Origin of the sequence: Variovorax sp. J31P179, from assembly GCF_030316985.1 — a bacterium.
GTDB lineage: Bacteria > Pseudomonadota > Gammaproteobacteria > Burkholderiales > Burkholderiaceae_C > Variovorax > Variovorax ginsengisoli_B.
This window is the reverse complement of the sequence record NZ_JASZYL010000009.1, coordinates 54063-275186: the sequence shown is the minus strand read 5'-3', so window position 1 is coordinate 275186 and position 221124 is coordinate 54063. Positions and strand designations below refer to the sequence as shown.

Sequence of the window (221124 nt, the reverse complement as noted above, 5' to 3'; positions counted from 1 at the left end):
GCACCGCCAGCAGCCCCGAGCGCCCCGCCACCTCGCCCTGCTGCAGCCGGTGCCGCGGCAGGGTGGAGCGATCGACCGCCGCGGCGAGATCGCCGAGCGTGACCAGCTGGTGCCCTTGGGCCTGCCAGCCCTGCAGCAGGCGCTCGAACACCGGCATGAGCTTCATGCCCTCGAGTTCGGCGTGCAGCGTGTAGACCTGGTCGCGGTCGGAAGCGGCCGTGAGGCCCAGCAGGTGGGCGTGGACGTTCTGCGCATCGAGGCCGTCGATGCCGATCAGCTCGTCGAGGGTGGGCAGCGTGGTCGGAAACTGCGGCGGGCCGATGACGCGCCCGTCGTCGGCCACCGGGATGAACGGCCCCTCGCCGCGCGTGTCCGACGCCAGCGCGATGCCGAGCGCGGTCTCGGCCTGCGCGGCCGCCGCGTTGAACTGCCATCCGGCGGCGCCGTGCAGGCGCGGGGCGCTGCCGAAGATCTGCGTGTGCCGCTCGACCGCGCGCGCCATCTGGCGCAGCGTCCATGCCGCATCGCGCTGCGTCAGGTGGTCCTGCCAGTCGATGTGGTCCCAGCAATGCACGCCGACCTCGAAGCCGGCGTCGCGCACCGCGCGCAGGGTCGAGGCTTCGCGCTTCCCGATATCGGGCCCCGGCAGCAGGCTGCCGTAGAGCAGCGTGCGCACGCCGTAGTGCTCGACCACCGAGGTGCGCGCCACCTTGCTCAGGAAGCCGGGCCGGAACACGCGCAGGATGGCCCGTCCGGTGTGGTCGGGTCCGAGGCTGAACAGGAAGGTGGCGCCGGCGCCGACGCGCTGCAGCAGCGCCTGCAGCCGGGGCACGCCTTCGCGGGTGCCGCGCAGGGTGTCGACGTCGATCTTCAGTGCGATGCGCGCCATCGTCTCAGAGCGCCAGGTCGGCGGCCGCCTCGGCCTCGTCCCGGTAGTACGCGAAGAGGCTGGCGAGCGCCTCCTGCATGCCGACCTGCGGCTTCCAGTCGAGGTCCTTCATGGTCGCGCTGATGTCGGGCACGCGGTGGGCGACGTCCTGGTAGCCGCGGCCGTAGTACTCGGCCGACGACACGTCGGTCAGCCGCACCGCCGCGGCCGCCTCGGCGTATTCGGGCAGCGTGCGTGCCAGGGCCAGCATCATCTCGGCCAGCGCGCGGATCGAGTGGTTGTTGGCCGGGTTGCCGATGTTGTAGATCTTCTGGTCGGCCACGCCGCCTTCGTTGGCGATGATCTTGACCAGTGCCGCGATGCCGTCGTCGACATAGGTGAAGGCGCGCTGCTGGCTGCCGCCGTCCACCAGCCGGATCGGCTCGCCGCGCACGATGTGGCCCAGGAACTGGGTGATCACGCGGCTCGAGCCCTCCTTGGGCGTGTGCAGGCTGTCCAGGCCCGGCCCGATCCAGTTGAACGGGCGGAACAGCGTGTAGCGCAGCCCTTCCTGCATGCCGTAGGCGTGGATGACGCGGTCCATCAGCTGCTTGGCGGCGGCATAGATCCAGCGCGGCTTGTTGATCGGGCCGTAGACCATGTTCGACGATTCGGGGTCGAAGGCTTCGTCTTCGCACATGCCGTAGACCTCGCTGGTCGAGGGGAAAACCACCCGCTTGCCGTACTTGAGGCACTGCCGCACGATCGGCAGGTTGGCCTCGAAGTCGAGCTCGAAGACGCGCAGCGGCTGCTTCACGTAGGTGGCCGGCGTGGCGATCGCCACCAGCGGCAGCACGACGTCGCACTTCTTGACGTGGTATTCGATCCACTCCTTGTTGATCGTGATGTCGCCTTCGAAGAAATGGAAGCGCGGGTCGCCCAGCCACGGCCGGACCCGGTCGGTCTGCATGTCCATGCCGTAGACGTGCCAGTCGGTGGTTTCGAGGATGTGGCGGGTGAGATGGTGGCCAATGAAGCCATTGACGCCGAGGATGAGGACTTTGAGCATGGGGCGATCCGTGGGTTGGGGATGATTCAATGGTCGACCGGCACGCAGGGCGCACCGAAGCGGCGTTCGAAGCCGGCCGCGTCGATCGCGCCGGCAGGGCCTTGCGCGGCCAGCACTTCGAGCGTGCTGCCGTCGGCGGCCAGCAGCCAGAGCACGCCGGCCTCGCTCGCCAGCCGAAGGCCGGCGCCGGGTGCCCGCCGCGGCCGTTCGGCGAAGCGGGTGCTGTCGATGCGGATGCGCTCCCCGCCGATGTGGCAGAAAGCGCCCGGGTAGTGGGGGGGCGCGAGGGCGCGCACCAGGTTGTGGATCTGCAGGGCGTTGGCGCTGCCCGGGATCAGGCCGTCTTCCGGCTTGCGGCCGCCGAAGTAGCGGCCCTGCGAGAGGTCCTGCGGGCGCTCGACGGCGGTCCCGGCGAGCATCAGCGGCAGGCTTCGCGCCAGCACGATCTCGGCCGCGACGACGACTTTGCCGAACACCTCGTGGGCGGTGTCGTCGATCAGGATCGGCACCGCGCACTGGTCGACGATGGCGCCGTTGTCGGGCTTCTCGTTCATGCGGTGCAGGGTGGCGCCGGTCTGCGTCGCGCCCTCGATCACGGCCCAGTTCACCGGCGCCCGGCCGCGGTACTGCGGCAGCAGCGAGCCGTGCATGTTGAAGGCACCGCGGCTCGGCAGCTGCAGCCAGGGCGCCTTGAGCATGTGGCGGTAGTAGAACGAGAACAGGAAGTCGGGCGTCGATGCGGCCGCCTCGGCCAGCAGTTCCGGCAGGTGCGGGTCGGCGGGCGTCACGCAGCGCAGGCCGTGCGCCGCCGCCACGCCAGCCACGCTGGAGAACCAGATGGCCTCGCCGGCGGCGTCGGCATGCGTGACGACCAGCGGCACCTCGACGCCGGCATCGAGCAGCACCCGCAGGCAGCGCACGCCGACGTCGTGGTAGGCGAAGACGATGGCCTTCATGGGCGCTTGCGCTCCAGCACGGCGTTGATGACGTAGCGCGGCCGGGCCCGCACCTCCTGGTAGATGCGCCCGATGTACTCGCCCAGCAGGCCGATGCCGAACAGCGCCAGCCCGACCAGCAGGAACAGCAGGGCGAAGAGCGTGAAGACGCCGCCTTCCTCGGGCCCCAGCACGACCCGGCGCGTCGCCAGGATCAGGAACAGCAGCGCCGACAGCATCGACACCACGATCCCGAGCAGCGAGAACGCCTGCAGCGGCACCAGCGAGAAGCCGGTCACCAGGTCGAAGTTGAGCCGCACCAGGCTGTAGAACGAGTACTTCGATTCACCCGCGTGCCGCTCCTCGTGGCCGACCACCACCTCGGCCGGGTTGCGCGAGAACTGCAGTGCCAGCGCCGGGATGAAGGTGTTCATCTCGTTGCACTGGTTGATCAGCTGCACCACGTTGCGGCTGTAGGCGCGCAGCATCGAGCCGTGGTCGGTCATCACGATGCCGGTGAGCCGATGGCGCATCCGGTTCATGGCCCGGGACGCCCAGCGTCGCCAGGCCTGGTCCTGGCGGTCGCGGCGGATCGAGCCGACGCAGTCGTGGCCGCGGTCCATGGCGTCCAGCAGCAGGCGGATGTCCTCGGGCGGGTTCTGCAGGTCGGCATCGAGGGTGACGATGCGGTCGCCCCGGCAGTGCTCGAAGCCCGCCAGGATCGCCCGGTGCTGGCCGAAGTTGCCGTTGAAGAGAATGACCCGCGTCACGTCGGGCCGACGCTCGAACTGCGCCGCCAGCAGCGCGGCCGAACGGTCGCGGCTGCCGTCGTTGATGAAGATCAGCTCGTAGGAGACCCCGAGCGCATCGAGCGCCGGGTAGAGCCGCTCGAACAGCGCCGCCAGGCCCTGCTCCTCGTTGTAGACCGGAATCACGACGCTGAGCTCGGGCGTGTCGTCGTCGATGTCGTCGTCGTTGTCGTGGTCGGCCTCGTGGCCGGGAACCGACTGCAGCGGCGTCATGGCCGCGCCTCCTGGAGGTCCGCCATCACGGTGGTGACGGCAGCACACACGCGATCGACGTCGGCGTCGGTCATGGCCGGGAACAGCGGCAGCGTGACCGTGCGTTCGCCGATGTCCTCGGCGACCGGGAAATCGCCGCGGGCGTGGCCCATGGCCCTGAACATCGAGAACAGGTGCATCGCGGGGTAGTGCACGCCGACGCCGAAGCCCAGCGCCTTCATGCCGGCGACGAAGTCGGGGCGCGCCGCGGCGAACGCGCGCGGCAGCAGCGGCTGGAACATGTGCCAGTTGCCATGCAGTTCCGTGTCTTCGGGCGGCAGCTCGAAGCCGAGCGAGCGGTCCCAGCGTTCGAAGTAGCGCCGGGCCAGCTGGCGTCGGCGCAGATTGAAGTCGTCGATGCTGCGCAGCTGTCCCAGGCCGATCGCCGCCGCGATGTCGGTCATGTTGGCCTTGGCGCCCCAGGCCTCGACCTCCATGCCGCCGCCGGGCAGCCGCTGGACCCCCTGCAGCCGCAGCAGCTCGAAGCGCCGCGCTTCGGCCTCGTCGTTCATCACCAGGCAGCCGCCTTCGCCGAAGGTCATGTTCTTGTTGGCGTGGAAGCTGAACGACACCAGGTCGCCGAAGCTGCCGATCGGCCGCCCGCCCCATTGGGCACCGAAGGACTGCGCCGCGTCCTCGACCACGCGCAAGCCATGGGCCGCGGCCAGCCGGTTGAGCCGGTCCCGGTCGACCGGCAGGCCGGCCAGGTCGACCGGCAGCAGGGCCCGCGTGCGCGGCGTGATGGCGGCCTCGATGCGGTCGAGGTCGATGTTGCGGGTGGCGGCATCGGCGTCGACGAACACCGGCGTGGCGCCGACCGCCAGCACCACGTTGGCGGTGGCGACCCAGCTCATCGGCGTGGTGATGACCTCGTCGCCCGGGCCGATGTCGCACAGCCGAAGCGCCAGCTCGAGCGAGGCGGTGCCGGAGTTCACCAGCCGCACCGGCCGTCCGTCGAAGCGCTTGGACAAGGCGGCCTCGAGCGCCTGGCACTTCGGGCCGGTGGTGAGCCACCCGGAGCGCAGCACCTCGGACACTTCGGCGATGGTGCGCTCGTCGATCGAAGGGCGCGTGAAAGGCAGGAAGGGGATGTCGTTCAATTCGTGCTCCCGCTGCGCGCCACCAGGATGACGCCGACGACGATGACTGCGATGCCGAGCCAGCGCTGGGCGTTGACCTGTTCGCCGAACAGCCACCAGGCCAGCGCCGCGTTGACGATGTAGCCGATCGAGAGCATCGGGTAGGCGATGCTCACTTCGACCCGCGACAGGGCGACGATCCAGACCACCACGCTGATCGCGTAGCAGGTCAGGCCGCCGAGGATGCCGGGGTGCTGGGCCAGCCCGGTCGCGCTGCGCCAGAGCGCGGCACTGCCGTCGCTCATGGAAATCTCGCCGACGCTGCGCGCCCCGGCCTTGAGCAGCAGCTGGGCTGCGGCGTTGAGCAGGACGCCGGTCAGCACCCACGCAAAATCGATGATCTTCATTGTCTGGCTACCACCACGCGTCGTTGATCCTGAAAGATGACCCGCATCGGAAGGCCGCGCTGGCGCAACGCGCTGAAGCTCGGGAAGTCCATGTAGGCCGCGGCCTGCGGCAGTGCCTCCCAGCGGCTGGCGAAGGCGTCGAGCGAGTCCAGCGAGCGACCGGGCTCCAGCACCTGGCCCATGGCGAATTCGTCCTCGTAGTCGACCAGAACGACGTCCCGCCGCAGGTAGAAGGGCAGCGTCTGGTCGTAGATCCCGACCGCGAACATCGGCGCCCCGGACCGCAGCACCGGCTCCAATGCCGACACGATGGGCGCCGCGCTCTTGAGTTGTCCGTAGGCGTTGTGGGCCGCCATCACCATCGTCATCCCGATCAGATGGCCGAGCGCCAGGCTGACGATGGCCAGCGTGACGCCGCGCCGCCGCAGGGCCCACCAGGCGAACGCCGCGAACGCGAGGAAGACCGCGGCGCCCCAGCGGATGCCAACGCCGAGCTGGGCGAAGATCTCGGCCGGCGTCGAATGGGAGGCCACCCGGGCGCTCTGCGTCGAGGCGACCAGCGCGATCGACCAGACCAGGATCGGGACCAGCAGGTGGGCGCGCAGCGCGCGCGGGCTGGCCTGCTGCAGCCGCAGGCCGATCAGCAGGGCCAGTGCCGGGAACATCGGCAGGATGTAGGAGGGCAGCTTCGAACCGCTGGCACTGAAGAACAGCAGGATGAAGACCGAGTGCACGAACAGGAAGTCGGCCGGCGCGACGCCGCGCGGCGGCGCGTCGCCCGCGCGCCGGGGGCCGAGCCATGGCAGCGCGCTGGTCCAGGGCAGCATCCCGCCGAGCAGCAGCGGCAGGTAGTACCACCAGGCGCCTTCACGCTGGTGGACCTTGGTGAGGTAGCGCGCGAAATGCTCGTGGATGAAGAAGAACTGGGCGAAGGTCGGATTGCGCATCGACACCAGCACGAACCATGGCGCCGCCAGCGCCAGGAAGATCAGCAGTCCGGACCACCAGTGCATCCGGCGCCAGGGACCGAAGTCCCGGCGCCAGAGGCAGGTCAGGACCAGCGTCGCGCCGGGGATCAGGATCCCGACCAGCCCCTTGCTGAGCACCGCGCCGGCCATCGCGGCCCATGCGAGCCAGATCCAGTTGCGGCGCACCGCGGGTGTCGCGGGAACGTTCTCGGCGATCAGGACGGCGCACAGCGCGATCGTGAGGAACAGCGTCAGGCCGGCGTCGAGGGTCAGGAAATGAGCGTTGCCGAAGACCCAGGTCATCGACGCCGCGATCGCCAGGGTGCGGATGCCGGTCTCCCGGCCCCACAGCCGCGAGGCCGTCGCGCCGACAGCGAGCACCGTGAGGAAACCGGCGAGCGCCGGCCACAGGCGGGCGGCGAACTCGTTCAGGCCGAACAGGTGCAGGAACAGCGCGCTGAGCCAGTACTGCATCGGCGGCTTCTCGAAATAGAGCAGCCCGTTCAGGCGCGGCGTGATCCAGTCGCCGCTGCGCATCATCTCCCAGGCGATGCTGGCGTAGCGGCCCTCGTCGGGGCTGATGAGCGAGCGCATGCCGAGCGAGCCGAACCAGATCACCGCCAACGGGGCGAGCAGCAGGGCCAGCATGCCGCGAGAAAGCGGTCGCTGGTCCACGAGGGGCGGTGCGGGGTGGTACGTACCTCGATCGATCGGGTGATTCATGAATACATTGGATGTACATCCGGGCCGGTGCTGCATCGCAACATCGTCGCCTCGGCGGCGCATGTCGATGATATGCGGCGCAGTGGCTCGGCCTCCGCGGCCGACCGCTTGGTCAGAAGGATGACACTGGAAGTGGCGCCTTGGATGCTATGTCCGCCACCTGCACGAAACCTGAACGGCCGGACCCCGTCCGCGGGTCAGGCGGTGTTCAGCCGCCTTTCATCCTCTGGCCCTACATTGCCGCCATGCTCCGCGTCAGGCAACTGGCCAATGACTTCGGCGGCCCGTTCGATCTGGACCTGGCGCGCGGCGAATGCGTGGCCGTGCTGGGCGCGTCCGGCGCCGGCAAGAGCGTGCTGCTGCGGCTGATCGCCGACATGGACGTCGGCACCGGAGCGGTCACGCTCGACGGCCTCGACCGCGACCGCACCAGCGGCCCGCAATGGCGGCGGCGCGTCGTCTACCAGGCGGCCGAACCGGCCTGGTGGGCACCCGATGCCGCCGCGCATTTCCGGCCCGGCGACCTCGCGCAGGTCCATGCCCTGCTGCCGATGCTGGGCCTTTCGCTCGATCTGATGGACGTCGACATCGCTCGCCTGTCGACCGGCGAGCGCCAGCGTCTGGCGCTGGTACGCTCGCTCGCGGTCGGCCCCGACGTGCTGCTGCTGGACGAGCCGACCGCTTCGCTGGATGCGGCGTCGACCGCGGCGGTGGAGGCCCTGCTGCGCCAGCGCATGGACGGCGGCCTGGCGGTGCTGCTGGTCACGCATTCGCGCGAGCAGGCGGCGCGCCTGGGGCAGCGCGCGTTCGACATGATCGACGGCGCGCTGCACCCGGCATGACGATCCACCTCGACACGCTCGACGTCGGCGTGGCCGCCCTGCTGGTGCTGGTCAATGCGGCGGCGTCGCTCGCGCTCGGCCTGCAGGTGCATCGGCAATTGCTGTGGTCGGCGTTCCGGATGGTCGTCCAGCTGCTGCTGGTGGGCCTGGTGCTGCGCGCGGTCTTCGCGGCCTCCTCGGCGCCCGCCACGCTGGGCATCGTCGCGCTGATGATCCTCGCCGCGGCCCGAGAGGTCGCGGTGCGGCCCCGGCAGCGGCTGGCGAACGGCGGCAACTTTCGCATCGGTGCGCTGGTGGTGACCGTGTCGGGCATCGTGACCGTGGCGCTGGCGCTCACGACCGCGATCAGGCCGGTGCCCTGGCACGACCCGCGCTATGCCATTCCGCTGATGGGCATCGTGCTCGGCAGCGTGCTGAATTCGGCCAGCCTCGGGCTCGACAGCTTCTTCGAGGACGTGCGGGCCCGGCGCTCGGCGATCGAGGCCCGGCTGGCGCTCGGCGACAGCGCCCGGCAGGCCCTGGCCGTGACGGTGCAGGCCGCCATACGCCGCGGCATGATCCCCCTCGTCAACCAGATGTCGGCGGCCGGCATCATCACGCTCCCGGGCATCATGACCGGCCAGCTGCTGGCCGGCATGGACCCGCTGGAAGCGGCCAAGTACCAGATCCTGTTGTTGTTCCTGCTGAGCGGTGCCGGCGGGCTGGCCGCCGCCGGGGCGGTGTGGCTGGCCGCGCGCAGCGTCACCGACGAACGGGATCGCCTGCGGGTCGATCGCCTGCAAGCGCCGGCGAAGCGCCGTGTGCGCGCCGAAGGTAGAGGAACACGATCCAGGGCAGGCTGAGTCCGATCGCCGCGTCGCGGTTGGCCGAGTTGACGCTGGTCGCCACCAGCAGCACCAGCATCGCGACGAAGGCCAGCCGCCCGGCGAGGTCGGCGCGCCGCCAGGCCATGCCCAGGCCGGTCGCGAAGACCAGTGCCAGCGCCAGCAGCCCCGGCACGCCGGTCTGCGAGCCCATCCACAGGAAGTCGTTGTGCGGCATGTTGTAGTCGTGCAGCAGGCTCGGCGCGCGGCGGTGCCATTCGCTGGTCCAGCTGCCGACGCCCCAGCCGGCCCAGGGGCGCTCGATCATCATGCGCGAGGTCTCGCGGTACATGTAGAAGCGCACCACCCAGCTGCCCTCCGACACCGCGCCGGCCTGGGCGGCCTCGATTTCCTGTACGCCGAGCTTGAACTTCTCCTGCGCCGATGGCGCCTGCGAGATCAGCCCGCCGGCGGCGATCATGACGACGCAGAGCGACACGGCGAGCGCGCGCAGCCGAAGGCGCCATTGATGCACGCAGGCGCCGAGCACGGCGACGAACAGGGCGATCAGCGAGGTCCGCGATGGCAGCGCCAGCGTCACGATGACCGCGCAGCCCAGGGTCGCGGCGAAAGCGGCCGCCAGCCAGGCGAGCCGTTTCGGCGTGGTGCGCGGCAGCGCCAGCGCCCAGGTCGCCGCCGACGCGCCGAGCAGCGCGAACAGCAGGGCGTCGTTGATCGACTTGTTGCCCTTCATCGTCGTCAGGTTGTGCCACAGCGGCAGGTCGGGCAGGCCGAAGGCGCAGGTCAGCAGCATCACCGTGAGCGCCAGCAGGGCTCCGGCGAAGAAGCCGCGCAGGCCCCAGGCGGCTTCTTCATCGGACAGCAGGATCGGCAGCACCATGGTGGTCGCGATCCGCAAGCCGTGCCCCAGCTCGACCGGCGTCCCGGGATAGCGCGGGCCGAACGCCAGCACGGCCAGGGTCCACAGCAGGAAGGCCGCGATCGGCCAGCGCAGCGGGTGCGTGCGCAGGCGGTCGAGGCGCTCGGGCAGCGGGCCGCCGGCCAGCATCGCGATGATGAGGAAGACAGCGCCGGCGTAGTTGAGCCCGACGGGCATGAAGACGACGGCGCCCCAGAGAAAGGCGCAGGTGCGAACCCAGGTGTGCCTGGACATTGGATGCAGAAAGGGGAAAGCGGCCGCCCGGCGATCGGCGCGGGCGCGGGCGTGGGTGCGGGCAAAAAAAGTTGCGCGATTCTTGGCGATGAGGGTGAACGGATCGTGAATGTGAATGCCCGGGACCCCGCCATGGGCGCCGTGTAGGATGCTGCACCGATTGCGGAGGTTCCGAGCCATGCCCCCTGCGACGCCGAGCATCGACGAGCTGCGCCAGCTCGAATCGGACGACTTTTCCCTGGTCCTGGGGGGGCCCCTGTTCCAACTCTGGCGGCGCGCGCACCTGTCGGACGCGGTCGGCAACATGCCGCACCGCCGCGCGCTGGCCGCGGTGCTCCTCGCCTGGGCCCCGCTGCTGCTGATATCCGTGGTCGAAGGACGGGCCTGGGGCAGCATCGAACTGCCGTTCCTGCGCGATCTCGAACTCCATGCCCGCCTGCTGGTCGCATTGCCCTTGCTGATTCTGGCCGAGCTGGTGGTTCATCGGCGCATGCGCCTGGTCGCGCGGCAGTTCCTGGAAGACGGCCTGGTGCCGGACGATTCGCGCGGGCGCTTCCACCTGGCCGTCGCGTCCGCCCTGCGCCTTCGCAATTCGGTCTGGGCGGAAGCTCTCCTCGTGCTGCTGGTCTACGGCATCGGCGTGTTCGTGGTCTGGCGAACGCGATTGACGCTCGACGTCTCGAGCTGGTATGGCGTCGTCGCCGACGGGCAGCTCAGGCTGACGGCCGCGGGCTGGTGGCTGGCCTGCGTGAGCCTGCCGCTGTTCCAGTTCCTGCTGTTGCGGTGGTACTTCCGCCTGTTCATCTGGGCCCGCTTTCTCTGGCAGGTGTCGCGCATCCGGCTGGACCTGATGCCGACCCATCCCGACCGCTGCGGGGGACTCGGCTTTCTCTCGCTGGTGCGGGTGGCCTTCGCGCCCTTCCTGTTCGCCCAGGGCGTGCTGCTGGCCGGCATGATCGCCGACCGGATCTTCTTCGGTGGCGCCAGCCTGCTCGAGTTCGAGGTCGAGATCGCCGGGGTGGTCGCCCTGATGGTGTGCGTGATCCTCGGGCCGTTGTGCGCCTTCAGTGCCCAGCTCGAGGCGACCGAAAACAGGGGCCGCCGCGAGTACGGCACGCTGGCGCAGCGCTATGCGCGCGAGTTCGACCACAAATGGCTGCGCGGCGGGGCGCGGCCCGACGAGGCGCTGATCGGCAGTCCGGACATCCAGGCGCTGGCCGACATGGGCAACAGCTTCGCGATCGTCGAGGACATGCGCTGGGCGCCGTTCACCCTGAAGACCGTGCTGCACCTGGCAGTCACCACGCTGCTGCCCCTGCTGCCGCTGACGCTCACGATGTTCTCGGCGCAGGAGCTGCTCGCCCGGCTGCTGAAGGTTCTCATGTGACAGGAGGCGATCATGGTCATCACAGGCGGTTGCCACTGCGGCAACACAACTTTCGAACTCGGCTGGGAGCCGCAGCCGACCGAGATCCCGGCGCGGGCGTGCGGCTGCTCGTTCTGCACCAAGCACCGCGGGGTCTGGACCTCCAACCCCGGCGGGGTGCTGCGGGTGACCGTGGACGATCCGTCGCTCGTCTCCAGCTACTTCTTCGGCACGCGCACGGCCCGGTTTCATGTCTGCGCGCGATGCGGCGTCGTTCCCCTGGTGACCAGCCTGCTCGACGAGCACCTCTATGCCGTCGTGAACGTCAACGCGTTCGACAACGTGTCGCCGTCGCTTCTTCGCCCGCAGCCGGTGTCGTTCGAAGGCGAGGACGTCGAGACGCGGCTGGCGCGCAGGCGGCGCAACTGGATCGCCGACGTCCGCTTCGTCGAGGGCTGCGCTGCCGTCTCCGATTGAGCCTGCCGCTGGCCTGCGCCGGTTGCCCCGCGGGCGCCCAGGTGCTCCAATGAGCGTCCTTTCTGCGATGAAGGAGACATCCATGGCCTACGAAGCGCGCTACGTGCTGCGACCCAACCCCGGGGCCGATCTCGCGGCCGTCATCGATGCGATGAAGGTGGGTGCGGCGCTCTGGAAGAAGCACGGTGCACCCCAGCCCCGGCTGTGGACGGTGGCGGCGGGCGAACTGGGCAACTATGTGCTGACCGTGGAGTTCGACAACGCAGCGGCCTACGCCAAGGTCACGGACCCGCTGTCGGCCGATCCCGAGTTCCGCCAGTGGCAGGCGGGCAATCTCCGCGCCGGGGCCTTCACCTGGGTCCGCAGCAACCTCTTGCGAGAACTCCCCCTGGCATGAAGAAACCGGAATCGACCGCGGGCCTGTCGCCCTCCGAGCTGATCGACCAGCGGATCGCCGAGCTCGGCGACTGGCGCGGCCAGACCTTGGGCAGGATGCGCCAGCTGATCAAGGAGGCCGACCCGGAGGTCGTCGAGGAATGGAAGTGGATGGGCACGCCGACCTGGTCGCACGAAGGCATCCTCTGCACCGGCGAGTCCTACCAGGCGAAAGTGAAGTTGACCTTCGCCAAGGGGGCTTCGCTGGAAGACCCCGCCAAGCTCTTCAACGCCAGCCTGGACGGCAACGTGCGGCGCGCGATCGACATCGGCGAGGGCGAGCAGGTCGACGCAGGGGCGTTCAAGACGCTGGTGCGGGCCGCGGTCGCCCTCAATGCGGCGGGCGTCAAGGCAAAGCCGAAGCCGCGGCGGGCGGCTTCCTGATCACACAGCGAAACCCGCTGCCTGAACCCCCGCGATGCAGATCGCCTCGTCTTCGTCGCCGGTGCCTCCGCTCGCACCCACCGCGCCCAGCACCCGGCCCTGGGCGTCCTTGATCAGCACCGCGCCCGTCTGCGGCAGGAACCGGCCGGCCGACGTCGCGGCCAGCGAGACGAAGAAGTTCGGGTTGCCCTTGGCCCGCTCGCCGAGCTGGCGGCTCGATACGCCCATGCCGACGGCGCCCCAGGCCTTCGCCTGGGCGACGTCGAAGCGGAACATGCTGGCGCCGTCCTCGCGCGCGAAGGCCTTGAGGTGGCCGGCGTCGTCGAGGACCGCGATGCCCATCGGCTGGTAGCCGGCCTGCTTCGAATGCGCGAGCGCGGCGGCGATGATCTGGTTGGCTTGGGCGAGGGTCAGTGAGGCCATGGTGAGAAGGTGCAAGGTGGAAGAAGTCAGCCCGGGGCGGGCACCGGCATGAACGCCTCGAAGCCGAAGCGGTTCATGCTGCCGAAGGCCGGCGCGGCGGGATGCGACACGAAACGCGTGCGGCAGTCCAGCACCGACGGCAGGCCCGAGGCCAGCGCCCGGCCCAGGGCCGGCGCGAACTGCTCCGCACGGGTCACGGTTTCGCCGAAGCAGCCGAAGCCGCGCGCGATCGCCGCATGGTCGGTGCCTTCGAGGCTGGTCGCGAATTCGAAATCGAGCTGTGCCCGCTGGCCCGAACGGATGATGCCCCAGGCGGCGTTGTTGTGGATGATGCAGACCACCGGCAGCCCGGCGCGGCGCGCGGTGTCGAGTTCGTTCAGCGTGAAGCCGAAGGAGCCGTCGCCCGTGATGTTGAACACCGGCCGGTCCGGATGCTGCAGCTGCAGCGACAGCGCGTACGGCAGCCCGAAGCCGAGGTGGCTCATGCCGGGCTCGTGGAAGCGCGTGCGCACCGCATCGACCGGCGTGAAATCGTTGCTCCAGAAGGTGGTGTGGCCGCCGTCGAACACCGCCAGCGCATCGCCCGGAAGCGCATCGGCAATGGCCTTGGCGAGGGCCGCGGGATGCATCGTCGGGTCCGGGTCGCGCGCCATCGCGGCCAGGCCTTCGACGTAGCGGGCGCGGACCTCGCGCAGTCCGGCGAGCCAGCCGACGTCCGGCGTTCGCTCCGGGCCCTCGGCCGCGAGGGCGGCCAGCAGGTCTTGCAGCGCCAGCCGCGCATCGGCCTGCATCGCCACTTCGTGGAGCACCGGATGGCCCAGCGCGGACGGGTCGGTGTTGATGCTGATGGTGCGGTGGTGGCGGCGCGCCAGGGGCCCGCGGGCATCCCACATCCAGGACGAGAAGCGGCAGCCGACGGCGAGCACCACGTCGGCCTGCTCGAAGGCCGCGCGCAGCGCGTCGCCCGAGATCAGGCCGCCATGGCCGATGAAGTGCGGGCTGTCGCTGGCGACCACGCCGAGGGCCATCTGGGTCGGCACCACGGGCGCGCCGAGCAGGCCGGCGAGGGTGCGCACGGCGTCGACGGCGCCGCTGGTCACCACGCCGCCGCCGGCGACCACCAGCGGACGCCGCGCAGCGCGCAGCAGGGCCGCCGCGCGGGCGACCGACTCGGCCGCCGGGCGGGGGCCGAGGGTGGCGCGGTAGCGCTCCGGCGGCAGTGCGAACTCGTCGTCGGGGTAGTCGGTCGTGGCCGCCAGCACGTCTTGCGGAATGTCCAGGTGGACCGGGCCGGGCCGGCCCGACAGGGCTTCGCGGAAGGCGCGGCGCACCAGTTCGGGCAGGCGGCGCGGGTCATGAACGACCGCATTCCACTTGGTCAGCGGGGCGAACACCGCCTTCGTGTCCAGGTCCATGAACATGCCGCTGTGCGGATAGGCGGCCGCCCGGTGCTGGTTGGTGGTGACGGCCAGCAGCGGCAGGTTGTTGTTGAGCGCCACGCCCATGCCGGATGCGAGGTTGAGGCCGCCGGGCCCCATCTCGCCGACCGCCACGGCCATGCGGCCCGAGCCCGCGTGGACGGCGGCGGCCATCATCGGCGCGCTCGCCTCGTGGCGCACGCCGACGAAGCGCACCGCCTGTTGTTGCGACAGGGCGTGCATCAGCGGCGCCAGCTTGCCGCCGACGATGCCGAAGGCGAAAGGGACTTGCTCGATCGCCAGCAGGCGCACCAGCGCCTGGGCTGCAGTGAGGCGAGGCACGGTGCTCAGTCCTCCGCGGTGAAGCCGGTGGAGCGCACGATCGGGCCCCATTTCTCGTAGTCGGCCTTGACCATCTGCGCGAACTCCTGGGGCGACTGGTGGATCGGCTGCAGGCCGTAGGTGGCGAGTGCGGCCACGAAATCGGGCACCTGCAGCGCCTCGCCGACCAGGGTGTTCAGGCGCAGCACCACGTCGGCCGGCGTCCTGGCCGGCAGGAACCAGCCGAGCCACTCCTGCACCGCGATGTTCTTGTAGCCCTGCTCGATCAAGGTCGGCACCTCCGGCAGGAAGGGCGAACGCTGTGCGCTGGTGATGGCCAGCGAGCGCAGCTTGCCCGAGCGCACGTGCGGCATCACCTCGCCGACCACGTTGAAGCTCACCGGCACCTGGCCGCCGAGCAGGTCGTTCAGCAGCGGCGCGCCGCCGCGATAAGCGACGCTGGTCATCTCGATGCCGGCCGCCTTCTGCAGCAGCATGCCGGCGAAGTGCAGGGCCGAGCCCGCGGCCGGGATGCCGTAGGTCGCCAGCTTGGGATTGGCGCGGGCCCAGGCGACGTAGTCGGCCACCGTCTTGATCTCGGCCGGCAGGCCCGGCCCGGCGGTGAACGAAAAGGCGTAGGTCACGGTCGAGCAGACCGGCGCGAAGTCGGTCAGGGGGTCGTAGTTGAGCTTCTTGTAGGTGTGCGGATAGAGCGTCATGGGCGAGCTCGGGATCTGCAGGATGGTCAGGCCGTCGGGCGCGGCCCGTTTCACGTATTCGACCGCGATGCGGCCGCCGGCGCCGGTGCGGGCCTCGACCATCAGGCTGGTCGCGTAGCGCCCGCGCAGCCGCTCGGCCACCGGCCGCGCCACGTTGTCGCCCATGCCGCCGGCCGGAAAGCCCGAGACGATGACGGCGTTGCCGTTGAGTTGGGCCCATGCCGGGCGCCCGAGGCCCAGGCTGGCCAGGCCGGACAGGGCCGCGCTGCGTTGCAGCAGCTCACGTCGATTCCACATGCTTGTCTCCGGTGTTTCTTGATGAACGGGGTCCAGCTTAGGGAGACGGCGGACTTTCCACCATGGACGAACAGGAGGGGTTCTTGTAGATTTCCGGCCTCCAAGGGGACACAACCATGCGGCCCAGCAACCTCCTCGTCGTCCCGTTCCGCGAAGTGCGCCACTTCATGCCGGAGGACAGCCTGCACGTCGAGGCGATCGGTGTCCGCGCCCAGCAGCACCATTGGAGAATTCCGGCCCACCGGCACGAGGAACTGCACCAGTTCCAGCTCCTGACCGCCGGGGCGCTGGTCGGCACCTTCGACGGCGAGCGTCATGCGCTGCGGGCGCCCGTGGCGCTGATGGTGGCGCCCGGGGTGGTGCACGGTTTCGACTACGAGCCCGACAGCGTCGGCACGCAGGTGACGGTGCCGAGCAGCGCACTGGCGTCCCTGTGCGCGCACTCGCCGGTGGTGGCGCAGCGGCTGGCGCAGACGCTGGTGCTCGATGCCACGCACCTGGGTGACAACGCGGCGGCCTGCGCCCGGCATTTCTCCGCGCTGGCCGAGGAGTTCCAGTCCCAGCGCATCGGCCGCGCCGAGGCGCTGCAGTCCCAGGTCGTGCTGCTGGCCCTGTGGTTCCTGCGCCAGGAGATCGCGGCCACCGGCATCGGCCGGCGCCAGGCCCTGCGCGACACTCTGGTGCAGCGCTACCGGGCCCTGCTGGAGCGGCACTTCCACGAGCACCGGCCGCTGGCCTTCTATGCGCAGGCCCTGGATGTCACGGCCGACCACCTGAGCCGCGTCTGCAGGGCGGTGGCCAGCACCAGCGCGCTGGCGCTGCTGCACGAGCGCGTGGTGCTGGAAGCCAAGCGCATCCTGGCCCATACGCCCATGACGGTCTCGGAGGCCGCCTTGCAGCTCGGCTTCGAGGATGCCGCCTATTTCAGCCGCTTCTTCAAGGCCGAGGTCGGCTGTGCGCCGTCGGAGTTCCGCCTGCGCATCGCTTCGGGTGCGCAGGCGGTGCCTGCGCCCGGGCGGACGCTCTCTCAGAGCCGCTGAATCATTTCATGCCAGGACACGCCGCCGTGGTTCGAGGCGGATGGCTTGACGTAGTCGTAGCCCATGCGTCTGTAGAGTTCGATGTGGCGTTGCTTGCACATCAGGTGGACCTCGCGCTTGCCTGCAGCCCGCATCCTCCGCAGGAACTCGGCCATCAGAAGCTTCGAGAAGCCCCGTCCCTGCCGGGTCGGCGCCACGGCCACCGACATGATGACGACCTTGGGTGCAGCAGGATCGTGCCCCACGAGTTCCTTGAACGCCGAGTCGGACATCGCGACCTCGTCGGCGCATCCGCTGTTGATGAAGCCGACGATCTCGTCGTCGACCTCCAACACCAGGAACCCCTGCGGATACACGTCGATGCGCTTGGCGATCTTTGCCAGCGTGGCGGCTTCGTCGCCTTCGTAGGCGGTGCTTTCGATCTCGAAGCAGCGCGCGGCGTCGCCGGGGACTGCAGCGCGAAGGGTGGTCTGGGTCATTGCGAAGAGATGCGGGTGCGGGTGATGGGCGAGGGCGACAGTATCGGTTCGCCTGCGGCCCCGGTCCACCGAAGGCCTCGACGCATCCCCCGAATGGCGGATGTTCAAGCGCCGCACCTGCATGCAGACTCCGGCACGTCGCAATGTCAGAGGAGACGAGATGGGAAGCAACAGCCGCGAAACGCGCGCCATGCGAATCGTGCGGATCCCGTCGAACAAGGTCGAAGGCCCGATTTCCGACTACCACGTGCTCACCTACGCCGACTCCGGCTTCGGCCCCTTGCCGCACTACACCCGGCGTCGCGTTCCGCGCGATCAGGTGGAAGCCATCGTCAGCCGCATCAACCAGCGCGACGAGGCCGCGACCTTCTTCCCGCTGCCGCTGAGCGCGGTGCCCCGTAAGGTGATCTGGGACAAGCGCCACTGGGCGGAGCTGCGCGCCCATCTTGCGGATTTCTTCCACGTCAATGCGCGCACCTTCGGCGCGCGCCGCATCCTCGTCGACCTGCAGTCCCCGCATGGCACCGCGCACCTGATGGAGCCGCTGCGCGGCGCGGTGGAGGATGTCCCGCCGGTCTGCGTGGACGAGATCGTCGTCGTCACGGCCGCTGAAGGCGACGACGATCAGCCGGCCCTTTCACGGCGCCAGCGCGACGCCAGCGTCATCGCAGCCATCGTCAAGGACCACGAGGCGGCCGAGGCCGAGCGTCGCAATCGGCGGTCACGGCCGTAGGCAGGGCGCAGGCCGGCCGCCTGTCGACCTGACATCAGCCGGCGACTCTTGCTCTTCCGTGCGAGGCATCTAAAATACAGAAATCTGTATCGGCGGTCAGAGAAAGCCATGAAGACCACGCTCAACCTCAACGACAACCTGCTTGCTGAAGCCAAGGCCTTGGCGGCGCAACAGCGCACCACTCTGACGCGCCTTATCGAAGAAGGTCTGCAACTGCGATTGCGCGGGCGGCCGCCGCAGCTGAAGTCCGCGCGCCTGCCGGTCTATCGGGGCAAGGGTGGACTGGCACCGGGACTCGACGGGCTCAGCAACAAGGCGATGCTGGACGCCGCCGACAGTGACGCCTGACGTCAACGTCCTCGTTGCTGCGTCGCGCAGCGACCATCCGCACCATGCGGTCGCCCGCAACTGGCTGGAACAAGCCCTCGCGGACGCGACCCACGCAAGGCCACTTCAGCTGCAGCCCATGGTGGTGGCGAGCTTCCTGCGGCTGGTGACGAATCCGAAGATATTCCTGAACCCCACGCCAACGCCGGAAGCCCTGCGCTTCGTCGATGCGTTGCTGGCGGCGCCGGGCGTGGAGCGACCGGCGCTAGGGGCCGAGTGGCCGGCGTTCCGCCAGTTGTGTGCCGACAATGCGCTCGCCGCGAACGATGTACCCGATGCGTGGCTGGCTGCCGCAGTCATCCATCAAGGCGAGCATCTGGTCAGTTTCGACAGCGACTTCAGGCGGCTTCTGTCCAGGGCGCAGTTCACCCGCCTGCAAGCCTGACATCACCCGGCGACGCCAGCCTGCGCTTCCCGCGCCTGGTTCAGGTCCGGCGAGTCCAGCAGCAGCTGCGCCGTGTGGTCCAGGTGGCGCGCGATCAGAGCCTGGGCGGTCGGGATGTCGCGGCCGAGCACCGCGTCGACGATCGCCTGGTGCTCGGCCTTGACGTCGCGCTCGGTGGCGGCCAGCGGGGCCGTCAGGAAGCGGTAGCGCTCGCTCTGCTGATAGAGCATCTGGTGCATCTTCAGCAGCCATTCGTTGGGGCAGCCGGACACCAGCGCGTGATGGAACTCGCCGTGGTTCGCAGCCCATTCGCGATTGAGATGGCGCGGCTGCCCGGCTTCGCGCTCGGCGATGCGCGTCAGCCGGTGCAGGGCCGAGACGATGCGCCCCTCCCAGGCCAGGTCGCCGTGCCGGATGGCTTCGGCGAGGCAGAGTTGCTCGACCTGGATGCGGGCCTCGACCAGGTTGCGCAGGTCGAGCGCCGAGACCGGACTGACGCGGTATCCGCGGGCCGGCTCCGACACCACCAGCGCCTCGGCCTCGAGCATCGCCAGGCCTTCGCGCACCGCGCCGGCACTGACCGAGAGCTCTTCCGCCAAGGCAGCGATGTTGAGCTTCGAGCTCGGCAGCAGCCGCCCCTCGACGATCGCCGTGCGCAGCCGCTCGAACACCAGCCGTGTCTGGCTCATTCCCCGGGGGCGCTCGCTCGTCGCTGTCATGTGTGGTCCGAAAGGAATGAACTTCCTTGTTAACCCTAGGTATAGATAAAGCGTCTGTCGATATAGTTTGTCTTGAAGAATATATTATTTCGAGCTTCGCGAGAAGTACCGGAGACAGACCATGGCCATCGAGCTTCGTACCCGGAAGGACCCGTATCGGGCCGCCGTTCATGGCGTGCATTCGCTGGACGGCATCGTCTTCACGGTCCCCGACCTCGACGATGCAGTGCGCTTCTACGAGGCCTTCGGGCTGGAGACGAAGCGCGTCGGCGATCGGCTCGACCTGCACACGCTCGGCCATCCGCATGCCTGGGCGTCCGTCCATGCGGCGCCGGGGCCGAAGAAGCTCCAGTACCTGCGCTTCGGCTGCTTCGCCGAAGACTTCGATGCGATTGCCGCGCGCATCGAGACGCTGGGCGTCGAGCGCTGCGCACCGCATCCCCTGGGCAGCGGCGAAGGCCTGTGGGTCAAGCATCCGGACGGCTTCCCGGTGCAGGTCGTGGTGGCCGCCAAGAGCACGCCGGACCTGCGCAGCGAGAAGCAGCCGGAGCCGCCCGTGCCGCTGGGCACCGGCGCTTCGCTGGCGCGCTCGCGCATTCCGAAGGTCCGGCCGCGCCGCCTGTCGCACGTGCTGCTGCACTGTCCCGACGTCTCGCGCGCCATCCATTTCTACGAGGATGCGCTCGGCCTGCGCCTGACCGACCGCTCGGCCGACCTGGTGGTGTTCATGCACGGCGTGCACGGCAGCGACCACCACCTGATCGCCATGGCGAAGTCCGATGGGCCCGGCCTGCATCACCTGAGCTGGGACGTGGCCAGCATCGACGAGGTCGGGCGCGGCATGGAGCAGATGTACGCGGCCGGCTTCACGCGCGGCTGGGGCGTCGGGCGCCATGTGCTGGGCTCGAACTACTTCTACTACGCGCGGGACCCGTGGGGCAGCTACAGCGAGTTTTCGTTCGACATCGACTACGTGCCGGGCGATTTCGAGTGGCGCTCCGGCGACCACCCGCCCGAGGATTCCTTCTACGCCTGGGGCCCCGCGGTGCCCGAGGACTTCATCACCAACTTTGAAATCCGGAACGGTTGACCGCACCATGCGTCTCATCGCTTTTCAGAACAAGGGCCAGTCCGCCATCGGCCTGCGCCTGGGCCAGGAGGTCGTCGACCTCACGGCCGAAGGCCTGCCCGCCACCCTCGACGCGCTGCTGCGCGCCGGGCCCGAAGGCCTGGCCGCGGCGCAGCGCGCCGGCGCCTCGGCGCGGACGCGGCTTCCGCTGGCGGACATCGCCTGGCTGCCGCCGCTGCAGTCCCCCGCCAAGGCGATCGCGGTCGGCCTCAACTATGTCGACCATGCGGCCGAGGGCAACTTCGAGCCGCCCAAGTACCCGGTGCTGTTCCATCGCTTCCCCTCGTCGTGGGTCGGCCACGGCCAGCCGCTGGTGCGCCCGCACGTGTCGACCCAGTTCGACTACGAAGGCGAGCTGGTGGTCGTGATCGGCAAGGGCGGCCGCTACATCGACAAGGCGAAGGCGCTCGAGCACGTGGCCGGCTATTCGCTCTTCAACGACGGCTCGATCCGCGACTACCAGTTCAAGTCGGCCCAGTGGATGATGGGCAAGAACTTCGACCGCTCCGGCGCCTTCGGCCCGGAACTGGTCACGGCCGACGAACTGCCCCCGGGCGCCACCGGCCTGAGGCTCCAGACCCGCCTCAACGGCCAGGTGCTCCAGGAGGCCGATACGCGCGACATGATCTTCGACGTCGCCACGCTGGTGTCGGTGTGCTCGGAGCCCTTCGCGCTGCAGCCGGGCGACATCATCATCGCCGGCACGCCCGCGGGTGTCGGCTTCGCGCGCAAGCCGCCCATCTTCATGAAGGCCGGCGATGTCTGCGAGGTCGAGATCGAAGGGGTCGGCCTGCTGTCGAACCCGGTCGTCGACGGCGACTGACAAGCACCCGCCGACCGCTTCCCCGAACAACTACAGGAGACAGAGCATGAACATGGACCGTCGTTCCTTCGTGGCAGCGGCCGGCGCCCTCGGCGCCAGCGCACTGTGGAGTTCGCAGGCCGGCGCCCAGCCCAGCGGGGCGCCGATCAAGGTCGGCGGCACGCTGGCGCTGACCGGCCCGCTGTCGTCCACCGGGCTGGTGCACAAGCTCACCGGCGAGATCTATGTCGACTCGCTCAACAAGCGCGGCGGCCTGCTCGGCCGGCCGGTGGAGTGGGTGCTGAAGGACGACCAGTCCAAGCCCGACCTGGCCCGCACGCTGTACGAGCAGCTCGTGACGGCCGACAAGGTCGACCTGCTGATCGGGCCCTACGCCACCGGCAACATCCTGTCGGCGATGGGCGTGGCGCAGCGCTACAACAAGACCCTGGTGCACCACACCTTCGGCATCCCGAACCTGGCCAAGTACGACCAGCAGTTCCCGGCCTGGTCGATCGGCCCCGAACCCGAGAAGACCCTGCCGGCGCTGGTGCTGACCGCGCTGGCCTCGTCGTCGGCGCCGCCCAAGACCATCGCGGTCGTGACCAGCAAGTTCCCGTCGGTGCACTTCGTGGCGCTCGGCGCGCGCGAAGTGGCCAAGCAGCGCGGCATCAAGGAGGTGCTGTTCCTCGAGTGGGACTTCGGCAATCGCGACTTCGGCCCGATCGCCGGCCGCGTGAAGGAAGCCAACCCGGACTTCATCTGGACTGGCGCCATCGGCCTCGAGGGCAACCAGCTGCTCGACGCGATGAAGAAGATCGACTATGCGCCGCTGCACCACTTCTATCACGTGCCCGCGCCGGCGCCGATGCTGAAGGCGCCCGAGGCCAACGGGGCGTTGTCGATGACCATCTTCGAGGACCATCCGCCCTTCACCAACAACCCGGTGGCGGCCGAGTTCGTGAAGGTCTACCGCGAGCGCGCAGCCGGCGCCGGAATGCCCGACACCGCGGTCGAGACCCAGGCCGCGGCCTCGTTCACGGCCTGGCAGATCATCGAGGCCGCGGTGATCGCCACCAAGGGCCTGGACGACAAGGCCATGGCCGCCTGGCTGCGCGCCAACCAGGTCGACACCATCCAGGGCAAGCTGCGCTTCAACGAGCGCGGCAACTTCGGCGCCGACCTGAGCCGGGTCAAGCAGGTGCAGAACGGCAAGTGGGTCACGGTCTGGCCGGCCGAATGGGCGGCCCCCGGCGCCAAGCTTCAGACCCGCGGCGCCTGAGCCGATGGCATTGCCGAGCGCCACCCTTCTCGCCCAGGCCATCCTCGCGGGCCTCTTCACCGGAGCGCTCTACGGCCTGCTGGGCCTGGGCCTGAGCCTCTCGTGGGGCATGCTGCGGCAGATCAACCTGGCGCATTTCGCGCTCGCCTTCCTCGGCGCCTATCTGACCTACGAGCTGTCGAGCCGGCGCGGTGTCGACCCGCTGCTCTCGCTGGTCTTCATCGTGCCGCTGTTCTTCGCGCTCGGCACGGCCTTGCACTGGGTGCTGACGCGCTTTCGCGTCAGCCCGTTCAACTCGCTGCTGGTGACCTTCGGCGTCACCGTGATCATCGAGGCGCTGCTGCAATGGATCTGGACCGCAGACTACCGCAAGCTGGAGTCGAGCTATGCGGAGCACAAGCTGCGGCTCGGGCCGCTGTTCCTGCCGCTGCCGGAGCTGATCACGCTGGGGCTGGGCGTCGGCATCTCGATCGCCGTGTGGGTGGCGCTGCGCCGCACCGACCTCGGCAAGGCGATGCGCGCCGCCGCCGAGGACGCCCCGATCGCCGCCGCCTTCGGCGTCAACCAGAACGCACTGGCGCTGATGCTGTCCGGCCTGAACGCCGCGCTGGCCGGCGTGGCGGGCGTATGCATCGCGCTGGCCTACACGCTGTCGCCGTCGCAGATCTACGCCTGGATCGGCGTGGTCTTCGCCGCCGTGATGCTCGGCGGGCTGGGCCGGCCGCTCGGGCCGCTGATCGCCGGCTGCGTCATCGGCGTCACCGAAGCCGTGACGATGGCGGTCACCGCGCCCTCGTGGGCGCCGCTGGTGTCTTTCTCGCTGCTGATGCTGGTGCTGCTGGCGCGGCCGGGGAGGGTGGCCTGATGAAGCGCTCGCTGCTCGTGATCCTGGCGGCCGGCGCGGGCCTGGCCACGGTGCCGTGGCTCGGGCTGCCGGCCTTCTACGAGTCGATCCTCTACCTGGTGCTGCACTGGATCGCGCTCGCCACCTCGTGGAACCTGTTGTCGGGCTACTCTGGCTATTTCTCGTTCGGCCACGGCGCCTTCTTCGGCATCGGCATGTACACCACGGCGACCTTGGCGACCCGCTTCGACATCCCGTTCCTGTGGACCTTGCCGGCCGCCGGCCTGGTGGCCGCGCTGTTCGGCACCCTGCTGGGCGCGGTGGCCTTCCGGGTCCAGGCGGTGCGGGCCGAGCTGTTCTCGCTGCTGACCCTGGCCGCCACCTTCGTGGTCGCGACGCTCATCCTCAACACGCCGATCGACGGCGGCCCGGGCGTCTACATGAGCGCGGTGCCGGTGCCCGCGATCGGTCCCACCGCCTCGGGCACCTTCTATCTGCTGGCGCTGGCCGTCGCGCTGGCGACGGTGGTGGCCGCGCTGGTGGTCTACCACTCGCGCTTCGGCACCGGCCTGTTCGCGATCCACGACGACGAGGACGTCGCCGAGGTGATGGGCGTGCCGACCTTCCGCTACAAGCTCGGCGCCTTCGCGCTGTCCTGCGGCCTGGCGGGCGTGGTCGGCGGCGTGCAGGCGCTTTTCATATCCTATGTGACCACCGGCGACACCTTCACGATCGCGCTGCCGCTCACGGTGGTGCTGATGGCGGTGCTCGGCGGCACGCGGCACTGGGCCGGCCCGATCGTCGGCGCCACCGCGATCACGCTGCTTCTCTATGCCTTCACGGGCGGCGACACCGCGATCATCGGCAAGGGCCTGACCGGGCTGGTGCTGATCGTGGTGATCCTCTTCATGCCCGAAGGGCTGCTCGGCCAGGCCCTGAAGTGGTGGCACGCGCGGCGCGGCGCCGGGGCGATCGCAGCGCCCGCGCCTGCACGTGCGCCGGCCCTGGCGACGGGCGGGCCGGCCGTGTCGCCACGGCCGGAGGCCGGCGCCGGCGAGGTGCTGCTGCGCGCCCGGGGCGTGCGCAAGTCCTTCAAGGGCGTGCAGGCGCTGCGCGGCGTCGATCTCGAACTGCGGCGCGGCGAGATCCTCGGGCTGCTCGGCCCCAACGGCTCGGGCAAGTCGACCTTCATCAATGTCGCGAGCGGCCACTATGCGGTGACGGCGGGGGTGATCGAGTTCGACGGCCGGCGCATCTCGGGCATTCCGGCCCACCGCATCGCGCACGGCGGCATGGCGCGCACCTACCAGATCCCGAGGCCTTTCGCCCATCTCACGGTGCTCGAGAACGTCGCGCTGCCGGCGATGTTCGGTGCCGCCTCGCTCGACCGCCGCAGTGCCGAGGCCGAGGCCTGGCAGTGGCTGGCCTTTACCGGCCTCACCGAGCGCGCCGGGGCACTGCCCGGAGAGCTCAACCTGCACCAGCGCAAGTTCCTCGAGTTCGCGCGCGCGCTGGCCTCGCGGCCCCAGGTGCTGATGCTCGACGAGGTGCTGTCGGGCCTGACGCCGTCGGAGATCGACGAGGCCGTGGCGCTGATCCGGCGCATCCGCGACCAGGGCGCGACCATCGTCTTCGTCGAACACGTGATGCGGGCCGTGATGGCTCTGTGCGACCGGGTCGTGATCTTCCATCGCGGCGAGGTGCTGGCCGAGGGCGAGCCGCGCGAGGTCATGCAGCGGCCGGCGGTGGTCTCGGCCTACCTGGGGCAGGCCATGGCGCCGGCGTGCGCCGAGGCCGCCTTCGAAGCGCCGATGCCCGTCGGCGTCGCGGAGCTGAGCCATGCTTGAGGTGCAGGAGATCCGCGTCGCCTACGGCCAGGCGACCGCGCTGTGGGACGTGTCGCTCTCGATCGGCAAGGGCGAGCTGCTCTGCGTCGTCGGGCCCAACAGCGCCGGCAAGAGCACGTTGATCAATGCGATCGCCGGGCTCCATCGCGTGAGCGCCGGGCGCCTCGTGTTCGACGGCCAGGACATCTCGCGTCTGGCACCGCATCGCTTCTGCGGCCAGGGCATCGCGCTGGTGCCCGAGGGCCGGCGCCTCTTCACCGAGATGACGGTGCGCGAGAACCTCGAGATCGGCAGCTACCTGGGCGCTGCGCGCCGCGAGCGGGCACTCTCGCTGGAACGCGTGTGCGCGCTGTTCCCGGCGCTGGTCGAGAAGCTGGCGCAACCGGCCGGCTCGCTGTCGGGCGGGCAGCAGCAGATGGTGGCGATCGGCCGCGCGATGATGGCGAAGCCGCGCCTGCTGCTGCTCGACGAACCCTCGCTGGGCCTTGCGCCGAGCATCGTGCTCGACATGTTCGAGGCCATCCGGCGCATCCATGCCGACGGCATCGCGGTGCTGCTGGTGGAGCAGAACGTCAGCATGGCACTGGAGGTCGCGCAGCGCGCCGCGGTGCTGGAGGAGGGCCGCATCGTCGCGATCGGGCGGCCCGATCAACTGATGGCGAGGCCCGAGCTGCGCCGGGCCTACCTGGGGCTCGAGCCTGATACTGCGCCGGCGGCCGCCTCATTTCAGCCGGTAGCTCAGCCTGCGGCCCCCTGAGACGGTCGAGTCGAGACCGATCCACTCGCCGTCCGCCGCATACCAGAGGTCGATCGGCTGCGCGGTCCCGGTGATGCGCCATCGCGAAGCCGCGACAGGCACGCCGCGCACCTCGACGGTGTCGCTGCCTTGCGGCTTGACCTGCACGGTCTCGGCGCGGCCGGTCTGGGCGTTGAACAGGCGGGTCTGCGTGAGGATCGCCGGATTCCAGTAGGCGAAGCTCATCACGCAGCCGACCAGCGACTGTGCGGTGTCGCCCGGCACCGGGGCCGGGCCTTCGGCCTCGGCGCGCACGCGGGTGGTCTTGCCGTTTTCTTCGGTGGTGGAGGCAAGGCCGGTCAGGCAGTTGCCGCGCCACTGCTCGATCGCCTGGTGACGGTAGCGGTAGACCGCGAGCCCGAGCATCTTGACGACGAAGCTGGCGTCGCTGCTGATCTGCCTGTCGTCCCCCGATGCCGTGCTCATGAAGCGGTGCTCGCCGATCGGCTGGCCGTCGAGCGTGACCTGGAAGTCCCATTGGCGACGGGTGTCCGACCACGCTGGCGGCGCGTTCGTGGCCAGCAGGCCGAACAGCAGCGCCGAGGCGAAGGAGATGGAGCGCTCAGCCATGCGCCGGCTCCGGAACCGTGACGCCGTCGAACCGGATCGACAGCCAGACCAGGGTCGGCAAGGCGACGGCCCAGCCGAGGGCCAGCGCGAACAGGGCCGGCGGGGCATCGACGAACTGCGCTGCGCCAAGCCGCACGCCGGAGGCAAAGGCCAGGGGGCCGGCGAACGCGCCCAGCAGTGCGGCCAGCCAGAGCCGATGCCGGAGCCAGCGCAGCGTGACGTTCAAGGCGATCGCGAGCAGGCCCCAGAGGGCGACGATCCAGTAAGGCGCCAGGCGCGGATCGAACTGTCCCGACGGATAGGTCACCTGGCCTGCGGCGGTGTGCAGCGACTCGGTGGCGAAGCCGATCAGCATCGCGAGCCCCACCAGGCAGGCTTCGCGTTTCGGCCGGGCCGACACCGCCAGGTGCCAGCCGATGCCGGCGAGAACGCAGACCGTGCCCCAAAGCGGCGTGTGGCGCGCGGCGCCCAGCACCGCGGCAAACCAGGCCAGCTGGGACACGGCGATGTTCGCGAATCGGATGGCGGGTGTTGGACGCGGCTTCATGGGGCTTTCCTTGGCGGCCGCAGACAAGGGTGCTGGGGAGCATTGCCGCCTCGTCTTTACGCATGGGACCCGCGATTGGATCTCCTTCGCAGGCCGGCGTAGGCGAAGAGTGCGCTGGATCGGCCCAATGTCCTACCCCGCGAGCGGGCGGGCGGGCGTCTATTGGGCGATGACTTCGAAGTTGTCCCCCGTGTTGCGTGTCCTTCAGGAGATCTCGCATCTCCACGTGTTGCGCGACGTCGAGCTCGTCTTTGCGCCGGCGGGCCAGGTGATGGAAACCGGCGGCCCGTTCGAATCGCGCATCGAGGCCTGCAAGCGAGAACTCCGCCGCCTGACCGTCGGGGCCACCGCCGAAGACCTGGCCTGCCTCCGCCGGGAGCGGGCGCTGTTCCTGCGCCTGCTCCTTGCCAGCGCTGGCGTGCGGCTGGCCGCTTGGAAATGTGCGTCCGAATGGCAGCCGCTGCGGCGCTCGCAGCTGCAGGAATCACTCTCGCATGACGCCGAGCAGCGTGAACTGGGCGTGCTCGTGAAGGCGATGGACGGGCCGGAGTTCGCGGACTATGTGTGCCAGGCCGCAAGGCGGGCCTGCGTCGGCTGAAGTCGATCAGGCGGCGAGCGCGCCCAGCCCGCTGGCCGGCCAGGGCCGAACGCCCTCCCAGTGTCCGCTGTCCGCCTGCTGGACCAGCGTGGCCAGCAGCAGGTTCTTGGTCGCCAGCAACTGCGGAGATTGAGGCGCGTCGACGGCGGTGGCCACCGTGATCGGACGGGTCAGCGTCGGGTTGACCAGCCGCCCCACCGGCAGTTCCTGAGGTCGCGAGCCCCCCAGCATGGACAGCGGCAGGATCGTGGCGCCCAGCCCGGCGCGCATCAGATGCACCATGGTGTAGGGCGAGGACACCTCCGTGACCACCTGCGGTACCACGCCGCGGTTGGCACAGGCGCGGTCGAACAAGGTGCGCAGGCTGTTGGGCCGGGCCGGCATGATCAGCCGCGCACCGTCCATCCGTTCGAGGTCGACGTCGCCGGAAGCGCCCGGCAGGCCCACCACGAACAGGTCTTCCTGCAGCACCTGCACCAGCTGCATGCCGGCCGCCGAGTAGTCGCCGAGCAGCACCGCGACGTCGATGCGCCCGCGCAGGAGCATGGCGCCGATGTCGGCCCCCGGCGGCTCCAGCAGTTCGAGGGTGATGGCCGGGTAGCGCTCACGGATCTGGTTCAGGAGCGGCACGGCGATCATGGTCGCGGCACTGGCGGCAGTGCCGATCACTACGCGGCCGGACGGCATCGCGGCCTGCTCCTGGCCGATGCCGCGCAGGCCCTCGAGCATCTTGAGCGTTTCGCGGGCGCGGCGGCCGAACTCCAGGCCGATCGCGGTCGGCACCACGCCGCGCGAACTGCGGGCCAGCAACTGGCAGCCCGCCAGGTCTTCCAGCTGCCGCATCTGCACGCTGAGCGCAGGCTGCGCGACGTGCAGGATCTCGGCTGCACGCGCGATGCTGCCGACCTCGATGACAGAGAGGAAATTCTTCAGGCGGCGCGCATCCATGGGAGCGCTATCGTAATTCGCGATAGCCCTAGCTTGAACCCGTATTTCCCCCTGGCCGGCTCGCTCACTAGCATGCAGTGCGATGAAAGACACGGATGCGGAGACGAGCCCGGGCTGGCAGCCCCTGAAAGGCATGCGGGTACTCGAACTCGCGCAGATCATGGCGGGTCCGGTGGCGGGCCTGATGCTTGCGGACCTGGGCGCCGACGTGATCAAGGTGGAGAAGTTCCCTGGCGGCGACGACGCGCGCAGCTTCAACAGCAAGGGCGCGGCCGACATGCCGGCCTCGTTCGAGGTCCTGAACCGCGGCAAGCGCTCGATCGCGATCAACCTGAAGACGCCCCAGGGGCGCGAATCGCTGCGACGCATGGTCGCGCAGGCCGACGTGCTCACGGAGAACTTCCGCCCCGGCACCATGGAATCGCTGGGGCTGGGCGTCGCCGAACTGCACGCCATCAATCCCCGGCTGATCTACTGCAGCATCACCGGCTACGGCAGCCGGGGACCGCTGGCCGAGCGAGGCGGCTTCGACCTGATCCTGCAGGCCTTCTGCGGCCTCATCAGCGTGACCGGCGAGCCCGGGCGCCCCGGCGTGAAGCCCGGTGTGTCCATCGCCGACGTCAATGCCGGCATCCTGGGCGCGATGGGCGTGCTGGGCGCCTACGTGCACGTGCTGCGCACCGGGATCGGCCAGCACGTGGAAACCTCGCTGCTGCAAGCCTCCATGCAGCAGCTGTACTGGTATGCCGCCCTGTTCTTCTCGGGCGAGCCGCTGCCGCAGCGACTGGGCACGGCCCATCCGGTGGCGGCGCCCTACCAGACCTTCGGCTGCGCCGACGGCGAGATCGCGATCGGCGGCGCCAACGACACCAACTGGGCTCGCATCACCGACGTGGTGGGCCACCCGGAGTGGTGCGACGACCCGCGCTTCAGCACCGCGCGCGCCCGCCTCCAGAACCGCGAGGCGCTTACCGAGTGCCTGAACGCGGCGCTGGCCGGCCACAGCCGGGCGCACTGGGAAGCGCTGCTCAGCGCCGCCGGGGTGCCCGTCGGCCCGGTCCAGACGGTCGGCGAAGCGCTGTCCCACCCGCAGGCGCGCGCCATGGACATGGTGGTGGACGCGCAGACAGCCGACGGCGGACAACGACCGATGATCGGCCTTCCGCTTCACTTCAGCGGCCGCAACGCGCCGGCCACGACTGCCGCGCCGCGGCTCGGTGAGCACTCCGGTCGCGTGCTGGAGGAGTTCGGCTTCTCTGCCGCGGAGATCCGGGCACTGTTGGAACAACGATGCATATTGCAATCCGGCGCGGCCGGCCCATGACACCAGGCAAGACGATGACCCAGCCCGAAGAAAAAACCCTTCCCTTGCTGCACGATGCGGTTGTCCCCATCGAGATGATGCTGGCGACGGTCGCCAAGACCCTCTGTTCGGCGGTGTTCGTGTCCGGGCGCACGCCGGAGGAGGCCATCGGCCACAGCTGCCTGTGGTCGCTGAAGGCGCAGCTGCTGCCCGAAGTGCTGCAGAAGCACGCCCGCTGGCAGGTCGATCGCGAGCGCACCCGGGTCGATGTGTCCATCGAACTCGACCCCGCCACGGTGGACGACCTGATCGCGGGGCACCGCGCGGCGCATCCGGGCTTCGAGGCCGACTGGGCGGCCGAAGGCAGGCGCCTCGCCGCCCTGCGCAGCGTCACGCGCTCGGCCGTCTTCACGGGCGGACAGGGCAGCATCATCCTGCCGCGCGACGGCGAACTGCGGCTTCACTTCGAGCCGCGCGAGGTCCGGCGCGGGCCGGCCTCGAGTGCCGGCTGGCCGGGCGGCGAGGCCGCTGCCACCGACCCGGCCGTGCAAGCCACCCGCAGCGCGATCGCGAAGACGCTCGACGCTGCCTTCGCCGACCCCGATGCGTACCATGCCGCGGTGCTCGTCGTGCATCGCGGCCAGATCGTCGGTGAGCGCTACCGCGCCGGCGTCGGCCCGGACAGTCCGCTTGAAAGCTGGTCGATGGGCAAGAGCACCATGGGCACCCTGATCGGCATGCTGATCGGACAGGGCCACCTGCAGCTCGACGCGCGGGCGCCGATCGCCGCCTGGGACACAGCGGGCGACCCCCGCCGGGAGATCACGCTGCGCCACCTGCTGAACATGGCCAGCGGCCTGCGCTGCACGGGGCAGGACGACACGCGCGACACCTGGCGCTACGGCTTGCCGGAACATTTCCTGCCCTACGCCGAGTCGCTCGATGTCGCCGAATGGGCCACCGAGCGGCCACCGGAGTTCGCGCCCGCCACCGTCGGCCGCTACCGCAACTGCGATCCGCTCAGCCTGGCGAAGATCTTCCGCGACACGGTGCTGCGGCTCGGGGCCGATCCGCTCAGCTGGCCGCAGACCGAACTGTTCGACCGCATCGGCATGCAGGGCTTCGTGCTGGAGACCGACCGCTGGGGCCACTTCATCATCAGCGGCTTCGACTACGGCACGGCCCGCGACTGGGCGCGGCTGGGGCTGCTGTACCTGCGCGATGGCGTGTGGGACGGCCAGCGCGTGCTGCCCGAAGGCTGGGTCGGGTTCGCGACCGCGCCGGCCCCCGGCTGGCAGAACCGCGAGTACGGCGCGCAGATCTGGCTGAACAGCATGAAGGAGATCGCGCTGCCCGCCGACACCTACTATTTCGCCGGCGGCGGCGGCCAGTACGTGTTCGTCGTGCCGTCGCTGGACCTCGTGATCGTCCGCATGGGCCACACGCGCGGCTGGGAGCAGGCCAAAGACAAGGTCAACGAGATGCTGCAGGGGGTGACCGCGGCACTCGCGCACGATGACCGGAGCGCGTCTTGACGAACGCGTATTTCCCGCCGAGCGGCGACTGGGATGCCGTACAGCCCGGGGCGGCCGGCATGTCGGCCGCGGCGCTCGACGCGGCGGTCGACTTCGCGCAGGCGCACGACTCCACCTGGCCCTACAGCCTGTTCCTGGAGGACGGCCGCTACATCGGCACCGCCTACGTCGGCGACAAGCCGCCGCACGACCAGCCGATCGGTATCGTGCGCCCACGTGGAGGCCCGGCCGGGGTGGTGGTCCGCGGCGGCCGCATCGTGGCCAGATGGGGCGATATCGCGCGCGCCGATACCACGTACTCGGCGGCCAAGAGCTACATCGGCCTGATGGCGGGCATCGCCTGCGACGACGGGCTGATCCGCTCGCTCGACGATCGCGTGGCCGACTACGCGCTGGACGACGGCTTCGCGAGCGCGCACAACCGGGCGGTCAGCTGGCGCCACCTGCTGCAGCAGACCAGCGAATGGCAGGGCAGCGTCTGGGGCAAGCCCGACAGCGTGGACCACAACCGCCAGGCGGGCTCGCACGCCGCCGACAACAGCGACAAGGGCACGCTGCGCGAACTGGAGCCGCCCGGCACGCGCTGGGAATACAACGACGTGCGTGTGAACCGGCTTGCACTGTGCCTGACGCAGCTGTTTCGCCGCTCGCTGCACGACGTGCTGCGCGAACGGGTGATGGACCCGATCGGCGCCTCGTCCGGCTGGGAATGGCGAGGCTACGACAATGCGCGGCTGTGCCTCGACGGCCGCTCGGTGGAAACGGTCTCCGGCGGCGGCCACTGGGGCGGCGGCCTGTTCATCTCGGCCCTGGACCATGCGCGCGTCGGCCTGCTGCTGCAGCGCGGCGGCCAATGGGAAGGGCGCCAGCTGATCTCGCGCCGCTATCTGGACGAACTCGCGCGGCCTTCGGCGGCCAACCCGCAGTACGGCTTCATGTGGTGGCTCAACACCGGCGGCCAGCTCTTTCCGTCGGCGCCCGCCGACGGCGTCTTCGCCCTGGGCGGCGGCCAGCACATCGTATGGAGCGCCCCCTCGCTCGACCTCGTCGTCGTGATGCGCTGGGTCGACAAACCCCATTGCGACGCGCTGCTGGGGCGCATCGCCGCGGCCTGCGGCTGAGCGCGCCGGACCCCGCAACACGCAAAACGAACGGAGACCCACGATGACCCGCAGAAGAGACTTCCATCGAATGGCGCTGGCAGGCGCGGCCGCGGCGCTGGGCGGCCCGGTGCTCGCCCAGCCCAAGCCGCGCAGCGGCGGCACGCTCACCTACGCGGCGGGGTCCGCCACCCAGACGCTCGACCCGCAGTTCATCACCGACGTGACCACCTTCCGTGCCGTCGGCACGATGTACGAGGCGCTGTTGAGACAGGACGAGAACGGCAAGGTCGGCCCCGGCCTGGCGCTGTCATGGACGGTGTCGCCGGACAAGCGCAGCTGGACCTTCAAACTCCGGCCCGGCGTGAGCTTCCACGACGGCTCGCCCTGCAATGCCCAGGCCGTGAAGTTCACCTACGACCGCATCCTGAATCCCGCCACCGGCTCGCCGCGCCGCAGCACGCTGGCCATGGTCGAGTCCACCGAAGTGGTCGACGACCTCACATTCCGGCTCACCACCAAGGAGCCGTTCGCGCCGCTGCTGGCGCAGCTGAGCGCCTACAACGTCTACATCCTGAGCCCCACCCACGTGCAGAAGGAGGGCGCGAACTTCAGCAAGACCGCCTCCGGCACCGGCCCCTTCAAGCTGCGGAGCTGGCAGCCCGGCGAGAAGCTGGTGGTGGTGCGCAACGACAAGTACTGGGGCGAGAAGCCCTTGCTCGATTCGGTGGTGTTCACCGTGGTGCCCGAAGACTCGGCGCGCACGCTGATGCTGCTGAGCGGCCAGGCCGACGCCATCTCCGAGCTGCCCTATGTGATGGTCAAGAAGCTGTCCTCGCTGGAAGCGGTGCGCGTGATCCGCAAGCCCGGCTACCGGACGATCTATCTCGGCATGAACCTGGCGGTCGCGCCGTTCAACGACCTGCGCGTGCGGCAGGCGGTTGGCCATGCCATCAACAAGCAGGCGCTGGTGCAGGGCGTGCTGAGCGGCATCGGCACGCTGGGCGGGTCGCTGGAGTCGTCGGTGATCGACGGCACCGCCAAGGAGCTGCAGCCGTATCCGTACGACCCTGCCAAGGCGAAGAAGCTGCTGGCCGACGCCGGCTTCGCGAATGGCTTCAGCACCGACTTCATGGTCACCACGGGCCGCTACAACATGGACCGGCAGGTGGGCGAGGCGATCCAGGGCCAGTTGGCCGCGGTCGGCATCAAGGCCAACATCCAGTCGCCTGAGTTCGGTGCCTACCTGGCGGCGCTGAACAAGGGCAAGGTGCCGATGTTCATGAGCGGCAAGGGCAGCCCGACGGGCGACATGGACTTCACCCAGGAGCTGCTGATGCACAGCACGGGAAAGATGAACTACTTCGGCTTCAAGAATCCGGAAGTGGACAAGCTGATCCAGCAGCAGCGCGTCGCGATCGAGCCGAAGGAGCGCCAGCGCGTGCTCGCCGAGCTGCAGAAGAAGGTGTATGACGAGGAGCCGATCATCGCCCTCTACTACGAGGACCAGGTGTGGGCGACGCGCTCCAACGTCCAGGACGTCAAGGTGTACGTCAACGAGTTCGTCGACTTCAGCAAGGCCTGGAAGGCGTGAGGGCGGGCTGAGGTGCTGCGGTTCCTGTTCCACCGCCTGCTGCAGGCCGTGCCGGTGCTGGTCGGCGTGTCGGTCGCCGTCTTCCTGATGGTCCACCTCATCCCGGGCGACCCGGCCGAACTGGTGGCCGGCCAGATGGCCACCCGCGAGGACGTGGAGAACGTGCGCCACGCGCTCGGCCTCGATCGGCCCCTGCTGGAGCAGTACCTGCACTTCGCGGGCCGGGCGCTCACCGGCGACTTCGGCAACTCCTTCCGGACCGGCCGCCCGGTGAGCGAGGAGATCCTGGCGCGCTACGGCAACACGCTGCTGCTGGGGACGGTGGCGCTGCTCATCGCCGCCGTCGTCGGCGGCCTGGCGGGCATCCTGGCGGCGGTGAAGCGCTTCTCGTGGATCGACAACCTGGCGCTGGTGTTCTCCATCCTGGCGATCTCCACACCGGCCTTCTCGCTCGGCCTGCTGCTGATCCTGGTCTTCGCCGTCTGGAATGGGATGCTGCCGATGAGCGGCTTCGACTCCTGGCAGGCCATCATCCTGCCGGCGATCACGCTGTCGGCCGCCAGCGTCGCCGTCATCTGCCGCATCATGCGCAGCAGCCTGGTCGAAGTGCTGGACAAGCAGTACGTGCGCACCGCGCGGGCCAAGGGCCTGCGCGAGCACCTGGTGATCTGGCGCCACGGCGTGCGCAACGCCCTGATCCCGGTGGTCACCATCGCCGGCCTGCAACTGGGCTACCTGCTCGGCTCGGCGGTGGTCACCGAGACGGTGTTCGCCTGGCCGGGCCTGGGCCGGCTGCTGGTGCAGTCGATCCTGGCGCGCGACTTTCCGGTGGTGCAGGCATCGGTGCTGGTGGTGGCGGTCACCTTCATCGCGGTGAACATCGCCACCGACCTGCTGTACGCCGTGCTCGACCCGAGGATCTCGGCGCAATGAGCAGCCTGCCCGCACCTTCTGCCTCCGTGGCTGCCGAAAGCCCGTCGTCCCGCCGTGACGGCTGGCGCGCGCATTGGCGGCTGTTCCGGCGCTCCCGCATGGCGCTGCCCGGACTGCTGCTGTTCTCGGTGTTCGTGCTGGCCGGGTTGCTGGCGCCGGTGCTCGCGCCCTGGAGCCCGTACGACAACGACCTCGCCAACGTCATGGCGACCCCCTCGGCCGCGCATTGGTTCGGCACCGACGAACTGGGCCGCGACATCTTCACGCGCATCCTCTACGGCGCCCGCATTTCGTTGGTGGAAGGCGTGGTGTCGGTGGTGATCGCCGCGGCCATCGGTGTTCCGGTCGGCCTGCTGTCCGGGTATGCGGGCAAGCGGGTGGACGCCACGATCATGCGGCTGGTCGACGTCTTGATGGCGTTTCCGGGCGTGCTGCTGGCTATCGTGATCATCAGCATCCTCGGCCCCAGCCTGACCAACGCGATCCTGGCGGTTGCGATCTACACGGTGCCGATCTTCGCCCGCTTCGCCCGCGGCCAGACGCTGGCCGTGAAGGAAGAACCCTACATCGAGGCCTGCCGGGCCATGGGCATGAGCAACCTCCGTCTGCTGGCGCGCCATGTGTTCCCCAACATCGCCGCCACCGTGATGGCGCTGGCGACGCTGCGGGTGGGCATCAACATCCTCACCTGCGCGAGCCTCAGCTTCCTCGGCCTCGGCGCCCAGGCGCCGCTGCCCGAATGGGGGGCGATGCTGGCCAGCAGCCGGACCACGCTGCTGATCGCGCCGCACCTGGCGCTGTTCCCGGGGGTGGCGATCCTGTTGCTGGTGTTCGGCCTCAACCTGTTCCAGGATGGCCTGCAGGTCGTGCTGGACCCGAAATCGCGAGGGCGCTCATGAATTCACCACTTGCCGCGCCGCTGCTGGCCATCGAAGGCCTGCGCACGGTGTTTGCGACCGACGACGGCGAAGTGGCCGCGGTCGACGGCGTCGACATCACGGTGCAGCGGGGCCGGACCCTGGGCATCGTGGGCGAGAGCGGCTGCGGCAAGTCGATGCTGTCGCTGTCGGTCATGGGCCTCGTGCCGGCGCCGGGCCGCATCGCCTCGGGCCGCATCGTGTTCGACGGCGAAGACCTGGCGGGGCTTCCGGCCGAGCGCCTGCGGACACTGCGCGGCAAGCGCATCGCCATGGTGTTCCAGGAGCCGATGACCAGCCTGAACCCGGTCTACACGGTCGGCTTCCAGATCGTCGAGGCGATGCGGGTGCACGATCCCCGCACGCCCTACGGGGAACTGCGATCGCGCGCGATCGCCGCGCTCGAGCGCGTACGCATCGCGGCGCCGGCGCAGCGCTTCGATGCCTATCCGCACCAGCTCTCGGGCGGCATGCGCCAGCGCGTGATGATCGCGATGGCGCTCGCCTGCTCGCCCGACCTCCTGATCGCCGACGAGCCGACCACGGCGCTGGACGTGACCGTGCAGGCGCAGGTGCTGGATTTGCTGCGGGATATCCAGCGCGACACCGGCATGGCGATCGTCCTGATCACGCACGACCTCGGGGTCGTGGCGGGGATGGCCGACGAGGTGGCGGTGATGTACGCCGGCCGGGTCGTGGAGCGCGCGCCGGTTGCCGATATCTTCAACGACCCGCAGCATCCCTACACGCTGGGACTGCTGGGCAGCATGCCCCGCATCGAAGATGAGCGCGAGCGGCTGCTGGTCATCGAAGGCAGCCTGCCGCCGCCGGGACGGGTGCCGGCCGGCTGCCGCTTCCACCCGCGCTGCGTTTTCGGTACGCACGCCTGCACCCTTCAGGACCCGCCGCTGTTCTCCCTGGGGCCGCGGCATGGCGCAGCCTGCATCCATGCGCCGGTGGAGCGATTCAGCATGCAGCGCACGACAGAGGAGGCTGCATGAGCGCCGGGTCGGTGCAGGCGCCGGGCGAGAGCGGCACGCCGCTGCTCGCCGTCGAGGGCCTGAGCAAGCAGTTTGCGGCCCGTGGCTCCTTCGGCGCGGCGCGCGCGCCGGTGCGGGCGGTGGACGGCGTCAGCTTCACGGTGATGGCTGGCGAGACGCTGGCGCTGGTGGGCGAGAGCGGATCGGGCAAATCCACGACCGCGCGCCTGGTGCTGCGCCTGATCGAGCCGTCCGCGGGGAGGGTGCTGTTCGAAGGCAAGGACATCACCGCCGCGTCGCAGCGATCGCTGCGGCCCCTGCGCCAGCGCATGCAGATGGTGTTCCAGGATCCGTTCGCGTCGCTCGACCCGCGACTGACCGTGCGGCAGACGCTGGAAGAGCCATTGATCGTGCATGGCATGGGCAACGCCGCCGAACGCCGGGTTCGGGTCGACGAGATGCTGGCGCTGGTGGGCCTGGGCGCCCACTACGCCGAACGCCACACCCACGCATTCTCGGGCGGCCAGCGGCAGCGCATCGGCATCGCCCGCGCGCTGATGGTGCACCCGGACCTGGTGGTCTGCGACGAGCCGGTGTCGGCGCTGGACGTGTCGATCCAGGCGCAGGTCATCAACCTGCTCAAGGACCTGCAGGCGCGGCTGCGCCTGACCTATCTCTTCATTGCGCACGACCTGGCCGTGGTGAAGCACATGGCGGATCGCGTGGCCGTCATGTACCTGGGCCAACTGGTCGAGCTCGCGCCCAAGAACGCGTTGTTCGCCAATCCGCGGCATCCCTACACGCGCATGCTGCTGGACGCCATCCCGCGCCCACAGCCCGGCCAGCCCGTGCGCCACCAGCGCCTGCCGGAGGGCGAGTCGGCCGGCGCTGCCGGCGTGCAGGCGGGATGCCGTTTCCATCCGCGCTGCCCGTTCGCCCTCGAACGCTGTCGCGTGGAGGAGCCCGCCCTGGAGGCGGCCGGGCCCGGACGGGTAGCGGCCTGCCATCGCAAGGACGAGTTGCCCGACTGGGAGCCGCTGGCTGGCGAGGCGCAGGGCAGCCTCGCCGCGATGCGGCTGGCGCTGTATGCGGCGCGCAAGGCGGAGTCGATGGCATGAGCCTCCCTATCCTCGTCGAGCGCGACGGCTACATCGCCACCGTCGTCCTGAACCAGCCCGACAAGCTGAACGCGATGAGCAAGGCCATGTGGGCCGGCCTGGCGGAGGCGATGACTTTGCTGTCGGGCGACGCTGCCGTGCGTTGCATCGTCGTTCGCGGCGCCGGCGGGAAGGCCTTCTGTCCCGGCGCCGACATCGGCGAATTCGAGCATGAGCGCAGCAATGCCGTGCAGGCCGCCGACTACGGCCGCGTGATCCGCTCGGCGATCGATGCGATGTCGAACTGCCCGCAGCCGCTGGTGGCGCAGATCGACGGCGTGTGCGTCGGCGGCGGCTTGCTGATCGCGAGCCTGTGCGACATCCGCATCTGCGGCGAGGCCAGCCGCTTCGGCGTGCCGGTGCGCAATCTCGGGCTGGTGGAGGCCTACGCCGAGATGGCGCCGCTGGTGCGCCTGGCCGGCGCCGACGTCGCGCTCGAGATCCTGCTGGAAGGCCGCATTTTCGGCGCGGCCGAGGCGCGCGAGAAGCGGCTGGTGACCCGGGTGGTACCGGACTCGGACGTGGCCATGGCAGCGCGCGCCTCGGCCAGCCGCATCGCAGAGGGCGCGCCGCTGGTGGCGCGCTGGCACAAGAAGTTCGCGCGCCGCCTGCAGGACCCGCGGCCGATCGACGAAGCCGAGGAAGCCGAGTGCTACGCATGCTTCGACACCGAGGACTTCCGCATCGGCTGGGCCGCGTTCCAAGCCAAACGAAAGCCGCGGTTCATGGGGCGCTAGAGAAGACCCGCCGCAACCGGGCGAAAATCGGCGCCTTTTCCGATTCTCCAAGCTCTCGTGGCATCCAACGAACTCAAGGGCTTCATCCTCACTCGCCGCTGGCGAGACGCCCCGGCCGGCACCGAAATCGAGTATTGGCTGGCGACCGACGCCGGGCCGATGAAAGTGGTCCTGACCGCCCGCACCTCGGTCGCATTCGTCGAAAGCCGGCACCGGCCCGCGCTGGACGCGCAGCTCGCAGCCATGCCGGGCCTGCAGGTGCGCGAACTCGGGTTGAAGACCTTCGGGCAGGGACCCGTCGTCGGTGTCTATGCCAAGCACTTCCGCCAGCTCGGCCAGCTGGCACGGGCGCTCCAGGCGCAGAACATTCCACTGCTCGAAGCCGATGTGCGTCCGCACGACCGCTACCTGATGGAGCGATTCATCACCGCGGGCGTGCGGGTGGAAGGAGGGCGCAGGGACGGAGCCACCATCGTCGACTGCAGACTCGGGCCGGCGCCCGACTTCCGGCCGGTGCTGAAGGTGGTGTCGCTGGACATCGAGACCAGCCGGCACGAGGCGCTCTACTCCATCGCGCTGGACGCAACCGCAGACCGGGTCGTCTTCATGCTGGGCGAGCCGCCGCCCGAGCCGGCGCAGCCCGATGGCTTCTCGCTCGTCTATTGCCCGACCCGCAAGGACATGATCGAGCGCTTGAACGACTGGTTCGAGAGGAACGACCCCGACGTCATCATCGGCTGGAACGTCATCCAGTTCGATCTCCGCGTGCTTCAGAAGACAGCCGACGACTGCGGGGCGCAGCTGCTCCTGGGGCGCGAGCGCCGGCCCTTCGAGTGGCGCACCCATCCGGGCCGACAGGGCTATCTGTTCGCGCCGACACCCGGTCGCATCGTCATCGACGGCATCGACGCGCTCAAGGCCGCGGTGTGGAGCTTTCCGTCCTTCAGCCTCGAGACCGTCTCGCAAGCGATGCTGGGCGAGGGCAAGGCCATCGGGGACGCGTACGACAAGATGGCCGAGATCGAGCGCCGCTACCAGGAGGACAAGCCCGCGCTGGCCACCTACAACATCCGCGACTGCGAACTGGTGCTGCGCATCTTCGAGAAGGCGAAGCTGCTGCAGTTTGTGCTGGAACGGGCCCACACGACCGGCCTGCAGGCCGACAAGTTCGGGGGCTCCATCGCCGCGTTCAGCCATCACTATCTGCCGCGCATGCATCGCCTGGGCTACGTGGCGCCGGGCGTGGGCGAGATTCCGAGCAAGGCCTTCCCCGGCGGCTACGTGATGGACTCGAAGCCGGGGTTCTACGACTCCGTCGTGGTGCTGGACTACAAGAGCCTCTACCCCTCGATCATCCGGACCTTTCTCGTCGACCCGGTGGGCTTCATCGAGGGGTCGAACACCTCGGACCCGACGCGGGTCGTCCAGGGACCGGGAGGGACCGTCTTCTCGCGCGAGAAGCATTGCCTGCCGGAGATCGTGACCACGCTGTGGCGCGCCAGGGACGAGGCCAAGCGGGCCAGGAACGAGCCCTTGTCGCAGGCCCTGAAGCTGCTCATGAATTCCTTCGCCGGGGTGCTGGGTGCGGCCGAGTGCCGCTTCTTCAATCCCAAGCTCGTATCCGCCGTGACCTTGCGCGGGCACGAGATGATGAAGCTCACGCGCCAATTCGTGGAAGGCCGGGGCTACGAGGCCATCTACGGCGACACCGACTCCATCTTCATCTGGCTGCGGCGCACCCGCACCAACGAAGAGGCGCACGCCATCGCGGCCGACCTGGCGAGAGACATCAACGCCTGGTGGACGCGCACCCTCCGCGAGGAGCAGGGTCTGGAGAACTTCCTCGAGATCGAGTTCGACACGCACTACAAGAAGTTCTTCATGCCCACCATTCGCGGCTCGGACGTGGGCAGCAAGAAGCGCTATGCCGGCCTCAGCGCGGACGCCGGGGGCAAGGAGGAGATGGTCTACCGCGGCCTCGAGATGGCCCGCAGCGACTGGACCCCGCTGGCGCGCCAGTTCCAGGAGGGCCTGCTCTCGCGCATCTTCCACGGCGAGCCCCATCAGGCGTTCGTGGCCGGCTATGCACAGTCGATGCTGGCGGGCAGGATGGACGACCTGCTCGTCTACCGCAAGCGCCTGCGGCATCGCCTCGATGCCTACCAGGTCAACGTGCCGCCGCAGGTCCGCGCTGCCCGGATGGCCGACGAGCACAACGATCGGGTCGACCGCCCCAGGCAATACCAGGACGGCGGCTGGATCGAATACGTCATGACCCTGAACGGGCCGGAGCCCATGGAAGCGCGCCGCTCGCGCATCGACTACGAGCACTACCTGAGCAAGCAGCTGCAGCCGATCGGCGATGCCATCCTGCAGCCTATGGGGGAGAGCTTCGTGGGGTTGACGACATTGCAGCGAGGTCTGTTCTAGGCCTCCTCCGGCTCGACGCCGCCCTGCAGGTCATCCACCCGCTGCATGTTCTCGAGGATCCGCAGCAGGTAGTGCAGCGTGTGCGTGATGTCGTTGACCGAGAAATCGCCGATCACCTGCTCGTAGTAGTCGTGGATCTTCGGCAGCGCCTCCTGCTGCCACACCTGCAGGCCTGAAGGCGTCATGGAGACCAGCCGCGACCGGCGGTCTCGGCCGTCGGGCGCCATCCGCAGGCGGCCATCGCGCTCCATGCGGCTGAGCAGTCCCGACAGCGCCTGCCGGCTCACCTTGAGGTAGCGGGCCAGGTCGCCCACGCTCATCCCGTCGCCGGCCTCGGGCCGCGACAGCGCACCCAGTACCGCCCATTGCTGCGTCGTGAGGCCTTCGGCCTCGACGGCCTTGGTGCCTGTTTTATGCAACATGTTTGCACATTGGTACAGCCGGAAGAATACCCGGTTGGCCAGCGCCATGCGCGCCGGGTCCGCTGATTGATTAGGGATAACCATGATTCATCTCTGAAAGTTCGATTTGACAGGCGAGTCGATCTGCCCATAATACGTAAACATGTTGTCGTAATGGCGCGAAACCCCTCGAGACTGGCGCCCACGATAGCAAGCTTCGCAACCCATGGAGACCCAGATGCAGACATTCAATGAAAAGACCGTCGTGATCACCGGCGGCGGCGGCGGCATCGGCGGCGCGACCAGCCGCCGCTTTGGCCGCCAGGGCGCACGCGTCGCGGTGTTCGACCTGAACCCGGAGGCCGCCGAAAAGGTGGCTGCGCAGATCCGCGCCGAGGGCGGCCAGGCCGAGGCCTTTCGCTGCGACATCACCGACCGCGCGAGCGTCGACGCCGCGGTCGCCGCCACGCTCGAGCGCTTCGGCCCGATCGACGTGCTGGTCAACAACGCCGGCTGGGACGTGTTCAAGCCCTTCACCAAGACCGAGCCGGCGCAGTGGGACAAGCTGATCGCCATCAACCTGACCGGTGCCCTGCACATGCACCACGCGGTGCTGCCCGGCATGGCGGCGCGCAAGGCGGGACGGATCGTCAACATCGCCTCCGACGCGGCGCGGGTCGGCTCCTCCGGCGAAGCGGTGTACGCGGCCTGCAAAGGCGGCCTGGTGGCGTTCTCGAAGACCATCGCGCGCGAGCACGCCCGCCACGGCATCACGGTCAACGTGGTGTGCCCGGGCCCGACCGACACCGCGCTGTTCGCCGACTACAAGGAAGGCGCCGGCAATCCCGAGAAGCTGATGGAAGCCTTCACGCGCTCGATCCCGCTCGGCCGCATCGGCCAGCCGGACGACCTGCCGGGCGCCATCCTGTTCTTCGCCAGCGACGACGCGGCCTACGTCACGGGCCAGGTCCTGAGCGTCTCCGGCGGACTGACCATGAACGGCTGAGGCCGCTCCCCGACCCCCTCACTGAAAGAACACCATGGAATTCGAAGACATCCTCTACGAAGTGCGCAACGGCGTCGCCTGGATCACGATCAACCGGCCCGAGAAGATGAACGCCTTTCGCGGCCAGACCTGCGACGAGATCATCCGGGCGCTGAACCGCGCCGGCTACGACCGCGAGGTCGGTGCCATCGTGCTGGCCGGCGCCGGCGAAAAGGCCTTCTGCACCGGCGGCGACCAGTCGGCCCACAACGGCAACTACGACGGCCGCGGCACCATCGGCCTGCCGATGGAAGAGCTGCACACCGCCATCCGCGACGTGCCCAAGCCGGTGATCGCGCGGGTGCAGGGCTTCGCCATCGGCGGCGGCAACGTGCTGTGCACCATCTGCGACCTGACCATCTGCTCCGAGAAGGCGATCTTCGGCCAGGTCGGCCCGAAGATGGGTTCGGTCGATCCGGGCTATGGCACCGCCTTCCTCGCACGCGTGGTCGGCGAGAAGAAGGCGCGCGAGATCTGGTACCTCAACAAGCGCTACTCGGGCCAGGAGGCCGTGACCATGGGCCTGGCCAACATCTGCGTGCCGCCCGAGAAGCTCGACGAGACGGTGCAGGAGTGGGCCGAGACCATCTGCGAGCGCAGTCCGACGGCCATCGCCATCGCCAAGCGCAGCTTCAACGCCGACACCGCGCACCAGAGCGGCATCGCCGGCCTGGGCATGTACGCGCTCAAGCTGTACTACGACACCGAAGAGTCGCGCGAAGGCGTCAAGGCGCTCGGCGAGCGGCGCAAGCCCGAGTTCCGCAAGTACGCCAAGTAGGCCCCGCGCCACCCAAGGAGACACCATGAATCCCTACATCGACGAGGATCTGGCGGCGCTGGGCGAGCATGCGCGCCGCTTCGCCAGCGGACGGGTCGCGCCGGGCTTTCTGGAGCGCGACAAGACACGCGTGCTCGACCGCGCGCTGATGCGGGAGATGGGCGAGATGGGATTCATCGCGCCCGAGCTGCCCGAGGCCCACGGCGGCCAGGGCCTGGGCGCGCTGGCCGCCGGCGTGATCCACGAGGAGATCGCGCGGGCCGACCTGAGCCTGAGCTACGTCAACCTGCTGGCCTCGCTCAACGGGCAGATCCTGGCCCATCACGGCCGGCCGGAAGTCGTCGCGCCCTGGCTGGCGAAGCTGACGCGGGGCGAGGCGCTGTTCGCGATCGCTCTCACCGAGCCGCGCGGTGGTTCCGATGCCGCCAACCTGCGCCTGCGCATCGAACGGGTCGGCGACGACTACGTCGTCAATGGCGAGAAGACTTCGATCTCCGCCGCCGACCAGGCCGATGCGGCGGTGGTGTTCGGCCGCACCGGATCGATCGAATCGGCGGCCCATGGGGTCACGGCGCTGTTGGTGCCGATGGACCTGCCGGGCATCACCCGCAACCGCTTCGACTGCCACGGCCAGCGCGCGATCGGGCGCGGATCGCTCTTCTTCGAGAACGTCCGGGTGCCGGCCAGCCACCGCCTGGGCGACGAGAACAAGGGCTTCGTGCAGGTCATGCAGGGCTTCGACTTCTCGCGTGCGCTGATCGGCCTGCAGGTGCTGGCCGTCGCCCGCGTGGCGCTGGAAGAGACCTGGGAGTACGTCGCGCAGCGCGAAGCCTTCGGCAAGCCGTTGTCGGCCTTCCAGGGCGTATCGCATCCGCTGGCGGATTTCGACACCCAGGTCGAGGCGGCTCGCCTGCTGTGCCTGCAGACGCTGTGGCTGAAAGACAGGGGCGCACCGCACACCGCCGAAGCCGCGATGTGCAAGTGGTGGGCGCCCAAGCTCGCCTACGACGCGATCCACCAATGCCTGCTGATGTTCGGCCATGGCGGCTACGACCGCGGCGCGATGGAACAGCGCCTGCGCGACGTGCTGGGCTTCCAGATCGGCGACGGCACGGCCCAGATCATGAAAACCATCATCGCCCGCACGCGCGCCGGACGGGAAGCGGTGCCTTCCTGAGACCTTGCGGGACAGATCAAGAAACTGCGCAGCAGTTTTTGCTCTGTCCTCAACCGATCAGAAGCCTTGCGGGACAGATCAAGAAACTGCGCAGCAGTTTTTGCTCTGTCCTCAACTGACTAGGCCGAGACACTACAACAAGGAGACACAACATGGAATTCGACGCCGTACTCATCGCGCCGCGCCGCGCCCGGATGGTGGCCCAAGGCCTCTGGCACGACCGCACCATCAACGACGACCTCGACGCCTGCGTCGCGGCCTGCCCGGACAAGACCGCGCTCACCGCCTTGCGGGTGGAAGAGGGCGGCACCACCCGCTTCACCTACCGCGAGATGGCCCGGATGGCCGACCGCATCGCGGTGGGTCTGGCCCGGCTTGGCGTGGGCCGCAACGACGTGGTGGCCTGCCAGCTGCCCAACTGGTGGCAGTTCACGCTGACCTACCTGGCGTGCTCGCGCATCGGCGCCGTGATGAATCCGCTGATGCACATCTTCCGCGAGCGCGAGCTCTCGTTCATGCTCAAGCACGGCGAAGCCAAGGTCCTGATCGTGCCGCAGGTCTTCCGCGGCTTCGATTTCGAAAAGATGGTGGAGGGCTTGCGGGGCGACCTGCCCGACCTCGCGCAGGTCGTGGTGGTCGGCGGCAACGGCGGCAACAGCTTCGATGCCCTGCTCAGCGGCCCGGCCTGGGAGGACAGCGCCGACGCGCAGGCGATCCTCGCGCGCAGCCGCCCCGGCCCCGACGACGTGACCCAGCTGATCTACACCTCGGGCACCACCGGCGAGCCCAAGGGCGTGATGCACACGGCGAACACCACGATGGCCAACATCATTCCGTACGCGCAGCGCCTGCGCCTGGGGGCCGACGACGTGGTGCTGATGGCCTCGCCGATGGCGCACCAGACGGGCTTCATGTATGGGCTGATGATGCCGATCATGCTCAAGGCGAGCGTGGTTCTGCAGGACATCTGGGAGCCGGGCCAGGCGCTCGAGCTGATCCGCAGCGAGCGGGTCAGCTTCACCATGGCCTCGACGCCGTTCCTGACGGACGTGACCCGCGCCGTCGCGGAGCGCCGGCTGGCGGTGCCGACCTTGCGCACCTTCCTGTGCGCGGGCGCGCCGATTCCCGGCCCGCTGGTCGAGCAGGCCCGGGGCGTGCTGGGCACCAAGATCGTGTCGGCCTGGGGCATGAGCGAGAACGGCGCCGTCACCCTGATCGAACTCGACGACGAGGACGAGCGCGCCTTCAACACCGACGGCCACCCGCTGCCGGGCGTGGAGATCAAGGTAGCCGACGACGCCGGCCAGGCGCTGCCCGCGGGCGAGTCCGGCCGGTTGCTGGTGCGCGCATGTTCCAACTTCGGCGGCTACCTCCGGCGGCCGCACCTCAACGGCACCGACGCCGACGACTGGTTCGATACCGGCGACCTCGCCCGCGTCGATGCGCAGGGCTACATCCGCATCACCGGCCGCAGCAAGGACGTGATCATCCGCGGCGGAGTGAACATCCCGGTGGTCGAGATCGAGTCGCTGCTCTACCGGCACCCCGCCATCGCCATGGCCGCGATCGTGGCCTACCCGGACGAACGCCTGGGCGAGCGGGCCTGTGCGGTGGTGGTGGCGCGGCCGGGCCACAGCGTGGACCTGCCTTCGATCGTCGACTTCCTGAAGCGCGAGAAGGTGGCGGTCCAGTACATCCCCGAGCGCCTCATCGTGCGCGACGCCATGCCGTCCACGCCATCCGGAAAGATCCAGAAGTTCAAGCTGCGCGAACTGCTGCTCCGCACCACCACCGCCTAGGAAACAACATGCTCACCTCATCGTCCATTCGCCGCCGCCTGCTGCAGGCCCTGACGGTCGCCGCCCTCACGAGCATCGGCTGCGCCGCGATCGCGCAGACGGCTTCGGCCTGGCCCGCGAAGCCGGTTCGCGTCGTCGTCGGGTTCGCGCCCGGCGGCAGCACCGACGTCATGGCCCGGATCCTCTCGCAGTCGCTGTCCGAATCGCTGGGGCAGCCGGTCATCATCGACAACAAGCCGGGCGCGAGCGGCAACATCTCGGCGGCCGAAGTGATCCGCGCCGCGCCGGACGGCCACACCTTCCTGATCGCGCCGACGTCGGTTGAAACCGCCAATCCCTCGCTGTTCAAGTCGGCCATCGTGCCATCGCGCGACCTGGCGCCGGTGGCCAGCGTCGGACGCACCCAGATGTACCTGGTCGCCAAGCCGCAGATGGCCGCGAAGGACGCGCGCGACCTGGTCGCTCTGGCCAAGGCCAGGCCGGGCACGCTGTCCTACGCCTCGGCGGGTGCGGGCACGCCGCCGCACCTGGCCTGCGAACTGTTCAAGCAGGCCACCGGCACCGACGTCGCCCACGTGCCCTACCGCGGTGCGGCCCCGGCGTTGCAGGACGTGCTGTCGGGCCAGGCCGACTTCGTCTGCGACCCGGGGATCGCGTTCCCGCACATCCGCACCGGCAAGGTCAAGCTGCTGGGCATCGTCAGCGCCAAGCGCTCGCCCTTCTTTCCTGATGTGCCCACGGTGGGCGAGCAGGGATTCAAGGGCGCCGACCTCGACATCTGGTTCGGCATGTGGGCACCGGCCGGCACACCGCTCGAGATCGTGGCCCGCATGAATCGCGAAGTCGCCAAGGCGCTGGCGCAGCCGGCCGTCAAGTCGCGCTATGCCGACCTGGGCGCCGAACCGGTCGCGATGGAGACCGCCGATTTCCGCACCCTGCTGGCCGACGAGGGCGCCTTGTTGTCGGCGCTGATCAAACAGCAGAAGATCGTGGTGGATTGACACGGGACCGGCATGCACGAACAACCCATCCTCACGCAGGCCCACGGACGGGTCGGCCTCATCACGCTGGCCCGGCCGCGGCAGATGAATGCGCTCGACGACGCACTGATGGACGCGCTCGGCGCGGCGCTGCTCGGATTCGACGCCGACGCCGACATCGGCGCCATCGTGATCACCGGCAGCGCGAAGGCTTTCGCGGCCGGCGCGGACATCGCGGCGATGGCGGACTGGGGCTACATGGACGTCCACCAGGGCGAGTTCATCACGCGCAACTGGGAAACCATCCGCCGGGTGCGCAAGCCGGTGATCGCCGCGGTGGCGGGTGTCGCGATGGGCGGCGGTTGCGAGCTCGCACTGGCCTGCGACATCGTCATCGCCGCCGAGTCGGCGCGCTTCGCGCTGCCCGAGATCAAGCTGGCCATGATGCCCGGCGCGGGTGGCACCCAGCGGCTGCCGCGCGCCATCGGCAAGGCCAAGGCCATGGACATGTGCTTGTCGGCCCGCACGCTGGATGCCGCCGAGGCCGACCGCTGCGGGCTGGTTTCGCGGGTCGTGAGCGATGAGCGCCTGCTGCCCGAGGCGATGGAACTCGCGGCGCGCATCGCCGGCTTTTCGCTGCCGGCGCTGATGGCGATCAAGGAGTCGGTGAACCGGGCCTGGGAGGCTTCGTTGACCGAAGGCATCCTGTTCGAGCGCCGGCAGCTCCATGCGCGCTTTGCCAGCGAGGATGCGCACGAAGGCATGAACGCCTTTCTCGAGAAGCGCCAGCCGGTGTTCCGGCACGGCTGATCTATTTCCCACGAGGAGCACCGCATGCAGGCAGTCTTCATCACGGGCCACGGCGGCAACGAGGTCGTCGCCGTCGGCGAGCGGCCGAGGCCGGTGCGCGGCCCGGGCGAGGTGCTGGTGCGCCTCCAGGCGGCCACGCTCAACCAGGTCGATCTCTACATGCGCGACAGCGGCGCGGGCATCACGCATCGGCTGCCCCAGATCATGGGACTCGACGGCGCCGGGACCGTCGAGGAGGTGGACGCCGACGAGCCTCTTCTGGCGCCCGGCCAGCAGGTCGTGCTGCACCCGGGCATCGCCTGTGGCCGTTGCGAGTTCTGCCAGCGCGGCCAAGGTGTGCTTTGCACCGCGATCCAGTACCTGGGAGAGCATCGCGACGGCACCTTGGCCGAATACGTCAGCGTGCCGGCCCGCAACGTGTTCCCGATGCCTGCGCACCTGAGCCATGCCGAGGCCGCGGCGCTGGGGGTCAACCACCTCACGGCCTGGCGGATGCTCTTCACCAAGGCGCAGATCAAGCCCTGGGAGACGGTGCTGATCTTCGGCGTCGGCGGCGGCGTCTCGCTGGCGGCCCTGCAGCTGGCCCGGCTGGCCGGCGCCAGGGTCATCGTCACGTCGCGCACCGACGCCAAGCTGCAGCGCGCCCTGCAGCTGGGCGCCGACCATGCGATCGACAGCTCGACCCGCGAGGTGGCGAAGGAGGTGATGGCGCTCACCGACGGCCGCGGCGTCGATGTCGTGATCGAGAACGTGGGCGCCGCGGTCTGGTCGAGCGCCATGAAGTCGCTGGTGCGCGGTGGCCGGCTCGTGACCTGCGGCGCCACCAGCGGCGACCAGCCGCCGGCGGACCTGCGCCGCATCTTCATCCGCCAACTCCAGATCCTGGGCTCGACGCTGGGCGACCTGGACGAGTTCGCGGCCTTGCTGTCGCTGGTCCGGCGCACCGGCCTGCGTCCCGTGATCGATGCGGCGTTCCCGATGGCCGAGGCCCACGCGGCACTCGACCGCCTCGGCGCCGCCGACCGTTTCGGCAAGGTGGCCATCACGATCGCCGACGGCGCGCGCTGATCGCTCCGCGAAGGGGCCCATCGCCAGATGGCATGCGCGCCATAGGGCATGCGGCGGGACAATGAATGCGACTCCCGCCGCCATCCATGTCCGATATTTCCGCCGCCAGCTCCCCTCGCACCCTTGCCGACCCGGCCGCCCAACACTGGCGGCGCAACCTCGTCGTCTGCATGTTCGGCTCGTTCACCACCATCGTGGCGATGACGCTGCTGCTGCCCTTCCTGCCGCTCTACGTCGAACAGCTCGGCGTGCGCGATTCCGCGGCCATCGTCCGCTGGTCGGGCGTGGCCTACGGCGCGACCTTCTTCAGCGCCGCGCTGGTGGCGCCGTTGTGGGGCCGGCTGGCCGACCGCTACGGCCGCAAGCTGATGCTGATCCGCGCCAGCCTGGGCATGGCCGTCGCGATGGCGCTGATCGGCCTGGCGCAGGACGTCTGGCAGCTGGTCGGCCTCCGCCTCCTCGCCGGCCTGCTGGGCGGCTATGCCTCGGGCTCGACCGTGCTGATCGCGACCCAGACCCCGAAGGAGCGCTCGGGCTGGGCTCTCGGCACCCTGTCGTCCGCGGTCATGGCCGGCAGCCTGGTCGGCCCGCTGATCGGTGGCGTCCTGCCACCGCTGATCGGCATCCGCTGGACCTTTTTCGGCGCTGGCGCAGTGATCTTCGTCGCCTTCCTGGCCACGCTGTTCCTGATTCGGGAGGAGCGCCGTCCGGCGCGCGCCAAGGCCGACGCGAAGCCGGCCGGCGGCTGGTCCGCGGTGCCCGACAAGCGGCCGGTCACGGCGATGCTCTTGACCGGGATGCTGCTGATGCTGGCCAACATGTCGATCGAGCCGATCATCACGGTCTACGTCGCGCAGCTGGTGGCCGAGCCCGCGCGCGTCACGGTGATGGCCGGCTTCGTGATGTCGGCGGCCGCGCTGGGCAGCATCCTGTCGGCCTCCCGGCTCGGCAAGCTGGCCGATCGGGTCGGCCACTGGAACGTGATCATCGGCTGCCTCGCGATCTCGGCCGTGCTGCTGGTGCCGCAGGCCTTCGTCACCTCGGGCTGGCAATTGGTCGGGCTGCGCTTCCTGATGGGGCTGTCGCTCGGCGGGCTGCTGCCGTGCATCGCCAGCGTGATCCGGCACAGCGTGCCCGAAGGCACCGCAGGCAGCATGCTGGGCTATTCGATTTCCGCGCAGTACACCGGTCAGGTCGCGGGGCCGCTGCTGGGCGGCTTCGTCGGCGGCCATTTCGGGATGCCGACCGTGTTCCTCGCCACCTGCGTGCTGATGGCCTTCGGCGCGCTGTGGAATTGGCGCGCAAAGCGGGCCTGCGACTGATGCCGACTGTTCGTTTGTATTTCTGGCCGCCCGCGGCTCAAAATGGGCGTTCTTCCGCAGTCCGAGGATCAGTCCCATGTCCACTCCCAAAGTCCCTTCCGAGGACGACCCCGGGCAGCTGCCCGTTGAGCCTGAATTCCCCACCGACGCCGACCCGACGAACCCCCATTCGGACGAGGGCCAGCCCGGCGCCGACGAGAACGCCGCCGGTTTCGTGAAGGAGAAGCTCTAGGGAGGCCGCCTGATGCCGCCGCCGGTCGACCCCTGGTTGTCGGGCTCGATCGCGCTGGACGTGGCGCTGGCCGCGCGTGCGCCGGCCGCGTCGATCGCCGACCGGCAGGCGGCGCGCCTGGGCCGACTGCTCGCTTCGGCCCGCCTGCACTCGCCGACCTACCGGCGCCTGCTCGACGGCCGCGCACAGGACCCGCTGCAGCTGGAGGACCTGCCGGTCGCGCAAAAGGCCGCGCTCATGGGCGACTTCGACGGCTGGGTCGCCGATCCCTGCCTGCGGCTGGACGCCCTGCGCCGCTTCGTGGCCGACCGCCGGCGCATCGCCGAGCCCTTCCTTGGCCGCTATGCGGTGTGGGAGAGTTCGGGCAGCAGCGGGGAGCCCGCCATCTTCGTGCAGGACGCGGCCGCGATGGCGGTCTACGACGCACTGGAGGCGCTGCGGCGGCCCGTGCTGCGGCCGTTGCAGCGGTGGCTGGACCCGTGGGGGCTCGCCGAGCGCATCGCCTTCGTCGGTGCGACCAGCGGCCACTTCGCCAGCACCGTGTCGATCGAGCGGCTGCGGCGCCTCAATCCGGCACTGGCGCAGCGCCTGCACGGGATCTCGTTCCTGCAGCCGGTCGCGCGCCTGGTCGACGAACTGAACGCGCTGGCGCCGACCGTGATCGCCACCTATCCCAGCGCGGCGGTGCTGCTGGCCGAAGAGCGCATCGCCGGGCGGCTGCGGGCGTCGCCGGCCGAGATCTGGACCGGCGGCGAAGACCTGTCGCCTGCCGAGCGCGACTTCGTGCAGCAGGCCTTCGGCTGCCCGGTGACCAACAGTTACGGCGCGTCGGAATTCCTCTCGCTGGCCTTCGAATGCAGCCAGGGCCGGATGCACCTCAACAGCGACTGGGCGATCCTGGAGCCCGTGGACACGCAGGGCCGCGCCGTGGCGCCCGGCGAACTGCCCGCGACCACGCTGCTCACCAATCTGGCGAACCACGTGCAGCCGCTGATCCGCTACGACCTGGGCGACCGCGTGACCGTGTGCCCGGGCGGGTGTCCTTGCGGCTCCTGCCTGCCCGTGATCCAGGTCCAGGGCCGCTGCGAAGACACGTTGCACCTGGGCGCCGCCCGCTCGGGCCCGGTCAGCGTGCTGCCGCTGGCGCTCAGCACCATGCTGGAGGAGGGCGCCGGCCTGTTCGATTTCCAGCTGGTGCAGTTGGGCCCCTGCGAATTGCTGTTGCGCACCGGGCTGTGCGGCACGGCGGCCGGCCCGGCGCTGCGGCGGGCGCGGCAAGTGCTGGGCGAGTTTCTTGAATCCCAGGGTGCCCCGGGGGTGCGGATCCATTGCCGCAGCGGCGAACCCGGCCGCGCCGGCCGCAGCGGCAAGGTGGCGCGCGTGGTGGCACCGGCGCCCTGATTCCGGACCGCAGGCCGGGGGTTTCCCGGTCCGGAGACAATCGCAACCTGAAGATGCCGCCGCGCGGGTGGCGTCACTTCGGGGGTGATGGTGACCTGGTCGAACTGGCTCGTCTTCTGCGGTGTTTCGTTGTTCATGGCCTTCACGCCGGGTCCGGCCGTGCTGCTGGCCGTCTCCAACTCGGTGTCCGTCGGGCCTCGCCGCGCCATGTGGGGTTCGCTCGGCAATGCGGTCGGCGTGTTCCTGGTGTCCGCCGTCGCGATGGCCGGCCTGGGCGTGCTGCTGAGCAGTTCCGCCACGGCCTTCATGGTGCTCAAGCTGGCCGGTGCGGCCTACCTCGTCTACCTCGGCATCCGGCAGTGGCGCAGCGGCGCCAACGCTTTCGCCGATACCCGCCGGCCGGACGAAGCCGCCTTGCCGCCCGCCACCCTTCGGCTGTTCGGGCATGGCCTCACGGTGGCCGTGACCAATCCCAAGAGCATCCTGTTCTTCTCGGCCCTGTTCCCCCAGTTCCTGACCCCGGGCGCGCCGGTGGCGGAGCAGTTCTTCGTGCTGACTGCGACCTTCGCCGTCTTCACCGTGCTGTCGCATGCCTTCTACGTGCTGCTGGCGCGCGGCATGAAGCACAGCTTCTCCGACCTGCGCCGGGTGCGGCTGTTCAACCGCATCGCGGGGGCGGCCTTCGTGCTGCTCGGGCTCGGGCTGCTGCGGCTGCGCAGCAGGGTTTACTGAGACCTTGCGGGACAGACCAAGAACTGCGCAGCAGTTTTGCTCTGTCCTCAACTGATCAGGTCTTGCGGGACAGACCAAGAACTGCGCAGCAGGTTTTGCTCTGTCCTCAACTGCCTAGAACACTCCGCCGTCACCGCGCCTGCACCCCGTCCGGCTCAGTCCGAGCATCCACCTTCAGCTGCAGGAACACCAGGTCCAGCCAGACGCCGAACTTGGTGCCGACCTCGCTCATCAGTCCGACCTGCTCGAAGCCGAGCTTCTTGTGCAGTTCGATCGAGCCCGTGTTGCCGGCCTCGATGGCGGCCACCAGCACATGCTTGCCGATGCCGCGCGCGCGCTCGATCAGGGCCACCATGAGCGCCTTGCCGATGCCCGCGCCGCGGCAGTCCTGGCGCACGTAGACCGAATGCTCCACCGTGTGGCGGTAGCCGTCGAAGGCGCGCCAGTCGCCGAACGAGGCGTAGCCGGCAACGGCGCCTTCGGCATCGATCGCCACCAGCACCGGGTAGCCGACGCGCTGCCGGTCGGCCAGCCAGGCCGCGCGATTGGCGGCGTCGACGGTCTTCTCGTTCCAGATGGCGGTGGTGTTGCGCACCGCGTCGTTGTAGATGGCGACGATGCCGTCGATATGGGTGGTGTCTGCGTCAAGGACCTGCATGGGGCCTCCGGGGGGAAGATCCGGCGATTTTCAGCCCGAGTCGGGCTTGCTCTGGTCTATTCTTGGTTCTTGGCGTGAAGCAAGCGACATGCCCACCGAAGGAGTCCTCGATGCCCGATGAAGATCCGACCGCCGCGAGCCCCGGGTCCGCCGACACGGCCCCGGCGGCGATCCTGCGCCAGGCCCTCGCATGGAAGGACGCCGCGGCCGATGTGGCCCTGGCGACGATCGTGCGCGCCTGGCCCACTGCGCCGATGCGCGCCGGCAGCCAGATGGCGGTGCGCGGCGACGGTGTCCGCTGCGGGTCGCTGTTCGGACCGCCGGTTGATGCGCGCGTCGCGCAGGCCGCGCTTGATGTCCTGGACCGGGGTGCGGACCCTAAGCTGGGCGTCGCCGTCGACGACGCGACCGCCTCGACCGCGGGGCTTGCCTGCGGCGGTGCCCTGGAGATCCGGCTCGAAGCGATCACGGAAGGCGACGCGGGCCACGCGGGCCCGTTGCGCGCGGCCCTGCGCGCCATCGAAGACCGGCAGGGCGTCGTGCTGTGCACGCGGCTCTCGGACGGCCTGCGCGCCTGCCTCCCCGCCAACGGCGCCGCCGCGCATGCGTGGGCGGCCGAGGCCCGCGACCGGGCCCGCGCCGACGACACCGGTATCGCGAGCGTGGACGGCGACGAGGTGCTGTTCCAGGTCTTCAATGCCCCGCTGCGGCTCTTCGTGGTCGGGGCCGTGCGCGCGGCCCGGGCGCTGCTCGATGCGGCGAAGCTGGTCGGATTCGGCGTGACCCTCATCGACCCGCGGCCCGGCCACATGCAGGCGATGCCGTTTCCCGGCGCGCGGCAGGTCGTCGACGATGCCGCCCGCGCGTTGCGCGACGCGCACCTGGACGAGCGCTGCGCCGTGGTGTTTCTTTCGCACGCGCCCGAGATCGACGACCCCGGGCTGGCCGAGGCGATCGGCAGCCGGGCCTTCTATGTCGGTGCGCTCGGCAGCCGAAGGACACATGCGGCGCGCCTCGCCCGGCTCGCCGAGCGCGGCCACCCGCCCGAACTCACCGCCAGGATCCATGGGCCCGCCGGCCTGCGCATCGGTGCCGTCGGGCCGGCGGAGATCGCTGCCTCGATCGTGGCGGAAATCGTCGCCGTGCTGCGGCGGGGCGATGCCGGGCTGGCATGATCCGACCCGACACCATGAGCAACCCGCGCTTCGCCTCGACTCTCATTCGCCTGCTTTCGACAGCCGCCTGCCTGCTGGCGCTGGGCTGCGCGAGCCCGCCGCCTCCGGTGTCCGGGGTCGGTCCCGCGGCGCTCTCGGCCGAACAGTCGAACGATGTCGCGATCCATGCGCTGGGGCTGGTCGGCACGCCCTACCGCTACGGCGGCAACACGCCGGACGGTGGCTTCGATTGCAGCGGTCTGATCGGCTATGTGTACCGAAAAAGCGTGGGCCAGGCGACGCCGCGCACCGTGGCCCGGATGGCCGCCTTCGGCCGCCCGGTGCCGGTGTCCGAGATCCGCTCGGGCGACCTCGTGCTGTTCGGCGCCGCCACGCCGTCGCACGCGGGCATCTATGTCGGGGAAGGGCGCTTCGTGCATGCGCCGTCGACCGGCGGCGAGGTGCGCCTGGACCGCCTCGACGGCATCTACTGGTCGCGCCAGCCGACGCAGGTGCGGCGGCTTTAGGGAGCCGAGGTCTGTGCAGGCGCCGCCGGCTTGAGCCCGTAGCGCGACATCACTTCCATCAGCTTCGCCCGGTCGGGCGGACCGCCGGCATTGACCACGACGGCCACGTCGCGGAAGTACTGTGCGCCGATGTCCGGTGTCAGGACCACCAGCGCGCGCGCCGTCTGCGTCCCTTCGTTCTTGAAGCCGTGCACCGAGCCTCGCGGGGTCGACATCCATTCGCCCGGCTGGAGCTGGCGCGTGTCGGCGTCGACCGAGTAAGTGATCGAGCCTTCGACCACATAGAAGAACTCTTCGTTGTCACGGTGGCTGTGAGCCGGCGGGACGTTGGAGCCCGGCGGCACGGTGAGTTCGAACACGCCCAGCCCGCCGCTGGCCGAGCCGTCGACCAGGTAGCGGATCTCGAGTTGGCCTGCGCGGATCGGGTCGCTGGTCATGGAAGGTCTCCTGTGGTTTGGCGGAATCCTACCGGGAGGCGCCATCGCGTCAAGGCCGATCGCCACCGATCATCCGACTCGCGTGACCGCATCCCTTTCAGGCAGCAATGCGTCCAGCACGAACCGCGTCGGTCCGCTGGCGCCCCGGTCACTGACCGCGAGACCCAGCTGCCGCCACAGCGCCGGGCTGAGCGGGCGGACGGCGATGCGAGGGTCCCGCGCGGGCTCGTGCGATTCCGCCGGCAGCAGCGCGGCGCCGTAGCCCGCGGCGACCAATGTCCTGATCGCATCGTTGTAGTTGAGCTCGATGCGCGGCCGGCAATGGACGCCGGCCGCAGAAAACCATTCCGCGGTCAACCGGTAGAGGCGCGTGGAGGCGTCGTTCATGATCAATGGCCTCTGGCCCAGCCACTGCGGGGTCAGCCGCCTGGGTGCTTTCCAGGCTGCCGGCAGGCAGGCGACCACGGCCTCGCGCCGAAGGGGCGTGACATGGACACCCCGCACCGGCGCCTGCGGCAGCGCCACGACCGCCAGGTCCAGGCTGCCTGCGGCGAGCCGGGCCATGCTTTCGTTGGACGTCAGCACCTGCACGTTGACGTCGATGCCGGGATGGTGCCGGGCCAGGCGTTCGAGCGCAGGCGGCAGCAGGTGCGCAATGGCGCCCGTCGAGGCGCCCACGCGCACGCGCCCCGTCTGGCCGGCGAGCTGGCGCCGCACGTCCTCCACGGCGTCGTCGGCGTCCGCCAGCAGCCTGCGGGCACGCGCGATGAAGCGCTCTCCCAGGGCGGTCGCTTGCGCGGGCCCGCGCCCGCGAACGAGCAACTGGCCGCCCAGGCGCGACTCCAGTTCCGCGATCTGGACGGTGACGGTCGGTGCCGCCAGATGAAGGGCGCGCGCGGCATTGGCCAGCGACCCGAGGTCGGCAATGGCAACCAGGGTGCGCAGATGGTCGAGGCTCAGTTCCCGCATGCCGCTAATTTAACTTTTCTTAATCCGGGGTTGCATAAATTTAGCTGGAGCCATCGCGCTCTCATCCCTACGATCGAACGCCATGGACCCCCCCTCAACATATTCATCGACGGCGACCAGGGCACCACCGGCCTGGACCTGCAGAACCGGCTCCGCGGCACGGAATTCCGCATCCGCACCTTGCCGACGGGCCTGCGCAAAGACCCGGCTGCCCGCCGCGACGCCCTCAACGCGTGTGACATCGCCATCCTTTGCCTGCCCGATGCCGCGGCGCGCGACGCGGTGGCGATGATCGAGAACCCTTCGGTGCGTGTCATCGACGCCAGCTCGGCCCACCGCACCAGCCCGGGTTGGGTCTACGGCCTGCCGGAGCTCGATGCACGACAAGGCGAACGCATCGCCGCGGCATCGCGGGTCACCAATCCGGGCTGCTATCCGACCGCCGCGGTCGCGCTGCTGCGACCTTTGACGGATGCGGGCTTGCTGCCCGCCGACTGTCCGCTCGTCATCCATGCCATCTCGGGCTATTCGGGGCAGGGCAGGGCGGGGGCGGAAGCGCACGAGGCCGGGGCCGGGGCGCATTCGTTCAAGGTCTACGGCCTTGCACTGGAGCACAAGCACGTGCCGGAAATCGAGGCCTACGCCGGCCTGGCGCAGCGGCCTCTCTTCGTGCCGGCCTATGGCAGCTGGCGGCAGGGCATCGTGCTCACCATCGGATTGCACGCCCGATGGCTCTCGTCGGACGCGTCGGGCGCGCGCATCCACGAATGCCTTGCGGAACGCTACCGCGATGCGGCGCATGTGCGCGTGCTGCCGATGTCGACTGCCGAGCCGATCACCGAACTGGACCCGCAAGTCCACAACGGTTCGAACGACATGAGCCTGGCCGTTTCGTGCAATGAACGCACAGGGCAGATCGTCTTGAGCGCAGTGCTCGACAACCTGGGCAAGGGAGCCGCGGGTGCGGCCGTGCAGAACCTGCGTTTGATGGCCAGCGCCGATATCAGCTGATGAGCCGGTCGGCGCGCACCAGCAGCGACTGCGGCAGCTTGAGTCCGATCGCGTTGGCGGTCTTCTGGTTGAGCACCAGCTCGAAGGTCGTCGGCCGCTCGATCGGCAGGTCCGCGGGCCGGGCGCCCTTGGCGATCCGGTCGACATACGACGCCAGCCGCGCATAAGAGTCCACCAGCCGCGGGCCGTAGGTGCACAGCGCGCCGCTGTCCGCGAAGACCGGCCAGCCGGACATCACGGGCATCTTGCGCGCGATCGCGAAGTCGAGGATCTGCCGCCGGTTGGCCACCGCGAAGCTGTCGCTGAAGATCGACACCGCGTGCGGGCGAAGCGGCCATGGCATCCAGCGAGGACGCGAGCTCGCTGCGCGTCCGCGCCGGAAAGTACTCGGTACGCAGGCCGAGTTGCCTGGCCGCGCCGTCGGTGTAGTCGCGCTCGATGTGCGAGCCCGGATGTTCGGGGTTGGCCACGATGGCCACGTCGCGCAGCGACGGAACCATCTCGCGCAGGATTTCCAGCAACTTGCCGTTCATCTCGGCGGCCATCAGCGTGAGGCCGGTCATGTTCGACTCGGGGTGCGCGAGACTCTTCGCGAAACCGGCCGAGACCGGGTCACCGCTGAAGACGTAGGCCACCGGCACGGCCACCGGCAGGCCGCTCACGACGTTCACTGCCGGCCCGCCCTGCGCCAGCAGGATGTCGATGCCCAGGCCCTGGAGTTCCGCGACCTGTTCGGGGACGCGGTCGACCGAACCGTCGCCGTACCTGAACGCGATGGCAAGGTTCGGGCCTTCGACATGGCCCAGCCGGGCGAGCGAGGCGCGCAGCGCCGCGACCATCGGCGCCAGGCTGGCGGGCTCCTGGGCCGTGACCCATCCGAGGCGCAGCACCTTGTCGGCTGCGTATGCCCGCGAACTGTTCTGCGTCAACGCAAGGGCGAACGCGGTGCCCAGGACCAAGCGTCGTTTCATGGCGGGAGCGTGCACCATTGGTGGCGCCTGCGCAAGGCGCACCATCCACCTTGACGCGCCCCGGGTCGGCGCATACTGTGCCGTCGGTGAAGGACTCCCATGACGACGATCGTTTACCTGGGTGACGACAAGACGGTCTCGGTGGCCGATCCCGGCATGACGGTCCTCGACATCTCGATCGCCCACAAGATCCCGCATCTTCGGGAATGCGGCGGCAACGGGCGCTGCACGACCTGCCGGGTGCGCATTTGCGACGGCATCCAGAACGTCTCGCCGCGCACGCCGCGCGAAGCCGAGGTGGCCGAAGCGCGTCGATGGGACAGGTTCACGCGGCTGGCTTGCCAGGCGCGCGTGGGCGGCGACGTGACGCTCGAGCGGCTGGTCAGGCATTGCGCGGATGTGTCGCGCCTGCAGCTGGAGCAGGCTTCGATCGCGCCGCCCGAGGAGCGATCGCTGGCGATCCTGTTCTGCGATATCCGCGGGTTCACGTCCTTCGTGGACAGCAACCTGGCCTACGACGTGGTGCACATCCTCAATCGCTTCTTCACGGCGATCGGCGATGCGATCCTGGTCAACAACGGCCTCATCCACCAGTATGTCGGCGATCAGGTGGTCGGCCTGTTCGGGGTTGGCGCAGACCCCCTCGAAAAGAGCTGTCTCGACAGCCTGCGGGCCGGCTTGGGCATTCTCCAGACGCTGACTGATCTCAACGCCGCGCTGTCAGCCGAGTTCGGCGTGACCCTCGACATCGGCGTCGGAGCGCATTGCGGGCCGCTCGTCGTCGGGATGATGGGGCATCCGAGCCAGCTGCAGTTCACGGCCGTCGGGGACGCCATGAACGTCGCCAGCCGGATCGAAGACGCGAACAAGACGCTCGGGACCCGATTCCTGGTGTCGGAGATTCTGTTCGACCACGTCGCTCAGGTGCCCGTGCAAGCGCGGCGAACCCAGGCCGTGCTCAAAGGCAAGCGCGACACGTTCAAGCTGGTGGAAGTCATCGGCTTTGCCGCGCCGGACCCCGCGCTGCTGGTCCAGTCGACCATCGGCGTCCTGCTGCAACACCAGAAGCAATTCACGGCGCACCTCTATCGGCGCTTGTTCGAGCTGGACCCCGGGACGCAGCCCCTCTTTCGAGGCAACCTGGAGACCCAGGGCCAGATGCTCTCCCACATGCTCCAGTTCCTCGTCTACGCCATGAGCCGTCCCGAGACCATGAGGCTCGGCTTGCGGGACCTCGGACGGCGGCACGATGCCTACGGCGTCGCCGCCGGGCACTATCCGGCCTTCCGCCGGGCGTTTCTCGATTCGGCGCGGGAGGTGCTGGGCGAGAAGTACACGCCGCAAGTCGAAATGGCCTGGACGGACACGATCGACGTCATCGTCCAGGCGATGCTCGCTCGCCGCTGACTCGCCTGCGGTTCAACAGCAGCGGCACCAGCCCGATCGCGATGCCGCCCATGCCGACCGCGTTGGTCACCGCATCGAAGGTGGGGATGCTGTAGAGCGCAATGAAGAACAGGAACACGCCGCTGGCCGCCGGCCACCACACGTGGGTCACGGCCGCCCAGCCGGCCGAGGCCAGCGCACGGTAGTGCCAGGCGCAGGCCAGGCCCGTGAGGCCCAGGTAGAAGCAGATCTGGAAGCCGATCGCGGTGATCGAGTCCTGCAGGATCACGTTGATGGTGGGCAGGTACGAAGACACGAGCAGCAGCGCCAGCCCGGCGGCCCAGATGAAGAAGATCGCGACATGCGGCGTCTGCCAGCGCGGGTGCAGCCGCGCGTAGCGCTGGTGCAGCGCGCCGTCGCGGGCCTTGGCGAACAGCATGCGCGTGAACTGCAGCATCTGGGTCTCGACCGTGCCCACCGTGCTGAGCAGCACCGCGAGGATCGCCACGTAGCCCCAGGTCTTGCCGAACAGCTTCTCGGCGATCGCGAAGATGACGTTGGTGTTGTAGTGCTGGATCTCCTCGTCGCTCAGGCCCAGCAGGGTGATCGTGATGAACACGAGAAAGAACGCCATCAGGAACACCATGGCCCAGAAGGCCGCGCGGCCCGGCGTGCGGCCCGGGTCCCGGGTCTCCTCGCTGAGGTTCAGCGTCACGTCCCAGCCGTAGTAGAAGAAGATCGCCACCAGCGCGCCGTTGGCGAACAGCTTGGGCGAGAACTCAAGCGGCGAGAACCAGCGCCACGAGAAGGGGTGCGCCGGCGCCTTCGTGAAGACCGCGAACGCCGCCACGATGATCGCCAGCAGGATCACGGCCTCGATCAGCGTCAGCCCCACCTGCACGTAGCTGGTGAGCTTGATGCCCTTGACGACCACGGCGCTCACCGCGGTGAGCCACAGCGCGGCGATCAGCGTGACCCAGTGGACGTCGTTCATCAGCGCCGGCGCGAAGACCAGCAGGGTTGCGTTGGCGGCCGGGATCATCGCCGACACCATGAACACGCAGCACAGGACCAGCAGCGCCCAGCCGGCGAAGAAGCCCAGCGTGCGGCCGAACACCATGGCGACCCACGCATAGGAGGTGCCGGCGCTGGGCAGCGCCCGGTTCATCTGGATGAATGCGAACGCGATGCCGAACATGATGAGGCCGCAGACCAGCACGCTGGCCGGCGACAGCACGCCCGCGGTCGCGATGATCGTGGAAGTGGTGATCTCGATGCTGTAGGCCGGCGCCGTGCCGGCGACGCCCATGACGACCGCCTCGGTCATGCCGAGCGAATTGGCTTGAAGACCGGCGGACTCGCGCATGCCCTGGTTGTACGCCGGCTGCGAGGGCGCCGCAACAGGCTATCTCTCGGCCTCCACGTGATAGGTCTGGATCGGCTCCGCCTTGCCCTTGACCAGCGCCGGCGGCATGGGCCGCAGCCGGAACTGGTCGTCCAGCGCGCGCCGGATGTCCTCCGTGACCAGCAGGTCGACTTCGTACCTGGCGGTCAGTCCTTCGACCCGGGAGGCGACATTGATGGGGTCGCCGGTGACGCTGAACTTGGAGAGGCCGGCGGTGCCGATCACGCCCGCCACCACCTCCCCGCCGTGGATGCCGATGCCGAAGCGCAGTTCGGGCAGGCCCCGCTCCCGCAGGGTGGCGTTGTAGCGCGCCAGGGCCGCGCGCATGTCCAGCGCGGCCAGCACGGCGTCGCGGGCCTGCCAGGGGTTGGCTTCCAGGGCGCCGAACAGCGCCAGCAGCCCGTCGCCCACGAACTCGGTGACATGCCCGTGGTGGTGGCCGATGGCGATCGTCATGTGGCGGAAGTAGTCGTTCAGGATGCCCACCGTCACGGCCGGGTCGAGCCGGTCGCACAAGGCCGTGAAGCCGCGCAGGTCGGCGAACAGCATCGTCACCTGGCGCCGCTCGGGCGCCAGGACGTCGCTGGCCTCGGTGAGCCGCTCCACCACGTCGGCCGGCACGAAGCGCTCGAACTGGCGCTGCAGCTGCTCGAGCCGATCGTCGGCGGCGAGCAGCAGCTTCTCGAGCTGCTCGTTCTGCCGGCGGCCGTGCAGTACGAGCACGGCCAGGCCCGACAGGGCGATGGCGCCGAGCGCGACGAGGATCCAGTCCAGCGCCGTCACTCCAGCAGCATGGCCAGCCGCACGGTCGCGTTGGCCAGCGACGCCACGCCGATGGCTTCCAGCAGCGCGGCAGCGCCCAGTTCGGCGCCGAGGGCGCGCGTCTTTTGCTGGATCGACGAAGGCTCGTAGTAGACGGTGTCGCGCGCCCACGCCAGGAGGCCGGCTTCGCCCTGCGCCAGCCGGGGCGAGCGCAGCGTCGCCATGGCGCTGTCGATGTCCGCCTGGCCGAAGCCGTCTTCGAGCAGCAGGCGCGTCGCCGCGGCTTCGCAATGCGGGCAGCCCAGCGTGCGCGCGACCACGGCGAACATCAGCGCCTTGGCGCTGCGGCTCAGCAAGCCGGACTCGAACGAGCCATCGAGCGCCGCCTTCATGATGGTGCCTGCCTGCAGGCCGGCCAGCGGCGCGACCACCACGCCGAAGGGGCCGGCCGCCAGGGTGGCCCGGTCCAGGGCCGCCGTTTCAGGCCGGCCCGGGCCGAACTTTTTCATCAGCGGCATGGCGAGCGCGAGCAGCCAGCGAAACGGTCCGGCGGCCATGCGCTCGAACTTCTTCTCGGGTGGGCAGGCCAACAGCGTGCTGACCCGGTTGAAGAAGCAGCCGAACGAGATCGCAAAGGCGATCTCGCCGATCTGCGCCGGGGTATAGCCGAGTTCGAGCAGGGCAGCCCGCTCGGCCGCGGCCGGGCGCGGCCTCGACCGCGCCAGGCTGCGGCAGAAGGCGATGTAGGCGCGTTCCTTGGCGTCCAGCTCGGCCATCTGGACGTCGCGTTCGACCTGCTGGATGAACGACTCGGAATAGCCCAGCAGCTTCATGTAGGCACGGTTCGCGCCGTAGCAGTAGCGGCACGAATTCTCCTGGGCCGTCACCATGCTGCCCATCCGGTGCAGCCGCTCGGGCAGCGCGGCGGGCATGTAGTTCGTCGCCTGGTAGGCGGCCTCGCGCAGCCAGCGGCTGGCCGCCACCCGGCGGTCGACTTCGAGCACCGGGGCGCCGCGGCGCTTGAGTTCGGCTTCCCATGCCGCGTCCGGCGCCGCCGGCAGGACGGGGTCGCTCCACTGGATCTCGCTCAGCAACACGGCCATGCACCACTCCACAGGAAACCGGACACCATGGCCGATCGTCGACCGGCCGGCCTGGATGGTAGCCAATACGGGCCGCCTGCGCTCGCCTCGCCGGCACCCGCGGACGGCCGCCGCCTCACTGCGGCCTGCCGCCGCCGGCGCTGAGTTCGGCCCAGTCGAGTTCCTGCACCAGCACCCGGTAGGCATCGTCGCCGATCACGTCGTCGCGGCGCATCTCGAAGGCGCGCTGGCGCGCCACCGCGATGGCGCGGCGCCGCAGCGGCCCGCCGGGTACTTCGTCGATCGGCGCCTCGTCGGCATGGCCCGAGTTCAGCTCGACGATCGCGCCGTACTCCTTGCGCAGCAGCTTGCCGGCCAGGCTGTCGTCGTGCGCGATCGCATCGAGCAGCGCGCGATAGGCATGCGTGCGGCCGAGCCGGATCTCGCGCCCCACCGGGTCGTCGTCGCTGAGCCCCATGCGGCGGATCAGCGGCGCCATCGTGAGGCCCTGCAGCACCAGCGTGCCCAGCACCACCGCGAAGGCGCAGAGCAGGATCAGGTCGCGGTGCGGGAACGGCGTGCCGTCGGGCAGGGTCTCGGGAATCGCGAAGGCGGCGGCCAGCGTCACGATGCCGCGCATGCCCGCCCATGAAAGCACGATGCCGCTGCGGAAGGCGCCCCGCCCATGCCCGGCCTGCGCGGCGCCGGCGGCGCGATGCCGTCGCAAGCTCAGTGCCTTGTAGCTCATCACCCAGACGAAGCGCGCGGCGACCGTCGTGCCAAGCACCACCAGCGCCGTGAGCACGGCGTCGGTGCGCGCGCCGCCAGCCTCGAGCCGCTGCCAGATCGGCCGCAGCTGCATGCCGATCAGCACGAAGGCGAACGCATTCAGCACGAACACCACCGCCTCCCAGACCGCGAACACCGGTACGCGCTGGCGCGCCGGCAGCTGGGCACCGCCGCTGCGCGCGACCGTCATCGCGTAGGCGACCAGCGTGAGGATGCCCGAGAGCCCGATCGCCTCGGCCGCGATCCAGACACCGAAGGTCAAGGCGAACTGCATGATGAGCAGCACCGGCACCTCGCGCACGCCGCTCATCAGCCGGCGCAGCGCCCAGGCGCAGCCCACGCCCGCCGCCAGGCTGCCGAAGAGAGTCAGCAGGAACACCGGCGCGAAGCTCGCGAAACCCAGGTGGCCGGCCATCACGGCCATGATCGCGAGGCGGTAGACCAACAGTGCGCTGGCGTCGTTCAGCAGGCTCTCGCCCTCGATGATCTTGAGCAGCTTGTGCGGCAGCTTGACCTGCCGCATGACGGCGGTCGCTGCCGCCGCATCGGGCGGCGCGACGATCGCGCCCAGCGCGATCGCCACCGGCCAGGACATGCCGGGCACCAGCCAGCGCGCCACCAGCGCGACCGCGATCACCGTGGTGCCGACCGCGGCGATCACCAGCCCGGCGATCGGCCGCCAGTGGGTGCGCAGGTCGCGCAGCGAGGTGTCGTAGGCGGCATCGACCAGCACCGGCGCCACGAACAGCGTCAGCGCCAGGTGCGGGTCCAGGGTCCAGTTGGGACTGTCGGGCACGAAGGCGAGCAAGGTGCCGCCGAGCGCGAGGAAGGTCGGATACGGCGCACCCAGCCGGCGCGCGAGCGCAGCCAGCAGCGCGGCGCCGAGCAGCAGCACGATGATCCATTCGAAGGTGGCCATGGTCGGGGCCGAGTATCCCTCACAGCAGATACGGAACCAGCGCCGCCACCCGCCGGCTGTAGGCCACGTAGGCTTCACCGAACTGCTCGCGCATCCAGCGCTCTTCCATGCGCAGCTTTCGCCACAACGCCCACAGCACCAGCGCGATCGCGGCGACGCCACCGAGGTCCCCGCGTGCGAAGCCGGAGCCCAGGAACGCCAGCAGCAGGCCCGTGTAGATCGGATGCCGGACGAAGCGATAGGGGCCGCGGGTGACGAGTTCGTGGTCCTGCTTGAGCGTCACCGTGCCGCTCCAGTTCCGGCCCAGGTACGCGCGCGCCGCCACGCTGAACAGCAGGCCCGCCAGCGTGACCGCCGCGCCGGTCCAGAAGGACCATGCGGTGCGCGGCAGGATGCGCGCATCGAGCAGCGGGATCGGCGCATTCGGGCGCCACAGCAGGCCGATGGCCAGCGCCAGGGGGACGATGTGCAGCAGCCGGGAGCCCGGCGATTCGCGGCGCACCGTGGGCTTGACGTCGCGCGACATCGCCCACCAATAGAGCGCCCAGCTCAGCCACATCGCCGGAAACAGGTATCGATAGACGAGGAGCATGGGGAACGCCAGCTGGTAACTCTCCTGGCCTGATTCTGCCCCTTCGCGGCCGCTTTCCTTGCTCGCCGAGGCCGCGCGCGGTACGCTGGGACCCGCGGGCGGGTGTCCCTGCCCGGGAGGCAAGGTCATGGTCATGTATGAACGCATCCTCGTTGCCACCGACGGCTCCGAGCTCTCGCAGCTGGCGGTCCACAGCGCCATCGATCTGGCCCTTTTGATGCAGGCCGAGCTGGTCGCCATCAAGGTGGTGCGCCGCGACCCCACCGGCTACTTCGAAGGATCGGTGCTGCTCGACCAGGCGGATGCCGATCGCCTGGGCGAGCAGTTCAACTTCGAGGCGCAGCGCGTGGTCGACGCGGTGAAGGCCACGGCCGATGCCAGGGGCGTGAAGAACACGCGCGCGGTCGTGGTTCAGTCGGAGCTGGTCTCCGAGGCCATCATCGAGACCGCGAGCCTGCACCACTGCGACCTGATCGTGATGGCCTCGCACGGCCGGCGCGGCGTGCAGCGCCTGCTGATGGGCAGTGAAACCCTGCAGGTGCTGACGCACTCGCGCATACCGGTGCTGGTGCTGCGCTGAAGGCTCTCATGTCTTGCTCGCGGCCTTCCTGGCGAGCCACCACTTGGCGATTCGGTCCGCCGGCCCGCGCACCAGCAGGTAGGGCAGGAACGCCAGGAAGAACACGACCACGACCGCCTCGCCGAGGTAGAAGGTGCCGACGGTCTTGAACTGGTAGACGGCGTCCAGCGCGAAGCCCAGGGCGATGATGCGCGAGGTGGCCTTGAAGCCTTCGCGCAGGCGGGCGCCGCGCTGGGCCGGATCGCGCAGCAGCGCCCGGAAGTACGGTGTGCGGCCGGCGCGGGCATCCTTGACGCCGTCGAGGGTCGCGACCACGGCCGCCATGATCGGCTGGAAGATGAAGCGGAACGACTCGGGCCCGCTCGGACGCGAGAGCAGATCCGTCCAGACGCGGTGCAGCACCTCCTGCATTTCATTCATCATTGACTCCGTGGCTTGCCGGCTTCACCCGCGCTCGGGTCAAGGCGGTCGAGCATGCCGGCGCGGCAGGGGTGCGTCAACGCCATTGTTGCGGCGTAGGAATTCGCTGACAGCAGAGGCGTCGACGGTGCGCGCAAAGCGATGGTCAGGGGCCTTGGGCCCGCCTATCATGCGGGCGACCCATCCTCCGACCCAAGACGCATGGACACCTCGAACACGCCTCTCGCCCCGACGCCGGCCACCGGCGTCAAGCCGCCCGCGCCCGGCATGGCCTGGATACCGGGCGGCACCTTCCTCATGGGATCTGACCGTCACTATCCCGAAGAGGCACCCGCGCACAAGGTCGCGGTCCAGGGCTTCTGGATCGACACCCACGCCGTGACCAACGCCGACTTCAAGCGCTTCGTCGACGCCACCGGCCACGTGACGCTGGCCGAGAAGCCGGCGCGGGCGGAAGACTATCCCGGTGCCGACCCGGCGATGCTGGTGCCCTCGTCGGTGGTCTTCCGCAAGACCGCCGGGCCGGTCGACATGGGCAACGTCCACAACTGGTGGACCTACCAGCAAGGCGCCGACTGGCGCCATCCGCGCGGTCCCGGCAGCTCGCTGCAGGGGCTCTGGAAGCACCCGGTGGTGCATGTCGCCTTCGAGGACGCCGAGGCCTATGCGGCCTGGGCCGGCAAAGCCCTGCCGACCGAGGCCGAATGGGAATTCGCGTCCCGCGGCGGCCTCGACGGTGCGGAGTACACCTGGGGCGACGAGTTCACGCCGGGCGGCAAGCACATGGCCAACACCTGGCAGGGCCAGTTCCCCTGGCAGAACCTGCTGGTCGACGGCTACGAGGGCACGGCGCCGGTCGGTTCGTTCCCGCCCAACGGCTACGGCCTGTTCGACATGGCGGGCAACGTCTGGGAATGGACCACCGACTGGTACCAGGAGCACGGCAAGATCGAGCACGCCTGCTGCACGATGGACAACCCGCGCGGCGGCACGGCCGACGCGAGCCACGACCCGCGCTCGCCCGAGCCGCGCATCCCGCGCCGGGTCATGAAGGGCGGCTCGCACCTGTGCGCGCCGAACTACTGCCATCGCTACCGCCCGGCAGCCCGGATGGCGCAGCCGATCGACACCATGACTTCGCACCTCGGTTTCCGCTGCATCGTGCGCGAGGAGCGCGCCCTGTAGGAAGGGGCGTGGCTGCCGCGACAGCGGGGTCGTCGATCGCGTTCAATACAGCCGGCTTCCGGACCAGAGCAGCGACAGCGCCGCCGCCGCGATCGCGACCACCGCCGAGACCAGCGCCACGACGCCCGTGAGCTCGGTGTCGCGGGTTAGCACCTGGACGCGCGAGCCGAGCTTCTCGTAGACGCTGCGCAACGCCTCCGCGGTGCCGGCATGGAAGTACTCGCCGCCGGTCATGCGTGCCACCTCGCGCAGGGTCGGCTCGTCCAGCTTCATGTAGATCGCCAGGCCGTCGGGCGTGGCGGTGTCGCCGTCCACCGTACCGAGCCCGACCACATAGATCCGGACGCCGCGATCGGCGGCCATCTTCGCCGCTTCGAGGGTGTCGATGCCGGTGGTGCGGCGGCCGTCGCTCAGCAGGATGATCGCGGCGGAATCGAAGGAGCCCGGCGCCACCGGCGTGATCTGCCGGGGCGGCGGCTTGGCTTTCTCGTCCAGGCTGCGCCCGCGCGGCCGGCTGCCGAATGTCATCTCGCCGAGGTCGATGCCCTGCTCCGGAAACAGCTCCGCCAGGCACAGGACGATGGCATCGCCCACCGCGGTTCCCATCTGCATCTGGAAGCCGTCGATGCTCGTCACGAGGCTGGCGCGGTCCAGCGTCGCCCGCTGCGCCACCTGGCTGCTGCCGGCGAAGGTGATGAGGCCGACCTCGATGTCCTTGGGCAGTTCGCGCAGGAACAGCTTCGCCGATTCCTGCGCGGCGGCGAGCCGGGTCGGCAGGACGTCGCTCACGCGCATGCTGAGCGACACGTCCATGGCCAGCATGATCGACGACCGTGCCCAGGGCAGCGGCACGCGCGCCACCGGCCGTGCCGCCGCGAGCAGCAAACCCGCGCAGGCCAGCAGGAACATCGCCGGCGGCACGTGCCGCCGCCAGTTGCGGCCTGCCAGCGCGTTGCGGACCAGCGCCAGGCTGCTGTAGTGCAAGGCTCTCTTGCTGCGGCGGCGCAGCAGCCAGACGTAGGCCGCCGGCAGCAGCGCAAGCGCCGGCAGGAACCAGAGGCAATCGGGCCAGAGGAAGGACATCGGCGGCGCCTTGGAGTTGGGCGGTGCGGCACTATCGTGCCCGCGCGGACGCGGTTTCGCAAGAACCGCGCCGCGGCGCCCGTCCGTCGCCTCAGGCCGCCCGCGTCGCCCCGTCGGCCTTGAACATCGCCCGGATCCCGCGCACGGCCTGCCGGATGCGGGCTTCGTTCTCGATCAGCGCGAAGCGCACATGGTCGTCGCCGTGGTCGCCGAAGCCGATGCCGGGGGAGACGCAGACCTTGGCCCTCTCGAGCAGGCGCTTGGCGAATTCCAGCGAACCCAGTTCGCGGTACGCGGGCGGGATGCGGGCCCAGATGTACATCGAGGCCTTGGGGAGCTCGACCTCCCAGCCGGCTTCGGTCAGGCCCTTGTGGAGCACGTCGCGCCGGGCCTGGTACTTGGCGGCGATTTCGCCGACGCAGGTCTGGTCGCCCTCCAGCGCCGCGATCGCGGCCACCTGCAAGGGCGTGAACATGCCGTAGTCGTGATAGCTCTTGATGCGCGCCAGCGCGGCCACCAGATCGGGGTTGCCGACCATGAAGCCGACACGCCAGCCGGCCATGTTGTAGCTCTTGCTGAGGGTGAAGAACTCGACCGCGATGTCCTTGGCGCCGGGCACCTGCATGATCGACGGCGCCTTCCAGCCGTCGAACACGATGTCGGCGTAGGCGAGGTCGTGGACGATGAAGATGTCGTGCTTGCGGGCCAGCGCGATCACGCGCTCGAAGAAGTCGAGCTCCACGCACTGCGCGGTGGGATTCGACGGAAAGCCCAGCACCATCATCTTGGGCTTGGGGTAGCTGCCGCGGATGGTGCGTTCGAGTTCGGCGAAGAAGTCGACACCCGGCACCAGCGGCACCGAGCGGATGTCGGCACCCGCGATGACTGCGCCGTAGATGTGGATCGGATAGCTCGGGTCGGGCACCAGCACCGTGTCGCCGCGATCGAGGGTGGCGAGCATCAGGTGGGCCAGCCCTTCCTTGGAGCCGATCGTGACGATGGCTTCGGTGTCTGGATCGATCTCCACCTGGTAGCGCTGCTGGTACCAGTGCGAGATGGCGCGGCGCAGCCGCGGGATGCCCTTCGAGGCCGAGTAGCCATGCGTATCGGGGCGCTGGGCGACCTCGGTGAGCTTCGCCACGATGTGGGGCGGCGTGGCCCCGTCGGGGTTGCCCATGCTGAGGTCGATGATGTCTTCGCCGCGGCGGCGGGCGGCGAGCTTCAGCTCGGCCGTGATGTTGAAGACGTAGGGGGGCAGGCGGTCGATGCGCGCGAAGCGGCGCTTGCCGACAGAAGAGGACATGGTTGAATCTCACGTAAGCGCCCGGAACCGTCCGAGCGACGCAGGCCGCCATGTGGCGGCCCGATTCGATCATAGCCGCAGGTCAGCGGCGCCCTGAAACCAGCGGACCGCTCAGGCGCGCAGCGCCAGGTTGAGCTGGTCGACCACCTCGGCCCAGTCGGCATCCTCGCGGATCTCCTCGCGCAGGAACTGGGCCTGGGCGGGCGTCCAGAAGCTCGCGTCGGCCAAGGCCACCGCGTCGCTCAGCGGCCGGTGCTCGGCGATGAAGCGCTGGATCTCTGACTCCGTGCTGGGAAGCCCGAGCTGATCGAACAGGCTGTGGAAGGTGTGGTTGCTGAGGTCCATGGCGTGCGAGTCCGTGAGGTCGTTGCCCGAACCATAGCGCAAAGTGCGGCCCGCGTTGCGCGCGTTGTCAGGCGCCGCTGTGCTTGTCGGCACGGGCGAAGCGCTGGGCGACATAGCGCTCGGTCGCCGACTCGACTTCAGGCAGGTTTTCGTGCAGGCGCTTCAGCAGCCGGATCAGCGTCTCGTGCTCGGCCTCGCTCAGCACGGACAGGAAGACGCGCTCGCGTTCGAGCGCCACGCCGACGATCTGGTCGTGCAGGCGGCGTCCCTTCGGGGTCAGGGTCGCCATGCGCAAGCGGCCGTCCTTGGCATCGAGTTCGAGGGTGATCAGTTCGCGCTCTTGCATGCTCTTGAAGCAGCGGCTGACGGACGACTTGTCCATGCCGATGACCCGCGACACCTGCTGGGCCGAGATCGAGCCTTCGGTGGCCAGCAGCACCATGCAGCGCCAGGTCTCGATGCCGACATCGAACACGCGCAGGTAATGCTGGGAGGCACCGCGCGACAGCTTGTTGGCGATCCATGTCAGGAACGCCGGAACGTAGCGCTCGAGGTCCACGACCTCGCCGCCGGCGCCCATGTCCGGCGTGTCGGCTTCGGCCTGCGATGCCCGCGGGGGGCGTCGTGCCGTGGTGTTCGATGCTTTCGCCAAGCGCTTGCTGGCAGACATGGATGGCCCTCTTGGTTGTCTTGGATGTCGTTGCGATTGGAACATGCGGGTCGGCGCCGAGGCAGGGAAAACCCCATTTTAGTTGGCATATCAACTAATTGATACTCCAACTATCCAAGGGGCAGCCGATCCGACGCCCCGCTTGCACGCCCATCCCATCAGGAGACCCCACATGCCCTTGTCCCGCCGCGCGCTCGTCTGCGCCCTCGCTGCTTCGTCCTTTGCTCTCGCCGCGGCGCCAGCGCAGGCCCAGAGCGTCAAGATCGGCATCGTCGGCCCCTTCTCGGGGCCGTTCGCCCACTACGGCGCCTTGTTCAAGGCGGCCGCGGAGGCCTATGTGGCGGGGCAGGGCGGCAAGCTCGGCGGCAGGGAGGTCGAGCTGATCTACCGCGACACCGGCGGACCGAATCCGGCCCAGACCAAGAGCCTGGTCCAGGAGCTGATCGTCAAGGACAAGGTCGACTACCTCGGCGGCTTCGTCTTCACGCCCAACGCGCTGGCCGTGGCTCCCCTGATCCAGCAGTCGCAGACGCCGACGGTGATCTTCAACGCCGCCACGTCGTCCATCACCGAGAAGTCCGACTACTTCGTGCGCACCGGCTACACGCTGTGGCAGGTGACGGTGCCCCTGGCCCGGTGGGCGGCGAAGCAGAACATCGCCAGGGTCGTGACGGCGGTCACCGACTATGGCCCGGGGCTGGACGCCGAGGCCGCGTTCAAGAGCGAGTTCGCCAGGCAGGGCGGCACGGTGGTGGAGTCGATCCGGATGCCGATCGCGACCACCGACTTCAATCCCTTCGTCCAGCGCATCAAGGCCAGCGGGGCGCAGGCGGTCTACACCTTCCTGCCCGGCGGCCCGCCCAACCTGGGCTTCATCAAGGCCTACAACGAGAACGGACTGGCCAAGTCGGGCGTGCGCTTTCTCGGCACCGCGGAGACCGACGAGTTCGACCTGCAGAAATTCGGCGACAGCGCGGTGGGGCTGACCACCGCCTTCCACTACTCGGGCGCGCATGACTCGGCCGCCAACAAGGCTTTCGTGGCCGCCTTGAAGAAGCAGGATCCGGGCGCCGCCGCCAACTACGCCTCGGTCGGCGCCTGGGACGGCATGCACGTCATCCAGAAGATGATCGAGGCCACCGGCGGCCGGAAGGACGGTCCGAAGGCCATCGCCACCGCGCGCACGCTGCAGTGGGAGAGCCCGCGCGGACCCGTGCGCATCGACGGCAAGACCCGCCACATCACGCAGGACGTGTACCTGCGCCAGGTCGAGAAGGTCGGCGGGGTGCTGGTCAACAAGGAAGTCGAGAGCTTCGGTCCGCAGGTCGACCACGGCCTGGCCCAGTGAGCCCGCTGCCCTGACATGACCGTCCTCTTCAACATCGCCGTCGACGGACTGGCCTACGGCATGGTGCTGTTCGTCATCGCCGTCGGGCTGTCGCTCACGCTCGGCCTGATGCGCTTCGTCAACCTGAGCCATTGCGCCTTCGCCATGGTCGGCGGCTACTGCGCCGCATTCCTGGTGCGCCAGGCGCAATGGAACTTCTGGCTCGCGGTGCCGGCGGCCGTCATCGCCACCGCGGCGCTGGGCGCCGTGCTCGAGCTGCTGGTGCTCAGGCACCTGTACCGGCGCAAGGAGCTCGACCAGGTGCTCTTCACCATCGGACTGAGCTTCTTCCTGATCGCGGCCACCAACGCGCTGGCGGGTCCGCAGGTGCAACTGATCCCGCTGCCGCCCGGGCTGGCCGGCTCGGTCGACCTGGGCTTTCGCACCCTGCCGGCGCAGCGCCTGCTGGTGATCGGCGCCGGACTGGCGGTCGCGGGCGCGGCGGCATGGACCGTCGCGCGCACCCGCTTCGGCATCTGGCTGCGGGCCGCGGTCGATCACAGCGGCACGGCCTCCAGCCTCGGCATCCCGATCCGCGTCGTGCAGTGCGCGAGCTTCGCCGCCGGCGCCGCGCTCGCGGGCTTCGGCGGCATCCTCGGTGCCGAGCTGATGCCGCTGGAGCCGTACTACGCGCTCAAGTACCTCGTGCTGGTGCTGGTGGTGGTGGCCGTGGGCGGCATGGGCAGCATCGCAGGGTCGCTCGCGGCGGCGGTCGTGCTCGGCCTGATCGAGACCGCCAGCAAGTACCTCGCCTCCGACTGGGGCAGCCTTTTCTTCTTCCTGGCCATGGCGGCGCTGCTGGCCTGGCGTCCCGACGGATTGCTCAAGCGATGAACACCTCCACCACGCTGCAGGGGCCGGCCGAGGCCCCATCCGAAGCACGGCACGCCGCCGCGCCGCGCTGCCGGCCGGCCTGGCGCGCCCCCCTGATCGTGCTGGCGCTCGGCGCGCTGGCCTGTGCACTGCTGCCGGAGCAACTGGGGCTGATGACCCGCATCTTCGTCGCCGCCCTGTTCGTGCTGTCGCTCGACCTGGTGGTCGGCGTGGCCGGACTCGCGACCCTGGGGCATGCGGCCGTCTTCGGCACCGGCGCCTACGCGGCCGGGATCTTCGCGCTCAAGGTGATGCCCGACCCGTTGGCGGGTCTGGCCATCGGCATCGGCGCCGGCGGCCTGCTGGCGCTCGCCAGCGGCGCCTTCCTGCTGCGCTACCGGGGCTTCACGTTCCTGATGCTGACGGTGGCCGTGGCGCAGATCGTCCTGAGCCTGGCACAGAAGGCGCGCGACTGGACCGGTGGCGACGACGGGCTGTCCGGCTTCACGGTCGGGCCGCTGCTGGGCCGCTTCGCGTTCGACCTGGAGGGCCGCGTCGCCGCCTTCTATGCGCTGGCCGTGCTGGTGCTCCTGTACTACGTGGCGCGCCGCCTGGTGGACTCGCCCTTCGGCCTGGCCGTGCGCGGCATCCACGAGAACCGGGCCCGCATGGCGGCGCTGGGGACGCCGGTCTACCGGCGGCTGCTCGCCATGTACACCGCCGCGGGTGCGATCGCCGGTGCGGCCGGCGCGTTGTCGGCGCAGACCAACGCCATCGTGGGTCTCGACAGCCTGTCCTTCGCGCTGTCGGCCGAAGCCCTGGTGATGCTGATCCTCGGCGGCGCCGGGCGGCTGAGTGGCGCACTCGTCGGTGCGGTCGTGTTCACCCTGCTGCACCACACGGCGGCCTCGATCAATCCGTACCACTGGCTGTTCGTGGTGGGCTTCATGCTGATGGCGGTGGTGCTGGTTTCGCCGGCGAAGGCCTGGGGCTGGCTGCGTCGCCGCGCGGGAGCTGCATCATGAGCCTGCTGCTGGACATCCGCGATCTGGACAAGCGCTTCGGCGGCCTGCACGTCACGCGCGGCGTGTCGTTCCAGCTCCACGCCGGCGACCGGCTGGCCCTGATCGGCCCGAACGGCGCCGGCAAGACGACGCTGGTCAACCAGGTCAGCGGCGTACTGCGGTCCGATGCGGGCGAGATCTGGCTGCGCGGCGAGAACGTCACCCGCCTGGGGCAGGCCCAGCGCGTTCGACTCGGCCTCGCGCGCACCTTCCAGATCACGACGCTGGCGCCGCAGCTCCCGGTGCAGCGGCAGATCGAGATGGCGCTGTTCGAGCGCGAGGGCCTGGGCGGCCGTGCCTGGCGCAGCGTGGACGCCTATCCGGCGCTGAACGCCGAGGCGCAGGCGCTGCTGCAGCGCTTCGGCCTGCGCGCCCATGCCGCCACGCCGACCGAGGACCTGGCCTACGGCGAGCAGCGGCTGGTCGAGATGGCACTGGCGCTCGCGCTGCGTCCGAAGGTGCTGCTGCTCGACGAACCGATGGCCGGGGTGCCCAGGGGCGATGGCGCGCGGCTGCTCGCGGCGCTCGATTCGCTGCCCCGCGACCTGGCCGTGCTGATCATCGAGCACGACATGGACCTGGTGTTCCGCTTCGCCAGCCGCATCGTGGTGCTGGCCGAGGGGGCCGTGCTGGCCGACGGCAGCCCCGACGACATCCGGCGCGACCCGAAGGTGCGGGCCGCCTACTTGGGGACTCCCGCATGACCGATCCGATGCTGAAACTGGAAAGCCTGAAGGCAGGCTACGGCCCGACGACGGTGCTCGACGGCCTGTCGCTGGCCGTGGCGCCGGGCGAGCGGGTGGCGATGGTCGGACGCAACGGGGTGGGCAAGACCACGACCTTGCGCGCCATCATGGGCCTGGTGCCGCTGGCCGGCGGCCGCATCGAGTTCCTGGGCGAAGACATCTCGCGGCTGAGCCCTCACCAGCGCGCCCGGCGCGGCTTGGGCTACGTGCCCCAGACGCGCGACATCTTTCCGTCGCTCACGGTCGAGGAGAACCTGCTGGCCGGGCTCAAGCACCGCCCGCGCAGCGCGGTCGACGAGGCCTATGCGCTGTTCCCCCGGCTGGCCGAGCGGCGGCGCAACGGCGGCACGCAGCTGTCCGGCGGCGAGCAGCAGATGCTGTCGGTGGCTCGCGCGCTGCTGGGCCGACCCCGGCTGATTCTGCTCGACGAGCCGCTCGAAGGGCTGGCGCCGCTCATCCGCCAGGAGTTGCTGAACGCCTTCCAGGCGATGAGCCGCGAGACCGGCATCGCCGTCGTCATCGTCGAGCAGCAGGTCGACGAGGCCCTCAGGTACGCCCGGCGGGCGCTCGTCCTCGACCACGGCACGGTCGTCCACGAGAGCGATGCGCAGGTCCTGCTGCGCGACACCGAGACGCTCGACCGGTGGGTCGGCATGGCCGTGCATTGAGCAGCGTCGACTCCCATCCCAACCCATCCCAGGAGATTTGCATGAACCCCGCCTCCATCCCGATCGGCAGCATCCGCAAGAGCGGCGCTGCCGCCCGTTTTCCGCTCGACCGCTGGTACGTCGCCGGCTTCTCGTCGGAGCTCCAGGACCAGCCGATCGGCCGCACCTTCCTGAACCAGAAGGTGGTGCTGTTTCGCACCGGCAGCGGCGAGATCGCCGCGCTCGAAGACCGCTGCTGCCATCGCTCGCTGCCGCTGTCGTGCGGCACGGTGGAAGCCGACGGCGTGCGCTGCGGCTACCACGGCCTGCTGTATGCGCCCAGCGGACAGTGCCTCGAGATCCCCGGGCAGGAGCGCATTCCGTCCAAGGCCAGGGTGAGGTCCTACCGGGTGGTCGAGAAGGACCGGATCGTCTGGATCTGGATGCCACGGGACGAAGACTCGGCCCCGGCCGTGGAGCCGCCCGACTACCCCCACCATGACGATCCGCGCTACAAGTTCGGCAGCGGCATGTACCACTACAAGGCGCCCTGGCAGCTGATCCACGACAACCTGCTCGACCTGAGCCACCTGGGGTACGTCCACCTCAAGACCATCGGCGGCAATGCGCGGCTGCACATGAACGCGCCGATGAAGGTGACGCAGGACGGCGACACGGTCAAGGTGGTCCGCCTGATGCCCGGCTCGACGCCACCCCCCACCTACCGCGCCGCCTGGCCCTTCGGCGACACCTGCGACCGCTGGCAGGAGATCGAGTTCCACGTGTCGCACCTGGCGATCTGGACCGGGGCCATGGAGCCCGGATCGGGCGCCATCGACGATCCGCGGCGGGGCGGGTTCCACATGCGCGGCTTCCACGGCATCACGCCGGAGACCGAAGACACCTGCCACTACTTCTGGAGCATGGCCAGCAACAAGCACCCCGACATGCCCGAGAACATCGACACGGTGGTCGAGCAGACCGCCTACACCTTCGACGAAGACCGGGTGGTCATCGAAGACCAGTACCGCAACATCGCCGATTTCGGCGATCGCAATTCGTGGATGGACATCCACGTGGATGCCGGCGCCAACCGGGCCCGCCGCATCGTGGAGCGGCTGCTGGCGGACGTCCGGCCCGAGGAGGTGGCCGGATGACGACCGCGACGCTCAGGGTCCGGGTGAGCGCCAGGCGCGAAGAAGCCAGGGACATCGCGAGCTTCGAGCTGGTCGCGGCCGACGGGCGGGCGCTGCCCGCCTTCTCGGCCGGCGCGCACATCGACGTCAAGGTGGGGGACGGACTGGTGCGCCAGTATTCGCTCTGCAACGATTCGTCCGAGACCCACCGCTACCTGATCGCGGTGCTGAAGGACTCGGCGACGCGCGGCGGCTCGAAGGCGATGCACGAGCGTGTGCGGGTCGGCGACGAGCTCGAGATCAGCGCGCCACGGAATCACTTTGCGCTGGCGCACGAGGCTCGCCGCAGCGTCCTGCTCGCGGGAGGCATCGGGGTGACGCCGATCCTCTGCATGGCCGAACGGCTGGCGGCGGCGAGCGCCGATTTCGAGCTGCACCATTGCACCCGCTCGCCGGAGCGCACCGCGTTCCGCGAACGGATCGCCGATGGCCGGTTCGGGTCTCGCGTCCACCATCATTTCGACGACGGCCCGCCAGAGCAGAAGCTCGACCTGGCGGCCTTCGTCGCGCGCCAGGAGGGCGACACCCACCTGTATGTCTGCGGGCCGAAGGGCTTCATGGACGCCGTATTGAACGAGGCGCGCTCGCAGGGCTGGCCCGAGACGCGGCTCCACTACGAGTTCTTCGCTGCCGGCCCGGTCGACCGCGCGAACGACCACGGCTTCGAGGTGCAGGTCGCCAGTTCGGGCCAGGTGGTGGCGGTGGCGAAGGACGAGACCGTGGTGCAGGCGCTGGGCAGGATCGGCATCGAGGTCCCGACCTCGTGCGAGCAGGGGGTCTGCGGCACCTGCATCACGCGCGTGCTCGAAGGCGTTCCGGATCACAAGGACGTCTACTTCACGGCCGACGAGCAGGCCGCCAACGACCAGTTCACGCCGTGCTGCTCGCGCTCGAGGTCGCAGCGGCTGGTGCTGGATCTCTGAGCACGCGCGTCAGGGCTGCGAGCATGGCATCACAATCCGGCATGACGAATCCCGCGCTGCCCAAGGTCGCCGAGCCCGCCTGCCTCACCGAGGCGCTGCGACAGAGCGGCGCGCTCCCTGCGGGCCGCGTGGCCGAGGTGTTGATCGAAGCATCGTTCGCGACCGTGCTGTCCCACATCTTCAGGTTGCGCCTCGCCTATGCCGGGCCGGCTGACGGCGCGCCTGCCACACTGATCCTGAAGGCGGGCCTGGCGGACCGTCCCGGCGGACCTTGGCCGGGCGGTGGCCATGAGGTCGCTTTCTACAGGGACCTGCTGCCGGCGATGCCCGCGGGCATCGTGCCGCGCTGCTTCGACGCCGGATGGGATGCCGACTCAGGCACCTGGCATCTGCTGCTCGAAGATCTGACCGAATCGCACTTCATCGCGACGCGCTGGCCCTTGCCGCCGAGCTTCGCGCAGTGCGAGGCCATCGTGCGCACGCGAGCCCGATGCCAGGCCGCGTGGTGGGACGACCCGCGGCTCGGCGTGTCGATCGGCGCCTGGCAGGATGCGAGCGCCGCCGACGAGGCAACGGCCCATCTCGCGGCGCAGTTCGCGCGTTTCGCCGATGACCTGGGCGACCGGCTTTCCGCTGATCGGCGCGCGCTGTACGAACGCCTGTTCGACGCCGCGCCGCGCCTGGCCGCACGCTACCGGACGCACCGCCACATGACGATCGTCCAGGGCGACGCCCACGTGTGGAACTGCTTCCTGCCGCGCGACGGCGCGCTGGATGGCGGCCGCCTGTTCGACTGGGATTCGTGGCGCGTCGACATGGGGTCGGACGACCTGGCCTGCATGATGGCCTTGCAGTGGTATCCCGATCTGCGGCAACGATTCGAGATGCGCCTGCTTGACAGCTTCCATGACGAACTGAAGGCGCGCGGCGTGCAGGGCTACGACCTTCGCGCCTTGTGCGACGACTATCGGCTGTCCGTGCTCTGGCTGATCGCCACGCCGGTCTGGCAGCATGCGAACGGCATCCCGCCGGTGATCTGGTGGAACAACTTCGAGCGTGCGCACCTGGCCGCCGAGGACCTCGGCTGCCTCGAACTGCTGGGCTAGCCGCGCCGTGCCGCCTCGATCGCCGCGATGTCGATCTTGTCCATCGTCATCATCGCGTCGAACGCGCGCTTGGCTGCCGCGCGGTCCGGGTCGGCCAGCGCCTCGGTGAGCGCGCGCGGCGTGATCTGCCACGACAAGCCCCAGCGGTCCTTGCACCAGCCGCACTCGCTGGCCTGGCCGCCGTTGCCGATGATCGCATTCCACAGCCGGTCGGTCTCGGCCTGGTCGTCGGTCGCGATCTGGAACGAGAAGGCTTCGCTGTGCTTGAACGCCGGGCCGCCGTTCAGGCCGAGGCAGGGGATGCCGACAACGGTGAACTCGACCGTCAGCACATCGCCTTCCTTGCCCGCCGGATAGTCCCCCGGCGCACGAAAGATGGTGCCTACGGCACTGTCCGGGAAGGTGGCGGCATAGAACTTCGCGGCGTCCACGGCGGTGCCGTCGTACCACAGGCAGAGGGTGTTCTTGGGGGTCATGTCGGGTCTCCTGGAGTGTTGAACATCCGGCATCGGCCGAGCTCGCATTGTCGGATCGGTCCGATGCCGCTGTAGGCGCTCGTTGGCGGAAGCCGCTTCAGGTGTCCGCGGCAACAGCCTCCAGGACGCAGAAGCCGCCGGCATCGAGCACTCGCTCGAGCTGCAGCGCGGCATGCTCGAGCAGTGCGACGAAGTCCTCGCGTGTCCGCTCGCGGCCGCCCGGACCCACCAGCATGTTGAGGTCGGAGAACTTGGCGTCGCGTCCTTCATCGGGCGGTGCGATCACCCGTTCGACGATCAGCACCTTCCCGCCTTCGCCCAGTGCGCGCCGGACCTGCGCGAGGATCCGGATCGCATCCTCGTCTTCCCAGTCGTGGATCACAGCGCGCAGTACATAGGCATCGGCGCCTTCGGGCACGGCCTCGAAGAAGCTGCCCCCGACCGTGCGGCAGCGTTCGGCGACGCCGGCGCGGGCCAGCAATGCGGCGGCGGCCGACACGACGTGTGGCTGGTCGAACAGAACGCCCTGCAGGCCCGGATGCGCGGCGAGGACCGCCGCGATCAGGGCGCCGTTGCCGCCGCCGACGTCCACCAGCATGCGGAAGCGGCCGAAGTCGCAAGTCGCGAGCAGGGCGGCGTTGGCGCGGCGCGAGAGCGTGGTCATCGCGCGGTCGAACACGGCGCTTTCTTCGGGATGGGCGGACCGATAGGCCCAGACGTCAGTGCCGTGGACATGCCGGAAGGCGTTCTCGCCGGTACGCACGCTGTGCAGAAGGCCGGACCAGGCCTGCCAGTAGTAGGGCCGGCCGACGAACGCGGCCCAGCCGGCCACCGAATCCGGCACGTCGCTGCGCAATGGCTGGCCGAGCGCCGCGAGCTCGAAGCGGTGGCCTTCGAGTTCATGCAGCAGGCCCAGGCTCGCCAGCGCGCGCAGCAGGCGATAGAGCGTGGGAGGATGGGTGCCGGTCGCCGCGGCCAGCTCGTCGCTCGTGCGGCGGGTGTCGGCCAGCAGATCGGCGATGCCGAGCGTGGCGGCGACGTGAATCGCCTGAGACACCTGGTAGCCCTCGACCATGCGGCGAAGGGTGTTCGCCGAATCCGGATCCGCATGTGCCACGGGAGCCCCCTGTCGGTTGTGTCCAGCGGGTCATTCTGGGCGCGAAAGGCGCCGGCTGCCACGTCTTTCGACGGCTACGTCCTCGGCTGCCCGTCGCGGAACGCCGCCTCCCCGGCCTCCGACACCTCGACCCAGCGCTGGTCGGGCGCCGCGTCCGCGGCGTAGTTGTCGTGCCAGTTCCACCACTTGTAGGGTGCCGTCTGGGGATAGCCTTCGGGCGAGTCCTCCCACGACTCCTGCCGGCCCAGCGGCGTGATGTCGAGGTAGTTCCAGGTGCCTCCCATCTGCTCGTCGCCGCGGCTCTGGATGTAGTAGGTCCGGAAGACGCGGTCGCCGTCGCGCAGGAACACGTTGGTGCCGTGCCATTCGTCGACACCGAAGTCGGCGTCGAAGCGGTCGGTGAGGGTGAACCACGGCATCTTCCAGTCCATCCGCGCCTTGAGTCGCGCGATGTCCGCCTGGGGCGCCCGGGAGACGAACACCAGCGTGGTGTCGCGGGCGTTCAGGTGCGCCAGGTGGGCGACCTGGTCGGCCACCATCGAGCAGCCCCTGCAGGCCTGGTCGGGCCAGCCGAACACGCCCGGCTCGAAGAAGGCGCGGTAGACGATCAACTGGCGCCGGCCGTCGAACAGGTCGAGCAGGCTGAGCCTGCCCGCGGGTCCTTCGAAGGCATAGCCCGTGTCGACCGCCATCCAGGGCATTCGCCGGCGCTCGGCTGCCAGGGCGTCGCGAGCGCGGGTCTGGGCCTTCTCTTTCACGAGCAGCTGCGCCCGGGCCGCCTCCCAGGCCTGCGGCGACACGATCGGTGGCCGCTGCATGGCGGGCCGTGGGCCCTTGCGTTCGTTCTCGGTGGTTGTCGCCATGGGTGTCGTCTCCTGGTGGCCCGCTGCGCACCATGCGCATGCGGTTCGGGGACAGTCTGGCACCGGAGGGCGAACACGGGGAGTAACAAGTGTGGCGGGGTTCCCGCTTGCGGATCCCTACAACCGGGTCCCGAGGTCCTGTCGCCGGCGGTTGGCCCAGAGATTGACCAGCGCGTCGAGCTCCGTCGCGTAGATGCCCCGCTGAGGCAGGCCCGGGGTGCCGTCGTCCTGGGGCTTGCTGCGCAGGGACGCGTGCCAGAAACCATCCGAGAGCTGTCGGTACTGGCCCATGATTTCGCAGCCGAGCGGCGTCGTGAGCGAAAACCCACAGCGGCGGATGAGCATCCCGTCGCTGCGCGATCCTTCCACGCCCTTGGTCGATACGAGCATGTAGACCCCGTCGTCCTGGAGCACGCTTTCTCTCGGGAGCTGGGTCAGGAGCTCTGGCGGCTGGCTTGAATGTGGCTTGTCCATGGCTCCCTGTGTATCGGCCGACCAGAGGCAAGTTGTAGGCGGGATGTCATGAAAAATGTGTAAGTGTTCCGGACCGCTGGCATCAAAATCGCTTGCCTCCCGGCTCGGCAACGAAGCAAGGTGACACGAAATGGCGAAGATCCCTCCCGGCGTCGGTCCGCGTTTCCCTCAGGTGGTGATGCTGGTGGGCGCGACCGGCGACCTGGCCCGGCGCAAGCTGCTGCCGGGCCTGTTTCACCTCTGCAGTTCGGGCTTCATCCCCGGCTGCCGGATCATCGGCGTTTCGCTCGACGAACTCGACACCGAGGGCTTCCGCGCCGCCGCGCGCAGCGCGCTCGACGAATTCGGCAGCCGCAAGGTCCTGCCGGCCGCGTGGGACGCCTTCGCGGGGATCCTCGACTACGTGCCGCTGTCGGGCGGTGCGCAGGCGCTCAAGCAAGCGGTGGAGCGCGCCGAGAGCTCGCTCGGCGCACCTGAATGCCGGCGCCTGCACTACCTGAGCGTGCCGCCGAGCGCAGCCCTGTCGGTGGTGCGCATGCTGGGTGCGGCCGAACTGGTCGAGCGCTCGCACATCGTGATGGAGAAGCCCTTCGGCACCGACCTGGCGAGCGCGGTGATCCTCAACAGGCAATTGCACGAGGTGTTCGACGAGGAGCAGATATTCCGCATCGACCACTTCCTCGGCAAGGAGCCGGCCCAGAACATCCTGGCCTTCCGTTTCGCCAACGGCCTGTTCGAGCCGATCTGGAACCGCAACTTCATCGACCACGTGCAGATCGACGTGCCCGAGACCCTCGGGCTGGGCAAGCGTGCGGGCTTCTACGAGCAGACCGGCGCCTACCGCGACATGGTGGTGACGCACCTGTTCCAGATCCTCGGCTTCATGGCGATGGAGCCGCCCACCGCGCTCGAACCGGCGCCGATCAGCGAGGAGAAGAACAAGGTCTTCCGCAGCATGCTGCCGATCGTGCCGGCGGACGTGGTGCGCGGGCAGTACAGCGGCTACCGCCAGGAGGAGGGCGTCGACCCCGACTCCGACACCGAGACCTTCGTCGCGCTCAAGTGCCACATCGACAACTGGCGTTGGGCCGGCGTGCCCTTCTTCCTGCGCACCGGCAAGCGACTGGCCGAGGGCCAGCGCATCATCTCCATCGCCTTTCGCGAACCGCCCAAGAGCATGTTCCCGCCCGGCTCCGGGGTCGGCGCGCAGGGGCCGGACCACCTGACCTTCGACCTGGCCGATGCCTCGAAGATGTCGCTGTCCTTCTACGGCAAGCGGCCCGGGCCGGGCATGCGTCTGGACAAGCTGAGCCTGCAGTTCGCGATGCGCGACACCGGGCTGGTCGGCGAGGTGCTGGAGGCCTACGAGCGCCTGATCCTGGACGCCATGCGCGGCGACCGCACCTTGTTCACGACCGCCGAGGGCATCGAACGCCTGTGGCAGGTGTCGACGTCGCTGCTCGAAACGCCGCCGCCGGTGCGGCTCTACGAACCGGGCTCCTGGGGACCGAAGGCGATCCACCAGCTGATCGCGCCGCACGCCTGGCGGCTGCCTTTCGAGCGGGTCTGGCGGGATCCGAACAAGGCGGGCAGCTGAGGCCGGACCCAGGGGCGGAGGGCGCCTCGTACCCACGACCTGAGTAGGCACACTGGCGCTGGCGGCCGTGGCAACGATACTGGGCCTCTCGGAGAATGGAGGTCGCGTATGGCTCAGCATGCAATCACGGCGGTCCACTACGCGGGCGACAAGATCGACCTCGTGGCGGTTCATCCGGTCCTGGACAAGGAGTTCGGTTCGACCGGGCTGGCGCTGGGAGCGGCGCAGCGGATCAGCGTCGGCGAATGCGCCGACCTGCTGGCGGCCGGCGAGGAGGTCTGCCTCGCGCGGCGGACCGAAAACCACGCCTGGGAGATCGTTTGCGATGTCGAACTGCTGCCCGGCCGGCGCGAGATCACCGGCGTCGACATCGTGAATCGGCCCAACGACGCCTTGCGGAGCATGCCCAGCTGGGGATAGCGGCAATCGTTGCGCCTGCGCGACAGACTGCGTGTTCGGTTTCGAGGGCCTGGCGACCCCATTCGCCCATCTCACGGCTGGCAGACGCCGTTGACTCACGCTTTTGCCGGTCTTGCCTCGTCGCGCCGAAGGCACGCGCGTGCTTGACCTGAGCCGAGTCTGACCATAAAAATGTGATAAACGTATAAGTATGTAACTTTCCGCGGGCGCTCCAGGACCCGCACCAGGAGGGCCCATGAGGAAAATCGCCGGCATCGCTTGCGCTGCCATGCTCTTGAGCGCCTGTTCGACAGGGCCGCAGCGACCGCCTGCCGGCCCCGGCTCGGGCGTGGGCGCGGCCTACGTGCCGATGGTCGAGCCAGGTCCTGCCAGCGGCCCGCCGACGGGCGAGTCCTACGAGGCGCTGGTCGCAAAATGTCAACGCGAGGCGAGCGGCCTGCCGTTCATCAAGACCGAGGACCATGACGCCGCCCTGATCGTGGTCGGTGTCGGCGTGGGTGCCGCGATCGGATGGAACATCGGGCACACGTACTGGGACGATCGCGCGTTCGCCATCCCCCTCGTCGCCGCCGCGTCGCTGCCCATCGCGGGGCTCATGGGCCTCTTTGCCCAGTGGGTGTATTCGCCACAGACGGCTGTCTGGCGCAAGAAGCAGGAGACGCAGGTCGCCAACTGCATGGCCCGCTCCGGCTACAAGAACGTCGACCCCACGGTCCTCGTGACCTGGCTTGCGGTGCCGGCGAGCAGCATGGCGACCCGACCGACCGGGCGCGACACCTTCACCGCGGAAAAACTGGCGAAATCCCGCAACTGCGCGGCCACGCCGATGGCCACGCTGGTCGCCAAGGGACCGGGCTTCGAAGACTATCGCATCGCCTGCACGAACGCGCCCGAGATCGCCATCCATTGCGAGTTCGGCCAGTGCCGGGCCAGCAGCGAGTTCGCCGCCCGATAGGCCGTCCAGTCCGGGCAGTCGGTGCCGGCCCTGAGTCTCCTGGGGCGCGTGCCGAGGGCACCGGGTGGCCCCCTCCGCGAATGTCCCCTGCCTTCGGCGTGCGCCCGCCCCGACCCACGAATGTGCCTTTGCACCGATGCCGCTGAACGGCCGGTCAGACCAGGCGTGCCTGGATCAGAAGGGCCAGGGCGATCAAGGCGCCGATCGTGCCGATCCCCAGCGCGATGCTGCGGGCCTTCCGCCGGGCCGCCCGGCGCCGCCGGTCGCCGATTTCCTCCAGCCGATCGAGCACCGACGCGATCAATGCGTCGTCTTCGTCGGGGTGGGCCAGGCGCTCTTCGACCGCCAGCGCCTGCAGCTTGTCGATCGCTTCCCGTCGTTGATTCGGCATGGTGGCATTCTGAAGCATGCGCCGCTTGCTATCGCGTGACGTAGTACGCGGAGAACTGATCGGAGCTGTGCGCGCAGCGTTGAAACCCGACGCGCAGAAGCCAGCCTTCGAACCTCGGGCTCGCGATGTTCTCGAGGTAGAGCACCCGGGCCTGCAGGCCGTCGCTGCCTTCGAGGAAGCGATCGACCAGCCGCGCGAAGTAGCCTTGGCTTCGGGCGTCTTCCGAGACCTGGATGTGGGCCAGGCAAAGCGCCGGCTCTCCCGGCGTGGAGGCCTTGAACCAGGAATAGCGCATGTACGCCTGCAGCGCCGCGCTCGTGTACCAGCGCGAGACGATGTCTTGCGCCTGGGGGATGCTGGCCTCGAACCGTGCGAGCCATGCGAAATAGAGGTCCAGCTCGGCCTCCAGTTTGGTCGTGCAGTCCATGAGCCCATCGTAGCGGGCGTTGGCGGGCGGGTATTGCGCTGCAGCAACACCGGCGCCCTTGGAAAGCGGTTTCTGGCCTGGGGACTTTCCCCAGCCGAAAATGCCCGCTGGCGTCTCTTTGGCACCCTCACTTGCGCCAGAACGAGGGGGTCAGCAAGGCGATGAAGCTGAGCAGTTCGAGCCGGCCGAGCACCATCGCGAAGGTGCAGACCCAGACCTGGAAATCGGTCAGGACGCTGAAGTTGCCGGCCGGCCCGACGCTGCCGAGCCCGGGGCCCGTGCAGTTCACGCTGGCCAGCACCGCACTGAAGGCGGTGACCGGGTCGAGGTCGCTCAGCACCAGCAGCATGCTCAGCGAGATCGTCGTCACGCCATAGACCAGCATGAAGGCCAGCACCGAGAAGATCACGCGGTGGTCGACCACCATGGCGCCGAGCGTCACCGGCTGCACCGCGCGCGGATGCACAAGGCGCGTCATCTCGCGCCGCGCCTGCTTCACCAGGATCAGCACCCGCACCATCTTGATGCCGCAGCCGGCCGAGCCGGCACTGGTCGCCACGCTCGACAGCAGCAGCATGAAGAGCGGCGCGAACACCGGCCAGGCCAGGTAGTCGACGGTCGCGAAGCCGGTCGTGCTGCCGACGGAGATGGCGTGGAACATGCCGTAGCGCAAGGCATCCACCGGTCCGTAGACGCCCTTGGCCCACAGCACCAGCGCGACCAGCAGGCCGCCGCCGACCAGCGCGGCGAGCGTGCCGCGCAACTCCGGGTCGCGCCAGAAGCCGCGCCAGTGGCCCTTTCGCAAGGCGATGAAATACAGCGCGAAGTTGCAGCTGGCCGCAAGCATGAAGATCACGGCGATGCCGTCGAGCAGCGGCGACGCGAAGTACGCGAAGCTGGTGTCGTGCGAGGAGAGCCCGCCCAGGCTCACGGTCGTGAACATGTGCATCATCGCGTCGATGGCGCTCATGCCGCCGGCCCAGTAGGCGAGGAAACATGCGGCCGAGAAACTCGCGTAGATGCCCCAGAGCCCCTTGGCGGTCTCCTTCACGCGCGGCGTCAGCTTGCTGTCCTTGATCGGGCCGGCCACCTCGGCCTTGAAGAGCTGGCTGCCGCCCACGCCCAGCAGCGGCAGGATGGCCACCGCCAGCACCAGGATCCCCATGCCGCCGAGCCATTGCAGGAAGGTGCGCCAGACGTTGATCGACACCGGCAGCGCGTCCAGCCTGGCGAGCACGGTCGCGCCCGTGGTCGTGAGGCCGGACACCGACTCGAAGTACGCATGTGTGAAGTTGACCGGCCGCCCGACGTCGTGCAGGGCCCACATCATCGGCAGCGTGGCGAACAGCGGCAGCAGAACCCAGGTGAGCGACACCAGGAAGATGCCGTGGCGAGGCTGCAGTTCGCGCTTGTGGCTGCGCAGGCCGCCCCACAAGGCCGCCCCGCAGGCGAACGAGATCGCCGCCGAAAAGGCCCACACATGGCGCAGGCCGTCGGCGTGGGTCCAGGAAATGATCCACGGCACGAACATGCCGAGCGAGAAGAAGGTCAGCAGCGCGCCGAGCACGCGCAGCACCGGGAAGAAGTCGCTCATCGAAAAGGGCCGGTGCCGTCAGAAGAAGGTGGCGCTGACGCGGAACAGCTTTTCCACGTCGCGCACCTGGCGCTTGCGCGGCACGAAGATCACCACATGGTCGTTGCTCTCGATCAGGGTGTCGCCGCGCGCGATGATCACCTGCGCCGGCGTCGGCGGCGCCCCTCCGGCCGGGGCCGCGCCTTCGCCGATCTCGGGCAGGCCGCGCATCACCAGGCCGAACTGCGCGCCCTTGGGCAGCTGGATCTCCGAGATCCTGCGGCCGACCACGCGCGAGGTCTTGCGGTCGCCGCGCGCCACGATCTCCAGTGCCTCGGCCACGCCGCGGCGCAGGCTGTGCACCGCCTGCACGTCGCCCTGCCGGACATAGGCGAGCAGTTCGCCGAGCATGGTCTGCGCGGGCGACAGCGCGATGTCAATCTGCGTGCCGTGCATCAGGTCGGCATAGCTGCGCCGGTTGATCAGCGCCAGAACGCGGCGCGCGCCCAGGCGCTTGGCCAGCAGGCTGGCCATGATGTTGTCCTCGTCGTCGCTGGTGAGCGAGAGGAACAGGTCGATGCCCTCGATGCCTTCGTCTTCCAGCAGGTCTTCGTCGGTGCCGTCGCCGTGCAGCACCAGCACGCTGCTCGGCAGTTCGGCGGCCAGCTGCACGCAGCGCGCGTGGTCGTGCTCCAGGACCTTGATCTGGTAGGGGCGGCCGGTCTCGACCAGCTGCCTGGCGAGCCGCAGCCCGACCCGGCCGCCGCCCGCGATCATGATGCGTTCGACGCCGCGCTGCTTTGCCCGGTCGTCGCGGTGCAGTGCCGACAGCACCAGGGGCAGGTGCTCGCGTGCCGACAGCACGAAGACCTCGTCGCCCGGCTCGATGAGAGTCTGGCCGTCGCAGACGATGAAGCGGTCGGGCTCGTTGTCGAGCCGGCGGTAGATGCCGACGATGCGCATGTCGGCGCCGGGCACGCGCTCGCGCAGCTCGGCGATGCTGTGGCGCACCAGCGGTGCGCCCGCCACCGCGCGCACCGCCACCAGGCAGGCCAGCCCGTTGGCGAACTCGCGCACCTGCAGCGCCTCGGGGTACTCGACCAGCTTGCCGATGTAGCGCGTGAGCGATTCCTCGGGGCAGATCACGCAGTCGACCGCGAAGCCGTCCTTGCCGAGCAACGGGCTGTCTTCCTTGTAGGCGCTGGAGCGCACGCGCGCGATGCGCGTCGGGATGCCGAACACCTGGTAGGCCACCTTGCAGCAGACCAGGTTGGTCTCGTCCTGCGCGGCGCAGGCGATCAGCATGTCGCAATCGCGGGCACCGGCCTCGGCCAGCACGTCGGGCTCGATGCCGCTGCCCACCACGCCGCGCAGCTCGAACCGTTCTTCGAGCTCGCGCAGACGCGCCGCGTCGGTGTCGATGACGGTGATGTCGTTGCTCTCCGACACGAGCGTGCCGGCCACGCTCTCGCCGATCCGGCCGGCGCCGAGGATGATGATTTTCAAGTGATGGTGTCTCCCGGCAGGCTTTATACGCTGGAAGGCGGCGCGTGAGAGTGGCCGCCACCCCGGGGTGGCGGGGATTTGCGGTGTCCGGGATTCGCCGCTGGACTGGTTTAACGAAAGCCTTAACGGACGTGGCACTGGTCGACGCGCGTCGCCTGGACTACTACCATGCCCTCGAGCAGGAGCACGCGAGCCTGGTGCTGGCCGACGATGCCGTCACGGGATTGCGGCAGGCCTTGGCTGGCCAGTTAGCAACCGACGACGAACTGGACCAGGCACTCGGCGCCTCGCTTTCACCGTGAGCATTTCGGTCAACGCCAGAGTCCGCGCGGTTCCGAATTTCCTGGTGTGCCTGAGCGCGGCGCGCGAATTCATGCACGCGCAAGACGCCGAGACGCCGCCTGCGCGCTTCAAGAAGCTGCAGCATGAACTGGCGCGGGCGCGCGAACTCCTGTCTTTCGCCCCGTCGAGCGGGCGCCCCGCGAGGTTTCTCGCTGCCCGGTCCGGCTGGGGGCGCTTCCAGGCCGAGCAGGCCAGGCAGCTGGCCACGGCGCTGGGCATGGCCGATCTGCGGGAATTCATCCTGGCGCGACACATCCTCCTCTACGCGCATTCCGAACGGGAAGTCGTCCTGCTCTCGCTGCGGCGTGAGCGCGAGCTGGGCTACCGCATGGCCGAATGACCCACGCGCCCCCTGCCTAGAATCCCGCGATGGATACCCGCCAGATGCGCTGCATCGTCGCGATCGCCGAATGCGGCAGTCTCACCCGCGCCGCCGAGCGGCTGGGGCTGGCGCAGCCGGCCTTGACGCAGACCCTCAATCGGCTCGAGGGCGAGATCGGCGCGAAGCTGTTCGAGCGCAGCCGGCGCGGGGCGGCGCTGACCGAGGCGGGCCTGGCCATCGTCGACGACCTGCGGGCCGCGCTGGCCCACGGCGATGCGGCCGCCGAACGGGCGCGCGCCATGGGCGCCGGCCGGGCCGGGCGGCTGACCATCGGCTTCGTCACCCATGCGGTCTACGAGGTGCTGCCGCGGGCGCTGCGCCGGCTGCACGTGGAGCATCCGCAGCTGGACGTGGTGCTGCGCGAGATGAGCAACGCCGAGCAGGTCGACGCACTCGAGGGCGGGCGCATCGACCTTGCGCTGCTGCATCCCCCGGTGCCGGTCACGGCCCGGGTGCACGAGCGGCGGCTGGGTGAGGAAGCGATGGTGGTGGCGCTGCCGGCCGACCATGAACTGGCGGCCGACGGCTGCGTGTCGATGGCCGAGATCGCCGCCCACGGGCTGGTGTGGTTCCCGGCCCAGCAGATGCCGCTGCTGCGCACGCTGATGCTCGGTGCCTTCCGCAGCGCGGGCCTCGACCTGCGCGTGCGGCAGGACGCCAACCGCACCCTCACCGTGCTGGCCTGCGTGGCCGCCGGCCTGGGCTGGTCGCTGCTGCCGAGCTCGGTGCGCTCGCTGCAGCACGCCGGCGTGCGCTATGCGCAGGTGCGCGACGGCGCGGCGCTGCCGTCCTTCGAACTGGCGGCGTTGTGGCTGGCGCGTTCGCGGCCGACCTTCGCCGATACCTTCGCCGCCATGCTGGCGGACTGAGGCTCCGAGCTCAATCCATCTGGATCTTGTGCGCCCGCGCCAGCTGGCCCCACTTGGCGATCTCCGCGCGGCGGAAGGCGTCGAGCTCGGCCGGCCCGGCAGCGACCACTTCGGCGCCGGTGGCCTCGAGGCGCTGGCGGATCTCGGGCTCCTTGAGCAGCGCCGAGAACTCCTTGGCCAGCCGATCGACCACCGCCGCCGGGGTGCCCGCGGGCACGAAGACCGCATTCCACTCGTAGACCTCGTAGCCCGGCAGTCCTGATTCGGCCACCGTCGGCAACTGCGGCAGCACCGGCGAGCGCGCCTTGCCCGTGACCGCCAGCGGCCGCAGCTTGCCGGACTGGATGTACGGCAGGCTCGACGCCAGGCTGGCGAAGAACACCGGCACCTGGCCGGCCATCACGTCGGTCAGCGCCGGGCCGCCGCCCTTGTAGGCCACGTGGGTCATGCGCACGCCGGCCATGGCGCTGAACTGCTCGGCCGCCAGGTGCTGGGCCGAGCCGTTGCCGGACGAGGCGTAGTTGATCTCGCCCGGCCTGGCCCGGGCCTGCGCGACCAAGTCCTGCACGCTGCGGATCGGTGCCGCCGGATTCACCACCAGCACGTTGGGCACTTTCACCAGCAGCGACACCGGCGCCAGGTCGCGCAGCGTGTCGAAGGGCATCTTGCTGCGCAGCGCCGGGTTCTGGGCATGGCTGGAGGCATCGAGCATCAGCGTGTAGCCATCGGGCGCGCTCTTGGCCACCAGGTCGCCGCCGATCGCGCCGCCGGCGCCGCCGCGGTTGTCGACCACCACCGGCTGGCCGAGCCGGCTCGACAGGGAGGGCGCGATGATGCGCGCCACCGCGTCGACCGTGCCGCCGGGCGGGTAGGTCACGACCAGCCTGATCGGGCGGCTGGGCCAGCCTTGGGCTTGGGCTGGGGACTGCACCGCCAGCGCTGCGAGCAGCAGGACGGCGCCGGCCCCGGCCAGGCAGCGCCGGCGCGAGATGTCATCGGGCATGAAGGTCTCCCTCTTGTTCGAATTTGAAGAGCCGGGCCGGCGTGTCGACCAGGATCCGCTGCCGGGCGGCGGCGTCGGGCACCCAGTCGGCGAGCGCCGCCTGGGCGGCCGTGTAGTCGACACATTCGCGATGCTCGGTGTGGGGCCAGTCGCTGCCCCACAGCAGGCGCCCGGCGCCGAAGGCGCGCAGCAGCCGCTCGGCGGCCGCGCGGGCCTGCGGCGCCGAGGGCACTGGCCAGTTGCGGTAGGCGGCCGAAAGCTTGACCCAGGTCCGGCCGCCGGCGGCCGCGGCCAGCAGCCAGGCCTGGCCGGCGTCGGCCAGGGCACCGGGGCGGCCGAAATGGTCCACCACCAGCTTGCAGCCGGCATCGAGCACGGGCTGTCCGGCCTGGGCCAGCGCCGGCGAGTCGCGATGCAGCTCGACATGCCAGTCGAGCGCGCGCACGCGCGCGAACAGGCGCTGCCAGGCCGGGCGTGAAAAGTCGGGGATCGGCAGGCCGACCAGGTTCAGCCGGATCCCGCAGATGCCGCCGTCGGCCAGCGCCTGCAGGGCGAGGTCGTCGGCCTCGGGGTCGACCACGGCGACGCCGCGCAGCCGCCGCGGCCGGGCCCGGATCGCATCGAGCAGGAACCGGTTGTCGGTGCCCAGGAAGCTCGGCTGCACCAGCAGCGCATGCGAGACGCCGTGGGCATCGAGCAGGGCGCTGAAGTCGGCCGGCGTGGCGTCGTAGTCCGGCGCGTGGCGGCGCTGGGGCGCCAGCGGCAGCCCGCGCACGAACACGTGGGCGTGGCTGTCGATGGCGGTGACCGCCGCCGGCGCGGCCTCAGGCATAGCGGCGCTCGAGCGCGTCGAACGCGCTCTTGCGCACCAGCGCCTGGCGCTCGGCGAAGGTCGCGACCAGGCCGCTGGATTCGTCGAGCCGGCCGTCCCGCTGCAGCGCCTGCAGCGCCTGCTGCATGCCGTGCACCGCACCCTGCAGCGCGGCATTGGCGTAGAGCACCATGCCGAAGCCCATGGCGCTGAAGTCGCTCGCGGCCAGGGTCGGTGTCTTGCCGCCGATCACCACGTTGACCAGCTGAGGGCAGGCGATCTCGCGCGGGATCCGGCGCAGCGCGTCGAGCGATTCGGGCGCCTCGACGAAGGTCAGATCGGCGCCGGCCTCCGCATAGGCCACGGCACGCGCGATCGCGGCGTCGATGCCCTCCACGGTGGCGGCATCGGTGCGCGCGATCACCAGGAAGTCGGGATGCAGGCGGGCATCGACCGCGGCCCGGACCTTGCCGGCCATCTCCTGCGTCGGCACCAGGGCCTTGCCCTCGAAGTGGCCGCATTTCTTGGGGCTGGCCTGGTCCTCGAGCTGGATCGCGTTGGCGCCGGCGCGCTCGAGCGTGCGCACGCTGTGGCGCACGTTGAGCGCGTTGCCGAAGCCGGTGTCGGCGTCGACGATGATCGGCAGCGCCACCGCGTCGCGGATCGCCGCCGTGTGCTGCGCGATGTCGGCCAGGCCGACGAAGCCGAGGTCGGGCAGGCCGTAGAAGGTGTTGGTCAGGCCGGCGCCGCTCAGGTAGGCGGCTTCGAACCCGAGCTGCTCGATCACGCGCGCCGCCAGCGCGTTGGCGGCGCCCGGCACCATCAGCCCGCGCCGGGCCTCGACCTTGCGGCGCAGCGCCGTGCCGGGATGCAGCGCGTCCACCTCATTCGTCCTTCATGCCGGTGGCCTTGACCACCGCGCCGAGGCGCGCGCGCTCTTCGTCGACGAAGCGGACGAAGGAGGCCCGGGTGCCGCCGATCGGCTCGATGCCCAGGCCCTTGAGGCGCTCGGCGATGGCCGGCGTCTTCATGGCCGAATCGACTGCCGCGCTCATCTTGTCGAGGATCGCCGGCGGCGTGCCCTTGGGCGCGTGGATGCCGGCCCAGTGCGCGATGCGCAGGTCGCCATAGCCCTGCTCGGTCGCGGTGGAGAGTTCGGGGTAGGCCGAGATCCGGCTGGTCCAGGTGTCGGCCAGGGCCTTGAGCTTGCCGCTCTTGAGATAGGGCAGGGCGACGATGCTGGCCTCGGAGGTGGCTTCGACCTGCTTGCCGAGCACCGCCGTGATCGATTCGGAGCCGCTCTTGTAGGGCACGATGTCGAGCTTGGCGCCGTACTTCGTCTGCAGCACGCCCGAGACGAAGTGCGGCGTGCTGCCGGTGCCGGCGGTGGCCCAGTGGAAGCCTTCGCCGGTCTTCGAGGCGGCGATGAATTCCTTCAGGTTCTTGTATGGCGCATCGGCCGGAACCAGGACCACCGAGGGCGCCAGGCCGATCATCGCAACCGGCTCCAGGTCGGCGTCCTTGTAGGGCATCGACTTCTTGATCATGCTGTTGGAGATCACGCCGGCGGCGCTGATCAGGAAGGTGTAGCCGTCGGGCGCCGACTTGGCGACCACGTCGGCACCCAGCGTGGTGCCGCCGCCGGGCTTGTTCTCGATCACGATCGGCTGGCCCAGCGCCTTGGAGGCGCCCTCGGCGGCGGCGCGCGCCATCAGGTCGTTGGCGCCGCCGGCCGAGAACGGCACGATCAGCCGGATCGGCTTGGTCGGCCAGGCGGCCGGCGCCGCCTGCGCCCAGGCGGCGCTGCCGGCCGAGGCGGCGGCGAGGGCCGTGGCGACGAAGGTGACGGCAAAGGTGCCGCGAAGGGAATGGGTCATGGTGTCTCCGGTTGTTCGGCCGCGCATGGCCGCGCGGCCCGGCCAAGTATCGGCAGGTCGCCAGCCCATGGGAATGCCTTGGCGGGTTGCTTTTTCATAAGCGGCGCTTATGCAACACTCGCTGCTCGGCTTCGCCATCTTCCCGTTCGTCATGACCTCGCAGCTTCTGTCCGCCACGACTTCCTCCCGCACCAATGGGCGCGCCATCGTCACCATGGTCGCTGCGATGGCCTGCTTCGTGCTCAATGACGCGCTGGTCAAGCATGTGAGCCAGTCCATGGCCTCGGTGCAGCTGATCTTCCTGCGCGGGCTGATGGCCTCGGCGCTGGTGCTGCTGGTGGCGCACCGCCTGGGCGCTCTGCGGCAGGCGAGCGCCTTGCTGCACCCGCGGGTCGCGCTGCGCGCCGCGGTCGACGCCTGCGCCACCCTGTTGTACCTGCTGTCGCTGTTCCGCTTGCCGATCGGCAACGCGACCGCCATCAACCTGGCCGCGCCGCTGTTCATGACCGTGTTCGCGGTGCTCTTCATGGGCGAGCGCGCCGGCCGGGCGCGCTGGTCCGCCGTCGTGCTGGGCTTCGCGGGCGTGCTGTGCATCGTGCAGCCCAGCGGCGACGGCTTCAACGCCTGGTCCCTGCTGTGCCTGCTGGGCACGCTGTTCCACGCCACGCGCGACCTGTTGACGCGGCGCATCGACCCTGTCATTCCGTCGATCATCATCACCCTGGCCACGGCATTGGCCGTCACCTTGCTCGCGGGCTGCCTGACGCTGTTCAGCGGCTGGCCGCCGTTCGCGCCGGGCGACCTGGCCCTCTTGGGGGTCGCGGCCGCCTTCCTGGCCACCGGCTATTTCCTGCTGGTGCAATGCATGCGCGCCGGTGAGGTCTCGCTGACGGCACCGTTTCGCTATTCGGCCGTGCTGTTCGCCATGCTGCTGGGCTACGCCGTGTGGGACGAGGTCCCCAGCGGATGGGCCTGGCTGGGCATCGCGCTGCTCGTCGGCTCGGGCCTCTACATGCTGCACAGCGAGCGTGGCCGCCTGCGGGCGGCCGCGCTGGACGCTCAGCCTGAGTGACGACTAAGCGCTATGCCTTGGGCGGTGCCGGCGTCTCGGTGTGCATGGCGCACAGCCACTTGTCGCCGTCGCGCACCCAGGTCGACGAGTCGAGCATCTCCACGGTCGAGGTCTCCGATTGGCCCCTGGGCGCAGTCGTCTGCCGGACCCGGTAGACCAGGATGGCGGTGGTGTCGTTGGGACAGACCACCTCGACATCGCTGAGTCCGAAACCCTTCACCACCATCGATCCCTGCTCCGCCATCTTCCGATAGCCTGCGTGGTCGAATTGCATCGCGCCATGCGAACTCACCATCAGGGCAGGTTCGCACAGCAGCGACAGCGCGCTGTCGGTGTCCTGGTCCACCATGGATTGCCAGAACCGGGTCTCCAGATCGATCAGTGTCTTGCGCATGGCGGCACGCTCCTTCTTGAGGCTTAGGAAGCGAGTTCCATTCTCGAAGCGGTCCGGCGGTCGGGCGTCGGAAGGGTCGTGTTGTGGCGGTCAGTCGATTCCGACACGCCGGTCGAAGTCCGTGCCACGGCTCACCGATTCCCAGTCATCCATCTCCTTCAGCAGCGCCCGCGAATGCGCGCGGACCGCATCGACCGCATCGCCGCCGAGCTGCAGGCGCAGCGGCGTGCGTTCTGCGTTCAGCGCGCGTTCGATCGCGGCCGCCGCCTTGCGCGGATCGCCAGCTTGCGTCTCGTGCATCGCGTGGGCGAATTCACGCGTGCCGCCGACCACCGCCTGGTAGTCCTCGATGACCGGCATGTGCCGCATGCCGCTGCCGGCCAGTTGCGTGCGGAACTGTCCCGGCTCCACGATCAGCACCTTGATGCCGAAGGGCGCGACCTCCTGCGCCAGCGCCTCGGACACGCCTTCGATCGCGAACTTGGATGCCGAGTACGCACTGAAGCCGGCGAACGAGAGCTGCCCGCCGAGGCTGGAGATGTTGACGATCGCGCCCGCGCCTTGCGCTCGCAGAAAGGGCAGCGCGGCGCGCGTCACGGCCATGGCGCCGAAGAAGTTGGTGTCCATCAGCGCGCGCAGCTCGGCGTCCGATGTTTCCTCGAATGCGCCGACCACGCCGTAGCCCGCGTTGTTGATGAGCACGTCGATGCGGCCGAAGCGGGCGATCGCTGCCTTGACCGCCTCTTCGGCGGCGCCATGCGCAGCGACGTCGAGCGTGGCAGCGAGGACGCGGTCCGGTGCGCGCGCGACCAGATCGGCGAGCCGGGCCGTGTCGCGTGCCGTCGCGACCACGTTGTGGCCCTGGGCGAGGGCATGTTCGGCGAACGCGCGTCCGAAACCCGACGATGCACCGGTGATGAACCAGGTGCTGGCTTGGGCGGAAGAGGTCATGGCGAATTCCTTTCTTGGTGGCGGACCCATGCAGGGCATGAACGCGAGTGTTCCGCAATCTGAATTCATCGACTAGACCGATCAAATAGAAAGCACTGTGCGATACGATGCATGAATGGACCGGCAGCTCCTTCCGCATCTCGCCATCGTTCTCGCGGTGCACCGCCGACGCGGGTTCGCAGCGGCAGCGGGCGAGCTCGGCATGAGCTCATCGGCGGTCAGTCACGCGGTGAGGGCGGTCGAAGAGCAACTCGGCCAGCCGCTGTTCGCTCGCACCACGCGCAGCGTGCGGCTCACCGAGGCGGGCGAAGCCTTCCTCCACACACTCGCGCCGGCCATGGCCGAGATCGCGGATGCGGTGGACGGCTTCGGCGCCAGCTTCGGCCGGGTCGGCGGCGTGTTGCGCATCAACGCGCCGCACGTGGCGCTGCCGATGGCCGTCACGCCGCTGGTGGCCGAGATGTCGCGGCGGCATCCGGACGTGGAAGTCGAAGTGACCTCGGAAGACGGGCTGGCAGACATCGTGGCTGGCGGCTACGACGCTGGCGTGCGGCTCGGTCATACGGTCGCGCAGGACATGGTGGCCGTGCGGCTCACGCCACCCTTCAAGGCAATCTTGGTGGCGTCGCCGGCCTACCTGGCGTCAGCGGGCATGCCGCGCAACGTCGGCGCGCTCGCAAGGCACAACTGCATCGGGTTCCGTTTCGTGACATCGGGCGGCAGCTATGCGTGGGACTTGCTCGACCGCAAGGCCCATGTGTGCGTCGAAGTGAAGGGCACGGTGCGCGTCACCAACGCGCTGTACGCCAGGGACCTTGCGCTGGCCGGCATCGGCATCGCCTACATCTTCGAGCCGCTGGTGCGCGCCGAGCTTGCCGATGGGCGGCTGCGGCAGGTCCTGCCTCAATCGGCGTTCGAGGAGCCGGGGCTGTTTCTCTACTTTCCCAGGCGGGCCGCGCAGGCGCCGAAGCTGCGCGCCTTCGTCGATCTCTCCAAGGAGATGCTGGGGCTCGCCACGGCCGGTGCCCGCCCTGGCTCCAGAGAGTGACCGAATCCTTGCAGAATGCATGCACTGCCAGACCGTGGGCCTCCCCGGTGCGCCGCTCTCGCCAACCTGTCGTCAACCTGTAAGGAGCTTGTCATGCCGAGTGCAGAACTTTCGTCCTGGAACAACGGCCCGGCCAAGACGGCCATCCTCGACTTCGTGGCGAGGGTGACCTCGGAAGGCGGCCCGGACCATGTCCCGCCCGCCGATCGAATCGCGACCTTCGACAACGACGGCACCCTGTGGTGCGAGCAGCCGCTCCAGGTCCAGTTTTCTTTCGCCCAGCATCGACTGAACGACATGGTCGCGCGCGACCCGAGCCTCGCAGAGCGGCAGCCGTTCAAGGCCTATGTCGAGAAGGACATGGCCGCGATCAAGGCGGCCGGGATGCGCGGCCTCTTCGAGGTGGGGGCGGCCGTGCACGCGGGCATGACCGAGGAAGCCTTCGACCGGATGGCGCGGGACTGGCTCGCGGAAGCGAAGCATGCCGGCCTGGGCCGCTTGTTCACCGATCTCGTCTACGTCCCGCAGCTGGAACTCGTTGCGTATCTTCAGAAGCATGGCTTCCGGATCTTCATCGTGTCGGGCGGCGGCATCGACCTGATGCGCGCATTCGCGGAAGAGGTCTACAAGATTCCGCGGCACCATGTCATCGGTTCCAGCGTCAAGACGCGCTTCGAGATCCAGGACGGCATCGGGCAGCTCGTCAAGCTGCCGGAGCTGAACTCGTTCGACGACCGCGAGGTCAAGCCCTGCAACATCGGACTTCACATCGGACGCCGGCCGATCCTGGCGTTCGGAAATTCGGACGGCGACCTGGCGATGCTTCGCTACACGAAGACCGGGCCCGGGCCGCGGCTCGCGTTGCTGCTGCATCACGACGACGGCACCCGCGAATTCGCGTACGACCGCGAGTTCCGTTTGAGTCCACTGGCCGAGGCGCTCGACAACGCGCCGCAGTACGGCATCGACATCGTGAGCATGAAGCGAGACTGGGCCGAGGTCTTCGCTCCCTGACGACCGTGGTGGCGCTACGAGGCAAAGCCCGGCGTGCCCGGCTCGGCCGGCAGGCGCAGCACATTCGTCAGGTAGCTGACCGTGCGATAGAAGCCGGCCAGCATCAGCAGTTCGAGAATCGCTTCATCGCTGAATGCCGACTGCAGCGACCGCCACAGCGGGTCGTCGACATCGCACTCGGCATGAAGCATGTCGCACAGCACGAGCAGCAGCCGATCCTCGTCCGCCCAGCAGGCATCTTGCGCCTGCCCGGCGGCCAGCGAAGCGACCTGGGCTTCATCGAACCCGGCGTGCGACGCGAACAGCGCGATGTGGACGCCCCACTCGTATTCCGACTTGCACAGCGCCGTCGTCCGGGCAATGACGAGTTCGCGCTGTCGCAAGCTGAGATGTCCGCGGTCGAGCAGTCCGCCGGCGAAGAATTTCTGGAACAGGCGAGGGTCCCTGGCGAGCGTGGTGAAGAGCCGCAGGGGCGGCTTGCCACGCATGAGGCCGTCGAGCGAAGCCTGGATGCCGGCCGCAAATGGCGGTTCCGCGGGAGCGATGCGAGCAGTCATGATCGACCTCGGGCGTCTGCTACAGTTTCTAAAGCATGCACTGTATCGAGCTTGCTTTGAAAAGTAAAGCATGACCCTTCCGAAGATCGGCGCGCCGGTGCACGGCTCGAAGACCGGCCGCCCCATCATGGTGGCCCTGGACCTGCTGGGTCGACGCTCGACCCTGCGGATTCTCTGGGAGCTGCGTGCGCAGCAGCTGACATTCCGCGCGCTGCAGGAGGCCTGCGAGACCAACTCCAGCCTGTTGAACACCAGGCTGGCGGAACTGCGTTCGCTGGGTCTGGTCGCGCATGACGAGGGCGGCTACGGCCTGACCGACGAGGGACGCAAGTTGAGCGCGGCGCTTGCGCCTCTGAGCGATTGGGCGCGTCAGTGGAAGCCGGCGGCGGGTTGAACCGCAAGCGCTGGACTTCCGTCGTCGCCGAGCCGCCGCCCCAAGAGCGGCACTGCACCAAAGTGCAGCTTTACTTGGACACTGGTCGTGTCTATTCTGGGTCCCGACGTCGCCGCGATCCGTCGCCCCTTTCACAGACCAGGAGAAGCAGACATGGTTCGAACACTACTGGCGACCAGCGTGCTGGCGCTGTCGCTCGGGGCAGCGGGCCTGCATGCCCAGCCCGCGCCCGCGCCCGCGCCCGCACCGGCTGCCGCTCCGGCACCCGCCGCAGCAGCCCAGCCGGCGGCCAATCCGGTCGATCCCGAGGCGATCCAGGCGCTCAAGGACATGGGCGCGCACCTGCAGTCGCTGAAGCGCTTCGAGGTCGAGATCGATCTGACCGCCGAGCGGGTGCTGGCCGACGGCCAGAAGCTGCAGCACTCGGCGACCGCCGAACTCCAGGTCGTGCGGCCGAACAAGATGCGCGTGCGGATGTCGAGTCCGCGCTCGGTGCGCGAGCTCTTCTACGACGGCAAGACCGTGACCCTGTTCACGCCGGCTCTCAAGACCTATTCGCAGGCCGAGTTCAGCGACAACCTGGGCGTGCTGGTCGAAAAGCTCAAGCAGCGCTTCGGCATCGAGGTGCCTGCCGCCGACCTGTTCGTCTGGGGAACGCCGGAGGCGCCGTTCGACGCGATCCAGTCGGCGATGTTCGCCGGGCAGGACTTCGTGGACGAGGTGCTCTGCAACCACTACGCCTTCCGCCAGGGCGAGCTCGATTGGCAGATCTGGCTCAGCGCGGGCGCCAACCCGCTGCCGCTCAGGCTCGTCATCACCAACCGCTCGGATGAAGCCAGGCCGCAATCCGTGACCGTGTTCGACTGGAAGAAGAATCCGGGCTTCAAGGATTCGACCTTCAGGTTCGTGCCGCCCAAGGGGGCGAGCGAGGCCAAGTTCGTTCCCCTGAAGACTTCCTGAAGGAGCCGTGCCATGAAGCAAGCAGCAAGCAAGACCTGTTCGGCCCTTCTGAGCGCGTTGGTGGTCGCCGGCCTGGCCTGGGCGCCAGCGGCCGGCGCCATCGGAGGCGGGGGAGGCGGGCGCGGCGGCGGCGGAGGTGGCATGCACGCGGGCGGTGGCGGTGGCGGTGGCATGCAGGCGCGCGGTGGTGGCGGCGGCGGTGGCGGTGCCAATCGGGCGCAGGTCAACAACAACCGCAGCGCGGACGTCCGCACCAACAATGTCCGCAACACCAGCGTCAACAACGTCAACGTCAACAACGTCAACGTCAACAACGTCAACCGCAACACCAACGTCGTCGTCGCGGGCGGTGGCGGCGGATGCCGCAACTGCGGCTGGGACAACGACTATCACCCGGTCGCCACCGCGGCCGCGGTCACCGCCACTGTCGCGGTGACCTCGGCGGTGGTCGGCTCGATGGTGCGCTCGGTGCCTGCCGGCTGCGTGCCGGTCAACTACGGCGGCATGGTCTACCAGCAATGCGGCACGGTCTGGTACCAGCCGCAGGGCGGGCAGTACGTGGTCATCAACCCGCCTTATTGAGCGCCGTCTCCCGACTACTCCGGGCGCCAATGAGCAATCCGACTTCGTCGACCCCGTCCCTTCTGTCGCGCCTGCTGCCGGTGCTGAACTGGGCGCCGCACTATCGCCGCGACTGGCTCGGCGCCGACCTGCTGGCCGGCGTCACGGTCGCGGCCTTCTGCATCCCCGAGAGCATGGCCTATGCCGGTCTCGCCGGACTGCCGCCGCAGGCCGGCCTCTATGGCAGCCTGCTCGCCGTCTTCGCCTATGCGATCTTCGGCACCTCGCGGCAGGCGGCCATCGGACCGACCTCGGCGCTGTCGATCCTGGTTGCGACCGGCCTGGCGGGGCTGTCCCTCAAGGACCCGGCGCGCTATGCCGAGATGGCGGCGCTGCTCGCGCTCATGGTCGGCGCCATCGCGGTCGTGGCAAGGGTGTTCCGGCTCGGCTTCCTGGTCAATTTCATTTCCGAGTCGGTGCTGACCGGGTTTTCGGCCGGCGCCGCGATCTACATCGCCACCACGCAGCTCGGCAAGCTGTTCGGCATCGAGGGCGCGCACGGCGAGTTCGTCGACCGCATCGCCTATCTCTTCCAGCACCGGGGCGACACCAACCCGTGGTCGCTTGGCCTGGGCGTGGCCGTGATCGCGGTGCTGCTGGTCACCGAGAAGCTCGCACCGCGCATTCCATGGGCGCTGGTGGTGGTGGCGGCGTCGATCCTGCTCATGATGTTTACCGGGCTCGGCGGCCACGGCATCAGGATCACCGGCGAGATACCGAGCGGACTGCCGCCGTTCCGGCTGCCCTCGTTCACGCTGGCCGACGCGCAGGCGCTGCTGCCCACGGCCTTCGCGGTGTTCCTGCTGTCGTACGTCGAAGGCATGGGTGTGGTGCGCACCTTCGCGGCCAAGCACAAGTACCCGGCCGACGCCAACCAGGAACTGCTGGCGGTCGGTGCGGCCAACGTGGTCTGCGGCCTGGGTTCGTCGCTGCCGGTGGGCTGCAGCATGTCTCGTTCTGCGGTCAACGACCAGGCGGGCGCGAAGACGCCGCTGGCGGGCGCCATCTCGGGCCTGCTGCTGGCCGTGATCGTGCTGTTCTTCACCGGCGCCTTCACGCAGCTTCCCGAGCCGGTGCTGGCCGCGGTCGTGATGATCGCGGTCAAGGGGCTGGTCGACATTCCGGCGCTGCGGCGCCTGCTGCGGGTGAGTCCGCGCGAGTTCTGGATCGCCCTGGCCGCGATGGCCGGGGTGCTGCTGTTCGGCATGCTCGAAGGCGTGATGATCGGCACCGTGCTGTCGCTGCTGCTGCTGGTCTGGCGGGCCAGCAATCCGAGCACCGTGCTGCTCGGCCGCATTCCGGGCACCGAGCTCTACAGCGACCTGGCGCGCCATCCCGACAACGAGATCGAACCCGGCTCGCTGGTGTTTCGCGTCAATGCGGGTCTCTTCTATGCCAACGCGCCCAACGTCAAGGCCGACCTGATGGAGGCGATCGGGCAACAGGGCAAGGCGGTGCGGCTGGTGGTGATCGATCTCTCGTCGTCGCCCTACGTGGACGTGGCCGCCGCCGACATGCTGGCCGAATGCCACGAGGAACTGGCGGGCCAGGGCATCACGCTCCGGGTGTCGAACATGAACGGCGAGGTGCGCGACATGATGCGTCGCGACGGACTCGACAAGGTGTTCGGCGACCTGGGCCCGGCACAGAGCGTGGAGTCGATCGTCGGGCAGTGGAAGAAGGCCGGGGCCCGCGCAAGCCAGTGATGCCGGCATGAGACGCGTCCCGGTCCTGGTAATCGCCGCCCTGTGGGCCCTGCTCCTGCTCGCCGCCCCGGCGATCGCCCTGGCGCAGCCCGCAGCCGCCCCGGCCGCCAAGGCGGCGCCCAGGGATGCAGCCGATGTGGTGGTGCTCAGCCGGCGCGTCGTCACCCTGCGCGGCGACTTCCTGGGCGTGTCGGCGTCGGAACGCGCCCGCCGGGCCGAGCGGACCATCGACGACCTGCTGGCCAAGGGGGGCCCGGACCTCGTGACGGTGCAGCAGGTGCCTCAGGGCGCCGTGCTCATGATCGATGGCGGCTTCGCCCTGATCCTCACGCCGGAGGACCTCGACCGCGGCACCGGCGAGTCCTTCGAATCGTTCACGCACTCGGCGCAGCAAGCCCTGACGCGCGCCATTGCAGAAACCCGCGAGGCCCGCGACCGCAGGCAGTTGCTGCGCGCGCTCGCCGAGACGGCGATGGCGACGCTGGTCTTCGCGCTGGGGCTCTGGGCCATATGGCGCCTGCGCAACGCGATGGCCTCGCGTGCGGCCGATCTGCTGGAATCGAAGACCGCCGGTCTGCAGCTGGACGGGACGCCGATCCTGCATTCGTCGCGGCTGGCCGCCATGGCGCAATACCTGGTGCGCGCACTCATCTGGCTGGTGCTGGCCGTGATGGCCTACGAATGGCTGGTGTTTGCCCTGAAGCGCTTCGCCTACACCCGGCCCTGGGGCGAACAGCTGGGCGCGTTCCTGATCGGCATCGCGCGCGACATCGGCCGCAACGTGCTGGGCGCCTTGCCGGACCTGGCCGTCGCGGTCGTCATCTTCCTGCTGGCGCGCGGCGCGGTGGCCGCCTTCAGGCCGCTGTTCGACCGGGTCGAGCGCGGCCGCGCCACCCTGGGCTGGATCGATCGCGACCTGGCCGGGCCGACCCGGCGGATCTTCGCCGTGCTGGTGTGGCTGTTCGCCATCGCCATGGCCTATCCGTACCTGCCGGGCGCCCAGAGCGACGCCTTCAGGGGCATCTCGGTGCTGCTCGGCCTGATGGTGACCCTGGGCGGCTCCAGCCTGGTCGGCCAGGCCGCCAGCGGCCTGATCCTGATGTACTCGCGCACCATCCGCGTCGGCGAATACGTGCGCATCAACGAGCAGGAGGGCACGGTGACGGAGGTGGGCACCTTCACGACCAAGATCCGCACCGGGTTGGGCGAGGAGGTCAGCATGCCGAACTCGGTGATCATGGCCTCGACCACCAAGAATTACTCGCGCACGGTCGAGGGGCGCGGCTATGTGCTGGACACGGTCGTGACGATCGGCTACGACACGCCCTGGCGCCAGGTCGAGGCGATGCTGGTCGAAGCGGCCAGGCGCACCGGCGGCGTGCTGGCGTCGCCGCCGCCGCAGATCTTCAAGACCGCGCTGTCCGACTTCTACGTGGAGTACCGGCTGGTCTGCCAGGCCCGGCCCGAACGCCCGCGGCCGCGCGCCGAGGCGCTGAACGCCTTGCACGCCCATGTGCTCGATGTCTTCAACGAATCCGGCGTGCAGATCATGTCGCCGCACTATGTGCAAGACCCGGCGGCCGACAAGGTGGTGCCGCGCGCCAATTGGTACGCGCCGCCGGCGCGCGAACCCGAAGGCGGCCCGCCGTAGCGCCGGCGTTCGCTGCGCCGGCGCTCAGCGCCCCGAGCAGACGCTGGTCACGACCTTGCAGGGCTCGGTCGGCAGCAGGCCCTCGCATTGCGCGATCGCGGCCTTGCCCGCGGCGCTCGTCGTGGCGGCGCTGGCCGCGCCCCATTCGCCGAAGTTGCCGGTCGCCAGCGCGCCGCAGGAGCGGTCGAACGAGACGCGCACATCGCAGCTGCCCGCGCGGCCCGCCATGCGATCGCACTGGGCGCGCGCCGCGCGTTCGGCGGCGTCGCGGGACGCGTGGTTGAAGGCATAGCCGTACGCCCCCGGCCTGGACGCGATCGCGCCCCAGCTGGCGGGCGGGCCGGCGTCCGCGGGCGTGGCGGCGACGGCCGCCGACAGGCAGCCATGCAGCAGCGCGAGCGCGACGATCAGGCGCACGGTGCGGGCCGGCCGGCGACGGCGTACACCTCGACCGGCTGCGCCTTGCCGCGCAGCGCGACCGCGCCCAGCAGGTCGACCGGAATGCGCCCGCCCAGGGCGGCGCAGGTCGCCGGATCGATGAGGATCGTGCGTTGCGCCAGCTTGGTGTGCTCCTCGAGCCGGGCGGCGAGGTTCACCGTGTCGCCGATGCAGGTGTAGGTGGCGCGCTTCTGCGTGCCGGTGTAGCCCGCCACCAGCTCGCCGGTGGCAATGCCGACGCCGATGCGGATCGCGGGCTTGTCGACCGCGAGGCGCCGGGTGTTGAGGAGTTCGACCCGCTCGACCATCTCGAGGGCCGCGCGCACCGCGGCCACGCCATGGTCGGTCATGGGCAGCGGGGCGCCGAAGATCGCCATCAGGCCGTCGCCGATCATCTGGTTGACGACGCCGCCATGGTCGTTGATGGCGTCGAACATCAGCGCGTAGTAGGCGTTCAGCAGCTCGATCGTCTCCTCGGGGGGCTGCGACTCGACCAGCGCGGTGAAGCCGCGGATGTCGGAGAACATCACCGAGCCCCGCACATGCCGCCCGCCGAGCGCGAAGCCGGATTGTTCGAGATCTTGTGCCACCTCGGAGGTGGCGAAGCGCCGCACCAGTTCCTTCTGCTGGTCGCGCAGCCGCTTCTTCTCGAGGCTGGCGCCGATGCGGGCCTTGAGCAGCACCGCGTTCACCGGCTTGGGCAGGTAGTCCTCGGCGCCGAGCTCGATGCAGCGCACGATGTTGTCGAGCCCCTCCAGCGACGAGGTCACGATCACCGGCAGGTCGCGCAGCTTGGGATCGGCGGTGAGCTGCTCCAGCACCTGGAAGCCGTCCATCTCGGGCATCTCGATATCGAGCAGCAGCAGGTCGAAGGGCTCGCGCCGCAGCATGTCGAGCGCGATCCGGCCGTTCTCGGCGCAGCTGACGCTGTGGCCCTGAAGTTCGAGGCCCCGGGTGAGCAGGAGGCGGTTGACCTTGTTGTCGTCGGCGACCAGCAGGCGGGCCAGGGGAGGGTCGGGTTCAGCCACGGCAGAGCGCCTCCAGCGCCCGGGCCACCCGGGCGTACTCGGCCTCGAGCGGACCGAGCGCATTCGGCTGGAGGGCGGCGGCGTCGAGTCCGCCGAGCTCGAGTTCGCGCGCCAGCGCGGCGAGCGCCAGCGCGCCGAAGGTGAGGCTGTTCGACTTCAGGGAATGTGCCGCCCGGCGGAAGGCGTCGGCCTGGCCCGCCGCGAGCGACTCCCGCAGCTCCGACAGCATCGCCGGCGCCTCCTCGAGAAAGGTCTGCACCAGTTCCTTGACGAAGTCGGCCCCCGCGCTTTCCTGCAGCTCGGCGAAGGTGGCAGCGTCGATCGTCGCATCACTCATGTCGTTCGGTCCTTTCGTGGCGGCACGCTGTTCAGTGCCTCGACCAGCCGATCGACGCGGATCGGCTTGGCCAGGTAGTCGTCCATGCCCGCGGCCATGCACATTTCGCGGTCACCCTGCATGGCGTTGGCCGTCATCGCGACGATCCGGGGTCGTTGCGCGCCCGGCAGCAGTTCGCAGATCTGCCGGGTCGCATCCAGGCCGTCGAGTTCGGGCATCTGTACATCCATCAGCACCACATCGTAAGCCTGGCGCTGCACCGACTCGACGGCCTCGATGCCGTTGGCCGCCAGGTCGGCCCGGTAGCCCATCTGCTGCAGCAGGCGCAGTGCGAGTTTCTGGTTCACCGCGTTGTCCTCGGCCAGCAGGATGCGCAGCGGATGGCGCGCCGCCATCGTCGGGTCGATCTGCGGCTTGAGCGCGCCGCCGCCGGTGGGCCGGGCGGCCGATTCGGGCGCCAGCAGGCCGATCAGGGCGTCGAACAGGTGCGACTGCCGGATCGGCTTGCCGAGGTAGGCGTCGAACAGGGATTCGGCCTCGCCCGCATCGCGCCGGCCGAGGGAGCTGAACAGCACCAGCGGCAGGGTCGGGCGGGTCGCCCGCACGCGTCGCGCCAGCGCGATCCCGTCCATGCCGGGCATGTGCATGTCGAGCACCGCCAGGTCGAAGGGCTCGCCTTGCTCGATCCAGTGCAGGGCCTCGAGCGGCGATTCGGTGGCGCGCGCGGCCATGCCCCATTTGTCGACCTGCGCCGCCAGCACGCGGCGGTTGGTCGCGTTGTCGTCCACCACCAGCACGCGCCGGCCCTGCAGTTCGGGCTGCACGCCGAGGAAGTCGCGGTGCCGGCTGGGCGGCAGCGGCGCCACCGGCACCTCGATGCTGAAATGAAAGGTCGAGCCCGTGCCCAGTCCGCCGCTCTCGGCCCACATGCGGCCGCCCATCATCTCCGCCAGCCGCTTGCTGATCGCCAGGCCGAGGCCGGTGCCGCCGTACTTGCGGGTGGTGCTGGAGTCGGCCTGCGAGAACGACTGGAACAGCCGCCCCATGCCCTGCGCCGACAGGCCGATGCCGGTGTCGCGCACTGCGAAAGTCAGCGCGACCCGCCCGCCCGGCCTCGTGTCGGCGCCGACCGTCAGCACCACCTCGCCGGTCTCGGTGAACTTCACCGCGTTGCTCAGCAGGTTCAGCAGGATCTGCCGCAGCCGCGGCAGGTCGCCGCTCACCGCGGCGGGCACCTCGCCTTCGAAGACATAGGCCGTGTCGAGGTCCTTCTCGGCCGCCCGGGTGCTGACCAGGTCGAGCGCCGACTCCACGCACTCGCGCAGGTCGAAGGGGTGGGCCTCGATGTCCATGCGGCCGGCCTCGATCTTCGAGTAGTCGAGGATGTCGTTGATGATGGTCAGCAGCGCATCGCCCGAGTCGCGGATGGTCGAGACGTAGTCCTGCTGCTCGGCGTCGAGCGCGGTGTCGAGCAGCAGCCCGCTCATGCCGATGACCGCATTCATGGGGGTGCGGATCTCGTGGCTCATGGTCGCCAGGAAGGCGCTCTTGGCCTCGTTGGCGGCCTCGGCGGCGGCCCGCGCTTCCTTGGTCTCGGCGAACATGCGCGCGTTCTGGATCGCGATCACGGCCTGGTCGGCGAAGGTCTTCAGCAGCTTGATCTCCTTCAGGTCGAACGGGCCCGGGGGCTGCCGCGTGACGTGGATCGAGCCGATGTTGTGTCCTTCCCAGATCAGCGGGGCGATCATGATCGCGTAGGTGCCGACTGTTTCGGCCAGCTCGCGCATGAAGCGAGGCAGGTGCGGCTCCGCCAGCACGTCCGGAATATGAAGCACCGCGAGCGCCTCCTGCGACACCGCGACCGGGATCGGGTCGATCGGCCGCGGATAGTACTTCTCGAGGGCTTCGCGGGCCGAGCCGCGGTGGGCCCCCAGGTGCACCAGCCCGTCGCTGCCGATCAGCGAGATGCCCATCTGCGAGCCGGAGAACAGGCGCTGGCAGCTGTCGAGGATCTTGTCGAACACCGGCTGCGCGTTCTCCATCGAACTGCTGATGACCTGCAGCACCTCCGACATGGCGGTCTGCCGCTCCAGGGTCGTCTGCATCTCGTCGAACAGGCGCGCGTTCTCGAGCGCCAGGCCCATGCTTGCCGCCACGGTCTCGAGCAGCCGGATGTCGTGGCTCCCGAAGGCATGTTCGCGCTCGTGGTCCTGCATGCCGAGGATGCCCAGTACCCGGTCGCTGCCGATGATCGGCACCGCCACGATCGAATGCGCCCAGTCGGTCCCCGGGGCCGGCACGAATCCGGCGCGGGTCTGTTCCTGGCGCGTGTTGGCCACGACGGGCTGGCGGGTGCGCAGGATCCGCTCGGCCGGACCGTCCGGCTTCAGCGGCCGCGCCGGCGGCAGGGGCAGCGGCCGGTTGTGCTCGTAGCGATACAGCGCCTGCATCAGTTCGGTCTTGTCGTCCCACCACAGGATGTTGATGTCGCCGGAGTCGAATACCTTGCGCAGCTTGTCGCCCACCATGCTGATGATGGCCTGGAACTCCAGCCTGGCGGCCATGCCCTGCTGGATGCTGTTGATCAGCGCGAGTTCGCCGGCGCGCTGTGCGAGCTCGGCCGTGCGCTCGGCCAACTGGACCCGCAGTGCTTCGTCGCCGGCCGCCGGCGCCGGGCCGAGCCGCTCCCAGAGGAAGCGGTAGGCCAGCGCCTTCAGGGTCGCCGCCTGCGCGTTGGTGGCGGCGCCGCCGTGGCCACCCTCGACGTTCTCGTAGTAGCTCACGTCCTTGCCGGCCTCGATCATCGCCGCCGCCATCTTGCGCGCATGGGCCGGGTGCACGCGGTCGTCGCGGGTCGAGGTGGTGAACAGCACCGGGGGGTAGTCACGCCCCGGATCGAACAGGTGGTAGGGCGAGAAGCTGCGGATGAATTCCCACTGCGCCGGGTCGTCGGGGTCGCCGTACTCCGCCATCCAGGAGGCGCCGGCCAGCAGGTGCGTGTAGCGCCGCATATCGAGCAGCGGGACCTCGATCACCACGGCGCCGAACAGCGCCGGGTAGCGGGTCAGCATCATGCCGGCGAGCAGCCCGCCGTTGGAGCCGCCCTGGGCGCCGAGATGCCGGGGGGAGGTGACCCCGCGCGCCACCAGGTCCTTGGCCACCGAGGAGAAATCCTCGTAGGCGCGATGGCGGTTCTGCCGCAGCGCGGCCTGGTGCCAGCGCGGCCCGTATTCGCCGCCGCCGCGGATGTTCGCCACCACGTAGACGCCGCCCAGGTCCAGCCACGCGCGCCCGAGGGCGCCCGAATAGCCCGGGGTCAGCGAGATCTCGAAGCCGCCGTAGCCGTAGAGCAGCGTCGGCGCCGTGCCGTCGAACATCAGGTCGGCCCGGCGCACCATGAAATAGGGCACGCGGGTGCCGTCGTCGGAATTGGCGAAGCGCTGCTCCACCATCAGGCCCGTGGCGTCGAAGAAAGCCGGCATGGCCTTGAGCAGTTCGGGCGGCTGCCCCACCGTGGCCAGCGAGAGAGTCGAGGGCGTGAGGTAGTCGGTCGCGCTCAGCCAGACCTGGTCGCTGGCGTCGCGGTCGACCGCCCAGGCGTGCACGCTGCCGATGGGCGGGGCGCCGATGAATTCGCTGCGGGTCCATGGCCCGCTGCCGCTGGCCGGCGGCGTCAGCACGTGCAGGCGGTTCTTCACGTCGTCGAGCACGTTGACCACGAGGTGGCTGCGGGTCCAGGTCGCGGCCGCCAGCGAGCGCGTCGGGCCGGGCTCGAAGAGGACCTCGAAATCGCGCTCGCCGCGCATGAAGGGCTCGAGCCGGGTCGCCAGCAGGGCGCCGGCGGGGTGACTGCGGCCGCCGACCTCCCAGGGGTCGCGCAATTCGACCAGCAGCCATTCGCGCTGGATGCTCGGCTGGGCCGACAGCGGCACGTCGACCTTCAGCAACCGGTCGCCCTCGGCCAGCAGGAACAGCTCCGCGCTGTAGAAGGCCAGCGACCGGGACACGAAGTCGCGCTCGAAGCCGGGTGTGTGGGACCGCCAGGCCGAGATGTACATGTCGTCGGCCAGGCCTTCGTACACCGCGGGGGCGGTCTCCAGCGGCGTACCGCGGGCCCAGCGCCGGGCGACCCGGGGATAGCCCGAGGCGGTCGACGCCGACTCGCCGAGGGTGGTGAAGGCATAGACCGTGTCGTCGTCGATCCAGGCCAGGCCGCCCTTGGATTCGGGCCGGAAGAAGCCGCCTTCCGTGGGCGTCACGAAGGCCTTGGCGACCAGGTCGAACTCGCGCGTGACGTCGGCATCGGCGCCGCCGCGCGACAGGCTCAGGAGCGCCTTGCGGTACGCGGGGCGCAGCACGGACGCACCGTGCCAGACCCATTGCACGCCCTCGGCGGCGGCGAGGGCGTCGAGGTCGAGCACGGTTTCCCAGGCCGGGTCGGCGCCCCGGTACTCGGCCATCGTGGTGCGCCGCCACAGGCCGAGCGGGTGGTCGGCGTCCTTCCAGAAGTTGTAGTAGAGCTCGCCGATCTTGGCGACCTCGGCGATCCTGGCGTCGGAGTCGAGCACGGCCTGTATCGAGGACCGGGTGCGGGCGAATGCCGGCGTCGCGGCCAGGGTGCCCAGGGTCCGGGCATTCTGCTCGCGGACCCAGCCCAGGGCGTCGGCGCCCTCGACCTCTTCGAGCCAGAGACGCGGGTCGGCGGGGGTCATGGATTCGGGCATGGCCGAAGTATCTCCGCGCCGACGGCAGGACGTCCACCGGACCGGGCGACCGGCCTCGCGATGGACTGCGCGGCGACGGCTACCAGCGCCAGCGCTCGAACTCCAGGTCGTCGCCGACGTTGTAGTGGTCGACCAGACCCGTGGGATCGACGTAGATGTAGAGGAACCGCCGGTTGTTGATGTGGAGGTAGCGCCACGACCAGACCGTGCCGTCGAAGGAAGTCACGCGCGTCTGCTGGTAGGGCGGCCCATAGGTGAAGAGCACGTCGGGAATGCGCCATTGGCCGGGCCGGATCGTGTTGCCGAACAGGCCCTCGTCGAGTTCCTGGCGCACCGACTGGACGCGGCCCGCCGCGTCCAGGTCGACATTGCTGACCTGGAAGCCGGCCGGGCCGCGCGAATACTGCAGCCGCTCGCCGCCGGTGAAGCGGTAGGTGGCGGTCGGCGGGCCCAGTTGCTGGAGCACCGCGTCCCGGGGCGTGCCCAGCTGGACCCGCGACGGGTCGCTGGCGCAGCCGGCCAGCAGGCCGCCGAGCAGCACGGCCGCGGCGGCGGCGTTCAATGGAAATCGGGCGAGAGATCGCATGGTGTTTCGAGTGTCGGCGCGGCCGGGCGTTCCGGCTGTGGGACGAGCCGCCGCCCGGCTGTCCGCGAGCCGCCCGGCGCCGCTCAATCCGCCTCGATCTTCGCCGCCTTGACGACCTCCGTCCAGCGCGCGGTCTCGGATTTCACCAGCGCGTCCATCTGCTGCGGATTCAGGTAGTCGGCCGTCGCACCCTGTTCCTGGGCCTTCTGCCTGAAGGCGGGCGTGGACACGATCCGGGCGATCTCCGCCGTCAGCTTGTCGATGATCGGCTTGGGTGTCCTGGCCGGGGCGAAGACGGCGAACCACGAGGTGGCGTCGAGATTCGGCAGGCCGGCTTCGGCGGTCGTCGGCACGTCGGGCAGGCTGGGCAGACGGGTCTTGCCGGTGGTCGCCAGCACCCGCAGCTTGCCCGACTGGATGTGCGGCACGAAGGGCGGCGCGGTGCCGAAGGTGATGTCGACCTGGCCGCCCAGCAGGTCCTGCAGCGCCGGGCCGGTGCCCTTGTACGGGATGTGGGTCAGCTGGATGCCGGCCTGCTGCTCGAGCATCGCGCCGGTCGCATGCTGCAGCGAGCCGTTGCCCGACGAGGCGTAGTTGATCTTCCCCGGATGCGCCTTGGCGTAGGCCACCAGCTCGGCCATGGTCTTGAAGGGGAGGTCGGCGCGCACCACCACGATCTGCGGCGCCGACAGCACGTTGGCCACCGGCGTGAAGTCCTTCGCCTCCCATTGCGGCGCCTGCTTGCTGACCAGCGGCGTAATGACGTGGTAGCCCGAGTACTGCATCAGCAGCGTGTAGCCGTCGGGCTCGGCGCGCTTCACCGCGCCCGCGGCGATGACGCCGTTGGCGCCGCCCTTGTTGTCGACCACCACGGTCTGGCCGAGCGCGGCGCCCAGCGGGACGCCGAGCATGCGCGCCGCGATGTCGGTGGTGCCCCCGGCCGCCGTCGGCACGAGCAGCATCACCGGCCGGCTCGGGTAGCCGGCGGGCGCCTGCGCGTGGAGGGCCGGGGCGATGCCCAAGGCGGCGATGCCGAGCGCGGCCAGCCCGAGGGCGCGGCGCGAGAGGGTGTGAGCGGGTTTCATGGAAGTCTCCTGTCGTCGTTCTAAGAAAAAATGGGTGTTCAGGCGTCGCGCGCCAGCGCCCGGTCGCGCCAAAGCGCGAAATCCGGCGGCGGTGCGTGCAGGTCGAGCCGGCGGCCGGCCTTGGCGATCTGGCTCGGGATCTCGTGGCCGATCAGGCCCGGCAGCCTGGCGGCGGCCTGCAGCAACAGCGCCAGGTCGCAGCCGGTGTCGAAGTCCATCAGTTCGAGGGCATGCACGATCTCCTCGGTGCACACGTTGCCGCTCGCGCCCGGCGCGTAGGGGCAGCCGCCGAGGCCGCCGAGCGAGGCGTCGAAGCGGTCGGCGCCGGCGTCCAGCGAGGCCAGCACGTTCGCCAGGCCCATGCCGCGCGTGTTGTGGAAGTGCAGCGTCAGTTCGGCGGCCGGCAGGCGCTGGCGGAACAGCCCGACGATGCGCGACACCTGGCTCGGGAACGCCATGCCGGTGGTGTCGCACAGCGTGATGCCGCGGGCGCCGGCGGCCATGAAGCGCCCGGCCCATTCGAGCACCACGGCCGGGTCGATGTCGCCCTCCATCGGGCAGCCGAACACGCACGAGAGCGAGACGTTGACCGGCACCCCGGCCTGCCGCGCCAGCCCGATCACTCCCGAGAGCGCAGTGAACGACTGGGCCCGCGTCATCCGCAGGTTGGCCAGGTTGTGGGTCTCGCTGCACGACATCACGAGGTTGAGTTCGTCGGCGCGCGCCTCGATCGCCCGCTCGGCGCCGCGCAGGTTCGGCACCAGGCAGGTGTAGACCACGCCGGGTGCGCGGGCGATCTCGCGCAGCACGATCTCGGCGTCGCGCAGCGCCGGGATGGCCTGCGGCGAGACGAAGGCGGTGGCCTCGATCTTGGCGAGGCCGGCGGCCGACAGCGCATCGATCAGGGCGATCTTGTCGGCGGTGGGCACGAAGGCCGATTCCATCTGCAGGCCGTCGCGCGGGCCGACTTCCTGCATGTGGACGCGGCGGCGTGCGCCGGTCCAGGGGCTGGTCGAAGCGCTCATGCGATGGCTCCTTTCGCGCGCAGCAGGGCGATCTGTTCGGCCGTCAGGCCGGCTTCGCGCAGCACGGCGTCGGTGTCGTCGCCGAGCCGCGGCGCCGACGAGCGCACGCTGCCGGGCGTGCCCGACAGCTTGGGCACGATGCCGGGCACGTCGACCTCGTGGCCGTCGCGCGTGACCTGGCGCAGGATCATGTCGCGCGCCCGGTAGTGCGGGTCTTCGTGGATGTCCTTGGCGGTGTAGACCCGGCCCGCCGGGACCCTGGCCGCGCCGAGCAGCCGAAGCACCTCGTCGATAGTGCGCGACAGGGTCCAGGCGCCGATCGCGGCGTCGAGCTCGTCGACCCGCGCCACCCGGCCGGCGTTGCCTTGCAGGTCTGGCGCGGACGCGAGGTCGGGGCGGCCCACGACTTCCATGAGGCGGCGGAAGATGCTGTCGCCGTTGCCGGCGACCAGCACGTAGCCGTCGGCGCAGCGGTAGGCGTTGGACGGCGCGATGCCCGGCAGCGCGCTGCCGGCCGCCTCGCGCACCGCACCGAAGGCGCTGTACTCGGGCAGCAGGCTTTCCATCACGTTGAAGACCGCCTCGTGCAGCGCCACGTCGATGACCTGGCCCGGGCCGCCGTGCACCTTTCGGTGGTAGAGCGCCAACAGCACGCCGATGGTGCCGTGCAGCGCCGCCAGCGTGTCGCCGATCGAGACGCCCACCCGCACCGGCACCCGCCCGGGCTCGCCGGTGAGATGGCGCAGCCCGCCCATCGCCTCGCCGATGGCGCCAAAGCCGGGCAGGTCGCGGTAGGGCCCGGTCTGGCCGTAGCCCGAGATGCGCAGCATCACGAGCCCGGGGTTGATCCGGCGCAGGTCGTCCCAGCCCAGGCCCCAGCCCTCGAGCGTGCCGGGCCGGAAGTTCTCGATCAGCACGTCGGCCTCGGCGATCAGGCGGCGCGCGATCTCCTGGCCTTCGGCGGCGCGCAGGTCGATCGCCACCGAGCGCTTGTTGCGCGACTGCACCTGCCACCAGACCGAGGTGCCGTCCTGCAGCAGGCGCCAGTTGCGCAGCGGGTCGCCGCTGCCCGGCGCCTCGATCTTCACGACCTCGGCACCGAATTCGCCGAGCGTCTTGCCGCAGAAGGGACCGGCGATCAGCTGGCCCATCTCGACCACCTTGAGGCCGGCGAGGGCGGTGTTGGAATCAGGGTTCATGGCGCGGATCATGGCCGGCCGCGGGAGGGCCGCAAAGCGGTCATTGGCGAGGCTGCCATCGCGGATCGCGATGGTGCTCAAATAGCCCTCCATGAAACTGGATCCTGTCTCGTTGCGCCTCTTCGTCGCGGTCATGGAAGAGGGCACCATCGCGGCCGCCGCGCTGCGCGAGCACCTGGCGCCGGCGGCCGTGAGCAAGCGCATCAGCGAGCTCGAGGCAGCGCTCGACACGGTGCTGTTCCAGCGCAGCAACAAGGGGGCGCAAGCCACCGCGGCCGCGCATGCGCTGCTGGGGCTCGCGCGCGGCGTGCTCTACGGCCTGGACGACATCGCCGAGCAGATGGCGGGCTACGCCAGCGGGCTGCGCGGCCACGTGCGGGTGTTCGCCAACATCTCGGCCATCACGCAGTTCCTGCCCGACGACCTGCGCAGCTTCATGGCGGCGGCCCCGCTGGTGCAGGTGCACCTGCAGGAACGCATCAGCTCGGCCATCGCGCGCGCCGTGGCCGACAGCACGGCCGACATCGGCATCCTCAACGCGGGCGCCTACGGCGAGCCGCTGGCCATGCTGCCGTACCGCGAGGACGAACTGGTGCTGATCGTGCCGCGCGGGCATCCGCTGGCGCGGCGCAAGAAGGCGAGCTTCCGCGAGGCACTGGCGCATGAATTCGTCGGCGCCCATCCGGGCAGTGCGGTCAACAATCAGCTGCACAGGGCGGCGGCGGAGATCGGCCTGCCGCTGCGGCTGCGCATCCAGGTCAGCGGCTACGACGCGATGTCGTTGATGGTGGCCGCCGGCATGGGCATCGGCATCCTGCCGCGCCGGAGTGCGCGGCTCTATCTGGCGTCGCTCGACATCCGCGCCGTCGCGCTCGACGAGCCCTGGGTGCGGCGGCAGCTGGTGGTGTGCGTGCGCTCCCTGGAGGCGCTGTCGCCGGCGGCGCGCAGCCTGGTGGAGCATCTCTGCGCGGGGGCTTCGCCGGGCCCTGCGTGAGGGGCGCCAGGCCGGTGCGATCTACCGCAGGATCGCCGCGTCGAAGATCCGTCGCTTGGCGTTGAGGATATGGACCCGTGTGGCCTCGGCGGCGTCGGCCGGGGACCGCTTCTCGATGGCGTCGAGGATCTGCCGATGCTCCGTCTGGACCCGCCGGATGCGCTCGAGAGTCATCTTCGATCGCACGCTCCGGGCCAGTTCCATGAATTGCCGGATGGGCGCGACACTCGTTTCGACGGCGGCCACGAAGAACTGGTTGTGCGAGGCCCTCGCGATCGCCATATGGAAGCGGACGTCGTCTTCGATGCCTCTGTTTCCGCCCTCCATGGCCAGGGTCTGCGCTTCCAGGCAGGCCGTGATCGATGCCAGGTCGTCGGCGGTGCGGAACTCCGCAGCAGCGGCCGCCGCTCCCGATTCGACGACCGTGCGATAGGCGTAATAGCGCTCGATGTCCGAATAGTTCCTGATGGGCGGCATGCTCGATGCCGGTGTGCCGGGGGCGCGCACGACGTGGCTGCCGGAGCCGCGCCGGGATTCGACGATGCCGTCCGATCGCAGCCTCGACAGCGCCTCCCGCACGGTCGGCCGCGAGACCCCGAAGCGGGTGGCCAGTTCGCTTTCCGTCGGCAGCTTCTTCGAGTCGGCGTAGTCCCCGCGCAGGATGGCTTCGACCATCCGGGCGTAGATCTGGTCGGGCAATGTGCCGCCATGGACGTCTAGCAAGTGTTCCGCCATTGAACCGGTCATCGAAAGTCTTTGTCAGACAACTATAGCGGATGTTCGGTTGGACCCCAGGCGAGATGGCCCGTTCTCCTAGCAGTAACCCGCATGACAACTGGAAAGTTGTCTTACAAAATCTCCGCCAGCCAAGCCCATCCATTAGGAGATTCCGAATGCGCCCAGTTTTCCTTTCGCGGCATCGCCATTCCCTCGTTGCGGCCGTTCTTGGGGCGGCGAGCTGTGCCGGCATCGGCCTGGCCCAGGCGCAGGAACTGCCGAAGTCGCCGGTGGTGATCAACGTGATCGACGCCGCAGGCAACCTGGCGCTGACGCAGGGGGCTTTCGAGGCCTACCAGGCGCAGAACCCCAAGCTGGTGTCCAAGTTCACCTTCACCAAGGCCCCCGCGCCCGAGATCCCGGCCAAGATCAAGGCGATGCAGAACGCGGGCCGCAGCGACATCGACATGGTCATCGTCGGCACCGATGCGCTCGCCGCCGGCCTCGAGATGAACCTGTGGGTCAAGCTGTTCCCCGACTACGCGGCCAAGTTCCCCAAGCTGCAGGAGAACTACCTTCCCAACGCCTACAAGATGCACGCGCTGGCGAAGGACCACGGCCTGGCCATCGTCTTCATGCCCGCCGGACCGCTGGTCGAGTTCAACCCCGACAAGGTCAAGACGCCACCGACGACGCCCCAGGAACTGCTGGCCTGGTGCAAGGCCAACCCCAACAAGCTGATCTATGCGCGGCCCGCCAACTCCGGGCCGGGACGCACCTTCATGATGGGGCTGCCCTATCTGCTGGGCGACAAAAATCCTGCCGATCCGATCAACGGCTGGGACAAGACCTGGGCCTACCTGAAGGAGCTCGACGCCTGCATCGAGTACTACCCGACCGGAACCGCCGCCGTGATGAAGGAACTGGGCGAAGGCTCGCGCGACATGACGCTGACCGTGACGGGCTGGGACATCAACCCCCGGGCGCTGGGCATCGTGCCGAAGAACTTCCAGGTGCTGCCGTTCAAGGGCATGACGTGGGTCAACGACGCACACTACATTGTGATTCCCAAGGGCGTCCCGGCGGAGAAGCAGGCGGTGGCGCTCGACCTGATGGCCTTCCTGCTCAAGCCGCAGCAGCAGGCGATGACCTATGACAAGGGCTACTTCTATCCGGGCCCCGCGGTCAAGGACGTGCCGCTGTCGCTGGCACCCAAGGACAGCCAGGACGTGATCAAGGAGTTCGGTCGGCCCGAATACGACCAGTGGCTGGCCCAGTTCCCCCACGCCGTGCCGCTGGAGCCCAAGGCCATGGTCGATGCCTTCCGCCGCTGGGACCAGGACATCGGCAGCCGCAAGACCAAGTGATGCGCGGCGCGCACTGCGCGCCCGACCGACGCCGCCAGCGCCCGCGTGGGCGCTGGCTGGCGGACTCTTTTTCCAGCATGGCGTCTGCATGACTTCAAACTTTTCCGAGTTGCGCCTCGAGGGCGTCACCCGCCGCTTTGCCGCGGGCAAGGGCGTGCAGAGCTTCACCGCGCTCGATGCCTTGAGCATGACGGTCCGGCGCGGCGAGTTCATCGCGCTGCTCGGCCCCTCGGGCTGCGGCAAGTCGACCGCGCTCAATTGCCTGGCCGGCCTGCTGCCATTGACGGATGGAAGCATCTGGCTCGACGACACGCGCATCGACGTGCTGCCGCCCGAAAAACGCGGCTTCGGCATGGTGTTCCAGAACTACGCGCTCTTTCCGCACATGAGCGTGGCGCGCAACGTCGGCTTCGGGCTGGCGATGCGCGGTGTGCCCGCCGCCGAGTCGGCGCAGCGCGTGCAGCGGGCGCTGGATCTGGTGCAGCTCAACGCCCAGGCGCACAAGCTGCCCGGCCAGTTGTCCGGCGGTCAGCAGCAGCGGGTCGCGATCGCCCGGGCGATCGTCATCGAGCCGCCCCTGGTGCTGATGGACGAGCCCTTGTCGAATCTCGACGCCAAGCTGCGGCTGGAGATGCGCGCCGAGATCCGGCGCATCCACCGCGAGCTGGGGCGCTCGACGATCTACGTCACCCACGACCAGGACGAGGCGCTGTCGCTGGCCGATCGCGTGGTCGTCATGAAGGACGGCGTGGCGCAGCAGATCGCCGAACCGCAGCGCATCTACGCGCAGCCGGCCAATCTGGACGTGGCCCGCTTCATGGGCTATCGCAACCTGGTGGCGCTGGACGTGCGCTCGGCCGGCAGCGCGTCGGTGCAGCTCGCCGGCAGCGGCCTGGCGCTCACCGCGCGGGCGATGCAGCCGCTGACCGGCGGCAAGGCGATGCTCGCCATCCGGCCCGAGGAGTTCGACGTCGTCTCCGCACCGGTGGACAACAGCTTCGCCGCCCAGGTGCGCAATGTCGAATACTGCGGCCACGACAACATCGTCGACGTCGAGCTGGCCGGCGGCCTGATGCTGATCGTGCGCACGACGGCGCGGCTGCGGGTCGGCGATCCGGTCACGCTGGCCATTGCGCCGGACAAGGCGCTGGCCTATCCGATCGATGCCGCCGCGGGCCTGGCGCCATGACCAGCGCCGGCCCGTCCTCGTTCGACCGGTCGCTGCTGCTGCTGGTGCCGGCGACGCTGTTCATGGTGGTGCTGTTCGTCTACCCCTTCCTCTACGGCCTGCAGTTGTCGTTCCGTCCGATGGAAGGCCACTGGCTGGCGAACTACACGCAGTTCTTCACCACCGACAACCTGCGCGACACGGTCTGGACCACGCTCAAGCTGGCCATTCCCGCCACCGTGATCAATGTCGGCCTGGCACTGCCGATCGCCTATCAGATGCGCCGCAGCAGCCGCTTCCAGAAACTGATCACCACGCTGCTGGTGATTCCGTTGACGCTGGGCACCGTCCTGATCGCCGAGGGCATGCTCGGCTATTTCGGCCCCAAGGGCTGGCTGGCGCAGTCACTCCAGTGGCTGCACCTCTACGAAGGCCCGATCCGGCTGACCCACAACTACTGGGGCGTGCTGATCTCGCTCATCATTTCGGGCTTCCCGTTCGCGTTCCTGCTCACGCTGTCCTACATCACCGGCATCGACCCCAACCTGCCACGCGCCGCCGCGACCCTGGGCGCATCGCCGTGGAACCAGTTCCGGCACATCTATCTGCCGCTGCTGGTGCCGGGACTGGCGATGGCCTTCGCGCTGTCGTTCGTGCAGGCCTTCTCGGTGTTTCCGTCGGCGGTCCTGCTCGGATCGCCGGCCGGCGCCACGCGCGTGATCTCGATCGCGGCCTACGAGGCCGCCTTCGAGCGCTACGACTATTCCATGGCCTCGGCCGTCGCCATGCTGATGGGCGTGGTGCAGCTGTTGGTCGTGGCCGCGGTCCTGGGCGCGCGCGGGATGTTCTATCGGGGCCCGGTCTCCGGCGGGAAGGGTTGACCATGGATGCGCATCGCCTGCTGATGAAACTCTGGAAGTCGCTGGTCGCCCTGGTGATGGGCTTCTTCATCCTCAATGTCGCCTTCATGGTGGCCGCGGTCGGCACCAGCTCGGTGGCCCGCCGCTGGCTCGGCACCTGGCTGCCCGATGGCTACACCTTCGGCTGGTACCAGACCGCCTGGAAGGAGTTCCAGCTCGACAGCGTGCTGTGGGTGACGATCGAGGTGGTCGCGGCCGTGGTGTTCCTGTCGATCCTGATCGGCGTGCCGGCGGCCTACGCGCTGGCGCGGCGCGACTTCCGCGGCAAGAACCTGCTGATGGGGCTGTTCCTGCTGCCGCTGATGATCCCGCCGATCACCTACGGCATTCCGCTGGCGACCGTGATGTACCAGGCCCACATCGCCGGCACCATCTTCGGCGTGATCCTGGCGAACATGATTCCGGCCGTGCCGTTCATGATCCTGGTGATGACGCCGTTCATCGAGCAGATCGACGCCAACCTCGAAGCCGCCGCCCGCGTGTTCGGCGCCAACACCTTCAAGCTGTTCTGGCACGTGCTGCTGCCGCTGCTGGCCCCGGGCATCCTGGCGGCTTCGCTGCTGGTGCTGGTGCGCACCATCGGCATGTTCGAGCTGACCTTCCTGACGGCCGGCCCGGATTCGCAGACGCTGGTGGTGGCCCTGTACTACGCGGTCTTCGCCGCCGGCGTGCGGGCGCCGCAGTCGGTCGATGCGATGGCGATGGTCTACATGGCGGTCACACTGGCCTGGCTGCTGATCGCGCTGCAGTTCGTCAACCCGACGCAGCTGGTCAGCCGCGTCAAGGAACATCCCAAGACGGCCTGAGGTCGAGCCCCATGAAGATCACGCAAGTCGACACGGTCCACGCGGCCGCCTATCCCAACATCCTGTGGGTGCAGATCCACACCGACACCGGCCTGGTGGGCCTGGGGGAAACCTTTCGTGGCGCCCAGGCCGTGCAGGCGCAGATCCACGAGCTGGCTGCCCCCTACCTGCTGGGCAAGGACCCGCTCGCCATCGAAGCCCACAGCCAGCACCTGCTGTACGGCTATGTCGGCTTTGCCAGCAGCGGCGCCGAGACGCGCGCCGCTTCGGCGGTCGACATCGCGCTGTGGGATCTGTTTGGCCAGGCCACCCGACAGCCGCTCTACCAGCTGCTCGGCGGCGCCGTGCGCGAAAGCGTCCCGGTCTACAACACCTGCGCGGGCTACACCTACAACAAGGCCGCGCAGCGCCGCTCGGTGACGCAGGCCAGCGCCGAGGTCGCGCCGGAAGGCCCCTACGAGGACCAGGTGGCATTCGTCAAGCGCCCGGCGGCGCTGGCCGAAAGCCTGCTGTCCGAGGGCTACAAGGCGATGAAGATCTGGCCCTTCGATCCTTTCGCCCAGGCCAGCGGCGGACAGTCGATCTCGGCCCGCGACCTGGACACGGCGCTCGCGCCGTTTCGCGAGATCCGGCGCGCGGTCGGCGACGAGATGGACATCATGGTGGAACTGCATTCGATGTGGAACCTGCCGATGGCCGTTCGCATCGCGCAGGCGCTCGAGGAGTTCAAGCCCTACTGGATCGAGGACCCGGTCCAGATGTCCAACCTGGACACGATCGCCGAATTCCGTTCGCGCACCCGGACTCCGGTCTGCGGCAGCGAGACGCTGGCCACCATCCAGCCATTCGTCCAGCTGCTGAAGAACAACGCCGTGGACTATGTGATGCTGGACCTGGGCTGGGTCGGGGGGCTCTCCGAAGCCAGGAAGATCGCGGCCCTGGCGAGGGCCTTTCACAAGCCGGTCGCGCCGCATGACTGCACCGGCCCGGTCGTGCTCGCGGCATCTCTCCATCTGGCGATGAGCACCACCAACGTGGTGCTGCAGGAAGTGGTGCGCGCCTACCTGGGCGGCTGGTACCGCGACCTCGTGACGCAGTTGCCCGATGTCCGCGCCGGCCAGGCCACGGTGCCGCCCGGCGCAGGCCTGGGCCTGGCGCTGGCGCCGGCGCTGCTGCAGCGGCCCGATGTCAGCATCCGCAGTTCGAAGCTGTGAACGTCCGCGATGCATCTGAGCGTGACACCCGAGACCACGCTGCGCAGCGGATCGCTGGCGGCGACGCTGGCGCCGGCGGCCGGCGGACGCATCACCCGCCTCAGCTCAGGCACGGCCGGGGGCGAAACGATCGATTGGCTGGTGCCGCTCGCCGACGCCGTGCGCGGCGCCGGTTTCGAATCCACGCAGTGGCCCAAGGCCGGCTGCTACCCCCTGGTGCCGTTCTCGAACCGCATCCGGGACGGCCGCCTGGCCGGCCCGCAGGGCAGGGCGCAGTTGCCGCTCCATCCGGGGGAGCGGCACGCGTTGCACGGCGTCGGCCAGCAGCGGCCCTGGCGCCTCGAGCAGCACGCAGCGGACCGCGCCACCATGAGCTACGTCCATGCGCCGGGGGATCACGGCTGGCCGTGGGCGTTCCGGGCCGAGCAGGCGGTGGCGCTCGACGCCGCGGGCCTCTCGCTGGAACTGCGGATCAGCAACGAGGGGCGGGAGTCGATGCCGAGCGGTTGCGGCTTCCATCCCTATTTTCCGGCCCGCTTCGCGCACGGCCTGCAGTTCGATGCGCGCAGCGTCTGGCCGGCGGACGCCGAATTCCTCGCCAGCGCACCGGTGCCGACCGCGCCGGCGGACGACTACGCGTCGGTGCGCGCCTTGCCCGATGTCGAATGCACGCGCTACTACGGCGAATGGAACGGACAGGCGCGGATGGCGGCGGCCGATGGTCCCGCGATCGAGCTGCTGGCCAGCGCCGCGCTGCAGCACCTGGTGCTGCATCGGCCGGGGCCGGGCGCCTACTTCTGCCTGGAACCGGTCTCGCATGTGGCGGACGCCGCCAACCTGGCCGCGGCGCGCGCCGACACCGGCTGGCGGCTGCTCGCGCCCGGCGAGGCGATGGAATGCCGCCTGCGCCTGACCGTCTCCACTCCACGAGATCCACGACATGACTGAATCGACAGCTTCCCTCCGGACCGCGCTGGACGGCATCTCCGGCATCCTGGTGACGCCCTTCGACGATGCGGACCGCATCGCGCCGGACCGCCTGGCGCCTGTGGTCGACCGCGCCATCGCGGCCGGCGTCCATGTGCTGGTCGCCAACGGCAACACCAGCGAGTTCTTCGGCCTGACCATGGCGGAAGCCGAGCGCATGGTGCATGCCGCGGCAGAACATGTGGCTGGCCGCGTGCCCTTGCTGGGTGGGGTGGGGCGCAGCGTCCATGACGCCTGCGCCCTGGCGCGCGCCTCGCGCCAGGCCGGTGCCGCGGCCCTGATGGTGCATCAGCTGACGGATCCCTTCGTCGCGCCCAGCGGGGTGGTCACCTACGTGCGCCGGATTGCCGATGCGGCGGACGGCCTGCCGGTGGTGCTCTATCTGCGTGACGACGCGATCGGCCTGCCGGTGATCGAAGCCCTGTGCCGCATTCCGCAGGTGATCGGGGTGAAATGGGCGTCGCCCACGCCCCTGCGCCTGGTCCAGGCCATGGCCCAGGTGGCCGATCGCGGCCTGGCCTGGGTGTGCGGCCTGGCCGAGCCCTGGGCGCCGCCGATGTATGCGGTGGGCGCCCGCGGCTTCACCTCCGGGCTGATCAATCTGCGGCCCGAGCTGTCCGTGCGCATCCACGCCGCGCTGGCGAAGGGGGACTACACGCTGGCGACGGAATTGATCGGCGGCATCGCGACCTTCGAGGAACTGCGCACGCACGAGCGCAACGGCGCGAACGTGAGCGTGGTCAAGGCGGCGCTGCGATACGCCGGGCTGGACTGCGGCGCGGCCCGGCCGCCCAGCACCTGGCCGCTGCCGGAAGCCGACCGGGTGCGGCTCGAGCGGCTGGTCGATGGCTGGAAATGACATGAAGCGCCGCTTCTTCGCCGCCGTCCTGTTCGGCCTTGTCGCTGCCGCGGGGCTGCCTGCCGCCGCGCAGCCCTATCCCGCCCATCCGGTCAAACTGGTCATCCCGGTTCCGCCCGGCGGCAGCGCGGACGTGGTCGGGCGCCTGCTGGCCAACGCGGTGGCGGCGGAGCTGGGGCAGCCCGTCATCGTCGACAACCGGGCCGGGGCCGCCGGCAGCGTGGGCACGGCGTCGGCGCTGAAGGCACCGGCCGACGGCTACACGCTGGTCCAGTGCAGCATCGGCAGCTGCGCCATCAATCCGAGCCTGTACAAGAACGTCGGCTACGACCTGCAGAAGGACATGGCGCCGGTGATCCTGCTGGGCTCTTCGATCAATGTGCTCACGGTCAACAACGATGCGGGCATCCTCAGCGTGAAGGACCTGGTCGACCAGGCCAGGCGCAAGCCCGTGGCCTACGCGTCGTCGGGCGTGGGCGCGTCCAACCACCTCGCCGCCGAGCTGCTCAAGAAAATGGCGGGCATCGAGATGACGCATGTGCCGTACAAGGGCTCGGGGCCTGCCATCACCGACCTCATCGGCGGCCAGGTCCCGGTGTTCTTCGACAACGAGCCTTCCATCCTGCCCTTCATCCAGCAGGGCAAGGTGCGGGCGCTGGCGGTGACGGGCAAGACGCGCTCGGCCAACCTGCCAGACGTCCCGACGATGGAAGAGCTGGGCTTTGCCGGCTTCGTCATCGAGCCGTGGTACGCCTTCGCGGCCCCGGCGGGCACGCCCGAGCCGGTGATCCGGCGGCTCAATGCCGCGTTCGACCACGCGCTGCATCAACCGGCGGTGCGCGACAGGATGGTTGCCATGGGCATCACCCCGGCGGGCGGCCCGCCCGAAGTGCTCGGCCGCCTGATCCGCAGCGAATACACGCGCTGGGCGGAGCTGATCCGCGCGCAGGGCATCAAGGGAGACTGAGGGCCGCCGCCGCGCTGCCTTGCTGCTCGACGGCAAACAGCCGCCACTCGCCAGGAATTCCCTTGAGGCGCTGCATCCCCCGATCCTGAAACGACAGTCCGGAGCCCGCCACCAGATCCTTGACGGTGCTCGAGACAAGCACTTCACCGGTCTGCGCATGGGTGGCCACGCGGGCACCGGTATGCACGGCAATGCCCGCGACCTTGCCGCCCATCACCTCGCATTCCCCGGTGTGCAGCCCGGCACGGATCTCGAGGCCGAGCGCACGCACCTCGCGCGAGATGGCACACGCGCAGCGGACCGCGCGAGCCGGCCCGTCGAAGGTGGCGAGGAAGCCGTCGCCCGCGGTGTCGATCTCGCGGCCCCGGAAGTGCTCCAGCTCGCGGCGAACCAGCGCGTGGTGACTCTCGAGCAGATCGTGCCAGCTGCGATCGCCGAGGACGGCGGCGCGTTCGGTCGCTTTCACGATGTCGGTGAACATGACCGTCACCAGAAGCCGGTCGGGTTCGGCGCCGAGTCGAGTCCCGGTGAGGAACTCCTCGATCTCGTCGAGGATGACATCGCTGTCGCAGCCCCACGGGACATGGTCGATGCCGTGCAATTCGACCAGCTTCGCGCCCGCGATGCGCTCGTACATGTATTGGCTGGCGCCGAAATCGATGACCCGATCGTTTCGGCTGTGCAAGAGCAGCGTGGGCACGCGCACGGCGGGCAGCACATGGCGGATGTCGATTTCCATGTTCATTCGCAACAGCGTTGCCGCCGCCGCCGGGCTCGCGCTGGAGCGCAACCAGCGCCCCCACCATTGGCGGCATCGCTCGTCCCGGACCTGGCTCGGCCACCGTGCCTCCATGCCGACGTCGCCGCCCCAGTTGCGTTCCACCTCGTCGGCAAAGGCCAGAGACTGAGCCCTGGTCGGGCCCCAGGGATAGTCGGGCGCCTGCGTGCGGCGCGAGAAGGCGCCGCCCATGATGAGCGCCGAAGCGCGCGCCGGGTAGGTGGCGGCGAACAGCGCGCACATCGCACCGCCCTCCGAATAGCCGAACAGCGCCGCGCGCTCCGAGCCGACGGCGTCCATCACGGCGCGCACGTCGTCCATGCGAACTTCGAGACTGGGCATGTCGCTGACGCGGTCCGACAGACCGGTTCCCCGCTTGTCGAACAGGATGAGCCGGGAGAACGAGGCCAGCCGGGCGAACATCCGCGCCAGCACCGGCTCCTCCCAGAAGACATCGAGGTTCGAGACCCACCCCGGAACCAGCACCAGGTCGCGTGGGCCGTTGCCGACCGTCTGGTAGGCGATGTTGACGCCACCGCTCTTCGCGTATTGGGTCGTGGGCAGCATGGAGATTGCGCTCGAAGCGCCGGTCTTCCGGCGTTCCGAAGATTGCCACAAATCGAAGCGTCGCGCGACCCCGCACGCCGGCCGGTGCGGCGCGACAATGTGGTCGACACATTTCTGCGGGACATCATGAACACCGGGACATTCGATCGCACGCAGGGGGACACCGGCAATATCGTCGCGCTGGAGCACGTCAACGTCGAGATCCCCGACCAGCAGCTGGCGACCATCTTCTACGTGATGGGCCTTGGCCTCACGCGCGATCCCTACCTCTTCACGGGCATCGGCAACATGTGGATCAACATCGGCCGAAACCAGATTCACATGCCGACCGGCGCGCCGATGGTGCTGCGCGGCACCATCTCCGTCGTGATGCCCGGTCGCGAGGCTTTGCTGAAGCGGCTGGCGGAGGTGGCTTCGCTGCTGGCCGCAACCCGATTCGATTTCGATGCGCAGGCCGACCACGTCAGTGCGACCTGTCCCTGGGGCAATCGCTTCCGCATCTTCGAGCCCGGTGAACGATACGGACGCATGCGCCTGGGCCTGCCATCGGTCGAACTCGATGTGGCGCGCGGCACGGCGGCCGGCATCGCGACGTTCTACCGGGAAGTGATGGGCGCTCTCGTGTCCGAGCATTCCGATGCGCAAGGCGCCTGCGCGAGCATCGGGGTCGGGCCTGGCCAGACCCTGGTCTACCGCGAAGGCGATGCGGCACCGGCGCCGTACGACAACCATCACGTGCAGATCTACGTCAACGATTTCTCCGGCCCCTACCGGCGCCTGCGCGCGCTGGGGCTCGTCACCCAGGAAGACGATGCCTACCAGTACCGTTTTCGGCAGCTCGTCGATCCGGCCACGTCGGCCCCGCTGACAGTGCTCGAGCACGAGGTGCGCAGCCTGCTGCATCCGCTGTATGGCCGCCCGCTGGTGAATCGAAATCCCGAGATGACCAATCGCAACTACGCGGCCGGCGAAGAGAGCTTCCGCTGCTAGGTCCTGCCGGCGACGTCCTCGGCCGTGGCCGAATGCGAGAGCGTGTAGAGGCCGCTGAGCGCGCCTTCGGCCGCGCCGGACGCCCGCAAGGCCGCTGCCTCGAGATCGGCGTGGACCAGCGACTCCAGGGCAGGTGCGTCGTAGCCCAGTGCCACGAACACCCAGTCGGCCACGCGATCGGCGGAGTTGCGGATGCGCTGTTCGGTCGTTTCGGCGACGGGTGGCGTCTGATGCCGCAACAGATGAGCGCCGACGATCCCCGGCCTCTGGGCCAGAGCGGCGCAGAGCGGTCGGAAGAATGCGCGCAGGTCGTCATCGCGGCCTTGCAGCGGCGAGACACGCAATGTCAACGCGTGCCGTGCAGCGCTGCTGCCCGATGACTCCAGCACGTGGCACTGGCTGCGCACCATGTTCCTGTGGTGCGGCATCATCCGCGTGGACCACGGCGATGGCGTGTTCAGATGACTGACGTAGGCGGCCGATGAAAGGACCGCGTACGAACTGAGCTCGTACATGACGAAGATGCCTTCGCCCCCTGCGGCACTCGTCCAGCGCGACGCCCGCCGGAATCCGGGCACGCCGAGGCGCTCCGGAAAATGTTCATGGGAGTGCCAGTCTTCGAACTCGGACTTGATCTCGGGCGCCATGTCCCACCACATCGCCAGCGCCGCGTCGCCTAGAAGAGACATGTTCCTTGCCCCCGCTTATCTGGCGACTTCGACCGGAACGCCATCGCGACTGCTCGCCGCAATGGCATCGAGCGTCATCGCGATGTCGATCGATTCGGCGGGCGTGGCGCCCGTCCATTGGTCCCAGCCGAAGCGCACGAGATCGTGAAACGACTCTGCTTCGGCCAGGAAGCCGGCGAGCGCTTCGGTTTCGATGATTTCGTGTGCCGCATCCCAACCATTGCCGCGGCGCACATGCACGAGCGGCGGAAAGGCGGGTCCGGTATCGTTGAAGTAGGTGGTGGCTATCGAACCTGCGTCGCCGGCAATGAACGCATGCCGGTGCCGCACGGTGCTGAAGCTGCAGGAGATCTGCGCCAGAAGACCATCCGGGTACTCGAGCGTCGCCATCGTGGTCACATCGACACCCGTGGCGCCCCAGCGCGACAGGGCCGACACGCGCGACGGCGCGGCACCTGCGATGGTGCGCACGAAGCTCACCGGATAGGACCCGGCGTCCATCAGCGCGCCGCCCGCGAGCGTCGGGTCCATGCGGATGTTGGCGGCGTCGGTCAGAGGAAATCCGAATGACGCCTGGATGAGCTGGGTGCGTCCGATGGCGCCGGCCGCGACGAGCTCGCGAACCTTGAGTGTCTGCGGTTGGGCCCGATACGGATAGGCTTCCACGAGATACACGCCGTTCTGCTCGGCGGCCGCGAACATGGCCCGTGCCTCCGCCGCATTGGCGGCCAGCGGTTTCTCGCACAGGACGTGCTTGCCGGCGGCGGCGGCCCTGATCGACCACTCCGCGTGCAGGTTGTTGGGAAGCGGCACGTAGACCGCGTCGACGTCGGGGTCGGCGAACAGCTCGTCGTAGCTGGCATGGACGCGGCCGATGCCGAACTCTCGCGCGAAGGCCGTGGCGCGCTCGACGTCGCGGCTCGCCACGGCGGTCGCCACGACCTTGGCCGACGGCCGAACGGCTTCGACGAACGAACAGGCGATGCGTGCGGCGCCGAGGATGCCGATGCGCAGCGGGCCACTGGAAGACGATGTCATAGGCTCCTCACAAGAATCCGGTTCAGGCGGCGTCCAGCACCGATGCCATTTGCGTGACGCAATCCTCGACGTGCGTCGTCAGCGTCTGCTGCGCGCGCTGCCAGTCCCGGGCGAGTGCGCTTTCCAGCAAGAGCCGGTGCTCGTCGGCCGCCTCCTCGCCACGGAAGATGGCCGCGATCATCTGGTAGCGCAGATATTTGTCGCAGATCGACGCGTAGGTCTGCAGCAGCAGGGCGGATCCGCAGGCGGAAATCAGCGCGACGTGAAACGCCCAGTCGTACTGGCGCCAGGTTTCCGAAGGAGAAAGATCGCCGGCCGCCATCCTCTTTTCCATCGTGGCGAGCTTGTGGTAGGCCGCCACCACGCGGCCTTCCCACTCCAGGTCGCCGCGCTGAAACGACTCCTTGAGCCCGTGGCTCTCCAGCAGCAGCCGCATCGATGCCACTTCGCGCAGGTTGGCCGACGAGACCGCGCTGACCTGGAAGCCGCGCGCCCCTTCGGCCACGAGCAAGCCTTCGGTGGCCAGGCGGCTGAAGAGTTCGCGCAGCGTGCCGACGCTGGCGCCATAGGTCTCTTTCATCCGCTCCAACGGCAGACGGCACCCCGGCGTCAGCCGGCCCAGCACGATGTCCGAGCGAATGCGGCGATAGGCGACCTCGCCGACGGTGGCGCTGTCTGGGGAATCGAGAGAGTTGTCGGTCACACGGGTCGCTCCTGGGCGGATCGAAGTTAAGCACAGTTCTTTGGCTTGAGCTGTGGCGTTTGATTAGAGAATACCCTAATCATTGGATACATTGCCAATCATTCGATGATTCAATACCATCTCGGCATCGCCGCGACGCGGGGCAACCGCCCGGATCATTCCCACCTCAAACGGAGACCTTCATGGCATCGAAACTCTCGAAATTGGCAGGCGCCCTCGCGCTGCTCGTCGCCTCCACGCTCGTTCAGGCACAGGACATTCAGGAAAGGACAATTCGAATCGGGCACCTGAACAACACCGACCATCCAACCAGTTGGGGCGTCAAGAAGTTCGCCGAGATCGTGGCGGCCAAGAGCGGAGGCAAGATCACGGTCAAGGAATTCGCCAGCAGCCAACTCGGCAACGAACTGCAACAGCAATCTGCGCTGCAGGGCGGGGTGCAGGAGATGCTCGTGGCGTCCACCACCTCGCTGACCGGCGTCATCAAGGAATTCGGGCTCTTCGACTTTCCCTTCCTTTTCAGCAATGGCCAGCAGGCTGATGCCATGGTCGACGGCCCGTTGGGCAAGATGCTCAGCGCCAAGCTGGCCGACAAGGGCATCGTCATCCTGGGCTTCTTCGACCTGGGTTTCCGCAACGTCACCAACAGCAAGCGGCCCATCACGAAGGGCGAAGACCTGGATGGACTGAAGCTGCGCGTCATCCCGAACCCGGTGTTCCTGGAGACCTTCAAGACTTTCAAGGCCAACCCGCTGCCAATGCCCTTCGCCGAGCTGTACAACGCCCTCGAAAGCAAGGCGGTGGATGGCCAGGAGAACCCGTACTCGGTGATCCTGTCGAGCAAGTTCTACGAGGTCCAGAAGTACGTCAGTGGCACCAACCACGTGTATGCGACCAACCCGGTCCAGATCAGCAAGCGCTTCTGGGACAAGCTGTCGCCGGCAGAGCACAAGCTGCTGCAGGATGCCGCCACGGAAGCCCAGAACTACCAGCGCACGGCGAGCCGCGAAGCCGCCGGCAAGGCACTGACCGAACTCCAGGCCAAGGGCATGACCTACAACGCCGTCGCACCCGCCGAGGCGGCCCGCATGCGCACCGAAGTCAAGCCGATCTACGAGAAGTTCTCCGCTTCGTACGATCCGGCCGTGATGACGCTGTTCAAGACCGAAATGGAACGCGTCTCCAAGTTCTGATTCTGGAAAGGCCCCCTGGCGTCGCTGGGGGGCCGTTCGCGCCCAACGAGTCCCGTCCAGGAGCAGGCATGGTGAAGCTGATCGATTCTTTCTGCCGCGCGGTCACGGCCCTGATGGCCGTCGCGCTCATGATCATGGTGGCGCTGGTCTTCGGCAACGTCGTGCTGCGCTACGTCTTCAATTCGTCGATCACGCAGTCCGAGGAAATCTCGCGTTGGCTGTTCGTGTGGATCACGTTCATGGGCTGCGTGGTCGCGCTGCGCGAGCACACCCACCTCGGCACCGACGCCTTGGTGTCGCGCCTTCCACCCATGGGCAAGAAGATCTGCCTTGCGCTGGGCCATGTGACCATGCTGTACGTCTGCTACCTGGTGTTCAGGGGCGCGCTGGAACAGGCCCGCATCAACATGGATGTGCTGGCGCCTTCCACGCAGTTGCCGATGGCCATATTGCATTCAGCCGGCGTGGCCTTCGCGGCCTGCGCATGCATCGTGCTGCTGCTGGACCTCTGGCTGCTCTTCACCGGCCACATGAAAGATTCCGACCTGGTGCTGATCCAGGAATCCGAAGATCTGGCTGCGCTCAACCGGCCGCATGGCGACGACGCCACCAGACAACACTGATCCGAGCGAGCCACCATGACACTCACCATCTTCCTCGGATCCCTGCTGCTCGCGATGGCGATCGGCATTCCGATCTCGTTCGCGCTGCTGGTCAGCGGCGTGGCGCTGATGTGGCACCTGGACATGTTCGAGGCGCAGATCCTGGCCCAGAACCTGCTGGGTGGCGCCGACAACTACCCGCTGCTGGCCGTGCCCTTCTTCTTGCTGGCCGGCGAGATCATGAACGAGGGCGGGCTGTCCAAGCGCATCGTCGAATTTGCGATGGCGCTGGTCGGGCACATCCGCGGCGGCCTGGGCTACGTGACCATCGTCGCGTCGATCATGCTGTCGGCACTGTCGGGCAGCGCAGTGGCCGACGCCGCGGCACTGACCACCATGCTGCTGCCGATGATGGTGGCCGCCGGCCACGCGCCGCATCGCGCTGCCGGGCTGATTGCCGCATCGGGCGTGATTGCGCCGGTTCTGCCGCCGTCGATCGGGCTGGTCATCTTCGGCGTCACGGCCAACGTGTCGATCTCCAAGCTGTTCATGGCCGGCATCACGCCCGGCCTGCTGATGGGACTCGCGCTGTGGATCACCTGGGCCTACGTCGCCCGCCACGAAGGCGTGGTGCCGCCGCCGCGCAGGCCGCTGAAAGAATTGCTGGCCACGATGCGCCGCTGCGGCTGGGCGCTGATGCTGCCGGTGATCATCCTGGTCGGTCTGCGCATGGGGGTTTTCACGCCGACCGAAGCCGGCGTGGTGGCTGCGGTCTACGCGCTGTTCGTCGCGACAGTCATCTATCGCGGCCTGAAACTGTCGCAGTTGTACGGCATCTTCAAGGCCGCGGCCAAGACCACCGCGGTGGTCATGTTCCTGGTGGCCGCGGCCATGGTCTCGGCCTGGCTCATCACCGTGGCGGACCTGCCCGGCAAGGTGGTGGGCATGCTCCAGCCCTTCCTCGACAGCCCCATCTTGCTGATGGTGGCGATCATGGTGCTGGTCATGATCGTCGGCACGGCGATGGACATGACGCCGACCATCCTGATCCTCACCCCGGTGCTGATGCCGGTCGTCATCGCCGCCAAGATCGACCCAGTCTACTTTGGGGTCATGTTCATCATGAACAACGCGATCGGCCTGGTCACGCCGCCGGTGGGCGTGGTCCTCAACGTGGTGGCCGGGGTCGGTCGAATGTCGATGGACACGGTGACCAAGGGCGTGATGCCGTTCATGATCGCCCAGTTCCTGATCATGTTCCTGATGGTCTTCTTCCCCTGGCTCGTCACCGGCCCCGCAAAGTTCTTCTACGGCGGCCACTGACACCCGCCCGCTCGCAAACAAACTCAGCCATGACCAAGCCGCTCTACATCCTGAATGGTCCGAATCTCAACCGTCTCGGCAAGCGCGAGCCGGCGATCTACGGCAAGACCACGCTGGCCGAGATCGAAGCCATGTGCCGCGACGAAGCCGGGGCGGTCCCGGTGGTGTTCCGGCAGTCCAACAGCGAGGCGCAGCTGATCGACTGGATCCACGAGGCCATCGACGAAGCCAGCGGAATCATCATCAACCCGGCGGCCTTTTCGTTCACTTCGATGGCCATCATGGATGCCCTCAAGATGTTTCCGGGTCCGATCATCGAGGCCCACATCTCCAACATCCATCGGCGCGAGGAGATGTACCACCATTCGTACATGTCGGCGGTGGCCACCGCGGTGATCGCCGGCCTCGGACCCGGCGGGTACCGCGCCGCCATCCAGTCGATATTGGAGATGCTCGGCGACGAGCCTGCCGACTGCACCAAAGGACAGTAGCGGGAATTCGGTGCCGTTCGTATGCTGCACCGCCATGACCGCCCAGGAAATGATCATGCTCGCCGTGCAGGCGAGCATCGTGATCACCGTCTTCAGCTACGGCCTGGATGCCACGCTCGACGACGTGCTGTACGTGGTGCGCCGTCCCCGGTGCTTCCTGCGATCCTTCGCGGCGATGTTCCTGGTCATGCCGCTGCTGGCCGTCGGGCTCGACATGGCCTTCGACCTGCACCACGAGATCGAGGTCGCACTGGTGGCGCTGTCGCTGTCGCCGGTGCCGCCCTTGCTGATGAAGAAGCAGGGCAAGGCCGGTGGACGGGAGTCCTATGGCCTGGGCCTGCTGGTGACGATGGGCGTGCTGTCGGTCGTGATCACGCCGATCGGCATGATGCTCATGACCCAGGCCTTCGGCCGCCAGTTCCAGCTGCCCCTCGGCGCCATCGCGCTGGTGATCCTGAAGGCGGTGCTGCTGCCGCTGGCTGCCGGCATGGTGGTACGGGCCCTGCTGCCCCGGGTGGCCGCGCGCATCGCCCGCCCGGCCGCCGTCATCGGCACCGTCCTGCTGGTCGTTGTGGCGCTGCTGATCGTGTTCGCCAGCCGGCATGGGATCCTGCAGCTGATCGGCAACGGCACCCTCCTGGCGCTGATCGGCTTCATCGTCGTCGGGCTGGCCGTCGGCCACTGGCTCGGCGGCCCCGACGCGCGGGATCGCGTGGTGCTCGCGCTGTCGACCGCGTCGCGCCATCCGGGCATCGCGCTGGCGCTGGCGACCTTCAACTTTCCGCACGAGCCCGGCGTGACGGCGGCGATCCTGCTCTACCTGCTGGTCAACCTGCTGGTGTCGATGGTCTATGTGATCTGGCAGCGCAGGCGCCTCGGCCCGGCGGCGGCCGCCTGAGTCATCTGGAGCCCGCCTCGATGATCCACACCGGTGACGCGGTCTCGATGGCGCGCTCGAGAGCAAACCTCGCGCTCTCCAGCAGTTCGCTGAATTCGGTTTCGGTTCGCTCGCGCGCGGCACCGAACATGGCCATCATGTGCGTATCGACCAGGTACCCCGATGGCCGTCCGAGGGCCGGGTCGGGCTCGATGATCTGCTCCACGATCAGCAGGCGGGCGCCAGGGTTCATGGCGCTGCGGCAGTTGCGCAGGATTCGAATGCAGTCGTCGTCGCTCCAGTTGTGCAAGACCCGGATCAGGAGGTAGATGTCCGCGCCTTCGGGAACGCGATCGAAGAAGCTGCCGCCCCGGACTTCGATCCTTCCGTCCAATCGGGCATCGGGCGGTATGGCCGCCACGACATCGTCGCGGTCGAAGACCATCCCGCGCGGCCCGGGGAACCGTTCGAGTATTTGCCGCAACGCCTCCGCATTGCCGCCGCCGATGTCGACGATCAGCTTCGCACCGGAGAAGTCGTAGCTGACGGCCAGCGTCTGGTGCCTGCGGTCCGGAAAGTTGGCCATGAAGGCATCGAAGATGCGAGCCTCGGCGGGGTGCTCACGAAGATATTGGAAACGGTCCATGCCCCAGGCGGCTTGATTCGGATCGCCACCCGCCAGCGCGGAATCCAGGGCTCCCCATGCCTTCCACGACCCGGGTGCCGTCCAGAACCGGGCGCCATGGTGCAGGCTGTTCGGCTCGTCCGTGCGCAGCAGCATGGAGCGCGGAGAGTGCGCGACGCTGCGTCCGCGCCGACGCGAAAGACGCCGAATGCCGCAAGGGCCCGCAGGACCCGGAGCAGTGGCGTCGGAAGAACCGAACAGGCCGTGGCCAAATCGCTCACGTGGCGGCTGCCGTCCCTCGGAATCTTGTCGGCGAGCGCGAGGTCGGCGACCAGCCGGAGCATCCGGGACACCTGGAATCCTCGAATGAGAAGATCCAGCGCTTCTCGATCGCTCTCGGTTCCATCATGGGTCATGGCGGGCCTGCGCAGTGGGTTGGGCACTCTCCGCGAGTCGTCGTGCGACGATCTGCTGCAAGCGCCAGAGATTGGCGTCCCTGATGTCAAGGCGCTCCAGCTGGTCGATGGTCTGCAAGAGGTAGTCGGCACCCGATCCCCAGTGTCCCGCCGCCTTGCACAGGATGTCCGCGACTTGTTCCTGCGTCATGCCGCCCACGAAGTTCGGCCCATTGCGATCGGCGGCGAAAACGATGGCGCGCACGTCGATGCCGTTCGCCTTGGCGCTCACCCATCGCGGTGGAGTGTTCGGTGGCTTGACGGTCATTTCCCGTCGCCAAAGCTTGCGCAGGCTGGACCTGACCGAGGGCGCATCGATGCGCAGCAGTGCACCACGGCAGCTTCCTCCGGGCGTGAGCGACATCATCAAGCCCGGCTGGTCGGGGGTACCTCGAAAGCGAGTGAGCCGGATGCAGAACGATCGATGCCAGCCGGGCAGAACCGCGGCCACCTGCTCTGCGACATCGAAGGCCGGATTCCATAGCAGGGACCCGTACCCGAAGACCCAGACACCTTCGCCACGCCACGGGCCGCTTGCAAGAAAATCCTCCAGCGAGGCCTCGTAGTCGGCATCGCTGTGGACCACCATGCCCGGGGGCGGCCCGCAGTCCGCGACTTCGCGAGCGATTCGAGAGACCAACTCCGGGGTCAGACGGAGAGGCCTGAGCCGCCCGCCATCGGCCCCACGAAGGGAAGTCATTGGATGCTCCTGTTGGGGCAGTTGCCGCGCGATTCGGTGCCGCGCGCGGGAGGGCCGGAAGTCTTCGCTGCGCCACCTGAGCCCTGTGGATGCGATTGGGCTCCTTATCGGCTGTTGGCGCAATCCTCGCCGCAGTACAGCCAGCCCGGTATCGGCGCGTGGCACCGTGTCGCCTGAACCTTGATCGACGTCAAGCCGCCGGCGCTGGGCGCGACTATGCTGGCGGCAGCGCTGGCGCCGTGAGGTCTCCAGCGCGGGCTTCACGAAGGAGTGTGCGCCATGGAACACCCGCTCGGCAGTGAGTCTCTTGCGCCGTCAACGGCGGCACCCACCGTGCGCCGGGTCGGCGCGCTGCGGCCCTTCGCCTGGCTGCGCTCGGGGGCACGCGATCTGGCGTTCCTGCCGGGCTTGAGCCTCGGCATCGGCGTGCTGGTCGCAGTCGCGGGCCTGGCCCTGACCGCCGCGACCTGGGAGGCCACCTACCTGGCGCCGACGCTGCTCGGCGGCTTCTTGCTGGTGGCCCCCCTGGTCGCCATCCCCCTGTACGCACTGTCGCGCCAGCGGGAGCAGTCCGCCGCGCCCGACTCCGCATCGGCGCTTGGCGCCTGGCTCGGCAACGCCGGCTCGATCGCGCTGTTCGGGCTGCTGCTCACGCTGGCCTACTTCGCCTGGGAGCGCCTGGCAGCGATCGTCTTCGCACTGTTCTTCACCGAGCAGCTGCAGCACGCGCCGCAGCTGCCTGCGGCGCTGCTGCTGTCGGGCCAGTCGGTCGAACTCGTGGCGGCCTTCTTCGCGCTCGGCGCCGCTGTGGCCGCGATGGTGTTCGCGCTGGGGGTCGTCAGCGCGCCGCTGCTGGTGGACCGCCCCGTGGACGTGATCACCGCGGTGCTGACCAGCCTGCGCTGCTGCGCCCGCAATCCGCTCGCCATGGTGCTGTGGGCCGCGTTGATCGTCCTGCTGACGGCCCTCGGTTTTGCGACGCTCATGCTCGGGCTCATCGTCATCTTCCCGTGGCTGGCACACGCGAGCTGGCACGCCTACCGCGACATGGTGGACGGCGGCCGCTAGCGACCGGACTCACACCGGATCGAGGTCGGAATCCAAGATGCGCGAGATGTCCTCGCGCGTCTCCTCCAGCTGAACCAGCGTCGCCTGGCGCGCTCCCAACGGGTCCCGGTTGAGCAGGGCCGTGAGGATCGCCTTGTGCCGGGGCAGCGAAAGGGCGTGGGTGTCCGGCAGCTGGCTGCTGAGCTTGATCGACTCGCGCAGTGCCAGGGACAGCATGTTGCCGATGTAGGCCAGCAGGTCGTTGTTCGTGGCCTCGGCGATGTGGCGGTGGAAAGCGAGGTCGGGCTCCAGGAGTTCCTCCGGCGTCGTCGCGCGCTCCATGCCCTGGTACGCCTCCGCGATGGCCTTGAGCGAGTCCGGGCTCGCCACCTTGGCAGCCAGCGCCGCCGCCGCCGGTTCGAAGATGCGCCGCACCGTCAACAGCGTCTCGACGAATTCGGGTTGCGGCTTGGTCTGGATCATCCAGTACAGCACGTCGGGATCGAGCAGGTGCCAATGGCTGCGGGCACAGACGATCGCGCCGGCGCGCTGCTTCGAGACCACCAGGCCCTTGGCGACCAGCACCCGGGTCGCCTCGCGCAGCACGGGCCGGCTCACGTCGTAGGCCGCGCACAGGGAGGCTTCCAGGGGCAGCCTCTCCCCGGGCTTGTATTCGCCGGAAACGATCCGCAGGCCCAGGTCCCGCACGATCTGCGAGTGCATGCTCTTGCGATCGGGCGGCTGGCGATAGCCCGGATCTCGGTGCGAGGCTTTCATCTGCGAGGAAGTCCCATGGGAGGTTGCGGTCTGCACGGGATTGTCACATCCCGTCCGCGACGGCGAAAGCGATCAGGAGGGCTTGGCGTTCGACGTGACGATCAGGTTCCAGGAACCCGGCTTCAGGCGCGCCGTGATCCGGTGTCCATCGATCTCGACCGCCTCCAGGCGGCCCGGCGAGACGTTGTCGGGCGCTTCCTGGGTGTTGGTCGCCTTCATGTCCGCATGATGGAGCTGGAGCGCCTCCACCAGGCGCTGCCGGTCGCCCAGCCCGCGCAGCTCGATGCTGATTTCCTGCTCGTCGCTCAGGTGGCGGTTCAGCGCGAAGATCGCCGTCTGGCCCGTGCTGTCGTCGTGCACCACGCTGGCGCACAGGTACGGCACCTCGGGAAAGGTCTTGGCCTGGTAGGTCGGCGAATGGATCACCGGCCGCAGCACCCGGCCCCGGGCGTAGCGGGCGGCTTGCGCGAACGGATGGAAGATGGTCTGGCGCCAGGCCGGTCCACCCGGCTCGGTCATGATCGGGCCGATCACGTTCACCAGCTGCGCCATGCAGGCGGTCTTGACGCGGTCGGCGTTGTTCATCATCACGATCAGCGCGCCGCCGACGGCCAGCGCGTCCTCGTGGTTGTAGACCTCCTCGATCAGCCGCGGTGCCTGCGGCCAGCCGGGCTTGCGCCGGTCGTCCAGCGTGCGGGCCTTGTACCAGACGTTCCATTCGTCGAAGGACAGCATGATCCGCTTGTGCGAATGCTTGCGCGCCGCCACGCTGTCGGCGACCGCCGCGATCTCCTTGATGAACAGGTCCATCTGGTCGATGTTGCCGAGGAACTCGGCGGTCGATGCGTGCGGGTTCTCGAAGTAGGCATGCAGCGAGATGAAGTCCACGTCGTCGAAGCAGTGGTCCAGCACCGTGTCTTCCCACTGGCCGAAGGTCGCCATGTCGTGCTTGGACGAACCGCAGGCGGCCAGCACCACGCTCGGGTCGACCCAGCGCATGACCTTGGCGGTCTCGTGCGCGAGGCGGCCGTACTCGTCGGCCGTCTTGGCGCAGATCTGCCAGGGGCCGTCCATCTCGTTGCCCAGGCACCAGAACTTGATGTCGTGCGGCTTCTCGTGGCCGTGCTCCTTGCGCAACTCCGAGAGCGTGGTGCCGCCCGGGTGGTTGCAGTACTCCAGGAAATGCCGCGCCTCATCGGGCCCCCGGGTGCCGAGGTTGACGGCGAACATCGGCTCCACGCCGGCGTCGCGGCACCAGTCCATGAACTCGTTGGTGCCGAACTGGTTGGTCTCGGTCGACAGCCAGGCCAGGTCGAGCCGGGTCGGGCGCTGGTCCTTCGGGCCGACGCCGTCTTCCCAGTTGTAGCCCGACAGGAAATTGCCGCCGGGGTAGCGCACGATGGTCGTGCCCAGCTCCCGGGTCAGCGCCATCACGTCCTGGCGGAAGCCGCGCGCGTCGGCGCTCGGATGGCCGGGCTCGTAGATGCCGGTGTAGACGCAGCGGCCCATGTGCTCGACGAAGGTGCCGAACACGCGGCGGTCGAGTTCGGAGATGACGAAGTCGTTGTCGACGACCAGGCGGGTGGAGATCATGTTGGGGTAGGAATGAATGCGTGATGAATGGCGCGCGGCTTCAGCGCACCGCGTCGAGCAGCTTGTTGACGCGCGTCTCCGCGGCGTCCTGGGTTTCGCGGACGGTCTTCTTGCTGAGCTGCATGGTGACCAGTTCTTCGTTGATCGCCTGCTGAACCGCCGCCGCGCGCGGCACGTTGTGCGCCAGCCCGCGGCCGATGGTCGAGATCTCGGTGATCTTCCCGCGCATCGGCAGCGCCTTGAACTCGGCGCTGTCGTAGACCCGCTTGTTGGCTGGCAGGTGGCCGGTGCGCGACCACTCGAACTCGTTGTCCCAGAGGAACTTCATGAAGCTCAGCGCGGCCTTGCGGGTCTTCTCGTCCTTGGCTCCGCCCTTCAGCATGACCCAGGCATGGCCGTCGGCGAAGGTGGCCCGCTTGGCGAACAGCTGCGGGAACGGGATCACCAGATAGCCGTCGTGCGCCGGGGAATCGGCCTTCTCGGAGGCCGCCATGAAGTCGTCGATGCGCCAGGTGCCGGTCAGCGCCACGGCGGCGTCGCCCTTGAACCATGCCTGGTTGACGGCGCCGGAGTCGACGCCCTGCACCACCAGCCCCTCGGTGTACAGGGTGCGCATCAGCTCCAGGATGGCGGTCACGTCGGGCTGGTGCATGTCGATGCGCGGCTTGGCGCCCGGCGTGAACAGGTTGCCGTTCTGCTGGAACATCATCGAGAAGAAAGTCCAGGTGTTGGTCGGCACGCCGCCGGCGGTCGGCCAGGCGAAATAGGCCTTGCCGGTGGCCTGCTTGTACTTGCGCGCCTGGGCCAGCAGCTCGGCCGGCGACTTCGGAATCTGCACCGAGCCGTCGGCATTCACCAGGCCCGCCTGCTTGAGCAGATTGGTGTTGATGTGCCACAGCCACGACCAGGTGTCGAACGGAAGGCCGTAGGTCTTGTCGTTCATGGTCACGCCGGCACGCGCGGTATCGGTGAAATCGGCCGGGCTGATGCCGACCGATTTCAGGTCGGCGTCGATCGGCTCGATCAGCTTGCGGTTGACGTAGTCGCCGATCGACGACTGGTGCATCACCGCGATGGTCGGCACGTCGCGCGCCACGATCCGTGCCGTCAGCTGGTCGTAGTACGGCCCCCATTCGGCGATCTGCGGCTTGACGACGACGTTGTCCTTGTTGGTGGCGTTGAACTTGTTGACCAAGGTCGTGATGACGCCGCATTCGCCGCGCGCGGCCCGAACGTCGGTCGACTTGCCGAAGTCGGCCTCGCAGGCGCCGAAGAAGCGCGCCAGCGTGATCTCGGTCTTGTCCTGTGCCTGCACGGGCTGCAAGGTGGCCGCTGCGAGGGCCAGGACCGACGCGGTCTTGAGAAAGGTTCTGAGCATGGTGCTGTGCCGGTGGGCGCTCAACGCACGGAATCGAGCAGCTTGTTCACGCGCGATTCCGCGGCGTCCTGCGTCTCGGCCAGCGGCTTCTTGCTGACCATCATGTTGCCGATCTCCTGGTCCACCGCGATCTCGATCGCGCGCTGGCGCGGGATGCTGTGCGGCATGCCGCGGCCGGTCGACGACAGCTCGACGATGTTGCTGCGCATCGGCATGGCCTTGAAGGCGGCGCTGTCGAGCGCCGTCTTGTTGGCCGGCAGGTGGCCGGTGCGGGCCCATTCGCCGTCGTTGTCCCAGAGAAACTTCAGGAAGGTGAGCGCCGCCTTGCGCTGGGCTTCGTCCTTGGTGCCGCCCTTGAGCATCACCCAGGTGTGGCCGTCGGCGAACTCCGACTTGCGGTCGAGCAGCTTGGGGAAGGGGTACACCGCGTAGCCGTTGCTGAGCGCCGTGCCGGGCTTCTCGGCCTGGGCGACGAAGTCGTCGATCTTCCAGGTGCCGACCACCACCACGCCGGTCTCGCCGTTGACGAAGGCCTGGTTGGCCGCGCCGTAATCCAGCCCGGTCATGACCAGGCCCTCGCTGTACATCTGGTTCATCAGGGTCAGCGCCTTGGTCGCCTGCGGTGACTTCATGTCGAGCTGCGGCTTGGCGCCGCCCTTGAACAACTCGGCGCCGTTCTGCTGGTAGAACAGCGACAGGAAGGTGCGCATGTTGGGCGAGGTCGAGTTCACGGTGGTCCACGAGAAGTACGGCTTGCCCGTGGCTTCCTTGAACTTGCGCGCCTGCGCCAGCAATTCATCGGGCGTGGTCGGCATCACGGGCGTGCCGTCGGGCTTGGTGAGGCCGGCCTTCTTCATGAGGTTCAGGTTGAAGTGCCAGAGCCAGCCCCAGGTGTCGAAGGGCAGGGCATAGGTCTTGCCGCCGAACTGCGTGCCGGCCTTGGCATGGTCGCTGTACTGGGCGGTGTCGATGCCGGCCGCCTTGAAGCTGTCGTCCACCGGCTCGATCAGCTTGCGGCTGACGAAGTCGCCGAGCGACGATTCGTGCATCACGGCGATCGTCGGCACGTCGCGCGCCACGATCCGGGCCGTCAGCTGGTCGTAGTACGGACCCCATTCGACGATCTGCGGCTTGACGACGATGTTGTCCTTGTTGGTGGCGTTGAACTGGTTCACCAGGGTGGTGATCACGCCGCATTCGCCGCGCGCGGCCTTGACGTCGGTCGACTTGCCGTAGTCGGCCTCGCAGGAGCCGAAGAAGCGCGAGAGCGTGATCTCGGTCTTCGGCTGCGCCTGCACGGCGCCCGAGAAGGCGGCGCAGAGGCCGAGGCCGATGAGTGCGCGGGTGGCTGTCGTAGTCATTCGAGTCTGTCTCCTGGGGGTGGTGGTCTGGGGGGTCACTTCGCGGCCGTGCCGGACACGGCCGCGATGATGTATTTCTGGAAGAACAAGTAGAGGATGAACACCGGGAGCCCGGCGAACACGGCCTGCGACATCAGGTAGCCGATGCCTTCGGACTGCCCGAAATTCGATTGCGTCGAGGCCAGCCCGAGGGTCAGCGTGTACATGTCGGGCTTGGACGCCGAGATCAGCGGCCACAGGTAGTCGTTCCAGGCATGCAGGAAGGTGAAGATGCCGAGCGTGGCCTGGGCCGGGATCGACAGCGGCAGGATCACCTTGAAGAAGATCTTCAGGCGCGAGGCGTTGTCGAGCATCGCCGCCTCCTCGATGTCGCGCGGAATCGCCTTGAAGTACTGCGTCATCAGGTAGACGCCGAAGGGCGTCGCCAGCCGCGGCAGGATCAGCGCCGTGTAGGTGTTGTGCATCTCGAGGTCGGCGAACATCAGGTGCAGCGGCACGATGATGGCCTGCTCCGGCACCGTCAGGCCGGCGAGCACCGCGAAGAACAGCAGGTTCTTGCCGGGGAACTCGGTGCGGGCGAAGCCATAGCCCGCGAGCGAGGCCAGCACCAGCATCGCGAAGGTCTGCACCACCGAGACGATGACGCTGTTCATGGTCCAGCGGAACACCGACGAGGTGCCGATGATGTCGGTGTAGTTCTTCAGCGTGAAGGGCCCCGAGAAGATGACGTCGGTGCGCACGGTGAGGAACTCGTTCGGCTTGAACGAGAGCGCGAAGACCCACACCAGCGGCGCGATCCAGACCACGGCCAGCGCGATGACGGCGCCGAGGATCAGGCGGTTGCCGAGGCTCTTGCCTACGATGTTCTGCATGTCAGTAGCTCTCTTTGCGGCTGGAGATGTAGACCTGCACGGCCATCGCGATCAGCATGATGCCGAACAGCACCTGCGACGCGGCCGCCGCGGCGCCCAGCGTCCAGTGCTGGAAGCCGGCCTCGTAGATGAACTGCACGATCGGCCGCGAGCTGTTGTTCGGGCCGCCCTGGGTCAGCAGCTGGGCCTGGCCGAACAGCTGGAACTGCAGGATGACCTCGATCACCGCGACCAGCGCCACCGTGCGCCGGATCGCCGGCAGCGTGATGTGCCACAGGGTGCGCCAGCGGCTGGCGTTGTCGAGCGCGGCGGCTTCGTAGACCTCGCCCGGCACCTGCTGAAGGGCGGCGAGGAACAGCATCATCGGCAGGCCGATGATCCACCACACGGTGACGGCCGCGACCGTCGGCAGCGCCCAGGCCTCGGAGGTCAGCGGCGACAGGTCGGGCAGGCCGGTGGCATGCGTCAGGTTGGCCAGCAGGCCCTGGTGCGGCATCAGCACCAGCTTCCACACCAGCGTGACGATAGTGACCGACAGCACCGACGAGCCGAAGAAGATCGCCCGCAGCGCCGCGGCCGTGCGGCCGGGCCGGTTCAGGGCCAGCGCCAGGCCGAGGCCGAGGGCGACGAAGACCGGCGTCGACATCGCCACGAAGGCGAAGGTGTTGCGCACCGCGCCGCGGAAGATGTCGTCGTGCCAGAGGTCGCTGTAGTTCTTGAAGCCGACGAAGTCCGCCGTCTGCGACAGCATGTCCACGTCCTGCAGGCTCATGTAGATGCCCTTGAGCAAGGGCAGCACGAGCAGCAGCAGGTAGACCACCAGAAAGGGCACGATGAACAGCGCGTTGCTCCAGCGCGAGCCGTTGCGGGCCCCCGTGGCGCGGCGGCGGGCGGGCGCCGGGGTGGCGGCCGAAAGGGTCGCGCTCATGGGGCCCTCCGTGCCGCGGCGTGGTGGGCGGCACCCGAAGGGTCGAACAGGTGCACCGCCGCCGGGTCGAGGCGCAGGCCGATGACGTCGCCGGCCATGATCTCGCTGTCGCGCGCCGCATGCGCGACCACGGTGCCGCCCGAGCGCAGCGCGATGTGGGCATGGGTCTGGTCGCCGAGCCGCTCGACCACTTCGGCGGTGCCGACCAGCACGCCTGCGGCGTCGGCGCGCTCGATGGCCAGCGCTTCGGGGCGCACGCCCATCTCGAGGGTCGCGCCGGCCGGCAGCGAGCCCGCGTCGACCGAGGTCTGGACCAGCGTGCCGTCGGGCAGGCGCACGGCCGCGCGGCCATCCGCGCCGTCGGCCCGTGTCACGTCGATGAAGTTCATCGCCGGCGAGCCGATGAAGCCGGCCACGAAGCGCGAGGCCGGATGCCGGTAGATCTCCATCGGGCGGCCGATCTGTTCGATGCGGCCCTGGTTCATCACCACGATGCGGGTGGCCAGCGTCATGGCCTCGACCTGGTCGTGGGTCACGAACACCATGGTGGACTTGAGGCGCTGGTGCAGGCGGGCCAGTTCGATGCGGGTGCGGGCGCGCAGCGCGGCGTCGAGGTTCGACAGCGGTTCGTCGAACAGGAAGGCGGCCGGCTCCTTGACCACCGCCCGGCCGATGGCCACGCGCTGCCGCTGGCCGCCCGACATCTGGACCGGCTTGCGCTGCAGCAGCGGCACCAGCTCGAGCATGCGCGCGGCTTCCTGCACCCGGCGATCGATCTCGGACTCGGCCACGCCGACGTTGCGCAGGCCGAAGGCCATGTTGTCGTACACCGTCATGTGCGGGTAGAGCGCGTAGTGCTGGAACACCATCGCCACGTCGCGCGCACCGGGCGGCAGGTGAGTCACGTCCCGGTCGGCGATGCGGATCTCGCCTCCGGAAACCGGCTCCAGGCCGGCGATCATGCGCAGCAGGGTGGATTTCCCGCAGCCCGAAGGGCCGAGGAACACGAGGAACTCGCCCGGCTCCACGGCCAGTGCGAGGTTCCTGATCACATCGACGCTGCCGTAGCGCTTGTCGATGCCCGTGAGTGTGATGCCTGCCATGCTTGTCTCCAGTGTTCGGGTCTTGTGCGCCGGGTCCCGCGGGGCCCCGGCAGGTTCAGTGGGAATGGCGCGGCACGCCGGCGCCACGACGGCCCACGAGAAAATCGAAATCGCAGCCTTCGTCGGCCTGCATGACGTGTTCGACGTAGAGCTTCCGGTAGCCCGAGCCGTCGGCCGGGTCCGTCTGCTGCCCGGCGGCCCAGGTCGCGAGCCGGTCGGCCAGTTCGGCGTCGCTCACCTCGAGGTGCAGCCGGCCGGTGTCGGCATCGAGCTCGATCCAGTCGCCTTCGCGGACCACCGCCAGCGGGCCGCCGGCGCGGGCCTCGGGGGCGACGTGCAGAACCACCGTGCCGTAAGCGGTGCCGCTCATGCGCGCATCGGAGATGCGGACCATGTCGGTCACGCCCTGCGCCAGCAGCTTCGGCGGCAAGCCCATGTTGCCGACCTCGGCCATGCCCGGGTAGCCGCGCGGGCCGCAGTTCTTGAGCACCAGGATCGAGTCGGCGGTCACGTCGAGGTCGGGGTCGGCGATCCGCGCCTTGTAGTCGTCGAGGTTCTCGAAGACGACCGCGCGGCCCCGGTGCCGCAGCAGGCGCGCGGTGGCGGCCGAGGGCTTGAGCACCGCGCCGCGCGGCGCCAGGTTGCCGCGCAGGATGCGGATGCTGCCGTCGGGGACCAGGGGCGTGTCCCAGTCTCGGATGACCTCGGGGTTGTAGGAGGGGGCGTCCTTGACGTTGTCCCAGAGCGACTGTCCGTTGGCGGTGAGCGCATCGGGATGCGGCAGGCGGCCGGCCTCGCCCAGGCGGCGCAGCACGGCCGGCAGGCCGCCCGCGTAGTAGAAGTCCTCCATCAGGAAGCGGCCCGATGGCATCAGGTCCACCAGCGTGGGCGTGCCCTGGCCGACGGCCGTCCAGTCGTCGAGCGCGAGTTCGACGCCGATGCGCCCGGCGATCGCCTTCAGGTGGATCACGGCGTTGGTCGAGCCGCCGATGGCGGCGTTGGTGCGGATCGCGTTCTCGAACGCCTGGCGTGTCAGCAGCTTCGACAGCCGCAGGTCCTCGCGCACCATCTCGACGATCCGGATGCCGCTCATGTGGGCCAGCACGTAGCGCCTGGAATCGACCGCCGGGATGGCCGCGTTGTGCGGCAGCGTGACGCCCAGCGCCTCGGCCATGCAGGCCATGGTCGAGGCCGTGCCCATGGTGTTGCAGGTGCCGGCCGAACGCGACATGCCGGCCTCGGCCGACATGAACTCGTGCAGGGTGATGGTCCCGGCCTTGACCTGCTCGGAGAGCTGCCAGACCACCGTGCCCGAGCCGATGTCCCGGCCCTGGTGCTTGCCGTTGAGCATCGGGCCGCCGCTGACCGCGATGGCCGGCACATCGACGCTGGCTGCACCCATCAGCAGGGCCGGCGTGGTCTTGTCGCAGCCGACCAGCAGCACGACGCCATCGATCGGATTGCCGCGGATGGATTCCTCGACGTCGATGCTCGCGAGGTTGCGGGTGAACATCGCGGTGGGGCGCAGGTTCGATTCGCCGTTCGAGAACACCGGGAACTCGACCGGAAAGCCGCCCGCTTCGATGATCCCGCGCCGCACGTGCTCGGCGAGCTTGCGGAAGTGGGCGTTGCAGGGCGTCAGCTCCGACCAGGTGTTGCAGATCCCGATCACCGGCTTGCCCTGGAATTCATGGTCGGGGATGCCCTGGTTCTTCATCCAGCTGCGGTACATGAATCCGTTCTTGTCGGCGGTCCCGAACCATTCGGCGGACCTGAGCTTGACGGGCGACTTCGACATGAAAGCTTTCGTGGGGATTGAACGAAGTCGCAAATATAGTAAGACTATTTAAGCGATCTTCCTCGGGGAAACCCCTAGATTTAGCCATTTTCTTGTCATTAAGTATGACTACATAATCACCCGACCGAAGCTTTCCCCGCCTTCGCGGGCATCACCATGACCGCCTTTGCCCACTATCCGAGCCTGGCCGACCGCACTGTCCTGATCACGGGCGGTGCGACCGGCATCGGCGCCACCCTCGTCGAACAGTTCGCGGCGCAAGGCGCCAGGGTCGGCTTCATCGACATCGACACCGCGGGCGCCACGCTGGCCGAAGGCCTGGCCGGTGCCCGGCACGCGCCGCTCTTCGTCGCCGCCGACCTGACCGATGTAGCCGCACTGGAAGCCGCCATCGAGGCCGTGCGACGGCGCCACGGCCCGATCGCCGTGCTGCTCAACAACGCCGCCAACGATCGCCGCCACCGCATCGAGGACACCACGCCCGAGTCCTGGGATGCCGGCATCGCGGTCAATCTGCGGCACCAGTTCTTCGCCGCCCGCAGCGCGGCGCAGGACATGCGCCAGCTCGGCGGCGGCTCGATCGTCAACTTCGGCTCGATCAGCTGGAAGCTCAAGCAGGGCGGGATGCCGGTCTACACGACCGCCAAGGCGGCGGTGCAGGGCCTCACGCGCAGCCTGGCGCGCGATCTCGGTGCCTTCAACATCCGGGTCAACACGCTGGTGCCGGGCTGGGTGATGACGGAAAAGCAGCTGAAGCTGTGGGTCGACGATGCGGCACGCGCCGAGATCGCGCGCGGCCAGTGCATCAATCAGCCGCTGCTGGCCGAGCACATCGCGCGGATGGCCTTGTTTCTTGCGGCCGACGACAGCACCATGTGCACGGCCCAGGACTTCGTGGTTGATGGAGGATGGACCTGAATGAAGGCGCAGTTGCTCGTCGATGCCCGGGCCCGGCTGGGCGAATGCCCGCTGTGGTGCGAGCGCACGGGCGCGCTCTACTGGACCGACATCGAGGGCGCCACGCTGCACCGCTGGGAAGCCTCGCAGGGGCGGCAACGGCAATGGACCCTGCCTGAGCGCCTCGGCAGCTTCGCCCTGTGCGAGGGTGGCTCGCAGCTGCTGCTGGGGCTGGCCTCGGGCATCGCGCTGTTCGACCTGGTGCACGAGACGCTGTCGCCGATTGTGCCGGTCGACGCCGCGCAGCCCGAGACCCGCATCAACGATGGCCGCTGCGACCGCCAGGGACGGTTCGTGTTCGGCATGTTCAACCCGGCGGAGGCGCCGGTCGGGCACTTCTATCGGGTTCATCCCGACCTGCGGGTCGAGCGCCTGGCGCTGCCGCCGGCGGGTGTCGGCAACAGCATCGCCTTCAGCCCGGACGGCCGCACGATGTACTACACCGATTCGCCGACGCGGACGATCTTCAGCGTCGACTACGGGGCCGATGGCCGCGTCGGGACGCCCCGGGTCTTCGTCCGGCTGCGCGAGAGCGATGGCTTCGCCGACGGCTCGGCCGTGGACGCCGACGGCGGCCTCTGGAATGCGCAGTGGCGCGGCGCCTGCGTGGTGCGCTGGGACGCCGCGGGCCGCGAGTCGGCCCGGTTCGAAGTCCCCGCGTCGCAGGTGACCTGCCCGGCCTTCGGCGGCGCGGCCCTCGACCAGCTCTACCTGACCACCGCACGGGCCGGCCTCTCGGCCGCAGACTTGCAGGCGCAGCCCGAGGCTGGCGGCGTCTTCGTCCTGCAACCGGGTTGGCGCGGCCTGCCGGAATCGCGCTTCGCGGGGGCGCCGTGAACGGGGCGCCGCGGATCACCCGCCGTGATTTCGGCAGCTTGTCCGATGGCCGCGGGGTCTCCGAGTACACCCTCGACAACGGCGCGGGCCTGTCGCTGAGCGCCATCAACCTGGGCGGCATCGTGACCGCGCTGCGCGTGCCGGACCGCCACGGCACGGCGGAGAGCGTCGTGCTGGGCCTCGCATCGCTCGCGGACTACGAGGCGCGCAACCCGCACTTCGGGACCATCGTCGGCCGCCATGCCAATCGCATCGCCCAGGGCCGGTTCTCGATCGACGGCGAACAGTTCCAGCTGGCGCTCGACGCTGGCAGCCCGCACGCGCTGCATGGCGGGCCCGGTGGCTTCGGCCGCTGCTGGTGGGACATCGAGCCGCTGCCCCTCGCGGGCGACGGCAGCGTGGCGATCGCGCTCACGCGCGTGAGCGCCGACGGGGAGCAGGGCTACCCCGGGCGGGCGGAGATCCGCGTGCGCTACACGCTCACCGCGCGCAACGAATACCGCATCGACTACGAGGCCCGCAGCGACCGCGCGACGATCGTCAACCTCACGCACCACGACTATTTCAACCTGGCGGGCGGCGGCAGCATCCTCGGCCATCGGCTCACGATCGCGGCCAGCCGCTATTGCCCGGTCGACGAGGGGCTGATCCCGGAGGGCATTGCCGGGGTGGCCGGAACCCCCTTCGATTTCCGCTCGGCGACGACCATCGGCGAGCGCATCCGCGACGCACATCCCCAGCTGCTTCGCGCGCGCGGGTACGACCACAACTGGGTGCTGGACCCGGCCGACACGCCCGGCCTGCGCTTCGCCGCCCGCCTGGCCGACCCGGTGTCGGGCCGCGTCATGGACATCGAGACCACCGAGCCCGGCCTGCAGTTCTATTCAGGCAACTTCCTGGACGGCAGCCTGCTGGGCGCGAACGGGCAGGCCATCCGGCAGGGCGACGGCCTGTGCCTGGAGACCCAACACTTCCCGGACGCACCGAACCAACCCGGCTTTCCCTCGACCTTGTTGCGGCCGGGGGAGATCCATTCGAGCACGACGGTGCACCGCTTCGGGCTGTGCGCCCCCCATCCCACCGAGAGAACACCATGACTGCAACCAAACCTCCCCGTTACCAAGGCCTGTTTCCGGTCGTCCCGACCCCCTTCACCGACACCGGCGAGCTGGACCTCGAGAGCCAGAAGCGCTGCGTCGACTTCATGATCGATGCCGGTTCCAACGGCCTGTGCATCCTGGCCAACTTCTCGGAGCAGTTCCTGCTTGCGGACGACGAGCGCGAAGTGTTGACGCGCACGATCCTCGAGCACGTGGCCGGACGCGTGCCCGTGATCGTGACCACCACGCACTTCAGCACCCGGGTCTGCGCCGAGCGCAGCCAGCGCGCGCAGGCCATGGGCGCATCAATGCTGATGGTCATGCCGCCCTACCACGGCGCGACCTTCCGGGTCGGCGAGCCGCAGATCCACGAGTTCTATCAACGGCTCTCCGATGCCGTGACGATTCCGATCATGATCCAGGACGCGCCGGCGGCTGGCACGCCGCTGTCGCCGGCCTTCCTGGCGCGGATGGCCAAGGAGATCGAGAACGTGGCCTATTTCAAGATCGAGACCGCGGGCGCCGCGGCCAAGCTGCGCGAACTGATCCGCCTCGGCGGCGATGCGATCGAAGGGCCCTGGGATGGCGAGGAAGCGATCACGCTGGTGCCCGATCTCGATGCCGGTGCGACCGGCGCCATGACCGGCGGCGGCTTTCCGGACGGCATCCGCCCGATCCTCGACGCCTGGCGCGAAGGCCGGCGCGACGAGGCGATCGCGGGCTACGAGCGCTGGCTGCCGCTCATCAACATCGAGAACCGCCAGTGCGGTCCGCTGGCCGCCAAGTCGCTCATGAAGGAAGGCGGCGTGATTGCCTGCGAGGCGCCGCGGCATCCCTTCCCGGCGATCCAGCCGGCTGCCCGCAAGCTGCTGATCGAGACCGCGCGCCGGCTCGACGCGCAGGTCCTGCGCTGGGCGCGCTGAGCAAAGGAACGGATCATGCAGAACTTCGACAACCTCATCAATGGCGAATGGCGCGCGGCCGCCAGCTACAGCCCGAACGTCAATCCGAGCAATCTCGGCGACGTGCTGGGCCAGTACGCGCAAGGCGACGCGGCCCAGGTCGACGCCGCGGTCGCGGCCGCCACCGCCGCCTTTCCGGCCTGGTCGACCGGCGGCATCCAGGCGCGCTCCGAGGCGCTGGACAAGATCGGCAACGAGATCCTGGCGCGCAAGGAAGAGCTCGGCACGCTGCTGGCGCGCGAAGAGGGCAAGACCAAGGCCGAAGGCATCGGCGAAGCGACCCGCGCCGCGCAGATCTTCAAGTTCTTCGCCGGCGAATGCCTGCGCCTGTCGGGCGAGGTGCTGCCGTCGGTGCGGCCCGGCATCGGCATCGAGATCACGCGCGAGCCGGTGGGCGTGGTCGGCCTGATCACGCCATGGAATTTCCCGATCGCCATCCCGGCCTGGAAGATCGCCCCGGCGCTGGCCTTCGGCAACTGCGTGGTCATGAAGCCGGCCGACCTGGTGCCGGGCTGCGCCTGGGCGCTGGCCGAGATCATCAGCCGCTCGGGCATTGCGCCGGGCGTGTTCAACCTGGTGATGGGCCGCGGCAGCGTGATCGGCGATGCGCTGGTCAACCACCCGGGCATCCACGCGATCAGCTTCACCGGCTCGGTCGGCGTGGGCCGCAACATCGCGGTGCAGTGCGCGACCAACCACAAGAAGGTGCAGCTCGAGATGGGCGGCAAGAACCCGCAGGTGGTGCTGGACGACGCCGACCTGAACCAGGCGGTGGAGCTCAGCGTGCAGAGCGCCTTCTATTCGACCGGCCAGCGCTGCACGGCGTCGAGCCGGCTGATCGTGACCGAAGGCATCTATCCGAAGTTCATCGAGGCGATGAAGGCGCGGATGGCGAAGATCAAGGTCGGCGATGCGCTGGCGCAGGGCACCGACATCGGGCCGGTGTCGTCGAAGTCGCAGCTCGACCAGGACCTGGAGTACATCGCGATCGGCAAGGGCGAGGGCGCCACGCTGGCCGCGGGCGGCGAGCGGTTGAAGCTCGACACCGACGGCTACTACATGTCGCCGGCGCTGTTCAGCGAGTCGGCGGCGTCGATGCGCATCAACAAGGAAGAGATCTTCGGGCCGGTGGCGAGCGTGATCCGGGTGAAGAACTACGAGGAGGCGCTGGCGACGGCCAACGACACCGAGTTCGGCCTGTCGGCGGGCATCGCCACCACATCGCTGAAGCACGCGACGCACTTCAAGCGCCACAGCCAGGCGGGCATGGTGATGGTCAACCTGCCGACGGCGGGGGTGGACTACCACGTGCCCTTCGGCGGGCGCAAGGGGTCGAGCTACGGGCCGCGCGAGCAGGGCAGGTATGCGCAGGAGTTCTTCACTGTGGTGAAGACGGCGTATACGCTCTCCTGAGACCTTGCGGGACAGACCAAGAAACTGCGTAGCAGTTTTTGCTCTGTCCTCAACTGATTAGATTCGGCCCACCCCACAGCGTCGTTCCTTGATCAACATCAACCCGATCCCCCCGCCGAGTGCGAAGCTGCGGCGATGCGCATCCAGTTCTTCGGCGGCACGGGCACAGTCACCGGTTCCAAGTACCTGCTCGAGCACGAGGGACGGCGCCTGCTTGTGGATTGCGGGCTTTTCCAGGGCGTCAAGCAATTGCGCCTGCGCAATTGGCATCCCTTGCCGACCAACGCCGCGGACATCGACGCGGTGCTGCTGACGCATGCGCACATCGACCACAGCGGGTTCGTTCCGCGGCTCGTCAACCTGGGCTTCAAGGGCCCGGTCTACTGCACCGAGGCCACGCTCGAGTTGTGCAAGCTGCTGTTGCCGGATTCGGCCCGGCTGCAGGAGGAGGAGGCCGATTTCGCCAACCGCCACGGCCACTCCAGGCACCAGCCCGCATTGCCGCTCTACACCGAAGGGGATGCCCGCGATGCACTGAAGCGCTTCGAGGTCGTGCCCTTCGGCGAGGAGCAAGTCCCATGGCCGGGTTGGTCGTTGCGGCTGACGCGTGCCGGCCACATCCTCGGCGCGGCCAGCCTGCGTGTCGGCTGGACGGGCGGAAGCATTCTCTTCTCGGGTGACCTGGGCCGCAGCGACGATCTCCTCATGCGGCCGCCGGAGCCGCCCCCGCCGGCCGACTACGTCGTCGTCGAATCCACCTATGGCGATCGGCTGCACCGCGACGTCGACACCTTGTCGGCCCTTGCCGCCGTCGTGAACCGCACCGCGGCGCGCGGCGGCATCGTGGTGATCCCGGCTTTTGCGGTGGGCCGCGCGCAGACGCTCCTGCATGCCGTCCATCTGCTCAAGCAGGCCCGGCGGATTCCCGACATGCCGGTCTACCTCGACAGCCCGATGGCGGCCGATGTCACGCGCATCTATCGTCACCATGGCGACGAGCACCTGCTGGGCACCGAGCAATGCGCGGCGATGAGCGGGGAGGCCACGGTCGTCAACACCATCGAGGAGTCGAAGCGGCTCGATGCGCTGACCTATCCGTCCATCATCGTGTCTGCGAGCGGCATGGCCACCGGCGGGCGCGTGCTTCATCACATCAAGACCTACGCACCCGAGGCGAGGAACACGATCCTGTTCGCCGGCTTCCAGGCGGCCGGAACGCGCGGCGCGACGCTCGTCGGAGGCGCGAAGGAGGTGAAGATCCACGGCGCCTACGTGCCGGTGCGGGCCGAGGTCGCCGTGCTCGACACCTTGTCCGCACACGCCGACCGCGTCCAGCTCCTGGCCTGGCTGGACGCACTGCCGGTGCCGAGACGGGTCTTCGTGACCCACGGTGAACCGGTGGCTGCGGATTCGCTGCGGCTGGCGATCGAAGAGCAGCACGGCTGGCCGGTGACGGTGCCGGACTATCTCGAGAGCTTCGAGCTCTGACACCCTCGCCGCTCACCCTCGGGGAATCGTGTCGAGCAGCACCGTCTGGATCACGCATCGGTGGTTCGCCGATCGGCGAGCCTCCTCGATCGGACGGCCCTCGGCATGCAGCGACCAAGTCGACGGGCGCGTCGCGTCGACCACGTAGGCCGCGTCGTTCGACGCCCCATGCCCCGCTTCGGCGACCTGCAGCGCAAAGCCGAGTTCCCGCGCCGCGGCGAGGAAGATGCTGCCGCGCGGCGTGCGTGGGTCGCCGAGGAAGACGATGCGCGTCTTCACCGCTTGCGGCGATGCGAGGTCGCAGAGTGTCAGAAGGTCGGCGATCACGCGGGCCGGGTGGTCGTCCAGCCCCAGGCCGGCGTAGACGGGAACCCCGGCCTCTCTTTCGATCCGCCGAACCGTCGGCAACGGGAGCGCGTCGCAGTCGATGGCGTCGTACATGCGCCCCAGAAGCCGCGCCAGGGCCCCGATGTCCACCTGGCTGGAGGCGTCGGTCTCGAAGGGGACTTCGGCGACGCGGGCGCCCAGCTCCCGGGCTGCGCGATGGAGTGGCGACACCTCGCGCCCCGAGGGCCTCGCGAGCAGCAAGGCCAGGTTCTTGCCGCGCAAGGCGCTGCCACTGGCCCCCGCATCCGAATCCGCCCGCAGGCGCCGGGCCGCTGCAAAGAGGGCGACGATCTTCGCGGCCGCCAGCGGTTCATCGGGTTGCCAGCTACTGGCATGAGAGGAGGAAGGCTTCACGGTTGCAACGGTATGGCTTTTGCGATTTGCGCACTTGATGGCGGTCAACAAAGCGGGGCCTCGGTCGTCGTTACCGATCTGACACGAAGCATTCACCCGCTGTTACCGAGACCGCCGTGGCGTTGGCGCATCTGTTGCACGCGCTTCCTAAGCTCTGGTCCATCGATCTTCGAGGAGAACCAGTGATGACTGAAGTGACGAACACCCCGAATCGCCCGGTATCTGTCGTCGGTCGCATCGCCGACACCCTGCAGCTGCTGCAGGACAGCATGCCCATCCAGCGGCGTATCGTCCGCGCCGGCGACTCGGTGTACCAGGTGGGCCAAGCGTTCGGCTGCCTCTATATCGTGAACTCCGGCTACTTCAAGATGGTCAACCTCTCGGGCGAGGGTCGCGAGCAGGTGGTCGGCCTCTATTTCAAGGGCGACTGGCTGGGGCTGGACGGCATCGCCACATCGCACTACGCCTGCGACGCGGTGGCCATGGACACCGGGGAGGTCTGGGCCATTCGCTACGATGCGCTGATCCAGGCCGCCGTGCGGACGCCCGCGCTGCTCACCTTGCTGCACGAGGCCATGAGCCGCGAACTGACCCGTGAGCACGACTCGATGCTGTCGCTGTGCACGCTGCCCGCCGATGCGCGCGTGGCGGGTTTCCTTCGCTACTGGACCGACGCGCTGGCCCAGCGCGGCCAGCGCACCGACCAGATCACCCTGCGCATGACCCGGGCCGAGATCGGCAACTACCTCGGCATGACCCTCGAAAGCGTCAGCCGGGCGCTGTCGCGCCTGGCACGCGGGGACGTGATCCGGTTCACGGAGAAGGGCCGGCGCGACATCCATATCCCGCAGGTCGAGGCGCTCACCGCCTTCATCCAAGGAGCGACGGTCGCGCCGATGGCGGGCGCGCTTCACTGAGCCGATTCGAGAGCCCGGGCGATGGCCTGCTCGAGGTCGGCCCGCGTGAAGGGCTTGCGAAGCAGTTCGCGGCCCCGTGGCTCGCCCGGCAGTTCGCTGGAATAGCCGGACATCAGCAGCACCCGAAGCCCGGGCCGCAGCGCGATCGCCGCATCCGCCAGCTCGGTGCCGCGCAGGCCCGGGCCGAGCAGGATGTCCGTCAGCAGCAACCCGACGGGCTGGTCCGTCGCCAGCATTCGAAGGGCCGCCTCGGCATCGGCGCAGGCGGTGACATCGAACGCCATCGCGTCGAGAAACCTCGCGACCACCTTGCGAACTTCGGGGTCGTCTTCCACCAGCAGGACGCGCAGTCCCTCCGGCACATGGCTGGCACCGCGTTCGAGGCCGTCAAGGGCGAGGCCGTCATCGTCCGCTCGCGGCAGGAAGATCGTGACGGTGGCTCCTTGCCCCAGGGTGCTCGCGAGGCTCACGGCGCCGTGCGACTGCCTGGCAAAGCCGTAGACCGTCGACAGGCCGAGTCCGGTGCCGCGGCCGCTCTCCTTGGTCGTGAAGAAGGGCTCGAAGGCGCGGGCCTTGATGGCTTCAGGCATGCCGAGCCCGGTGTCCGTGATGGCGATCGACGCGAATCCATGCGATGGCGAATCGCCCGGCTGGGCGTCCAGGCCGTCCGGCAACGCCGCCACGGCCCGGCAGCTGAATGACAGGGTCCCGCCTTGCGGCATGGCGTCGCGTGCGTTGATGGCCACGTTGAGCAGGGCGGACTCGAGCTGCCCGGGGTCCGCCACGCAAAGCACTTCGTGCGCATCGAGGGTGATGCCGATGCGCTGGTCCAGCGTGCGCCGAAGCATGTTCGTCAGGGACTCCAGCAGCGCGGCGACGTCGACGATCGTCGGCTGGAGCATCTGGCGGCGGGAAAACGCGAGCAGCTTTCCCGTCAGTTCGGCGCCGCGCCGCGTGGCCCGGGCGGCGGCGCCGACGACCTGCTGCACCAGGGGATCGCGAGCGTAGGCCGGTGCATCTTCGAGCACCTGGAGGTTGCCCGAGATCACCGTGAGCAGGTTGTTGAAATCGTGCGCCACGCCGCCGGTCAACTGGCCGACGCTCTCGAGCCGCTGGGCGTGGTTGAGCGCGTCTTCGCTGCTCTCGCGCTGCATCACCGTGGCGAGCATGCTCGACAGCGACTCCAGGAAGCGGACTTCGTCGTCGCCGAAGCGTTTCAGCGCGCGCGAGCGAACGGCGAGCGTTCCGATGGTGCGGCCCCGGTCCGCCAACGGCACCGAGAGTTCGCACACCAGGCCGGCCTCGACGTAGTGCGACGGAACCTGAAAACGCTGCTCCTGCGCGTAGTCGCTCAGGAGCACGGGCTCGCCGTGCGCCACCACGTGGCCGGAGGGAGATCCGGGCTCGTTGGGGACCCTGTCGCCGATGGCTTCCTGGGGCAGCAGTCCCACGCCGGCGACGATCCGGAAGTGCGTGCCGTCCGGCTCGAGCAACAGGATCTTGGCCTGTTCGACCTCCAGGGCTTCCGCCACGATGGTGGGAACGAGGTCGATCAGCTTCTTCGAATCGCGGGCGTCGACGGCATGCCGGCCGAACTGGGCCAGGCATTCGGCATAGCGGGCGCGCTGCAAGGCCTGCTTCACGCGCGGGTAGGCGCCGACGCCGCGGATCGCGGCCACGACGTAGGGCAGGCCGTGGTCCTGCAACGGACTCAGCGCGATCTCGACCATGACCTCGCTGCCGTCGCGCCGCTTGGCGACCAGGTCCATCTGAGTGCCCATCGGTCGGGGACGCGGATGGTCGGCGTAGGCCTTGCGATAGGCCGCGTGGCGCGGACGGATGGCGTCGGGCACCAGCGCATCCACCGGCAGGCCGATCAACTCGGCCTCGGCATAGCCCAGCAGTTCCAGCGCAGCGGGATTGGCAAGGCGGATCACCCCTTGCTCGTCGATCAGGAGGAGCGCGTCGGGGTAGGCGAGAAAGAGCGATCGAAACACCGCCCCGTCGTCGAATCCCGAGGCAGCGAGCGGGGCCGGCATCAGGCCGCCTCGACCTTGGGGACGAGGATATAGCCGGCGCCACGGACCGACTTGATGATCTGCGGCGTCTCGGGGTCGGCCTCGATCTTCCGGCGCAGGCGCCCGATCTGCACGTCGATCGTGCGGTCGAAGGGCCCCCCGTCGCGGCCGCGCGTGTGTTCGAGCAGGAAGTCGCGCGACAGCACCCGCCCGGGATGGGTCGCCAGGGTGTTCAGAAGGTCGAATTCGCCCGTGGTCAGCGCCACTTCCTGGCCCTTGGGGTCCAGCAGCCGTCGCGCGGCGGTGTCGAGCTCCCACTGTGCGAAGCGCAGCATCGTGACGGGCGCAGCCGTGGCACGGGCCGGCGGCGCGTCGGAAGGTGCGATGCGGCGCAGCACCGCCTTGATGCGCGCCACCAGTTCCCGCAGGTCGAAAGGCTTGGTGACGTAGTCGTCGGCGCCCACTTCCAGCCCGACCACCTTGTCGACCGCGTCACCCCGTCCGGTGACGATGACCAGGCCGCATCGCCAGTGTTCGCGCAGCTGGCGAGCGATGGCAAAGCCGTCTTCGCCCGGGAGGCCCAGGTCGAGCAGCACCAGCGCCGGCGCGTCGCTCGCCATCAGTTCGATGAGCGCCGCGCCGGTGTGGACCTGGCTGACTCGAAAGCCTTGGCCCGCCAGGTAGCTGGCAAGGAGCTGCGTGATGTCCGCTTCGTCGTCGAGGACGGCAAGGTGGGTGGGGCTGGTCACCGGGCCATATTAGCCTTGGACCCGGCCGGATCGCAACAGCGCAGCCACCGACCCGCATGCGCGTCAGTGACGACGCTTCGCTTCGGTCCTGGTCTGGCAGGCGGCGCAGCGTATCGCCGTGGGCTGGGCGAGCAGCCTCTCGAGGGGAATCTCCTCGTTGCAGTCGACGCACAGGCCATAGAGCCCGGTCGCCAGGCGCTGCTGCGCCTGCTCGACTTCGAGCAGGGTGTTCCGGTCCACCTCGATCTCGGCGAAACGTACGTCGTCCAGCCGTTCGACCTCGGCGTCGTCGGCATGGCTGTGGACCTCGTGCTCCCCGGCGAGCACGCCGCCCTGGGGCGGCGCGCCGGCCGCCGCGAGCTCGTTCAGCACCTCGCGCTTTCGCGCCTGGAGTCGCCGGGCGAGATCTTCGAGGTCTGAGGGATTGAGGTGTTTCATGGGCTTCGGTCCTTCGGTTGATTCGATCGATGCGCCGGCGCCGGCGGCACGAGCACCGCCGCACCCTGGAGGCGGCCCGCCCGCAGGTCCGCGATCGCCTCGTTCGCCCGGTCCAGCGCATAGGTCGTGATGTGGACCTTCGGCGGATCCGCCCGCACGACCTGGAGGAACTCGCGCGCATCGGCGCGCGTGAGGTTGGCCACCGAGACGAGCTGGCGCTCTTCCCACAGCAGCCGGTACGGGAAGGCGGGGATGTCCGTCATGTGGATGCCGCCACAGACCACCCGGCCCCCTTTTCGTACCGCTTTCAAGGCCAACGGCACCAGCTCGCCCGCGGGCGCGAAGATGATCGCGGCGTCCAGCGCGCGCGGTGGCTGCGCGTCGGCACTGCCGGCCCATGCGGCGCCGAGGCTGAGCGCGAAGGCCTGGCTCGCCGCATCGCCGGCGCGCGTGAAGGCGTGGACCGTCCGGCCCTGGGCCACCGCGACCTGGGTGACCAGGTGCGCGGCGGCGCCGAAACCGTAGATGCCCAACTGGCGGGCGTCGTCGCCGGCGGCCTTCAGGCTGCGCCAGCCGATCAGGCCGGCGCAGAGCAGGGGCGCGATCCGGGCCGGCTCCTGGGCGAGGTCAGCCAGCGGCAGGCAGAAATCGGCCTCGGCCAGCACGTGGGTCGCGAAGCCGCCGTCGCGGTGATAACCCGTGAAGCGCGGCGTGTCGCACAGGTTCTCGCGACCGGCGCCGCAGAAGGCGCAGTGGCCGCAGCTGTGGCCGAGCCAGGGGACGCCGACATGGTCTCCGACGGCCAGCGACCGGACGCCCGCACCCAGCGCCTCGACCTCGCCGACGATTTCATGGCCAGGGACGATGGGCAGCACGGAGAGCGGCAGGTCGCCGTCGATCACGTGCAGGTCGGTGCGGCAGACGGCGCAGGCCAGCACGCGAAGTCGAACCTCGCCGGAGGCGGGCTCGGGCACCGGGCGCTGCGTCATCTGCAGCGGCTGCTTCGGCCCATGAAGAACCATCGCCTGCATCATGGCGTGTGCGATCAGGCCTCGACGAGAAGATTGTTCACGACCTTCGCCACGCCCGGTGCCGACCACGCGGCCCCTTGCGCGGCCCTGCGTTCCGCCCACGACTTGACCGTACCCCGGAGCGTGACCTGGGCGCCTTCGACCAGGATCTGGATGTGCCTGGCCTCGCGATCGGCCTGTCGCTTCAGCGCATCGCTGATCTTCCGCTCGACGTCGACCGCCGTGAACCGGCCCTTGACCTCGACCATGTTGGTGACGCCCCTGACGCCCATCAGATGGCGCACGGCGACCTCGGCCGCCCGGCGCTGGTAAGCCCATTCCACGCCGCCGCTCAGCGTGATCCAGCCGCCCTCCACCATCGGGTGGACCGCATCGTCCGGCACGAGCACGTTCCATTCGAGGGCGTTCTCCGCCGCCTTGGCGATGTCGGCGTCGGTGCGTTCGCTGGCGGCCGGAAGCCGGACCGACATCTCGACGGCCAGCGCCTTGACACCCTTGACCCGCTGCACGGCCCGCTCGATGGCATGCTTCTGCGAATGGCTGGACGCATGCCCGCTCAGCGTGACGACGCCATCCTTGACGACCACGCCGATGTCGGTGGCATTCATCGTGATCGCAGGATCGAAGTTCAGCTCGGCGACGATATCGCTTCGCAGCATGGCATCGGACTTCATGAAGACTCCTTCGTCGATGGACGCTTCACTGTAGGGAATGCGGGCCCCTGGGGACTTGCGCTGGATCAAGTGCCAGTCCGGCGCGGCGCCCTTGATGGAAATCAAGGTGTCCGGTCGCGGCACGCCCGAAGATCGCCATTCGTCTCCATTCGCCTGGAACCGTCATGAAACTCGGAACGATCCTGGTCCATCTTGACTATTCGGAGCACTGTGCCGCTCGTGTGGGCATCGCTGCGACCCTGGCCAGGCAGCACGGCAGCCATCTGATCGGCCTGGTGCCCACCGGTCTCTACGACGGCGTCATTCCCGCCGAGGCCATTGCGGGAAAGGACACCGATTTCATCGCCGCGTCGGCCGACTTCCTGCGGGTGCGCGCCGAAGGCATCGCCCACACCTTCAGGAAGCTGATCGAGGGTGCGCCGTCGATATCGTCCGAGGTTCGCCTGGTGGATCAACCCTCGGTCGATGCGGTCGTCCTGCACGGACGCACCAGCGACCTGGTCGTCGTCGGCCAGTCCCAGCCTGGCGACACGGACACGACGACGGCCCGCGACCTGCCGGAGCAGGTCGTCCTGCATGCGGGCCGCCCGGTGCTGGTGCTGCCTCGCGCGAAGTGCGCTCGCGAACTCGGCAAGAACGTGCTGGTCGCGTGGGACGGCAGCCGCGAGGCCGCCATCGCATTGCGCGATGCGCTGCCGCTGCTCTCGAAGGCCGCCAGCGTTGCGCTGGTGTCGTGGCGCGCAGGCGCCGCGCCGGTCGACGACAGCGACCTGCGGATCCCTCAGATCCTTGCCTGGCTCCGGCGACACGGCATCGAGGCGAAGGCCGTCCAGCATGTGGCTTCCGAGGGACTCGCCGATGCGCTGCTGTCTCATGCCGCGCAGAAGCAAGCGGGATTGGTCGTGATGGGCGGCTACGGCCACACCCGCATCCGCGAGCTGGTGCTGGGCAGTGTGACGCGAGGGGTCTTCGAGCGCATGGATGTGCCGATCCTGATGGCGCATTGAATGCCGCGCTATGGCATGGCCGGTGCCGAAGGCAGTTGAACCGCCACATAGGCCAGCCGCCGATCGCGCATGACGAGCAGGGCGAGGGTCTGGCCGGGCGGTGTGTTCGACAGGGTGCGGCTGAAGTCCGCGACGCGGTTCATCGGCGCGTCGTTGACCGCCACGATGAGGTCGCCCGCACGAATGCCCTCGCTGCGTGCCAGCCCGGCGGCGTCGCGCACCATCAGGCCGCCCTCGACGCCCAGCTGGCGGTATTGCGCGGGGCTCAGTTCGCCCAAGGTCAGCCCGACGCCGTCACCCCAATCCGGCGCGAGCCCGGACGGCAGCGCGGTTCTCTGCGCTCGATGCTGGGCGAGCGTCACCGAAATCGTCTGCCTGGCGCCATGCCGCCAGACGTCGAGGTCGACCCGGCTGCCGGGGCGGTCCTTGGCGACCCGCTGCAACAGATCGGTGAAGTGCCCGATGGCCACGCCGTCGTACGCCGTGACGACATCGCCTCGGCGCAGGCCGGCGCGGGCGGCGGGACCGGTGCCGTCGATCCGCACCACCAGCGCTCCGAACGGTTTCCCGGCAAGGCCGAAGGAACGCGCCAGCGCCGGCGTGACTTCCTGGAATTCGGCGCCCATCTCCGCCCGCCGGACTTCCCCGTTTGCCCGCAGCTGCTTGGCGACCTCGGCCGCCAGGTTGATCGGCACCGCGAAGGACAAGCCCATGTAGCCGCCGCTGCCGCTGTAGATCAACGAGTTGATGGCGACCACTTCGCCGCGGCTGTTGAAGAGCGGACTGCCCGAACTGCCGGGATTGATGGCCACGTCCGTCTGGATGAAAGGGATTTCCCCGGCGCCGCCGATGAGGCGGTTCACGGCGCTCACCACGCCGGCTGTCACGCTGCCCTGGAAACCGAAGGGCGCTCCGATCGCCGCGACCCAGTCGCCGGGCGCGAGTCGCGAGGAGTCCCCGAGGGCTGCCGGCGTCAGGCCGGTCGCTTCGATGACCAGCAAGCCGACGTCCGAACGCGGGTCGGTGCCGAGCACCCGGGCCTGGAAGCGCCTTCCGTCGTCGAGCCGCACCTGGGCTTCGTCGACGCCGGCGATCACGTGGGCGCTGGTCAGGATCACGCCGTCGCTGCTGAGGATGACGCCGGACGCGAGATCGCGAATCTGGCTGATGCGCGCGCTCGTGGGAAGCGGCCAGGCGAGCCTGTCGGCGAAGTCGCTCTCCGGAGCGAACTCGAGCTCGCCGTCTCCGGGGCTTTCATCGCGCCCGATCCGGAGCGTGCTGATCTCGACGACGCTGGCGCTGCGGCTCGCCACGAGGGACGAGAACGAAGGGGTCGAGCGCCAACGCAGCGCGATCGGTCCGGTCGTCATCGCCGGATCGGAGCTGCAGGCACCCAGCAGGCAGGTGAGACCCACCGCGGCCGCGCCCCATCCGATGGGAGCGGGCTTCACGCTTCAGACCGCCTGCGGCGACAAGGTCGCAGGACGCACCACCCCCTTCGAGTCCTTCGCCGCCCTGACTGCCGTACCGAAGGCCTCCAGCCGGGCGGCGTAGCTGCCGTCATCGACCTCGCGCTGGGTGAAGCTGGCGCTCAGCAGAGGCGCCTTGCCGACCCGCTGGGCGATCTCGGCGGCGGCGTTGGGCGCGCCCTGGCCTCCCATGACCGATATCACGGCCATATCGGGCATATGATCCCGCCGCTTGGCCACGAAGCTGCGCATCGGGCCGGCCAGTTGCAGCGCCCAGATGGGCGACACCAGCACTACCGCGTCGAAGTCGCGCGGCAGCGGGCCGTCGTAGCCGATGTCCGGCCGGAGCTTGAACAGTGATTCGACCACGCAGCGCAGGCTGCCGAGCACGCCTCGGCGAGGCCGTGCGTCCACGATCTCCGCCTTGGGCCAGTCTTGCTGGCTGCACAAGAGTTCGGCCACCCGGCGCGATGTGCCGGTGTAGGAATAGAAAACCACGAGGACTTTGCTCATCGACCTCTCCGCTTGGTACATCGAGCCACCAATATAGAAACAGCGAGTCGCCGTGGACTTGCGCTGAATCAAGGCGGATGGAAGACGGACGCAAGGAAAAGTCGCTTCGCGCCGTCGGCGCCTGGTTTGACGCCGCGCAAGGGCGCCCGGCCTCGCGCGCGATAACTTGGGTCATTCGTTCACCGCCGTCCACGGAGCGCCTCATGCAGACACCCAAGTCCATCCTTCTTCATCTCGACAGTTCGCCGCGCGCCGCGGAGCGCGTCGAGCTCGCGCGTCAGGTCGCCGAGGCCTTCGAGGCCGAAGTGACCGCCCAGCCGTGCACCCTGTCGGCACTGCTGCGCTATCCCTATGCACTGGAAGCCGCGGCCGAGGCGGTGGCGATCATGCAGTCCCTCGATCGGGATTCGCGCGACAAGGCGCATGCGACCTTCATGAGCGCCGCGGCAGGGTCGAGGCGCCTGCACTGGACCGAGCCGATGGCCGACGCGCCGTGGGCCTTCGCCCGTCGGGCCCTCTATGCCGACCTGCTGATCCTCGGGCAGCCCGACCCGGATGATCCCAATGCGGGAGAGCTGCCATCAAATTTCGTCTCCAGCGTGCTGGTCGAGAGCGGCCGCCCTGCGCTGCTGGTGCCGTATGCGGGGCCGGTCGGCACCATCGGCCGGCGGGTGCTGATCGGCTGGAAGGAGACGGCCGAGGCCGCGCGCGCAGTGTCCGCCGCCTTGCCCTGGCTCGCTCGTGCGCAGGCCGTGCAGGCGATCAGCTATGGCGAGGATGCCGATGCCTCCTTGCGGAGCCTGCATGCCTATCTCAAGGCGCAGGGGGTGGAAACAGAGGTGCACTCGGGCGGCCCGGAGGAGGGCGAGGCCGGGGAAAAACTTCTCTCGGCAGCCGCCGACATGAGCGCGGACCTGCTCGTGATGGGCTGCTACGGCCACAGCCGGGCGCGCGAGTGGGTGCTCGGCGGCGCCACCCGGTCGCTGCTGCGATCGATGACCCTGCCCGTGCTGATGTCGCATTGAAGCGAGCGCGACCATGACGCTTCCCGCCCATCCGCGTTCGCAGCCCGAGGACTTCGCCCTGCTCGACGCCTGGTGGCGCGCCGCGAACTACCTCTCGGCCGGGCAGATCTACTTGACCGGCAACCCGTTGCTGAGCGAGCCGCTGTCGTTGGCGCACATCAAGCCGCGCCTGCTCGGCCACTGGGGCACGACGCCAGGGCTGAACTTCATCTACGCCCACATGAACCGCGCGATCAAGGCGAGGGATCTCGACGCGATCTTCATTGCCGGCCCCGGGCACGGCGGGCCCGGCGTGGTGGCCAACAGCTGGCTCGAAGGGACCTACAGCGAGGTGTATCCGGCCATCGGTCGCGACGCCGACGGCTTGCGCCGGCTGTTCACGCAGTTCTCGTTTCCGGGCGGCATATCGAGCCATGCAGGTCCGGAAACCCCGGGCTCCCTCCACGAAGGCGGCGAACTGGGGTACTCGCTGCTGCACGCCTACGGCGCCGTCTTCGACAACCCCGACCTGCTGGCCTGCTGCGTGGTCGGCGACGGCGAGGCCGAGACCGGCCCGCTGGCGGCGAGCTGGCATTCCAACAAGTTCCTGAATCCGGCGAGCGACGGCGCGGTGCTGCCCATCCTGCACCTCAATGGCTACAAGATCGCCGGCCCGACGGTGCTCGCCAGAATCGGCGATGAAGAACTGACTCTGCTGTTGCGCGGCTACGGCTACGAGCCGCGGATCGTCGCGGGCCACGAGCCCGGACTGATGCATCGGTTGATGGCCGGCGCGCTCGACGCGTCGCTCGACGCGATCCGTGCGATCCAGGACGAAGCCCGCTGCGATGGCTTCGGCCGCCGTCATCGCTGGCCGATGATCGTGCTGCGATCGCCCAAGGGCTGGACCGGCCCGCGCGAGGTCGATGGCGTGCCGGTCGAGGGAACGCAGCGCGCGCACCAGGTGCCCTTGAGCGGCTTTGCGGACCACCCTGCGCACGTGGGGCTGCTGGAAGACTGGCTGCGCAGCTACCGTCCCGAGGAGCTGTTCGACGCCGACGGCAGGCTGCACCCCGAACTCGCCGAACTCGCGCCCGTCGGCCCGCGCCGGATGAGTGCCAATCCGCACGCCAACGGCGGCTTGTTGCTCAAGGACCTGCGCATGCCCGACTTCCGGCGCTACGCCGTGGCGGTGCCCGCCCCCGGCGCGGCCACCGCGGAGGCCACGCGCGTCGCCGGTGCGATGCTGCGCGACGTCATGGCGCTCAATGCGCGGGACCGCAACTTCCGAGTCATGGGCCCCGACGAGACCTCGTCCAACCGGCTGGACGCTCTCTTCGAGGTCACCGGCCGCACCTCGACCGCGGAGATCCTGCCCGGGGACGATCATGTGTCGCCCGACGGCCGCGTCATGGAGGTGCTGAGCGAGCACCTGTGCCAGGGCTGGCTCGAAGGCTACCTGCTCAGCGGCCGCCACGGGCTGTTCTCGTGCTACGAGGCCTTCATCCACATCGTCGACTCGATGTTCAACCAGCACGCGAAGTGGCTCAAGGTGTCGGGCCAGATCCCGTGGCGGCGACCCATCGCGTCGCTCAACTACCTGCTGACCAGCCATGTCTGGCGCCAGGACCACAACGGCTTCAGCCACCAGGACCCGGGTTTCATCGACCATGTGGTGAACAAGAAGGCCGGGGTGGTGCGCGTCTATCTGCCGCCCGATGCCAATTCGCTGTTGTCCGTGCTCGATCACTGCCTGCGCAGCCGCCACTATGTCAACGTGATCGTGGCCGGGAAGCAGCCTCAATCGCAGTGGCTGGACATGGAAGCGGCCGTGCGGCATTGCAGCGTCGGCCTCGGCATCTGGCCCTGGGCCAGCAATGACCAGGGCGTGGAGCCCGACGTTGTCATGGCCTGCGCGGGCGACGTCCCGACGCTCGAGACGCTGGCCGCGGTCGACCTGCTGCGCCGGGAGCTGCCGGAGCTGAAGGTCCGGGTCGTCAACGTGGTCGACCTCATGACGCTGCAGTCGCCCTCGGCCCACCCGCACGGGCTCCCCGATGCGGAGTTCGATTCGATCTTCACGGCCGACAAGCCGGTGATCTTCGCCTACCACGGCTACCCATGGCTGATCCACCGGCTGACCTACAAGCGCACGAACCACGGCAGCTTCCATGTCCACGGCTACCAGGAAGAGGGCACGACCACCACGCCCTTCGACATGACCGTGCTGAACCGGCTGGACCGCTTCCACCTCGCGGCCGATGCCATCGACCGCGTGGCGCGTCTCCGCGACAGGGCGGGCCACCTGCAACAGGCGCTGCGTGATCGCCTGCAGGCGCACCGGGCGTGGATCACGACGCATGGCGAGGACATGCCGGAGATCCGCGACTGGCGCTGGACCGCTTGAGCGCGGTCGCGCATCAGCGCACGCGCTACGGTCGCCAGTCCATGTCGATGCGGCCGTCGACGATGCCGATGCGCCGGTCCGACGCCGCGGCGAAGGAGGCGTCGTGGGTGACGGCCACCACGCTCTTGTCCGACTCGCGGGTCAGGTCGCGGAGCATGTCGCGCACGTTGGCGCTGGCGGCCGAGTCCAGATTGCGTCGGTTCGTCGGCGAGGATGACGAGCGGATCGTTGGCCAGCGCGCGGGCGATCGCCACCCGTTGGCGCTGGCCGCCGGACAACTGGCTGGGACGCTTGTGATGGTGGCCCTGCAGGCCGAAGCGGTCCAGCAGCTCCGCGGCGCGGGCATCGATCGCGTCGGCGCGGAGCCGTCCCAGCTTGCGGATCGGGAGGGAGACGTTGTCGAGCGCGCTGAATTCCGGCAGCAGGAAGTGGAACTGGAAGACATAGCCAAGCCGCGACAAGCGGAAGTCCGCCAGCCGGTCGTCGTCGAAGCCGCTGGTGTCCTGGCCGTCGACCCAGACACGTCCGGTGGTGGGCAGGTCCAGCAGGCCGAGCAGGTAGAGCAGCGATGACTTGCCCGAGCCTGAGGGGCCCATCACGCAGACGAACTCGCCACGCTCGATCTGCAGGCTGACGTCGTCGACCAGCGTCACGGGGATTTCGCCATGAAGCGTGCGGGTCACGTGCTCGACCTGGATCACCGGGCCGGCAGGAGGGGCGGTACTCATGTGGCGCCCCGCAGGATGTCGACCGGCCGCAAGCGTCCCGCGCGCCGGGCCGGGAGATACGAGGCCGTCAGGCACGACAGCATCGCGAAAGCGACCGCCATCGCGAACTGCGTGCCGCCCCAGAAGATCGGCAGATGCACGACCTCGGTCACGCCGGGCGGGCGGATCTCGACCTGGGCCAGCGTCTGCATCAGCGCGAGGCCCAGCACGCTCCCGCTGAAGCCGACGATCGCACCCTCGAGAAGGAAGATGCGCCGCAGGTCGCGAGGGTGGAAGCCCATCGACTTCATGATCGCGATGTCGCGGGTCTTCTCCATCACGATGGTCGAGATCGTGTTGTACATACCGAACGCCGCCACCACCAGGATCGCCGCGACGACGCTGTACATGATGATGTTGCGTACCAGCAGCAGGCTCAGCAGGTCTTCGGAGGCCTCGATCCACGACACCGACTTGTAGCCCGTGGCGGCCTCGATCGTTTGCGCCAGGGTTTGCGCCGCGTAAGGGTCCGACAGCTGGATGATCACCCGATTGACCCGGTTCACGCGGCCCAGCAGCGCCTGCGCACGCTTGAGCAGCACGAAGGCCTGGTTCTCGTCGTAGGCGGCGTTGCCGGTGCGGAAGATGCCGACCACGCGCAGCGAACGGCTGCTGCCGTCGGCCGCGAGCACCACCAGCGTACTGCCCGTATGCAGGCTGAACTTGTCGGCAAGCCCGCGGCCGATCACCACGCCGTTGGGGTCCGCTGCGAGCGCGTCGAGCGAGCCCTCCTGCATCTTTTCCTCGATCGTGGTGACATGCTTCATCTTTTCGGGCACCACGCCCGAGAGCGTCACGCCTTGCTGGCGGCCGGCGAAGGTGATCACGGCGGCATCGGCCAGCACGGGCGCCGCGCGCACGCCCGGCAGCGCTTCGACGAAGGCCAGCCGCTGGCGCCAGCCGCGGATGCCCCGGGTCTCGCGAAGGGGGCGCACATTGCGCACGGCGACGGCACCCTCCGGCCATTGCAGGGCAGCCGGCTGCACGCGGCCCTGGCGCACCTCGTCGTAGACGGTGATGTGCGGGCTGCTGTCGACGAGGCGCTTCAAGAAGTCCGCCTCCGAGCCCCGCATCAGCCCGGAGACCGCCAGAAAGAAGGCCACCCCCAGCACCACGCCTGTGACCGAGACCAGCGTTTGGCGCTTGCGGCTCGTCAGGTGCGCCAGCGCGATGTCGAGGGTGATCGCCATGACGATCACCGGCGGGCGACAGGCGTGTCCGGGGCCAGCCCGGGGGAAGGGGCGTCGGTGCGGGCGCGCTGGCCGTCGCGCAGCTTGTCGGTCGGGGAGAGCACCACCGCGTCGCCGTCGCTCAAGCCCGACAGGATCTCCGTGCGATCGGCGCCGACCGTGCCCCGCACGACCTGCCGCCGGTGCAGCCGCCCGTTCACCACCAGCCACACGCTGTCGCCCTTGATCGAACCGTTCGGAACCAGCAGGGCACCGTCGCGCCTCGACACGATCAGGTTGGCGTCCATGGTCATGCCGCTGCGCATGGGGCCGGCATCGACCGGGGGCGCTCCCGCGAGCCGGATGCGCACCCGGTAGCTGCGCGACACCGGGTCGCCCTTGGGCGTGATCTCGGCCACGGTGCCCTCGAACAGCTGGCGCGGCAAGGCGTCGCTGCGCATCGTGACCGCCTGGCCGACGGAGACGCGGGCGATGTCTTCCTCGTCCACTTCGGCCGATACGCGCAGCGGGGCGCAGCAGGCCAGCGTGAACACCGCCTGCCCGGAGGGCACGAACTGGCCCGCCTCGCCGTCGCGGCGGATCACGACCCCGTCCGCCGGCGCGACGAGCTGGTTGTAGTCGCGCTGGGCTTGCGCGCGGCGGGTGGCGGCCTGGGCCGCCTGCCATTCGCTGCGCACGCGGTCGAATTCCGCCGGCGCGACGAAGCGCTGCTCGATCAGCGACCGTGTGCGCTCGAACTGAGCCCGTGCGAGCTGCTCACGCGCCCGCATCTCCTCGATGGTCTGGTCGAGATCGGTCGACTCGACGCGGGCCAGGACTTGCGCGCGCCTGACCTGCTGGCCCTCCTCGGCCTCGATGCTCACCAGCCGCCCGCCGGTGCGCGGCGACACCGGCATCAGCACCGTGGGCTCGACCGTGCCGGTGGCATAGACCGCCTCGATCGCGGGTCCGCGCGTGGGCAGCGCGGTGTCCACATGGACGGGCCACTGCCACCAGGCCGTGCCGGCTGCCGCGAGCAAAAGGGCACCCAGGCCAGAGAAGATGACGTTTCCGTGCTTCAAGACGCACCTTCCCTGCTGCCTGCCTTGCGTTTCGGCCGACCCGTCATCGGAGCGCCGCTCAGTCCAGCGTCACCATCGCGACGACGGCTTTGACCACGAGCCACAGCACCGCGGCACCCACGAGCCCGAGCGCGGCGACGATTCCGACTTTGCGCATCATGGAAAGGCTCCATCGGTGCGGGCGTGGCTCGTCGTGCAGGCGCGGCACTCAGTGGGCCATCAGAACGGGCAGCGTCATCGAATCCAGCACGGTCCGGCTCACGCCGCCCAGCAGCAGCTCGCGCGCCCGGCTGTGGCCGTAGCAGCCCATGACGAGCAGGTCCGCGCCGCATTCCGCGGCGGTCGACAGCAGCGCCTCGCCGGCATGGTCCTGCGGAAGCCTTGCGTGCTCGTGCACCCGCTCGATGCCATGCAGGTACAGGTAGTCGCGGACCTTCAAGGACAGGGGCTGCGATTCGTCGCCTTCTTCTTCGATCAGATGCACGTGCCGTGCGCTCTGCAGGAAGGGGATCGCCGCGGCGAGCGCGCGCGCACATTCGCGGGTGGGCTTCCACGCCAGCAGGACGATGTCCGGCGAACTCGCAAGCTCGCCGGAAAAAGGGACGACCAGTGCCGGACGGCCGCTGCCGATCACGATCGATTCGACGAAGCCGGCGGGCACGTCGAAGCCGTTCGCGTCATCGGCATCGCGCTGGCCGAGGAACACGAGGTCCGCCAGGAGCGCCTGCCGGGTGAAGGTCTCGACCACCGGTTCGCCGGTCAGCTCGAGCCATTCGCAGGGCGCGTCCGACACGGCGCACGCCTCCTGGCAGGTTTCCATGGCGCGGCGGCGGTGCTCGGCATCGATCGGATCACCCGGCGGCAACGGCGGAAGGCCGGGCCCGACGGGCAGCAGCGCAAGGTGGTTCGGCGCCACGGCGAACAGGGCGCTGACACGGGCGCGCCACGCAAGCGCGAGCCGCAGTGCGAGATGGAGGCGGGCGGCGGCGCGGGTGGTGCCGTCCAGGTGCACCAGGAGGGATCGATACGCGGTCATGGCGTTCCCCGTGTGCGAAGAAGTTGGAGCCTTTGTGTGCAATTTTTGAAGCGACGCTGGCGCGACGTGCCGGCGTGGGCTTCAGTGTCACTCTAGGGCGCCTGGCCGGAACTGCCTTGCGCTGGATCAAGCGCGCGCAATGCCGGATGTCAGCGGCCCCGCGCGCCGGCGTCATCCGCCGTGCGCGGGCAGTGCGTTCAAGGGAATGCGCAGGTAGGCGATGCCGTTGTCGTCAGGCGGCGGCAGTTGCCCGCCCCGCACGTTGACCTGGATCGACGGGAGGATGAGGGTCGGCATGTCGAGCGTCGCGTCGCGCGCGGTGCGCATCGCGACGAACGCGTCCTCGCCGATGCCGTCGCGGGCGTGGATGTTGCCGGCGCGCTGCTCGGCCACGGTGGTTTCCCACCGGGGCTGGCGGGAGGCCGGCGGGTAGTCGTGACAGACATACATCGTCGTCTCGGGCGGCAGGTCGAGCAGCCTTCGCATCGAGCGGTAGAGCTGACGCGCGTCGCCGCCGGGGAAGTCGGCGCGCGCGCTGCCCAGGTCGGGCATGAAGAGCGTGTCGCCGACGAAGACCGCGCCGTCGATCAGGTAGGCCATGTCGGCGGGGGTGTGGCCGGGCACCAGCAGCGCGGTGGCCTCGATGTCGCCGATCCTGAAGGTCTCGCCGTCCTTGAACAAGTGGTCGAACTGGCTGCCATCGGGCAGGAAGCCGGGCTCGAGGTTGAACAGCTTCTTGAAGGTCGATTGAACGAGGCGGATGTTCTCGCCGATGGCAATCCGCCCGCCCGCCTGGGCCTGCACATGCCGGGCCCCGGACAGATGGTCGGCGTGCGCGTGGGTTTCGAGGATCCAGTCGACCTGCAGGCCGTTGTCGCGGACATGGGCGAGCAGCCGGTCGGCCGATCGGGTGCTGGTGCGGCCCGACCTGAAATCGTAGTCCAGCACCGGATCGATGACCGCGGCGCGGCGGGTGGCCGGGTCCCACACGACATAGGAAATGGTCCATGTCTGGGGGTCGAAAAAGCCTTGGGTGGTGGCTCGGTTTGCCATGACGGTCGCTCCGGGTTGCGTATCAATATGTTGACAAATATTATATAAAAACAAATAATATTTCAACCGAAAGGAAAAGCTGTTCATGAAACGTGCACTGCCTGTCATCGACCCTGAAGCCCTGCGCGGTGCCGCAAGCCAGGCTGTCGGCGCGCTCAAGTTGCTCGCCAACGAAGACCGGCTGCTGCTGCTCTGCCAGCTGTCACAAGGCGAGATGTGCGTGAGCGACCTGGAAGAGGCACTGGGGATTCATCAGCCGACGCTGTCGCAACAGTTGGGCGTGCTGCGCGGGGAGGGCGTGGTTCAGACCCGCCGCGAGGGTCGGACCATCTTCTACCGCGTGTCCGACCCGGCGATGCTTGAGATCCTTTCGCTTCTCTATCGCCTGTACTGCCCGAAGGAAGCCTGATGACCATCGACTGGAACCACTTCACGCCGCTTGCCGCATTGGGCGGCGGTGTTCTGATCGGCATCGCCGCGGCGATGTTCGTGCTGCTCAACGGGCGCATCGCCGGCATCAGCGGGGTGCTCGGCGGACTGCTCCGGCTTGTCGCCGGCGACGTGGCATGGCGTGTGGCCTTTGTCCTGGGCTTGATCGGCGCGCCGCTGGCGTATGCCGTGTTCGCTGCCGTGCCCGAGCCCCGGATCGACGCCGGCTACGGCGCGTTGGTGCTCGCAGGTCTGCTCGTGGGCGCAGGCACCCGCTACGGTGCCGGCTGCACCAGCGGTCATGGCGTGTGCGGCCTGTCCCGCCTGTCACCGCGCTCGCTCGTCGCGACGGCGGCCTTCATGGGCGCCGGATTCGTGACGGTGTTCGTGATTCGCCACCTGCTCGGAATCTGAGGTTTTCGCCATGCTCATCGCTCTCGCTTCGCTGCTCTCCGGGCTGGTCTTCGGCCTGGGCCTGATCGTTTCCGGGATGGCCAATCCGGCCAAGGTGCTCGGCTTCCTCGATCTGGCTGGCCACTGGGATCCGTCGCTGGCGTTCGTGATGGCAGGAGCCATCGCCGTGGGCACGGTGGCTTTCATGGTTGCGAACCGGCGTGCCGCCTCGCTGCTCGGCGCCCCGATGCGGCTGCCTTCGTCGCGCCTCATCGACCGCCGCCTGGTCGGCGGCAGCCTGCTGTTCGGCGTTGGCTGGGGCATCGCCGGCTTCTGCCCAGGGCCGGCGCTGGTGTCGCTCGGCATGGGCGAGGTCAAGGCGGTGGTCTTCATCGCCGCGATGCTGGCGGGCATGGCGCTGTTCGAGTTGCTCGAACTGCGCCGGCGCGCGCCAGCATCCCGAACCGCCTGAGCCTGAGCGGGCCTGGCGCCTATTGGATCTTCAGGGTCCGGCTTGCGGAGCCTTCGCGCTTGTCATGTCGATCACGACTTGCGCTGCATCAACTCGCGGGTGCGCAGCGCGCCAATACTCCGAGGCCTCGATCCACTTTCGAAGGAGGTCCCCATGTACCAGCGAATCCTCGTTCCCATCGATGGCAGTTCGACCTCGAACCACGGCCTCGGCGAAGCGATCCGCATCGCGAAACTGACGCAGGGGCGGATTCGCCTGTTCCACGTGATCGACGATCTTTCGTTCGCGTTGGCGCTCGGCAGCGAACCGCGCCATGCGGACGACCTTCTGAAGCAGCTGCGCAGCGAGGGCTCGCGGATCCTGGGCGAGGCGCAGGCCACCGTCCAGGCCGCCGGGGTCGATGTGGATACTCGCCTCGGCGACAACTTTCCCGGCTCGGTGCAGGACAAGGTCGCGGCCGAGGCCTTGGACTGGGGAGCCGAACTGATCGTGCTCGGCACCCACGGGCGGCGCGGAGCGGCGCGGCTGGTTCTGGGAAGCGGCGCGGAGCGCATCCTTCGGCAGGCGCCCGTGCCCGTCCTGCTGGTCCGCGCACCCGCCGGCAAGGATGCCGCTGCCGAATTGCTGCAAGCGAGCGCGTCCGCGGCCGCGATGGCGGCCGCCTGAAGTGGAATCCTCTCACACCGCCTTCCAGCCCGCGGACCGTACGCTGGTGACCGCGCTGCAGCAACACCTGCAGGCAGAAGCTGGCTTGGCGGTGTCGCTGATTGAAACCCACATCTCCTGGGTGCTGCTGACCGACCGCCTGGCCTACAAGCTGAAGAAGCCGGTGGGCCTGCCGTTTGTCGACTTCCGCACGCTGGCGGCACGCAAGCATTTCTGCGAAGAAGAATTGCGGCTCAACCGCCGGCTTGCGCCCGAGATCTACATCGACGTGACGGCGGTGTGCGGGACGCCCGATGCCCCGCACCTGGGCGCCGGCGAGCCGATCGACTATGTGGTCCGCATGAGGCGCTTTCCGGAGGCTTCCCTGCTGCGCAATCTGCTCCTGGACGGCCGGCTCCGGATCGACCAACTGGCGCGCTTCGCGCAGCGCCTGGCCCAGTTCCACGACCGGGCGGCCGCAGCCGCGCTCTCCTCGGCATTCGGTACACCCGAGCAAGTCCTTCGGACGATGAAGACCGCGCTTGCGGGCCTGTCCGGCGAGCCTGTTGCCGGACCGCTGGCGGCCTTGCGGGCCTGGGTGGAGGCACAGGGAAGCGCGCTATGGACCGCCTGGGCCGAACGGCACTGCAAGCGCTTCGTGCGTGAATGCCACGGCGATCTTCACTTGTCCAACGTGGTGCTCATCGACGACGAGCTGACGGCCTTCGATTGCATCGAGTTCGATCCGGCGCTGCGCTGGATCGACGTCATCAGCGACGTCGCCTTTCTCTCGATGGACTTCAAGGCCCACGGCCGCGAGGACCTCGCGTTCCGCTTGCTCGATGTCTATCTGCAGCACAGCGGAGACTATGCCGCCATCCCGGTGCTGCGGGCCTACGAGGTCTATCGCGCGCTGGTGCGCGCCATGGTGGCGAGGCTTAGGGATCGGGAGTGCGGGGAGCGCGCGACGGCGGCCGGCCCCGACTATCTTGCCTGCGCGGCGGGCCTCGCCGCTCAGGCCGGCCGACCTGCAGCGCGACTGATGATCACGCATGGCCTGTCGGGGTCCGGAAAAACGACGATCGCGACCGAAGTGCTCGCGTCGGCCGGGGCGATACGCATCCGGTCCGACGTCGAGCGCAAGCGGCTCTTCGGCATGCAACCCCTGAGCCGATCCACGGATCAGGGCCATGACATCTATACGCCCGAGGCGACCCGGCGCACCTTCGATCGGCTGTGGGCCTGCGCCAGGACGGCACTGCAGGCCGGCTATCCGGTGATTGTGGATGCCGCGTTCCTGCGCCGGGACGAGAGGCTGGCGTTCCGCGCCCTGGCCGGCGAACTGGGCGTGCCTTTCGCGATCCTCCATTGCGAAGCGACCGCGGCGCAGTTGCGCGAGCGGGTCGCGGCCCGCCAATCCAGCGGGACCGACGCGTCCGAGGCGACCCTGCCGGTGCTGGAGCGGCAACTGGCGACGCACGAGCCGCTCGACGAGGCGGAGCGTGCGACGGCGTTCCACGTGGTGAGCGACGCGTCGCTGAAGATCGCGCCGCTGGTGGACCGCTGGCTCGCGCTGAAGCGTTGACGGGGCGCCTATTCGAACGACAGCGCCGCGGAGGGCAGATCCACCTTCGTTGACTCGCCCGGGGATTCGGTCTTCGCCTTGGATTCGGCCGGCGCGCGCACCAGCAGCACCGGCACGGTGGCGTAGCGCAGGATGTTCTCGGCGCTGCTTCCCATCACCACCCTGCCGACCCCGCGCCGGCCGTGGGTGCCGAGGACGATCAGGTCGGCGGGCCAGCTGGCGGCCTCGGTCGTGACCTGTTCGTGCACCGACCCCGAGAAGGTGTCGCGCAACGCGATGTCGGCGTCGACGCCCGCGGCCTGCGCCGTGGCCTTGCATTTCTCGAGGAGGGTCCGGCCCTGCTCGCGCAAGGTGTCGAGCCAGTCGCCCGCATAGCCCGCATAGGCATCCATGGCAAGGGCGAAGGACAGTTCATCGATCACGTGCAGCAGCCGCAATTGGCCGTGGGTGAGCTGGGCGATGCGGATCGCTTCGTCGAGCCCGCGCTCCGATGTCGGACTGCCATCGACGGGTACAAGAATTCGTTGATACATGTCAGGCCCTTCTGAAATCCAGTGATGAGGGCCTCAGTATCCGGACATTGCACGTCGGAGATTTGATCTGGCGCAACTCCGCCCGCTCGCTGGCATCGAACATCGGGGACCCCAGAACTTTCTCCGGAGTGCACCATGAAGATTCTTCTTGCCGTCGACGGCAGCGACTACACGAAGCGAATGATTTCCTACCTCGGAGCGCACAGGGACCTGTGGGTGACGGGGCATGCGTTCACGGTGCTGCACATCGTCCTGCCCGTCCCGCACCGGGCCGCGGCTTTCGCCGGGCCGGACATCGTGCACGCCTACTACGAGGACGATGCCCGCGTCGTTCTCGAGCCCGTACGGGCGCAGCTGGCCGAGCAGGGGATCGCCGCGGAGGTGGTCCACAAGGTGGGCCACCCGGCGGACGAGATAGCGTCCTATGCGGAAAAGGGCAAGTTCGACCTCCTGGTGATGGGATCGCACGGGGTGGGCGCGTTGAAGAACCTGGTGTTGGGCTCGGTCGCCACCAAGGTGCTGGCGAAATGCACGGTACCGGTACTGCTGGTGCGTTGACATGAAGACGTTCATGTTCATCGCCGCGACTCTGCTGGCGACCTTGATCCTGGTCGCTGCCGGACTGGGGGAGGCGAACCAGGGGCCATCGATCGGATGGGTCGGGGTATCGCAACGATGAGGATTCAGCCGGGCATGTCCGGGGCATCAGGGCAATGACGGCCGGCGGCTATTCGAAGGGCGTTGCCTTCCTCACGACCGACTCGGCCGCTTCCACGCCGCCCGCCTCGTCATCGCGTGACGCGCTCTCGATCGAAGGCTCCGGCAGCTCGTTCGGCCGCTCGATGTCGGTTCGGTCCGGGTCCCAAACAGGCCGGGGGGAGTCGCCTGAAGGTTCTTCGTCAGGGGTCGGGGCGGCGGATCGGCGTGTGCGTCTTGGTCCGGGGGCGGGGCGGGGCTTCGAGTGCTTTTTCATGATCTGCTGCCTTTGGCTCGAGGACGTGGTGGGCTGCTTGACGGGCAGGGCGCTCATTTGCCGGCCGTCCTGGCCACCGCATCCTTCGCCGCCTGCGCCGCCTGCCGCGTGGCCTCTTCGGCCTTCTGCAGCGCCTCACGCGCTGCGCCGGCGGCCGCCTCGGCTTCTTCCTTGCTGGCGGCCATGGCGCTCTGGACTGCCGCCTCGGCCTTCGCAAGCGCTTCCCTGGTGGCCGCGGACGCCTTCTTGCTTTCTTCTTCGGCCTTGAGCGCGGCTTCCTTGCTGGCATCGAGCGCCCGGCTGGCGGATTCCGATGCCTTCTCCTCGAAGCGGTTCGCCGACTCCGCCGCCTTTTGCGCCGCCCGGCGGATGGCCTCGGCGATCGCCTGGGAGACCTAGCCGGCATTCACCTTGCTCTGTTCAGCCGCAGCCTTGGCTGCGTCGGCGGCCTTCTGTGCGGCGATTTGCGCCTCGCGGGCGGCCTTGCTCGCGGCATCGCGAATCTTCTGTGTCGGCGTCGATGCGGGACTCAGCTGGCCGGGTGCCGTGTAGTCGGCGGCGGTCGCTCCAGCGCTTGCCACGGCAACCAGCATCGCCAAAAGCATTTTCGATGACATGGCATGGTCTCTCGGGTTTCAAAAGCCGCCACTCAGTTGGACGTCGGATTTCATATATTTCCTTTCATCACGGAGTAGCCCTCGTTGCGATGCTGCTGTGGCAACTGTAGGCAGCGGGCCGCGGCGCGGCTTGCGCTGGATCAATTCGGTGTCAACACGCGCCATTTCGAGATTCTTGATCTGACGCAAGGCGCGAGCGTCGTTTCGGGTCCACGCTTCCAGTCTGGCCGCACAGGCGTGAAACGACACAGGAGCCATCCCATGACCAGCGATGCGATCTACTGCTTCGATCGAGCGAGCGTGCTGTTCGCAATCTATCCGGAGGGCAGCGGAGGCCCTCGGGTCGTTGCGGAGATAACCGAAGACGCGCTGCGCGATATCTTCGGCGCCCAGGGAGGGGGCGACAGCCTCGTCGAGGCGTGTCGGGAGCACGCCGACCGGATCGAGGAGTCGGCGATGCAGCACTACCGGCGCGATCCGGAGAAGCCGGTGATGCTCCAGACCGCCGATTTCGAGCTTCCTTGGTCCCTGGCGACCGATGCGGTGCATTGAGCGGGGTCCGCGAGGAACCGCATGGTGCACGTTTCGATCGATGATCTTCCGCAATGAGAGGGACCCCATGGCTGTTCGATCCTTGGCAGTGTGCCTCCTGGCGGTCTCGGCGCTCTCCGGCGTGCCGGCCTCTGCCCAGTCACGCGGAGAACTGCTGTACTCGACGCACTGCGTCGCCTGCCACACCACGCAGGTGCACTGGCGAGATCGGCGGCTGGCGAAGGACTGGAACAGCCTCCAGGCGCAAGTGGCGAACTGGCAAGCCGCAGCCTCGTTGAACTGGAGCGAGGACGACATCGCCGCTGTCACGCAACATCTCAACGAGCGCTTCTATGGATTCAAGGCGCCCTCGGGCTCGCCCGTGGTCCTGGGGCCGGCGGGGCGCGAGCGGCCCTGATCGCACCATCAGGAAGCGGGTGCGAGATAGTCGTGTTCGACGGTGCCGAGCGCGAGCGTCATGTCGGCGATGTAGTGCACCGCCGATTCGACCTTCAGCACCGGCAGCTCGGCCACCGGCGCCAGTGCATGCGGATGCAGTTCGAGCGAGGCCGGGCCGCTCCAGGCGCCGTGCAGCGTGACGTCGACCATGTGGTAGCGCACCAGCTCGCAGATGCGCGGGGTGCCGTCGACATGCGGGATGATCTTGAGCAGGAAGTTCGGCTGCGCGATCGCTGCCAGTATCGGCGCGTGTTCGAGCGTGCGGTGCTTGAACCCCATCGTCGCCTTGGCGACCCGCACCTTCCCATAGTCGAGGGTGCCGACCACCACGTCGGTCTCGTGGTCGAGCACCGGCGAGGCCAGCTTCTTCGGAAAGCCCCACAGCTCGCGGCCGCCGGCGATCGGCGGATGGTCGTCGAGGTACATCGCGTGCACGTAGGCGCCTTGCTCCATCCCCTTGTCGGTGCGGCGAATGCGGTCCGGCGGACGTCGACGATGTTCATGTGGGCTCCGGGTCGGTTGCGTGAGAATTCATCGGCCGCTTGATGCGAACCTCGGGAGGCAGGCGCATTTGGATGCTACAACGCACAGGATGCGCGCATTCACAACCGAAAGGAAAAAGCGATGTCAGGAAAAGTTGCAGTGGTCGTGGGCGGCGGAAGCGGAATGGGTGCCGCCGCCGCACGCAAGCTGGCGGGGAATGGGTTCGAGGTGGCGGTCCTGTCTTCGTCCGGCAAGGGCGAGGCGCTCGGCAAGTCGCTGGGCGGCATCGGCGTCACCGGGTCCAACCAGTCGAACGAGGACCTTGCGCGCCTGATCGATCTGACGATGGCGCGCTGGGGCCGCATCGACGTGCTGGTCAATGGTGCCGGCCACGGGCCCAAGTCGCCTTTGCTCGAACTGACCGATGCACAGTGGGTTTCGGGCATGGACATCTACCTGATGAACGTGGTCCGCGCGGTGCGGCTGGTCACGCCGGTGATGGAGAAGCAGAAGGGCGGCGCGATCATCAACATCTCGTCGGCCTGGGCCGTGGAGCCCAGCGCGATGTTCCCGGTCTCGGGTGTGTTCCGTGCCGGGCTCGCCGCCTTCACCAAGCTCTACGCCGATCAGTACGGGGCCAGCAACGTGCGCATGAACAACGTGCTGCCCGGCTGGATCGACAGCCTGCCGGCCAAGGAGGAGCGCCGCCAGAGCGTGCCGCTGCAGCGCTACGGCACCAGCGAGGAAGTCGCGGCGACCATCGCCTTCCTTGCCTCGGACGATGGCGCCTACATCACGGGTCAGAACATTCGGATCGATGGTGGCCTGATGCGCTCGTTGTAGATGCGTGACGCTCGGTCCGTCTCTCAGAGCGGCGTCAAGTTGCCCAACAGCGTCGGAATCAGCTCGCTGACGGTCGGATGGATGTGCACGCAGCGACGGATCACCTGGTAGGACGCATCGGCGGCCATCACGTCGAGCAGCGAGTGCACGATTTCGTCGCCCTCGATGCACAGCAGCGCCGCTCCGAGGATGCGCTCGGTTTGCGCGTCCACCAGTACCTTCATGAAGCCTTGCGTCTCGCCGCGTTCCTTCGCGCGTCCCACGCGGCTCATCGGCATCAAGCCGACCAGGGCAGGCCGTCCCGATGCCCGTACCTGTGCCTCGGTCATGCCGATCCGCCCGAGCGGCGGGTCGATAAAGAGCGCATAGGCGGGGATGCGATCGGTGGTGCGGCGCGCTTCGCCGTCGAGCAGGTTGGCCGCGACGATCTCGTGGTCGTTGTAGGAGGTGTGGGTGAAGGCACCCAGTCCATTGACGTCGCCGAGCGCCCATATGCCGGGGAGATTGGTGCGCAATTGATCGTCGACGGTGATGAAGCCGCGCGCGTCGGTCGCGATGCCTGCCCGGTCGAGGTCGAGCCAGTCGCTGTTGGGACGCCGGCCCACCGCGGCGAGCAGATGGCTGCCATGCACCTCCTGCGCGACGCCGGCGGACTTCAACGCGATGCGAATCGGCGCGTCGCCGGTCGCTCGTGACACTTCGGCCTCGCGCACGCCGAGCAGGAAGCGGACGCCTTCGCGCTCGAGGATGGCCTGCACTTCGTGCGAGACCTCGGGGTCCTCCCGCGCGATGACGCGATCCGCGTATTCCAGCACCGAGACCTGCGAGCCGAAGCGACGGAACATCTGCGCAAATTCGAGGCCGATGTAGCTGGCGCCGATCACGACCAGGTGCTCGGGCAGGACATCGAGGTCCATCATGGATGTGTTGGTGAGCACCGGCATGTCGGCGATTCCCGGCCAGTCGGGAAGCATGGGCCGGGCGCCGACGTTGATGAAGATCCTTGGCGCCTCCAGGGTCTCGCCATTGACCTCGATGGCATGCGGCGCGACGAAGCGGGCGTGGCCGAGGATCACGCGCAGGCCCGGGGTTCCGTCCAGCCACCGCGCGAGGCCGTCCACAGCGTTGCGGACGACGAGATCCTTGCGCGCCTTGACCGCACGCATGTCGACACTGACCGAAGGGCCGACATTCACGCCGTAGTCGCTCGCCCGGCGTGCCAAGTGGGCGACGCGCGCGCTGGCCACCAGCGTCTTGGTCGGCATGCAGCCGTCGTTGACACAGGTGCCCCCGAGGTGCTCGCGCTCGACCAGTGCGACTTTCAGACCGGCGCCGGCCAGTCGCACGGCAAGGAAAGGCCCGGCCTGGCCGCTGCCGATGATCAATGCGTCGAAGCGTGTCTGCATGGTGGCTGCCTTTCCTCGGTGCGTGCGAGCCGTTCTACATCGCGTGCGGATCCATTTTCATCCCGGCGGGGAACAGTTGTCCGCTCGGCTCATGCACGATCTCCTCCATGCCGAGGATCAGCGGTGCTCGATCACGCCTTCGATGGGATCGATTGCGGCCTCTTTCCAGGGCGCGCGCCTGATCATGCGCCAGGTGTCGGCGTGACCCGCCTGGCGGCGCGCGCGGATGCCCGCGGGCGTGAAATCGATGTCCTTGGTGTGGTCCTCTCCGTCGATGCGCGGCGCGACCAGATGCGCCACGTGCATCGTCGTGCCGCAGCCCCAGGAAGCCAGCTCCATCACCTTCGGATCGGCTTGCTTGGATGCCGGTATCTGCTTGTGCAGTTCGCGAATCACATGGCGCAGCCGGTGGATCTGCTTCTGCCGCGCGATGTGGCTGTCGGCGCGGCTGGCGAACTGGATGTCCTTCTGGCGCGCCATCACCTGCCAGATCGAGTCGGGTTCGGGCGCGGTCTGGTGCCAGACGTTGACAGCGAAGATCACCGAGTCGCGCCGCGGCTTGTCGTCGAGCACGGCCTCGATGGGCGTGTTGGAGTAGATGCCGCCGTCCCAGTAGGGCTGGCCGTCGATGCGCACGGCAGGGAAGGCCGGGGGCAGGGCGCCCGAGGCCATCACATGGTCGACGCCGAGCACTTCCTTGCGGGTGTCGAAATAGCGCATTTCGCCGCTGCAGGTGTTCACCGCACCGACGGTCAGGCGGGTGCGGCACTGGCGCAGGTACTCGAAATCGACCAGCGACTGCAGCGTCCCGCGCAGCGGCGCCGTGCTGTAGTAGGAAGCCGCCTCCGCCCCGAGCTGCGCGGCGGATCCGCGCAGAGCATGCAGGTTGGGCGTGAAGAAGTCCGGGATGCCGCGCAGGACGGTCGCCGTGTTCGACATCATGTTGCCCAGCCCCATCCAGTCCGGGACACCGAATGCGAACGTCGACGCCTGCATCAGATTCCAGAACGCGTTCACGCGCTCGAGCAGGTGTTCGGGGCGGTTGCCGGCGATCAACGAGGCATTGATCGCCCCGATCGAGGTGCCGATGACCCAGTCGGGCTCGATGCCGGCTTCGTGCAGCGCCTCGTAGACGCCGACCTGGTAGGCGCCGAGCGCGCCGCCACCCTGCAGCACCAGAACGACCTGGCCCGGGAGATCGCCCTTGCTGTGCCCGTTGCCGGACGGGCCTCGCGGCTTGCCTGAATTCGCCATGGTCGACTCCTCTTGCCTTCATTTGAAACTCAGTTTGGCCGCATGGTCTCACGAGGTCATCAATGAAAGTTCACGATTTCGTCACATGCGAGGCGCGTAACCGAGGGACACCACGGCCCGAACTATCGATCGAGTGCAACCCGCCACCCGCGTGACCGGTCATGCGGCACGGCGCAACCCCGAGGAGTGAAGTCATGCAGATCGACGAAGACAAACTGGATGCCTTGATGGGCAGGATGGTCACGGAGTTCGGCGCGCTCGCCAGCGCGCCGCTGGTCATCCTCGGAGACCGCCTGGGTTTGTACAAGGCGATGGCCGGCGCCGGGCCGATGACGGTGGACGAGTTCAGCGAACGCACGCACCTGCGCTTGCGCTACGCGCAGGAGTGGCTCAGCGCGCAGGCGGCAAGCAGCTTCGTCGACTATGACCCGGAGGCGCAGACCTACGCGCTTTCGCCCGAGGCCGCACTGGTGCTGGCGGACGACAGCAGTCCTGCCTTCATGGGCGGTGGGTTCGAATGCCTGATGTCGATGTTCCTCGACATCGACAAGGTACAGAGAGCCTTTCGCGATGGCACCGGCCTTGCCTGGCACGAACATCACCCGAGCCTGTTCTCAGGCACGGAGCGCTTCTTCAGGGCCGGCTACAACGCCAACCTGGCGCCGAGCTGGATTCCGGCCCTGGACGGCATGAGCGAGCGGCTGCACGCAGGTGCCCGCGTGGCCGACGTCGGCTGCGGATTCGGCGCGTCGACGATCGTTCTGGCCGAGGCCTACCCGGCTTCGACCTTCGTCGGCTACGACTATCACGAGCCTTCGATCAACGCCGCGCGCGAGCGTGCTGCCGCCGCGGGCGTCGCCGATCGTGTGAGCTTCGAAGTGGCTGGCGCGAAGACGTATCCAGGCCGCGACTTCGACCTGGTCGCCTTCTTCGATTGCCTGCACGACATGGGCGACCCGGTGGGAGCGGCCAGACACGTGCGCGAGACGCTGTCGCCGGACGGCATGTGGATGATCGTCGAACCGTTTGCCAACGATCGCCTGGAGGACAACCTCAACCCGGTCGGGCGCATCTTCTACTTCGCCTCGACGATGGTCTGCACGCCCTGCTCGCTGTCGCAGGAAGTGGGGCTCGGGCTGGGGGCGCAGGCCGGCGAGCAGCGGCTGGGCTGGGTCGCTCGCGAAGGCGGGTTTGGCCGCTTCCGGCGTGCTGCGCAAACGCCGTTCAACCTTGTCTTCGAAGCCCGCCCTTAGGTGCGTTCTGTCGAGCAGCGGCTGCTGCGACGGCGGCGGAGCAGGCGGCCACGGCGACGATGCAGGACGGAGGATCTGCCCGTCCGGCCGCGGCTATTTGTCCGCTGGAACTTCGCCGACGGGTCCGGGTGCGGAAACACCTTGGACACGTCGCGGACATGCTGCCTAGCGGAACTGCCGCAGAAAGTCGTCGACGCTCGACGTAAGCTGGCTCTGCTCGGGCACTTGACCGCCGGGCGTGAAATGGTCTACCACGTCGGGCAGCAATTCCGACAGCCCTGAGCGCGCCTCGTCGTCGCCGAGGCCTGCCTGCTGCGCGATCTGGTGCAACTGATCTCGGCCGAAGATGTCGTCGATTGCAGTCGGGGGCAAGGCCTCGTTCGCGCCGGTGCCGACCCATGAATCGGCTTGGCTCCCGTAGCCCTTCCGGGTGAACTGTTCGAGCAGGCCGCCGAGGCCGCCCATGCCGGCGAGACCTCCGAGACCACCCGCTCCGCCGGCAGGACCCGGACCGAGGCCGCCTGCGTGGCCACGCTGGCTCAGCATGCTGAGGACCACCGGCAGCAAGGCCATCAGGATCGGGCTGATGCCGCCGCCGCCGCCGCGCGAGCCGTCGCTGCGGCGTCCGCCGAGTGCATTGCCGGCGAGTCCGCCGAGAATCTGCGTCAAGAGGCCCATGATGATCTCCTTGGTTGTGCGACGGGCCGCGCCGCCGACTCCGGTCTGGAGTTCGGCCTACAACGCTTGGGCTCAATCGCTGATCCATGCGCATGCCGGGTGGGCGGATACCTGCATGAATCAGGAAGTCGCTCTGTCGCTGCGGCTTGCTTCATTCTCTTCTCCGGAGGCACTATGGACAACCCTTCAACCGGCGCGCGGCCGGACAGCGACCCGAGTCGCACCACCACGTCGAGCGGCACGCGGCCGGAGACCACCTGGACCGCAGGCGCGTTCGTTCCGTTCGAGCAAGACCGGCAGGCTGGGCAGCAGTCCGGACAGTCGCAGCAGTCCGCGCAGGGCACGCCGTCGCCGCAGGGAGGCTCCTCGGACACCCAGCCCTATGCCGATGAGGGTGCGTCGATGCGCCGCAGCATGGACGCCGCTGACGCCGTCGGGCGCAATGCGGCGAATGCCGCCCAGGGCTGCCTGCAAGATGCCGAGGACAAGGCTGGCAGCGTCGCAGACTCCGCCAAGACCTACGCCCGCAATGCGGTCGATGCGGCGGGCCAGAAGATCCAGGGCATGAAGGAACAGGCGGTCGACCTGCGCGCGAAAGGGCAGCAATACGTGATGGACGAGCCGATCAAGGCAGTCCTCTGCGCCGCTGCGGGCGGCGCGCTGGTGACGGCGCTGTTGATCGCTCTGTCCGCGCCGCGGCGCCGTTGACCCGCGGCGCAAGCCGGTCGAACCGAGCCACCGCGTCCCAGATCGCCTGCGCTGGGCATCGATTTCCTGGGTAGCCGAGGTGACCGGATCTGTGGGAACATTCGGACGGGTCGCTCGCAGGGAGACGTGCAGCCCAGCCGGACTCCCTCGTGCCCATGAGGTGGATTTGCATGACCGTGAAAGGAGAACGCAATGAAACGTCGCAAGCTACTCGTCGTCGGTGCATCGCTGGCATCGTTGCTGGCCCGCGGTGCCTACGCGCAGGACAACGCTGCCAAGCAGGCCGAGGTCAGGGCAAAGGCCAAGCAGGCGCTCGAGGACTTCTACAAGGCCGATCCCGAGATCAAGAACGCGGTAGGCAAGGCGCCCGGTTACGCCGTATTCACGACCTACGGTTTGAGCTTCGGCCTTGGCGGAGCGGGCGGGAAGGGCATAGCGCACGACAGCAAGTCCAAAAAGGACACGTACATGAACATCGCCCAGGCGAGCGCAGGCCTGCAGATCGGGGCCTCCGACACGCGCTATCTCTTCGTGTTCAAGGATGCCAAGTCGCTGGCCGACTTCATCGACAACGGCTGGGATGCCTCGGCCGGCGCTGCCGCGGGCGCAGGCACCGGCAAGGACGAGGCCAATGTCAAGGCGGGTGCTGTCGCGTTCTCGGGCGGCACCGCGTATGTGCTGACCAAGACCGGCCTGCAGGCGGGGGTGTCCCTCGGAGGCTCGAAGGTCTGGAAGGACAAGGACCTGAACTAGGGTTCGGACGTGAATCGCGCCGTGCGCTCGACCGCGCCAACATGGCGTTCGATGGATTTCATGATGCAATTTCCGGCCGAGCGCCTTGCCATGGTGGCTGAGCTACGTTCCCGGCCTGAACCCGATCATCTTCATCGCGGCAGTCAGCGGCTGGCGCGTCGTCCAGTAGTCTGCCCATGCATCTGTCGTCTGAAACGACAGGTGCTCCCGCGCAGTCGCGACGGTCCATTGCGCACCGCTCTTCAGCTTGGGCAGGTCATCCCAGTCCACCGGCATCGACACGCCGAGGCCGGCGCGCGCCCGAGCAGAAAACGCCGCCGCGGTCGTGGCGCCGTGCCCGTTGCGCAGGAAGTCGACAAACAGCTTGCCGACCCGGTTCGAGGGCCCGCTCCTGGCCACAAAGCGTGCCGGGATGGCGCGCGCGAGGTGCTGCACCACCGCCTGCGAAAAGCCCTTGACCGCCTCGTAGTCGAAGCGCGGCGCGATCGGCACCACGACGTGCAGGCCCTTGCCGCCACTGGTCTTCAGCCAGGCCTGGAGCCCCAATTCCGACAATAGTGTGCGCACCAGGATCGCCGCCTCCTGGACGTGCTGCCAGGACGTGCCTTCACCGGGATCGAGGTCGAAGATCATCCGATCTGGTTTGTCGATGTTCTTCGCCGTGGAGTTCCAGGTGTGAAACTCGATGACGTTCATCTGTGCCGCAGCCGCAAGTGCTTGCGCGGTGCCGATCTCGAGCAACGCAGCGTGACCCGGCCACAGCTTGGGGTCCAGTTCCTTGATCCCGGGAATGCTGATCTTCTCGTCATGTTTCTGGAAGAAGAGCTCGCCCGTCACGCCGGTCGGCCCGCGCACCAGCGAGCACGGCCGCGTCTTCAAATGCGGCAGGATCCAGTCCGCCACCGACTCGTAGTAGCGCACCAGGTCGAGCTTCGTCAGGCCCGAATCGGGGTCGATGACGCGTCCGGCGTTGCTCACCTTGATCCCCCCGGTGGCGGTCTTGCCTGCCGTCTTCACGGGGCCAGCATCCGCGAGCGTCATGGCCGTCTCGCGCACGATCGCGCTGGCCGGCTTGTCGGTGCGCAGCGCAACATAGGACGCGTGCCGGATCTGTCCGTCGGGCGTCCATTCGGCAAAGGCCACTTCGGCGACCATGCGCGGCGCCACCCAGCGCTCGCTGCCTGGGGCTCGCTTGGACCACCGGGCGGGCTTGGCCGCGCCGGCAGGGAAGGGGGGCTTGGCAACCTCGATCTTGACCAGCTTGCGCTTCAACGCCGCAGCCTCGTCCGAGTCCCACCCGGTACCGACGCTGCCGACCGACACCAGCGTGCCGTCTGGCGCATGGACGCCGAGCAGCAGGCTGCCGATCTGCGGGGAGCCGTCCGAGCGGTCGGTGTAGCCGGCGACCACGAACTCCTGGCGCTGCTGGCACTTGAGTTTGAGCCAGGTTTCCGTGCGGCGCGAGGCGTAAGGCGCGTCGGCCCGCTTGGCGATCACGCCCTCGAGGTTCATGCGGCAGGCCGAACTCAACACCGACGCGGCGTCGGCTTCGAAGGCGGCGCTGAAGCGGACATGGTCCGTCGCCTTCTCGTCGAGCAGTGCCTTGAGCAACTGCCGGCGCGACACCAACGGCGCTTCGCGCAGGTCGTAGCCTTCGAAGTAGGGCACATCGAACACGAAGTAGACGATCTGCGCGTTGCCCGCGCCGAGGTCGAAGGCCTTCTGCAATGCATTGAAGCTGGGCAGGCCTTTGTCGTCGAGCACCACGATCTCGCCATCCAGCCAGGTTGACTTGAGCCCGAGGCCCTCCAGCTCGCGCACCAGGCCGGGCATCTTGGCCGACCAATCGTGGCCGCCGCGCGTCACGAGCGCGGCCTTGCCGTTGTCGATGCGGGTCATGATCCGGTAGCCATCGAACTTGATCTCGTAGAGCCATTGGCCCGCCGGAACGCCGGTGGCCAGGGTTGCGAGCTGGGGACTCATTTTGGCGGGGAGCGGTGCCTTCACGGCCCCCGGCACCCTGTCATCCGCGCCGCTGGCGCGCTTGGCCGTGGCACCGCGCGTCGCCGCGACCTTGGGCTCGGAAGGCGCCACGCGCAGCGGCTTGGCGATCACACTATCGGGGAGGGCCGAGACGACGTCGTAGTCCGCCTTCGGTCGCGCATACGCGTCCTTCTTCTTGAACAGGATCCAGGGCTCCTGCTTCTCGCCGCCCTTGGCGATCTTGACCAGCTCCCACAAGCCGGCCAGCTTCTGACCGTGGAGGTGGAAGAGCAGCTTGCCTTTCTTCAGGCCTTCCCGCGGGTCGCCCTCGGGCTCCCAGGTGCCGTTGTCCCAGACGAGGACCGTGCCGGCGCCGTATTGCTTGGGCGGAATGGTGCCTTCGAACGATCCATAGGACAGGGGGTGGTCCTCGACATGGATCGCCATGCGCTTGTCGGCGGGGTCGAAGCTCGGCCCCTTCGGCACCGCCCAGGAGAGCAGGACCCCATCCAGCTCGAGGCGGAAGTCGTAGTGCGCCGGCTCGCCGCATGCTTCTGGATGACGAAAGAAAGAGCCTTGCCGTTGCGGGGCGCGTGTTCGCCCCGAGGCTCGGAGGTGACCGCGAAGTCGCGCTTCGACCAGTATTTCTGGAGCGGTTCCAGGCGGGTTTCGCGGGCCATGCCGAAATCTACAGGGCGCGCTTGGCAGCGTCGAGTCTCGCGCTTGCCGGTCGCGCTCGCCTTGCCGGCTTGCGTGGCCCGAACGGCGAAAACAGAGGCGAAGCCCCCGGTCCTCAAATTCCGCCACCGCCACCAAGTAGTCGCGTCGGGCGGACTTCGGACTCACGAGTCCAGCCACGTGGTCCGCCGGTACGTCTCCAGACGGTTCCACGCCCTCAGAAGCGCAAGCAGAATCATGAAGCCCCTCTCCGCGCTACTTCTTTTTGAGGTACGCGCGCACGGCCTCGGCACTGTCGCCCACGGCGCCCACGGCCTCCTTGAGCTGCTCCGCGGTGCAGCCGAGCGACTGGGTCCAACTCTGGACTTCATGCGGCTCGGACAGGGAAATCAACTTCCGGTCGAGACCGGTTTTCTTTGGATCGTCTGCCATCTTCAACTCCTGTAGGCGAAAAATTGACGTGATCGCGGCGGAGGATGAGTGGACCGCGCGCACGCGCACCGGTCGACCTCCTCGATGAATGGCCCGCCGCCGACCGGAGGGCGCCCGGCTATGGGCCCTCGCTTTCCCAAAGCGGCACGAAGGGATAGCGGGCCGCCCAATGGTCCAGCAACCGGGGCTCGGCGTCGACGCGTCGGACCACTTCCGCCATGCGTGGCGCCTCCCGGTAGAAGCGCAGCCGACGGGGCTGCCACCGGGACACCACCGCGACGTAGAGGTCCAGCACGCTCACCCGGTCGCCCAGCAAGTAGCGAGGGCCACGCGGCATCTGTGCATCCATTTCCCGCCAGCATTGCGCGATTCGCTCGGCTGTCCGGTCAAGGATCGTCGCTTCCGCGTCCGGGTTCGAGGCGAGTCGAGAGGGCTCGTCACGTACCCAATAGAGAGCGTAGATCGCAGCCGAGACGTAGGTCATCCATCGGAGAAACTGGCCACGTGTCGGATCATCCGTCCTCGGCGCCAAACCCGCCGCGGGGTAGCGGTCGGCGAGCCAGATCAGCATGGCGGCGCTCTCGGTCATGATCTCGCCGGACGGCAGCACGAGCACAGGGACCTGACGCATCGGGTTCACGGCGCTCAAGCGCCCGCGTTCATGGTCTCCTTGCCAGGGCGCAACGTCCACGACCTGCACCGGGAGCTCCATCAGCGTGATCGCGGCATGCACCGCAGTGGCCCCGGAGCCCGGGGCGCCGTACAGGATGAAGGGGGCAGAGGTCATGGCGTACCTCACGAGGGTTCGTCGCTGAGAGAAAGTAGCACTCGGACTCGCGCGAAGTCTGTAGGCCCGCGCCTCATCTCTGCTCGATCAGCCCGCGCCTGCTGCCCAACTGGATGGGGCTGGCAAGAAATCGAAGGTCGCGCCGGATGGTTGGTCGCAGCGCAGCTGCGGTAGGTGAGCGAGCAGCTACGTCGGGACCAACTCGAGCGGCGCACGTGTGCTGCGCAAACCCTTGAGATGCGTTTCGACGTCGCTTGGGCATTCTCCTACTCGCGCTGACTGATCTTGCCACCAGCGCCAACGCCTCCGTCGCAAGGACCGTCGACTTCCGCCGCTTGCGCCAAGGAACACTGTCGACTGATCTTCTGGACCGGTTTGCGCCTATCTTCCCGCCGCCACGTAGGCAGCCGTGTCGAGCGTGCCGATCCAGCGGCTTATCTTGTCGTTCTTGAGCGTGAAGACATGAACCCACTCGCTCTCGAAAACCTTGCCGTTGGGTCGCGGCTTGGTCTGTTCCCAGCCAAGAACGGTGACGTGATCGGGTCCTTCGAGGAATTCGCGCGGCTCGAACTTCTGGATGTCGTCCGATTCGGCCAGCGTGCCGAACCATCCTCGAACCTGTAGCTTGCCGGTGTACTCGCCCGCATAGGGGATGCCCGCACTGGCCACGAAACGCCACCGCACATCATCGGTCAGCAACGCCAGGATGCCCTCGACGTCCCCGCGCCCGAAGGCGGCATAAGCCTGTTGTACGACTTGGGTCGGTGTGCTCATGACGGACCTCCGTAAAAGTGCAGACTGCAAGTCTAGGCCGGCCGTCAGCGTTTTCAACTTGACCGGGAGGTTCACGACCGACAACTCGATGTCGTCGAGGTGCAGTTCGCCGGACCATTCGTGGGAGGAGCCCGCACACAAAAGCCAGCTGCTCTTCAAACAATTGCGATGTCGTGACCTTCGTCTTGTCGGCCTTGGCGCCCGTGTCGTGAGTCACCATCAGCAAGCGTGCGCCTTCGAACTTCATGTAGCCACTGTCCTCGTTCTGGGAACCTCCAAGAATCACCGTGCCATGCCTGCCCGGCCGATCGTGTAGCGCGCGAAGCCGGCGCCCTTCGCGGACAAGAAGAGAACCCGTCCTACGCCCACGCCAAGTGCGAGATCGCATGTTCCAAACGGGAGCAATCCAATGCCAGAACAAATGCCCGCCACTGCCCCGCAGACACGAACCCCGCCGCTGTCCCCGCCGCCGTCCCCGCCGTTTCACCGTGTGGAAGCGGCGATCAGCCTTGCAAAGGCCGCAGCAGGGGTGACGCCATGAATGCCGGCTGGCCAGCCCAGTTGTGGATCGTCCGGCATGGTGAAAGCGCCGGCAACGTCGCGCGTGATGCGGCCGAGTCCGGAGGCTTGGCGGTCATCGATCTGGCCTGGCGCGACATCGACGTTCCGTTGTCGGACCTCGGGGTTCAGCAGTCCAGGGCTTTGGGCGCCTGGTTCGCCAAGCTGCCTCGAAACGATCAACCGGAGGTGATTCTGTGTTCGCCCTACCAGCGGGCGCGCCAAACCGCTGCGCTGGTGGCCGAGTGCGCCCGGATGTCGAGCGCAGTCGCGACGCTGCGTCTGGACGAGCGCCTGCGTGAGAAGGAATTCGGCATCCTCGACCGCCTGACCAAGTTCGGCATTCAACAGAAGCATCCCGAGCTCAACGAGCAACGGCTGCATGTCGGCAAGTTCTACTTTCGGCCGCCCGGCGGAGAAAGTTGGTGCGATGTGATCCTTCGACTGCGCAGCCTGATCGAGATGATCACGCGGGAATATGCGCAGCGCCGCGTGCTGGTGGTGGCGCACCAGGTCATCGTCAACTGTATGCGCTACCTGCTCGAACGCCTCGACGAGCACCAGATCCTCGACATCGACCGCAAGGGCGACGTTCCCAACTGCGCCATCACCTCCTATCGTGCCGCGCGCGGTCATGGGGACGAGGAGGAATTGCAACTGGACCTCGTCAACTTCCTCGCGCCGTTGCGCGAAGCAGCCACGCCCGTCACCAGCGCGCCCGATGTGCCGTCTGCGGCGAAGCCCTGAGCGTCCAATGGCTGCGACCGGATCTCGTCCGAAGCGACTGACACCCGCCGTCCTGGCGCGCTGGCCGCTGCCGAAGCCGGGTGAAGATGCGGACAAGGAGGATCGCGGCCATGTGCTGATCGTCGCCGGCAGTGTGGAAATGCCGGGCGCGGCGCTGCTGGCTGCTGTGGCCGCGTTGCGGGCGGGCGCAGGGAAGCTCACGATCGCGGCGCCGGCGGGGATTGCGTACGGGCTCGCGTTCTCGGTCCCCGAGGCGCGCGTCGTCGGCCTGCCACAGGCCCGCAGTGGCGCGCTGCTCGCACGCGGCGGCGATTCGCTCGCCGCGCTGGCGGCGCACGTCCGTGCGCTGGTCGTGGGGCCCGGCATGCAGCACGAACGCTCGATCGTCGGCTTGGTCCGCGCGCAGATGCCGCTGTTCAGCCACGCGACGGTGGTGCTGGACGCATTGGCCATGTCAGTCGTGCGCGACGGCGCGCTCGACCAACCGGTGGTGATGACGCCACACGCCGGCGAAATGGCCTACCTCAGTGGACAGAGCAAGGAGGCTGTCTGCGAAGACCCGGTCGCGGCGGCGCGCGACGCTGCAAGCCGCTGGAACGCGTGCGTGGCGTTGAAGGGCGGCAGCACGGTCATTGCCTCGCCGGACGGTGCGTTGTGGCAGTTCGATGATGGGGCGGCGGGATTGGCTACGTCGGGCTCCGGGGACACGCTGGCAGGTCTGATTGGCGGCCTGGCGGCGCGGGGCCTGCAGCCGCTCCCCGCCTGCGCCTGGGGCGTGGCGGCGCACGCAAGCGCTGGGGCTGCACTGTCGCGGCGGCACGGTCCGTTGGGCTATCTGGCGCGCGAACTGGCTGCAGAACTGCCCGCCAGCTTGCACGCGCTCGGCCGTTCCGCGTCGCACCGAGGCTGAGCGCGCCTCGCAGCGGTTCCCTGCGCCTGCGGGTCGCTGAGAGCGACATCTTCGCGTTGCGATCGCTTCCGCGGAGGCGCTGCAGCGTGCGGCGAGCAAGCCCATCGCCTACGCGACCTGCGCTGCTGGACGACCCATGCCTGCAGGCGCGGAAACCCAGACTGACCCATTCTCGGTGCTCTCGTGGATCACCCAATGGAAGTGGCCGGGGTCCGGTTCGTCGACCCAAACTGCGATGTGCCTGAGGTGTGTCATTGGGCCGTTCCCAACGTTGATCAAGATTTTTCAATCCCGCCACTGCGGCCCGCCGTCCCAGGGGTCTTGTATTCGAAGCGCTTCTCCAGGACACGCAACCGGTCAGTCACTCGGGAGCGACACGAAAAAGCCCGCCGAAGCGGGCAAAGACCAGTCGATGGTCGGAGGAGACATCAATGATGTGCCGATTCTCTGAACGATCGCTGAACGCCATGCGATGCGAAACGTTGTCAAAGAGGAAGCGCACAGGGTCACCTATTCGGCGGCACTGGAGGTTCACGCGGGTGGGATGGAAGATAGTCACGGCGGTCTCCGGAAAGCCAGCGGTGCACGGAGCACAACAAGATAGCCTGGCTGCCGGTCCAGCGGAGGCCAAGGCAAGAACGGTGCCTCTCCAGCGCCTACCTGACGAGGCATCAACGTGGCATGTCTCTACATGCGCAAGTCGCGCCCCCCCTGGCGAGGCGCGCTCCTTCTTGCTCCTCCTCGAGTCACTTCTTCTGGTCGGGCTGCTGCTGCCTGCCCTGACCAGGCTGCTGACCGGTCTGCTGCTTGCCGGGATCCTGCTGCTGCTGCCCCGGATTGCCTTGACCTTGCCCTGGCTGTTGCTGCTTCCCCGGGTCCTGCTGCTGCTGGCGGGGATTGGACGTCTGATTGCCGGGCTGGTTGGGGTTGTTACCTTGATTCATGAGAAGCCTTTCTCGATGGCCGGAGCGACGATGCTCCGCCGCTAAAGTAGGCACGCGTCAACATGCAGACGGTAGTCGCACCCAGAGCAGGTGTAGGACGCTTTTTGCACGATCAGCTTCAATGGCCTTGCCGCTCCCCGTTCGATTCTCGTGAGGCGAAGAGAAGGTACCTTGGTCTACATCAAGGCAGCGTGCATGGTCTTGCGTAGCATCGCTGCTCACAACAGGAGACTTTCTATGCACACAACTTCCGAGACCTTGAAGTGCGACATGGACTCGCCCGACTCCTTGGCGCGCGAAGTGCCTCTCGTCCATTCTTGCTTGAACCAGTTGCTGGCACTCGCGCCGTGGCCCGCCGCCATGTGGGAGTTCTGGCGAAGCCAGTCCTCGCGCTATTCAACCTTCCTCGCTGGCGGCGCCCCATTTGATGCCTGATAGGCAGGCAGCGCCCGGTACCGGGGATTCTTGAGCGTAGGCGGCCAACGCGTCGTCCTTCAGTGTTGTGTCTGGCAATGGAACTATTCACGGGAAAGCATGCATGTACGTAAGACTCGCTGCCGTGGGTAGGCAATCGCCCGACTCGGGCGACTCTCGCGCCCGGCAGGTTCCTACGCCGCCGACGCGCCCTTCGCAGGAAGCTTGATTCCCGTAAGGAGACCATGCCATGCACCGTCGATCGACTCCACGAAGGAGACGACGAAGATCGAACCGTGGGGCGGTGACGGTCCCAACGGCCCCAATGAGGGGCCGAACATCACGACGGGCAAAGAGCGCGGCGCGCCGGGCGCACCCAGCAAGCCCACGGGCTCCTGTCCGAGGAGACGCACATGCCAGACGACACCTCCGGGAGTCTTTCATGACAGCTGGACGCACGCTCTCAGGCAAGGAACCGAGCGGCTGAGGTCGCTCGCCGAGGCATCGCCTATCGCTGGCCCACGCGCGGGAGGGGAGAACGAGGGCGCGGACCCCGTCGGGTGTTCAGTGCGCAGCCTGATCAGGATGAGCAGCTGGCCCGGCTGAGCCGAACGCCAGTTTGAGTTCCTTCAGAGCGTCTTGGACTCGTTCAATCGCCGTGAGCACGCCGTTCGCAGACTCAGGGTCCGCGCCGGCAGGCGGACTGAGGGCGAACGTGAGGCGCTCGCACGCAAGCGCCCATTTGAGTTGGGCCTTTAGCTGCTCTGGGGTGCGCTGGGATTCGGTCATTGGCGATTCGATCCTACCCTCACACATCCTGAGCGCTCACTCACATTGCAAGGATTCCAACTACCGTTGCGAGATGGCAGGGCTATCGGTATTCCTCGTTGAGGACAACAAACAGATTCGGGATCATTTGATTCCCGCGCTGGCCGATTTAGGGTCCGCAAGCGTGATGGCCGTTGCCGAGACTGAAGGCGAAGCCATCGCCTGGCTTGCGCATCACAAGGGGCAGTGGGATCTCGCTGTTGTCGATCTCTTCTTGGCACAAGGATCGGGGCTCGGTGTCGTCCGTTGGTGCCAAGGCCGCGACCGCCATCAAAGAGTCGCCGTGCTCACCAACTATCCGACCGAGGCGATGCGCAAGGCTTCTCTCGACGCAGGTGCGGACGAGTTCTTCGACAAATCTACGGAACTCGACGAGTTCTTCGAGTTTTGCCTGGACCGCGGTTAGCGCGAGGGCCATTCGGCCCCACGAAAGTGTCTCAACACGGAGGCTGCCCTGGCAAGAGTTGCCGCAATTTAGGCGTCGGGTAGCGTAGGGAGCGCTGCTGCGCCTCCGACGTCGTCGGCAATGGGTCGCGCGAGGAGTGCTGTCATCGCGGCCATCGCCTCGTGCATGTCTCCGAACACAAACGGCAGCTTCTCGCCGTCGAGTCCGACGAGTTCAAAAACCACCCTGCCGTCGGCCTTCGCGACCCTATAGACGCGGTAACCACCTGCCGAGGCAATCTCGACGCCATCGTTGGCATTTTGGTGTTTTCTCATCGTTAGCCTCCTCGAAAGCCCTAGGCATGGGCGCGCCTACGCCTTTAGGCCCTTCATGCTGTGCAAGGCACGTGCCTATTTTCTCGGCGCTGAGGTCTAACTGCCCATGGCCACTTTCATGGTCCAAGCCAAGGCCACGGCGAGGCCAACGACAAGCGCGCAGCTACGCCAAGCTCCCAGGCCGAGACCCTTTGCGGGCTCCTTCCCGCGCCGGGAGATTCGCCGTGGTGACGACGCCCGCGCTGCGTACTCCGACTCTTGCGCCAGCCACTCTGCGTCGTATCGTGTTTCGTCCATGTAACTATTGTAGACAAATGTAGTACTTTGGTTTCTTTACTTTTTCACTAAAACCATGATCTCACCGAAGCTGCCGATCTCGGAACCCACGGTTTCCAGGACTGGCAATCGAAGACGGCGTTCCCTAGGAGACTCCTGGAAGAAGTCACGCTTGGCGGATGGACCGCAGGCCTCTCGGCGAACGCTCACACGAACGAGGAAAGCGCGCGCAAAGCTCGAGGCGGCGAATCAAAGGTTGTTGCCGTTTGTCGCAAGAATTTGGCGAAGGGCGTTCGAGGTCCGCGACGCTGCGCGTTCCTAGAGGAGTTTTGCCGTGAAGACTGTGTTGCGAGCACTCACCGAGATCAGGCTTCGCCGATCCGAAGAAGTGTCACATGGGTGCCAGCCTGAGGGCGGATGCGATCACCTGTGGATCCCCGACAACGACATCAACCGCCAAAGGCTGCTTCGGGCCTTGGAAGTTGGCAATCGACTTCATGGTCCGGCCACCCATTGGATCGAAAAACGGCAAGCCTGAACCCGAGGCGGCTGCCCGAGCTGTCGGGTTGCCGGCATGCGTCAATCCAGTACGGGTGACCGGCCCCAAGACCTTCAACCTGTTGGCCTTGTGGACTTGACCCGAGCTATCTCGCAGCCCTGCCCAGCGGAATAGGACAAGACGACCGTGGCCGCCTTGTCGATCATCGAGCGCTAGCGACCGTCACGATCCGAATCGCCAGGAATGGCTCTTTCGACGTTGTCGCTGAGACGCTGCCAGGCATCACGTGTCGCATGCTTGGCTCGATCCCATTCCAACGACGACCGTCCCCGAGCGGTCCCCCAGTCTCGACCGAGATCCGCTTCGACATCGTCGAACTTCCGATCCGGAAAACGCGAATAGGCATCGACGCCGTAGCGATAGGCGGGCGAGTAGGCGTCGTAGCTTGTACCGGCGGCCACATAGTCTCGCCCGGCATAGTTCTCACGCCAGTAGGCGTCTTCGGCGACCGGGTCGGCTTTGATGGCACGGCCTGCCAGAGCGCCGGCCACGGCACCAACCGCAGCGCCCACTACCGCGCCGACCGGGCCGGTCATTCCGCCAACGGCCGCACCGGCGGCAGCGCCGCCAGCTACGCCACCAGCAACGCCGCCCAGCACCGCACCCACGCCAGTGGCGGTACCGGTTCCATCCTTGTCGCCCGGCACGCGGGGGTCATTCAGATCAGCCATCGCAGGTCTCCTGTTGAGTGATTGGAGAGGAGACGATGCACCTCTAAAGCGGCCGCACCATTCGGATCGCGCCTATGCGACTGCGGGCGGGGACCGCTGGTGGATGCCCGTCTGGACCTACAGACGAGGCCAGGGAGGACTGAAGCATGTCCCGGGAGGTAGGTCAGCCATTCCGAAGGCTATTTGGAGTTCGTCGAGTGCCGCTCCAACGTTCTCCAACGCAGCGGCCAAGTCGGCTGTCGCGCCCTCCGGCGAAGCGCCCGGTGGGGGATCGAGCACGAAGCCGAGCCGCTCGCACGCAAGCGCCCAACAGCATGAGCGCGTGAGAATGACCAAGTGGCGGGCAAAAATCGGCCCACACCAGGATCTTCGACCGTCGCTCTCAACTATTGGAACTCGATGCTGTCGGCAGTCAGCACGCCGTTCAGGACTTCCGTGCCATGGACATGGACCTTGACGCCGTTGCCGAGATTGGCCGCTGTGCCATTGCTGAAGTGCACGTTCGGGCTGCTGGCATTCACGGGCTGTCCCCTGACACGGAAATCGGCGGACGAACGGAAGGCGCCGACGGTCCCGGTCAGGTCGAACGAAGCTGGCCCGCCGGTCCCGGGCACATTCCGGATCTTCAGCTTCGTCGCCTTCAGAATACCGTTGGCGATGCGTCCGCCGACCTCAACCTTCACGCCATTGCCGAGCGCCGCTTGCGGACCGCCGGTGATTTGTGCGGCTGAAGCGTCGACCTGCAGGCCCAACACGCGCAAGGAAGCGGGACCTGCGAAGTTCGTCACGAGGCCCGCAATTTGAGCGGTACTGCCCTCGACTCGCGGGACTGGGTACCACCACTGAACCGACTTCGCGGCCAGCCGGCCTTGAAGCAATGTGTCAGCCCGCACGCGAACGACAGTCCCGTTGGCGAGCGGCTGGCCGTCGAGACTGCCCGATTGCACGGCAACCCCGTACTCGACAACCAGCCCTCCCAGCGTGAAGGCGTGGGCAGTCGTGTCGAGACCCTCAACGGTGCCCGTGAGAATGAATTCCCCTGGGTCGCGCTGTTCGACGCGCGTGGCGCGCAGAACCCCGCTCGGCCCTGGCAGACCCCAGACCTGCAGCGTCTTTCCGGCTGGAATGGCCGCGAGGCCGGAAGCGTCGGCCCACACAGTACCCGAGTCCGTGCTGACCGTAGTGCCGAGTATCACGAAACTGCCCTGCGGCAGATTGACCGACAGCAGCGGGCCCTTGAGATCTGCTGCCGAGTCCACGTGACGCGCGATGCCGTTCGTGAAGTCCGTGTTGACCGGGCCGGTGACCTTCACGGTCATGCCCAACTGCAGCCCGGCTGGGGCGTCGAGGATATTGCCTACAGCCCGGGCCGTGTCATAGCGAAGGCCGTTGACGATGATGCTGCCCGCCCCGTCGACTGCCCCGACGCCGGTGGCGTCAGCCGTACTCACGCCAGTCCCCCCCGAGCCGACGCCCGACGCATCGTCGCCACTCGACGCCGTCGGGGTCGCGCTGCTCGCGGCATCCACTGCGATGCCACCCAGACCGCCGCCTGCGGGACTGGAAACGCCCGGTGCGCCAGCGCCAGCATCGGCGGAGGAGCCGTTGGTCGCGTCCATCGCGCTGCCATCGGTATTCGGGAGCGGTGGGTTGCTCCCGGGGCTAGCAACCAGCGCACTGGCACCGCCACTCCCGCCACCCCCGCCACCGCCCCCACCCCCGCAGGAGAGCAGCAAGGCTGTGGACAGCGCCACGATCCCGGCGCGGAGTAGACGGCTGGTCATCCTGCTTTCCCTGGTGCTTCTAAAGTTGGAACGGACATCGTAGTGTCGTCCGCCCCAGCGTCTTCATAGTAGGTGTAGATCCCGACACGTATGCGGCCTGTCGCGCGTTCGTCGGCGGCGTTGTAGGCGCGCGTCATTTCCTGGGTCAGGTCATGGTGCAGTCCCGCCCACCGTTCCCGCACGAAATGGTGAATTCGCTCGCAGTCGGCCAGCGAGATGCCACCGGCGAACACCGATCGCTCGAGCAGGGGCGCCTTCGTGCCCAGCGTGTTCGACACGCTGGCCAGCAAGTGGTCGCGTGCGCTATCGCCCAGGAAGGCGAGCATCTGCTTCAGGTCGTTCGCGGGAACGAAGGCTCCCGTGGCGAGTTCAGCGCGACCATCGAATTCAATCACCATGCCAAGGCGAATCAAGTCGTCCAGGATGGCTCGATGGTGCAGGTCACCACGGCTCGCGTTCCGAGCCAGCGCTTCGAAGGAGAGCTGCCCATCCTCGGCCGCGATCGGCAAGGAGCGCAGTGCGGGGTCATAGGCGTACGCCTGCAGCCACTGCGTGAGGGTCTTCGCTTCGGCCGACATCTCAGAGCGCGGCAGACTTTCTTCAGGCTCCCGCACCTTGGCCGTGACTGCCTTGCGGTTCAATCCCGTGGTGACCGACAGCTGACTGATGTTCGGCTCGGTGCCTTTATTTACCCACACGCGACGCGCTTCGTCGAGCAAGAGGTCGCGCAACAGAACTTCCAGATCGCGGTGCTTGATGCCGTAGGCGACAGCGAGGCGGATCATGGGCCGAAAGACGCGTGCGCAGGCAGCCAGCACCCAGCGCACCTGACCTTCCGTGGATTGAGCCAGGGCATCGCTGGCGGATGGCGCCGCCGCCTGAGGCTTCCCAGTCTTCGATCCAGTGCGTTTGTGCGCCATAGAAATGCTTCGCCACGCTACGGCCTCGGCGAGCGTGTCTCCGCGAAAGGACCTGTCCGGGAACCGGAGCTGGCACGTTGTGGGCGACGTTCATCGGGATGTCGCGTTCCGATGAGGTCTTGCAGTCTTTCTTGCAATCCGATTCTCCGCGTTTCAAGAGAGACATTAACCGATCGTTACCAATGGGACATCTTTGTGAGCGACTGTCTTACAAATCCGGCGCGACGGCTGTAGGACAACGATAGGAAATGTGAAACCTTCCCATCCGAAGGGATCGTCCAGCCGACTGGCTACCCGCGTGCACCAAGGAGAAATTCAATGAATGCCGTCGAATCGTTGGCCGAGACGCCGCCTGCGCAGTTCACCGCCTTCGGAAGCTTGATCGATCTGGTCCGGCTGCGGGTGGGCGCCAGTTCGGCAGAGGTGTGCGATGCCTGCAACACGATCAACCTCGGGTCGGCACGCTATTGCAAATGCTGCTCGCACAAGCTCGCGGGCTTTTATGTCGCCAAGGAACTGGGCACCGTGGCGGCGTCGCATTGGGACGAGCTCGCCGTGCCGCGCCGAGCATCCGCTCTGGATCTCGTGGCCTTCTTCGTCGTGATCAATTCGCTCGTCATCCTCACCTCGTGGATTCCCGTGGGATAGGGCGCGAGCGTTCCTCGACGGAAGCGGGGGAACAAGCATGACCAAATACTGCGACGCCTGCCACACACCCAATCGGGACCGGGCCAAGTTCTGCCGCGGGTGTGCGGGCAAGTTTTCGGGCGTCCGGTTCGATGCGGCTGCTTTCGTTGCGACGATGCCGGACACACGCAACGGGTTCGCGCCGCCAGAAAATGCGCTGCGTGAATTGCGGCCGGCGCCCGCTGTCGACCCCGACCCAAGGCGCTCCGTTCGATCTCGGCGGCCACCGGGCTTCGACACCTCACTGGCGTTGCTCCTGCTGTTTCTTCTTCTGACCGCAGCGGCATTCGTCTATTGGCATCCGCGACTCGGGACTGCTTGGGAGAAGACGCTGGCAAAGTCGCCGCCGATACTCGCCCCCTCATTCCTGGTCGCGAAGGTTGCGCCCCTGATCCCGCCGCCGGTTGCAGCAACGGCTGCGGAGCACGATGCCCCGCCCGTGGCCGAGTCGTCGCTTGCGGAACAACAGGGAGCTGAGGTGCCCACGCAGGTGGCAATGCCGCAAGAGAGCGCCGAGCCACGGCCCGTCCTGGCAGTGCGGGCCCCGGAACTGGATGCTCCGGAAGTGGGTGTGTCGAATGCCCCAGCCCATGAGCGGCGAACGGTCCTGCGTCACCGGGATCGGGCCATGCCACGCACGCCGGAAAAGCAGGAAGCCTTTTCGCTCCCGGTGATCGCTGAGCGAATTCAACCCCAGCCTGTGCGTCCGCCCGTCCTTGTCTCCCCCACCACGCCCTTGAAGCCACGGGATGGGGAGACCTTGCAGACGGCTCGCGCCAGGGCGGAACTGGGCAAGGCCGGCATTCGCACCGCAGCGCCAAGCAACCCCGCATGCGATCGCTACAACCCGTTCGGAGAAAGGATATGCGTGGGCAACACCCCAGGAGGGCAAGTCGGCCAGCAGGCTTCGATTGGCAGCGCAGCTTCCGGTGTCGGGGCGGTCGGCGCGGCAACCGCGTTCAAGGGCGGTAGCAGCGTCGCGGCGGTCGTTTCGGGCGCCGATCCTGGTGGGGGCGCCGGGTCGGGGGCGGGGGGCTCCGGCGCAGGCGCGGCAGGTGCCGGAGGCGCAGCTGCTCCCAGTGGCAGCGGCGCGGGCGCTGCGGGGTCCGCAGGCGGCGGATCCGCGGGTAGTGGGCCCGGCGCTGGTGGTAGCGGTGGGGCGGGTGGTACCGGTGCCGGTGGTGGCGGACCCGGCGGCGGTGGTGGTGGCCCTGGCGGCGGAGGTGGCCCCGGCGGAGGCGGTGGCGGCCCTGGCGGTGGGGGTGGTCCCGGCGGAGGCGGTGGCGGCCCTGGCGGCGGGGGTGGCCCCGGCGGAGGCGGTGGCGGCCCTGGCGGTGGGGGTGGTCCCGGCGGGGGTGGTGGCGGCCCTGGCGGTGGGGGTGGTCCCGGCGGGGGTGGTGGCGGCCCTGGCGGTGGGGGTGGTCCCGGCGGGGGTGGTGGCGGCCCTGGCGGCGGCGGGCCAGGACGATAGTGATCGTTGTGGGCACTCACGCCAAAAGCAACAGCGCGCCAATGAAATCCACGACGCGGCATAAGCAGGTCGAGATCGCCGTCGACGGGCAGCATATCGACGGAACGCTGGAACGCTGGAACGCCGCGCCGGGTGTCTTGCTCGTGCCGCAGGGCTACGATACAACCACGACGCAGCCCGCTGGATGCTGTGGGCGGGGCTTACGCGCCCGACCGCTCCAGTAGTTCCGACCAACCGTCGTCTTCTTTGCTTCGCACCTGTTCAGGTCCGAAGTACCTGAGCGCCTTGCGGCCCAGCGGCGTCACCATGTGGACGCGAATAGGCTCCAAATGAGCCGATTCCGCGGCCGGGAAGCTACAGATGATGTGGCCGGCATCATGGAGGATGCGAAGTTTGTCCTGAACCTCGCGTGTCAAGAAAAGTTCAACTGGCAACTCATCATCCGCGAGCGCCTGAAGTAGTTCCATTGGCATGGCGGCTCCTCAAGGTCGAGACCTGTAGGAGGAACGGTCGCCAGCATAGGGGAATCCGCCAGGGCAAACGCTGAGTCGTGGCTCCCGTACCGGCGCCGGTGACTGTCCCATCGGGCAAGGTTTAAATCGTGCGAAATCGAGGCACCATCAGAGAGATGAGGAACCTCATGACAGTTTTGACCGACTCGCGCATTCGCCGGCTCGCGGCGCTGGCTCAAATGAAGGCCAAAAGCTGATCGGACCTGGCGGATGAACCAAGGCCAGCGATCAGCGCCGCCCACGCTGGTCCGGTGAGGCACGTCAGCACCACGATGACTCTTCCCAGCAGCTTCGCCATTCGAAAACAATAACCACACCGGTCTGGAATCGGACCAATGCGACAGGTCTACGATACTGGCCATGATCCACCTGCGGCACATCTCCGTGTTCGTCGAAGAGCCGGACCCGGGCCACTTCCACTAGGCATCGCGATCAGGGCGACGTCGTCGGGCTTCGCCGCGGCGCGCTTTACCGGGCCGGCCTTGTCCTGCGGGATCGCCTCGACGTCGGGCGGCACCGTCTTTTGTTCCGCGGCTCCGGGTGTCCTGTACTCGCCTTCGGATGTCTTCGTCAGGAACTTGGCTCCGGCTGGTAACTCGTCGAAGGTCGTTCAGCTAGCTAGCTGCCTGGAGTCGCCCGATGTCAGCGGGCGACAGGACTTGCACGTTTACAAGCTGAACAGCGATATGAATGCACCTAGACCGCCAACCCTGCACGAGTTCGCAGTGCTGCGCGTGCTTCGTGCCGATGCCGAACACCTGCCGCGCACGGCCGCGAGGATAGCCGCGACCTATCTGCCCACCATTGAGTTGCCCGCCTCGTGGCGGCTGGTGTTGGAACAAGCGCTCGACAAGCGAGCCGGCGACGCGACGTGTCCTCCACTGGACGAGTTGCAAGCCGAATACGGCAGACTTGGTGCATGGCTCCCCGCCTCGTATCACGGTGACGCCACGGACGCGCGTTTCTGGCTTGTGGGGCTGGACGAGCGCGCGGCCGAGTACCGACCAACACTCAAACCCTGATCGACGCGCCTGCGGGGCCGCCAGGCGCTCGCCGAGCCCAACCCCGCGCTCGCCACATAGGGCTACACGACGAAGAGCAGGGCCGGGCATTCGAGCGAAGCCCGCACGGCCTGCACGAATTCGGCCGCAAGCTGGCCGTCGACCACGCGGTGATCGAAGGAGGAGGACAGGTTCATCATGCGGCGCGCGACCACCGCGCCGCCCTGCATCACCGGGCGCTGCACGATGCGGTTGACGCCGACGATCGCCACCTCGGGCGCGTTGATGATCGGCGTGGAGGCGATACCGCCCAGCGGGCCGAGGCTGGTGACGGTGATGGTCGAGCCGCTCAGTTCGTCGCGCGTGGCCCGGCCGGCGCGCGCGGCATCGGCCAGACGGGCGATCTCGGTCGCGCTGGACCAAAGGTCGCGTGCCTCCGCGTGGCGCAGCACCGGCACCATGAGGCCGGCCACGGTCTGGGTCGCGATGCCGACGTGCACCGCGCCGTGACGCGTGAGCACGCCCGCCTCGTCGTCGAAGCGGGCATTGACCTGCGGGAAACGCGGTACCGCCAGCACGACCGCACGCACCAGCAGCGGAAGCAGCGTCAGGTGCGCCCGCTCGCTGTCCCAGCGTTCGTTGAGCCGCGAGCGCAGCAGCTCCAGTTCGGTCACGTCGATCTCCTCGACGTAGGTGAAGTGCGGGATGCGGCGCATCGCGTCCTGCATGCGCTGCGCGATGCGCCGGCGCACGCCGGTCACGGGCACGGCCTCCTCGTCATCGCGTTCTGCGTAGCGCGCCGCACCCGGCGCCTGCGGACCGGCCCGCCGGACCAGCCAGGCGTCAAGGTCCTCGTGCAGGACGCGGCCGTCCGCGCCGCTGCCCGGCACCTGCCGTAGATCGATGCCAAGGGCCGCGGCCCGATGGCGCACCGCGGGCGAGGCGAGCGGTTTGCCGCCCGATGGGCGCGCGCGCTCGACCGGTGCGCTTGCCGATGCCGTTACCGCTGCCGCTGCAGGCGCCGGCGCCGGCGCCGGCGCTTTTGCGGGCGCGGCCGACACCGCCTCCGCCTCGCCATCGGGCCTCACATCGATGCGGATCAGCTCCGAACCCACGGCGATCTGCTGCCCCACGTCGCCGCCGAGCGCGAGCACCTTGCCCGCGACCGGAGAGGGAATCTCGACCGTGGCCTTGTCGGTCATCACGTCGGCCAGCACCTGGTCTTCGGCCACCATGTCGCCGGGCTGCACGCGCCACGCCACCAACTCCACCTCGGCGATGCCTTCGCCGAGGTCCGGCACCTTGATCGCGTGGGTGCCCATTCAGTTCTCCATGACCCGCCGGAATGCAGCGCCCACGCGCGCCGGCCCCGGGAAGTAGGCCCACTCCTGCGCATGCGGATAGGGCGTGTCCCAGCCGGTCACGCGCTCGATGGGCGCCTCGAGGTGATGGAAGCAGTGCTCCTGCACCAGCGCCGTCAGTTCGGCGCCGAACCCGCTGGTTCGCGTGGCCTCGTGCACGATCACGCAGCGGCCGGTCTTCCTCACCGAATCGACCAAGGTCTGCAGGTCCAGCGGCCAGAGGCTGCGCAGGTCGATGATCTCGGCGTCGATCCCGGTCTCGCGCGCCGCCGCTTCCGAGACGAAGACCATCGTGCCGTAGGTGATCACCGTCAGGTCGGTGCCGGGGCGGAACACGGTGGCCGATTCCAGAGGCACGACGTAGTGCCCCTCGGGCACCTCGCCCAGCGGATGGGCCGACCAGGACACCAGCGGGCGGTCGTGATGGCCGTCGAACGGGCCGTTGTAGAGGCGCTTGGGCTCCAGGAAGATCACCGGGTCGTCGTTCTCGATCGAGGCGATCAGCAGGCCCTTGGCATCGCGCGGGTTCGATGGCATCACCGTGCGCACGCCGCAGACGTGGGTAAACAGCGACTCCGGACTCTGGCTGTGCGTCTGGCCGCCGTAGATGCCGCCGCCGCAGGGCATGCGGATGGTGATCGGCGCGCTGAAGTCGCCGGCCGAGCGGAAGCGCAGCCGCGCCGCTTCGGAAACGATCTGGTCGTAGGCCGGATAGAAGTAGTCGGCGAACTGCACCTCGACCACCGGGCGCAAGCCGTAGGCGCCCATGCCGACGGCCGAGCCGACGATGCCGCCTTCGGAGATCGGCGCGTCGAAAACGCGCGAACGGCCGTACTTGGCCTGCAGGCCTTCGGTGCAGCGGAACACGCCGCCGAAATAGCCGACGTCCTGGCCGTAGATGACGACGTTGTCGTCGCGCTCGAGCATCACGTCCATGGCGGAGCGCAAGGCCTGGATCATGGTCATGGCGCTCATGACGCGGCTCCGGACTGCATCTGTTCGCGCTGCCGCTTCAGGTGCCCCGGCATGTCCTTGTAGACGTCCTCGAACATTGTCGCGGCGCCGGCAAGATGCCCATCGGCCAGCGAGCCGTAGCGCTCGGCCTCCTTCAGCGCGGCGTTGACCTGGGTCTCCAGTTTCGCCTGCGTCTCCTCGTGCTCCTGCTGCGACCAGGCGCCGATGCCGATGAGATGCTGCGACAGCCGCGGGATCGGATCGCCGAGCGGAAAGCGCGACCAGTCGTCGGCCGGCCGGTAGCGCGAGGGATCGTCCGAGGTCGAATGCGCGCCGGCGCGATAGGTCACCCATTCGATCAGCGTTGGCCCGAGATTGCCGCGGGCGCGCTGCGCGGCCCAGCGCGACGCGGCCAGCACGGCGAGGAAGTCATTGCCGTCGACGCGCAGCGAGGCGATGCCGCACCCCACGCCGCGAGCCGCGAAGGTGGTGGCCTCGCCGCCGGCGATGGCCTGGAAGGTCGAGATCGCCCACTGGTTGTTGACCACATTGAGGATCACCGGCGCGCGGTACACGTGGGCGAAGGTCAGCGCCGTGTGGAAGTCGGACTCGGCCGTGGCGCCGTCGCCGATCCATCCCGACGCGATGCGCGTGTCGCCCTTGATCGCCGAGGCCATTCCCCAGCCCACCGCCTGGATGAACTGCGTGGCCAGGTTGCCCGAGATCGAGAAGAAGCCGGCCCGCTTCATCGAATAGCACACCGGCAGCTGCCGCCCCTTGAGCGGGTCGCGCTCGTTGGACATCAACTCGCAGATCATGTCCACCATCGACACGTCGTCGCGCGCCAGCAGCAGGCCCTGCTGGCGGTAGGTGGGAAAGCACATGTCGCCCTGCTGCAGCGCCAGCGCGTGGCCGGTGGCGATGGCCTCCTCGCCGAGGCACTGCATGTAGAACGAGATCTTCTTCTGCCGCTGCGCGATCAGCATGCGGGCGTCGAATGCGCGCGTCTTCATCATCGCGCGCAGGCCGCGGCGCAGCAGTTCGGGGTCGGACTCCGGCGCCCACGGACCGATGGCGCGGCCCTCGTCGTCGAGCACGCGCACCAGTGTGTAGGCCAGATCGATGGTGTCGTTTGGCGATGCGTCGATAGGCGGCTTTCGGACCTCGCCGGCGCGCGACAGGTGGAGGTACGAAAAATCCGTCTCATGCCCCGGCCGCCCAGTGGGCTCTGGCACATGCAGATGAAGAGGTGCGCCCTGGCTCATGGCGTGGTCTCCGCGCTCGATGGGATCGCTCGCCAGCCAAGCCTAGCGAATTTCAAGCTCCGACGCAGTCGGTCAACTACCCATATGTTCTCTTGACTCGCAGGGCCGTCGGGACTCGGCGAGCTGGTGCCGCTCGCCTCAGTCTGTTCGCGCCGCAGGTCAGTCGTTGAAACGCGCTGCGGGTTCGGAGCAAGCTGCAAACGGGATTGAAGCAACACGCTCTTGAACGTCCGCGCGAAGGCTCGGCGCCATCGGACAACGGTTCCGAACGCGGGTGGACCAGGCTGGCCACGATGGGCTCCGCGCCTTCGAGCGGGTGTGCGAATTCACCATGTTGTCGACGCTGCGTCCTCTGTTCGTCGCTGTCCGCCGATACCCGTACGTTCTCCAGCGCACCGCCGCTTGCGAGCTATCTTGTAGAGCAAGGTTTAGCTGAACGTCGCGAAGAGATTCAAGCAGTCCTAAGCGCGGCGACAAAGGACACTGACGACTTCGCTTGGAAGCAAGAAGGTGGCGTCAGGTGGAACCGCCGCTTCTAGGATGGGATGTTTGTTCACCCTGAAGGCCGACATCCATGGCTACGACGAAAGGCGTTCACAGGCCTTGTCGCCTTACGGACGTTGGCTATGCTGGCACGATGGACTGAACGCATAGATGGCGCGTTCCGCCCTAAACCAGTCGCTCGTTGGCTTGGCGGACGTCGCCCGGAAGCGACTCTTCAATAACGGCGATTTCTCTGGAATGTTCATTCCAGATAGTCAATGAACTGGGGGATCACCTCGCGCAGGAAGTCGATTTCCCCTGTGGGAATGCTGCGCGGCTCCAAGTCGAAATGGATGAAGGTGCCATAGGGCATGCCGCACTCTCGCGTCAACAGCCGGCCGTAGTACGACTCGACCATGCCGGCATAGGGTCGGTTCGTCAGGCGCCGATCCTCAGAGGCATGGCTGGTCACGAATTCGCCATGCTCGAGCGCGTGCTGGCAGAAGCTCTTGCACAGAGGCACCACCTTCAGCCAGGTGCGGTATTCGGAATCGCGGTCGAAGGCATGCGCCGCGTGCATCACATCGCCGTTCAATTTGTAGATCGCCGTGAACCGATAAGGCGTCCTGTCGTTGAGCAGGGCCAGCGCCGGAACGATCCCGCGGCTGGCAAGAAGGTCGCGAACGGCCGCAGCGGGCGCTGGCAAGTCGACGTCGAGCATGGGTGGCTTGGTTGGGGCGTGAGCGCGAATCTTACGTAATTCTTACCGCCCTCGGGAACAGGGTTTGACCCTCAACTCGTCAGCGAAAACCCTTGGTGTCTTAACGCTTCGGGAGGGCGCGCAGGGCCGGCGCGCGCTTGACGCATCGACGCGTCGCAGCACCTCCAGCGTCTTCGCCCACGCTTCGGTTCCGCGCCAGCGTTGTCCTGCCAAGGCCCGGCGCGAAACCAGTTGGAAGCCAGGCTCCTTGCTGCCGAAGGTGCCCTCCAGCAACGGCAGGCGTACCTTGAACACGGCGCCCTTGCCGGGGCCTTCCGAATCCGCTTCGACGCTGCCGCCATGGAGTTCCGCCAGCTTTTGACCAGAGCCAGACCGATCCTCATGCCGCCCTCGCGCCGGGTGGTGGGCTTGTGATCTCCCTGACGAAACATGTCGAACACCTGCCCGAGAAAGCTCGGTTCGATCCCGCGTCCGCTGTCCTGCACCTCCAGCAGCGCCCAAGGGCCATCGCGGGTCAGTCGCACATGGACCGTGCCTCCGGGTGGCGTGAACTTCAGCGCGTTGCTCACGAGGTTCCAGAAGATCTGCTCGACCCGCACCACGTCCGCGAAGATGGACAGGTCCTCGGCTTCGACGGCGAGGGCGATTTGCTTCGTCTGCGCATCCTTGCGCAGCGCATCTGTGATCCACTCGATGATGGGCCGCCACTTCACCGGCGAACGGCTCAGCGTCAGTTTTCCGGTCTGCAGCCGCGAAAGGTCCAGCAGGTCATCGATGATCTGCGCCTGCGCGTGGACGGTCCGACGGATGGTGTCGGCGGCCCGTGACAGCCGTGGCGAAACCTGCACCTCCGGCGAGCGGCCGATCAGCTCGGCGCTCACCATGATGCGGCGTGGAGAAGCGCATGAACAGCTCGCGGGTTGAATCGAGCCGGCGACGCTTTGCGTGGCCGTTGCTTGTGGCGCTGTCCGTCGCATCTTGCGGCGGTGGAAGTGGCGATTCGTCCGGGTTGGCGTCGTCTATGAAACCCTCTTCTACGCCGGTGGAAGCTGCAAGCAATGCACAAGCACTGACGCGAGAACCGGGGACGTTCGCGACGAAACGCTGCTGCCGGTGTTTATCCGGCTCCTGTCGACGGGGAGAACAAGCTCGAGGATCGTCTCGCGCACGGTCTCATCGTCGCGGATTCGCTATGGCGTCGGTGTCGACGGCTACGCGCGCCATACGTGGGACAACGTCGGCGTCCAGTACGGACTGAAGTCGGATACCGGCGCCGCGTACCGAGGGCAACCTCGATGCCATGCGTGCGGCCTACACCTTCGGCCTTGTGTTCAGCGGCCTCATGCCCGTGCCGACCATCGACAGCCGACCATACCTCGAGCGCGAGGTCAACATGCACAACGCCCACCAGGCCTTCGCGATACGCCAGCGCGTGCTGAAGCGGATGGGGACGAGCGACCACCTTGTAATCTGGTTCGCCGATACGAAGCCTGGAGCACTGCCGGTGGACAAAAGCTACGTCGCGGTCGACGTCATGGCGCAGTGGATGGCCAACATTCGCGCCCATCCGTTCCTGGGCATTGCCAGGAACCGACCGGCCGCCGCGGTGGACAGTTGCTTCGACGTGGACGGTAATCTGATCGCTTCAGGGCCAGACGTCTGGAACGGGATCCTCGACGACAAGCCTGAGGGCATCTGCACGCTGGCGTTCCCGCTGTTCAGCACCTCGCGCATCGTCGCCGGCGCGCCGCTGGAAGGCGGGATCTTCAAATGCCCGTTGAAAAGCGTGGACGCGGCGTTGACCGACGGCACCTATGAACCGTGGGCCCCCGATCCCGCGTCTGTCGACAAGCTCAGGCAGACTTTTCCGCAAGGCGTATGCGACTACAGCAGGCCAGACCAAGGACGTCCGTAGTCGGCTCACCGGAACAAATCACTCGGGGACCGCTCCCGAACCGTGATGCATCGCTCGGCTCGGGCACGTGGAGATACTCGATGCTTGCCACTCCCGTCGCCGCCCGGGAGGCTTGGCATTGCATCTTCGCGGTGCTTCGGGCCGATGAGACCTAAGAGCGCCGTTGCTGCTTGGCGTAGTCCTTTGGGCAAGCTCCACATGCGGTGGGATGCGCGCCTTGGCTGATGGTGAAGCGGCACTTCAGGGCCATTCTGAAGAGGCCAGAGTTACCGCTCGTTGGCTTTATCGCGATTGAAATTGAGGTCGGCCGACGCAAGTCCCTCGAAGCGGCGCAGGGCAGCGATGGTTCTCGCCTTTCCCGGCAAGCCGTCCTTCTCCTTCGTTGTGAGTGAGGTTCCGTTGCGCGAGAGCCGGTCACTGATCACGAGCGCGTACAGGTAGTCCAGCGCGCTTGCATAGCCGGCGCAACAGCCTGCTCTTCGACAAGTTCGCAGCCGCGCTTGGTCGCTGACCCTTGGCGTGGCCACGCTCTTGACGGAGTGCAGCTATCGGCGAGTTTGGCGAACATGCAGTCCCAGCCGTGAGCCGTCTGGGTTGCGCCGATCCCGACGGCAGCTATCGCATCACGGACCAATGTAAGTTGCCCGACGAGGGGGCCTCAGTATGGATTGCTGCCTGGCCCGTACAGCACGCCACGCTGGACATACAGTGAGTAACTGGTGCCGCCTGTCATCACCCAAGGGTCCATCTGAAACCGGTCCCTTGGCGCGTTCGTGAGCTTGTCCACATGGATCGACGAAACTTCGAGTGGTGTCCTGGGTTCGACAACGAGGGAAGTACCGGGGTCTTGGGGAAACTTCAGGAAATATGCCGCGCCCGTTCCGCCGGCATTTGAGCGCACGTTGGCTATGGCACCATCGATGACGACAGCGGTGCCCTCATCCACACCAATGGCTCGCGCATCGCGCCATGAGATCCCGTCTTTCACCATCCTTGCCAGGAATGTCACGAGCCGGCCCATGCGGTCACGACTTACCAGATGGGCGTCGGCAATGGTGTTCTGGAGTTTGGGAACCGTTTCGAGGAAAGTGTTGTCAAGCATCAGCCTCAGGTCGTACGGGTTGTTGAGTGCATCGGGCGAGGTGATCGTGTCGTGTTGTGCGGAGAAATCAACGGCGCCCAGGACCGCCAGGCCTGCGCTGGTTCCCCCGATCGGCACATTCTTCGCAAGGAGCACGGATTTGATCGTGCGCTCGACGGCAGTGTCGCTCCACTGGTTGATGTAGGTCCACTGGTCACCTCCGGCAATGAACAGCACGTCCGCTCGTTCGATGATGCTGATCACTTTCGGATTGTCGGCACCGCTGTGCTTCTTGATCACAACGGTCTCAACCGAATCGACACCGTCCATTGCGAAAAGGTAGTCGTTGTAGCCATCTTCCCCAGAAGCACGAATGACGACCACATCGATCTTGTCACTCCCGTGACCCCCGGCCTTGCGAATCATGTCGACGAAGGCCTGATCGACGTCAAGCCCGCCACCCATCAACACCGTCATTTGACTGTCGGGCGCGCGGGGCTTCTGATCGGCCGCATTGCCCGTCAGGTAGTAGTCGAAGTCGCTGGTGCTGAGCGTGGGTGGGTTGCCGCTCTTCTTGTCATTGCCCGCAGCGTGCGCAGCGGAGACAAGAACAAACACTGCGGCAACCATGAGCAACAGATGTCCAGGCCAGCCAAGCCAAGCGTGTCGGGATTGATTTTTCATCGCGCACCCTACCGCACCCTCGCGCGCTCGGCAACCCAATACTGATCGGTGGTGCACCAAACAGGGCTCTGATGCAAATATTGGCTTCCGGCGGGCGGATGAGTCTTCGACTCAGGCTTTCGAGCTAGTCCTGATTCGCATGCCCCATGCAGTGGACTTGAAGTTGACCCTGTTGCGCGGACGGGTTGGGACTTGATTCTCAAGTCGGATGGATAGGCTGCCACGCGATGCAGACTTGTCCACCGCCGGCGTGGCGCATGCCACGCAGACGCCGACGGTGGTCAAGTCGTGTTCGAGGCGAGGCGGCTGCTTGGACTTGCGTTGTAGTTCCTTTCAAACGTCGCCGGCGAGATCTGTCCGAGTGCGCTGTGACGCCGGCGCGGCTTGTACCAGCCGCGTACGGGCTTGCCACTGTCAGCGGCGGCTCGCGCCACCCAAGTAGAGATGCTCTGGGCGGTGCAGCCGAACCCACGCGCGAACTGTGACGGCGTGCGGCCCGCCTGGACCAGTTCGACATCTGTCGGCGGAACTCCGCCGGGTACGGAGGCTTCGGTGTAGGCATATCGGACTCCTTCATCCATAAGGATCAGGTGTCCGCGAAATCGGGTCAACTTCAACTTCAGCTGCAAAAGTTTCACTGAAGTTTCGGATGATGGACTGAAAGGTTCAACGAGTCCCTACAAACGACCCGTAGAGCAAGCGCGCCTCGCCCTCGTAATCGGGATACGAAGCCTTCATCACCGCCCCATTCAGGATCATCTCCGCTGCCAGCGCGCGCGTGGCCGCGTCGTACACGCGGGTGCGCACCCAGACCGATTCGGTGCGCGCGCTTTCGCTGAGCGCGATGATCTCGCGCTCCAGTTCGTAGTCCTGGTCGACGAAGAGCGGTCCGTTCAGAAGGCGGATCTCCTGGCCGGCGAACAGGCCGACCGCCGGCTTGCGCCCGCTCAGACCCGACTGCGCTGATGTCGAGCCAAGCAGCACGCTGATCATTTCCGTCGGAATGACCGGCCGGCCCCAGGGCGACTCGCCGCCCGACTCCCGCGTGTACCACCGGCTCGGTTCGGTGATGGCCTTCAGCTTGTCGGCCAGCGTGAAAGGGTAGTGGTCGCCCATGTGGGTGTCGAAGCCCATGCGGATCTTCTCGACCACCGCGCCGCGCTGCCCCACCCGGAGATCACGGTTGATGACCAGGCCCGTGGGCGGCCGGAGCTTGGCGATGCGCAGCTGCAGTTCGTGAGGCAGCCCCGCGGCGTCGCCGATGGAAGCGGTGCCGATCAGCACCGGTGTGCCGTCGCGCTTCTCAGCGTGCAAACGCACGAAGCGAGGCTGCAACGGATCGCGCTCGACGAAGGCCCGTACTTCCTCGCCTTCGACCACCATGTTCTGGTAGTGCGCGCTGATGCATCCGGTCTCGAACCAGGCGTTGCCGAACACGTGGTAGAGCAGGGGGTCGAACTGGCTGAAGTGGGTTGGCCCCTCGATCGGACCGGCTCGAAGCCCCAGCCCTTCGGCCATGGCATCGTCGTGGATCGATTTGTGGCCGTCGTAGCGCTGCTCGGCCAGCATCTGGCGCGGCTGGCGCAGCGGCCCGCAAAGGGTGGGTGCTTGGGTGAAGGCTTCGGTCATCGGGCGGGCCCTGGCTGGAGGTCGGCGATTCTAGGACGCTGAATCCCCCAGCTGAAGTCGCCCGCGTGACCGGGCCGGTCAGTCCTTGGCGGCGCGCGCTGCGTTGCGCAGGTCCCGGATCTGGTCGTGGTTGCGCTGCGCGCCCGCCGCCTGCCTTTCGACCAGAGCGCGCACGTCGGGCGGCAGGTTCTGCTTCAGCGCCTTGCGGTAGCGTGCGATGGCCGTGTCTTCGCCGCGCTCGCAGGACTCGAGGATCGACAACTCGCTGTTGGCGCCGAGCGATCCCTTGACGTGGACCCAGCCGCGGTGCAACGCACCCGCGGCGGTGCCGCCATCGGCCGGCTTGCCGCCGTAGGCCGCGATCATTTGCAGCAGTTCCGCCTCGGCTTGGCGGCAACCCTCGGCGCGGCTTGCGAACAGTTGTTTCGCGGCCGGGGATTCGACCTCCTCGGCGCAGGCCAGGAATCCGTAGCCGCCATCCCGCGTGTTCTCCAGCAGATCGTTGAGGACATCGACGACCTCGTCGTTGGCCAGGGGTTCGCCGCGGGAGTCGCGGGGGTCGAGCATGTCTTTGTCGAGTGCCATGGTGTCAGTCCTTTCAAGAGCCTTCAGGCGAAGAAGACCGGTTGAGAAACTCGAGGAGATGTCCTCGAGACTTGGACTCACCATCGCCGCGACGCCGGGCCCGGGCCGTCAGCCACGGAGCACGCCGCGTGTAGAGCCTTCCCCTACAGCGTCTTGGTCAGGATCAGGATGAAGCGGGTCGCGTTGGGCGAGTAGGTGGTCTGGCCGATCGGGCCGATCGGCGACGGGATGCCCGGACTGACGACCGCATTGAAGGCGCTCTGCTCGTTGCCGCCCTGTACGTAGCCGCCGAGCGACAGGCCGCTGCCGAAGTCGTAGGCGGCGCCGACGTTGAAATCGACGTAGTCCTTGTAGCCAAGGCTCCGGATGTCGCTGCTGAAGAAGGTGTAGCCGACGGCCGCCTTCAGCGTCACCCTGGGAATGATCTCCTTGGTGTAGGCGAGGTTCAGGTAGCCGGTGTTGGTGCCGTCCAGGCCCGAGTCGCCCTGGTTGCCGGCGTAGTTGAAGTAGTCCTTGGACACGGTCCAGGAGTACTTGGCCGTGAAGGCGCCGAAGGACTCGTTGGCCCAGGTGCCGGCGCCGTAGATCTCGGTCGTGTTGCCGGCGGTGTTGCCGGGGTAGACATAGGTCAGCACACCGACGTCCCAGTCGATCGGGCCGCCCTTGAATTTGTAGCCGCCGTAGAAGTCCATCTCGATGGCGTTGCCCTTGAGCCAGTTGACGCTGGAGTTCCAGTTGCCGACATAGAAGCCGCTGTCACCGAAGGCGTAGTCGAGGCCGCCCTGGATCGCCGGCTTGAAGTAGCTGTTGTTCGCGAAGTCGTCCTTGCCGAGCATGTCCTGGTCCTGGCCACGGAACTTGTAGTTGGTCGTCAGCGCGACGTTGCCCGCGAGCTGGGCGCTGGCGAGCATCGGCAGGGTCGTCAGAGCGGCGATCGAGAGGGTTCTGGCTATCACGTGGTGCATGGGTCGAAGAGCGAAATGAAGAAGCGTCGAGCCTACGGTCGCGTGCATAAACACCGCGTGAAGAACGAGGCGCTTCGCGTAAGGAATTCATCGGGAAAATCCGGGTGTCTCAAACACGACGAACCGGCGGCGCCGCCTCGAAAGAAGGAGTACAAATACGTCGAGGGAAGAGGAAATTGCAGACGCCTCTTCAGCGCAGGGACCCGTGAAAGGAGGGCAGTCATGGCCAGACATCTAGCGGTCGGGGACTCATCCGGACCTCTCGCCATCGCGAGCGCCAGCTACTACAACCCGACCGGCGTGCTGCTGGCGCCCGGCGAGACCTACGAGATCGCCGCCGACGACAGCCGATGGGTCGACTGGCACCTGGCGTCCAGCGCCGACGGCCGTATCGAGCCCAGCCTGATCCAGTCGATGGCGCATTGGGCGCTGCGCTGCAAGGAGGGGCGCTGGTTCCAGCTGATCGGGGCCGTCGGGCGCTCCGACGCCTGCATGTTCCCGATCGGCATGCATGCCGCCTGGACCTACACCGGGCAGAGCGGCGACGCCGATCCCGAGCTGTGCCTGTTCGCGAACGACGCCTGGTTCGCCTACCTCAACAACCACGGCTCGGTGAAGGTGACGATCAAGCGCGTCGGCTGAATCGCCCAGGTCCGGCCCGGCGAGGGCTGATCGATAGAATCCAGCCGGTTTCTTTCCATTCACCGGTCCGGAGGATTCGAACATGACCGTGCGCCAGGGAGGCAGATTGCTTGCGGTAACCGTCGCGGTGCTGGCCGCGGCTTCGGCGCAGGCGAGGCCGTTGAACCTGTTCAACGCGATGCGCGACACGCCGATCACCCGATTCAGCAGCGCCGATGTCGACCTCATGACGCAGACGGTCCAGCGGGCGCTCGACAGCGGCGCGGACGGGGTGGCGGTCACGTGGGAGAACCCCCGCGGCACCAGCGGCGGCAGCGTCACACCGGGCAAGGACCCGCAGGACAGGGCGAATTGCCGGACGGCGCGCATCGAGAACCGCCACCGCAGCCTGCAAAACGCCGGCAGCTACCTGTTCTGCAGAAGCAAGGGCCAGCCCAAGGGGGCCTGGCAGGTGATCGAACTCCTGCCTCGTTGAGCCATGGGGCGGCTGGCGGGGCATTCGACCTAGGCGCATACTGATGCGGCTTGGCGCCATGGCCGCCATGGCGCGCTTCGACCCGTCCGAGGATTCACATGCCGCTCTTCATCATCGAACGCAATTTCGCCGAGCAACTCGAAATCGACAGTGATGGCGTGATCGCCATCACGAGGATCAATGGCGACGTCGGCGTCAACTGGCTGTTCTCGTTCCTGAGCGCCGACAAGCGCAAGACCTACTGCCTCTACGAAGCCAAGGATCCCGAGGCGATCCGCGAGGCCGCGCGGCGGGCCAACGTGCCGGCCGACGTGATCGTCGAGGTCTCGCAGGCCTACGGCGCGGCCATCGGCGGGCTGCGGGCGCAGGCATCGGAAGGCGCCACCGGCTGATAGTCAATCCCGGCCGCTGGCCGATGGTCAGGTCTGACTATTTGCGTCCGGCCCGGCGGAGCCTACAACCGGGGCCGTGGTTCACGTTCTTCCGGACGTGCCACCCACCGGAGATCCGACATGCTGAACCAAGAGCAACTGACCCAGTTTTCCGCCTCGCTGCGCGGGCGCATCGTGCAGCCCGGGGACGCCGACTACGATGCCTCGCGCCGCGTCTACAACGCGATGATCGATCGCCGTCCGCGCCTGATCGTCCATTGCCGCGACGTCGCCGACGTGATGCACAGCGTCGACTTCGCCCGCGAGCAGTCGCTGCTGCTGGCCGTGCGCGGGGGTGGCCACAACGGGGGCGGCCTGGGCACCTGCGACGACGGGCTGGTGATCGACCTGTCGGGGCTGAACGGCATCCGCGTCGATGCCGCGGCCCGCACCGTGCGGGTCGAGGGTGGGTGCACCTGGGCCGACGTGGATCACGCCACCCACGCCTTCGGCATGGCCACGCCCTGCGGCATCATCGGCACCACCGGCGTGGGCGGGCTGACGCTCGGCGGCGGCCTCGGCCACCTGACGCGCCGCTGCGGCCTGTCGGTCGACAACCTGCTCGAAGCCGACGTGGTGCTGGCCGACGGCACGCTGGTCACCGCCAGTGCCGAGCAGCATCCCGAGCTCTATTGGGCGCTGCGCGGCGGCGGCGGCAACTTCGGCGTCGTGACCTCCTTCCTGTTCCGGCTGCACCCGATCGACACGGTGGTCGCCGGGCCGACCTTCTGGGCGCTGGAGCAGGCCGGCGACGTGATGCGCTGGTACCGCGATTTCATCCTCGCGGCGCCGGAGACCCTGAACGGCTTCTTCGCCTACCTGACCGTGCCGCCGGTCGATCCCTTCCCCGCCGCGCTGCAAGGCCGGAAGGTGTGCGGCGTCGTCTGGTGCTACACGGGCGAGCTGGCGGAGGCCGATGCCATCTTCAAGCCGGTCGCCGAATTCGGGCCGCCGCTGATGCACGGCGTCCAGCCGATGCCGTTCCCGGCGCTGCAGGGGGCCTTCGACGCCTTGTTCCCGCCCGGCGACCAATGGTATTGGCGGGCCGACTTCGTCAATCAGCTGAGCGACGCGGCGATCGCCGAGCACCTGCGCTTCGGCCCCGACATGCCGACCCCGCAGTCGACCATGCACCTCTATCCGATCGACGGTGCGGCGCATCGGCCGAAGGCCTCCGACACGCCGTTCGCCTACCGCGATGCGAACTGGGCCGAGGTCATCGTCGGGGTGAGCCCGGACCCGAAGGATGCCGCCCGCATCACGGCCTGGACCAAGGACTACTGGAACGCCCTGCATCCGCATTCGGCAGGCGGCGCCTACGTCAACATGATGATGGACGAAGGCGACGAGCGGATCCGCGCCTCGTACCGCGACAACTACCCGCGGCTGGTGGCCGCCAAGCGCCGCTACGACCCGAAGAACCTGTTCCGGGTCAACCAGAACATCCGTCCCGAGTAGCTACGGCTTCAGCAGGCCCTCGCGGTTGGCGAAGGCCGCCGCCTCGGTCCGGTTGGCGGTGTAGGTCTTCTCGAGGATGCTGCGCACGTGGTTGGCCACGGTGTTCGGGCTGATCCCGAGCACCTGGCCGATCTCGCGATTGTTGCGGCCCATCGCGATCAGGCGCAGCACGCCCACCTCGCGCTCGGTCAGCCCGCAGGGATGGCCGGCGGCCGGCGCGGCGACCGGTTCGTCCAGCGATTGCGCCAGAGCCCCGATGCGCGGCGTCAGCGCGTTCATGCCCAGGGCCACGCTGTCGGCGAGCGCATCCGCGAGCAGGGCGCGGGCCCGGGCCAGGTCGCCTGGCTCGGCCCGCCGATGCAGCATCAGCGCGTAGTCATGGCGGCTGTGGGCGAGCCAGACCCGCGAGCCGGTCTGGCGGTCCATCGACAGGGCCGCCTCGAAATGGAGCTGCGCGAGGTCCCACTGCCCCATCACCGAGGCCAGGGCGCCAAGCAGCCGGTCGGTCGACCCCATGCAGGGACCACTGGAGTCGCCGAGCAGGTTGGCGCCCGCGTGGCCGCGCAGCTGGCCGTACATCAGCGCCGCATGCTCGGCATGGCCCAGGTAGACGCAGAGCTCGGCCGCGAAGATGACCAGGGTCAGCGTGCCGCCATCGGTGGGCGGCCGCGACAGGCGGGTCCAGGGAAGGGTGTCGAACACGGCCTGGCACTCGTCGCGCATGCCGAGCTCGGCATACAGCAGCGCCAGGCCGGGCAGCCAGGTCTGCGCGGTCGGCGTTTCGCGCACGAACTGCTGCAGCATCGGCAGCGCTTCGCGCAGGCGCCCCTGTTCGCGCCGCAGGCAGAACATCTGCATGCCGAAGGCACCGACCGCCTTGTCCTCGGCGACCCGCCGGCCGACGTCCAGCGCCCGGGTCGCCCAGCGCTCGGCGTCCTCGAAGCGCCCTTCGTTGAGGGCGACCAGCACCTCGATGTGCCGGCAGAGCGACAGCCAGTAGTGGGCACGCCACTGCGCCGACAACCGCAGGCCCTGGTCGCGCACGCGGCCCATCGTGGCGACATCGCCGACCCGGACGAGGTCGCAGAGGTAGAAGGCCAGCAGGTTCGGGATGCGTTCCGGCATGGCGAGCTCTTCGGCGATCGCCCAGGCCTCGGCCGCCGCCGCGATGCGTTCGCCCAGCAGCTCGGGCCAGTAGCCGGCCGCGGCGATCGCAGAGAGCGCCAGGTAGAGGCTGCGCATGTCGTCGATCTGCCGTGCCAGCTCGACCGCACGCCGGTGCGCCTCCTTGGCCTCGGCGGAGCGATCGCAATAGATGTAGGCCACGCACAGCCGGCTCAGCAGTTCGACCCGCATCGGGTCATTGCCCTGGTGCAGGGCAATCGCCTCCAGCAGGAGGGCCACGGCGGCTTCCCCCGATTGGCCGGCCTGCGTGCTGCTGCTGGAGAAGCCGATCGCGGCCCGTGCGAACTGGGCGCTCAAGCCGCATTGGCGCGCCAGTTCGGCGGCTTGCCGATAGGAGGCGACCGCCGTTTCCGGCACGTCGCACCAGAGCTCGGCATCGCCCAGCGCCGCCATCACGTCGCAGCGCTGCACCAGGTCGTTGGGAAAATGGCGGTCCAGCAGTTGCAGCGCCAGCCGGAGCAGCCGCGCCGCTTCCTCGAAGGCCAGCAGCCGCGCCGCATGGCCGGCCGCGCGCCGAGCGTAGGCGAGGGCCTTGGTCGCCGCGCTGCCCGGGCCGGCCTCGCTGAAGTGATAGGCCAGCTGCGACCACACCATGCCGTCGTCGCTGCCGTGCTGCTGCTCCAGCGTCTCGCCGATGCGCAGGTGCAGGCGCGCGCGGCGCATCCCCAGCATCTCGTCGTAGAGCGCGTCGCGAATCAGGGCATGGCCGAAGCGGAACTGCTGCGTGTCCGGCACCGCTTCGATGATCTGTTCGCCCATGGCCTCTTCCAGCGCCTGCAACAGCTCGTCCTCGGACTTGTCGGCTTCGAGCCGCGCCAGCAGGGGCAGGTCGAAGCTGCGCCCGATGCAGGCCGCGGTCGACAGCAGCCTGGCCGCCGGCGCCGACAGCCGGTTCAGCCGTCGGCCGATCACTTCGCGCACGCCGGTCGGGACCTTGGTCAGCAGCCGCGCATCGTCGATAGCCGCATGGCCTTCGTGCGGCGCCCGCGCCGAGATCATGTAGCGCAGCATTTCCTCGAGGAACAGCGGGTGCCCTTCGGTGCGGATGTGCAGTGCGTCCACCAGGTTGGCGCTGGCCGTGCCGCCGCTGGCGGCGACCGCGAACTCCGCGGTTTCGCGTGCGCTCAGGCCCTGCAGTTCGATGCGCTGGCACACCGGCGAGCGGGCGAGCTCGGCCAGGGTCTCGAACAGCGGATGCTGGCGCGACAGCTCGGTGTCCCGGTAGGTGCCGACCACCAGCATGGCGCAATCGTCCAGTTCGCCCGCCAGGAAGGAGAACAGCCGAAGCGAGGTGGCGTCGGCCCAGTGCAGGTCCTCGAAGATCAGCAGGACAGGCGCGCGCTGCGCCGCGCGGCGCCAGAACCCGGCGATCGCATCGAACAGCCGAAAGCGCGATTGCGCCGAATCGACGACCGAGGCGTCGCCCGGCGGGGTGGCGAATTGCTCGGCCACCTCGGGCGCGATGCTGCCGATGTCGGCCAGCCCGGCGCCGAAGGTCTGGGCCATGGCGGGGTCGCCGCTGCCGCGCAGGTAGCTGCGGATCAGTTGCCGCCATGGCCAGTAGGGGGGCGCCCCGGCCTCTTCGAGACAG

228 protein-coding genes and 6 pseudogenes (2 of these 234 running past the window's edge) are annotated in these 221124 nt (G+C 68.4%); 119 read left to right on the top strand and 115 right to left on the bottom strand.

Annotation, left to right across the window (positions count from 1 at the left end):
• The 7 genes in view from QTI17_RS23855 to QTI17_RS23825 are tightly spaced (at most 26 nt apart) and all read right to left on the bottom strand, a layout consistent with a single transcriptional unit that may run on beyond the window.
• Nucleotides 1-889 carry the 5' portion of a polysaccharide deacetylase family protein gene (locus tag QTI17_RS23855; protein ID WP_286536101.1) on the bottom strand. Its footprint begins 38 nt before the window's first position, so the window shows 889 of its 927 coding nt (coding positions 1-889); its start codon is at nt 887-889; its stop codon lies beyond the left edge, outside the window.
• A 4-nt stretch (nt 890-893) separates the two neighbouring features.
• On the bottom strand, nt 894-1937 hold the full coding sequence (locus QTI17_RS23850; protein WP_286536100.1) for a bifunctional UDP-4-keto-pentose/UDP-xylose synthase: 1044 nt from the start codon (nt 1935-1937) through the stop codon (nt 894-896).
• A gap of 26 nt (nt 1938-1963) precedes the next feature.
• Nucleotides 1964-2893: a formyltransferase gene (locus QTI17_RS23845; RefSeq protein WP_286536099.1), complete on the bottom strand. Its 930-nt coding sequence runs from the start codon at nt 2891-2893 to the stop codon at nt 1964-1966.
• The gene (locus QTI17_RS23840; RefSeq protein WP_286536098.1) at nt 2890-3894 is read right to left on the bottom strand and encodes a glycosyltransferase; all 1005 of its coding nucleotides are present in this window, start codon (nt 3892-3894) and stop codon (nt 2890-2892) included. The genes QTI17_RS23845 and QTI17_RS23840 overlap by 4 nt, the downstream gene beginning before the upstream one ends.
• Entirely contained in the window at nt 3891-5033 is a 1143-nt protein-coding gene (locus QTI17_RS23835; RefSeq protein ID WP_286536096.1) for a DegT/DnrJ/EryC1/StrS family aminotransferase, read from the bottom strand. Before QTI17_RS23835 ends, QTI17_RS23840 begins: the two co-directional genes overlap by 4 nt.
• The gene (locus QTI17_RS23830) at nt 5030-5419 is read right to left on the bottom strand and encodes a DMT family transporter (protein WP_286519476.1); all 390 of its coding nucleotides are present in this window, start codon (nt 5417-5419) and stop codon (nt 5030-5032) included. The genes QTI17_RS23835 and QTI17_RS23830 overlap by 4 nt, the downstream gene beginning before the upstream one ends.
• Nucleotides 5416-7110, bottom strand: a complete 1695-nt coding sequence (locus QTI17_RS23825) for a glycosyltransferase family 39 protein (RefSeq protein WP_286536095.1) — start codon at nt 7108-7110, stop codon at nt 5416-5418. The genes QTI17_RS23830 and QTI17_RS23825 overlap by 4 nt, the downstream gene beginning before the upstream one ends.
• A 245-nt stretch (nt 7111-7355) precedes the next feature.
• On the opposite strand from QTI17_RS23825, the gene QTI17_RS23820 reads away from it, so the two are divergent.
• On the top strand, nt 7356-7952 hold the full coding sequence (locus QTI17_RS23820) for an ABC transporter ATP-binding protein (protein ID WP_286536094.1): 597 nt from the start codon (nt 7356-7358) through the stop codon (nt 7950-7952).
• A complete protein-coding gene (locus QTI17_RS23815) occupies nt 7949-8794 on the top strand; it encodes an ABC transporter permease (protein WP_286536093.1) in 846 nt (281 codons plus the stop codon). The genes QTI17_RS23820 and QTI17_RS23815 overlap by 4 nt, the downstream gene beginning before the upstream one ends.
• Here the strand turns inward: QTI17_RS23815 and QTI17_RS23810 are convergent.
• Nucleotides 8694-9929, bottom strand: coding sequence for an O-antigen ligase family protein (locus QTI17_RS23810; protein WP_286536091.1), 1236 nt, complete (start codon nt 9927-9929; stop codon nt 8694-8696). The two genes, QTI17_RS23815 and QTI17_RS23810, sit on opposite strands and share 101 nt — an antisense overlap.
• Before the next feature lie 3 nt (nt 9930-9932).
• Here QTI17_RS23810 and QTI17_RS23805 point away from each other — a divergent pair, with 3 nt between their 5' ends.
• The 5 genes from QTI17_RS23805 (at nt 9933) to QTI17_RS23785 (ending at nt 12591) form a co-directional block, all read left to right on the top strand.
• Entirely contained in the window at nt 9933-10076 is a 144-nt protein-coding gene (locus QTI17_RS23805; RefSeq protein WP_286536090.1) for a hypothetical protein, read from the top strand.
• Nucleotides 10077-10107: 31 nt separating this feature from the next.
• Nucleotides 10108-11316: a hypothetical protein gene (locus tag QTI17_RS23800; RefSeq protein WP_286536089.1), complete on the top strand. Its 1209-nt coding sequence runs from the start codon at nt 10108-10110 to the stop codon at nt 11314-11316.
• 12 nt (nt 11317-11328) lie between these two features.
• Nucleotides 11329-11772: a GFA family protein gene (locus tag QTI17_RS23795; protein WP_286536088.1), complete on the top strand. Its 444-nt coding sequence runs from the start codon at nt 11329-11331 to the stop codon at nt 11770-11772.
• Between the two features lie 82 nt (nt 11773-11854).
• Nucleotides 11855-12169: an NIPSNAP family protein gene (locus QTI17_RS23790; RefSeq protein WP_286536087.1), complete on the top strand. Its 315-nt coding sequence runs from the start codon at nt 11855-11857 to the stop codon at nt 12167-12169.
• Entirely contained in the window at nt 12166-12591 is a 426-nt protein-coding gene (locus QTI17_RS23785; protein ID WP_286536085.1) for a DUF1801 domain-containing protein, read from the top strand. The genes QTI17_RS23790 and QTI17_RS23785 overlap by 4 nt, the downstream gene beginning before the upstream one ends.
• On the opposite strand, the gene QTI17_RS23780 is transcribed toward QTI17_RS23785, so the two are convergent.
• Genes QTI17_RS23780 through QTI17_RS23770 form a run of 3 tightly spaced genes read right to left on the bottom strand, consistent with a single transcriptional unit; the run spans nt 12592 to nt 15769 of the window.
• On the bottom strand, nt 12592-13014 hold the full coding sequence (locus tag QTI17_RS23780; RefSeq protein WP_286536084.1) for a GlcG/HbpS family heme-binding protein: 423 nt from the start codon (nt 13012-13014) through the stop codon (nt 12592-12594).
• Nucleotides 13015-13040: 26 nt separating this feature from the next.
• Complete coding sequence (locus QTI17_RS23775) at nt 13041-14774, bottom strand: thiamine pyrophosphate-binding protein (RefSeq protein WP_286536082.1); 1734 nt, start codon at nt 14772-14774, stop codon at nt 13041-13043.
• A 5-nt stretch (nt 14775-14779) separates the two neighbouring features.
• The gene (locus tag QTI17_RS23770; protein WP_286536081.1) at nt 14780-15769 is read right to left on the bottom strand and encodes a Bug family tripartite tricarboxylate transporter substrate binding protein; all 990 of its coding nucleotides are present in this window, start codon (nt 15767-15769) and stop codon (nt 14780-14782) included.
• A gap of 116 nt (nt 15770-15885) precedes the next feature.
• Between QTI17_RS23770 and QTI17_RS23765 the strand changes: the two genes are divergently transcribed.
• Complete coding sequence (locus QTI17_RS23765) at nt 15886-16809, top strand: helix-turn-helix domain-containing protein (protein ID WP_286536080.1); 924 nt, start codon at nt 15886-15888, stop codon at nt 16807-16809.
• Here QTI17_RS23765 and QTI17_RS23760 read toward each other — a convergent pair.
• A complete protein-coding gene (locus QTI17_RS23760; RefSeq protein ID WP_286536078.1) occupies nt 16797-17288 on the bottom strand; it encodes a GNAT family N-acetyltransferase in 492 nt (163 codons plus the stop codon). The genes QTI17_RS23765 and QTI17_RS23760 overlap by 13 nt on opposite strands.
• Nucleotides 17289-17388: 100 nt before the next feature.
• Between QTI17_RS23760 and QTI17_RS23755 the strand changes: the two genes are divergently transcribed.
• The 3 genes from QTI17_RS23755 to QTI17_RS23745 all read left to right on the top strand — a co-directional run bounded on the left by QTI17_RS23755 (nt 17389) and on the right by QTI17_RS23745 (nt 18793).
• Nucleotides 17389-18021, top strand: coding sequence for a hypothetical protein (locus QTI17_RS23755; RefSeq protein ID WP_286536077.1), 633 nt, complete (start codon nt 17389-17391; stop codon nt 18019-18021).
• A gap of 108 nt (nt 18022-18129) precedes the next feature.
• Nucleotides 18130-18369, top strand: coding sequence for a DUF6364 family protein (locus tag QTI17_RS23750; RefSeq protein WP_286536076.1), 240 nt, complete (start codon nt 18130-18132; stop codon nt 18367-18369).
• Nucleotides 18359-18793, top strand: a complete 435-nt coding sequence (locus QTI17_RS23745) for a TA system VapC family ribonuclease toxin (RefSeq protein ID WP_286536075.1) — start codon at nt 18359-18361, stop codon at nt 18791-18793. Before QTI17_RS23750 ends, QTI17_RS23745 begins: the two co-directional genes overlap by 11 nt.
• A gap of 2 nt (nt 18794-18795) precedes the next feature.
• Here QTI17_RS23745 and QTI17_RS23740 read toward each other — a convergent pair whose 3' ends face one another.
• Nucleotides 18796-19512, bottom strand: a complete 717-nt coding sequence (locus QTI17_RS23740; protein WP_286536072.1) for a GntR family transcriptional regulator — start codon at nt 19510-19512, stop codon at nt 18796-18798.
• Nucleotides 19513-19633: 121 nt separating this feature from the next.
• On the opposite strand from QTI17_RS23740, the gene QTI17_RS23735 reads away from it, so the two are divergent.
• Genes QTI17_RS23735 through QTI17_RS23710 form a run of 6 tightly spaced genes read left to right on the top strand, consistent with a single transcriptional unit; the run spans nt 19634 to nt 26173 of the window.
• A complete protein-coding gene (locus QTI17_RS23735) occupies nt 19634-20602 on the top strand; it encodes a VOC family protein (RefSeq protein WP_286536071.1) in 969 nt (322 codons plus the stop codon).
• 7 nt (nt 20603-20609) lie between these two features.
• A complete protein-coding gene (locus QTI17_RS23730; RefSeq protein WP_286536069.1) occupies nt 20610-21464 on the top strand; it encodes a fumarylacetoacetate hydrolase family protein in 855 nt (284 codons plus the stop codon).
• Nucleotides 21465-21510: 46 nt separating this feature from the next.
• Nucleotides 21511-22725 (top strand): amino acid ABC transporter substrate-binding protein, encoded by a 1215-nt coding sequence (locus QTI17_RS23725; RefSeq protein WP_286519453.1) that lies wholly within the window; start codon nt 21511-21513, stop codon nt 22723-22725.
• A 4-nt stretch (nt 22726-22729) separates the two neighbouring features.
• Nucleotides 22730-23590, top strand: coding sequence for a branched-chain amino acid ABC transporter permease (locus tag QTI17_RS23720; RefSeq protein ID WP_286536068.1), 861 nt, complete (start codon nt 22730-22732; stop codon nt 23588-23590).
• Nucleotides 23590-25416 (top strand): branched-chain amino acid ABC transporter ATP-binding protein/permease, encoded by a 1827-nt coding sequence (locus QTI17_RS23715; protein WP_286536067.1) that lies wholly within the window; start codon nt 23590-23592, stop codon nt 25414-25416. The genes QTI17_RS23720 and QTI17_RS23715 overlap by 1 nt, the downstream gene beginning before the upstream one ends.
• Nucleotides 25409-26173 carry an ABC transporter ATP-binding protein gene (locus QTI17_RS23710; protein ID WP_286536066.1) on the top strand — a complete coding sequence of 255 codons (765 nt, stop codon included), beginning with the start codon at nt 25409-25411 and terminating at the stop codon, nt 26171-26173. The genes QTI17_RS23715 and QTI17_RS23710 overlap by 8 nt, the downstream gene beginning before the upstream one ends.
• Here QTI17_RS23710 and QTI17_RS23705 read toward each other — a convergent pair.
• Together QTI17_RS23705 and QTI17_RS23700 are read right to left on the bottom strand one after the other, a co-directional pair.
• Complete coding sequence (locus QTI17_RS23705) at nt 26138-26782, bottom strand: DUF6134 family protein (protein ID WP_286536065.1); 645 nt, start codon at nt 26780-26782, stop codon at nt 26138-26140. The genes QTI17_RS23710 and QTI17_RS23705 overlap by 36 nt on opposite strands.
• Nucleotides 26775-27329 (bottom strand): DUF2878 domain-containing protein, encoded by a 555-nt coding sequence (locus QTI17_RS23700; protein WP_286536064.1) that lies wholly within the window; start codon nt 27327-27329, stop codon nt 26775-26777. Before QTI17_RS23700 ends, QTI17_RS23705 begins: the two co-directional genes overlap by 8 nt.
• A 127-nt stretch (nt 27330-27456) precedes the next feature.
• Between QTI17_RS23700 and QTI17_RS23695 the strand changes: the two genes are divergently transcribed.
• Nucleotides 27457-27927 carry a hypothetical protein gene (locus tag QTI17_RS23695; protein ID WP_286536063.1) on the top strand — a complete coding sequence of 157 codons (471 nt, stop codon included), beginning with the start codon at nt 27457-27459 and terminating at the stop codon, nt 27925-27927.
• Between the two features lie 6 nt (nt 27928-27933).
• Here QTI17_RS23695 and QTI17_RS23690 read toward each other — a convergent pair whose 3' ends face one another.
• Nucleotides 27934-28875 carry a LysR substrate-binding domain-containing protein gene (locus tag QTI17_RS23690; RefSeq protein ID WP_286536062.1) on the bottom strand — a complete coding sequence of 314 codons (942 nt, stop codon included), beginning with the start codon at nt 28873-28875 and terminating at the stop codon, nt 27934-27936.
• Between the two features lie 82 nt (nt 28876-28957).
• Here QTI17_RS23690 and QTI17_RS23685 point away from each other — a divergent pair, with 82 nt between their 5' ends.
• From QTI17_RS23685 to QTI17_RS23640, 10 genes are read left to right on the top strand one after another with little or no spacing between them, the layout of a single operon-like run.
• Nucleotides 28958-30199 carry a CaiB/BaiF CoA transferase family protein gene (locus QTI17_RS23685; RefSeq protein ID WP_286536061.1) on the top strand — a complete coding sequence of 414 codons (1242 nt, stop codon included), beginning with the start codon at nt 28958-28960 and terminating at the stop codon, nt 30197-30199.
• A 14-nt stretch (nt 30200-30213) separates the two neighbouring features.
• Nucleotides 30214-31713 (top strand): serine hydrolase domain-containing protein, encoded by a 1500-nt coding sequence (locus tag QTI17_RS23680; protein ID WP_286536060.1) that lies wholly within the window; start codon nt 30214-30216, stop codon nt 31711-31713.
• Complete coding sequence (locus QTI17_RS23675; RefSeq protein WP_286536058.1) at nt 31710-32834, top strand: serine hydrolase domain-containing protein; 1125 nt, start codon at nt 31710-31712, stop codon at nt 32832-32834. Before QTI17_RS23680 ends, QTI17_RS23675 begins: the two co-directional genes overlap by 4 nt.
• A 43-nt stretch (nt 32835-32877) precedes the next feature.
• Entirely contained in the window at nt 32878-34407 is a 1530-nt protein-coding gene (locus QTI17_RS23670; RefSeq protein ID WP_286536057.1) for an ABC transporter substrate-binding protein, read from the top strand.
• A gap of 12 nt (nt 34408-34419) precedes the next feature.
• Nucleotides 34420-35340, top strand: a complete 921-nt coding sequence (locus tag QTI17_RS23665; RefSeq protein ID WP_286536056.1) for an ABC transporter permease — start codon at nt 34420-34422, stop codon at nt 35338-35340.
• A complete protein-coding gene (locus QTI17_RS23660; protein WP_286536054.1) occupies nt 35337-36239 on the top strand; it encodes an ABC transporter permease in 903 nt (300 codons plus the stop codon). The genes QTI17_RS23665 and QTI17_RS23660 overlap by 4 nt, the downstream gene beginning before the upstream one ends.
• Nucleotides 36236-37258 carry an ABC transporter ATP-binding protein gene (locus tag QTI17_RS23655; RefSeq protein ID WP_286536052.1) on the top strand — a complete coding sequence of 341 codons (1023 nt, stop codon included), beginning with the start codon at nt 36236-36238 and terminating at the stop codon, nt 37256-37258. Before QTI17_RS23660 ends, QTI17_RS23655 begins: the two co-directional genes overlap by 4 nt.
• Entirely contained in the window at nt 37255-38355 is a 1101-nt protein-coding gene (locus tag QTI17_RS23650) for an ABC transporter ATP-binding protein (protein ID WP_286536050.1), read from the top strand. Before QTI17_RS23655 ends, QTI17_RS23650 begins: the two co-directional genes overlap by 4 nt.
• Nucleotides 38352-39131 carry an enoyl-CoA hydratase-related protein gene (locus tag QTI17_RS23645; protein WP_286536049.1) on the top strand — a complete coding sequence of 260 codons (780 nt, stop codon included), beginning with the start codon at nt 38352-38354 and terminating at the stop codon, nt 39129-39131. The genes QTI17_RS23650 and QTI17_RS23645 overlap by 4 nt, the downstream gene beginning before the upstream one ends.
• A gap of 57 nt (nt 39132-39188) precedes the next feature.
• Nucleotides 39189-41561 (top strand): DNA polymerase II, encoded by a 2373-nt coding sequence (locus QTI17_RS23640; RefSeq protein ID WP_286536047.1) that lies wholly within the window; start codon nt 39189-39191, stop codon nt 41559-41561.
• Here the strand turns inward: QTI17_RS23640 and QTI17_RS23635 are convergent.
• Nucleotides 41558-42067, bottom strand: coding sequence for a MarR family winged helix-turn-helix transcriptional regulator (locus QTI17_RS23635; protein WP_286536046.1), 510 nt, complete (start codon nt 42065-42067; stop codon nt 41558-41560). The two genes, QTI17_RS23640 and QTI17_RS23635, sit on opposite strands and share 4 nt — an antisense overlap.
• A 133-nt stretch (nt 42068-42200) precedes the next feature.
• Between QTI17_RS23635 and badH the strand changes: the two genes are divergently transcribed.
• The 11 genes from badH (at nt 42201) to QTI17_RS23580 (ending at nt 53306) form a co-directional block, all read left to right on the top strand.
• Nucleotides 42201-42968, top strand: coding sequence for a 2-hydroxycyclohexanecarboxyl-CoA dehydrogenase (gene badH / locus QTI17_RS23630; RefSeq protein ID WP_286536045.1), 768 nt, complete (start codon nt 42201-42203; stop codon nt 42966-42968).
• A gap of 34 nt (nt 42969-43002) precedes the next feature.
• Nucleotides 43003-43785 (top strand): 2-ketocyclohexanecarboxyl-CoA hydrolase, encoded by a 783-nt coding sequence (gene badI, locus QTI17_RS23625; protein ID WP_286536044.1) that lies wholly within the window; start codon nt 43003-43005, stop codon nt 43783-43785.
• A gap of 25 nt (nt 43786-43810) precedes the next feature.
• Nucleotides 43811-44962 (top strand): cyclohexanecarboxyl-CoA dehydrogenase, encoded by a 1152-nt coding sequence (gene aliB / locus QTI17_RS23620; RefSeq protein WP_286536043.1) that lies wholly within the window; start codon nt 43811-43813, stop codon nt 44960-44962.
• A gap of 152 nt (nt 44963-45114) precedes the next feature.
• Nucleotides 45115-46761: a cyclohexanecarboxylate-CoA ligase gene (gene aliA, locus QTI17_RS23615; protein ID WP_286536042.1), complete on the top strand. Its 1647-nt coding sequence runs from the start codon at nt 45115-45117 to the stop codon at nt 46759-46761.
• 8 nt (nt 46762-46769) lie between these two features.
• Nucleotides 46770-47762, top strand: coding sequence for a Bug family tripartite tricarboxylate transporter substrate binding protein (locus tag QTI17_RS23610; protein WP_286536041.1), 993 nt, complete (start codon nt 46770-46772; stop codon nt 47760-47762).
• Nucleotides 47763-47774: 12 nt separating this feature from the next.
• Nucleotides 47775-48551 carry an enoyl-CoA hydratase gene (locus QTI17_RS23605; protein WP_286519209.1) on the top strand — a complete coding sequence of 259 codons (777 nt, stop codon included), beginning with the start codon at nt 47775-47777 and terminating at the stop codon, nt 48549-48551.
• Between the two features lie 24 nt (nt 48552-48575).
• Nucleotides 48576-49619, top strand: a complete 1044-nt coding sequence (locus QTI17_RS23600; RefSeq protein WP_286536040.1) for a zinc-binding dehydrogenase — start codon at nt 48576-48578, stop codon at nt 49617-49619.
• A gap of 86 nt (nt 49620-49705) precedes the next feature.
• On the top strand, nt 49706-50941 hold the full coding sequence (locus tag QTI17_RS23595) for an MFS transporter (protein ID WP_286536039.1): 1236 nt from the start codon (nt 49706-49708) through the stop codon (nt 50939-50941).
• A 76-nt stretch (nt 50942-51017) separates the two neighbouring features.
• Nucleotides 51018-51173, top strand: coding sequence for a hypothetical protein (locus QTI17_RS23590; protein WP_286507973.1), 156 nt, complete (start codon nt 51018-51020; stop codon nt 51171-51173).
• Between the two features lie 12 nt (nt 51174-51185).
• Nucleotides 51186-52574, top strand: a complete 1389-nt coding sequence (locus tag QTI17_RS23585) for a phenylacetate--CoA ligase family protein (RefSeq protein WP_286536038.1) — start codon at nt 51186-51188, stop codon at nt 52572-52574.
• A gap of 90 nt (nt 52575-52664) precedes the next feature.
• Nucleotides 52665-53306 (top strand): LysE family translocator, encoded by a 642-nt coding sequence (locus QTI17_RS23580; RefSeq protein ID WP_286536037.1) that lies wholly within the window; start codon nt 52665-52667, stop codon nt 53304-53306.
• Nucleotides 53307-53436: 130 nt separating this feature from the next.
• Here the strand turns inward: QTI17_RS23580 and QTI17_RS23575 are convergent, their stop codons facing one another.
• Nucleotides 53437-53964 (bottom strand): GNAT family N-acetyltransferase, encoded by a 528-nt coding sequence (locus QTI17_RS23575; RefSeq protein ID WP_286536036.1) that lies wholly within the window; start codon nt 53962-53964, stop codon nt 53437-53439.
• 110 nt (nt 53965-54074) lie between these two features.
• Between QTI17_RS23575 and QTI17_RS23570 the strand changes: the two genes are divergently transcribed.
• Together QTI17_RS23570 and QTI17_RS23565 are read left to right on the top strand one after the other, a co-directional pair.
• A complete protein-coding gene (locus tag QTI17_RS23570) occupies nt 54075-55139 on the top strand; it encodes an XdhC family protein (RefSeq protein ID WP_286536033.1) in 1065 nt (354 codons plus the stop codon).
• Nucleotides 55140-55153: 14 nt separating this feature from the next.
• The gene (locus QTI17_RS23565; protein ID WP_286536032.1) at nt 55154-55645 is read left to right on the top strand and encodes a C40 family peptidase; all 492 of its coding nucleotides are present in this window, start codon (nt 55154-55156) and stop codon (nt 55643-55645) included.
• Here QTI17_RS23565 and QTI17_RS23560 read toward each other — a convergent pair.
• Together QTI17_RS23560 and QTI17_RS23555 are read right to left on the bottom strand one after the other, a co-directional pair.
• On the bottom strand, nt 55642-56082 hold the full coding sequence (locus QTI17_RS23560) for a cupin domain-containing protein (RefSeq protein WP_286536030.1): 441 nt from the start codon (nt 56080-56082) through the stop codon (nt 55642-55644). The genes QTI17_RS23565 and QTI17_RS23560 overlap by 4 nt on opposite strands.
• A 69-nt stretch (nt 56083-56151) precedes the next feature.
• The gene (locus tag QTI17_RS23555; RefSeq protein WP_286536029.1) at nt 56152-57051 is read right to left on the bottom strand and encodes a LysR family transcriptional regulator; all 900 of its coding nucleotides are present in this window, start codon (nt 57049-57051) and stop codon (nt 56152-56154) included.
• Here QTI17_RS23555 and argC point away from each other — a divergent pair.
• Nucleotides 57028-58062 carry an N-acetyl-gamma-glutamyl-phosphate reductase gene (gene argC / locus QTI17_RS23550; protein WP_286536028.1) on the top strand — a complete coding sequence of 345 codons (1035 nt, stop codon included), beginning with the start codon at nt 57028-57030 and terminating at the stop codon, nt 58060-58062. The genes QTI17_RS23555 and argC overlap by 24 nt on opposite strands.
• Here the strand turns inward: argC and QTI17_RS23545 are convergent.
• Entirely contained in the window at nt 58055-58378 is a 324-nt protein-coding gene (locus QTI17_RS23545; protein ID WP_286536027.1) for an ABC transporter substrate binding protein, read from the bottom strand. The genes argC and QTI17_RS23545 overlap by 8 nt on opposite strands.
• 76 nt (nt 58379-58454) lie before the next feature.
• Nucleotides 58455-58901 (bottom strand): annotated as a pseudogene (locus QTI17_RS35080) (ABC transporter substrate binding protein); the annotation flags it as partial.
• A 231-nt stretch (nt 58902-59132) separates the two neighbouring features.
• On the opposite strand from QTI17_RS35080, the gene QTI17_RS23535 reads away from it, so the two are divergent.
• Nucleotides 59133-60440: an adenylate/guanylate cyclase domain-containing protein gene (locus QTI17_RS23535; protein ID WP_286536025.1), complete on the top strand. Its 1308-nt coding sequence runs from the start codon at nt 59133-59135 to the stop codon at nt 60438-60440.
• Here QTI17_RS23535 and QTI17_RS23530 read toward each other — a convergent pair.
• The 5 genes from QTI17_RS23530 to QTI17_RS23510 form a co-directional block, all read right to left on the bottom strand.
• Nucleotides 60409-61785, bottom strand: a complete 1377-nt coding sequence (locus tag QTI17_RS23530; RefSeq protein ID WP_286536023.1) for an APC family permease — start codon at nt 61783-61785, stop codon at nt 60409-60411. The two genes, QTI17_RS23535 and QTI17_RS23530, sit on opposite strands and share 32 nt — an antisense overlap.
• A gap of 39 nt (nt 61786-61824) precedes the next feature.
• The gene (locus QTI17_RS23525; RefSeq protein WP_286536022.1) at nt 61825-62607 is read right to left on the bottom strand and encodes an adenylate/guanylate cyclase domain-containing protein; all 783 of its coding nucleotides are present in this window, start codon (nt 62605-62607) and stop codon (nt 61825-61827) included.
• Complete coding sequence (locus QTI17_RS23520; protein WP_286536021.1) at nt 62604-63689, bottom strand: carboxymuconolactone decarboxylase family protein; 1086 nt, start codon at nt 63687-63689, stop codon at nt 62604-62606. The genes QTI17_RS23525 and QTI17_RS23520 overlap by 4 nt, the downstream gene beginning before the upstream one ends.
• Before the next feature lie 115 nt (nt 63690-63804).
• Nucleotides 63805-65376: a Na+/H+ antiporter gene (locus QTI17_RS23515; protein WP_286536020.1), complete on the bottom strand. Its 1572-nt coding sequence runs from the start codon at nt 65374-65376 to the stop codon at nt 63805-63807.
• A 19-nt stretch (nt 65377-65395) separates the two neighbouring features.
• Nucleotides 65396-65968 carry a methyltransferase family protein gene (locus tag QTI17_RS23510; RefSeq protein WP_286536018.1) on the bottom strand — a complete coding sequence of 191 codons (573 nt, stop codon included), beginning with the start codon at nt 65966-65968 and terminating at the stop codon, nt 65396-65398.
• Between the two features lie 133 nt (nt 65969-66101).
• Between QTI17_RS23510 and QTI17_RS23505 the strand changes: the two genes are divergently transcribed.
• Nucleotides 66102-66548, top strand: a complete 447-nt coding sequence (locus tag QTI17_RS23505; RefSeq protein ID WP_286536119.1) for a universal stress protein — start codon at nt 66102-66104, stop codon at nt 66546-66548.
• Between the two features lie 6 nt (nt 66549-66554).
• Here the strand turns inward: QTI17_RS23505 and QTI17_RS23500 are convergent, their stop codons facing one another.
• On the bottom strand, nt 66555-66968 hold the full coding sequence (locus QTI17_RS23500) for a hypothetical protein (RefSeq protein ID WP_286536017.1): 414 nt from the start codon (nt 66966-66968) through the stop codon (nt 66555-66557).
• Nucleotides 66969-67169: 201 nt separating this feature from the next.
• Here QTI17_RS23500 and QTI17_RS23495 point away from each other — a divergent pair, with 201 nt between their 5' ends.
• Nucleotides 67170-68153: a formylglycine-generating enzyme family protein gene (locus QTI17_RS23495; protein WP_286536016.1), complete on the top strand. Its 984-nt coding sequence runs from the start codon at nt 67170-67172 to the stop codon at nt 68151-68153.
• Between the two features lie 42 nt (nt 68154-68195).
• Here QTI17_RS23495 and QTI17_RS23490 read toward each other — a convergent pair whose 3' ends face one another.
• The 4 genes from QTI17_RS23490 to QTI17_RS23475 form a co-directional block, all read right to left on the bottom strand.
• Nucleotides 68196-69236, bottom strand: coding sequence for a VWA domain-containing protein (locus tag QTI17_RS23490; protein WP_286536014.1), 1041 nt, complete (start codon nt 69234-69236; stop codon nt 68196-68198).
• A gap of 91 nt (nt 69237-69327) precedes the next feature.
• On the bottom strand, nt 69328-70539 hold the full coding sequence (alaC, locus tag QTI17_RS23485) for an alanine transaminase (RefSeq protein WP_286536012.1): 1212 nt from the start codon (nt 70537-70539) through the stop codon (nt 69328-69330).
• A gap of 111 nt (nt 70540-70650) precedes the next feature.
• Nucleotides 70651-70884, bottom strand: coding sequence for a DUF2789 domain-containing protein (locus tag QTI17_RS23480; RefSeq protein WP_286536010.1), 234 nt, complete (start codon nt 70882-70884; stop codon nt 70651-70653).
• 67 nt (nt 70885-70951) lie between these two features.
• Entirely contained in the window at nt 70952-71554 is a 603-nt protein-coding gene (locus QTI17_RS23475) for a MarR family winged helix-turn-helix transcriptional regulator (protein ID WP_286536009.1), read from the bottom strand.
• Nucleotides 71555-71726: 172 nt separating this feature from the next.
• Here QTI17_RS23475 and QTI17_RS23470 point away from each other — a divergent pair, with 172 nt between their 5' ends.
• Genes QTI17_RS23470 through QTI17_RS23435 form a run of 8 tightly spaced genes read left to right on the top strand, consistent with a single transcriptional unit; the run spans nt 71727 to nt 79436 of the window.
• Entirely contained in the window at nt 71727-72902 is a 1176-nt protein-coding gene (locus QTI17_RS23470; RefSeq protein ID WP_286536008.1) for an ABC transporter substrate-binding protein, read from the top strand.
• Nucleotides 72903-72917: 15 nt separating this feature from the next.
• On the top strand, nt 72918-73775 hold the full coding sequence (locus QTI17_RS23465) for a branched-chain amino acid ABC transporter permease (RefSeq protein WP_286536006.1): 858 nt from the start codon (nt 72918-72920) through the stop codon (nt 73773-73775).
• Nucleotides 73772-74779, top strand: coding sequence for a branched-chain amino acid ABC transporter permease (locus tag QTI17_RS23460; RefSeq protein ID WP_286536005.1), 1008 nt, complete (start codon nt 73772-73774; stop codon nt 74777-74779). Before QTI17_RS23465 ends, QTI17_RS23460 begins: the two co-directional genes overlap by 4 nt.
• Nucleotides 74776-75522: an ABC transporter ATP-binding protein gene (locus tag QTI17_RS23455; protein ID WP_286536004.1), complete on the top strand. Its 747-nt coding sequence runs from the start codon at nt 74776-74778 to the stop codon at nt 75520-75522. Before QTI17_RS23460 ends, QTI17_RS23455 begins: the two co-directional genes overlap by 4 nt.
• Nucleotides 75523-75530: 8 nt before the next feature.
• Entirely contained in the window at nt 75531-76232 is a 702-nt protein-coding gene (locus QTI17_RS23450; protein WP_286536003.1) for an ABC transporter ATP-binding protein, read from the top strand.
• Between the two features lie 41 nt (nt 76233-76273).
• Complete coding sequence (locus QTI17_RS23445; protein WP_286536002.1) at nt 76274-77368, top strand: Rieske 2Fe-2S domain-containing protein; 1095 nt, start codon at nt 76274-76276, stop codon at nt 77366-77368.
• The gene (locus QTI17_RS23440) at nt 77365-78330 is read left to right on the top strand and encodes a PDR/VanB family oxidoreductase (protein ID WP_286536001.1); all 966 of its coding nucleotides are present in this window, start codon (nt 77365-77367) and stop codon (nt 78328-78330) included. The genes QTI17_RS23445 and QTI17_RS23440 overlap by 4 nt, the downstream gene beginning before the upstream one ends.
• Nucleotides 78331-78353: 23 nt before the next feature.
• Complete coding sequence (locus tag QTI17_RS23435) at nt 78354-79436, top strand: protein kinase family protein (protein ID WP_286536000.1); 1083 nt, start codon at nt 78354-78356, stop codon at nt 79434-79436.
• Here the strand turns inward: QTI17_RS23435 and QTI17_RS23430 are convergent.
• The 4 genes from QTI17_RS23430 to QTI17_RS23415 form a co-directional block, all read right to left on the bottom strand.
• Nucleotides 79433-79912 carry a VOC family protein gene (locus QTI17_RS23430; RefSeq protein ID WP_286535996.1) on the bottom strand — a complete coding sequence of 160 codons (480 nt, stop codon included), beginning with the start codon at nt 79910-79912 and terminating at the stop codon, nt 79433-79435. The genes QTI17_RS23435 and QTI17_RS23430 overlap by 4 nt on opposite strands.
• Before the next feature lie 97 nt (nt 79913-80009).
• The gene (locus tag QTI17_RS23425; protein ID WP_286535994.1) at nt 80010-81029 is read right to left on the bottom strand and encodes a methyltransferase; all 1020 of its coding nucleotides are present in this window, start codon (nt 81027-81029) and stop codon (nt 80010-80012) included.
• A 74-nt stretch (nt 81030-81103) separates the two neighbouring features.
• Nucleotides 81104-81892: a DUF899 domain-containing protein gene (locus tag QTI17_RS23420; protein ID WP_286535991.1), complete on the bottom strand. Its 789-nt coding sequence runs from the start codon at nt 81890-81892 to the stop codon at nt 81104-81106.
• Nucleotides 81893-82009: 117 nt separating this feature from the next.
• A complete protein-coding gene (locus QTI17_RS23415; RefSeq protein ID WP_286535990.1) occupies nt 82010-82366 on the bottom strand; it encodes a hypothetical protein in 357 nt (118 codons plus the stop codon).
• Between the two features lie 130 nt (nt 82367-82496).
• Between QTI17_RS23415 and zwf the strand changes: the two genes are divergently transcribed.
• The 3 genes from zwf to QTI17_RS23400 all read left to right on the top strand — a co-directional run bounded on the left by zwf (nt 82497) and on the right by QTI17_RS23400 (nt 85338).
• Entirely contained in the window at nt 82497-83963 is a 1467-nt protein-coding gene (gene zwf / locus QTI17_RS23410) for a glucose-6-phosphate dehydrogenase (protein WP_286535989.1), read from the top strand.
• Between the two features lie 108 nt (nt 83964-84071).
• Nucleotides 84072-84383 carry a hypothetical protein gene (locus QTI17_RS23405; RefSeq protein WP_286535987.1) on the top strand — a complete coding sequence of 104 codons (312 nt, stop codon included), beginning with the start codon at nt 84072-84074 and terminating at the stop codon, nt 84381-84383.
• A gap of 268 nt (nt 84384-84651) precedes the next feature.
• The gene (locus tag QTI17_RS23400; protein ID WP_286535986.1) at nt 84652-85338 is read left to right on the top strand and encodes a hypothetical protein; all 687 of its coding nucleotides are present in this window, start codon (nt 84652-84654) and stop codon (nt 85336-85338) included.
• A 154-nt stretch (nt 85339-85492) separates the two neighbouring features.
• Here QTI17_RS23400 and QTI17_RS23395 read toward each other — a convergent pair whose 3' ends face one another.
• The 4 genes from QTI17_RS23395 to trkA form a co-directional block, all read right to left on the bottom strand.
• Nucleotides 85493-85729, bottom strand: a complete 237-nt coding sequence (locus QTI17_RS23395) for a hypothetical protein (RefSeq protein WP_286535984.1) — start codon at nt 85727-85729, stop codon at nt 85493-85495.
• Nucleotides 85730-85757: 28 nt separating this feature from the next.
• Nucleotides 85758-86156 carry a hypothetical protein gene (locus QTI17_RS23390; protein ID WP_286535982.1) on the bottom strand — a complete coding sequence of 133 codons (399 nt, stop codon included), beginning with the start codon at nt 86154-86156 and terminating at the stop codon, nt 85758-85760.
• Nucleotides 86157-86283: 127 nt separating this feature from the next.
• Entirely contained in the window at nt 86284-87750 is a 1467-nt protein-coding gene (locus QTI17_RS23385; protein WP_286535981.1) for a TrkH family potassium uptake protein, read from the bottom strand.
• Between the two features lie 18 nt (nt 87751-87768).
• On the bottom strand, nt 87769-89235 hold the full coding sequence (gene trkA / locus QTI17_RS23380; RefSeq protein WP_286535979.1) for a Trk system potassium transporter TrkA: 1467 nt from the start codon (nt 89233-89235) through the stop codon (nt 87769-87771).
• Nucleotides 89236-89285: 50 nt separating this feature from the next.
• Here trkA and QTI17_RS23375 point away from each other — a divergent pair, with 50 nt between their 5' ends.
• From QTI17_RS23375 to QTI17_RS23365, 3 genes are read left to right on the top strand one after another with little or no spacing between them, the layout of a single operon-like run.
• A complete protein-coding gene (locus QTI17_RS23375; protein ID WP_503011094.1) occupies nt 89286-89537 on the top strand; it encodes a hypothetical protein in 252 nt (83 codons plus the stop codon).
• The gene (locus QTI17_RS23370) at nt 89534-89917 is read left to right on the top strand and encodes a hypothetical protein (protein ID WP_286535978.1); all 384 of its coding nucleotides are present in this window, start codon (nt 89534-89536) and stop codon (nt 89915-89917) included. The genes QTI17_RS23375 and QTI17_RS23370 overlap by 4 nt, the downstream gene beginning before the upstream one ends.
• A gap of 29 nt (nt 89918-89946) precedes the next feature.
• Nucleotides 89947-90828 carry a LysR family transcriptional regulator gene (locus QTI17_RS23365; RefSeq protein WP_286535976.1) on the top strand — a complete coding sequence of 294 codons (882 nt, stop codon included), beginning with the start codon at nt 89947-89949 and terminating at the stop codon, nt 90826-90828.
• Between the two features lie 10 nt (nt 90829-90838).
• Here the strand turns inward: QTI17_RS23365 and QTI17_RS23360 are convergent, their stop codons facing one another.
• The 4 genes from QTI17_RS23360 to QTI17_RS23345 form a co-directional block, all read right to left on the bottom strand.
• Nucleotides 90839-91831, bottom strand: coding sequence for a tripartite tricarboxylate transporter substrate binding protein (locus tag QTI17_RS23360; RefSeq protein WP_286535975.1), 993 nt, complete (start codon nt 91829-91831; stop codon nt 90839-90841).
• The gene (locus tag QTI17_RS23355; protein ID WP_286535974.1) at nt 91821-92663 is read right to left on the bottom strand and encodes an amidohydrolase family protein; all 843 of its coding nucleotides are present in this window, start codon (nt 92661-92663) and stop codon (nt 91821-91823) included. The genes QTI17_RS23360 and QTI17_RS23355 overlap by 11 nt, the downstream gene beginning before the upstream one ends.
• The gene (locus QTI17_RS23350) at nt 92656-93465 is read right to left on the bottom strand and encodes an isocitrate lyase/PEP mutase family protein (RefSeq protein ID WP_353506725.1); all 810 of its coding nucleotides are present in this window, start codon (nt 93463-93465) and stop codon (nt 92656-92658) included. Before QTI17_RS23350 ends, QTI17_RS23355 begins: the two co-directional genes overlap by 8 nt.
• Before the next feature lie 61 nt (nt 93466-93526).
• Nucleotides 93527-94519 (bottom strand): tripartite tricarboxylate transporter substrate binding protein, encoded by a 993-nt coding sequence (locus QTI17_RS23345; RefSeq protein WP_286535972.1) that lies wholly within the window; start codon nt 94517-94519, stop codon nt 93527-93529.
• Nucleotides 94520-94628: 109 nt separating this feature from the next.
• Between QTI17_RS23345 and QTI17_RS23340 the strand changes: the two genes are divergently transcribed.
• Nucleotides 94629-95591, top strand: a complete 963-nt coding sequence (locus QTI17_RS23340) for a DMT family transporter (protein WP_286535971.1) — start codon at nt 94629-94631, stop codon at nt 95589-95591.
• A gap of 10 nt (nt 95592-95601) precedes the next feature.
• Here QTI17_RS23340 and QTI17_RS23335 read toward each other — a convergent pair whose 3' ends face one another.
• Both QTI17_RS23335 and QTI17_RS23330 read right to left on the bottom strand, forming a co-directional pair.
• Nucleotides 95602-95985 (bottom strand): nuclear transport factor 2 family protein, encoded by a 384-nt coding sequence (locus QTI17_RS23335; protein WP_286535970.1) that lies wholly within the window; start codon nt 95983-95985, stop codon nt 95602-95604.
• Between the two features lie 90 nt (nt 95986-96075).
• Nucleotides 96076-96936 (bottom strand): oxidoreductase, encoded by an 861-nt coding sequence (locus QTI17_RS23330; RefSeq protein ID WP_286535969.1) that lies wholly within the window; start codon nt 96934-96936, stop codon nt 96076-96078.
• A gap of 115 nt (nt 96937-97051) precedes the next feature.
• Here QTI17_RS23330 and QTI17_RS23325 point away from each other — a divergent pair, with 115 nt between their 5' ends.
• The gene (locus QTI17_RS23325; RefSeq protein ID WP_286535968.1) at nt 97052-97984 is read left to right on the top strand and encodes a LysR family transcriptional regulator; all 933 of its coding nucleotides are present in this window, start codon (nt 97052-97054) and stop codon (nt 97982-97984) included.
• Between the two features lie 93 nt (nt 97985-98077).
• A complete protein-coding gene (locus QTI17_RS23320; protein ID WP_286535967.1) occupies nt 98078-98998 on the top strand; it encodes an HAD family hydrolase in 921 nt (306 codons plus the stop codon).
• A 14-nt stretch (nt 98999-99012) separates the two neighbouring features.
• Here QTI17_RS23320 and QTI17_RS23315 read toward each other — a convergent pair whose 3' ends face one another.
• Nucleotides 99013-99555 carry a carboxymuconolactone decarboxylase family protein gene (locus QTI17_RS23315; protein WP_286535966.1) on the bottom strand — a complete coding sequence of 181 codons (543 nt, stop codon included), beginning with the start codon at nt 99553-99555 and terminating at the stop codon, nt 99013-99015.
• Nucleotides 99556-99625: 70 nt separating this feature from the next.
• Between QTI17_RS23315 and QTI17_RS23310 the strand changes: the two genes are divergently transcribed.
• The 5 genes from QTI17_RS23310 to QTI17_RS23290 all read left to right on the top strand — a co-directional run bounded on the left by QTI17_RS23310 (nt 99626) and on the right by QTI17_RS23290 (nt 104887).
• A complete protein-coding gene (locus QTI17_RS23310) occupies nt 99626-99949 on the top strand; it encodes a winged helix-turn-helix transcriptional regulator (RefSeq protein ID WP_286535964.1) in 324 nt (107 codons plus the stop codon).
• 153 nt (nt 99950-100102) lie between these two features.
• On the top strand, nt 100103-100909 hold the full coding sequence (locus QTI17_RS23305) for a DUF2092 domain-containing protein (protein WP_286535963.1): 807 nt from the start codon (nt 100103-100105) through the stop codon (nt 100907-100909).
• Between the two features lie 12 nt (nt 100910-100921).
• On the top strand, nt 100922-101491 hold the full coding sequence (locus QTI17_RS23300) for a hypothetical protein (RefSeq protein WP_286535962.1): 570 nt from the start codon (nt 100922-100924) through the stop codon (nt 101489-101491).
• Between the two features lie 29 nt (nt 101492-101520).
• On the top strand, nt 101521-103236 hold the full coding sequence (locus QTI17_RS23295) for a SulP family inorganic anion transporter (RefSeq protein WP_286535961.1): 1716 nt from the start codon (nt 101521-101523) through the stop codon (nt 103234-103236).
• Between the two features lie 7 nt (nt 103237-103243).
• Nucleotides 103244-104887, top strand: coding sequence for a mechanosensitive ion channel family protein (locus QTI17_RS23290; protein ID WP_286535960.1), 1644 nt, complete (start codon nt 103244-103246; stop codon nt 104885-104887).
• Between the two features lie 24 nt (nt 104888-104911).
• Here the strand turns inward: QTI17_RS23290 and QTI17_RS23285 are convergent, their stop codons facing one another.
• From QTI17_RS23285 to QTI17_RS23250, 8 genes are all read right to left on the bottom strand, one after another.
• On the bottom strand, nt 104912-105304 hold the full coding sequence (locus QTI17_RS23285) for a DUF4189 domain-containing protein (protein ID WP_286535959.1): 393 nt from the start codon (nt 105302-105304) through the stop codon (nt 104912-104914).
• Nucleotides 105295-106353 (bottom strand): adenylate/guanylate cyclase domain-containing protein, encoded by a 1059-nt coding sequence (locus tag QTI17_RS23280; RefSeq protein ID WP_286535958.1) that lies wholly within the window; start codon nt 106351-106353, stop codon nt 105295-105297. Before QTI17_RS23280 ends, QTI17_RS23285 begins: the two co-directional genes overlap by 10 nt.
• The gene (locus QTI17_RS23275; protein ID WP_286535956.1) at nt 106346-106690 is read right to left on the bottom strand and encodes an Hpt domain-containing protein; all 345 of its coding nucleotides are present in this window, start codon (nt 106688-106690) and stop codon (nt 106346-106348) included. The genes QTI17_RS23280 and QTI17_RS23275 overlap by 8 nt, the downstream gene beginning before the upstream one ends.
• Nucleotides 106687-111402 carry a response regulator gene (locus QTI17_RS23270; RefSeq protein WP_353506722.1) on the bottom strand — a complete coding sequence of 1572 codons (4716 nt, stop codon included), beginning with the start codon at nt 111400-111402 and terminating at the stop codon, nt 106687-106689. Before QTI17_RS23270 ends, QTI17_RS23275 begins: the two co-directional genes overlap by 4 nt.
• Nucleotides 111403-111493: 91 nt before the next feature.
• Complete coding sequence (locus tag QTI17_RS23265; protein ID WP_286535953.1) at nt 111494-112000, bottom strand: hypothetical protein; 507 nt, start codon at nt 111998-112000, stop codon at nt 111494-111496.
• Nucleotides 112001-112083: 83 nt separating this feature from the next.
• The gene (locus QTI17_RS23260; protein WP_286535951.1) at nt 112084-113085 is read right to left on the bottom strand and encodes a Bug family tripartite tricarboxylate transporter substrate binding protein; all 1002 of its coding nucleotides are present in this window, start codon (nt 113083-113085) and stop codon (nt 112084-112086) included.
• Between the two features lie 38 nt (nt 113086-113123).
• Entirely contained in the window at nt 113124-114110 is a 987-nt protein-coding gene (locus QTI17_RS23255; RefSeq protein WP_286535950.1) for a hydroxymethylglutaryl-CoA lyase, read from the bottom strand.
• Nucleotides 114107-115321, bottom strand: coding sequence for a CaiB/BaiF CoA transferase family protein (locus QTI17_RS23250; RefSeq protein WP_503011096.1), 1215 nt, complete (start codon nt 115319-115321; stop codon nt 114107-114109). Before QTI17_RS23250 ends, QTI17_RS23255 begins: the two co-directional genes overlap by 4 nt.
• 79 nt (nt 115322-115400) lie before the next feature.
• Between QTI17_RS23250 and QTI17_RS23245 the strand changes: the two genes are divergently transcribed.
• Entirely contained in the window at nt 115401-116303 is a 903-nt protein-coding gene (locus tag QTI17_RS23245) for a LysR family transcriptional regulator (protein ID WP_286535949.1), read from the top strand.
• Between the two features lie 21 nt (nt 116304-116324).
• On the opposite strand, the gene QTI17_RS23240 is transcribed toward QTI17_RS23245, so the two are convergent.
• Nucleotides 116325-117002 carry a FadR/GntR family transcriptional regulator gene (locus tag QTI17_RS23240; RefSeq protein WP_286535948.1) on the bottom strand — a complete coding sequence of 226 codons (678 nt, stop codon included), beginning with the start codon at nt 117000-117002 and terminating at the stop codon, nt 116325-116327.
• Nucleotides 117003-117196: 194 nt separating this feature from the next.
• Between QTI17_RS23240 and QTI17_RS23235 the strand changes: the two genes are divergently transcribed.
• From QTI17_RS23235 to QTI17_RS23200, 8 genes are all read left to right on the top strand, one after another.
• Complete coding sequence (locus QTI17_RS23235) at nt 117197-118387, top strand: ABC transporter substrate-binding protein (RefSeq protein WP_286535947.1); 1191 nt, start codon at nt 117197-117199, stop codon at nt 118385-118387.
• 88 nt (nt 118388-118475) lie between these two features.
• Nucleotides 118476-119576, top strand: coding sequence for an ABC transporter ATP-binding protein (locus QTI17_RS23230; protein WP_286535946.1), 1101 nt, complete (start codon nt 118476-118478; stop codon nt 119574-119576).
• Nucleotides 119573-120436, top strand: coding sequence for an ABC transporter permease (locus tag QTI17_RS23225; protein ID WP_286535945.1), 864 nt, complete (start codon nt 119573-119575; stop codon nt 120434-120436). The genes QTI17_RS23230 and QTI17_RS23225 overlap by 4 nt, the downstream gene beginning before the upstream one ends.
• 2 nt (nt 120437-120438) lie before the next feature.
• Complete coding sequence (locus QTI17_RS23220; protein WP_286535944.1) at nt 120439-121281, top strand: ABC transporter permease; 843 nt, start codon at nt 120439-120441, stop codon at nt 121279-121281.
• Between the two features lie 11 nt (nt 121282-121292).
• Nucleotides 121293-122495: a mandelate racemase/muconate lactonizing enzyme family protein gene (locus QTI17_RS23215; RefSeq protein WP_286535943.1), complete on the top strand. Its 1203-nt coding sequence runs from the start codon at nt 121293-121295 to the stop codon at nt 122493-122495.
• A gap of 21 nt (nt 122496-122516) precedes the next feature.
• Entirely contained in the window at nt 122517-123443 is a 927-nt protein-coding gene (locus tag QTI17_RS23210) for an aldose 1-epimerase (RefSeq protein ID WP_286535941.1), read from the top strand.
• A complete protein-coding gene (locus tag QTI17_RS23205; protein WP_286535940.1) occupies nt 123436-124341 on the top strand; it encodes a dihydrodipicolinate synthase family protein in 906 nt (301 codons plus the stop codon). Before QTI17_RS23210 ends, QTI17_RS23205 begins: the two co-directional genes overlap by 8 nt.
• Before the next feature lies 1 nt (nt 124342).
• The gene (locus tag QTI17_RS23200; protein WP_286535938.1) at nt 124343-125308 is read left to right on the top strand and encodes a Bug family tripartite tricarboxylate transporter substrate binding protein; all 966 of its coding nucleotides are present in this window, start codon (nt 124343-124345) and stop codon (nt 125306-125308) included.
• Here QTI17_RS23200 and QTI17_RS23195 read toward each other — a convergent pair.
• Nucleotides 125295-126653, bottom strand: a complete 1359-nt coding sequence (locus QTI17_RS23195) for an adenylate/guanylate cyclase domain-containing protein (protein WP_286535936.1) — start codon at nt 126651-126653, stop codon at nt 125295-125297. The two genes, QTI17_RS23200 and QTI17_RS23195, sit on opposite strands and share 14 nt — an antisense overlap.
• Before the next feature lie 126 nt (nt 126654-126779).
• Here QTI17_RS23195 and QTI17_RS23190 point away from each other — a divergent pair, with 126 nt between their 5' ends.
• The gene (locus tag QTI17_RS23190; protein WP_286535933.1) at nt 126780-127643 is read left to right on the top strand and encodes a VOC family protein; all 864 of its coding nucleotides are present in this window, start codon (nt 126780-126782) and stop codon (nt 127641-127643) included.
• On the opposite strand, the gene QTI17_RS23185 is transcribed toward QTI17_RS23190, so the two are convergent.
• The 3 genes from QTI17_RS23185 to QTI17_RS23175 are packed head-to-tail and all read right to left on the bottom strand — an operon-like array spanning nt 127640 to nt 130073.
• On the bottom strand, nt 127640-128290 hold the full coding sequence (locus QTI17_RS23185; RefSeq protein ID WP_286535931.1) for a hypothetical protein: 651 nt from the start codon (nt 128288-128290) through the stop codon (nt 127640-127642). The genes QTI17_RS23190 and QTI17_RS23185 overlap by 4 nt on opposite strands.
• Before the next feature lie 57 nt (nt 128291-128347).
• A complete protein-coding gene (locus QTI17_RS23180; RefSeq protein WP_286535928.1) occupies nt 128348-129370 on the bottom strand; it encodes a Gfo/Idh/MocA family protein in 1023 nt (340 codons plus the stop codon).
• Nucleotides 129371-129392: 22 nt separating this feature from the next.
• Nucleotides 129393-130073: a GntR family transcriptional regulator gene (locus QTI17_RS23175; RefSeq protein WP_286535926.1), complete on the bottom strand. Its 681-nt coding sequence runs from the start codon at nt 130071-130073 to the stop codon at nt 129393-129395.
• 182 nt (nt 130074-130255) lie between these two features.
• Here QTI17_RS23175 and QTI17_RS23170 point away from each other — a divergent pair, with 182 nt between their 5' ends.
• The 5 genes from QTI17_RS23170 (at nt 130256) to QTI17_RS23150 (ending at nt 134580) form a co-directional block, all read left to right on the top strand.
• On the top strand, nt 130256-131266 hold the full coding sequence (locus QTI17_RS23170) for a TRAP transporter substrate-binding protein (RefSeq protein WP_286535923.1): 1011 nt from the start codon (nt 130256-130258) through the stop codon (nt 131264-131266).
• 68 nt (nt 131267-131334) lie between these two features.
• A complete protein-coding gene (locus tag QTI17_RS23165; RefSeq protein ID WP_286535921.1) occupies nt 131335-131889 on the top strand; it encodes a TRAP transporter small permease in 555 nt (184 codons plus the stop codon).
• Nucleotides 131890-131904: 15 nt separating this feature from the next.
• Nucleotides 131905-133191, top strand: coding sequence for a TRAP transporter large permease (locus tag QTI17_RS23160; RefSeq protein WP_286535919.1), 1287 nt, complete (start codon nt 131905-131907; stop codon nt 133189-133191).
• A gap of 29 nt (nt 133192-133220) precedes the next feature.
• Nucleotides 133221-133682 carry a type II 3-dehydroquinate dehydratase gene (gene aroQ / locus QTI17_RS23155; protein ID WP_286535916.1) on the top strand — a complete coding sequence of 154 codons (462 nt, stop codon included), beginning with the start codon at nt 133221-133223 and terminating at the stop codon, nt 133680-133682.
• A gap of 34 nt (nt 133683-133716) precedes the next feature.
• Entirely contained in the window at nt 133717-134580 is an 864-nt protein-coding gene (locus tag QTI17_RS23150; protein WP_286535914.1) for a bile acid:sodium symporter family protein, read from the top strand.
• A 1-nt stretch (nt 134581) separates the two neighbouring features.
• On the opposite strand, the gene QTI17_RS23145 is transcribed toward QTI17_RS23150, so the two are convergent.
• From QTI17_RS23145 to QTI17_RS23140, 3 genes and pseudogenes are all read right to left on the bottom strand, one after another.
• Nucleotides 134582-135340, bottom strand: a complete 759-nt coding sequence (locus QTI17_RS23145; protein WP_286535912.1) for a methyltransferase — start codon at nt 135338-135340, stop codon at nt 134582-134584.
• A 44-nt stretch (nt 135341-135384) separates the two neighbouring features.
• A pseudogene (locus QTI17_RS35240) lies at nt 135385-135600 on the bottom strand (methyltransferase family protein); the annotation flags it as partial.
• Nucleotides 135590-136339 (bottom strand): gamma-glutamylcyclotransferase, encoded by a 750-nt coding sequence (locus QTI17_RS23140; protein WP_286535911.1) that lies wholly within the window; start codon nt 136337-136339, stop codon nt 135590-135592. The pseudogene QTI17_RS35240 and the gene QTI17_RS23140, both read right to left, overlap by 11 nt.
• Before the next feature lie 279 nt (nt 136340-136618).
• On the opposite strand from QTI17_RS23140, the gene QTI17_RS23135 reads away from it, so the two are divergent.
• Entirely contained in the window at nt 136619-137407 is a 789-nt protein-coding gene (locus QTI17_RS23135) for a DUF2189 domain-containing protein (protein WP_286535909.1), read from the top strand.
• Nucleotides 137408-137416: 9 nt separating this feature from the next.
• On the opposite strand, the gene QTI17_RS23130 is transcribed toward QTI17_RS23135, so the two are convergent.
• From QTI17_RS23130 to QTI17_RS23095, 8 genes are all read right to left on the bottom strand, one after another.
• Nucleotides 137417-138163, bottom strand: coding sequence for a FadR/GntR family transcriptional regulator (locus tag QTI17_RS23130; protein WP_286535907.1), 747 nt, complete (start codon nt 138161-138163; stop codon nt 137417-137419).
• Nucleotides 138164-138235: 72 nt separating this feature from the next.
• Nucleotides 138236-139756, bottom strand: a complete 1521-nt coding sequence (gene arfA / locus QTI17_RS23125) for an arabinosylfuranosidase ArfA (RefSeq protein WP_286535905.1) — start codon at nt 139754-139756, stop codon at nt 138236-138238.
• A gap of 40 nt (nt 139757-139796) precedes the next feature.
• A complete protein-coding gene (locus tag QTI17_RS23120; protein WP_286535903.1) occupies nt 139797-141134 on the bottom strand; it encodes an extracellular solute-binding protein in 1338 nt (445 codons plus the stop codon).
• Between the two features lie 20 nt (nt 141135-141154).
• On the bottom strand, nt 141155-142495 hold the full coding sequence (locus tag QTI17_RS23115; RefSeq protein ID WP_286535901.1) for an extracellular solute-binding protein: 1341 nt from the start codon (nt 142493-142495) through the stop codon (nt 141155-141157).
• A gap of 35 nt (nt 142496-142530) precedes the next feature.
• Nucleotides 142531-143367 (bottom strand): carbohydrate ABC transporter permease, encoded by an 837-nt coding sequence (locus tag QTI17_RS23110; RefSeq protein WP_286508086.1) that lies wholly within the window; start codon nt 143365-143367, stop codon nt 142531-142533.
• Between the two features lies 1 nt (nt 143368).
• A complete protein-coding gene (locus QTI17_RS23105) occupies nt 143369-144295 on the bottom strand; it encodes a carbohydrate ABC transporter permease (protein ID WP_286535899.1) in 927 nt (308 codons plus the stop codon).
• Nucleotides 144292-145398, bottom strand: a complete 1107-nt coding sequence (locus tag QTI17_RS23100; protein ID WP_286535897.1) for an ABC transporter ATP-binding protein — start codon at nt 145396-145398, stop codon at nt 144292-144294. The genes QTI17_RS23105 and QTI17_RS23100 overlap by 4 nt, the downstream gene beginning before the upstream one ends.
• A 55-nt stretch (nt 145399-145453) precedes the next feature.
• Entirely contained in the window at nt 145454-147196 is a 1743-nt protein-coding gene (locus QTI17_RS23095; protein WP_286535894.1) for an IlvD/Edd family dehydratase, read from the bottom strand.
• A gap of 156 nt (nt 147197-147352) precedes the next feature.
• Between QTI17_RS23095 and QTI17_RS23090 the strand changes: the two genes are divergently transcribed.
• The 6 genes from QTI17_RS23090 to QTI17_RS23065 all read left to right on the top strand — a co-directional run bounded on the left by QTI17_RS23090 (nt 147353) and on the right by QTI17_RS23065 (nt 153953).
• Nucleotides 147353-148114 carry an SDR family NAD(P)-dependent oxidoreductase gene (locus QTI17_RS23090; RefSeq protein WP_286535892.1) on the top strand — a complete coding sequence of 254 codons (762 nt, stop codon included), beginning with the start codon at nt 147353-147355 and terminating at the stop codon, nt 148112-148114.
• Complete coding sequence (locus tag QTI17_RS23085; RefSeq protein WP_286535890.1) at nt 148115-148990, top strand: SMP-30/gluconolactonase/LRE family protein; 876 nt, start codon at nt 148115-148117, stop codon at nt 148988-148990.
• Complete coding sequence (locus QTI17_RS23080) at nt 148987-150087, top strand: aldose epimerase family protein (RefSeq protein ID WP_286535888.1); 1101 nt, start codon at nt 148987-148989, stop codon at nt 150085-150087. The genes QTI17_RS23085 and QTI17_RS23080 overlap by 4 nt, the downstream gene beginning before the upstream one ends.
• Nucleotides 150084-151013, top strand: coding sequence for a dihydrodipicolinate synthase family protein (locus tag QTI17_RS23075; RefSeq protein ID WP_286535886.1), 930 nt, complete (start codon nt 150084-150086; stop codon nt 151011-151013). The genes QTI17_RS23080 and QTI17_RS23075 overlap by 4 nt, the downstream gene beginning before the upstream one ends.
• A gap of 15 nt (nt 151014-151028) precedes the next feature.
• Nucleotides 151029-152465: an aldehyde dehydrogenase family protein gene (locus QTI17_RS23070; RefSeq protein ID WP_286535884.1), complete on the top strand. Its 1437-nt coding sequence runs from the start codon at nt 151029-151031 to the stop codon at nt 152463-152465.
• 135 nt (nt 152466-152600) lie between these two features.
• Nucleotides 152601-153953, top strand: coding sequence for an MBL fold metallo-hydrolase (locus tag QTI17_RS23065; RefSeq protein ID WP_286535883.1), 1353 nt, complete (start codon nt 152601-152603; stop codon nt 153951-153953).
• Between the two features lie 12 nt (nt 153954-153965).
• On the opposite strand, the gene QTI17_RS23060 is transcribed toward QTI17_RS23065, so the two are convergent.
• On the bottom strand, nt 153966-154742 hold the full coding sequence (locus QTI17_RS23060) for a Rossmann-fold NAD(P)-binding domain-containing protein (RefSeq protein WP_286535881.1): 777 nt from the start codon (nt 154740-154742) through the stop codon (nt 153966-153968).
• Between the two features lie 137 nt (nt 154743-154879).
• Between QTI17_RS23060 and QTI17_RS23055 the strand changes: the two genes are divergently transcribed.
• A complete protein-coding gene (locus QTI17_RS23055; protein WP_286535879.1) occupies nt 154880-155611 on the top strand; it encodes a Crp/Fnr family transcriptional regulator in 732 nt (243 codons plus the stop codon).
• Here the strand turns inward: QTI17_RS23055 and QTI17_RS23050 are convergent.
• The 5 genes from QTI17_RS23050 to QTI17_RS23030 all read right to left on the bottom strand — a co-directional run bounded on the left by QTI17_RS23050 (nt 155605) and on the right by QTI17_RS23030 (nt 160521).
• The gene (locus tag QTI17_RS23050) at nt 155605-157650 is read right to left on the bottom strand and encodes a PAS domain S-box protein (RefSeq protein ID WP_286535878.1); all 2046 of its coding nucleotides are present in this window, start codon (nt 157648-157650) and stop codon (nt 155605-155607) included. The genes QTI17_RS23055 and QTI17_RS23050 overlap by 7 nt on opposite strands.
• On the bottom strand, nt 157650-158378 hold the full coding sequence (locus QTI17_RS23045) for a winged helix-turn-helix domain-containing protein (RefSeq protein WP_286535877.1): 729 nt from the start codon (nt 158376-158378) through the stop codon (nt 157650-157652). The genes QTI17_RS23050 and QTI17_RS23045 overlap by 1 nt, the downstream gene beginning before the upstream one ends.
• A 63-nt stretch (nt 158379-158441) precedes the next feature.
• The gene (locus QTI17_RS23040; RefSeq protein ID WP_286535876.1) at nt 158442-158816 is read right to left on the bottom strand and encodes a TraR/DksA family transcriptional regulator; all 375 of its coding nucleotides are present in this window, start codon (nt 158814-158816) and stop codon (nt 158442-158444) included.
• Nucleotides 158813-159847: a zinc-dependent alcohol dehydrogenase family protein gene (locus QTI17_RS23035; protein ID WP_353506724.1), complete on the bottom strand. Its 1035-nt coding sequence runs from the start codon at nt 159845-159847 to the stop codon at nt 158813-158815. Before QTI17_RS23035 ends, QTI17_RS23040 begins: the two co-directional genes overlap by 4 nt.
• A gap of 14 nt (nt 159848-159861) precedes the next feature.
• Complete coding sequence (locus QTI17_RS23030) at nt 159862-160521, bottom strand: BON domain-containing protein (RefSeq protein WP_286535872.1); 660 nt, start codon at nt 160519-160521, stop codon at nt 159862-159864.
• 164 nt (nt 160522-160685) lie between these two features.
• Between QTI17_RS23030 and QTI17_RS23025 the strand changes: the two genes are divergently transcribed.
• Nucleotides 160686-161528: a universal stress protein gene (locus QTI17_RS23025; RefSeq protein ID WP_286535870.1), complete on the top strand. Its 843-nt coding sequence runs from the start codon at nt 160686-160688 to the stop codon at nt 161526-161528.
• An 8-nt stretch (nt 161529-161536) separates the two neighbouring features.
• On the opposite strand, the gene QTI17_RS23020 is transcribed toward QTI17_RS23025, so the two are convergent.
• Both QTI17_RS23020 and QTI17_RS23015 read right to left on the bottom strand, forming a co-directional pair.
• Nucleotides 161537-162979, bottom strand: a complete 1443-nt coding sequence (locus QTI17_RS23020; protein ID WP_286535869.1) for a trypsin-like peptidase domain-containing protein — start codon at nt 162977-162979, stop codon at nt 161537-161539.
• 3 nt (nt 162980-162982) lie between these two features.
• Nucleotides 162983-163510, bottom strand: a complete 528-nt coding sequence (locus QTI17_RS23015; RefSeq protein ID WP_286535867.1) for a flavodoxin family protein — start codon at nt 163508-163510, stop codon at nt 162983-162985.
• A 203-nt stretch (nt 163511-163713) separates the two neighbouring features.
• Between QTI17_RS23015 and QTI17_RS23010 the strand changes: the two genes are divergently transcribed.
• Nucleotides 163714-164535, top strand: coding sequence for a universal stress protein (locus QTI17_RS23010; RefSeq protein ID WP_286535866.1), 822 nt, complete (start codon nt 163714-163716; stop codon nt 164533-164535).
• Between the two features lie 13 nt (nt 164536-164548).
• Nucleotides 164549-166921, top strand: a complete 2373-nt coding sequence (locus QTI17_RS23005) for a phosphoketolase family protein (protein ID WP_286535865.1) — start codon at nt 164549-164551, stop codon at nt 166919-166921.
• A 25-nt stretch (nt 166922-166946) separates the two neighbouring features.
• Here the strand turns inward: QTI17_RS23005 and QTI17_RS23000 are convergent, their stop codons facing one another.
• From QTI17_RS23000 to QTI17_RS22975, 6 genes and pseudogenes are all read right to left on the bottom strand, one after another.
• A complete protein-coding gene (locus QTI17_RS23000; protein ID WP_286535863.1) occupies nt 166947-167078 on the bottom strand; it encodes a hypothetical protein in 132 nt (43 codons plus the stop codon).
• Nucleotides 167079-167172: 94 nt separating this feature from the next.
• Nucleotides 167173-167517, bottom strand: a pseudogene (locus QTI17_RS35075) (ATP-binding cassette domain-containing protein); the annotation flags it as partial.
• Between the two features lie 128 nt (nt 167518-167645).
• Complete coding sequence (locus QTI17_RS22990; protein ID WP_286535861.1) at nt 167646-168878, bottom strand: ABC transporter permease; 1233 nt, start codon at nt 168876-168878, stop codon at nt 167646-167648.
• A gap of 5 nt (nt 168879-168883) precedes the next feature.
• Complete coding sequence (locus tag QTI17_RS22985; protein WP_286535860.1) at nt 168884-169939, bottom strand: efflux RND transporter periplasmic adaptor subunit; 1056 nt, start codon at nt 169937-169939, stop codon at nt 168884-168886.
• Nucleotides 169940-170147: 208 nt separating this feature from the next.
• On the bottom strand, nt 170148-170975 hold the full coding sequence (locus tag QTI17_RS22980; protein ID WP_286535859.1) for a universal stress protein: 828 nt from the start codon (nt 170973-170975) through the stop codon (nt 170148-170150).
• 171 nt (nt 170976-171146) lie between these two features.
• Entirely contained in the window at nt 171147-172028 is an 882-nt protein-coding gene (locus QTI17_RS22975) for an MBL fold metallo-hydrolase (RefSeq protein ID WP_286535858.1), read from the bottom strand.
• A gap of 85 nt (nt 172029-172113) precedes the next feature.
• On the opposite strand from QTI17_RS22975, the gene QTI17_RS22970 reads away from it, so the two are divergent.
• The 5 genes from QTI17_RS22970 to QTI17_RS22950 all read left to right on the top strand — a co-directional run bounded on the left by QTI17_RS22970 (nt 172114) and on the right by QTI17_RS22950 (nt 175552).
• Entirely contained in the window at nt 172114-172437 is a 324-nt protein-coding gene (locus QTI17_RS22970; RefSeq protein WP_286535857.1) for an ArsR/SmtB family transcription factor, read from the top strand.
• Nucleotides 172437-172871, top strand: a complete 435-nt coding sequence (locus tag QTI17_RS22965) for a YeeE/YedE family protein (protein WP_286535855.1) — start codon at nt 172437-172439, stop codon at nt 172869-172871. The genes QTI17_RS22970 and QTI17_RS22965 overlap by 1 nt, the downstream gene beginning before the upstream one ends.
• 10 nt (nt 172872-172881) lie before the next feature.
• Complete coding sequence (locus QTI17_RS22960; protein ID WP_286535854.1) at nt 172882-173322, top strand: YeeE/YedE family protein; 441 nt, start codon at nt 172882-172884, stop codon at nt 173320-173322.
• A gap of 153 nt (nt 173323-173475) precedes the next feature.
• Nucleotides 173476-173988 carry a universal stress protein gene (locus QTI17_RS22955; protein ID WP_286535853.1) on the top strand — a complete coding sequence of 171 codons (513 nt, stop codon included), beginning with the start codon at nt 173476-173478 and terminating at the stop codon, nt 173986-173988.
• A 46-nt stretch (nt 173989-174034) separates the two neighbouring features.
• Nucleotides 174035-175552 carry a bifunctional aminoglycoside phosphotransferase/ATP-binding protein gene (locus QTI17_RS22950; protein WP_286535852.1) on the top strand — a complete coding sequence of 506 codons (1518 nt, stop codon included), beginning with the start codon at nt 174035-174037 and terminating at the stop codon, nt 175550-175552.
• A gap of 8 nt (nt 175553-175560) precedes the next feature.
• Here the strand turns inward: QTI17_RS22950 and QTI17_RS22945 are convergent, their stop codons facing one another.
• Nucleotides 175561-176085: a universal stress protein gene (locus tag QTI17_RS22945; RefSeq protein ID WP_286535850.1), complete on the bottom strand. Its 525-nt coding sequence runs from the start codon at nt 176083-176085 to the stop codon at nt 175561-175563.
• 135 nt (nt 176086-176220) lie between these two features.
• On the opposite strand from QTI17_RS22945, the gene QTI17_RS22940 reads away from it, so the two are divergent.
• On the top strand, nt 176221-176643 hold the full coding sequence (locus QTI17_RS22940; protein WP_286535848.1) for a universal stress protein: 423 nt from the start codon (nt 176221-176223) through the stop codon (nt 176641-176643).
• A gap of 468 nt (nt 176644-177111) precedes the next feature.
• Here the strand turns inward: QTI17_RS22940 and QTI17_RS22935 are convergent, their stop codons facing one another.
• The gene (locus tag QTI17_RS22935) at nt 177112-177243 is read right to left on the bottom strand and encodes a hypothetical protein (RefSeq protein WP_286535847.1); all 132 of its coding nucleotides are present in this window, start codon (nt 177241-177243) and stop codon (nt 177112-177114) included.
• Between the two features lie 43 nt (nt 177244-177286).
• Between QTI17_RS22935 and QTI17_RS22930 the strand changes: the two genes are divergently transcribed.
• Nucleotides 177287-177457 (top strand): hypothetical protein, encoded by a 171-nt coding sequence (locus QTI17_RS22930; protein WP_286535846.1) that lies wholly within the window; start codon nt 177287-177289, stop codon nt 177455-177457.
• Here the strand turns inward: QTI17_RS22930 and QTI17_RS22925 are convergent.
• Nucleotides 177454-177675, bottom strand: coding sequence for a hypothetical protein (locus tag QTI17_RS22925; protein ID WP_286535844.1), 222 nt, complete (start codon nt 177673-177675; stop codon nt 177454-177456). The two genes, QTI17_RS22930 and QTI17_RS22925, sit on opposite strands and share 4 nt — an antisense overlap.
• An 18-nt stretch (nt 177676-177693) precedes the next feature.
• A complete protein-coding gene (locus QTI17_RS22920) occupies nt 177694-177864 on the bottom strand; it encodes a hypothetical protein (RefSeq protein ID WP_286535842.1) in 171 nt (56 codons plus the stop codon).
• 72 nt (nt 177865-177936) lie between these two features.
• On the opposite strand from QTI17_RS22920, the gene QTI17_RS22915 reads away from it, so the two are divergent.
• Both QTI17_RS22915 and QTI17_RS22910 read left to right on the top strand, forming a co-directional pair.
• Nucleotides 177937-178227, top strand: a complete 291-nt coding sequence (locus QTI17_RS22915) for a DUF1488 family protein (protein WP_286535841.1) — start codon at nt 177937-177939, stop codon at nt 178225-178227.
• Between the two features lie 67 nt (nt 178228-178294).
• Nucleotides 178295-178624: a cytochrome C gene (locus QTI17_RS22910; protein WP_286535840.1), complete on the top strand. Its 330-nt coding sequence runs from the start codon at nt 178295-178297 to the stop codon at nt 178622-178624.
• Between the two features lie 8 nt (nt 178625-178632).
• Here the strand turns inward: QTI17_RS22910 and QTI17_RS22905 are convergent.
• Nucleotides 178633-179115: pseudogene (locus tag QTI17_RS22905) on the bottom strand (acetoacetate decarboxylase); the annotation flags it as partial.
• A 174-nt stretch (nt 179116-179289) separates the two neighbouring features.
• Between QTI17_RS22905 and QTI17_RS22900 the strand changes: the two are divergent.
• Nucleotides 179290-179991: an SDR family oxidoreductase gene (locus QTI17_RS22900; RefSeq protein ID WP_286535839.1), complete on the top strand. Its 702-nt coding sequence runs from the start codon at nt 179290-179292 to the stop codon at nt 179989-179991.
• Between the two features lie 23 nt (nt 179992-180014).
• Here QTI17_RS22900 and QTI17_RS22895 read toward each other — a convergent pair whose 3' ends face one another.
• Both QTI17_RS22895 and QTI17_RS22890 read right to left on the bottom strand, forming a co-directional pair.
• Entirely contained in the window at nt 180015-181397 is a 1383-nt protein-coding gene (locus QTI17_RS22895) for an FAD-containing oxidoreductase (protein WP_286535838.1), read from the bottom strand.
• Nucleotides 181398-181514: 117 nt separating this feature from the next.
• Nucleotides 181515-182651, bottom strand: a complete 1137-nt coding sequence (locus QTI17_RS22890; RefSeq protein ID WP_286535836.1) for a patatin-like phospholipase family protein — start codon at nt 182649-182651, stop codon at nt 181515-181517.
• Between the two features lie 194 nt (nt 182652-182845).
• Between QTI17_RS22890 and QTI17_RS22885 the strand changes: the two genes are divergently transcribed.
• Nucleotides 182846-183904: a class I SAM-dependent methyltransferase gene (locus QTI17_RS22885; RefSeq protein WP_286535834.1), complete on the top strand. Its 1059-nt coding sequence runs from the start codon at nt 182846-182848 to the stop codon at nt 183902-183904.
• A 165-nt stretch (nt 183905-184069) separates the two neighbouring features.
• Here the strand turns inward: QTI17_RS22885 and QTI17_RS22880 are convergent, their stop codons facing one another.
• Complete coding sequence (locus QTI17_RS22880; RefSeq protein ID WP_286535832.1) at nt 184070-184582, bottom strand: YidB family protein; 513 nt, start codon at nt 184580-184582, stop codon at nt 184070-184072.
• A 174-nt stretch (nt 184583-184756) separates the two neighbouring features.
• On the opposite strand from QTI17_RS22880, the gene QTI17_RS22875 reads away from it, so the two are divergent.
• Both QTI17_RS22875 and QTI17_RS22870 read left to right on the top strand, forming a co-directional pair.
• The gene (locus tag QTI17_RS22875) at nt 184757-185290 is read left to right on the top strand and encodes a hypothetical protein (RefSeq protein ID WP_286535831.1); all 534 of its coding nucleotides are present in this window, start codon (nt 184757-184759) and stop codon (nt 185288-185290) included.
• 192 nt (nt 185291-185482) lie between these two features.
• On the top strand, nt 185483-186043 hold the full coding sequence (locus QTI17_RS22870; protein WP_286535830.1) for a lipid-binding SYLF domain-containing protein: 561 nt from the start codon (nt 185483-185485) through the stop codon (nt 186041-186043).
• Between the two features lie 102 nt (nt 186044-186145).
• Here the strand turns inward: QTI17_RS22870 and ligD are convergent.
• From ligD to QTI17_RS22850, 4 genes and pseudogenes are all read right to left on the bottom strand, one after another.
• Nucleotides 186146-188706, bottom strand: a pseudogene (gene ligD, locus QTI17_RS22865) (DNA ligase D).
• A 253-nt stretch (nt 188707-188959) separates the two neighbouring features.
• A complete protein-coding gene (locus QTI17_RS22860; RefSeq protein WP_286535829.1) occupies nt 188960-189136 on the bottom strand; it encodes a DUF3606 domain-containing protein in 177 nt (58 codons plus the stop codon).
• 118 nt (nt 189137-189254) lie between these two features.
• On the bottom strand, nt 189255-189923 hold the full coding sequence (locus tag QTI17_RS22855) for a glutathione S-transferase family protein (RefSeq protein WP_286535828.1): 669 nt from the start codon (nt 189921-189923) through the stop codon (nt 189255-189257).
• A 381-nt stretch (nt 189924-190304) separates the two neighbouring features.
• Nucleotides 190305-190697: a nuclear transport factor 2 family protein gene (locus tag QTI17_RS22850; RefSeq protein WP_286535827.1), complete on the bottom strand. Its 393-nt coding sequence runs from the start codon at nt 190695-190697 to the stop codon at nt 190305-190307.
• 537 nt (nt 190698-191234) lie between these two features.
• Here QTI17_RS22850 and QTI17_RS22845 point away from each other — a divergent pair.
• A complete protein-coding gene (locus tag QTI17_RS22845; protein WP_286535826.1) occupies nt 191235-192002 on the top strand; it encodes a histidine phosphatase family protein in 768 nt (255 codons plus the stop codon).
• A gap of 7 nt (nt 192003-192009) precedes the next feature.
• Complete coding sequence (locus tag QTI17_RS22840) at nt 192010-192912, top strand: NAD(P)H-hydrate dehydratase (protein WP_286535825.1); 903 nt, start codon at nt 192010-192012, stop codon at nt 192910-192912.
• Nucleotides 192913-193273: 361 nt separating this feature from the next.
• Here QTI17_RS22840 and QTI17_RS22835 read toward each other — a convergent pair whose 3' ends face one another.
• The gene (locus tag QTI17_RS22835; RefSeq protein ID WP_286535823.1) at nt 193274-193471 is read right to left on the bottom strand and encodes a hypothetical protein; all 198 of its coding nucleotides are present in this window, start codon (nt 193469-193471) and stop codon (nt 193274-193276) included.
• A gap of 172 nt (nt 193472-193643) precedes the next feature.
• Here QTI17_RS22835 and QTI17_RS22830 point away from each other — a divergent pair, with 172 nt between their 5' ends.
• Complete coding sequence (locus tag QTI17_RS22830) at nt 193644-193901, top strand: hypothetical protein (protein ID WP_286535822.1); 258 nt, start codon at nt 193644-193646, stop codon at nt 193899-193901.
• Between the two features lie 933 nt (nt 193902-194834).
• Here the strand turns inward: QTI17_RS22830 and QTI17_RS22825 are convergent.
• On the bottom strand, nt 194835-195059 hold the full coding sequence (locus tag QTI17_RS22825) for a hypothetical protein (RefSeq protein WP_286535821.1): 225 nt from the start codon (nt 195057-195059) through the stop codon (nt 194835-194837).
• Nucleotides 195060-195132: 73 nt separating this feature from the next.
• Between QTI17_RS22825 and QTI17_RS22820 the strand changes: the two genes are divergently transcribed.
• The gene (locus tag QTI17_RS22820) at nt 195133-195504 is read left to right on the top strand and encodes a response regulator (protein WP_286535820.1); all 372 of its coding nucleotides are present in this window, start codon (nt 195133-195135) and stop codon (nt 195502-195504) included.
• A 68-nt stretch (nt 195505-195572) separates the two neighbouring features.
• Here the strand turns inward: QTI17_RS22820 and QTI17_RS22815 are convergent, their stop codons facing one another.
• Nucleotides 195573-195818 carry a hypothetical protein gene (locus tag QTI17_RS22815; protein WP_286535819.1) on the bottom strand — a complete coding sequence of 82 codons (246 nt, stop codon included), beginning with the start codon at nt 195816-195818 and terminating at the stop codon, nt 195573-195575.
• A 671-nt stretch (nt 195819-196489) separates the two neighbouring features.
• Between QTI17_RS22815 and QTI17_RS22810 the strand changes: the two genes are divergently transcribed.
• Nucleotides 196490-196732, top strand: a complete 243-nt coding sequence (locus QTI17_RS22810) for a hypothetical protein (protein ID WP_286535818.1) — start codon at nt 196490-196492, stop codon at nt 196730-196732.
• Between the two features lie 73 nt (nt 196733-196805).
• On the opposite strand, the gene QTI17_RS22805 is transcribed toward QTI17_RS22810, so the two are convergent.
• The 3 genes from QTI17_RS22805 to QTI17_RS22795 form a co-directional block, all read right to left on the bottom strand.
• Nucleotides 196806-197324: a glycine zipper domain-containing protein gene (locus tag QTI17_RS22805; protein ID WP_286535817.1), complete on the bottom strand. Its 519-nt coding sequence runs from the start codon at nt 197322-197324 to the stop codon at nt 196806-196808.
• Nucleotides 197325-197710: 386 nt separating this feature from the next.
• Complete coding sequence (locus QTI17_RS22800; protein ID WP_286535816.1) at nt 197711-198943, bottom strand: DUF5666 domain-containing protein; 1233 nt, start codon at nt 198941-198943, stop codon at nt 197711-197713.
• A 161-nt stretch (nt 198944-199104) separates the two neighbouring features.
• Nucleotides 199105-199926: a DUF6502 family protein gene (locus tag QTI17_RS22795; protein WP_286536115.1), complete on the bottom strand. Its 822-nt coding sequence runs from the start codon at nt 199924-199926 to the stop codon at nt 199105-199107.
• Nucleotides 199927-200346: 420 nt separating this feature from the next.
• Here QTI17_RS22795 and QTI17_RS22790 point away from each other — a divergent pair, with 420 nt between their 5' ends.
• Together QTI17_RS22790 and QTI17_RS22785 are read left to right on the top strand one after the other, a co-directional pair.
• Nucleotides 200347-200676 carry a hypothetical protein gene (locus tag QTI17_RS22790; protein WP_286535815.1) on the top strand — a complete coding sequence of 110 codons (330 nt, stop codon included), beginning with the start codon at nt 200347-200349 and terminating at the stop codon, nt 200674-200676.
• A gap of 1169 nt (nt 200677-201845) precedes the next feature.
• On the top strand, nt 201846-202250 hold the full coding sequence (locus QTI17_RS22785) for a hypothetical protein (RefSeq protein ID WP_286535813.1): 405 nt from the start codon (nt 201846-201848) through the stop codon (nt 202248-202250).
• 136 nt (nt 202251-202386) lie between these two features.
• Here the strand turns inward: QTI17_RS22785 and QTI17_RS22780 are convergent, their stop codons facing one another.
• Nucleotides 202387-202659: a hypothetical protein gene (locus QTI17_RS22780; protein ID WP_286535812.1), complete on the bottom strand. Its 273-nt coding sequence runs from the start codon at nt 202657-202659 to the stop codon at nt 202387-202389.
• Between the two features lie 374 nt (nt 202660-203033).
• Between QTI17_RS22780 and QTI17_RS22775 the strand changes: the two genes are divergently transcribed.
• Entirely contained in the window at nt 203034-203720 is a 687-nt protein-coding gene (locus tag QTI17_RS22775) for a hypothetical protein (protein ID WP_286535811.1), read from the top strand.
• Nucleotides 203721-203782: 62 nt separating this feature from the next.
• On the opposite strand, the gene QTI17_RS22770 is transcribed toward QTI17_RS22775, so the two are convergent.
• From QTI17_RS22770 to QTI17_RS22750, 5 genes are all read right to left on the bottom strand, one after another.
• Nucleotides 203783-205021, bottom strand: a complete 1239-nt coding sequence (locus QTI17_RS22770) for a dihydrolipoamide acetyltransferase family protein (protein ID WP_286535809.1) — start codon at nt 205019-205021, stop codon at nt 203783-203785.
• Nucleotides 205022-206035, bottom strand: a complete 1014-nt coding sequence (locus tag QTI17_RS22765; RefSeq protein ID WP_286535808.1) for an alpha-ketoacid dehydrogenase subunit beta — start codon at nt 206033-206035, stop codon at nt 205022-205024.
• Nucleotides 206032-207279 carry a 3-methyl-2-oxobutanoate dehydrogenase (2-methylpropanoyl-transferring) subunit alpha gene (locus QTI17_RS22760; protein WP_286535807.1) on the bottom strand — a complete coding sequence of 416 codons (1248 nt, stop codon included), beginning with the start codon at nt 207277-207279 and terminating at the stop codon, nt 206032-206034. The genes QTI17_RS22765 and QTI17_RS22760 overlap by 4 nt, the downstream gene beginning before the upstream one ends.
• Before the next feature lie 745 nt (nt 207280-208024).
• Nucleotides 208025-208483 carry a hypothetical protein gene (locus QTI17_RS22755; RefSeq protein ID WP_286535806.1) on the bottom strand — a complete coding sequence of 153 codons (459 nt, stop codon included), beginning with the start codon at nt 208481-208483 and terminating at the stop codon, nt 208025-208027.
• Between the two features lie 71 nt (nt 208484-208554).
• Entirely contained in the window at nt 208555-209364 is an 810-nt protein-coding gene (locus QTI17_RS22750) for a sensor histidine kinase (protein ID WP_286535805.1), read from the bottom strand.
• A 383-nt stretch (nt 209365-209747) separates the two neighbouring features.
• Between QTI17_RS22750 and QTI17_RS22745 the strand changes: the two genes are divergently transcribed.
• On the top strand, nt 209748-210398 hold the full coding sequence (locus QTI17_RS22745; RefSeq protein ID WP_286536114.1) for a DUF6351 family protein: 651 nt from the start codon (nt 209748-209750) through the stop codon (nt 210396-210398).
• Nucleotides 210399-211056: 658 nt separating this feature from the next.
• Here QTI17_RS22745 and QTI17_RS22740 read toward each other — a convergent pair.
• The 5 genes and pseudogenes from QTI17_RS22740 to QTI17_RS22715 form a co-directional block, all read right to left on the bottom strand.
• Nucleotides 211057-212163 (bottom strand): cyanophycinase, encoded by a 1107-nt coding sequence (locus tag QTI17_RS22740; RefSeq protein ID WP_286535804.1) that lies wholly within the window; start codon nt 212161-212163, stop codon nt 211057-211059.
• A 281-nt stretch (nt 212164-212444) separates the two neighbouring features.
• Nucleotides 212445-212591 (bottom strand): annotated as a pseudogene (locus QTI17_RS22735) (IS3 family transposase); the annotation flags it as partial.
• A gap of 238 nt (nt 212592-212829) precedes the next feature.
• Nucleotides 212830-213792, bottom strand: coding sequence for a hypothetical protein (locus tag QTI17_RS22725; RefSeq protein WP_286535803.1), 963 nt, complete (start codon nt 213790-213792; stop codon nt 212830-212832).
• Nucleotides 213793-213870: 78 nt separating this feature from the next.
• Complete coding sequence (locus tag QTI17_RS22720; protein WP_286535796.1) at nt 213871-214377, bottom strand: ferritin-like domain-containing protein; 507 nt, start codon at nt 214375-214377, stop codon at nt 213871-213873.
• 143 nt (nt 214378-214520) lie between these two features.
• The gene (locus QTI17_RS22715; protein WP_286535794.1) at nt 214521-215342 is read right to left on the bottom strand and encodes a TorF family putative porin; all 822 of its coding nucleotides are present in this window, start codon (nt 215340-215342) and stop codon (nt 214521-214523) included.
• A 222-nt stretch (nt 215343-215564) separates the two neighbouring features.
• Here QTI17_RS22715 and QTI17_RS22710 point away from each other — a divergent pair, with 222 nt between their 5' ends.
• The 4 genes from QTI17_RS22710 (at nt 215565) to QTI17_RS22695 (ending at nt 218348) form a co-directional block, all read left to right on the top strand.
• Complete coding sequence (locus tag QTI17_RS22710) at nt 215565-215984, top strand: hypothetical protein (protein ID WP_286535792.1); 420 nt, start codon at nt 215565-215567, stop codon at nt 215982-215984.
• An 82-nt stretch (nt 215985-216066) separates the two neighbouring features.
• Complete coding sequence (locus tag QTI17_RS22705; protein WP_286535789.1) at nt 216067-216459, top strand: hypothetical protein; 393 nt, start codon at nt 216067-216069, stop codon at nt 216457-216459.
• Between the two features lie 98 nt (nt 216460-216557).
• Nucleotides 216558-216851, top strand: a complete 294-nt coding sequence (locus tag QTI17_RS22700; RefSeq protein ID WP_286535787.1) for a DUF4242 domain-containing protein — start codon at nt 216558-216560, stop codon at nt 216849-216851.
• A 120-nt stretch (nt 216852-216971) separates the two neighbouring features.
• The gene (locus QTI17_RS22695; protein ID WP_286535786.1) at nt 216972-218348 is read left to right on the top strand and encodes an FAD-binding oxidoreductase; all 1377 of its coding nucleotides are present in this window, start codon (nt 216972-216974) and stop codon (nt 218346-218348) included.
• Here QTI17_RS22695 and QTI17_RS22690 read toward each other — a convergent pair whose 3' ends face one another.
• Nucleotides 218349-221124, bottom strand: partial view of a helix-turn-helix transcriptional regulator gene (locus QTI17_RS22690; protein ID WP_286535784.1) — the 3' portion only. 764 nt of this gene lie beyond the right edge of the window; the window shows 2776 of its 3540 coding nt (coding positions 765-3540); its start codon lies beyond the right edge, outside the window; it ends in the stop codon at nt 218349-218351.

Coding starts and splice junctions, on each gene's coding strand:
- QTI17_RS22915 (WP_286535841.1), top strand. CDS start 177,937: ATGACCAGCGATGCGATCTACTGCTTCGATCGAGCGAGCGTGCTGTTC.
- QTI17_RS23065 (WP_286535883.1), top strand. CDS start 152,601: ATGCGCATCCAGTTCTTCGGCGGCACGGGCACAGTCACCGGTTCCAAG.
- QTI17_RS23480 (WP_286536010.1), bottom strand. CDS start 70,884: ATGGACCTCAGCAACCACACCTTCCACAGCCTGTTCGATCAGCTCGGG.
- QTI17_RS23520 (WP_286536021.1), bottom strand. CDS start 63,689: ATGGCCGTGTTGCTGAGCGAGATCCAGTGGAGCGACCCCGTCCTGCCG.
- QTI17_RS22805 (WP_286535817.1), bottom strand. CDS start 197,324: ATGGCTGATCTGAATGACCCCCGCGTGCCGGGCGACAAGGATGGAACC.
- QTI17_RS23800 (WP_286536089.1), top strand. CDS start 10,108: ATGCCCCCTGCGACGCCGAGCATCGACGAGCTGCGCCAGCTCGAATCG.
- QTI17_RS23695 (WP_286536063.1), top strand. CDS start 27,457: ATGTCCTACCCCGCGAGCGGGCGGGCGGGCGTCTATTGGGCGATGACT.
- QTI17_RS22845 (WP_286535826.1), top strand. CDS start 191,235: ATGAATGCCGGCTGGCCAGCCCAGTTGTGGATCGTCCGGCATGGTGAA.
- QTI17_RS23265 (WP_286535953.1), bottom strand. CDS start 112,000: ATGCGATCTCTCGCCCGATTTCCATTGAACGCCGCCGCCGCGGCCGTG.
- QTI17_RS23220 (WP_286535944.1), top strand. CDS start 120,439: ATGGATGCGCATCGCCTGCTGATGAAACTCTGGAAGTCGCTGGTCGCC.
- QTI17_RS23365 (WP_286535976.1), top strand. CDS start 89,947: ATGGATACCCGCCAGATGCGCTGCATCGTCGCGATCGCCGAATGCGGC.
- QTI17_RS23770 (WP_286536081.1), bottom strand. CDS start 15,769: ATGTGGAATCGACGTGAGCTGCTGCAACGCAGCGCGGCCCTGTCCGGC.
- QTI17_RS23215 (WP_286535943.1), top strand. CDS start 121,293: ATGAAGATCACGCAAGTCGACACGGTCCACGCGGCCGCCTATCCCAAC.
- QTI17_RS23415 (WP_286535990.1), bottom strand. CDS start 82,366: ATGGACAAGCCACATTCAAGCCAGCCGCCAGAGCTCCTGACCCAGCTC.
- QTI17_RS22900 (WP_286535839.1), top strand. CDS start 179,290: ATGTCAGGAAAAGTTGCAGTGGTCGTGGGCGGCGGAAGCGGAATGGGT.
- QTI17_RS22790 (WP_286535815.1), top strand. CDS start 200,347: ATGAATGCCGTCGAATCGTTGGCCGAGACGCCGCCTGCGCAGTTCACC.
- QTI17_RS22695 (WP_286535786.1), top strand. CDS start 216,972: ATGCTGAACCAAGAGCAACTGACCCAGTTTTCCGCCTCGCTGCGCGGG.
- QTI17_RS23590 (WP_286507973.1), top strand. CDS start 51,018: ATGTCCACTCCCAAAGTCCCTTCCGAGGACGACCCCGGGCAGCTGCCC.
- QTI17_RS23455 (WP_286536004.1), top strand. CDS start 74,776: ATGAGCCTGCTGCTGGACATCCGCGATCTGGACAAGCGCTTCGGCGGC.
- QTI17_RS22910 (WP_286535840.1), top strand. CDS start 178,295: ATGGCTGTTCGATCCTTGGCAGTGTGCCTCCTGGCGGTCTCGGCGCTC.
- QTI17_RS23185 (WP_286535931.1), bottom strand. CDS start 128,290: ATGGCGCCCGAGATCAAGTCCGAGTTCGAAGACTGGCACTCCCATGAA.
- QTI17_RS23565 (WP_286536032.1), top strand. CDS start 55,154: ATGAGCAACCCGCGCTTCGCCTCGACTCTCATTCGCCTGCTTTCGACA.
- zwf (WP_286535989.1), top strand. CDS start 82,497: ATGGCGAAGATCCCTCCCGGCGTCGGTCCGCGTTTCCCTCAGGTGGTG.
- aliA (WP_286536042.1), top strand. CDS start 45,115: ATGGAATTCGACGCCGTACTCATCGCGCCGCGCCGCGCCCGGATGGTG.
- QTI17_RS23360 (WP_286535975.1), bottom strand. CDS start 91,831: ATGCCCGATGACATCTCGCGCCGGCGCTGCCTGGCCGGGGCCGGCGCC.
- QTI17_RS23515 (WP_286536020.1), bottom strand. CDS start 65,376: ATGGCCACCTTCGAATGGATCATCGTGCTGCTGCTCGGCGCCGCGCTG.
- QTI17_RS22800 (WP_286535816.1), bottom strand. CDS start 198,943: ATGGACGCGACCAACGGCTCCTCCGCCGATGCTGGCGCTGGCGCACCG.
- QTI17_RS23295 (WP_286535961.1), top strand. CDS start 101,521: ATGAGCAATCCGACTTCGTCGACCCCGTCCCTTCTGTCGCGCCTGCTG.
- QTI17_RS23730 (WP_286536069.1), top strand. CDS start 20,610: ATGCGTCTCATCGCTTTTCAGAACAAGGGCCAGTCCGCCATCGGCCTG.
- QTI17_RS22840 (WP_286535825.1), top strand. CDS start 192,010: ATGGCTGCGACCGGATCTCGTCCGAAGCGACTGACACCCGCCGTCCTG.
- QTI17_RS22885 (WP_286535834.1), top strand. CDS start 182,846: ATGCAGATCGACGAAGACAAACTGGATGCCTTGATGGGCAGGATGGTC.
- QTI17_RS22765 (WP_286535808.1), bottom strand. CDS start 206,035: ATGAGCGCCATGACCATGATCCAGGCCTTGCGCTCCGCCATGGACGTG.
- aliB (WP_286536043.1), top strand. CDS start 43,811: ATGAATCCCTACATCGACGAGGATCTGGCGGCGCTGGGCGAGCATGCG.
- QTI17_RS23530 (WP_286536023.1), bottom strand. CDS start 61,785: ATGCGCGAGTCCGCCGGTCTTCAAGCCAATTCGCTCGGCATGACCGAG.
- QTI17_RS22940 (WP_286535848.1), top strand. CDS start 176,221: ATGAAGATTCTTCTTGCCGTCGACGGCAGCGACTACACGAAGCGAATG.
- QTI17_RS22880 (WP_286535832.1), bottom strand. CDS start 184,582: ATGGGCCTCTTGACGCAGATTCTCGGCGGACTCGCCGGCAATGCACTC.
- QTI17_RS23115 (WP_286535901.1), bottom strand. CDS start 142,495: ATGACTACGACAGCCACCCGCGCACTCATCGGCCTCGGCCTCTGCGCC.
- QTI17_RS23510 (WP_286536018.1), bottom strand. CDS start 65,968: ATGCTCCTCGTCTATCGATACCTGTTTCCGGCGATGTGGCTGAGCTGG.
- QTI17_RS23040 (WP_286535876.1), bottom strand. CDS start 158,816: ATGAAACACCTCAATCCCTCAGACCTCGAAGATCTCGCCCGGCGACTC.
- QTI17_RS23025 (WP_286535870.1), top strand. CDS start 160,686: ATGAAACTCGGAACGATCCTGGTCCATCTTGACTATTCGGAGCACTGT.
- QTI17_RS23490 (WP_286536014.1), bottom strand. CDS start 69,236: ATGTCCTTCCTCTGGCCCGATTGCCTCTGGTTCCTGCCGGCGCTTGCG.
- QTI17_RS23245 (WP_286535949.1), top strand. CDS start 115,401: ATGAAACTGGATCCTGTCTCGTTGCGCCTCTTCGTCGCGGTCATGGAA.
- QTI17_RS23395 (WP_286535984.1), bottom strand. CDS start 85,729: ATGCCGAATCAACGACGGGAAGCGATCGACAAGCTGCAGGCGCTGGCG.
- QTI17_RS22975 (WP_286535858.1), bottom strand. CDS start 172,028: ATGGCAAACCGAGCCACCACCCAAGGCTTTTTCGACCCCCAGACATGG.
- QTI17_RS23700 (WP_286536064.1), bottom strand. CDS start 27,329: ATGAAGCCGCGTCCAACACCCGCCATCCGATTCGCGAACATCGCCGTG.
- QTI17_RS22980 (WP_286535859.1), bottom strand. CDS start 170,975: ATGACCGCGTATCGATCCCTCCTGGTGCACCTGGACGGCACCACCCGC.
- QTI17_RS23005 (WP_286535865.1), top strand. CDS start 164,549: ATGACGCTTCCCGCCCATCCGCGTTCGCAGCCCGAGGACTTCGCCCTG.
- QTI17_RS23725 (WP_286519453.1), top strand. CDS start 21,511: ATGAACATGGACCGTCGTTCCTTCGTGGCAGCGGCCGGCGCCCTCGGC.
- QTI17_RS22895 (WP_286535838.1), bottom strand. CDS start 181,397: ATGCAGACACGCTTCGACGCATTGATCATCGGCAGCGGCCAGGCCGGG.
- QTI17_RS23230 (WP_286535946.1), top strand. CDS start 118,476: ATGACTTCAAACTTTTCCGAGTTGCGCCTCGAGGGCGTCACCCGCCGC.
- QTI17_RS23140 (WP_286535911.1), bottom strand. CDS start 136,339: ATGACTTCCCTTCGTGGGGCCGATGGCGGGCGGCTCAGGCCTCTCCGT.
- QTI17_RS22770 (WP_286535809.1), bottom strand. CDS start 205,021: ATGGGCACCCACGCGATCAAGGTGCCGGACCTCGGCGAAGGCATCGCC.
- QTI17_RS23710 (WP_286536066.1), top strand. CDS start 25,409: ATGCTTGAGGTGCAGGAGATCCGCGTCGCCTACGGCCAGGCGACCGCG.
- QTI17_RS23810 (WP_286536091.1), bottom strand. CDS start 9,929: ATGTCCAGGCACACCTGGGTTCGCACCTGCGCCTTTCTCTGGGGCGCC.
- QTI17_RS23130 (WP_286535907.1), bottom strand. CDS start 138,163: ATGAAAGCCTCGCACCGAGATCCGGGCTATCGCCAGCCGCCCGATCGC.
- QTI17_RS23315 (WP_286535966.1), bottom strand. CDS start 99,555: ATGACTGCTCGCATCGCTCCCGCGGAACCGCCATTTGCGGCCGGCATC.
- QTI17_RS23420 (WP_286535991.1), bottom strand. CDS start 81,892: ATGGCGACAACCACCGAGAACGAACGCAAGGGCCCACGGCCCGCCATG.
- QTI17_RS23740 (WP_286536072.1), bottom strand. CDS start 19,512: ATGACAGCGACGAGCGAGCGCCCCCGGGGAATGAGCCAGACACGGCTG.
- badI (WP_286536044.1), top strand. CDS start 43,003: ATGGAATTCGAAGACATCCTCTACGAAGTGCGCAACGGCGTCGCCTGG.
- QTI17_RS23095 (WP_286535894.1), bottom strand. CDS start 147,196: ATGTCGAAGTCGCCCGTCAAGCTCAGGTCCGCCGAATGGTTCGGGACC.
- QTI17_RS23735 (WP_286536071.1), top strand. CDS start 19,634: ATGGCCATCGAGCTTCGTACCCGGAAGGACCCGTATCGGGCCGCCGTT.
- QTI17_RS23475 (WP_286536009.1), bottom strand. CDS start 71,554: ATGTCTGCCAGCAAGCGCTTGGCGAAAGCATCGAACACCACGGCACGA.
- QTI17_RS23200 (WP_286535938.1), top strand. CDS start 124,343: ATGAAGCGCCGCTTCTTCGCCGCCGTCCTGTTCGGCCTTGTCGCTGCC.
- QTI17_RS23180 (WP_286535928.1), bottom strand. CDS start 129,370: ATGACATCGTCTTCCAGTGGCCCGCTGCGCATCGGCATCCTCGGCGCC.
- QTI17_RS23035 (WP_353506724.1), bottom strand. CDS start 159,847: ATGCAGGCGATGGTTCTTCATGGGCCGAAGCAGCCGCTGCAGATGACG.
- QTI17_RS23760 (WP_286536078.1), bottom strand. CDS start 17,288: ATGACCCAGACCACCCTTCGCGCTGCAGTCCCCGGCGACGCCGCGCGC.
- QTI17_RS23560 (WP_286536030.1), bottom strand. CDS start 56,082: ATGACCAGCGACCCGATCCGCGCAGGCCAACTCGAGATCCGCTACCTG.
- QTI17_RS23235 (WP_286535947.1), top strand. CDS start 117,197: ATGCGCCCAGTTTTCCTTTCGCGGCATCGCCATTCCCTCGTTGCGGCC.
- QTI17_RS23805 (WP_286536090.1), top strand. CDS start 9,933: ATGCAGAAAGGGGAAAGCGGCCGCCCGGCGATCGGCGCGGGCGCGGGC.
- QTI17_RS23015 (WP_286535867.1), bottom strand. CDS start 163,510: ATGAGCAAAGTCCTCGTGGTTTTCTATTCCTACACCGGCACATCGCGC.
- QTI17_RS22820 (WP_286535820.1), top strand. CDS start 195,133: ATGGCAGGGCTATCGGTATTCCTCGTTGAGGACAACAAACAGATTCGG.
- QTI17_RS22700 (WP_286535787.1), top strand. CDS start 216,558: ATGCCGCTCTTCATCATCGAACGCAATTTCGCCGAGCAACTCGAAATC.
- QTI17_RS23085 (WP_286535890.1), top strand. CDS start 148,115: ATGAAGGCGCAGTTGCTCGTCGATGCCCGGGCCCGGCTGGGCGAATGC.
- QTI17_RS23505 (WP_286536119.1), top strand. CDS start 66,102: ATGTATGAACGCATCCTCGTTGCCACCGACGGCTCCGAGCTCTCGCAG.
- badH (WP_286536045.1), top strand. CDS start 42,201: ATGCAGACATTCAATGAAAAGACCGTCGTGATCACCGGCGGCGGCGGC.
- QTI17_RS23190 (WP_286535933.1), top strand. CDS start 126,780: ATGAACACCGGGACATTCGATCGCACGCAGGGGGACACCGGCAATATC.
- QTI17_RS22755 (WP_286535806.1), bottom strand. CDS start 208,483: ATGCTCGACGTCGACTTGCCAGCGCCCGCTGCGGCCGTTCGCGACCTT.
- QTI17_RS23090 (WP_286535892.1), top strand. CDS start 147,353: ATGACCGCCTTTGCCCACTATCCGAGCCTGGCCGACCGCACTGTCCTG.
- QTI17_RS23340 (WP_286535971.1), top strand. CDS start 94,629: ATGCAACACTCGCTGCTCGGCTTCGCCATCTTCCCGTTCGTCATGACC.
- QTI17_RS23350 (WP_353506725.1), bottom strand. CDS start 93,465: ATGGTGCCGGGCGCCGCCAACGCGCTGGCGGCGCGCGTGATCGAGCAG.
- QTI17_RS22775 (WP_286535811.1), top strand. CDS start 203,034: ATGCGACAGGTCTACGATACTGGCCATGATCCACCTGCGGCACATCTC.
- QTI17_RS23555 (WP_286536029.1), bottom strand. CDS start 57,051: ATGCGGGAACTGAGCCTCGACCATCTGCGCACCCTGGTTGCCATTGCC.
- QTI17_RS23820 (WP_286536094.1), top strand. CDS start 7,356: ATGCTCCGCGTCAGGCAACTGGCCAATGACTTCGGCGGCCCGTTCGAT.
- QTI17_RS23795 (WP_286536088.1), top strand. CDS start 11,329: ATGGTCATCACAGGCGGTTGCCACTGCGGCAACACAACTTTCGAACTC.
- QTI17_RS23830 (WP_286519476.1), bottom strand. CDS start 5,419: ATGAAGATCATCGATTTTGCGTGGGTGCTGACCGGCGTCCTGCTCAAC.
- QTI17_RS22855 (WP_286535828.1), bottom strand. CDS start 189,923: ATGACCTCTGCCCCCTTCATCCTGTACGGCGCCCCGGGCTCCGGGGCC.
- QTI17_RS23250 (WP_503011096.1), bottom strand. CDS start 115,321: ATGATCCGCGCCATGAACCCTGATTCCAACACCGCCCTCGCCGGCCTC.
- QTI17_RS23680 (WP_286536060.1), top strand. CDS start 30,214: ATGACCCAGCCCGAAGAAAAAACCCTTCCCTTGCTGCACGATGCGGTT.
- QTI17_RS23050 (WP_286535878.1), bottom strand. CDS start 157,650: ATGCCGGCCCCGCTCGCTGCCTCGGGATTCGACGACGGGGCGGTGTTT.
- QTI17_RS23305 (WP_286535963.1), top strand. CDS start 100,103: ATGGTTCGAACACTACTGGCGACCAGCGTGCTGGCGCTGTCGCTCGGG.
- QTI17_RS23650 (WP_286536050.1), top strand. CDS start 37,255: ATGAGCGCCGGGTCGGTGCAGGCGCCGGGCGAGAGCGGCACGCCGCTG.
- QTI17_RS23355 (WP_286535974.1), bottom strand. CDS start 92,663: ATGCCTGAGGCCGCGCCGGCGGCGGTCACCGCCATCGACAGCCACGCC.
- QTI17_RS23845 (WP_286536099.1), bottom strand. CDS start 2,893: ATGAAGGCCATCGTCTTCGCCTACCACGACGTCGGCGTGCGCTGCCTG.
- QTI17_RS23110 (WP_286508086.1), bottom strand. CDS start 143,367: ATGCAGAACATCGTAGGCAAGAGCCTCGGCAACCGCCTGATCCTCGGC.
- QTI17_RS23105 (WP_286535899.1), bottom strand. CDS start 144,295: ATGAGCGCGACCCTTTCGGCCGCCACCCCGGCGCCCGCCCGCCGCCGC.
- QTI17_RS23785 (WP_286536085.1), top strand. CDS start 12,166: ATGAAGAAACCGGAATCGACCGCGGGCCTGTCGCCCTCCGAGCTGATC.
- QTI17_RS23825 (WP_286536095.1), bottom strand. CDS start 7,110: ATGAATCACCCGATCGATCGAGGTACGTACCACCCCGCACCGCCCCTC.
- QTI17_RS23750 (WP_286536076.1), top strand. CDS start 18,130: ATGAAGACCACGCTCAACCTCAACGACAACCTGCTTGCTGAAGCCAAG.
- QTI17_RS23765 (WP_286536080.1), top strand. CDS start 15,886: ATGCGGCCCAGCAACCTCCTCGTCGTCCCGTTCCGCGAAGTGCGCCAC.
- QTI17_RS23840 (WP_286536098.1), bottom strand. CDS start 3,894: ATGACGCCGCTGCAGTCGGTTCCCGGCCACGAGGCCGACCACGACAAC.
- QTI17_RS23120 (WP_286535903.1), bottom strand. CDS start 141,134: ATGCTCAGAACCTTTCTCAAGACCGCGTCGGTCCTGGCCCTCGCAGCG.
- QTI17_RS23300 (WP_286535962.1), top strand. CDS start 100,922: ATGAAGCAAGCAGCAAGCAAGACCTGTTCGGCCCTTCTGAGCGCGTTG.
- QTI17_RS22715 (WP_286535794.1), bottom strand. CDS start 215,342: ATGCACCACGTGATAGCCAGAACCCTCTCGATCGCCGCTCTGACGACC.
- alaC (WP_286536012.1), bottom strand. CDS start 70,539: ATGTCCTCTTCTGTCGGCAAGCGCCGCTTCGCGCGCATCGACCGCCTG.
- QTI17_RS23390 (WP_286535982.1), bottom strand. CDS start 86,156: ATGGACTGCACGACCAAACTGGAGGCCGAGCTGGACCTCTATTTCGCA.
- QTI17_RS22955 (WP_286535853.1), top strand. CDS start 173,476: ATGTACCAGCGAATCCTCGTTCCCATCGATGGCAGTTCGACCTCGAAC.
- QTI17_RS23400 (WP_286535986.1), top strand. CDS start 84,652: ATGCTCTTGAGCGCCTGTTCGACAGGGCCGCAGCGACCGCCTGCCGGC.
- QTI17_RS23160 (WP_286535919.1), top strand. CDS start 131,905: ATGACACTCACCATCTTCCTCGGATCCCTGCTGCTCGCGATGGCGATC.
- QTI17_RS22780 (WP_286535812.1), bottom strand. CDS start 202,659: ATGCCAATGGAACTACTTCAGGCGCTCGCGGATGATGAGTTGCCAGTT.
- QTI17_RS22815 (WP_286535819.1), bottom strand. CDS start 195,818: ATGAGAAAACACCAAAATGCCAACGATGGCGTCGAGATTGCCTCGGCA.
- QTI17_RS23715 (WP_286536067.1), top strand. CDS start 23,590: ATGAAGCGCTCGCTGCTCGTGATCCTGGCGGCCGGCGCGGGCCTGGCC.
- QTI17_RS23685 (WP_286536061.1), top strand. CDS start 28,958: ATGAAAGACACGGATGCGGAGACGAGCCCGGGCTGGCAGCCCCTGAAA.
- QTI17_RS22720 (WP_286535796.1), bottom strand. CDS start 214,377: ATGGCACTCGACAAAGACATGCTCGACCCCCGCGACTCCCGCGGCGAA.
- QTI17_RS22990 (WP_286535861.1), bottom strand. CDS start 168,878: ATGGCGATCACCCTCGACATCGCGCTGGCGCACCTGACGAGCCGCAAG.
- QTI17_RS23720 (WP_286536068.1), top strand. CDS start 22,730: ATGGCATTGCCGAGCGCCACCCTTCTCGCCCAGGCCATCCTCGCGGGC.
- QTI17_RS23645 (WP_286536049.1), top strand. CDS start 38,352: ATGAGCCTCCCTATCCTCGTCGAGCGCGACGGCTACATCGCCACCGTC.
- QTI17_RS22965 (WP_286535855.1), top strand. CDS start 172,437: ATGACCATCGACTGGAACCACTTCACGCCGCTTGCCGCATTGGGCGGC.
- QTI17_RS23705 (WP_286536065.1), bottom strand. CDS start 26,782: ATGGCTGAGCGCTCCATCTCCTTCGCCTCGGCGCTGCTGTTCGGCCTG.
- QTI17_RS23145 (WP_286535912.1), bottom strand. CDS start 135,340: ATGCTGCTGCGCACGGACGAGCCGAACAGCCTGCACCATGGCGCCCGG.
- QTI17_RS23470 (WP_286536008.1), top strand. CDS start 71,727: ATGCCCTTGTCCCGCCGCGCGCTCGTCTGCGCCCTCGCTGCTTCGTCC.
- QTI17_RS22890 (WP_286535836.1), bottom strand. CDS start 182,651: ATGGCGAATTCAGGCAAGCCGCGAGGCCCGTCCGGCAACGGGCACAGC.
- QTI17_RS22875 (WP_286535831.1), top strand. CDS start 184,757: ATGGACAACCCTTCAACCGGCGCGCGGCCGGACAGCGACCCGAGTCGC.
- QTI17_RS23310 (WP_286535964.1), top strand. CDS start 99,626: ATGACCCTTCCGAAGATCGGCGCGCCGGTGCACGGCTCGAAGACCGGC.
- QTI17_RS23850 (WP_286536100.1), bottom strand. CDS start 1,937: ATGCTCAAAGTCCTCATCCTCGGCGTCAATGGCTTCATTGGCCACCAT.
- QTI17_RS23150 (WP_286535914.1), top strand. CDS start 133,717: ATGACCGCCCAGGAAATGATCATGCTCGCCGTGCAGGCGAGCATCGTG.
- QTI17_RS23325 (WP_286535968.1), top strand. CDS start 97,052: ATGGACCGGCAGCTCCTTCCGCATCTCGCCATCGTTCTCGCGGTGCAC.
- QTI17_RS23405 (WP_286535987.1), top strand. CDS start 84,072: ATGGCTCAGCATGCAATCACGGCGGTCCACTACGCGGGCGACAAGATC.
- QTI17_RS23535 (WP_286536025.1), top strand. CDS start 59,133: ATGACGACGATCGTTTACCTGGGTGACGACAAGACGGTCTCGGTGGCC.
- QTI17_RS23070 (WP_286535884.1), top strand. CDS start 151,029: ATGCAGAACTTCGACAACCTCATCAATGGCGAATGGCGCGCGGCCGCC.
- QTI17_RS22935 (WP_286535847.1), bottom strand. CDS start 177,243: ATGGCCGCCAGCAAGGAAGAAGCCGAGGCGGCCGCCGGCGCAGCGCGT.
- QTI17_RS23570 (WP_286536033.1), top strand. CDS start 54,075: ATGCCCGATGAAGATCCGACCGCCGCGAGCCCCGGGTCCGCCGACACG.
- argC (WP_286536028.1), top strand. CDS start 57,028: ATGGTCGAGGCTCAGTTCCCGCATGCCGCTAATTTAACTTTTCTTAAT.
- QTI17_RS23610 (WP_286536041.1), top strand. CDS start 46,770: ATGCTCACCTCATCGTCCATTCGCCGCCGCCTGCTGCAGGCCCTGACG.
- QTI17_RS23755 (WP_286536077.1), top strand. CDS start 17,389: ATGTTCAAGCGCCGCACCTGCATGCAGACTCCGGCACGTCGCAATGTC.
- QTI17_RS23290 (WP_286535960.1), top strand. CDS start 103,244: ATGAGACGCGTCCCGGTCCTGGTAATCGCCGCCCTGTGGGCCCTGCTC.
- QTI17_RS23385 (WP_286535981.1), bottom strand. CDS start 87,750: ATGAGCGACTTCTTCCCGGTGCTGCGCGTGCTCGGCGCGCTGCTGACC.
- QTI17_RS22825 (WP_286535821.1), bottom strand. CDS start 195,059: ATGACCGAATCCCAGCGCACCCCAGAGCAGCTAAAGGCCCAACTCAAA.
- QTI17_RS23585 (WP_286536038.1), top strand. CDS start 51,186: ATGCCGCCGCCGGTCGACCCCTGGTTGTCGGGCTCGATCGCGCTGGAC.
- QTI17_RS23635 (WP_286536046.1), bottom strand. CDS start 42,067: ATGGTTATCCCTAATCAATCAGCGGACCCGGCGCGCATGGCGCTGGCC.
- QTI17_RS22970 (WP_286535857.1), top strand. CDS start 172,114: ATGAAACGTGCACTGCCTGTCATCGACCCTGAAGCCCTGCGCGGTGCC.
- QTI17_RS23055 (WP_286535879.1), top strand. CDS start 154,880: ATGACTGAAGTGACGAACACCCCGAATCGCCCGGTATCTGTCGTCGGT.
- QTI17_RS22870 (WP_286535830.1), top strand. CDS start 185,483: ATGAAACGTCGCAAGCTACTCGTCGTCGGTGCATCGCTGGCATCGTTG.
- QTI17_RS23445 (WP_286536002.1), top strand. CDS start 76,274: ATGAACCCCGCCTCCATCCCGATCGGCAGCATCCGCAAGAGCGGCGCT.
- QTI17_RS23335 (WP_286535970.1), bottom strand. CDS start 95,985: ATGCGCAAGACACTGATCGATCTGGAGACCCGGTTCTGGCAATCCATG.
- QTI17_RS23030 (WP_286535872.1), bottom strand. CDS start 160,521: ATGAAGTCCGATGCCATGCTGCGAAGCGATATCGTCGCCGAGCTGAAC.
- QTI17_RS23255 (WP_286535950.1), bottom strand. CDS start 114,110: ATGAGCGCTTCGACCAGCCCCTGGACCGGCGCACGCCGCCGCGTCCAC.
- QTI17_RS23605 (WP_286519209.1), top strand. CDS start 47,775: ATGCACGAACAACCCATCCTCACGCAGGCCCACGGACGGGTCGGCCTC.
- QTI17_RS23495 (WP_286536016.1), top strand. CDS start 67,170: ATGGACACCTCGAACACGCCTCTCGCCCCGACGCCGGCCACCGGCGTC.
- QTI17_RS23435 (WP_286536000.1), top strand. CDS start 78,354: ATGGCATCACAATCCGGCATGACGAATCCCGCGCTGCCCAAGGTCGCC.
- QTI17_RS22760 (WP_286535807.1), bottom strand. CDS start 207,279: ATGAGCCAGGGCGCACCTCTTCATCTGCATGTGCCAGAGCCCACTGGG.
- QTI17_RS23655 (WP_286536052.1), top strand. CDS start 36,236: ATGAATTCACCACTTGCCGCGCCGCTGCTGGCCATCGAAGGCCTGCGC.
- QTI17_RS23330 (WP_286535969.1), bottom strand. CDS start 96,936: ATGACCTCTTCCGCCCAAGCCAGCACCTGGTTCATCACCGGTGCATCG.
- QTI17_RS23780 (WP_286536084.1), bottom strand. CDS start 13,014: ATGGCCTCACTGACCCTCGCCCAAGCCAACCAGATCATCGCCGCCGCG.
- QTI17_RS22725 (WP_286535803.1), bottom strand. CDS start 213,792: ATGACCGAAGCCTTCACCCAAGCACCCACCCTTTGCGGGCCGCTGCGC.
- QTI17_RS22945 (WP_286535850.1), bottom strand. CDS start 176,085: ATGTATCAACGAATTCTTGTACCCGTCGATGGCAGTCCGACATCGGAG.
- QTI17_RS23430 (WP_286535996.1), bottom strand. CDS start 79,912: ATGACCCCCAAGAACACCCTCTGCCTGTGGTACGACGGCACCGCCGTG.
- QTI17_RS23345 (WP_286535972.1), bottom strand. CDS start 94,519: ATGACCCATTCCCTTCGCGGCACCTTTGCCGTCACCTTCGTCGCCACG.
- QTI17_RS22960 (WP_286535854.1), top strand. CDS start 172,882: ATGCTCATCGCTCTCGCTTCGCTGCTCTCCGGGCTGGTCTTCGGCCTG.
- QTI17_RS22850 (WP_286535827.1), bottom strand. CDS start 190,697: ATGAGCACACCGACCCAAGTCGTACAACAGGCTTATGCCGCCTTCGGG.
- QTI17_RS23595 (WP_286536039.1), top strand. CDS start 49,706: ATGTCCGATATTTCCGCCGCCAGCTCCCCTCGCACCCTTGCCGACCCG.
- QTI17_RS22740 (WP_286535804.1), bottom strand. CDS start 212,163: ATGAAAAATCAATCCCGACACGCTTGGCTTGGCTGGCCTGGACATCTG.
- QTI17_RS23790 (WP_286536087.1), top strand. CDS start 11,855: ATGGCCTACGAAGCGCGCTACGTGCTGCGACCCAACCCCGGGGCCGAT.
- QTI17_RS23575 (WP_286536036.1), bottom strand. CDS start 53,964: ATGCAGGTCCTTGACGCAGACACCACCCATATCGACGGCATCGTCGCC.
- QTI17_RS23460 (WP_286536005.1), top strand. CDS start 73,772: ATGAACACCTCCACCACGCTGCAGGGGCCGGCCGAGGCCCCATCCGAA.
- QTI17_RS23000 (WP_286535863.1), bottom strand. CDS start 167,078: ATGCTCCGCGACCTGACCCGCGAGTCGGACAAGAGCGTGGTGGCCGTC.
- QTI17_RS23440 (WP_286536001.1), top strand. CDS start 77,365: ATGACGACCGCGACGCTCAGGGTCCGGGTGAGCGCCAGGCGCGAAGAA.
- arfA (WP_286535905.1), bottom strand. CDS start 139,756: ATGATCTCCACCCGCCTGGTCGTCGACAACGACTTCGTCATCTCCGAA.
- QTI17_RS23170 (WP_286535923.1), top strand. CDS start 130,256: ATGGCATCGAAACTCTCGAAATTGGCAGGCGCCCTCGCGCTGCTCGTC.
- QTI17_RS23660 (WP_286536054.1), top strand. CDS start 35,337: ATGAGCAGCCTGCCCGCACCTTCTGCCTCCGTGGCTGCCGAAAGCCCG.
- QTI17_RS23205 (WP_286535940.1), top strand. CDS start 123,436: ATGACTGAATCGACAGCTTCCCTCCGGACCGCGCTGGACGGCATCTCC.
- QTI17_RS23465 (WP_286536006.1), top strand. CDS start 72,918: ATGACCGTCCTCTTCAACATCGCCGTCGACGGACTGGCCTACGGCATG.
- QTI17_RS23260 (WP_286535951.1), bottom strand. CDS start 113,085: ATGAAACCCGCTCACACCCTCTCGCGCCGCGCCCTCGGGCTGGCCGCG.
- QTI17_RS23225 (WP_286535945.1), top strand. CDS start 119,573: ATGACCAGCGCCGGCCCGTCCTCGTTCGACCGGTCGCTGCTGCTGCTG.
- QTI17_RS23600 (WP_286536040.1), top strand. CDS start 48,576: ATGCAGGCAGTCTTCATCACGGGCCACGGCGGCAACGAGGTCGTCGCC.
- QTI17_RS23010 (WP_286535866.1), top strand. CDS start 163,714: ATGCAGACACCCAAGTCCATCCTTCTTCATCTCGACAGTTCGCCGCGC.
- QTI17_RS23275 (WP_286535956.1), bottom strand. CDS start 106,690: ATGAGTGATGCGACGATCGACGCTGCCACCTTCGCCGAGCTGCAGGAA.
- QTI17_RS23320 (WP_286535967.1), top strand. CDS start 98,078: ATGCCGAGTGCAGAACTTTCGTCCTGGAACAACGGCCCGGCCAAGACG.
- QTI17_RS23165 (WP_286535921.1), top strand. CDS start 131,335: ATGGTGAAGCTGATCGATTCTTTCTGCCGCGCGGTCACGGCCCTGATG.
- QTI17_RS22705 (WP_286535789.1), top strand. CDS start 216,067: ATGACCGTGCGCCAGGGAGGCAGATTGCTTGCGGTAACCGTCGCGGTG.
- QTI17_RS23100 (WP_286535897.1), bottom strand. CDS start 145,398: ATGGCAGGCATCACACTCACGGGCATCGACAAGCGCTACGGCAGCGTC.
- QTI17_RS23195 (WP_286535936.1), bottom strand. CDS start 126,653: ATGCTGCCCACGACCCAATACGCGAAGAGCGGTGGCGTCAACATCGCC.
- QTI17_RS23500 (WP_286536017.1), bottom strand. CDS start 66,968: ATGAATGAAATGCAGGAGGTGCTGCACCGCGTCTGGACGGATCTGCTC.
- QTI17_RS23670 (WP_286536057.1), top strand. CDS start 32,878: ATGACCCGCAGAAGAGACTTCCATCGAATGGCGCTGGCAGGCGCGGCC.
- QTI17_RS23690 (WP_286536062.1), bottom strand. CDS start 28,875: ATGGATGCGCGCCGCCTGAAGAATTTCCTCTCTGTCATCGAGGTCGGC.
- QTI17_RS23075 (WP_286535886.1), top strand. CDS start 150,084: ATGACTGCAACCAAACCTCCCCGTTACCAAGGCCTGTTTCCGGTCGTC.
- QTI17_RS23815 (WP_286536093.1), top strand. CDS start 7,949: ATGACGATCCACCTCGACACGCTCGACGTCGGCGTGGCCGCCCTGCTG.
- QTI17_RS22710 (WP_286535792.1), top strand. CDS start 215,565: ATGGCCAGACATCTAGCGGTCGGGGACTCATCCGGACCTCTCGCCATC.
- QTI17_RS22860 (WP_286535829.1), bottom strand. CDS start 189,136: ATGGCAGACGATCCAAAGAAAACCGGTCTCGACCGGAAGTTGATTTCC.
- QTI17_RS23270 (WP_353506722.1), bottom strand. CDS start 111,402: ATGACCCCCGCCGACCCGCGTCTCTGGCTCGAAGAGGTCGAGGGCGCC.
- QTI17_RS22925 (WP_286535844.1), bottom strand. CDS start 177,675: ATGTCATCGAAAATGCTTTTGGCGATGCTGGTTGCCGTGGCAAGCGCT.
- QTI17_RS22810 (WP_286535818.1), top strand. CDS start 196,490: ATGGGTGCCAGCCTGAGGGCGGATGCGATCACCTGTGGATCCCCGACA.
- aroQ (WP_286535916.1), top strand. CDS start 133,221: ATGACCAAGCCGCTCTACATCCTGAATGGTCCGAATCTCAACCGTCTC.
- QTI17_RS23450 (WP_286536003.1), top strand. CDS start 75,531: ATGCTGAAACTGGAAAGCCTGAAGGCAGGCTACGGCCCGACGACGGTG.
- QTI17_RS23135 (WP_286535909.1), top strand. CDS start 136,619: ATGGAACACCCGCTCGGCAGTGAGTCTCTTGCGCCGTCAACGGCGGCA.